The 230,686-nt window shown below is 41.5% G+C and carries 228 protein-coding genes, 4 pseudogenes, 6 riboswitches and 2 other annotated features (1 of these 240 running past the window's edge); of the genes and pseudogenes, 62 read left to right on the top strand and 170 right to left on the bottom strand.

Annotated features, from left to right (window positions below; translation table 11 throughout):
* Positions 1–305 carry the start of a septation ring formation regulator EzrA gene (ezrA, locus tag LQ188_RS10030; RefSeq protein ID WP_101222950.1) on the bottom strand. It extends 1,390 nt beyond the left edge of the window, so the window shows 305 of its 1,695 coding nt (coding positions 1–305); its start codon is at positions 303–305; the stop codon falls past the left edge of the window.
* A 168-nt stretch (positions 306–473) separates the two neighbouring features.
* Between ezrA and hisJ the strand changes: the two genes are divergently transcribed.
* Complete coding sequence (gene hisJ / locus LQ188_RS10025; protein ID WP_230176734.1) at positions 474–1,277, top strand: histidinol-phosphatase HisJ; 804 nt, start codon at positions 474–476, stop codon at positions 1,275–1,277.
* A gap of 14 nt (positions 1,278–1,291) precedes the next feature.
* On the opposite strand, the gene refZ is transcribed toward hisJ, so the two are convergent.
* Positions 1,292–1,930 (bottom strand): forespore capture DNA-binding protein RefZ, encoded by a 639-nt coding sequence (gene refZ / locus LQ188_RS10020; protein ID WP_101222952.1) that lies wholly within the window; start codon positions 1,928–1,930, stop codon positions 1,292–1,294.
* A 154-nt stretch (positions 1,931–2,084) separates the two neighbouring features.
* Here refZ and LQ188_RS10015 point away from each other — a divergent pair, with 154 nt between their 5' ends.
* Together LQ188_RS10015 and rpsD are read left to right on the top strand one after the other, a co-directional pair.
* On the top strand, positions 2,085–2,564 hold the full coding sequence (locus LQ188_RS10015; protein WP_230176733.1) for a GAF domain-containing protein: 480 nt from the start codon (positions 2,085–2,087) through the stop codon (positions 2,562–2,564).
* A gap of 456 nt (positions 2,565–3,020) precedes the next feature.
* Entirely contained in the window at positions 3,021–3,623 is a 603-nt protein-coding gene (rpsD, locus tag LQ188_RS10010; RefSeq protein WP_034309220.1) for a 30S ribosomal protein S4, read from the top strand.
* Positions 3,624–3,719: 96 nt separating this feature from the next.
* On the opposite strand, the gene tyrS is transcribed toward rpsD, so the two are convergent.
* On the bottom strand, positions 3,720–4,976 hold the full coding sequence (tyrS, locus tag LQ188_RS10005; protein WP_101222954.1) for a tyrosine--tRNA ligase: 1,257 nt from the start codon (positions 4,974–4,976) through the stop codon (positions 3,720–3,722).
* A 65-nt stretch (positions 4,977–5,041) separates the two neighbouring features.
* Positions 5,042–5,258: a binding site (T-box leader), on the bottom strand.
* Between the two features lie 148 nt (positions 5,259–5,406).
* On the opposite strand from tyrS, the gene LQ188_RS10000 reads away from it, so the two are divergent.
* Positions 5,407–8,433 carry a transglycosylase domain-containing protein gene (locus tag LQ188_RS10000; RefSeq protein ID WP_101222955.1) on the top strand — a complete coding sequence of 1,009 codons (3,027 nt, stop codon included), beginning with the start codon at positions 5,407–5,409 and terminating at the stop codon, positions 8,431–8,433.
* A gap of 132 nt (positions 8,434–8,565) precedes the next feature.
* Here the strand turns inward: LQ188_RS10000 and acsA are convergent, their stop codons facing one another.
* Positions 8,566–10,284 carry an acetate--CoA ligase gene (gene acsA, locus LQ188_RS09995; protein WP_101223490.1) on the bottom strand — a complete coding sequence of 573 codons (1,719 nt, stop codon included), beginning with the start codon at positions 10,282–10,284 and terminating at the stop codon, positions 8,566–8,568.
* Between the two features lie 338 nt (positions 10,285–10,622).
* Between acsA and LQ188_RS09990 the strand changes: the two genes are divergently transcribed.
* From LQ188_RS09990 to LQ188_RS09980, 3 genes are read left to right on the top strand one after another with little or no spacing between them, the layout of a single operon-like run.
* A complete protein-coding gene (locus LQ188_RS09990; RefSeq protein ID WP_034309235.1) occupies positions 10,623–11,255 on the top strand; it encodes a GNAT family N-acetyltransferase in 633 nt (210 codons plus the stop codon).
* A 26-nt stretch (positions 11,256–11,281) separates the two neighbouring features.
* Positions 11,282–11,932 (top strand): acetoin utilization AcuB family protein, encoded by a 651-nt coding sequence (locus tag LQ188_RS09985; protein WP_101222957.1) that lies wholly within the window; start codon positions 11,282–11,284, stop codon positions 11,930–11,932.
* Entirely contained in the window at positions 11,925–13,106 is a 1,182-nt protein-coding gene (locus LQ188_RS09980) for an acetoin utilization protein AcuC (protein ID WP_101222958.1), read from the top strand. The genes LQ188_RS09985 and LQ188_RS09980 overlap by 8 nt, the downstream gene beginning before the upstream one ends.
* A 91-nt stretch (positions 13,107–13,197) precedes the next feature.
* Here the strand turns inward: LQ188_RS09980 and ccpA are convergent, their stop codons facing one another.
* The 5 genes from ccpA to LQ188_RS09955 form a co-directional block, all read right to left on the bottom strand.
* On the bottom strand, positions 13,198–14,202 hold the full coding sequence (gene ccpA, locus LQ188_RS09975; RefSeq protein ID WP_101222959.1) for a catabolite control protein A: 1,005 nt from the start codon (positions 14,200–14,202) through the stop codon (positions 13,198–13,200).
* A gap of 382 nt (positions 14,203–14,584) precedes the next feature.
* A complete protein-coding gene (locus tag LQ188_RS09970) occupies positions 14,585–15,661 on the bottom strand; it encodes a bifunctional 3-deoxy-7-phosphoheptulonate synthase/chorismate mutase (protein ID WP_101222960.1) in 1,077 nt (358 codons plus the stop codon).
* A 519-nt stretch (positions 15,662–16,180) separates the two neighbouring features.
* On the bottom strand, positions 16,181–16,507 hold the full coding sequence (gene ytxJ, locus LQ188_RS09965) for a bacillithiol system redox-active protein YtxJ (RefSeq protein WP_054400017.1): 327 nt from the start codon (positions 16,505–16,507) through the stop codon (positions 16,181–16,183).
* Positions 16,508–16,634: 127 nt separating this feature from the next.
* On the bottom strand, positions 16,635–17,207 hold the full coding sequence (locus LQ188_RS09960; RefSeq protein WP_230176732.1) for a YtxH domain-containing protein: 573 nt from the start codon (positions 17,205–17,207) through the stop codon (positions 16,635–16,637).
* Positions 17,208–17,255: 48 nt separating this feature from the next.
* Complete coding sequence (locus LQ188_RS09955; RefSeq protein ID WP_230176731.1) at positions 17,256–17,765, bottom strand: DUF948 domain-containing protein; 510 nt, start codon at positions 17,763–17,765, stop codon at positions 17,256–17,258.
* Between the two features lie 228 nt (positions 17,766–17,993).
* On the opposite strand from LQ188_RS09955, the gene LQ188_RS09950 reads away from it, so the two are divergent.
* Positions 17,994–19,112 (top strand): aminopeptidase, encoded by a 1,119-nt coding sequence (locus LQ188_RS09950; protein WP_230176730.1) that lies wholly within the window; start codon positions 17,994–17,996, stop codon positions 19,110–19,112.
* A gap of 44 nt (positions 19,113–19,156) precedes the next feature.
* Here the strand turns inward: LQ188_RS09950 and murC are convergent, their stop codons facing one another.
* From murC to LQ188_RS09920, 6 genes are all read right to left on the bottom strand, one after another.
* Complete coding sequence (gene murC / locus LQ188_RS09945) at positions 19,157–20,461, bottom strand: UDP-N-acetylmuramate--L-alanine ligase (protein ID WP_101222964.1); 1,305 nt, start codon at positions 20,459–20,461, stop codon at positions 19,157–19,159.
* A 285-nt stretch (positions 20,462–20,746) separates the two neighbouring features.
* A complete protein-coding gene (locus tag LQ188_RS09940; RefSeq protein WP_230176853.1) occupies positions 20,747–23,482 on the bottom strand; it encodes a DNA translocase FtsK in 2,736 nt (911 codons plus the stop codon).
* Between the two features lie 523 nt (positions 23,483–24,005).
* Positions 24,006–25,193 carry an amidohydrolase gene (locus LQ188_RS09935; protein ID WP_230176852.1) on the bottom strand — a complete coding sequence of 396 codons (1,188 nt, stop codon included), beginning with the start codon at positions 25,191–25,193 and terminating at the stop codon, positions 24,006–24,008.
* 225 nt (positions 25,194–25,418) lie between these two features.
* A riboswitch (glycine riboswitch) is annotated at positions 25,419–25,521 on the bottom strand.
* Positions 25,522–25,661: 140 nt separating this feature from the next.
* Positions 25,662–26,468 (bottom strand): DUF1444 domain-containing protein, encoded by an 807-nt coding sequence (locus tag LQ188_RS09930; protein WP_101222965.1) that lies wholly within the window; start codon positions 26,466–26,468, stop codon positions 25,662–25,664.
* Between the two features lie 50 nt (positions 26,469–26,518).
* Positions 26,519–26,830, bottom strand: a complete 312-nt coding sequence (locus LQ188_RS09925; protein WP_101222966.1) for a thioredoxin family protein — start codon at positions 26,828–26,830, stop codon at positions 26,519–26,521.
* A gap of 109 nt (positions 26,831–26,939) precedes the next feature.
* Complete coding sequence (locus LQ188_RS09920; RefSeq protein ID WP_101222967.1) at positions 26,940–27,446, bottom strand: hypothetical protein; 507 nt, start codon at positions 27,444–27,446, stop codon at positions 26,940–26,942.
* A gap of 123 nt (positions 27,447–27,569) precedes the next feature.
* Between LQ188_RS09920 and LQ188_RS09915 the strand changes: the two genes are divergently transcribed.
* Positions 27,570–28,019, top strand: a complete 450-nt coding sequence (locus LQ188_RS09915) for a YtoQ family protein (protein WP_101222968.1) — start codon at positions 27,570–27,572, stop codon at positions 28,017–28,019.
* A 133-nt stretch (positions 28,020–28,152) separates the two neighbouring features.
* Here the strand turns inward: LQ188_RS09915 and LQ188_RS09910 are convergent, their stop codons facing one another.
* From LQ188_RS09910 to LQ188_RS09900, 3 genes are all read right to left on the bottom strand, one after another.
* Positions 28,153–29,022 (bottom strand): AraC family transcriptional regulator, encoded by an 870-nt coding sequence (locus LQ188_RS09910; RefSeq protein ID WP_230176729.1) that lies wholly within the window; start codon positions 29,020–29,022, stop codon positions 28,153–28,155.
* A 118-nt stretch (positions 29,023–29,140) separates the two neighbouring features.
* The gene (locus LQ188_RS09905) at positions 29,141–29,662 is read right to left on the bottom strand and encodes a DUF84 family protein (RefSeq protein ID WP_101222970.1); all 522 of its coding nucleotides are present in this window, start codon (positions 29,660–29,662) and stop codon (positions 29,141–29,143) included.
* Positions 29,663–29,743: 81 nt separating this feature from the next.
* On the bottom strand, positions 29,744–30,817 hold the full coding sequence (locus LQ188_RS09900; protein WP_230176728.1) for a M42 family metallopeptidase: 1,074 nt from the start codon (positions 30,815–30,817) through the stop codon (positions 29,744–29,746).
* A 177-nt stretch (positions 30,818–30,994) separates the two neighbouring features.
* On the opposite strand from LQ188_RS09900, the gene LQ188_RS09895 reads away from it, so the two are divergent.
* A complete protein-coding gene (locus tag LQ188_RS09895; protein ID WP_101222972.1) occupies positions 30,995–31,312 on the top strand; it encodes a PepSY domain-containing protein in 318 nt (105 codons plus the stop codon).
* A gap of 42 nt (positions 31,313–31,354) precedes the next feature.
* On the opposite strand, the gene LQ188_RS09890 is transcribed toward LQ188_RS09895, so the two are convergent.
* A complete protein-coding gene (locus LQ188_RS09890; RefSeq protein ID WP_230176727.1) occupies positions 31,355–32,200 on the bottom strand; it encodes an MBL fold metallo-hydrolase in 846 nt (281 codons plus the stop codon).
* A 143-nt stretch (positions 32,201–32,343) separates the two neighbouring features.
* Positions 32,344–32,982: a tRNA (guanosine(46)-N7)-methyltransferase TrmB gene (trmB, locus tag LQ188_RS09885; protein WP_137018115.1), complete on the bottom strand. Its 639-nt coding sequence runs from the start codon at positions 32,980–32,982 to the stop codon at positions 32,344–32,346.
* A gap of 253 nt (positions 32,983–33,235) precedes the next feature.
* On the opposite strand from trmB, the gene LQ188_RS09880 reads away from it, so the two are divergent.
* Entirely contained in the window at positions 33,236–33,511 is a 276-nt protein-coding gene (locus tag LQ188_RS09880; protein ID WP_101222975.1) for a YtzH-like family protein, read from the top strand.
* Here LQ188_RS09880 and LQ188_RS09875 read toward each other — a convergent pair whose 3' ends face one another.
* The 8 genes from LQ188_RS09875 to LQ188_RS09840 all read right to left on the bottom strand — a co-directional run bounded on the left by LQ188_RS09875 (position 33,512) and on the right by LQ188_RS09840 (position 42,833).
* Positions 33,512–34,294, bottom strand: coding sequence for a phosphotransferase family protein (locus tag LQ188_RS09875; protein WP_063232868.1), 783 nt, complete (start codon positions 34,292–34,294; stop codon positions 33,512–33,514).
* Between the two features lie 292 nt (positions 34,295–34,586).
* Positions 34,587–35,543 carry a diacylglycerol kinase family protein gene (locus LQ188_RS09870; protein WP_230176726.1) on the bottom strand — a complete coding sequence of 319 codons (957 nt, stop codon included), beginning with the start codon at positions 35,541–35,543 and terminating at the stop codon, positions 34,587–34,589.
* The gene (locus LQ188_RS09865) at positions 35,530–36,531 is read right to left on the bottom strand and encodes an NERD domain-containing protein (RefSeq protein WP_230176725.1); all 1,002 of its coding nucleotides are present in this window, start codon (positions 36,529–36,531) and stop codon (positions 35,530–35,532) included. The genes LQ188_RS09870 and LQ188_RS09865 overlap by 14 nt, the downstream gene beginning before the upstream one ends.
* Positions 36,532–36,550: 19 nt before the next feature.
* Positions 36,551–37,108: an RNA 2',3'-cyclic phosphodiesterase gene (gene thpR, locus LQ188_RS09860; RefSeq protein ID WP_230176851.1), complete on the bottom strand. Its 558-nt coding sequence runs from the start codon at positions 37,106–37,108 to the stop codon at positions 36,551–36,553.
* Positions 37,109–37,609: 501 nt separating this feature from the next.
* Positions 37,610–38,848 carry an Nramp family divalent metal transporter gene (locus LQ188_RS09855; protein ID WP_363320589.1) on the bottom strand — a complete coding sequence of 413 codons (1,239 nt, stop codon included), beginning with the start codon at positions 38,846–38,848 and terminating at the stop codon, positions 37,610–37,612.
* Between the two features lie 203 nt (positions 38,849–39,051).
* Positions 39,052–39,906 (bottom strand): D-amino-acid transaminase, encoded by an 855-nt coding sequence (dat, locus tag LQ188_RS09850; RefSeq protein WP_101222980.1) that lies wholly within the window; start codon positions 39,904–39,906, stop codon positions 39,052–39,054.
* A 20-nt stretch (positions 39,907–39,926) separates the two neighbouring features.
* Positions 39,927–41,339 carry a dipeptidase PepV gene (gene pepV / locus LQ188_RS09845; RefSeq protein WP_101222981.1) on the bottom strand — a complete coding sequence of 471 codons (1,413 nt, stop codon included), beginning with the start codon at positions 41,337–41,339 and terminating at the stop codon, positions 39,927–39,929.
* A 156-nt stretch (positions 41,340–41,495) separates the two neighbouring features.
* The gene (locus LQ188_RS09840) at positions 41,496–42,833 is read right to left on the bottom strand and encodes an MATE family efflux transporter (RefSeq protein WP_230176724.1); all 1,338 of its coding nucleotides are present in this window, start codon (positions 42,831–42,833) and stop codon (positions 41,496–41,498) included.
* Between the two features lie 454 nt (positions 42,834–43,287).
* On the opposite strand from LQ188_RS09840, the gene LQ188_RS09835 reads away from it, so the two are divergent.
* The gene (locus tag LQ188_RS09835) at positions 43,288–44,022 is read left to right on the top strand and encodes an SDR family oxidoreductase (RefSeq protein WP_101222983.1); all 735 of its coding nucleotides are present in this window, start codon (positions 43,288–43,290) and stop codon (positions 44,020–44,022) included.
* Between the two features lie 86 nt (positions 44,023–44,108).
* Here the strand turns inward: LQ188_RS09835 and LQ188_RS09830 are convergent, their stop codons facing one another.
* The 11 genes from LQ188_RS09830 to LQ188_RS09780 all read right to left on the bottom strand — a co-directional run bounded on the left by LQ188_RS09830 (position 44,109) and on the right by LQ188_RS09780 (position 53,618).
* Positions 44,109–44,594 (bottom strand): DedA family protein, encoded by a 486-nt coding sequence (locus LQ188_RS09830; protein ID WP_101222984.1) that lies wholly within the window; start codon positions 44,592–44,594, stop codon positions 44,109–44,111.
* Between the two features lie 233 nt (positions 44,595–44,827).
* Positions 44,828–45,406, bottom strand: coding sequence for a signal peptidase I (gene lepB, locus LQ188_RS09825; protein ID WP_101222985.1), 579 nt, complete (start codon positions 45,404–45,406; stop codon positions 44,828–44,830).
* A gap of 64 nt (positions 45,407–45,470) precedes the next feature.
* Positions 45,471–45,854 (bottom strand): DnaJ family domain-containing protein, encoded by a 384-nt coding sequence (locus LQ188_RS09820; RefSeq protein WP_101222986.1) that lies wholly within the window; start codon positions 45,852–45,854, stop codon positions 45,471–45,473.
* 439 nt (positions 45,855–46,293) lie between these two features.
* Positions 46,294–48,174 carry an immunoglobulin-like domain-containing protein gene (locus LQ188_RS09815; RefSeq protein WP_230176723.1) on the bottom strand — a complete coding sequence of 627 codons (1,881 nt, stop codon included), beginning with the start codon at positions 48,172–48,174 and terminating at the stop codon, positions 46,294–46,296.
* A gap of 179 nt (positions 48,175–48,353) precedes the next feature.
* A complete protein-coding gene (locus tag LQ188_RS09810; RefSeq protein WP_101222988.1) occupies positions 48,354–48,767 on the bottom strand; it encodes a DUF4064 domain-containing protein in 414 nt (137 codons plus the stop codon).
* 170 nt (positions 48,768–48,937) lie between these two features.
* Positions 48,938–49,111, bottom strand: coding sequence for a hypothetical protein (locus LQ188_RS09805; RefSeq protein WP_157831021.1), 174 nt, complete (start codon positions 49,109–49,111; stop codon positions 48,938–48,940).
* A 205-nt stretch (positions 49,112–49,316) separates the two neighbouring features.
* Positions 49,317–50,765, bottom strand: coding sequence for a uroporphyrinogen-III C-methyltransferase (cobA, locus tag LQ188_RS09800; protein ID WP_230176722.1), 1,449 nt, complete (start codon positions 50,763–50,765; stop codon positions 49,317–49,319).
* Between the two features lie 13 nt (positions 50,766–50,778).
* On the bottom strand, positions 50,779–51,594 hold the full coding sequence (locus LQ188_RS09795; RefSeq protein ID WP_230176721.1) for a uroporphyrinogen-III synthase: 816 nt from the start codon (positions 51,592–51,594) through the stop codon (positions 50,779–50,781).
* Positions 51,595–51,964: 370 nt separating this feature from the next.
* Positions 51,965–52,237 carry a hypothetical protein gene (locus LQ188_RS09790; protein ID WP_157831022.1) on the bottom strand — a complete coding sequence of 91 codons (273 nt, stop codon included), beginning with the start codon at positions 52,235–52,237 and terminating at the stop codon, positions 51,965–51,967.
* Positions 52,238–52,377: 140 nt separating this feature from the next.
* Entirely contained in the window at positions 52,378–53,088 is a 711-nt protein-coding gene (locus tag LQ188_RS09785) for a DsbA family oxidoreductase (RefSeq protein WP_101222992.1), read from the bottom strand.
* Positions 53,089–53,162: 74 nt separating this feature from the next.
* Positions 53,163–53,618 carry an Rrf2 family transcriptional regulator gene (locus tag LQ188_RS09780; RefSeq protein ID WP_230176720.1) on the bottom strand — a complete coding sequence of 152 codons (456 nt, stop codon included), beginning with the start codon at positions 53,616–53,618 and terminating at the stop codon, positions 53,163–53,165.
* 178 nt (positions 53,619–53,796) lie between these two features.
* On the opposite strand from LQ188_RS09780, the pseudogene LQ188_RS09775 reads away from it, so the two are divergent.
* Positions 53,797–53,886, top strand: a pseudogene (locus tag LQ188_RS09775) (EamA family transporter); the annotation flags it as partial.
* 198 nt (positions 53,887–54,084) lie between these two features.
* On the opposite strand, the gene LQ188_RS09770 reads toward LQ188_RS09775, so the two are convergent.
* Positions 54,085–54,525: a ferritin-like domain-containing protein gene (locus LQ188_RS09770; RefSeq protein ID WP_230176719.1), complete on the bottom strand. Its 441-nt coding sequence runs from the start codon at positions 54,523–54,525 to the stop codon at positions 54,085–54,087.
* A gap of 121 nt (positions 54,526–54,646) precedes the next feature.
* Here LQ188_RS09770 and LQ188_RS09765 point away from each other — a divergent pair.
* A pseudogene (locus LQ188_RS09765) lies at positions 54,647–54,793 on the top strand (hypothetical protein); the annotation flags it as partial.
* On the opposite strand, the gene LQ188_RS09760 reads toward LQ188_RS09765, so the two are convergent.
* From LQ188_RS09760 to LQ188_RS09740, 5 genes are all read right to left on the bottom strand, one after another.
* The gene (locus tag LQ188_RS09760) at positions 54,764–55,528 is read right to left on the bottom strand and encodes a TIGR03943 family protein (protein ID WP_101222995.1); all 765 of its coding nucleotides are present in this window, start codon (positions 55,526–55,528) and stop codon (positions 54,764–54,766) included. The pseudogene LQ188_RS09765 and the gene LQ188_RS09760 overlap by 30 nt on opposite strands.
* A complete protein-coding gene (locus tag LQ188_RS09755) occupies positions 55,528–56,538 on the bottom strand; it encodes a permease (RefSeq protein WP_230176718.1) in 1,011 nt (336 codons plus the stop codon). Before LQ188_RS09755 ends, LQ188_RS09760 begins: the two co-directional genes overlap by 1 nt.
* A gap of 116 nt (positions 56,539–56,654) precedes the next feature.
* Complete coding sequence (locus LQ188_RS09750) at positions 56,655–57,323, bottom strand: YdeI/OmpD-associated family protein (RefSeq protein WP_230176717.1); 669 nt, start codon at positions 57,321–57,323, stop codon at positions 56,655–56,657.
* 146 nt (positions 57,324–57,469) lie between these two features.
* A complete protein-coding gene (locus LQ188_RS09745) occupies positions 57,470–58,633 on the bottom strand; it encodes an MFS transporter (protein ID WP_230176716.1) in 1,164 nt (387 codons plus the stop codon).
* Between the two features lie 15 nt (positions 58,634–58,648).
* Complete coding sequence (locus LQ188_RS09740; RefSeq protein WP_101222999.1) at positions 58,649–59,404, bottom strand: SDR family oxidoreductase; 756 nt, start codon at positions 59,402–59,404, stop codon at positions 58,649–58,651.
* Between the two features lie 256 nt (positions 59,405–59,660).
* On the opposite strand from LQ188_RS09740, the gene LQ188_RS09735 reads away from it, so the two are divergent.
* Positions 59,661–60,347 carry a TetR/AcrR family transcriptional regulator gene (locus LQ188_RS09735; protein WP_230176715.1) on the top strand — a complete coding sequence of 229 codons (687 nt, stop codon included), beginning with the start codon at positions 59,661–59,663 and terminating at the stop codon, positions 60,345–60,347.
* Between the two features lie 358 nt (positions 60,348–60,705).
* A complete protein-coding gene (locus LQ188_RS09730) occupies positions 60,706–61,209 on the top strand; it encodes a DinB family protein (RefSeq protein WP_101223001.1) in 504 nt (167 codons plus the stop codon).
* Between the two features lie 177 nt (positions 61,210–61,386).
* Here the strand turns inward: LQ188_RS09730 and LQ188_RS09725 are convergent, their stop codons facing one another.
* From LQ188_RS09725 to LQ188_RS09665, 13 genes are all read right to left on the bottom strand, one after another.
* Positions 61,387–62,199: an ABC transporter permease subunit gene (locus tag LQ188_RS09725; protein ID WP_230176850.1), complete on the bottom strand. Its 813-nt coding sequence runs from the start codon at positions 62,197–62,199 to the stop codon at positions 61,387–61,389.
* A gap of 59 nt (positions 62,200–62,258) precedes the next feature.
* Complete coding sequence (locus tag LQ188_RS09720; RefSeq protein WP_230176714.1) at positions 62,259–63,044, bottom strand: ABC transporter permease subunit; 786 nt, start codon at positions 63,042–63,044, stop codon at positions 62,259–62,261.
* Entirely contained in the window at positions 63,034–63,822 is a 789-nt protein-coding gene (gene phnC, locus LQ188_RS09715) for a phosphonate ABC transporter ATP-binding protein (protein ID WP_230176713.1), read from the bottom strand. The genes LQ188_RS09720 and phnC overlap by 11 nt, the downstream gene beginning before the upstream one ends.
* A gap of 27 nt (positions 63,823–63,849) precedes the next feature.
* Positions 63,850–64,884, bottom strand: a complete 1,035-nt coding sequence (gene phnD / locus LQ188_RS09710; RefSeq protein ID WP_230176712.1) for a phosphate/phosphite/phosphonate ABC transporter substrate-binding protein — start codon at positions 64,882–64,884, stop codon at positions 63,850–63,852.
* A gap of 128 nt (positions 64,885–65,012) precedes the next feature.
* Positions 65,013–65,726, bottom strand: a complete 714-nt coding sequence (locus LQ188_RS09705) for an ATP-binding cassette domain-containing protein (protein WP_230176711.1) — start codon at positions 65,724–65,726, stop codon at positions 65,013–65,015.
* 22 nt (positions 65,727–65,748) lie between these two features.
* On the bottom strand, positions 65,749–66,927 hold the full coding sequence (phnM, locus tag LQ188_RS09700; RefSeq protein WP_230176710.1) for a phosphonate metabolism protein PhnM: 1,179 nt from the start codon (positions 66,925–66,927) through the stop codon (positions 65,749–65,751).
* Positions 66,928–66,957: 30 nt separating this feature from the next.
* Positions 66,958–67,803, bottom strand: a complete 846-nt coding sequence (locus LQ188_RS09695; RefSeq protein WP_101223007.1) for an ATP-binding cassette domain-containing protein — start codon at positions 67,801–67,803, stop codon at positions 66,958–66,960.
* On the bottom strand, positions 67,804–68,658 hold the full coding sequence (locus tag LQ188_RS09690) for an alpha-D-ribose 1-methylphosphonate 5-phosphate C-P-lyase PhnJ (RefSeq protein ID WP_101223008.1): 855 nt from the start codon (positions 68,656–68,658) through the stop codon (positions 67,804–67,806). It lies immediately after the preceding gene.
* Entirely contained in the window at positions 68,651–69,787 is a 1,137-nt protein-coding gene (locus LQ188_RS09685) for a carbon-phosphorus lyase complex subunit PhnI (protein ID WP_230176709.1), read from the bottom strand. Before LQ188_RS09685 ends, LQ188_RS09690 begins: the two co-directional genes overlap by 8 nt.
* Positions 69,769–70,386, bottom strand: coding sequence for a phosphonate C-P lyase system protein PhnH (gene phnH / locus LQ188_RS09680; protein WP_230176708.1), 618 nt, complete (start codon positions 70,384–70,386; stop codon positions 69,769–69,771). The genes LQ188_RS09685 and phnH overlap by 19 nt, the downstream gene beginning before the upstream one ends.
* A 13-nt stretch (positions 70,387–70,399) precedes the next feature.
* A complete protein-coding gene (phnG, locus tag LQ188_RS09675; protein ID WP_230176707.1) occupies positions 70,400–70,825 on the bottom strand; it encodes a phosphonate C-P lyase system protein PhnG in 426 nt (141 codons plus the stop codon).
* Positions 70,826–71,102: 277 nt separating this feature from the next.
* Positions 71,103–71,804 carry a GntR family transcriptional regulator gene (locus LQ188_RS09670; RefSeq protein WP_230176706.1) on the bottom strand — a complete coding sequence of 234 codons (702 nt, stop codon included), beginning with the start codon at positions 71,802–71,804 and terminating at the stop codon, positions 71,103–71,105.
* Positions 71,805–72,033: 229 nt separating this feature from the next.
* Positions 72,034–72,891, bottom strand: coding sequence for a PHP domain-containing protein (locus LQ188_RS09665; protein ID WP_101223013.1), 858 nt, complete (start codon positions 72,889–72,891; stop codon positions 72,034–72,036).
* A 1,517-nt stretch (positions 72,892–74,408) separates the two neighbouring features.
* On the opposite strand from LQ188_RS09665, the gene guaC reads away from it, so the two are divergent.
* Positions 74,409–75,392, top strand: a complete 984-nt coding sequence (gene guaC, locus LQ188_RS09660; RefSeq protein ID WP_230176705.1) for a GMP reductase — start codon at positions 74,409–74,411, stop codon at positions 75,390–75,392.
* Between the two features lie 51 nt (positions 75,393–75,443).
* Here guaC and LQ188_RS09655 read toward each other — a convergent pair whose 3' ends face one another.
* The gene (locus tag LQ188_RS09655; protein WP_230176704.1) at positions 75,444–75,785 is read right to left on the bottom strand and encodes a zinc ribbon domain-containing protein YjdM; all 342 of its coding nucleotides are present in this window, start codon (positions 75,783–75,785) and stop codon (positions 75,444–75,446) included.
* A gap of 156 nt (positions 75,786–75,941) precedes the next feature.
* Between LQ188_RS09655 and LQ188_RS09650 the strand changes: the two genes are divergently transcribed.
* The 4 genes from LQ188_RS09650 (at position 75,942) to LQ188_RS09635 (ending at position 80,430) form a co-directional block, all read left to right on the top strand.
* Positions 75,942–76,631, top strand: a complete 690-nt coding sequence (locus tag LQ188_RS09650) for a response regulator transcription factor (RefSeq protein WP_054400643.1) — start codon at positions 75,942–75,944, stop codon at positions 76,629–76,631.
* Entirely contained in the window at positions 76,628–77,632 is a 1,005-nt protein-coding gene (locus LQ188_RS09645; protein WP_230176703.1) for a sensor histidine kinase, read from the top strand. Before LQ188_RS09650 ends, LQ188_RS09645 begins: the two co-directional genes overlap by 4 nt.
* A gap of 100 nt (positions 77,633–77,732) precedes the next feature.
* Positions 77,733–78,494, top strand: coding sequence for an ABC transporter ATP-binding protein (locus LQ188_RS09640; protein WP_101223495.1), 762 nt, complete (start codon positions 77,733–77,735; stop codon positions 78,492–78,494).
* On the top strand, positions 78,484–80,430 hold the full coding sequence (locus tag LQ188_RS09635; protein ID WP_230176702.1) for an ABC transporter permease: 1,947 nt from the start codon (positions 78,484–78,486) through the stop codon (positions 80,428–80,430). Before LQ188_RS09640 ends, LQ188_RS09635 begins: the two co-directional genes overlap by 11 nt.
* A 252-nt stretch (positions 80,431–80,682) precedes the next feature.
* Here the strand turns inward: LQ188_RS09635 and LQ188_RS09630 are convergent, their stop codons facing one another.
* Complete coding sequence (locus LQ188_RS09630; RefSeq protein ID WP_230176701.1) at positions 80,683–81,747, bottom strand: NAD(P)/FAD-dependent oxidoreductase; 1,065 nt, start codon at positions 81,745–81,747, stop codon at positions 80,683–80,685.
* A 309-nt stretch (positions 81,748–82,056) separates the two neighbouring features.
* Positions 82,057–83,697, bottom strand: coding sequence for a PucR family transcriptional regulator (locus LQ188_RS09625; protein WP_230176700.1), 1,641 nt, complete (start codon positions 83,695–83,697; stop codon positions 82,057–82,059).
* Between the two features lie 445 nt (positions 83,698–84,142).
* On the opposite strand from LQ188_RS09625, the gene LQ188_RS09620 reads away from it, so the two are divergent.
* The 3 genes from LQ188_RS09620 to LQ188_RS09610 all read left to right on the top strand — a co-directional run bounded on the left by LQ188_RS09620 (position 84,143) and on the right by LQ188_RS09610 (position 86,967).
* Positions 84,143–85,264, top strand: a complete 1,122-nt coding sequence (locus LQ188_RS09620; RefSeq protein ID WP_101223022.1) for an alanine dehydrogenase — start codon at positions 84,143–84,145, stop codon at positions 85,262–85,264.
* 343 nt (positions 85,265–85,607) lie between these two features.
* Positions 85,608–86,024, top strand: a complete 417-nt coding sequence (locus LQ188_RS09615) for a hypothetical protein (RefSeq protein WP_230176699.1) — start codon at positions 85,608–85,610, stop codon at positions 86,022–86,024.
* Positions 85,915–86,967, top strand: coding sequence for an APC family permease (locus tag LQ188_RS09610; protein WP_363320588.1), 1,053 nt, complete (start codon positions 85,915–85,917; stop codon positions 86,965–86,967). The genes LQ188_RS09615 and LQ188_RS09610 overlap by 110 nt, the downstream gene beginning before the upstream one ends.
* Positions 86,968–87,217: 250 nt before the next feature.
* On the opposite strand, the gene phnX is transcribed toward LQ188_RS09610, so the two are convergent.
* Genes phnX through LQ188_RS09585 form a run of 5 tightly spaced genes read right to left on the bottom strand, consistent with a single transcriptional unit; the run spans position 87,218 to position 92,517 of the window.
* Positions 87,218–88,033: a phosphonoacetaldehyde hydrolase gene (phnX, locus tag LQ188_RS09605; protein WP_230176698.1), complete on the bottom strand. Its 816-nt coding sequence runs from the start codon at positions 88,031–88,033 to the stop codon at positions 87,218–87,220.
* A complete protein-coding gene (gene phnW / locus LQ188_RS09600; protein ID WP_230176697.1) occupies positions 88,030–89,124 on the bottom strand; it encodes a 2-aminoethylphosphonate--pyruvate transaminase in 1,095 nt (364 codons plus the stop codon). The genes phnX and phnW overlap by 4 nt, the downstream gene beginning before the upstream one ends.
* Before the next feature lie 25 nt (positions 89,125–89,149).
* Positions 89,150–90,142 carry an extracellular solute-binding protein gene (locus LQ188_RS09595; RefSeq protein WP_230176696.1) on the bottom strand — a complete coding sequence of 331 codons (993 nt, stop codon included), beginning with the start codon at positions 90,140–90,142 and terminating at the stop codon, positions 89,150–89,152.
* Between the two features lie 13 nt (positions 90,143–90,155).
* The gene (locus tag LQ188_RS09590) at positions 90,156–91,772 is read right to left on the bottom strand and encodes an ABC transporter permease subunit (protein ID WP_101223027.1); all 1,617 of its coding nucleotides are present in this window, start codon (positions 91,770–91,772) and stop codon (positions 90,156–90,158) included.
* Complete coding sequence (locus LQ188_RS09585) at positions 91,765–92,517, bottom strand: ABC transporter ATP-binding protein (RefSeq protein ID WP_101223028.1); 753 nt, start codon at positions 92,515–92,517, stop codon at positions 91,765–91,767. The genes LQ188_RS09590 and LQ188_RS09585 overlap by 8 nt, the downstream gene beginning before the upstream one ends.
* 228 nt (positions 92,518–92,745) lie before the next feature.
* On the opposite strand from LQ188_RS09585, the gene LQ188_RS09580 reads away from it, so the two are divergent.
* Positions 92,746–93,504 carry a DeoR/GlpR family DNA-binding transcription regulator gene (locus LQ188_RS09580; protein ID WP_230176695.1) on the top strand — a complete coding sequence of 253 codons (759 nt, stop codon included), beginning with the start codon at positions 92,746–92,748 and terminating at the stop codon, positions 93,502–93,504.
* A 408-nt stretch (positions 93,505–93,912) separates the two neighbouring features.
* On the opposite strand, the gene LQ188_RS09575 is transcribed toward LQ188_RS09580, so the two are convergent.
* The 4 genes from LQ188_RS09575 to LQ188_RS09560 form a co-directional block, all read right to left on the bottom strand.
* Positions 93,913–94,389, bottom strand: a complete 477-nt coding sequence (locus tag LQ188_RS09575) for a methylated-DNA--[protein]-cysteine S-methyltransferase (RefSeq protein ID WP_101223031.1) — start codon at positions 94,387–94,389, stop codon at positions 93,913–93,915.
* 29 nt (positions 94,390–94,418) lie between these two features.
* Positions 94,419–94,991 carry an Ada metal-binding domain-containing protein gene (locus tag LQ188_RS09570; RefSeq protein ID WP_230176694.1) on the bottom strand — a complete coding sequence of 191 codons (573 nt, stop codon included), beginning with the start codon at positions 94,989–94,991 and terminating at the stop codon, positions 94,419–94,421.
* Complete coding sequence (locus tag LQ188_RS09565) at positions 94,991–95,773, bottom strand: isocitrate lyase/phosphoenolpyruvate mutase family protein (RefSeq protein WP_230176693.1); 783 nt, start codon at positions 95,771–95,773, stop codon at positions 94,991–94,993. Before LQ188_RS09565 ends, LQ188_RS09570 begins: the two co-directional genes overlap by 1 nt.
* A gap of 687 nt (positions 95,774–96,460) precedes the next feature.
* A complete protein-coding gene (locus tag LQ188_RS09560; protein WP_101223034.1) occupies positions 96,461–96,811 on the bottom strand; it encodes a hypothetical protein in 351 nt (116 codons plus the stop codon).
* 538 nt (positions 96,812–97,349) lie between these two features.
* Between LQ188_RS09560 and LQ188_RS09555 the strand changes: the two genes are divergently transcribed.
* On the top strand, positions 97,350–97,571 hold the full coding sequence (locus LQ188_RS09555; RefSeq protein ID WP_034309346.1) for a DeoR family transcriptional regulator: 222 nt from the start codon (positions 97,350–97,352) through the stop codon (positions 97,569–97,571).
* 84 nt (positions 97,572–97,655) lie between these two features.
* Here LQ188_RS09555 and LQ188_RS09550 read toward each other — a convergent pair whose 3' ends face one another.
* Together LQ188_RS09550 and LQ188_RS09545 are read right to left on the bottom strand one after the other, a co-directional pair.
* Positions 97,656–98,378 carry a pseudouridine synthase gene (locus LQ188_RS09550; RefSeq protein WP_101223035.1) on the bottom strand — a complete coding sequence of 241 codons (723 nt, stop codon included), beginning with the start codon at positions 98,376–98,378 and terminating at the stop codon, positions 97,656–97,658.
* A gap of 124 nt (positions 98,379–98,502) precedes the next feature.
* Positions 98,503–100,104 carry a polysaccharide biosynthesis protein gene (locus tag LQ188_RS09545; RefSeq protein WP_230176692.1) on the bottom strand — a complete coding sequence of 534 codons (1,602 nt, stop codon included), beginning with the start codon at positions 100,102–100,104 and terminating at the stop codon, positions 98,503–98,505.
* Between the two features lie 205 nt (positions 100,105–100,309).
* Between LQ188_RS09545 and LQ188_RS09540 the strand changes: the two genes are divergently transcribed.
* Positions 100,310–101,575 (top strand): NAD(P)/FAD-dependent oxidoreductase, encoded by a 1,266-nt coding sequence (locus LQ188_RS09540; protein ID WP_230176691.1) that lies wholly within the window; start codon positions 100,310–100,312, stop codon positions 101,573–101,575.
* Between the two features lie 173 nt (positions 101,576–101,748).
* Here the strand turns inward: LQ188_RS09540 and LQ188_RS09535 are convergent, their stop codons facing one another.
* The 3 genes from LQ188_RS09535 to LQ188_RS09525 all read right to left on the bottom strand — a co-directional run bounded on the left by LQ188_RS09535 (position 101,749) and on the right by LQ188_RS09525 (position 103,052).
* Positions 101,749–102,063 carry an MGMT family protein gene (locus LQ188_RS09535; protein ID WP_260358387.1) on the bottom strand — a complete coding sequence of 105 codons (315 nt, stop codon included), beginning with the start codon at positions 102,061–102,063 and terminating at the stop codon, positions 101,749–101,751.
* A 19-nt stretch (positions 102,064–102,082) separates the two neighbouring features.
* The gene (locus tag LQ188_RS09530) at positions 102,083–102,643 is read right to left on the bottom strand and encodes an MEDS domain-containing protein (RefSeq protein ID WP_230176690.1); all 561 of its coding nucleotides are present in this window, start codon (positions 102,641–102,643) and stop codon (positions 102,083–102,085) included.
* Positions 102,644–102,881: 238 nt separating this feature from the next.
* Positions 102,882–103,052 carry a hypothetical protein gene (locus LQ188_RS09525; RefSeq protein ID WP_170971649.1) on the bottom strand — a complete coding sequence of 57 codons (171 nt, stop codon included), beginning with the start codon at positions 103,050–103,052 and terminating at the stop codon, positions 102,882–102,884.
* Between the two features lie 148 nt (positions 103,053–103,200).
* Between LQ188_RS09525 and LQ188_RS09520 the strand changes: the two genes are divergently transcribed.
* Positions 103,201–104,130, top strand: a complete 930-nt coding sequence (locus LQ188_RS09520; protein WP_230176689.1) for an SDR family oxidoreductase — start codon at positions 103,201–103,203, stop codon at positions 104,128–104,130.
* Positions 104,131–104,251: 121 nt separating this feature from the next.
* Here the strand turns inward: LQ188_RS09520 and LQ188_RS09515 are convergent, their stop codons facing one another.
* The 6 genes from LQ188_RS09515 to LQ188_RS09490 all read right to left on the bottom strand — a co-directional run bounded on the left by LQ188_RS09515 (position 104,252) and on the right by LQ188_RS09490 (position 109,748).
* Entirely contained in the window at positions 104,252–104,437 is a 186-nt protein-coding gene (locus LQ188_RS09515; protein WP_048682016.1) for a sporulation protein Cse60, read from the bottom strand.
* 64 nt (positions 104,438–104,501) lie between these two features.
* Positions 104,502–105,584 carry a tartrate dehydrogenase gene (locus LQ188_RS09510; protein WP_230176688.1) on the bottom strand — a complete coding sequence of 361 codons (1,083 nt, stop codon included), beginning with the start codon at positions 105,582–105,584 and terminating at the stop codon, positions 104,502–104,504.
* A gap of 267 nt (positions 105,585–105,851) precedes the next feature.
* Complete coding sequence (locus LQ188_RS09505) at positions 105,852–106,163, bottom strand: rhodanese-like domain-containing protein (protein ID WP_034309364.1); 312 nt, start codon at positions 106,161–106,163, stop codon at positions 105,852–105,854.
* Positions 106,164–106,324: 161 nt separating this feature from the next.
* Entirely contained in the window at positions 106,325–107,353 is a 1,029-nt protein-coding gene (locus LQ188_RS09500; RefSeq protein WP_101223042.1) for an NADH:flavin oxidoreductase/NADH oxidase, read from the bottom strand.
* A 165-nt stretch (positions 107,354–107,518) separates the two neighbouring features.
* Entirely contained in the window at positions 107,519–108,361 is an 843-nt protein-coding gene (locus LQ188_RS09495) for an aldo/keto reductase (protein WP_101223043.1), read from the bottom strand.
* 181 nt (positions 108,362–108,542) lie between these two features.
* Entirely contained in the window at positions 108,543–109,748 is a 1,206-nt protein-coding gene (locus tag LQ188_RS09490; RefSeq protein WP_230176687.1) for an MFS transporter, read from the bottom strand.
* 188 nt (positions 109,749–109,936) lie between these two features.
* Between LQ188_RS09490 and LQ188_RS09485 the strand changes: the two genes are divergently transcribed.
* The 3 genes from LQ188_RS09485 (at position 109,937) to LQ188_RS09475 (ending at position 112,024) form a co-directional block, all read left to right on the top strand.
* A complete protein-coding gene (locus LQ188_RS09485) occupies positions 109,937–110,308 on the top strand; it encodes a winged helix-turn-helix transcriptional regulator (protein ID WP_063232600.1) in 372 nt (123 codons plus the stop codon).
* 229 nt (positions 110,309–110,537) lie between these two features.
* The gene (locus LQ188_RS09480; protein WP_101223496.1) at positions 110,538–110,843 is read left to right on the top strand and encodes a hypothetical protein; all 306 of its coding nucleotides are present in this window, start codon (positions 110,538–110,540) and stop codon (positions 110,841–110,843) included.
* A gap of 38 nt (positions 110,844–110,881) precedes the next feature.
* Positions 110,882–112,024, top strand: coding sequence for a CAP domain-containing protein (locus tag LQ188_RS09475; protein WP_230176686.1), 1,143 nt, complete (start codon positions 110,882–110,884; stop codon positions 112,022–112,024).
* 89 nt (positions 112,025–112,113) lie between these two features.
* Here the strand turns inward: LQ188_RS09475 and LQ188_RS09470 are convergent, their stop codons facing one another.
* A complete protein-coding gene (locus tag LQ188_RS09470; protein WP_101223498.1) occupies positions 112,114–113,307 on the bottom strand; it encodes a nucleoside transporter C-terminal domain-containing protein in 1,194 nt (397 codons plus the stop codon).
* A gap of 166 nt (positions 113,308–113,473) precedes the next feature.
* Positions 113,474–113,574: riboswitch (purine riboswitch) on the bottom strand.
* Between the two features lie 254 nt (positions 113,575–113,828).
* On the opposite strand from LQ188_RS09470, the gene LQ188_RS09465 reads away from it, so the two are divergent.
* Positions 113,829–114,533 (top strand): YetF domain-containing protein, encoded by a 705-nt coding sequence (locus tag LQ188_RS09465; RefSeq protein ID WP_230176685.1) that lies wholly within the window; start codon positions 113,829–113,831, stop codon positions 114,531–114,533.
* 101 nt (positions 114,534–114,634) lie between these two features.
* Here LQ188_RS09465 and LQ188_RS09460 read toward each other — a convergent pair whose 3' ends face one another.
* Entirely contained in the window at positions 114,635–115,381 is a 747-nt protein-coding gene (locus LQ188_RS09460) for an alpha/beta fold hydrolase (RefSeq protein ID WP_101223046.1), read from the bottom strand.
* 310 nt (positions 115,382–115,691) lie between these two features.
* On the opposite strand from LQ188_RS09460, the gene LQ188_RS09455 reads away from it, so the two are divergent.
* A complete protein-coding gene (locus LQ188_RS09455; protein WP_230176684.1) occupies positions 115,692–116,012 on the top strand; it encodes a PadR family transcriptional regulator in 321 nt (106 codons plus the stop codon).
* A 395-nt stretch (positions 116,013–116,407) separates the two neighbouring features.
* Here LQ188_RS09455 and LQ188_RS09450 read toward each other — a convergent pair whose 3' ends face one another.
* Both LQ188_RS09450 and LQ188_RS09445 read right to left on the bottom strand, forming a co-directional pair.
* Positions 116,408–116,557 (bottom strand): hypothetical protein, encoded by a 150-nt coding sequence (locus LQ188_RS09450; RefSeq protein WP_157831025.1) that lies wholly within the window; start codon positions 116,555–116,557, stop codon positions 116,408–116,410.
* Positions 116,558–116,578: 21 nt separating this feature from the next.
* Complete coding sequence (locus LQ188_RS09445; protein ID WP_230176683.1) at positions 116,579–117,121, bottom strand: VUT family protein; 543 nt, start codon at positions 117,119–117,121, stop codon at positions 116,579–116,581.
* A 49-nt stretch (positions 117,122–117,170) separates the two neighbouring features.
* Positions 117,171–117,213: riboswitch (PreQ1 riboswitch) on the bottom strand.
* A 250-nt stretch (positions 117,214–117,463) separates the two neighbouring features.
* Between LQ188_RS09445 and LQ188_RS09440 the strand changes: the two genes are divergently transcribed.
* Together LQ188_RS09440 and LQ188_RS09435 are read left to right on the top strand one after the other, a co-directional pair.
* On the top strand, positions 117,464–117,946 hold the full coding sequence (locus tag LQ188_RS09440; RefSeq protein ID WP_101223048.1) for an SRPBCC family protein: 483 nt from the start codon (positions 117,464–117,466) through the stop codon (positions 117,944–117,946).
* A gap of 28 nt (positions 117,947–117,974) precedes the next feature.
* A complete protein-coding gene (locus LQ188_RS09435; RefSeq protein WP_230176682.1) occupies positions 117,975–118,415 on the top strand; it encodes an SRPBCC family protein in 441 nt (146 codons plus the stop codon).
* A 136-nt stretch (positions 118,416–118,551) separates the two neighbouring features.
* Here the strand turns inward: LQ188_RS09435 and LQ188_RS09430 are convergent, their stop codons facing one another.
* Positions 118,552–119,523 (bottom strand): HD domain-containing protein, encoded by a 972-nt coding sequence (locus LQ188_RS09430; protein ID WP_230176681.1) that lies wholly within the window; start codon positions 119,521–119,523, stop codon positions 118,552–118,554.
* Positions 119,524–119,569: 46 nt separating this feature from the next.
* A complete protein-coding gene (locus LQ188_RS09425; protein ID WP_230176680.1) occupies positions 119,570–119,869 on the bottom strand; it encodes a hypothetical protein in 300 nt (99 codons plus the stop codon).
* 230 nt (positions 119,870–120,099) lie between these two features.
* Here LQ188_RS09425 and LQ188_RS09420 point away from each other — a divergent pair, with 230 nt between their 5' ends.
* On the top strand, positions 120,100–120,669 hold the full coding sequence (locus LQ188_RS09420) for a TetR/AcrR family transcriptional regulator (protein ID WP_101223052.1): 570 nt from the start codon (positions 120,100–120,102) through the stop codon (positions 120,667–120,669).
* Positions 120,670–120,719: 50 nt separating this feature from the next.
* Complete coding sequence (locus LQ188_RS09415) at positions 120,720–121,067, top strand: DUF4260 domain-containing protein (protein WP_101223053.1); 348 nt, start codon at positions 120,720–120,722, stop codon at positions 121,065–121,067.
* A gap of 52 nt (positions 121,068–121,119) precedes the next feature.
* Here LQ188_RS09415 and queE read toward each other — a convergent pair whose 3' ends face one another.
* Genes queE through queC form a run of 3 tightly spaced genes read right to left on the bottom strand, consistent with a single transcriptional unit; the run spans position 121,120 to position 122,976 of the window.
* Entirely contained in the window at positions 121,120–121,848 is a 729-nt protein-coding gene (gene queE / locus LQ188_RS09410) for a 7-carboxy-7-deazaguanine synthase QueE (RefSeq protein WP_230176679.1), read from the bottom strand.
* Positions 121,841–122,311, bottom strand: a complete 471-nt coding sequence (gene queD / locus LQ188_RS09405; protein ID WP_101223055.1) for a 6-carboxytetrahydropterin synthase QueD — start codon at positions 122,309–122,311, stop codon at positions 121,841–121,843. Before queD ends, queE begins: the two co-directional genes overlap by 8 nt.
* Positions 122,311–122,976, bottom strand: coding sequence for a 7-cyano-7-deazaguanine synthase QueC (gene queC, locus LQ188_RS09400; RefSeq protein WP_101223056.1), 666 nt, complete (start codon positions 122,974–122,976; stop codon positions 122,311–122,313). The genes queD and queC overlap by 1 nt, the downstream gene beginning before the upstream one ends.
* 55 nt (positions 122,977–123,031) lie before the next feature.
* Positions 123,032–123,074, bottom strand: a riboswitch (PreQ1 riboswitch).
* Positions 123,075–123,259: 185 nt separating this feature from the next.
* Between queC and LQ188_RS09395 the strand changes: the two genes are divergently transcribed.
* The 8 genes from LQ188_RS09395 to LQ188_RS09360 all read left to right on the top strand — a co-directional run bounded on the left by LQ188_RS09395 (position 123,260) and on the right by LQ188_RS09360 (position 131,881).
* On the top strand, positions 123,260–125,035 hold the full coding sequence (locus LQ188_RS09395; protein WP_230176678.1) for a methyl-accepting chemotaxis protein: 1,776 nt from the start codon (positions 123,260–123,262) through the stop codon (positions 125,033–125,035).
* A 338-nt stretch (positions 125,036–125,373) separates the two neighbouring features.
* Complete coding sequence (locus LQ188_RS09390) at positions 125,374–125,589, top strand: hypothetical protein (protein WP_101223058.1); 216 nt, start codon at positions 125,374–125,376, stop codon at positions 125,587–125,589.
* Between the two features lie 786 nt (positions 125,590–126,375).
* Positions 126,376–127,557, top strand: a complete 1,182-nt coding sequence (gene pgsB / locus LQ188_RS09385) for a poly-gamma-glutamate synthase PgsB (RefSeq protein ID WP_101223059.1) — start codon at positions 126,376–126,378, stop codon at positions 127,555–127,557.
* A gap of 15 nt (positions 127,558–127,572) precedes the next feature.
* Positions 127,573–128,022, top strand: coding sequence for a poly-gamma-glutamate biosynthesis protein PgsC (gene pgsC / locus LQ188_RS09380; RefSeq protein WP_048687555.1), 450 nt, complete (start codon positions 127,573–127,575; stop codon positions 128,020–128,022).
* A gap of 10 nt (positions 128,023–128,032) precedes the next feature.
* The gene (locus LQ188_RS09375; RefSeq protein WP_101223060.1) at positions 128,033–129,310 is read left to right on the top strand and encodes a CapA family protein; all 1,278 of its coding nucleotides are present in this window, start codon (positions 128,033–128,035) and stop codon (positions 129,308–129,310) included.
* A 69-nt stretch (positions 129,311–129,379) separates the two neighbouring features.
* Positions 129,380–130,963: a gamma-glutamyltransferase gene (locus LQ188_RS09370; protein ID WP_202190581.1), complete on the top strand. Its 1,584-nt coding sequence runs from the start codon at positions 129,380–129,382 to the stop codon at positions 130,961–130,963.
* Between the two features lie 69 nt (positions 130,964–131,032).
* Positions 131,033–131,182: a CapE family protein gene (locus LQ188_RS09365; protein ID WP_157831026.1), complete on the top strand. Its 150-nt coding sequence runs from the start codon at positions 131,033–131,035 to the stop codon at positions 131,180–131,182.
* A gap of 69 nt (positions 131,183–131,251) precedes the next feature.
* Positions 131,252–131,881 (top strand): poly-gamma-glutamate hydrolase family protein, encoded by a 630-nt coding sequence (locus LQ188_RS09360; RefSeq protein WP_101223061.1) that lies wholly within the window; start codon positions 131,252–131,254, stop codon positions 131,879–131,881.
* A gap of 5 nt (positions 131,882–131,886) precedes the next feature.
* On the opposite strand, the gene LQ188_RS09355 is transcribed toward LQ188_RS09360, so the two are convergent.
* Entirely contained in the window at positions 131,887–133,089 is a 1,203-nt protein-coding gene (locus tag LQ188_RS09355) for a C40 family peptidase (protein ID WP_101223062.1), read from the bottom strand.
* Positions 133,090–133,483: 394 nt separating this feature from the next.
* Between LQ188_RS09355 and LQ188_RS09350 the strand changes: the two genes are divergently transcribed.
* The gene (locus LQ188_RS09350) at positions 133,484–133,651 is read left to right on the top strand and encodes a hypothetical protein (RefSeq protein WP_157831027.1); all 168 of its coding nucleotides are present in this window, start codon (positions 133,484–133,486) and stop codon (positions 133,649–133,651) included.
* 25 nt (positions 133,652–133,676) lie between these two features.
* Here LQ188_RS09350 and LQ188_RS09345 read toward each other — a convergent pair whose 3' ends face one another.
* The 9 genes and pseudogenes from LQ188_RS09345 to LQ188_RS09305 form a co-directional block, all read right to left on the bottom strand.
* Entirely contained in the window at positions 133,677–134,342 is a 666-nt protein-coding gene (locus LQ188_RS09345) for a DUF2642 domain-containing protein (protein ID WP_101223063.1), read from the bottom strand.
* 24 nt (positions 134,343–134,366) lie between these two features.
* Positions 134,367–135,722, bottom strand: a complete 1,356-nt coding sequence (locus LQ188_RS09340) for an arsenic transporter (protein ID WP_101223064.1) — start codon at positions 135,720–135,722, stop codon at positions 134,367–134,369.
* A gap of 247 nt (positions 135,723–135,969) precedes the next feature.
* Positions 135,970–138,051 carry a methyl-accepting chemotaxis protein gene (locus LQ188_RS09335; protein WP_101223065.1) on the bottom strand — a complete coding sequence of 694 codons (2,082 nt, stop codon included), beginning with the start codon at positions 138,049–138,051 and terminating at the stop codon, positions 135,970–135,972.
* A 284-nt stretch (positions 138,052–138,335) separates the two neighbouring features.
* Positions 138,336–138,464, bottom strand: a pseudogene (locus LQ188_RS09330) (DJ-1 family protein); the annotation flags it as partial.
* 165 nt (positions 138,465–138,629) lie between these two features.
* Positions 138,630–138,827 (bottom strand): hypothetical protein, encoded by a 198-nt coding sequence (locus LQ188_RS09325; RefSeq protein WP_101223067.1) that lies wholly within the window; start codon positions 138,825–138,827, stop codon positions 138,630–138,632.
* Positions 138,828–138,955: 128 nt separating this feature from the next.
* Complete coding sequence (locus LQ188_RS09320; protein ID WP_230176677.1) at positions 138,956–140,206, bottom strand: MFS transporter; 1,251 nt, start codon at positions 140,204–140,206, stop codon at positions 138,956–138,958.
* 644 nt (positions 140,207–140,850) lie between these two features.
* The gene (locus tag LQ188_RS09315; protein ID WP_230176676.1) at positions 140,851–141,336 is read right to left on the bottom strand and encodes an SRPBCC family protein; all 486 of its coding nucleotides are present in this window, start codon (positions 141,334–141,336) and stop codon (positions 140,851–140,853) included.
* Between the two features lie 23 nt (positions 141,337–141,359).
* Positions 141,360–141,872, bottom strand: coding sequence for a GNAT family N-acetyltransferase (locus tag LQ188_RS09310; RefSeq protein WP_101223070.1), 513 nt, complete (start codon positions 141,870–141,872; stop codon positions 141,360–141,362).
* Between the two features lie 34 nt (positions 141,873–141,906).
* Positions 141,907–142,431: a YfiT family bacillithiol transferase gene (locus LQ188_RS09305; RefSeq protein WP_230176675.1), complete on the bottom strand. Its 525-nt coding sequence runs from the start codon at positions 142,429–142,431 to the stop codon at positions 141,907–141,909.
* A gap of 240 nt (positions 142,432–142,671) precedes the next feature.
* Between LQ188_RS09305 and LQ188_RS09300 the strand changes: the two genes are divergently transcribed.
* The 4 genes from LQ188_RS09300 (at position 142,672) to LQ188_RS09285 (ending at position 147,159) form a co-directional block, all read left to right on the top strand.
* Positions 142,672–143,772: an endospore germination permease gene (locus LQ188_RS09300; RefSeq protein ID WP_230176674.1), complete on the top strand. Its 1,101-nt coding sequence runs from the start codon at positions 142,672–142,674 to the stop codon at positions 143,770–143,772.
* Positions 143,747–145,231: a spore germination protein gene (locus tag LQ188_RS09295; protein WP_230176673.1), complete on the top strand. Its 1,485-nt coding sequence runs from the start codon at positions 143,747–143,749 to the stop codon at positions 145,229–145,231. The genes LQ188_RS09300 and LQ188_RS09295 overlap by 26 nt, the downstream gene beginning before the upstream one ends.
* A 4-nt stretch (positions 145,232–145,235) precedes the next feature.
* On the top strand, positions 145,236–146,381 hold the full coding sequence (locus LQ188_RS09290) for a Ger(x)C family spore germination protein (RefSeq protein WP_157831030.1): 1,146 nt from the start codon (positions 145,236–145,238) through the stop codon (positions 146,379–146,381).
* 340 nt (positions 146,382–146,721) lie between these two features.
* A complete protein-coding gene (locus LQ188_RS09285) occupies positions 146,722–147,159 on the top strand; it encodes a GNAT family N-acetyltransferase (RefSeq protein WP_230176672.1) in 438 nt (145 codons plus the stop codon).
* A gap of 60 nt (positions 147,160–147,219) precedes the next feature.
* Here the strand turns inward: LQ188_RS09285 and LQ188_RS09280 are convergent, their stop codons facing one another.
* On the bottom strand, positions 147,220–147,504 hold the full coding sequence (locus tag LQ188_RS09280; protein WP_053536026.1) for an AbrB/MazE/SpoVT family DNA-binding domain-containing protein: 285 nt from the start codon (positions 147,502–147,504) through the stop codon (positions 147,220–147,222).
* A gap of 486 nt (positions 147,505–147,990) precedes the next feature.
* On the opposite strand from LQ188_RS09280, the gene LQ188_RS09275 reads away from it, so the two are divergent.
* From LQ188_RS09275 to LQ188_RS09265, 3 genes are all read left to right on the top strand, one after another.
* Positions 147,991–148,962, top strand: coding sequence for a multidrug resistance efflux transporter family protein (locus tag LQ188_RS09275; protein ID WP_101223076.1), 972 nt, complete (start codon positions 147,991–147,993; stop codon positions 148,960–148,962).
* 286 nt (positions 148,963–149,248) lie between these two features.
* Positions 149,249–149,349, top strand: a riboswitch (guanidine-I (ykkC/yxkD leader).
* A gap of 72 nt (positions 149,350–149,421) precedes the next feature.
* A complete protein-coding gene (locus LQ188_RS09270) occupies positions 149,422–149,763 on the top strand; it encodes a multidrug efflux SMR transporter (protein ID WP_063232562.1) in 342 nt (113 codons plus the stop codon).
* Complete coding sequence (locus LQ188_RS09265; RefSeq protein ID WP_034309447.1) at positions 149,763–150,077, top strand: multidrug efflux SMR transporter; 315 nt, start codon at positions 149,763–149,765, stop codon at positions 150,075–150,077. Before LQ188_RS09270 ends, LQ188_RS09265 begins: the two co-directional genes overlap by 1 nt.
* 169 nt (positions 150,078–150,246) lie before the next feature.
* On the opposite strand, the gene LQ188_RS09260 is transcribed toward LQ188_RS09265, so the two are convergent.
* The 21 genes from LQ188_RS09260 to pruA all read right to left on the bottom strand — a co-directional run bounded on the left by LQ188_RS09260 (position 150,247) and on the right by pruA (position 175,468).
* Positions 150,247–151,038, bottom strand: coding sequence for a DUF817 domain-containing protein (locus LQ188_RS09260; RefSeq protein ID WP_230176846.1), 792 nt, complete (start codon positions 151,036–151,038; stop codon positions 150,247–150,249).
* 58 nt (positions 151,039–151,096) lie between these two features.
* The gene (locus LQ188_RS09255) at positions 151,097–151,318 is read right to left on the bottom strand and encodes a helix-turn-helix transcriptional regulator (RefSeq protein ID WP_101223077.1); all 222 of its coding nucleotides are present in this window, start codon (positions 151,316–151,318) and stop codon (positions 151,097–151,099) included.
* A 10-nt stretch (positions 151,319–151,328) separates the two neighbouring features.
* Positions 151,329–151,811, bottom strand: coding sequence for a DUF2975 domain-containing protein (locus LQ188_RS09250; RefSeq protein WP_230176671.1), 483 nt, complete (start codon positions 151,809–151,811; stop codon positions 151,329–151,331).
* 208 nt (positions 151,812–152,019) lie between these two features.
* Positions 152,020–155,229 (bottom strand): SNF2 helicase associated domain-containing protein, encoded by a 3,210-nt coding sequence (locus LQ188_RS09245; RefSeq protein ID WP_230176670.1) that lies wholly within the window; start codon positions 155,227–155,229, stop codon positions 152,020–152,022.
* 168 nt (positions 155,230–155,397) lie between these two features.
* Positions 155,398–155,628, bottom strand: a complete 231-nt coding sequence (locus tag LQ188_RS09240; protein WP_101223080.1) for a hypothetical protein — start codon at positions 155,626–155,628, stop codon at positions 155,398–155,400.
* A gap of 19 nt (positions 155,629–155,647) precedes the next feature.
* Positions 155,648–156,766 carry a GerAB/ArcD/ProY family transporter gene (locus LQ188_RS09235; RefSeq protein ID WP_230176669.1) on the bottom strand — a complete coding sequence of 373 codons (1,119 nt, stop codon included), beginning with the start codon at positions 156,764–156,766 and terminating at the stop codon, positions 155,648–155,650.
* Between the two features lie 21 nt (positions 156,767–156,787).
* Positions 156,788–158,014 carry a Ger(x)C family spore germination protein gene (locus LQ188_RS09230; RefSeq protein ID WP_230176668.1) on the bottom strand — a complete coding sequence of 409 codons (1,227 nt, stop codon included), beginning with the start codon at positions 158,012–158,014 and terminating at the stop codon, positions 156,788–156,790.
* A complete protein-coding gene (locus LQ188_RS09225) occupies positions 158,004–159,641 on the bottom strand; it encodes a spore germination protein (protein WP_230176667.1) in 1,638 nt (545 codons plus the stop codon). The genes LQ188_RS09230 and LQ188_RS09225 overlap by 11 nt, the downstream gene beginning before the upstream one ends.
* Before the next feature lie 178 nt (positions 159,642–159,819).
* Positions 159,820–160,431 (bottom strand): DedA family protein, encoded by a 612-nt coding sequence (locus tag LQ188_RS09220; protein ID WP_101223084.1) that lies wholly within the window; start codon positions 160,429–160,431, stop codon positions 159,820–159,822.
* Positions 160,432–160,514: 83 nt separating this feature from the next.
* Complete coding sequence (locus LQ188_RS09215; RefSeq protein WP_230176666.1) at positions 160,515–161,165, bottom strand: phosphatase PAP2 family protein; 651 nt, start codon at positions 161,163–161,165, stop codon at positions 160,515–160,517.
* Between the two features lie 289 nt (positions 161,166–161,454).
* The gene (locus tag LQ188_RS09210) at positions 161,455–162,690 is read right to left on the bottom strand and encodes a cytochrome P450 (protein WP_101223501.1); all 1,236 of its coding nucleotides are present in this window, start codon (positions 162,688–162,690) and stop codon (positions 161,455–161,457) included.
* Positions 162,691–163,343: 653 nt separating this feature from the next.
* Positions 163,344–163,523, bottom strand: coding sequence for a DUF4083 domain-containing protein (locus tag LQ188_RS09205; RefSeq protein WP_230176665.1), 180 nt, complete (start codon positions 163,521–163,523; stop codon positions 163,344–163,346).
* A gap of 124 nt (positions 163,524–163,647) precedes the next feature.
* The gene (locus LQ188_RS09200; RefSeq protein ID WP_101223087.1) at positions 163,648–164,319 is read right to left on the bottom strand and encodes a DUF975 family protein; all 672 of its coding nucleotides are present in this window, start codon (positions 164,317–164,319) and stop codon (positions 163,648–163,650) included.
* A gap of 462 nt (positions 164,320–164,781) precedes the next feature.
* Positions 164,782–165,957, bottom strand: coding sequence for a M20 family metallopeptidase (locus LQ188_RS09195; RefSeq protein WP_230176664.1), 1,176 nt, complete (start codon positions 165,955–165,957; stop codon positions 164,782–164,784).
* A 251-nt stretch (positions 165,958–166,208) separates the two neighbouring features.
* Complete coding sequence (locus LQ188_RS09190) at positions 166,209–167,834, bottom strand: amidohydrolase (RefSeq protein ID WP_230176663.1); 1,626 nt, start codon at positions 167,832–167,834, stop codon at positions 166,209–166,211.
* 96 nt (positions 167,835–167,930) lie between these two features.
* The gene (gene brnQ, locus LQ188_RS09185) at positions 167,931–169,262 is read right to left on the bottom strand and encodes a branched-chain amino acid transport system II carrier protein (protein ID WP_230176662.1); all 1,332 of its coding nucleotides are present in this window, start codon (positions 169,260–169,262) and stop codon (positions 167,931–167,933) included.
* Between the two features lie 241 nt (positions 169,263–169,503).
* Entirely contained in the window at positions 169,504–170,868 is a 1,365-nt protein-coding gene (locus LQ188_RS09180; protein ID WP_230176845.1) for a sigma 54-interacting transcriptional regulator, read from the bottom strand.
* A 262-nt stretch (positions 170,869–171,130) separates the two neighbouring features.
* Complete coding sequence (locus tag LQ188_RS09175; RefSeq protein WP_076364404.1) at positions 171,131–171,385, bottom strand: hypothetical protein; 255 nt, start codon at positions 171,383–171,385, stop codon at positions 171,131–171,133.
* Positions 171,386–171,420: 35 nt separating this feature from the next.
* On the bottom strand, positions 171,421–172,686 hold the full coding sequence (locus tag LQ188_RS09170; protein WP_101223091.1) for a Glu/Leu/Phe/Val dehydrogenase: 1,266 nt from the start codon (positions 172,684–172,686) through the stop codon (positions 171,421–171,423).
* Positions 172,687–172,708: 22 nt separating this feature from the next.
* Positions 172,709–173,902: an ornithine--oxo-acid transaminase gene (locus LQ188_RS09165; RefSeq protein WP_034309472.1), complete on the bottom strand. Its 1,194-nt coding sequence runs from the start codon at positions 173,900–173,902 to the stop codon at positions 172,709–172,711.
* 18 nt (positions 173,903–173,920) lie between these two features.
* Positions 173,921–175,468 (bottom strand): L-glutamate gamma-semialdehyde dehydrogenase, encoded by a 1,548-nt coding sequence (gene pruA, locus LQ188_RS09160; RefSeq protein ID WP_230176661.1) that lies wholly within the window; start codon positions 175,466–175,468, stop codon positions 173,921–173,923.
* A gap of 384 nt (positions 175,469–175,852) precedes the next feature.
* On the opposite strand from pruA, the gene LQ188_RS09155 reads away from it, so the two are divergent.
* On the top strand, positions 175,853–177,265 hold the full coding sequence (locus LQ188_RS09155; protein WP_230176660.1) for a sigma 54-interacting transcriptional regulator: 1,413 nt from the start codon (positions 175,853–175,855) through the stop codon (positions 177,263–177,265).
* A gap of 592 nt (positions 177,266–177,857) precedes the next feature.
* On the opposite strand, the gene LQ188_RS09150 is transcribed toward LQ188_RS09155, so the two are convergent.
* The 20 genes and pseudogenes from LQ188_RS09150 to LQ188_RS09060 all read right to left on the bottom strand — a co-directional run bounded on the left by LQ188_RS09150 (position 177,858) and on the right by LQ188_RS09060 (position 198,543).
* Positions 177,858–178,544: an FMN-dependent NADH-azoreductase gene (locus LQ188_RS09150; protein WP_230176659.1), complete on the bottom strand. Its 687-nt coding sequence runs from the start codon at positions 178,542–178,544 to the stop codon at positions 177,858–177,860.
* Between the two features lie 33 nt (positions 178,545–178,577).
* A complete protein-coding gene (locus tag LQ188_RS09145; protein ID WP_101223095.1) occupies positions 178,578–179,426 on the bottom strand; it encodes a VOC family protein in 849 nt (282 codons plus the stop codon).
* A gap of 4 nt (positions 179,427–179,430) precedes the next feature.
* Positions 179,431–179,835, bottom strand: coding sequence for a DoxX family protein (locus LQ188_RS09140; RefSeq protein ID WP_101223096.1), 405 nt, complete (start codon positions 179,833–179,835; stop codon positions 179,431–179,433).
* A 286-nt stretch (positions 179,836–180,121) separates the two neighbouring features.
* Positions 180,122–180,886 (bottom strand): dipeptide/oligopeptide/nickel ABC transporter ATP-binding protein, encoded by a 765-nt coding sequence (locus LQ188_RS09135; protein ID WP_101223097.1) that lies wholly within the window; start codon positions 180,884–180,886, stop codon positions 180,122–180,124.
* Positions 180,883–181,680, bottom strand: a complete 798-nt coding sequence (locus LQ188_RS09130; RefSeq protein WP_101223098.1) for an ABC transporter ATP-binding protein — start codon at positions 181,678–181,680, stop codon at positions 180,883–180,885. Before LQ188_RS09130 ends, LQ188_RS09135 begins: the two co-directional genes overlap by 4 nt.
* Positions 181,677–182,453 carry a nickel transporter permease gene (gene nikC, locus LQ188_RS09125; RefSeq protein WP_230176844.1) on the bottom strand — a complete coding sequence of 259 codons (777 nt, stop codon included), beginning with the start codon at positions 182,451–182,453 and terminating at the stop codon, positions 181,677–181,679. The genes LQ188_RS09130 and nikC overlap by 4 nt, the downstream gene beginning before the upstream one ends.
* 53 nt (positions 182,454–182,506) lie before the next feature.
* Positions 182,507–183,460 carry a nickel ABC transporter permease gene (nikB, locus tag LQ188_RS09120; protein WP_230176658.1) on the bottom strand — a complete coding sequence of 318 codons (954 nt, stop codon included), beginning with the start codon at positions 183,458–183,460 and terminating at the stop codon, positions 182,507–182,509.
* Positions 183,461–184,987, bottom strand: coding sequence for a nickel ABC transporter substrate-binding protein (nikA, locus tag LQ188_RS09115; RefSeq protein WP_230176657.1), 1,527 nt, complete (start codon positions 184,985–184,987; stop codon positions 183,461–183,463).
* Positions 184,988–185,544: 557 nt separating this feature from the next.
* Positions 185,545–185,991, bottom strand: a complete 447-nt coding sequence (locus LQ188_RS09110; RefSeq protein WP_230176656.1) for an OsmC family protein — start codon at positions 185,989–185,991, stop codon at positions 185,545–185,547.
* Between the two features lie 29 nt (positions 185,992–186,020).
* Positions 186,021–186,758, bottom strand: coding sequence for an amino acid ABC transporter ATP-binding protein (locus LQ188_RS09105; protein WP_230176655.1), 738 nt, complete (start codon positions 186,756–186,758; stop codon positions 186,021–186,023).
* Positions 186,759–186,773: 15 nt separating this feature from the next.
* On the bottom strand, positions 186,774–187,418 hold the full coding sequence (locus LQ188_RS09100) for an amino acid ABC transporter permease (RefSeq protein ID WP_230176654.1): 645 nt from the start codon (positions 187,416–187,418) through the stop codon (positions 186,774–186,776).
* A gap of 33 nt (positions 187,419–187,451) precedes the next feature.
* The gene (locus LQ188_RS09095) at positions 187,452–188,282 is read right to left on the bottom strand and encodes a transporter substrate-binding domain-containing protein (protein ID WP_230176653.1); all 831 of its coding nucleotides are present in this window, start codon (positions 188,280–188,282) and stop codon (positions 187,452–187,454) included.
* 16 nt (positions 188,283–188,298) lie between these two features.
* Complete coding sequence (locus LQ188_RS27000; RefSeq protein WP_363320587.1) at positions 188,299–188,661, bottom strand: hypothetical protein; 363 nt, start codon at positions 188,659–188,661, stop codon at positions 188,299–188,301.
* Between the two features lie 90 nt (positions 188,662–188,751).
* Positions 188,752–188,871, bottom strand: a pseudogene (locus LQ188_RS26995) (helix-turn-helix domain-containing protein); the annotation flags it as partial.
* 266 nt (positions 188,872–189,137) lie between these two features.
* Positions 189,138–190,283 (bottom strand): mannitol-1-phosphate 5-dehydrogenase, encoded by a 1,146-nt coding sequence (locus LQ188_RS09085; protein ID WP_230176652.1) that lies wholly within the window; start codon positions 190,281–190,283, stop codon positions 189,138–189,140.
* A 5-nt stretch (positions 190,284–190,288) separates the two neighbouring features.
* A complete protein-coding gene (locus LQ188_RS09080; RefSeq protein WP_230176651.1) occupies positions 190,289–192,379 on the bottom strand; it encodes a BglG family transcription antiterminator in 2,091 nt (696 codons plus the stop codon).
* Between the two features lie 87 nt (positions 192,380–192,466).
* Entirely contained in the window at positions 192,467–194,410 is a 1,944-nt protein-coding gene (locus LQ188_RS09075) for a PTS mannitol transporter subunit IICBA (protein WP_230176650.1), read from the bottom strand.
* A gap of 201 nt (positions 194,411–194,611) precedes the next feature.
* Positions 194,612–195,904, bottom strand: coding sequence for a citrate:proton symporter (locus LQ188_RS09070; RefSeq protein WP_137018653.1), 1,293 nt, complete (start codon positions 195,902–195,904; stop codon positions 194,612–194,614).
* 351 nt (positions 195,905–196,255) lie between these two features.
* Positions 196,256–196,945, bottom strand: a complete 690-nt coding sequence (locus tag LQ188_RS09065; RefSeq protein ID WP_230176649.1) for a response regulator — start codon at positions 196,943–196,945, stop codon at positions 196,256–196,258.
* The gene (locus LQ188_RS09060) at positions 196,939–198,543 is read right to left on the bottom strand and encodes a sensor histidine kinase (protein ID WP_230176648.1); all 1,605 of its coding nucleotides are present in this window, start codon (positions 198,541–198,543) and stop codon (positions 196,939–196,941) included. Before LQ188_RS09060 ends, LQ188_RS09065 begins: the two co-directional genes overlap by 7 nt.
* Before the next feature lie 173 nt (positions 198,544–198,716).
* Here LQ188_RS09060 and LQ188_RS09055 point away from each other — a divergent pair, with 173 nt between their 5' ends.
* Positions 198,717–199,082, top strand: coding sequence for a hypothetical protein (locus tag LQ188_RS09055; RefSeq protein ID WP_230176647.1), 366 nt, complete (start codon positions 198,717–198,719; stop codon positions 199,080–199,082).
* Positions 199,083–199,117: 35 nt separating this feature from the next.
* On the opposite strand, the gene LQ188_RS09050 is transcribed toward LQ188_RS09055, so the two are convergent.
* Both LQ188_RS09050 and LQ188_RS09045 read right to left on the bottom strand, forming a co-directional pair.
* On the bottom strand, positions 199,118–199,501 hold the full coding sequence (locus LQ188_RS09050; protein ID WP_230176646.1) for a collagen-like protein: 384 nt from the start codon (positions 199,499–199,501) through the stop codon (positions 199,118–199,120).
* Between the two features lie 286 nt (positions 199,502–199,787).
* On the bottom strand, positions 199,788–200,714 hold the full coding sequence (locus LQ188_RS09045; RefSeq protein ID WP_230176645.1) for a DNA-3-methyladenine glycosylase: 927 nt from the start codon (positions 200,712–200,714) through the stop codon (positions 199,788–199,790).
* 184 nt (positions 200,715–200,898) lie between these two features.
* Here LQ188_RS09045 and LQ188_RS09040 point away from each other — a divergent pair, with 184 nt between their 5' ends.
* Positions 200,899–201,486 carry a bifunctional transcriptional activator/DNA repair enzyme AdaA gene (locus tag LQ188_RS09040; RefSeq protein WP_230176644.1) on the top strand — a complete coding sequence of 196 codons (588 nt, stop codon included), beginning with the start codon at positions 200,899–200,901 and terminating at the stop codon, positions 201,484–201,486.
* On the top strand, positions 201,476–202,000 hold the full coding sequence (locus LQ188_RS09035) for a methylated-DNA--[protein]-cysteine S-methyltransferase (RefSeq protein ID WP_101223110.1): 525 nt from the start codon (positions 201,476–201,478) through the stop codon (positions 201,998–202,000). Before LQ188_RS09040 ends, LQ188_RS09035 begins: the two co-directional genes overlap by 11 nt.
* A 60-nt stretch (positions 202,001–202,060) precedes the next feature.
* On the opposite strand, the gene LQ188_RS09030 is transcribed toward LQ188_RS09035, so the two are convergent.
* The 3 genes from LQ188_RS09030 to LQ188_RS09020 form a co-directional block, all read right to left on the bottom strand.
* The gene (locus LQ188_RS09030; RefSeq protein ID WP_230176842.1) at positions 202,061–202,498 is read right to left on the bottom strand and encodes a DUF2690 domain-containing protein; all 438 of its coding nucleotides are present in this window, start codon (positions 202,496–202,498) and stop codon (positions 202,061–202,063) included.
* A 90-nt stretch (positions 202,499–202,588) separates the two neighbouring features.
* A complete protein-coding gene (locus LQ188_RS09025; protein ID WP_101223112.1) occupies positions 202,589–203,062 on the bottom strand; it encodes a YjfA family protein in 474 nt (157 codons plus the stop codon).
* A 561-nt stretch (positions 203,063–203,623) separates the two neighbouring features.
* Positions 203,624–203,890, bottom strand: a complete 267-nt coding sequence (locus tag LQ188_RS09020; protein WP_230176643.1) for a transporter suffix domain-containing protein — start codon at positions 203,888–203,890, stop codon at positions 203,624–203,626.
* A 242-nt stretch (positions 203,891–204,132) separates the two neighbouring features.
* Between LQ188_RS09020 and LQ188_RS09015 the strand changes: the two genes are divergently transcribed.
* On the top strand, positions 204,133–204,813 hold the full coding sequence (locus LQ188_RS09015) for a copper homeostasis protein CutC (RefSeq protein ID WP_101223113.1): 681 nt from the start codon (positions 204,133–204,135) through the stop codon (positions 204,811–204,813).
* Between the two features lie 409 nt (positions 204,814–205,222).
* On the opposite strand, the gene LQ188_RS26990 is transcribed toward LQ188_RS09015, so the two are convergent.
* The 4 genes from LQ188_RS26990 to LQ188_RS09000 form a co-directional block, all read right to left on the bottom strand.
* Positions 205,223–205,450, bottom strand: a complete 228-nt coding sequence (locus tag LQ188_RS26990) for a UPF0715 family protein (protein WP_101223115.1) — start codon at positions 205,448–205,450, stop codon at positions 205,223–205,225.
* A gap of 127 nt (positions 205,451–205,577) precedes the next feature.
* On the bottom strand, positions 205,578–206,444 hold the full coding sequence (locus LQ188_RS09010; RefSeq protein WP_101223116.1) for a putative protein N(5)-glutamine methyltransferase: 867 nt from the start codon (positions 206,442–206,444) through the stop codon (positions 205,578–205,580).
* A gap of 139 nt (positions 206,445–206,583) precedes the next feature.
* Positions 206,584–207,321, bottom strand: a complete 738-nt coding sequence (locus LQ188_RS09005) for a MerR family transcriptional regulator (protein ID WP_230176642.1) — start codon at positions 207,319–207,321, stop codon at positions 206,584–206,586.
* Positions 207,322–207,911: 590 nt separating this feature from the next.
* Positions 207,912–208,760 (bottom strand): pentapeptide repeat-containing protein, encoded by an 849-nt coding sequence (locus tag LQ188_RS09000; protein ID WP_230176641.1) that lies wholly within the window; start codon positions 208,758–208,760, stop codon positions 207,912–207,914.
* 264 nt (positions 208,761–209,024) lie between these two features.
* On the opposite strand from LQ188_RS09000, the gene yyaC reads away from it, so the two are divergent.
* Entirely contained in the window at positions 209,025–209,597 is a 573-nt protein-coding gene (gene yyaC, locus LQ188_RS08995) for a spore protease YyaC (RefSeq protein WP_230176640.1), read from the top strand.
* 174 nt (positions 209,598–209,771) lie between these two features.
* Here the strand turns inward: yyaC and LQ188_RS08990 are convergent, their stop codons facing one another.
* The 9 genes from LQ188_RS08990 to LQ188_RS08950 all read right to left on the bottom strand — a co-directional run bounded on the left by LQ188_RS08990 (position 209,772) and on the right by LQ188_RS08950 (position 218,440).
* The gene (locus LQ188_RS08990) at positions 209,772–209,918 is read right to left on the bottom strand and encodes a hypothetical protein (protein ID WP_230176639.1); all 147 of its coding nucleotides are present in this window, start codon (positions 209,916–209,918) and stop codon (positions 209,772–209,774) included.
* Positions 209,919–209,975: 57 nt separating this feature from the next.
* Positions 209,976–211,286 carry a citrate:proton symporter gene (locus LQ188_RS08985; RefSeq protein WP_230176638.1) on the bottom strand — a complete coding sequence of 437 codons (1,311 nt, stop codon included), beginning with the start codon at positions 211,284–211,286 and terminating at the stop codon, positions 209,976–209,978.
* 173 nt (positions 211,287–211,459) lie between these two features.
* Positions 211,460–212,164 (bottom strand): response regulator, encoded by a 705-nt coding sequence (locus tag LQ188_RS08980; RefSeq protein WP_230176637.1) that lies wholly within the window; start codon positions 212,162–212,164, stop codon positions 211,460–211,462.
* A 2-nt stretch (positions 212,165–212,166) separates the two neighbouring features.
* The gene (locus LQ188_RS08975) at positions 212,167–213,771 is read right to left on the bottom strand and encodes a sensor histidine kinase (protein ID WP_230176636.1); all 1,605 of its coding nucleotides are present in this window, start codon (positions 213,769–213,771) and stop codon (positions 212,167–212,169) included.
* Between the two features lie 175 nt (positions 213,772–213,946).
* Positions 213,947–214,405 carry a VOC family protein gene (locus tag LQ188_RS08970; protein WP_230176635.1) on the bottom strand — a complete coding sequence of 153 codons (459 nt, stop codon included), beginning with the start codon at positions 214,403–214,405 and terminating at the stop codon, positions 213,947–213,949.
* A gap of 175 nt (positions 214,406–214,580) precedes the next feature.
* Positions 214,581–215,570, bottom strand: coding sequence for an ABC transporter substrate-binding protein (locus LQ188_RS08965; RefSeq protein WP_230176634.1), 990 nt, complete (start codon positions 215,568–215,570; stop codon positions 214,581–214,583).
* Between the two features lie 27 nt (positions 215,571–215,597).
* Positions 215,598–216,365 carry a heme ABC transporter ATP-binding protein gene (locus tag LQ188_RS08960; protein WP_230176633.1) on the bottom strand — a complete coding sequence of 256 codons (768 nt, stop codon included), beginning with the start codon at positions 216,363–216,365 and terminating at the stop codon, positions 215,598–215,600.
* Complete coding sequence (locus tag LQ188_RS08955) at positions 216,362–217,390, bottom strand: iron ABC transporter permease (protein WP_230176841.1); 1,029 nt, start codon at positions 217,388–217,390, stop codon at positions 216,362–216,364. Before LQ188_RS08955 ends, LQ188_RS08960 begins: the two co-directional genes overlap by 4 nt.
* A 243-nt stretch (positions 217,391–217,633) precedes the next feature.
* A riboswitch (cobalamin riboswitch) is annotated at positions 217,634–217,823 on the bottom strand.
* A 107-nt stretch (positions 217,824–217,930) separates the two neighbouring features.
* Positions 217,931–218,440: a GNAT family N-acetyltransferase gene (locus LQ188_RS08950; RefSeq protein WP_230176840.1), complete on the bottom strand. Its 510-nt coding sequence runs from the start codon at positions 218,438–218,440 to the stop codon at positions 217,931–217,933.
* Positions 218,441–218,737: 297 nt separating this feature from the next.
* Between LQ188_RS08950 and LQ188_RS08945 the strand changes: the two genes are divergently transcribed.
* Positions 218,738–220,126: an L-cystine transporter gene (locus tag LQ188_RS08945; RefSeq protein WP_072273439.1), complete on the top strand. Its 1,389-nt coding sequence runs from the start codon at positions 218,738–218,740 to the stop codon at positions 220,124–220,126.
* 52 nt (positions 220,127–220,178) lie between these two features.
* Here the strand turns inward: LQ188_RS08945 and LQ188_RS08940 are convergent, their stop codons facing one another.
* Both LQ188_RS08940 and LQ188_RS08935 read right to left on the bottom strand, forming a co-directional pair.
* Complete coding sequence (locus LQ188_RS08940) at positions 220,179–220,835, bottom strand: phosphatase PAP2 family protein (RefSeq protein WP_101223123.1); 657 nt, start codon at positions 220,833–220,835, stop codon at positions 220,179–220,181.
* A 228-nt stretch (positions 220,836–221,063) separates the two neighbouring features.
* The gene (locus tag LQ188_RS08935) at positions 221,064–222,413 is read right to left on the bottom strand and encodes an amino acid permease (protein WP_101223124.1); all 1,350 of its coding nucleotides are present in this window, start codon (positions 222,411–222,413) and stop codon (positions 221,064–221,066) included.
* A 59-nt stretch (positions 222,414–222,472) separates the two neighbouring features.
* Positions 222,473–222,710: a binding site (T-box leader), on the bottom strand.
* Positions 222,711–223,052: 342 nt separating this feature from the next.
* Here LQ188_RS08935 and LQ188_RS08930 point away from each other — a divergent pair.
* On the top strand, positions 223,053–223,346 hold the full coding sequence (locus LQ188_RS08930; RefSeq protein WP_230176632.1) for a hypothetical protein: 294 nt from the start codon (positions 223,053–223,055) through the stop codon (positions 223,344–223,346).
* Between the two features lie 467 nt (positions 223,347–223,813).
* Here LQ188_RS08930 and LQ188_RS08925 read toward each other — a convergent pair whose 3' ends face one another.
* Positions 223,814–224,050 (bottom strand): hypothetical protein, encoded by a 237-nt coding sequence (locus tag LQ188_RS08925; protein ID WP_230176631.1) that lies wholly within the window; start codon positions 224,048–224,050, stop codon positions 223,814–223,816.
* 209 nt (positions 224,051–224,259) lie between these two features.
* Between LQ188_RS08925 and LQ188_RS08920 the strand changes: the two genes are divergently transcribed.
* Positions 224,260–225,423: an MFS transporter gene (locus LQ188_RS08920; RefSeq protein ID WP_230176630.1), complete on the top strand. Its 1,164-nt coding sequence runs from the start codon at positions 224,260–224,262 to the stop codon at positions 225,421–225,423.
* A gap of 61 nt (positions 225,424–225,484) precedes the next feature.
* Here the strand turns inward: LQ188_RS08920 and LQ188_RS08915 are convergent, their stop codons facing one another.
* The 7 genes from LQ188_RS08915 to LQ188_RS08885 all read right to left on the bottom strand — a co-directional run bounded on the left by LQ188_RS08915 (position 225,485) and on the right by LQ188_RS08885 (position 230,628).
* Positions 225,485–225,784, bottom strand: a complete 300-nt coding sequence (locus LQ188_RS08915; protein WP_230176629.1) for a hypothetical protein — start codon at positions 225,782–225,784, stop codon at positions 225,485–225,487.
* A gap of 125 nt (positions 225,785–225,909) precedes the next feature.
* Positions 225,910–226,551 (bottom strand): response regulator transcription factor, encoded by a 642-nt coding sequence (locus tag LQ188_RS08910; RefSeq protein ID WP_053536075.1) that lies wholly within the window; start codon positions 226,549–226,551, stop codon positions 225,910–225,912.
* Complete coding sequence (locus LQ188_RS08905) at positions 226,544–227,590, bottom strand: sensor histidine kinase (protein ID WP_230176628.1); 1,047 nt, start codon at positions 227,588–227,590, stop codon at positions 226,544–226,546. Before LQ188_RS08905 ends, LQ188_RS08910 begins: the two co-directional genes overlap by 8 nt.
* A complete protein-coding gene (liaF, locus tag LQ188_RS08900) occupies positions 227,587–228,333 on the bottom strand; it encodes a cell wall-active antibiotics response protein LiaF (RefSeq protein ID WP_230176627.1) in 747 nt (248 codons plus the stop codon). The genes LQ188_RS08905 and liaF overlap by 4 nt, the downstream gene beginning before the upstream one ends.
* A 155-nt stretch (positions 228,334–228,488) precedes the next feature.
* Positions 228,489–229,124 (bottom strand): PspA/IM30 family protein, encoded by a 636-nt coding sequence (locus tag LQ188_RS08895; protein WP_230176626.1) that lies wholly within the window; start codon positions 229,122–229,124, stop codon positions 228,489–228,491.
* A gap of 19 nt (positions 229,125–229,143) precedes the next feature.
* Positions 229,144–229,491, bottom strand: coding sequence for a flagellar basal body rod protein (locus tag LQ188_RS08890; RefSeq protein ID WP_101223131.1), 348 nt, complete (start codon positions 229,489–229,491; stop codon positions 229,144–229,146).
* Between the two features lie 522 nt (positions 229,492–230,013).
* Positions 230,014–230,628, bottom strand: coding sequence for a TetR/AcrR family transcriptional regulator (locus tag LQ188_RS08885; RefSeq protein WP_101223132.1), 615 nt, complete (start codon positions 230,626–230,628; stop codon positions 230,014–230,016).
* Positions 230,629–230,686: the final 58 nt, after the last annotated feature.

Raw genomic sequence — 230,686 nt, 5'->3', positions numbered from 1 at the left:
TTTGATCGGCTGAAACGGTATTTATCGACGAATTCCTCGGCATCGAATAAAAGCTCTTCGACTTCGGGCATATGATCAGTAATGATGGCGTCCCATTCAATGCGCCAGTTTTCGAACATTTCCTCTGTTTCACCTGTCATGTTCAATTGTTTGACTTTAGAAAGCTCTTCCAGCACGGGGCGGTGCATGATGCTTATTTTCCAGGATTCCAGTCGATCGATTTCTTTAAAATATCTCTTTTTGAAAAAATAACCCCAAATGATGAAAATCAAAATTAATACAATTACCCCAATTATGTAATCCATGGTAAGCCCCCTGTTCTAATCCTTACAGTCTTGCCCGTTTATATATCAATTTTAAAAATGTTAAATTTAATGCTTTTATGATACCATGTTAGCAATAATTTTTGACGAGAAAAATGTTTTTTTTGTAGAAAATTGCTACAAATACCTGTTTTTTGGGAGGGAAGGACCATGAAAGCTGACGGTCATGTGCACACTCCGTTTTGCCCTCACGGCTCTACGGATAAATTCGATGAATATATTACGCGGGGAATCGAACTAGGATTAAAGGAAATCACATTTACGGAACATGCTCCATTGCCACGAAATTTTCAAGATCCTACGCCTGAAAAAGACAGCGGCATGGACGCTGCCCTGCTCCTGGATTACTTTCAAGAGCTCCGCGTACTGAAAGAACGCCATAAAGACAAAATCCTGATCAAAACAGGTCTGGAGGTTGACTTTATAGAGGGTTATGAAAAAGAAACAAAAGAATTCCTCGACGAAATCGGAGAATTCCTTGATGACAGTATACTTTCCGTCCACTTCATCAAGCATCAAAGCAGTTGGCACTGCATCGATTTCAGCGAAAATGAGTTTGGTGAGATTTCCAATGAACTAGGTTCAGTGGAATCGGTGTATGCCAAATATTACGATACTCTGGAAAAATCAATAACAACTGATTTAGGCATTTATAAACCAAAACGGATCGGGCATATTACGCTTGTCCATAAATTTCAGCATCGATATCCGCCGGCTTCTAGTTTTGACGAGCGGGTTTACAAGGTGCTCGACATGATCAAAGAACAAAGGTACGAACTAGATTATAATGGAGCCGGGCAGGTAAAGCCGCTATGCCGTGAACCATACCCTCCTGAACGGTTTGCAAAGCGTGCTTTCGATCTCGGCATTCCGCTTATTTACGGTTCCGATGCACATCAGGCTAAGGATTTGGGTCAGGGCCATCAGGCACTGATTGAAGGGTTCAATAGGTAACTCATGTATACACTTCAGCTCCGCCCGGCTAACAGTGGCTGTAGGTCGATGAAAAGGGTATCCTGCAAAAAACGTCCGACTTCATTGGCATATATATTCGTGTAGTAGGCTTCCTGCGGGAACACATGAAGCACATCCATCGCATAATGGGTATGCAGGACAGGGGCCGTCAATAAACCCTTCAACTGCAGCATATACATGGGAACCGAGACCTGCTGGAAACTCCTGCTCTTGATCCCCTGTTCCAAAATATATTGAAAATAAGACTTTTCCTTTGTAAAATAAGTCGAATGAATTTCACGATTTAAATTGGAATCGAGTGAAGATTCCCCATATATGAACCGTGCAGCAAGGAAGTTTTCCCTCTGGAAAGCGAGAATATCCTTTACAAGATTCATCAAGCAATGCTGCGGACCTTTTAGTTCCAGCAGTGTCATGTTCGTCTCAAGGACCAGGATATACTCTTCTAAATAGGAAGTGAAACAGAATTCCAGCAACCCCTGCTTATTCTTGAAATAGTAGGCAATATTCGCAGCGTTCACTTTGGCTTTATTCGCTATATCCCGTATGGATGTAGCATGATAGCCTTTTAAATGAAATAAATGCAATGCAGCTTCCACAATGGCTTGTTTCGTTGGCGTCTGGCGATTCATTCAGGCAATCCCTCGCTTTCTTTGAGACAAGTCTTGTGGACTATTTCTTCACGGAAGAGCCTGAATCCTTTAGTAAGTTCTCGACAATTTCCCAACAATAAAGCAACATGATTAGAAAGTGCTGTAAAAATATGCGGAAGACAGGTGAACGCTTTTGTTTAATGTCGAAATGTATCAAGGAAAAAAAGAAAATAACTATGATCTGGTCCAAAAGCAGCTTCTTGCCTTAATTGAAGATGAAACGAACCGGATAGCCAATTTAAGCAATGCGGCAGCTTTACTTAATCAGTTTCTTGATGAGATTAACTGGGTCGGCTTCTATTTATACGAAGAAGGCCAATTAATTTTGGGACCCTTCCAGGGCCTTCCAGCCTGTGTCCGCATTCCAATGGGCAGGGGCGTTTGCGGGACTTCAGCGGCGACTGAAAAAACCCTTCGCATAGAGGATGTCTACCAATTCCCTGGACATATCGCCTGTGATGCGGCATCAAGATCTGAAATTGTCATACCGCTCATGAAGGATGGCAAATTGATCGGTGTCCTCGATATCGACAGTCCGGTCACGGACCGTTTTGACGAAATGGATCAGCAAGGACTGGAGAAGTTCGCTGAAATCCTTTCCAGGCATCTATAAAGTTAAAGGGAGCGGCAATCCTTGCCTGCTCCCTTTTCCATTACAGGCCCCATGTACATGTACCCGGTCCTTCCTGAATTCTTCACAATATATAACGCCTCATCGGCCCATTTGATATTTTTCTCCATGTATTCATTATCACGCTTACATTGAAAAAACCTCACTAAAAAATTGCAGTTTTTAAATTTACCTGCTGCGATTCTCTTTATCTAGGCCTTTTAATTAATCACAACTGTCCTTGACTCATTGAGCCAAATATTATACAATACTCTTTGTGTAAAATATTGCAGCCTATGTGACAGCCTTTATGTTCTCATTTTGTTCCTCAATACAGAGGTGTATCTCGTAACCCTCTGCTGCTAGGGCGAAGGTACATGAAAACAAAATGGTCATAATCGTACATTCACACGGTTTTTATTTTACCAAAATAAAAACATTTAAAGGAGGAGTCATCCTATGGCTCGTTATACTGGCCCAAGCTGGAAACTATCCCGTCGTTTAGGAATTTCCCTAACAGGTACTGGTAAAGAATTAGAAAAACGCCCTTATGCTCCAGGACAACATGGTCCTAACCAACGTAGAAAAATTTCTGAATACGGAATGCAACTACAAGAGAAACAAAAACTTCGTCACATGTACGGAATCACTGAACGTCAATTCCGCACAATGTTCGACCGCGCTGGCAAACTTAAAGGTGTACATGGTGAGAACTTCATGATTCTTCTTGAATCACGTCTTGATAACCTAGTTTACCGTCTTGGTTTAGCTCGTACACGTCGTCAAGCACGTCAACTTGTTAACCACGGTCACATCACTGTAGACGGAAGCCGCGTAGACATTCCATCTTACAAAGTGTCTCTTGGACAAACAATTTCAGTTCGTGAAAAATCACGTAACTTCTCAATCATTAAAGAATCAGTTGAAGCAACTAACTTCGTTCCTGATTTCCTTACTTTTGATGCTGAGAAATTAGAAGGTACTTTCACTCGTTTACCAGAACGTTCTGAATTGCCTGCTGAAATTAACGAAGCTCTTATCGTTGAGTTCTACTCTCGTTAATAACTTCAAAACCCCATCCTTGGATGGGGTTTTTTTTTGCATCTAAACACCCTTGCATGAGAAAGCCCGGCTGTAATTCAGCCGGGCCTTGAACAATCATTTCACTAATGTATATTTCTTTTTGCCGCGACGAACCAGGATGAACTCCCCTTCAATCTTAGAAGCTTCCGTCACTACATATTGCAGATCAGTCACTTTCTCCCCATTTATGGAGATTGCCCCATTCTGAATATCTTCCCGGGCTTGACGCTTTGATGGCGAAATTTTCGCTTCAACGATTAAATCGACCAAACCGATATCTTCCTTGCTTTCACGTTTGAAGCTAGGAACATCTTTGAAGCCCAATTTGATTTCCGCCGCACTTAAATTCTTCACCTCTCCGCTGAATAGGGCTGCAGAGATTTTGATTGCCTGGTCAAGAGCTTCCTGACCATGAATCAAACGGGTCATTTCTTCCCCTAAAGCTTTTTGCGCTTTACGCAAATGCGGTTCGGACTGTACGGATTGCTCTAACTCTTCAATCACCTCACGAGATAGGAATGTGAAGAATTTCAGGTATTTCACGACATCAGCATCGGCTGTATTGATCCAGAATTGGTAAAATTCATACGGAGTCGTCTTTTCAGGATCAAGCCAAATCGCTCCGCCTTCCGTTTTACCGAATTTCGTTCCATCCGCTTTCGTTACGAGCGGGATCGTCATACCGAATGCTTTTGCATCCTCATCATTGGATTTCCGGATCATTTCCAGCCCAGTCGTAATATTGCCCCATTGATCACTGCCGCCAATTTGCAATTTACAGTTGTAATTGCTGTATAAATGGCCGAAATCAATTCCTTGTAAGATCGTGTACGCGAATTCAGTAAAGGAAATTCCCGTATCCAAGCGGGAAGCAACCGTATCTTTTGCCAGCATGTAGTTAATGCCGATGTATTTCCCGTAATCACGCAAGAACGTGACCATATCGATTTTACCTATCCAGTCATAGTTATTGACCATGATCGCACCATTTTCACCTTCGAATTCAAAGATGTGGGATAGCTGCCCTTTTATGCAGTCGGCATTATAGAGCACTTTTTCCAGCGTTTGCAGCTGGCGTTCCTCTTTTTTACCGCTTGGATCACCGATAAGTCCAGTCGCACCACCCACTAATACAATGGGACGATGGCCATGCTGCTGGAAACGGCGCAATGTCAAGAATGGCAATAGATGTCCGATATGCATACTATCCGCAGTTGGATCGACACCACAGTATAAAGAAATTTTCTCTTTTTCTAAAAGGTTCTTAAACCCCTCTTCATCCGTTTGTTGATAAATAATCCCTCTCCATTCGAGGTCTTTAAGCAATTCCATTTAATATTCCTCCTCATCTTAGAAAAAAACCGCAAAAAGCACACAAAAACGCCCCTTCATAAATATGAAGGGACGAATGAATTCGCGGTACCACCCAACTTGAGGACATACTATGCCCTCCGCTCAAGACGAATAACGGTCGTCAACCGTTTCCTGCTACTAATCATTTCACAGCAAATGCTCCAGGAAGTAATTCATCATACTATTTGTACCGATTTCCACTAACCACCGGCTCTCTGAAACAGGGATAGTCTGACTACTGGGTCCTATCATCGCGATCATTTAATCATTTTATTGTTGTTAATAAACTTTTATCATACATAAGATTCCTTGTCAACATACCCTTACAGATTATAGAAAAATAAGAAAGATGCCCTTTCCCCTACCTGTTGTATGCTATAATATATGTGATTTCAGGGGGTATGATACGATGAATAATAATCAAAAAGATAGATTTCTAACAGTCTGGAAGCAGCTGACCCGTTTTTTTCAAAATGAAAAAACACATAAGAACGCGCGGGTTACATACCAAGTCATTTGGAATTTAACGCTGATCTTCATTATTGTCGGGATTCTAGGATTCTCATTCGCCGGCGGCGTCGGAGCCGGCTATTTCGCTGCCCTCGTCAATGATGAGCCGGTACGCTCAAAAGAAGATTTGAAAAAAGACATTTACAATTATGAAGAGACCTCTGAGGTATACTTTGCTGATGAAGTATACTTGGGCAAGCTTAAGAGTGACCTTGAGCGTGAAGAAGTGTCCATCGATAAAGTTTCCGAGCATCTAAAAAATGCAGTCATCGCTACTGAAGATGAGTATTTTTATGAGCATGACGGTGTTGTCCCGAAAGCCATCCTGCGTGCGATTTACCAGGAATTTTCGAATGCAACCGTCCAATCGGGAGGAAGTACATTAACACAGCAGCTCATTAAAAACCAGGTCCTGACCAACGAAGTATCGTTTGAACGGAAAGCAAAAGAAATCCTGCTTGCGCTCCGGGTCGAAAAATTCTTTGAAAAAGAAGAGATTTTGGAAACGTACTTAAACGTCTCCACTTTGGGACGAAACTCTTCAGGCCGTAACATCGCCGGGGTCGAGTCCGCCGCTGAAGGTATTTTTGGCGTGGAGGCCAAAGATCTGACACTGCCCCAATCAGCCTTTATCGCTGGATTGCCGCAAAGCCCTTTCGGATATACACCATATACCCAGAAAGGAAAATTGAAGGAAAATCAAGAGCCCGGCATCAACCGGATGAAAACCGTTTTAAAGCGGATGTATAGTAACGGATACATAACAAAAGCAGAATATGATAAAGCAAACGCATACGACATTACAAAAGACTTTATCGGTAAAACGGAGATGCCGTCGGAGAAATATCCATGGCTCACCTATGAAATCGAAAAACGCTCCATCGAAATCCTATCTGTCAGTCTGGCAAAAGAAGATGGATATGAAGAGAAAGATTTAAAGAATGATGATTTAAAAGCTCAATATCTAGCACTTGCCGATCGTAAGCTGCGGCAAAACGGCTATCAGATTTATACGACAATCGATAAAAAGATTTATGACAAGATGCAGGAAGTTACGAAAAACTATCCGAATTATGGATACGATAAAACGGCACAAGTCGTCGATCCAGATACGAAGGAAATGAAAACGGTGAGTGAGCCCGTTGAAGCCGGGGCCATTCTCATCGAAAATAAAACAGGAAAAATCATCAGTTTCGTAGGCGGCCGTGATTTCAAGCGGGAACAGACGAACCACGCCACCGCATCATTGCGATCGAACGGATCAACGATGAAGCCCCTGGTGATATATGGCCCAGGCATCGAGCTAGGCAAGATCTCGCCTGGCAGCGTATCGGCTAATGTGCCGATCTCCATTCCAACAGGCGGCAAACCGTGGAGTCCAGGAAACTATGGCGGCGGCAGCTATACGGGAGTATCGACTGCCCGCGAGGCCCTGAAGAATTCCTACAATATCCCGGCAGCGCTCTTTTACAAGAAAATAATCAACCTGAGCCCCGCTTCGTATTTGGAAAAAATGGGCTTCTCCACCGTGACGAAAGGGGATTACTCCAATCTTGCCTTGTCATTAGGTGCGATGGAAAAAGGTGTAACCGTTGAAGAAAACGTCAATGCATTTGGTACATTTGCCAATTCAGGAGAATTCATCGATGCTTATATGATCGATAAGATCGTTTCGAAAGATGGCAAAGTCATCTATCAGCATAAAGTGAAACCAGTGGATGTTTTCTCTCCGCAATCCGCTTACTTGACGCTTGATATGATGCGTGATGTCGTAAACAGCGGGACGGCGTCCTCGGTCAGGAACCGACTTGCCTTCTCAAGCGATTGGGCAGGTAAGACCGGTACTTCACAAAACTATTGGGACGCTTGGTTCGTCGCTACGAATCCCAATGTATCATTCGGTACATGGCTGGGATATGATACACCGAAATCCTTGCAAGGGACCTATAATGGTCTTGAATATAATAAACGTAATATGTATTATTGGGCAGATCTGATCAATGCCGCATATAAAGTCGACCCTAAACTCATTGACCCCGATAAGCGTTTTGAAATGCCGGGCGGAATTGTCAGCCGTTCCTTCTGTGGCGTTTCAGGACTGCTTCCTTCAAGCTCATGCCAAAAGGCCGGGCTTGTCAAATCGGATTTATTCATCGCGAAATATGCTCCATCCAGGGCGGATGATAGTTTCATAGATGGACAATATGTATCAGTCGGCAGCAAACGCTACGCAGCCCTTCCGCAAACGCCTGGCGAATTCACAAGCGGCGGGTTCATGTTGAATCCAGATTCATTTGCAGATATCGGATTGAGATATGTCGTTGACCCGGGCTCCGTGATTCCTGGAGCCGAAAAATCAGGAAATGTCGTCGGGGCGACAGCGAAATTGAATGATAATGGCAAGGCACCAGATCCCCTATCCATAACGATCGGTAACGATAAAATTACATGGGGCTTGCATGATGAAGGAGATGTCGTCGGTTATCGTGTCTATAAAGACGGCAAGAAAGTGGCGAGCATCAATGCTGGGGAGAGCCTTGTTTATAAAGTCGGCTCAGGCGGTTCCTATTATGTAACGGCCGTAGACATAGTCGGCAAAGAATCAGCCCCTTCTCAACGTGTTGAAAGCGGCGCTAAAAAGACCGGTTCAAAAGAAGATTCCACAAAAACTAAAGATGATCGTGGAAAAGATAAAATAGCTAACGAAGATAAAAAAACAGACTCAAAAGAAGAGAACGGTTCAGATAAAGTTAAAGAAAAAGAACCAGAAAAAGAAACGCAAACGGATAATAATAAAGAGCCAGCTCAAGATAAAGATCAAAACAAAGAGAATACAGATCAGGAAAATCAAGAGACCGACAAAGAGCAAGACACAGTCAATGATAAAGAGCAAGACACGGATAAAGCTGAAGAAGAGGAAGAATGACACTCTTTCTTGAACTAAAAACAGGCTGTCGGTTACCCCGACAGCCTGTTTCCTTATACTCTCCCCAAAAAGGCATCCATGGAAGTGACCATGGATGCCTTTTCCTTCTCAATAATCAGTAAGACTAAGTTTTCAGTCCTCCATCGATGATAAATCACCAGTTGGCAGATCAAGTTCCCAAGCTTTCAAGACACGGCGCATGATTTTACCGCTTCTTGTTTTAGGAAGTTTATCCCTGAATTCAATTTCACGAGGTGCCGCATGTGCTGCTAGACCATGCTTTACAAATGTACGAATTTCCTCAATCAATTCATCGTTTGCCTCGTATCCGTCACGAAGTGCGATGAACGCTTTGATAATTTCCCCCCGAACCGGATCCGGCTTACCGATGACCCCCGCTTCGGCTACGGCTGGATGCTCGACCAATTTGCTTTCCACTTCGAAAGGACCTACCCTCTCCCCTGCCGTCATGATGACATCATCAACACGGCCTTGGAACCAGAAATAACCATCTTCATCCATATATGCGGAATCTCCTGAAACATACCAATCACCTGGCATAAAGTAAGATTCATATTTAGCTTCATTCTTCCAGACGGTCTTCATCATCGAAGGCCAGCCTTTCTTGATGGCAAGGTTCCCCATTCTATGCGGCGGAAGCTCGTTGCCTTGATCATCCACTATTGCCGCCTTCACACCTGGAATCGGTTTGCCCATCGAGCCAGGTTTGATTTCCAGGCAAGGATAATTGCAGATGACCTGTGCCCCGGTCTCCGTCATCCACCATGTATCATGGATACGGTGATTGAATACCTTCATTCCCCAGCGCACCACTTCCGGGTTCAACGGTTCACCCACACTTAATATATGGCGGAGAGAACTCAAATCGAACCGCTTAACGATTTCGTCACCTGCGCCCATCAGCATCCTGAAGGCAGTCGGGGCACTATACCATACCGTGACACCAAAGTCCTCCAAGGTCTTGTACCAGGATTCAGGCTTGAACCGCCCGCCTACAATGACATTCGAGGTCCCTGTCAGCCAAGGTCCAAATATCCCGTAAGACGTCCCTGTCACCCATCCAGGGTCCGCTGTGCACCAATACACGTCCTCATCCTGCAAATCAAGGACCCACCTTGCCGTTTGATAATGCTGGATCATCGCATTATGAACGTGCAGCACTCCTTTTGGTTTGCCTGTGGAACCTGAGGTGTAGTGAAGAATCAGACCGTCATTCCGATCCACCCATTCAATTTCGAATTTTTTGTCGGCTTCTTTTAATTTTTTATTGAAGTTATGGTAATTTCCTTCTTCTTTTATATTTTCCCCCACCAAGAAAATATGCTTTAAATGGGGTAATTCATCCACCGGGACACGCGGCAAAAGTTCAGGTGTCGTCACTATCACACTTGCCTCACTATCTTCAAGACGGTCCCTTATGGCTCCTTCCATGAAGGCTTCGAACAACGGCCCTACGACCGCTCCCGTTTTAATCGCACCCAACAATGCAAAATAAAGCTCCGGGGAGCGAGGCATGAAGATGAAAACACGATCTCCTTTTTCCACATTGGCAATGTTCTTGAACACATTGGCCGCTTGATTCGTATAATCTTTCATTTCCTTGAATGTATACTTTTCATTTCTTTTATCGTCTTTGTAATAAAGGGCCACTTTATTCTTTTTGTATGTTTCGACATGGCGGTCAATGGCTTCATACGCAAGATTCACTTTACCGGTTTCAGACCAGGAGAATTCCTTTTCCGTCTCAGACCAGTCAAACTTATTGTATTTTTCATCATAATTCTTTAAATTAAAATTACCTTCCACTACTGGTAACGCTTTCACATTCATACGACAAACTCCCCCTTCATTCGGCTCTATATTTTTATTATAGTATAAGAATCGAATTATCTCAATTTTTAAAATATTGAATACTTCCATATAAGGGAAATCCCTTCTTGGTGAATTTTGAAAGCAACTGGTATATTGTTATGGTTAAGGCGAATCCATATGATGGCCGTGAAAGACGAAGCACTGTAACAAAAGCGCCTTGAACTTTCTGAATTATGCCCCTCGTTTTCATGTATAATTTATGTAAGCTTTCCATTCGGTCAGTTTTTAAAAGCAATGCTTCGTATACTCCGGAATGCGAGAGTGTAAGATTACTATATAACAAGGGTGGTGAAAGAATGGAATATAGTAAGACCTTTTACACTAAGGAACTGCAGACATTAAGCGGAACGCTCATCATCGAGGGGCCGTTAAGCGGCGAAAAAATGTCAGCTTATGAGTTTCACGAAGACTTGGTCGCCTTTCGCCCGCCTGCTTTGCAGCATAAAGCGTTAATAGAGATTGCAGACTTGCCTGAGGGCAGGATCTTTATCGCCCGTGAAAATGAAACAATCGTGGGTTATGTAACTTACTTATATCCCGATCCCTTGGAGCGCTGGTCTGAAATCAAGATGGAGGACCTGATTGAGCTTGGTGCAATCGAGGTCATCCCTAAATACCGGGGTGCCTCCGTCGGGAAAAACCTAATCCGCCTTTCCATGGAAGACGATTCGGTTGAAGACTTCATCATCATCACCACTGAATACTATTGGCATTGGGATTTGAAAGGGACAGGTCTGAATATATGGGACTATCGCAAGGTCATGGAAAAAATGATGAGTGCCGGTGGTTTGGTCTACTTTGCAACAGATGACCCTGAAATCAGTTCCCACCCGGCCAACTGTCTGATGGCCCGTATTGGCAAAAGGGTCCCGCCGGAATCCATCCAGAAATTCGACCAATTGCGTTTTATGAATCGGTTTATGTATTAAAGAGGCGAGTAAGAGGAGGAAGGAAAATGATTGTTGAAACAATAATGAATGAGGATATTATCACCCTCACTCCAACCGATACAATCCATAGCGCTGTCTTGATCATCAAGGAGAAGCGAATTCGCCATATCCCCATTGTCGATGACAGCTTTCAACTTGTGGGATTAGTCAGCGACCGTGATATTCGGGATGCTGCCCCTTCTATATTCCGTACCGAAGAATACAAAAATGATTTACAAAAACCACTATCAAGCATCATGAAAACGGAAATAATCACAGGGCACCCGCTGGATTTCGTGGAAGAAATCGGGGCTGTTTTCTGTGATAACAATATCAGCTGCCTTCCAATCGTAAAGGGAAGGAAGTTAGTGGGAATCATAACCGGTTCTGATTTACTTCATTCATACGTTGAGTTGACTGGAGTCAATCAGCCCGGTTCCCAAATCGAAATCAGAATCCCGGATAAGGCAGGTTCCCTTCATGATATTGCCCATATTTTCAAAAGGCGCAATACGAATATCCTGAGCACCCTCGTTTATCCTGAAAAAAATGGAACCGACTATAAAATTCTTGTAATTCGTGTACAGACGATGAATCCATTTATGGTGGTGGAGGATTTGAAGAAAGAAGGCTATACCGTTTTATGGCCTAGTCTACCGGGGTTTTCACATGAATGATACATCCCTTTTCGTATATTCGGATGAACTCCTTACCTACAAATTCAACGATGAGCATCCATTCAATCAAAAACGGCTTAAACTCACGCTTGATTTATTAAAAAAACACCATGCAATCAATGATGATCAAATTATCAAGCCCAGAATGGCAACCGATGCAGAATTGGAACTGATTCATGATCACCATTATGTAAACGCTGTCAGGTTGGCAGGCCAGGGAAAGCTCCCCCCTGAAAAGGCTGTGAATTATGGGCTAGGAACGGAGGATACCCCCATCTTCCCCAAAATGCACGAAGCAAGTGCATTGCTTGTAGGCGGTACCTTAACGGCTGTGGATGCCGTCATGACCGGCCAGTCCCTGCACGCACTTAATCTTGGCGGTGGCCTGCATCACGGTTTCCGCGGAAAAGCCTCGGGCTTTTGCATTTACAACGATAGTTCGGTCGCGATTAAATACCTGCAAAAAAAATATGGGGCGCGTGTCTTGTATGTCGATACCGATGCACATCATGGTGATGGAGTCCAATGGTCATTTTATGATGACCCGGATGTTTGTACACTATCCATCCATGAAACGGGCCGCTACTTATTTCCCGGCACCGGCAATATTAACGAGCGAGGCCAGGGAAAAGGCTACGGCTATTCATTCAACATCCCGGTCGATGCGTTCACTGAAGATGAATCATGGCTCGATTGCTACATGGCTTCCTTTAAAGAAGTCATTGAATTCTTCAAACCGGATGTCATATTAACGCAAAACGGAGCCGACTCCCATTATTACGATCCGCTCACCCATTTATCAGCCACCATGAAAATTTATAGGGAAATACCAAAGCTGGCCCACGAAATGGCCCATAAGTATTGTGAAGGACGGTGGATTGCAGTGGGCGGCGGTGGATATGATATATGGCGCGTCGTCCCGAGGGCTTGGGCGAGAGTCTGGCTTGAAATGACGAATAATGATATATCAGGTCCCCTATCAAAGGAATGGCTCGATTGCTGGCAGCCTGAGTCCCCTGTTCCCCTGCCGAATGAATGGGATGACATGGAGGATATATATGAACCCATTCCGAGGAAGCCTGAAATTACCGAGAAGAATGCCCTGACGCTTGAAAAGGTCCTTTATCCCATCAGGTCTTCCAGGCAAACAACGAAAAGCAATGAACAAAGTTAACCAAAAGATCGTTGAAAAACGATCTTTTTTGTTCGGGGCAAACATTTGAGAAACAAAAAGAGAGTGCCCTCGGGACACTCTCCAAACCAGTTTATTTCGTTGATTGACGGTTTTCAATCCGATGTGGCAGGATCACTTTTTCAAGACCTTCCTCCACTTGTTCTTTATTCATCAACTTTGTAAGAAGCCTCATCGCAACCGCACCAATATCATATAAAGGTTGAACGATCGTCGTGATTTGCGGACGCACCATCAAGGTCAATCTCGTGTTATCGAAGCTGATCACTTCAAAGTCTTCCGGTACATTAAACCCTTTGTCCTGAGCGGCATGGACAATTCCAAGCGCCATTTCATCAGCACCGGCTATGAATGCTGTCGGTCTGTCTTCAGCTTCCAGGTACTTTTCAAAAGATTCAATTCCTGAATCATATGTATAATCACCTTCAACGACATAACTTTCATCAAATGGAAGCCCAGCTTCTTTCAATCCTCGTTTATAACCAGTCAATTTCATTTCATTAATCAACGCCGAAGGGTTTCCGCTTACAAAAGCGATATGCTTGTGGCCTTTTTTAGCGAAGAAGGTCACTGCGTCGAATGCCGCCGCCTCATAATCAATATTGACCGATGGAACTTGTCCGCTTTCATCCACCGAGCCTGCCAGAACGATTGGAACAGGTGAATTCTTAAACTCTTTGACATGCTCATCAGAAATGTTGCCGCCCATGAATACGATACCATCCACTTGTTTTCCAAGCATCGTATTCAGCAAATGGAATTCCTTATCTATATTCTCATCAGAACTGCTTAGAATGATATTGTATTTATACATGGTGGCTATATCTTCTATGCCCCGTGCCAATTCTGCAAAAAAGATGCTTGAGATATCCGGGATGATGACCCCGACTGTAGTCGTTTTCTTTGAGGCAAGTCCCCTTGCCACTGCATTGGGACGGTACCCTAACTTCTCAATTACATCTGAAACTTTCTTCCTTGTTGCAGGCTTTACATTTGGATTCCCGTTAACTACGCGGGAAACGGTGGCCATGGAAACATTCGCCTCACGCGCCACATCATAAATGGTTATATTATTCATTTATCCATTCCTCCATTTCTTTCATTTTCCCCATAAAAGACCCGAATTATTTCGGAAAATAATCTTTTATGCGTTTTTCTCTATAAGGAAGATTATTTTAGGAACGATCTGCCTAACAAAAAATGCAGTCCTACTCTCTTCTCAGTCAAATATTCAATACCCTATTCAAGTATAAAATTCACATAGATATCACTTTATGTATGACTCAATCTTCCGAACAGTTCTCATTCTTGTTATTTATCATACGATAGTCGAATCTTTCCTGCAATCCAATAGTGCTCATTTCGAAGCTTTTTCTGCAAAAACTAGTATTTTACCATTAAAAAAAGCCCTTGCCAAGTTGGTAAGGGCCGTAAATAGATCATTTAAAGAATTTCTTAGCTTATACAGTTACCCAGTTCAAACGTTTAATCTCTTCGTAGAATTCATCAAATTGTTTGAAGTCCATTTGCTGTGCAGAATCCGATAAAGCAACGGAAGGATCTGGATGCACTTCAGCCATAACACCGTCAGCACCGATTGCAAGAGCCGCCTTAGCCGTAGGAAGCAGAAGATCGCGACGTCCAGTTGAATGCGTTACATCAACCATGACCGGTAAATGAGTTTCTTGTTTTAAAATCGGTACAGCAGAGATATCAAGTGTATTTCTTGTTGCTTTTTCGTAAGTACGGATACCGCGCTCACAAAGGATGATGTTGCCATTGCCCTGCGACATGATGTATTCCGCTGCATGAATGAACTCTTCAATCGTTGCCGCCAGTCCACGTTTTAAAAGAACTGGTTTATTTACAGCACCTGCCGCTTTTAGCAAGTCGAAGTTTTGCATGTTGCGCGCCCCGATTTGGATGACATCGATATGATCGATTGCCGCTTCGATATCGTTGGCACTCACGATTTCACTGATTACAGCCAAGCCGTATTCATCAGCAACACGTTTAAGTATTTGTAATCCTTCCAAACCAAGCCCTTGGAAGTCATATGGAGATGTACGTGGCTTAAATGCACCGCCGCGCATCAATTTCAAACCTTTAGCTTTAATGACTTCCGCCACCGCAGCTGTCTGTTCATAAGATTCAACGGCACATGGTCCGAAAACGAAGCTAGGGATCCCGTTACCGACCAATTCACCCTTAATGTCGATGATCGTGTCTTCAGCCTTTTGTTTTCTCGATACAAGAAGCGTTTTCTTCTGATCATCTTTTTGTAACTCCAAGCCCAATTTAAAGATTTCTTTGAAAATATGTTTAATCGAACCAAGATCAAGCGGTCCTTGATTATTGGCTTCGATAAGATCCAGCATTGTTCTTTCACGGACCGGATCGTAACGGTTTACACCTTGTTTTTCTTTAACGCGACCAATTTCCTGTACAAGTTCAGCACGTTGATTAATAAGATGTAATAACTGAAGGTTCACATCATCCAGTTGATTACGAAGTCCATCAAGCTCTTTGTTGCTCATTACAAATCCATCCCTTCGTTTTTTAAAATAGAAATCGGTTCAGCGGACTCAAACTAAAAAAAATCCCATCCGGATCCTCGAACATCCACCCCGATTGTTTTATCAATGAAAAATTTAGAATATTTCATGTATGATTAAATCAATTATAAATGAAGTGTCCATAAATGTCACTATATTTTTCTTTAATAATTAAACGCTTTTAAGCATTAAAGTTATAAATGCATAAAACTAGGTGCCGCTCATGCCAGAAAAACGATTACACAGAATATTGAAACACGATCCGTTGTAGGAATTATATTGGAAATAGAACAGGAAAGCTATCATTTAATTGATCATTTTTCACAAGAGCATAGAAAAGTTTAAATCTTCTGCCACTTGTCCGAAGCCGAGAAATGTTTAAAGAGGCTTTACGGAAAGGCCTTCCTAGAAAAGGTTTCCCCAGGATTAACATCCTTAGGCCCGCCAATCAATGGAATAATAAAAGGCCGGACCCCTTACCAAAGGGATCCAGCCTTCCATTCATTCTGTAATGGCCTTGCTCAATGAATCATATGTAATCCGCCAATGAGATTCATTCCAGACAGGTTTTCCACTTTTAAAAAGGATGGCCTGAGGTGATTGATGTTTGACCTCAAAGGTTTCTGCTACATAATTGGATAGTGGACGAGCTTCCTGGACGGCCAAATAGGCCGTTTTAAGTTGTTCGTTCCCTAAGATGTACCTCTCATATTGTTCAAATGCTTCAGCGCTGACAGGGCATGTTACGCTATGCTTGAAAAGCAGGAATGTATCCTCTTTTAGAAGCTCATTGAATTGTTCTTCTGTTTCGATTTTGCTCATGACCATATAGCAGTCTCCTTTCCTTGTCATATAAATTTTACCATCAAAAAGGCGATGAAGCCATCGAAGCACTTCACCGCCTTATTCTTCGTCCCTTAATGACTCTTCATTCCCATTAAAGAAGCCAGGGAGTTTAATTCTTTAGTTTACTCTCCGTTTCATCAAATGCCTTTTTCGCTTCATCAAGTTTTAATTTTGCCGCATTCTTGTTTCCGCTTGTAGGATCTGCTGAATTATTTTCCGAATCATTGCCGTTAGCAAAGTTCGTTTCGACGGATACGATAGGAGCATCGGTAGTTCCGGTTACATCAATATCCTTATTGCTTGAATTCGTTGTATCATCAGCAGCGTCGCCGTTTTCTTTTCCTGTTTTCAGGCTCTTCACTTTGTTGACGATATTCGAAGATTTATTGGAAACGATTTCCGTGACGGAGCTTGTTTTTTCTTTTGCAGTATCAGCAAGGACTGTACCTTTTTCCATTGCCGTTTGTCTTAATCTTTCTGTTTTCTCGGAAATGTTTCTAGCTTGTTCATTGAAGTCATTCCTTAATTCCTTGCCTGTTTTCGGAGCCATGAACAATGCTGTAGCCGCTCCGATCATCCCGCCGATCAAGGCGCCAATCATAAAGTCCTTCGAATTGATCGAGTCGCGTTCGTCCTCATAAGATTTCTGATAGTCCTTTGCCGCAAATTCTTTTTGAGTCATAATACATTCCCCTTCCAATTTTCAGTTCATTTTTTATTTAACTAGATTTTAGGATCTAGAACGTAAAAACCTTTTTTTAGGCAGGTTATCTGTTTCAAGCGCTTCCCTTTCTAACTCCGCCCTTTCGATTGGAGTCGGGGCAGCCTGTTTGCTTCTGGCCTTCCACTTGTCTCTGATCTCCATGGCAACATTGCTCCATTGTACAATTTGTGAGATTCGGTCTTGATTATTATCAATCTCAGCCTGCACTTTATGGGAAACCTTTTGGATGGAAGAATTGAAGCTGGAGATGGATGTGCCTACATCCTTCACCGCATCCACCACCGTGTTCAGGTTTTCTGACTTGTGCTGCAAATCTTCAGCCAACGTATTCGTTTTATGTAATAACTGAGTAGTTTCGAGCGTTATGCCCTGCATTTGGCTCTCTAGTCCTGTCAGCGTCCGGGCCACACTGTCCAGGGTAGTTTGAAGTGATGTCAGTACCTTTGTTAGGAAAATAACGAGTACCAAAAAAGCTATCGCTGCAACAGCAGCACTTACGTATAAAATAATCTCCATTGGAACACCTCCGAAAAAAATCGACTTATTTAATAGCTGTTAGATATTAATTACCCCTTCCCTAATATTATAAACGTATTTATTTTTTCAATATACCCTATCAAACCCTAATCTGGAAATATTCTTGTCTGCATCCAGTTCCTCCGTAAGTTCATGGGTCACACTTATGGCAGGAAATCGGGTATGATAGAAAAGATAAGTCGAATTTAAACAATGGAGGTATTTTTTATGAAAGATCCCAGAATTGAAACATTGGCCAAAAACTTAATCAATTATTCCGTGAAGCTTCAAAAAGGTGAAAAAATCTTGATCGAAAACTTTGGTTTGCAGCGTGAGCTTGTTAACGCACTTGTGAATGAAGCCTATGCAGCAGGTGGTTACCCATTCGTCCTTTTAAAGGATCACCAAGTGGATCGTGCCTTGCTGATGGGTGCCAAAGAAGAACAGTACAAGATGATGGGTGAGTTTGAAGCAAACGTAATGAACCAGATGGATGCCTATATCGGGCTTCGTGCCGGGGATAATATCAATGAACATTCCGATGTCCCTTCAGAGAAGATGGCGATTCATGGACAGACAGTCGGTAAAGTACATAGAAATATCCGCGTGCCAAAAACAAAATGGGTCGTGCTTCGCTACCCGACAAATTCCATGGCCCAATTAGCCAAAATGAGCACAGAAGCATTCGAAGACTTTTATTTCGAAGTCTGCAACCTCGACTATGGCAAAATGAGCGCAGCGATGGACAACCTTGTTGAATTGATGGATAAAACGGATAAGGTCCGCTTAACTGGGCCCGGTACGGACCTAACTTTCTCCATCAAAGACATTAAAGCCATCAAATGTGCGGGTGAGCTGAACATTCCTGACGGTGAAGTATATACGGCTCCGGTTAAAGATTCCATCAATGGAGTTATTTCGTATAATACTCCGTCCCCTTATCAGGGTTTTACTTTTGAAAACGTGAAGTTAACATTCAAGGATGGAAAAATCGTTGAAGCGGTTGCGAATGATACGGAACGCATCAACAAAATTTTTGATACTGATGAAGGCGCACGATATGTCGGTGAATTTGCAATTGGTGTAAATCCTTATATTCTACACCCGATGCAAGATATCCTCTTTGATGAAAAAATTGATGGAAGTTTTCATTTCACTCCCGGACAATGCTATGATGATGCCTTTAACGGAAACCATTCAGACATTCACTGGGACCTGGTCAATATCCAGCGGCCTGAATATGGCGGAGGGGAAATCCATTTTGATGACGTCTTGATACGTAAGGACGGACGCTTCGTTTTACCGGAACTGGAAAATTTAAATCCAGGAAAATTTAAAATAACGTAAAATAAAAAAAACGACCGACCCGCTCTAACGGGACGATCGTTTTTTTATTTTACCTGCAGTGAATGCTCATAGGCTGCTTGGAACTTTTGAATGTCCCCTGCACCCATGAATAACACGACACTGTTTTCATGATTTTGCAATATTGATGTTGTGTTCTCCGTAATCAGCTCGGCTCCGGGAATCTTATCTTGAAGGTCTTCAATCGATAACTTCCCTTGATGTTCACGAGCAGATCCAAAAATTTCACATAAGTATACTTTGTCGGCCAAATTCAAGCTGTCGGCGAATTCATCAAGGAAAGCCTGAGTTCTCGAGAAAGTATGCGGCTGGAATACCGCAACAACTTCACGCTCTGGATATTTCTGACGCGCCGAGTCGACAGTTGCAGAGATCTCGGTCGGATGATGTGCATAATCATCAATGATGATCTGACTTCCGATTTCTTTTTCTGAGAACCGGCGTTTAACTCCGCCAAAAGTCCGCAATTGGGCTTTCACAGCTTCCGTATCCAAGTTTTCATATTTACAAAGTGCAATGACACCAAGTGCATTCAACACATTATGCTTTCCAAAAGTAGGAATAGTGAATGTATCATAGTAATTGTTCCTTACATGCACATCAAAAGTCGTGCCATCCGGAGTGACGGAAACATTTTTCGCTTGAAAATCATTTCCTTCTGCAAATCCGTAAAAAATAACCGGTACTTTCGCCTGAATATGTGGTAAATGTTCATCATCCCCGCACGCAATGATGCCTTTGTTGACTTGAAGGGCCATCGTTTGGAAAGCCTCGAACACGTCTTCGACATTGGCATAATAATCAGGATGATCAAAATCGATATTCGTCATGATTGCATAATCCGGATAATAGGAAAGGAAATGACGGCGATATTCACATGCTTCGAATACGAAGTAATCAGAATTCACGATTCCTTTACCCGTTCCATCCCCAATCAAGAAGGATGTCGGTTTAGCGCCCCCCATCACATGGGCAAGTAAACCGGTCGTCGATGTTTTACCATGCGCTCCCGTAACCGCCACGCTGATGAAGTTTTTCATGAAATCACCTAGGAAACGGTGATAACGGATGATCGGCAAATCAAGTTCTTTTGCCTTCACGATTTCCGGATGACTATCCGGAAACGCATTTCCTGCAATGATGGTCATTCCAGGTTGAATATTTTCCTCGTTGAAAGGAAGGATTTTAATCCCGGCTTTTTCTAATGCCAATTGTGTAAAAAATTCTTTTTCGTAATCGGAACCCTGCACTTCAATATTCATATCATGCAGTATTTGTGCAAGAGCACTCATACCCGACCCTTTAATTCCCACAAAATGGTAAGCAGTCATAAAGCGAACCTCCACCAATCGTCTACCTGTATGACAGTATATGACGTCATCTTTTATTTGTTTTTTCATTACGAGACTTGTTAGTAACGCAATTTCTTCATAGGTTTTTCAAGCTTATATTTTCAATCATTCATCAACAAAAAACTATTATATCACTTTTTTATTCATTCATCCATGTCAGGCAGATGCCAATTTATCAAATCATTGGCTTTTCCCTTAATTAAAGTGATAAAAAAGGGTTTTCACCCCTTCACATTATATACAATTTCCTTTTATTAGGTTCTCTTAATTAACATGTAAAAATTCCAGTTCTTCTTCCGTAATCAATACATCCCTGGGCCTTGAACCCCTGGATTCGGAAACTACTCCATGTTGCTCCATCATTTCAATTAGGCGCGATGCACGGTTATAACCGACACGGAAGCGCCTTTGGACACTAGAAGCAGATGCAGCCTGCTGGCTCACGACAAATTCACAGGCCTCGAAAAACAGTTCATCCGCTTCTTCCGTGACTTGGGCCCTGTTCAGCAAGTCTTCCTGCTCGAACAGGTATTTTGGCTGCTGCTCCAGTTTAACATGGTTAACGACCTGGTCGATTTCTTCATCACTAACAAAAGTCCCTTGCAGGCGCACCGTTTTTGAAGAGCCGTTTTCAGCGAATAACATATCTCCTCTTCCCAATAATTTTTCTGCACCGCCGCTATCGATGATCGTACGGGAGTCGACTTGTGAAGAAACCGAAAAAGCGATCCTTGTCGGGATATTTGCCTTGATCAATCCAGTTATGACATCGACTGAAGGTCTTTGAGTGGCTACAATCAAATGGATGCCGCAGGCACGGGCCTTTTGGGCAATCCGGCAAATTGCTTCCTCTACATCAGCCGGGGACATCATCATTAGATCCGCAAGCTCATCGATGATCACCAGGATATAAGGCAGCTTGCTTGAATATTGACCGGCTTTTTCCGCTTGGTCATTAAAGCGGGTGATATCACGGACACCGGCATGTACAAACAATTCATAACGCCGTTCCATCTCCTCTACAGCCCACTTCAACGCAGCCGTAGCGGCTTTTACATCGGTTATGACTGGACTGACCAAATGCGGGATCCGGTTATATGGGGCGAGCTCAACCATTTTCGGATCGATCAACAGCAATTTCAACTCCTGCGGTGTCGCTTTATAAAGCAAGCTTACCAGCATGGTGTTGATACAGACACTTTTCCCCGACCCCGTTTGCCCGGCTATCAATCCATGCGGCATCTTTCTCAAATCGGTGATGATTGGCTGACCGGATATATCGAGCCCTAAGGCCACAGCAAGCGGTGATTCATGCTCTTGAAACTCAGTACTTTCCAAAACCTCCCGCAAAAATACCGGTTTGCTTTTCCTGTTCGGAATCTCGATGCCAATTGTATGTTTACCCGGAATAGGCGCTTCCATCCGCATATCTTGAGCAGCAAGGCTTAGTTTGATGTCATCCATCAGGTTCGTCACTTTATTCACCTTCACTCCCGGTTCCGGATGCACCTCGAAACGGGTTACTGCCGGTCCTTGAGTGACATTGACGACCTTTGCACGGACATTGAAATTTTTCAATGTCTCATCAAGTAATAATGTCTGTTCCTCGAGCCACACATCATCATGCACAGCATAAGTGGGAGGTGTCAGCAATTCGATATTAGGAAACACATAGTATGGATTTTCATTTTCATCCGCTTCGACGGAGCCAAAAACTGCCGGGATTTCGCCCTTACTGCCTTCTGCCGCTGCCTCTGTATATACTGCTTCTTGATACCCGTGTCCAGAAATCGGGGATTCCTGTTCCAAGAGCGGCTTAGGGTTGGAACCGATGTTGGATTCGACTGTATTTTCAGGCACAGCAGCGACGGTTTCGGAACCAACCTTAGCGTCCGAAAAGGTAAGTGATATGGCCGGAGTCTGCTCTTTCGGAATAACTCTGCCTTCCTCCTGTTTCCGTTCAGGAATGGCGGTTGGTTTCGCTTGTCCTGCCTCTGTTTGGGCAGAATCATCCATTGGCCGCTTATCAGGTGATACTACTGCCCTTTCCGAATTAAGGCTTTTTTTTTCCGGCATCATTTTATTCATGAAGTCATTATTTTTCCGATCTTGCTTAAGCATCATCACATTAAATGGGATATGTTTTTTCGGACGTTTGTGCTGCACTTCAGGTATTGCCTCAGATGGGTCTTCAGGCATTGTCCCTTGACTAACGGATGGTTGATTTGATTGTACAGCAATCTCCCCAGGAACCGATATCGCTTCAGGCGGTGTGTCGTCCGTCTGTTCCATGATGGATACAGCGACTTCGCGTCCAAATTCTACTTCGTCCTGTTCAATAGCCTCTTTTTCCACCGCAGGCTCAATTATGTTGGGCTCGATTACTGCTTGTTCTGGCAGTGTCTCAATGGAATTCCTGCGAAAGAAAGCGGGTATCTCTGAATCTTCCAGTTTTTCTTCCGCTTGTTCCGGTATAAGAACGGATGGTTCTGTCGTCAATTCCTCATGTGACACTTCTTTTGGAATTTCAGGAATCGATGCTGGAATCCCGATATCGGGTTCTTCCTTTTTTAGGACGGGCATTTTGCTTTCTAATTCATATTCGACAATTTCTTCAGAAACGACTGTTTTTTTTTCCGGACGACGGAACCCATAAATGGGTGAAGGGATTTCCGTCGGACGGAATGGAGTATTTGAAGGGACTATTTTTGAGACTTCCTCCCGTTCGAAGTTTCTCCGTTTTGGTTCAGGATCCCTCACAGGCCTTCTTGTTTCTTTGGCCGCGCTCCCCTTTTTGGGTTCATGATCTTCCCTGTTTCTTTCCCTAGGCTTTCTTTTGCTCTGTTCACGATCTGGAATGAGCGGAAACTTGAACTGCCCTTTTGGATATTGAAACAGGATTTTCGTATCAGGGTCTGGCGTCTGCGACATTTTTTCCACTTTTTGATTGTAAACCTTTATTTCTTCTTCCTTTGACTTCGCAAGCTTTGAAAAATCCATTTTCCTTAATGTCTCTTCATCAAGCGGTTCATCTATAATAATCTCTTCAATTTCAATAATTTCCTCTGCTTGGAACCATTTTTTCATCTTATTTAGCCATTTCAAAACTATCACTCTTTCTACATCTGTAGTTATGTAACTAATTCTACCAGTTATTTTAAAAATATCGAGAAAATTTAAGCTAAATTGGGATTAGTATCTATTTTTTTATCGCACTCTTACTAACTTAACGTATTTCGCAGAACTCCTACCCTATTAAACCCCTTCTGGTATGAGTTTAAACCTGCACTTCGTGAAATAACATTAGCCCTTAGTCTACTATTTAAATAAAACACCGCTGTTAAATCGCGTTTACAAAGAGATTAAGTTTTCATGCGGCGCAAGAAGCAGACTGGTCAATTCATTGAAGCATCCTTCACGAAACCTCCGGTGGCATCCTGAAACCCATAAAACACCGTTCGTTAATACCGAACGGTGTTTTGTGGGTTTCTGCACTTTTTTGCAAACAAATATACCAATGGAACTATTCCCATTCATAAAAATCGCATACAACTTGGGCCACTGATTTGGATGCGATCAAAAGGGCATCTTCATCAATGTCGAATTTGGGATGGTGATTGAAATATGCCTTCTCCACCCCTTTTGGTTTACAGCCAATGTAAAAGAAGCAGCCAGGAATCTTTTCTGCATAATACGAAAAATCCTCTGAACCAGAGAAAACCGGAAATTCCATAACCTTTTTAATATCTTGGTCTTTCATGCTTTCCAGGCTATTTTTCACGAATCCAGTCAATTCAGGGTCATTATATAACGGAGGATAATCAGGCACATATGTTAGTTCGCACTGAACATCAAATTCCGTTTCTATCCCTTTAACGATGCGGTGGATTTCCCTATCGATCAGCTGTTGGGTCTCTGCTGTCATATAACGGACATCCCCTTCAATTTCTATACGATCTTTAATGACATTAAAGCTTCCTTTTCCATCGAAGGAGCCGACTGTGACCACGCCCATATCAAAAGGGTTCAAGCGGCGGCTGATCACGGTTTGTACGGCTGTCACGAAATGGGCGCCTGCCACAATGGCATCATTGGCCATATGCGGGGACGAACCATGGCCGCCTACACCCTTAATCGCCAGCTTGAAATAGGTCCGTCCAGCCATCGAATAGCCGCCGTGATACCCGACAACCCCTGCAGGATGGGACGGAAATAAGTGGATTCCAAAAACGGCATCAAGTTCATCCAAAAACCCTGATTCCATAATGCTCTTTGCTCCACCTGGGGGTGTTTCTTCTGCATGTTGATGGATTATTTTAATCGTACCGGATAGGGAATCTTTAAGCTCATTGATGCAGTCTGCCAGAACCAATAAATAAGCGGTATGCCCATCATGTCCGCAGGCATGCATGACACCTTCATTTTTTGAACGGAACGGGACATCCGCTTCTTCTGTAATCGGCAACGCATCGAAATCCGCACGGAGACCTATCGTTTTCCCAGGTTTTCCGCCTTCGATCGTTACGATGATCCCTAATCCATTTCCTACATTCGTTTGAATCGACACATCCTTACCCTTATAAAAATCAATGATATATTGTGCCGTTTTTTCTTCTTTGAAGGATAGTTCCGGGTTCTCGTGTAAATGACGGCGGATTTGAACCATTTCCCCTTTACGGGCTTCCAGCATGTTCATTAATTTGCTTTTCACGTTCACGTTTATTCTCCCCCTTATTTCAAGTTGAGCATATTAGTAAGTTCCATGTTCGGTGCATGCCTTCCGATACAAAGTGCCAATTAAAAAAGGGCAGAGAAGGATTGCGTAAACTTACCGCTCCCCTTCTCTGTCCTTTTCACCTGAGAGTTTAGCTCCATTTTTGGTCATGGAGATTTCCCCTTTGGTGGCACACTGCTTCCTGCGCACTCTCCAGAGCTGCGTCCAGCTGCGGTTCCATTTACCTGAGAGATTTGCTCCAAGGGATCTTTTTGGAACTTGCTCCTTCGGTGGCTCAATGCTTGCACTCTCCCACAACATTCATCCGCTTGTTCTTTTTATATTCTCAAAATATTCCAATTATATTATCGCCGATTAAAAAATAAATATCAACTCTGAGTTATAAACTCTATTAAACTTTAAAAGGACCGCTGCCAGATGCTGACACGGTCCTTTTGTGATTCATTATTGTTCAGGCTTTTTGTTTTTACCCATAATGAAGATGGGCTCCAACTCATTTTCTTCGTAAAGGAATGATAGAGCCGTTATCGGAACATGACCGCTGGCAAAGAAGCTCATCGCCATTTGCGCAAGAATATCATAGCCCGTATCATTCTTCACATCGGCAATGATGATGACATCCTGATGGGGAATGGCCACAGCCATGGTTCCCTCGATCTTGTCCTTCATTTCCCGAAGCCATGATTCATTTAAAATCCTGCTGGCATCATATCCATCATTCGTGTTCAAAAAATAAAATGCATTACCTGCAACGATATCCGACTTCATTTCAGTGGTGAGGGAACGGGCATTGAATAGGGCAATTTCACGGATCCTGTCACCCTGCCAATTTTCCCGTTGAATCATCTTTTCATCTATAAGACGGTAGGTTTTCCCTAAATCAAGGGCATAAAAAACCCGGGTTTCAGCCGTATGCTCATCGAATAAAAACGGATTTCCTTCTTCGGATTCCATTGGAAAGGAGGTCGAGCGGATGACTGGGAAAATGAATTTCTCCTTGCCTTCCATACTGTGTTCTTCCCCCATCACATTCAGGGCCTCTTCCACGTAATAGGTAATTTCATCGATGGCCTTTTCCTGCACGTTTTCATAGTTAGCAAGCACAGGAGGCAACTCGATGGTGATCCCCTTCCCGGTCTTCACATTTTCCACCCGTAACGTATCTTGCTTGCTATCGAATTTGAATGAGCGATTCTCATCTTTTAAACGCTCCTTCAAGATATTTTTCAGCTTCGTGCTGTCCATTTTCATGACTGACCCTCCTCTTCATTGAAAAATCCCCAGCGAGAAGGGGAAATTGATTATAGTGATTGAATGAATTCCTCAATTTGTTCTTGCGTTTTGCGATCCTTGCTCACAAATCTGCCTAGCTCCTTGCCATTATCATACGCAATGAAACTTGGTATACCGAATACATCATTAGCCGCACACACATCGATGAATTCATCACGGTCCACATAAATGAATGTAAAGTCAGGAAATTTCGTTTCAATCTCCGGCATTATCGGTTCGATTACACGGCAATCTCCACACCATGTTGCTGAAAAAAGAAAGATATGTTTGCCTTCATTTTTAAATGCATCATATTGCTCTACTGTTTGTAATTTTTCCATTTGTATATTCCTCCTGCTCTAAATGACACCTTATTTTTTATAATCCCATCATACCAGAGTCTCCAGGAATCAACCATTAATACGGATCGGTTGAAAGTCACTGGTCCTCTTATTTCTGGGGCACGGATGAAACGATTTCCATCATTTGTTTTGCATCGGTTTTTAATTGGTCTTTATCCGTTTCGGTTGTCAGCTTCACTCCGCCGATCCCCACTGCAAGCTCATACTTTTCTTTCGGTATCTCTTTAATCGAAATAAAGCCGAATTTATCATCGGTTTGAAAAGAATGCAGTACTTCAAATTGATCCTCTTGTTCCTTTATGGCCAAATATAACACGGAGCTGTCTTCTTTTTCATTCGGATTGACAAATAATATATAAATCTTATCACCTTTTTGTAAAATCAAATTATTATCATGTTCTTCCACAACTTTAAAATCGTTTGGCAGATAGACCTGAATTAGGCCTGCCTCTTGATTGGGCTGTTTTTCATCGTCACGAAAAGCCACTTCAGCAGCCTTCATTGCCTTTTCGGTTTGTCTTTCGATACCTGAGCAGCCCACGATCAAACTGCTTATCAACAGGAAAACAAGAAAATTCTTATTCGATAAAGCCATCGTCATTCCTCCAGCCGTCTCTATTACTACCATATGGATAATATTATCCTTATTTACGGAATTCATCCATTTTCTAAAAAACATGGTACAATGAAAGCAATTTTATTATCGAGGAGGAAAACAATGAAGTTAATCGTGTATCTTGCTGGGGAGATCCATTCAAATTGGAGAAGCGAGTTGAGAGATAAGGCCGCTGCACTGAAGCTTCCTTTAGAATTCGTCGGCCCGATGGAAAATCATGAACGCTCCGATAATATCGGTGAAGATATCCTCGGGGAACAGCCGAATCCTATCCTGAAGGATGCGGCCGCTTCCCAAATCAATAATTTACGGACAGGTCTTTTGATGAAAAAAGCCGATCTTGTCGTCGCCCTGTTTGGTGAGAAATATAAACAGTGGAATACTGCCATGGACGCAAGCACCGCCGTTTCCCTGGGTAAACCGCTTATTTTGATTCGCCCGGAATCCCATCACCATGCCTTAAAGGAATTATCGGAAAAGGCGAGTGTCACGGTCGAATCCGTGAACCAAGCCATGAAGGTGCTTTCTTATATTTTTGAAGAAGGGCTGTAAATCTCCCTGTCCCTTAACCTTCCAGCTCAAGTATGAAGGATTTTTGTTTACCCAAATAAAAAGCTTGCAGGAGAAAGTTAGATTCCTAACCTCACCTGCAAGCGAAAAACGAATAAATTTTGATGGTTGAACACTATTTCTTTTTAATGGGAATCCAAATTTCGGAGTAATAGTCTGGGTTTGAAGCGTCGTCATTCGTGTATACTTCCAATTCGGGAGTGCCGGCATGTTCATGACCGCTGGTAGGAAACCATTCGGAAAAAATTCGCTTCCAAGCTTGTTGGATGCTATCAGGCATAGGTCCGTGAACTTCAAATACAACCCACTTGGAAGCCGGTATCGTAAGGGTCGAAAACTCTTCAGGCGCTTCCCCGGCATACTCTGCACCTATCCAATAATCCATCGTTTCATTTTTTTCCACAGCCCGCTTATCGATACATACACCAAGCAAGCCATTTATTTGGCCATTGTTCAGCTTCGCTAACCTATCTCCTGTTCCATCCGAATTGACTTTCTCCCACAACTTTGGAATCCCGATCAAATTCTCTTCATTGACCAAGGAAAACTCTTGCTTGATTCCAATCAATTGAAAGGAATCTCTTTCAAGGATATTGTATTTCATCGGTTTTGCCCCTTTCAGAATAACCTGTATCATCAGGCGTTCATAGAATTTCAGCTTCCCCATAAACTTTCGGGCTTCGCTTGGAGATACCCCATGCTGCCTTCGAAAAGCCTTTGAGAATGCCTCGGGGTTGTCATAGCCGTACTTGTAGGCTAAATCAATGACCTTGCCATTTGTGGATGAAATCTCCTGGGCCGCCAAGGTCAGTCTTCGACGCCGGATATATTCACCAATGGAAATATCCGTTAAAATGGTGAATGTCCGTTGAAAATGAAAAGCTGAAGCATTCGCCTGCCTGGAAATGCTCTCGATTGTCAGGTCCTCCAATAAGTGCTCTTCGATATAGTCGATGGCCTTTTGGATTGATTCAACCCACCCCATATCCGCTCACCCCTTGTCACTATATTAGCAAAGCCGCTCAATAAAACCCTGTCTTATTCTGCTCTGTTTTGGCAGTGTTCGTTTCATCATTCGAAGCCCGCCTTTCCATGGCAGTGATTCAAAAATCCTGCTTTTTCATTTTCAGCTTATATTCGTATTGACCGGCTAACATCCTCATGATATGAAGGAACATTTCGCCCCTAGTGATTCGCTCATTTGTAAATACGCCGATTGCTCCTTCCTTTTTGCTTATATTCTCTTGCCTTGTGAAGGCATCCATCACCGGGCCCAACTCTTCACCGTCCAGCAGCTTCCCGGCAACAATTCCCGGTACCGGGATTCTCGCTCCGGCAGCTACAAAGACCTCGCCGTCCCTCGTGGCCATTGCACCCCAATTGCACAGAAACAGGGCTTGTCCCATTTTCACGACACCGCCTTCAAGTCCGATACCCATATCGGCATCACTTTGAATCAAGCAATTCCGGGCACGTGTCATTGCCCCCTCCATCGTTTCCTCGTCTGAAAAAGGCTGTTCCGGGACCCCGCTCTCCACTTGAAGCGAAATGATTTTAGCATCTTCATATACACCAAGCACGGCACTTATTTTCGCCGGATTCTTACTGCCTACTGCTATTTTCAATATAATTACCTTCCTTCTATGTAAAAAAAGCTGATGGAAAAGGATTCATGACAGCATCCCTTTCCATTTCAGCTTCCTCCATCAACCGTTTTTTATCAAGGTCTCGAATGTCGTTTTATCACAGGAACGAACCAATTTACCAATCAGTTCTCGTGCAGCGGCATAATCATCAATATGAATCATGGATGCATGTGTATGAATATAGCGGGAACAAATGCCAATCACCCCGCTTGGAATGCCTTCGTTTGCAATATGGACTTGCCCTGCATCCGTGCCGCCTTGGGAAACGAAATATTGATACGGAATCTCATTCGACTCTGCCGTATCAAGGATGAATTCCCTCATGCCGCGATGCGTTACCATCGAACGATCGAAAATGCGTAGCAGTGCCCCTTTTCCAAGCTGACCAAATTCACTTTTACTGCCGGACATATCGTTCGCCGGACTTGCATCCAAAGCGAAGAAAAGATCCGGTTTGATCATATGAGCTGCAGTTTGAGCGCCCCGTAATCCCACTTCCTCCTGGACAGTTGCCCCGGAATATAAGACATTCGGTAACGTTTCACCTTTTAAATCTTTTAACAATTCAATCGCAAGTCCGCAGCCGTAACGATTATCCCACGCTTTTGCGAGGATTTTCTTCTCATTGGCCATCGGCGTGAATGGACAAATCGGTACAATCTGCTGACCTGGCTTAATACCGATCCTCTTAACATCTTCCTTATCATCCGCCCCGATATCAATCAGCATATTTTTGATATCCATTGGTTTTGAGCGTTGCGACTCATCAAGCAAATGAGGCGGAATCGAACCGATGACACCAATGACCGGACCGTTATCAGTTATGATTTCGACTCTTTGGGCCAAAAGCACTTGACTCCACCAGCCTCCTAAGGTCTGAAAGCGGATCATTCCATTTTCCGTTACGGAGGTAACAATGAATCCCACTTCATCCATGTGCCCGGCAACTAGTACAGTCGGACCATCCTCATTGCCTCTTTTTACGCCAAATATTCCGCCAAGGCGATCTTGGACGATTTCATCGGAATACTTTTCCAGCTCACTTTTCATGAAACTCCGAACTGCATGTTCATTTCCCGAGGCTCCCGGTAATTCCGTCAATGTTTTAAAAAGCTCCAAAGTCTCATGATTCATTTTTCTACCCCTAACCTATGTATTGTTTCTTACTATTTTACAGAACTTAGCATCGTGTTACACTAGAAAGTTCTAATTTATCAGTTAATGGGTAAAATTTCAAATTATTAGTCAAATAAAGCGTTCTTCTGTATACTGGAAGAAGTGATTTTAAAAAATGCAATGGAGGAGAAATCAATGAATTGGAAAACGTTTTTACTGGGTACTGCAGCTGGGTTTGCTGCGGGCTATGCGACAAAACAACTATTGGATCAATCTAGTAAACCTTCTCCCGATAAAGTCTTGGCCCAAGTGAAGGAAACAGTCAAAAAAGATGGAAATATATATGGCTCATGGATCTTGATGAAGCCGGAAAACTATTCAAAAAATGATTTGGACTATGAAGTGTACAAAGGCGGGATCACCAGAAACACAGAGGGTAAACGCGAGCAATTCGAATTTGTTGCAGATGCCTCAACAGGAACGATATTGGAGCTTAATGCGCAAAATGATTGAAACATAAAAGGAGGGTCGTCAAAATGACGTCCTCCTTTTGCTTTACCGCTTCCGTTTCAATTCGTCTATTATCTCCTTACCCGTTCCATCCCATTTGATGGCACAGTATTGTGCATCATGGTAAAAGCTGTACCAAGACCCATTTTCCAGTCCGGATTTCATCCACTTTTCCTTCGCTTCGATGGAGGTCATCGGATAATCATCATATGCGAGGACCCAGAGGACATTCGCATGGGCATGCGTCGGCATAATATCTGCCATGTGAATCAATCTATCCCCGGCATCCTCAATGATGATGATCGCATGTCCATCACTATGTCCCCCAGTATGGATCATTTTAATACCGTCCGTAATTTCCTGCTCACCTTCAAATGGACGTACAAGAGAAGCGACAGCCTCCCAGTTTTCTGCCCAATATGTACTTTTTGATCGAATATTCGGGTTTTTCATTTCATCCCATTCAGTTTGGGTCGTAATGATTTCTGCACGCTCGAAAACAGGTACCCAAGTTTCACCATCACGTTTCGTCAAACCGCAGGCATGGTCGAAATGTAGATGGGTCATTAAAATGTAATCGATATCATTTGGCTGAAGCCCAAGTCTGCCAAGATCTTCGACAAGATTGGATTCCTCCGTCACCCCAAAATTCCGTTTCTGCTTGTCATTCAGCTTTCCATTGCCAATACCGGAATCTATAAGCATGTTCAATCCATTAGCCTGCACCAAAATCGGATCCGTTCTTAGTTCGATTTGGTTATTTTCGTTAACAGGATACTTCCTGGACCAAAGCGGCTTCGGTACAACACCGAACATCGCACCGCCATCCAAGTGAGTCACACCGCCATTCAACCATGTTAATTTAATTTCCCCTATTTGCATCTTTTCCATTATACCCCTCCTCTTCCTATAGTTTAACACCCACTTCCATATATTGAAATTGATAACGATCAAGTCATCCTTGTGATAGAAATGCACCCGATAAACAGATAAAAAACCAGATGCTGTGCACCTGGTTTTTTATCTGTTTATGATTATTGGAACATTGCTTCCAATCTGTATATCCGGTTGCCTTTACTCGAGAACTTTTCTTCATATTCAGTCATGATATTGCCTTCAAAATTGCTGTTATGCAGATCAAGGCTTACATATTTCAAGAGCATGCCGTATTCGGAAATACTCTTCAAGGAAGATTCGAATAACCCTTGGTTATCCGTCTTGAAGTGGATCTCGCCATTGTCTGGCAGGATGCCTTCATATACTTCGAGGAAGGTCTTATACGTTAACCGACGTTTTGCATGACGTGATTTCGGCCACGGATCAGAGAAGTTCAAGTAGACGCGATCCACGTCACCTTTTGCAAAATAATCCCCCAAGTTCGCTGCGTCAACATTCAACAGCTTTAGATTTGGAACATCCGCTTCAATCAGCAAGTCCAATGCAGCTACAATGACGCTTCCATATACTTCAATTCCAATGAAATTCACATCAGGATGGGCTTTTGCCATTTCTGTGATGAATCGGCCTTTGCCCGTACCCACTTCAATATATAACGGATTATCGTTACCGAAAACTTCATGCCATTTACCTTTATGGCTCACTGGCTGATGAATTACATATTGTGGAAAATCATTCAAACGATCTTCAGCCCAAGGTTTATTTCTTAAACGCATGATGACACCCCTATTTATAATATAATCGTTCAAACCATACCACGAGTGGATGGATTCCTGCAAGTTGATTTTTTCAGGAAAAATCCTGCATTCACCGACTTAACAAATAAAAAAACTGCCGGCCATCCAGGCGACAGTCTCTGTAGTTTTCATGTATAAAACTTTCCGCAAAACACACCATAAATAAGTGAAGGGCAGGCAAGAACCACCTGAGAATCCCTTGAATCCATATTTAAGAAAGGAGAGGTATTATATGCCGCTTTCCCATGAACATCAAATGTCACTATTGAAAGATATATTGACCAATCATCAATCAGACTGCTGCGGATCCGTTTCTGAATGTGAACAGGTTGAAAGGCTCGTCAAATCCTTAATGATCAATATGGATATTGACAGCAATGTAAAAACGGTACTGACGGAGATTTACGAATACAGCCAGACTGGCATCGGTACCGCCGATTTAGATGCACATATTTCAACCCACCAGAACGACTTGTCCCAGTGGGTGGATGATATAGATCAATTCTGATCAGCCAACCATCAATAATGCTTCCAGTTTTTGCAGTAATTCATTTCTTTCCTCGTACCGCTTTCTGCGATGATGCCATTGGATGGAAAGCACAAGTTGTGAAACCGTGTGCCATTTCATCCTCATCTCCAGGCCTGCGTCTAGCTTCTTGCCGTAGCGGGCAAGCCATTGATTCCATTCTTCCCTTGGGACATATGAATACAGGAGTATGCCGAGGTCAATGGCCGGATCGCCAATGACCGCTCCGTCCCAATCAATCAGGAACAATCCGTCGGTTTCGGTCATGAGCCAATTATTATGGTTCACATCACAATGACAGACGACTTTTTCGTCGCATTCAATCAACAGGAGATTATTCTGTAAAAAATGGATGGCCTGCTTGATAATCGGAATATCCGTAACATCCGAAGATAACCCGGTTTCTATGTCTGTAAGTATACTTTCAGGTCGTAAAGGGGATTTCCCAAGCCTTTTGAGCATGCTTAACAAAGGATCGGATTGATGAATTTTTTGAAGCAGCTTTGCGACTCTTATATTGTTCATTTCCTGCTGAGATAGCTCCCTGCCTTCCATCCAATGCTGGGCCGTAATTACATCCCCGTTTTCCAGGCGTTTTGTCCACATTAACTTTGGAACAATGCCCTCAGCTGAAAGAACAGCTAAAAATGGCGATGAATTTCGTTTAAGGAAGAGCTTCTGCCCCTCTTTCTCGGCAATAAAGGCTTCTCCCGTAGCTCCTCCAGCAGGGGATATATCCCACTCCTGACCTAATAAATGTTCCAACTGGTTCACCTTCGATTTCCTCGCTTAATCATACAAATGTGGGTACGTTCACCTAGTGTATGTATTACCACTACTTTGAGTCCATGTTTTATAAAAAATCCGCCTGCTGGCGAAGCTGCATATATACTTGCATCGGGATGATACCCGCAATTAAAAACATCCTCATTTTAGAGAAATAAAAAAATAGCTATTGAGCAATTAAACAATAGCCATAAATTAAATTTTAGTTGAAAAACGGTTTCTTCGTCAAGTACTATAAAACGATTATACGCATAAAACAAAAACAAATAAATCATTTCATATTTTTGTATCGGTTATCACCCTTGAACATGACGCGCAATTTCTCTTTCAGAACCACTGCAGCTACTTCGTTCCTACCAACAATTTCCCCGTCAGACTGGATTTTTACTGAACCTTGATTCTTCATTTTTATCATTTTACCAGAAAAAGAATCAACATTTTTAATGTTGAGGTGACCGCCCCATAAAACGGTGATGAAAACGGTCAATAATTTCAACATAGTAATATCATGGACTGCAATCACGTTCAACCTGCCATCATCCACCTTCGACAATGGTGAAATTTTCATTCCACCTCCAAAGTAGGGCTGGTTCGCAATAACGATGAACCATACCTTTTTCAAAAGATGCCGTTTTCCATCAATGATCAATTCCATGCAGCTGGGCTTGTAAGAAAATAACATTTTTATAAAAATCAACAGATAAATTAATTTACCCGCTCTGACAAAATTAAACCATTTTTTCAGGGGGGCACGGTTTGCTTCATCGGAAATTTCAGCATCAATGCCCATTCCCAGGCTGTTCACAAAATAACCCACCTTGCCATTCGTCTCGAACTGTCCAATATCAATGGTATTAAAGGCATTATCCTGAAATAAGGAAAGGGCTTCTTCCATACTCTCAGTTTTTTGAATGCCCCTTACATAATCATTGCCGGACCCAGCCGCAAGGGAGCCGATGATTGCGTGAGGGAAACCAATGGCGCCATTTATCATTTCATTAATCGTGCCATCTCCCCCAACAGCAATCACCCGGGTATCCTGATTAGTCCCTGATAGTATTTCCTTCGTCAATCTTAGCGCATGCCCCTTTTCCCGTGTGAAAAACACCTCATGGGGAACAGCTTTTGATTTCAGTATTTCCTCGGCTTTTTTCCAAATCTTTAAACTCGCTTCATTTCCAGCCACTGGATTGACAATGAAATACACCGTTTCATTAAGGTGCGGCATACTCATTTCCTTCTGGTTGGTTATATTCGGCTTCCCATTCCGGTCGCAGGCTTGATGTAGTTTGGCAATATTCAAGCAATGCCTGCGCCCCTTTTAACTGCTGTGCCTTAAGAGGAGACGATATTGCCCGCATCCTTTCAAACCATTCCGGGAAGGTCCGTTTATCCAATACCGTAATATCATAAGGGGCTTCTGGATAATCGACATATCCATTCCGGGATAAAATCACCTTTTTTATCGGCATGTTCACTTCATATAGCTCAAATAACTGGGAGACGATGTTCGTCATCCGATTTGCGCCCAACAAAGGATTAAGCACTTTTTTATCTGGATGCTTATGATGCCTGCGGACCCAGAACCGATCACTCGAACCGATGAATGCAGCGTCTTCTTCCGCTTCCAGAAAAGTGATGCACCAAGCATCAACAGGGGTCAATAAAATGACTTCGACTTCAACAGGCGCATTTTTCAATAGAAAGATAGGTTTATATAATACGAGAAACGTATCCGGAAAACGCTGCAGAAAAAAGCGGAGCCTCTCATCCAAAATGAATGATTGGTCCACAAATGACTTTTCATGAAGCGTCGAACTACCCCACTTCATTTGAAAGCGGAGTAATTGATTTAAATAATTTTGCTTTAATTCATCCAGACTGGCCGGACGGAACGGAAATCTTAATGAAAAAACATTAGCATCTTCATTCTGTGCCGGTATTGGCAGTTCTTCTGCTTCTGCCTCCTGTTTACCTGTCCGGTGGAAGATGCCTTTAACCTTTTTTAACAGGCCCTTCGTCTCTTCCTGAGGCGGATCGAATTTGACTTGTGTTTCAGTATGCTCGCTATACAACCGATCTAGCTCGCCCGCATTATAAGCAGCCTTCAATTTATCCCATTGCTGTTTTTTCAAACGTGCAAATTGCGTTGGATAACGATAAATATCCTGCTCATACCGGGAAATATAATCCTGCATCTTTATGAGCTGTGCCATTTGACCACCACCCATCTCTCTATTTTTGAAGGTTTATCGTGAAAACCTTCTCGTATGAAGGGGAAGCTCCAAGATGTGTTTGATATAACGCAACCTGATCTGCTTCAAAATGCTTATCCTTCATATTCGCTATCTGGCGGACGCTCTCCAACGAAAAGGGACTTTCACCCTCGAATTTTCTTGCCAGCGTTATATGAGGCTTAAAAGGCTTTTTATCAAGTTCAAAACCCGCTTCGATACAAGAATTATAGACTTTCCTTTGGATGGCAAATAGCCTATCTTGCTGCTTGACGCCTGCCCAAAGTATCCTTGGACTATCACTCCTGCCAAAACCGCCGATATCGCCGAGTTCCAAGCCGAATGAAGCCTCATTGGAAAGCTCGCTTTCCACACGCCCCATGGCATCCTCTTTCAATGTATCGGGAGCATTTCCCAAAAATGCCATCGTAATATGATAATCGGCTGGATGCAGCCATTTCTTAAATGGAAATTCTGGCTTCAGTCGTTCCGTAACAGCATTTAAATAAGCCTTAATATCATCAGGCAATACTAAAGCAAAGAAAAAATGAGTATTCATGGTCACGTTCATTCCTTCCTATTTTCCCTTTAATTTTACCATAATTCCCATTGCATATACCTTTTCTTGGGCTTCCTAATAAATATTCCCTCCATCAGGAATATTCCAAATCTTACTTACTATGAAAGCGGTCCAGGAGGGATTTTTTCGGGCTGGGTCGGATTATCCGCGAGCTAGGTCGGATTATCCGCGAGCTGGGTCGGATTATCCGCGAGCTGGGTCGGATTATCCGCGAGCTGGGTCGGATTATCCGCGAGCTGGGTCGGATTATCCGCGCACAAGGTCGAATGATCAACCCGCTGGGTCGGATTATCCGCGCACAAGGTCGAATGATCAACCCGCTAGGTTGGATTATCCGCGCACAAGGTCGAATGTTCACCCCGCTAGGTCGGGATTATCCGCGCACAAGGTCGAATGATCAACCCGCTGGGCCGGATTAACGAAACACACAGCAAAAATCCAAACAAAAAAGGACCAAAGATTGGTCCTTCCCTGCTTCTTTTAACTGAAAACTGTTTCGTAAAGCAGGAACAAGTTCAGTCCAATGATAAGGACAGCTATAAGCCAAGCTACGCTCGAAGTGATTTTATGGTTGACCAGGCTGCCCATGATTTTTTTATTGCTTGTAAACAAGATCAAGGGCACTAAGGCAAACGCGATGCCAAACGAGAGGACAACTTGGCTCATCACAAGTGCTTTGGATGGATTCACTCCCCATAATATTATGAGCAGGGGCGGAACGGTTGTAATGATCCTTCTCAAATAAATGGGTATATGTCTTTTAATGAATCCCTGCATGACTACATCACCGGTCATTACACCAACGGATGAGCTGGATAAGCCGGCAAATAAAAGTCCTATTCCAAAAAACATCGCGACTGATGGTCCAAGCATGGCCCCGAACTGTTGGTAGGCAACATCCAAGTCCTCAACCAGTGCTCCATTCTTATGAAATAGGGCAGCTGAAACGATGACCATGGCGGCATTGATCGCACCTGCAATCAACATGGCGATGACAATGTCAATGAGCTCAAAACGATAAATCCTTTTTCTTTCCAAATCGTTTACTCCGACTATTCTTCTTTGCGTCAAAGATGAATGAAGGTATATCGCATGGGGCATAACGGTGGCTCCAAGCATACCGGCTGAAAGTAAAATACTGTCCACTCCCTCAAACTTTGGAGTGAAGAGTCCTAAAACAACGGCTGATGTATCAGGTTTTGCATAAAAAACTTGAGCACCAAATGCTATCACAACTACAAATATCATGACAGTGATCAGAGCTTCGAATGTACGATAACCCCTGCGCTGGATTTCCAAAATGGCAAAGGAACCAATCGCTGCAATTATTGCCGATGTGATAAGCGGTAAGTCAAATAGCAAATAAATCCCTAGTGCAGCTCCTATGAATTCAGCCAGGTCGGTTGCCATTATAACGGCTTCGGCCTGAATCCATAAGAAGAAAGATGTTTTTTTCGAAAATTTTTCCCTGCATAACTCTGGAAGGTTCTTTCCAGTGGCTATTCCCAATTTAGCTGATAGTGATTGTATTAGCACAGCCATTAAATTGGATGCGAAGATAACCCATAATAGCGTATAGCCATATTTTGATCCGGCTGTAATATTGGTCGCATAATTCCCTGGATCAATATAGGCCACAGCTGCTATAAAGGCAGGCCCTAGATAGGGAAGAAGTTTTTTTATTCCTCTCGAAGAAGATTGATGCAACGCATCGGACATATCTATGTCAACTCCTTTTTATACGCAACTTAAATTGTTGCGACAGGTAAACTTTTTAGGTTATTAGCAAGTATATTCCTGGTTCTTGAAAATGTCAAAAAGGGAGGATTGCATATGGAGTAATTAACTCGGAGATGTCTATCTCGCTTCCGACTACACATAAAAAAACCCCTTTGCCAATAGTGGCAAAGGGGCTTTTTTTTCTAGTTAACGGAACCGCATTGCTTTTCGATTTCCTCGGAAAACAGGTTCTGCAGTCTTCGGGTAATCGGACCGGGTTCCCCGGCTGCAATCGATTGGCCATCGATGTTTATAATTGGTGTCACTTCGACGCTAGTGCTTGTATAAAGGACTTCGTCGGCTGCCATCATGTCCTCGACCGTGAAGGCTTCTTCGACATAGGGAATCCCATGATCCGCGCAAAGTTTCAGCATCACCTGACGAGTAATTCCATTCAGGATCAAGTTTGTGGCCGGATGCGTTTTAAGTTGCCCATCCACCACGATTGATACATTTGACGAACTACCCTCCGTCACCGTACCATCACGATGCTGGATCGCTTCATCACAGCCTGCTTCGATCGCTTGCTGTTTAGCCATTATATTACCAAGTAGATTTAAACTCTTGATATTACAGCGCAGCCAGCGTATATCGTCGGTGGTAACAGCATTGACCCCTGGCTTCATTTTGCCTGTATAAGGCATTTCCTTTGTATAGGCGACAAAGACCGGTTCCACCTCTGCAGTTGGAAAAGAGTGTGTACGCGCAGATACTCCTCTTGTCAGCTGCATATAGACGATACCGTCCTTCAGTTGATTTTCAGCGATCAGCTTTTTCATGCGGGTTTTGATTTCCGCTATGGTTAAGGGAACTTTCATCTGTATCAACTTCGCACTGTCGATCAGACGGTTCAAATGCATGTCCCCTGTAAATAATTCACCATTATAAACCCGGATGACTTCATAGACGCCATCACCGAATTGATAACCCCGGTCTTCAATATCTACCTTTACTTCGGACCTGCTTTTAAGGTCGCCGTTAAAAATGATTTTTCCCATGTCTTCTCCCTCTTTACCTCTTATTTAGCCAATTCATGAATGGCACGTGCATAAATGGACGTAGCCTTAAGCATATCCTCAATATCAATATATTCATCTTTCTGATGCGCAATGTCTTCGCTGCCTGGGAAAAGTGGGCCAAATGCAACGCCTTCTTTCAATGAACGGGCATATGTGCCGCCGCCAATCGAAAGAAGCTCGGCTTTATCACCTGTCTCCGCTTCATACACTTCCTGCAAGGTCTTGATCAAGAAGCTTTCACTGTCCACATAATGTGGAGTTGAATGCGAATTAGTCTTCACTTTCAAATTATATGCCGCAAGCCTTTCTTCCAGCGCCGCCTTTTGCTGTTCCCACTCAAACGTGACCGGATAACGCATGCTGAAACCGATCGAGCTGTCGCCTTGTTTAGAATAATTGAAAACGCCGGCATTGATCGTCAATTCTCCTGTTTGCTCATCCGAATAAGCCACACCTAAATTATTTCCGCGGGAATCTTCGAACAAACGATCCTTGATGAAAGTGAAGTAGGCTTTCGCATGCGGATCAAGAGTAAGATCAGCTAAAAATACGGCTAAATGTAGACCTGCATTTCTTCCGTTTTTCGGTTCCATCGCGTGTGCCGAGACACCATTCATTTCAAGCAGCACTTGATTTTTTTGCGGAACGGCTTGCCCCTCCAATGAGTACTTTTGCAAATAATCCTGATAGTTTGCCGCCACTTCAGCAGTGTTGTCCGTTTCCACAATAGCCGTCGCAAAATCCGGTACCATATTCGTCCTTCGACCTGAAGAAAACTCGATGACATTCACGTCTGAGTTCGTGCCATTTCCTGCATCGGCAGGATGGATAACCGAGAAATCCCAGATTCCTTTTTCCGCACTGATGATCGGGAAATCAGCATCTGGTGCGAAGCCTATCGAGGGCATTTCCTCCACTTCAAAGTACCGGTCAACGCAGCGCCAATTCGATTCTTCATCGGTTCCAATGATCATCCTCACACGTTTGTTCAAAGGTTCTCCTAGCTCCCGGACCAGCTTCATCGCATGATAGGCAGCCATCGTCGGCCCTTTATCATCGATTGCACCGCGAGCATATATGCGGCCATTGCGGATTTCAGCGCCGAACGGCTCCGAACTCCAGCCATCTCCCTCAGGTACCACGTCGACATGGCATAATATCCCGATTAACTCCTCGCCTTCACCCATTTCAATATGACCAGCAACATTATCGACATTTTTCACAGTGAAACCGTCTTTTTCGCCTAATTGAAGCATGAATTCAAGAGCTTCCTTCACCCCTTTACCGAATGGGGCCTCCTCTGTAGGATTTTCCTCATCCAGTACACTTTTTATTTTCAATAAGTTTTGAGTATCCAGTAATAAGTCCATTTTCCGTTTTTCAACTTCTTCTCGCCAATTCAATTCACTCAAAATACGACAACTCCTCTTTTATATATATTTTTCATTTTATCACTTTTACTACCACATTCGCCAAGCGTTGCTACCTATTCTTCGTATTCCCGCATTATTGCTAACATCAAACTACCGATAAAATTCCTTACAAAAATAAAAAAACACCCTCTTTTATTAAAAAGAGGATGATTTCATTAAACTATCGGCATCCATAAGCTTTGTAACTTTTCGGTTCAGCCTTGGGATGTATAATGCTAAAAACAAAGAACGTCCTAAACTGAAAGCCAGGAATGCAAGCCATAATCCATGATTGCCATGATTGCTTACTGCTGCGAATTGGACTATTAGAAAAGCTATTAGTGCAAGGAGCATCGAGTTCCTTACTGGAACGGCTTCAGTCGCTCCGGTGAACACTCCATAAAAAATGAGTCCGATAAAGGCAGTGAACGGGAATAGAACTATCCAAAGTCCATATTCATGGGCCAATTCGATGACGCCGGGAATATCCGTGAAAAGGAGAATGACCTCATCGCTGAATAGATAGTAAGATGCGGCAAGTATGAACGAAGCATACAAGCCCCACCGTGCCGATAGTGAGAGTGTTTTTTTATAAAGGTTTATATCTCTCGAACCAATCGCCTTCCCGACCAGAAGACTCGATGCATTCGCGAAGCCATCAAAGCAATAGGCCATCAGGTAATGGATTTGAATGAGTACGGCGTTTGCCGCCAGTGTCTCTGTCCCGAAAGTGGCTCCCTTGGCCGTAAAAAGATTGAAAACCGTGATCAGGCAAATGGTCCTGATGAATAAATCCCTGTTGACCACCATCATTTTTTTCAGGGAAGCCCGATCGAACCCCTCCCGGAATGAAAATGAATCCGGTACGTTGACCGCTTTCCGGATCACCCACAAGCCCAGGAAAAACGCGGCAATCTCTGATATCAATGAAGCGGCAGCAACCCCTGATACAGACCATGAAAAGCCATTTACAAAAACGAGGCATAAGACTATATTCATCACGTTCATGAAAACTTGAATGAACAAAGATGTTTTTATCCTGGATTTCCCGATTAACCAGCCTAAGATGACATAATTCAATAGCGCAAAAGGTGCCCCCCATATCCGGATGCCGAAATAGTCTGCGGCAAAGGCGGAAACGTCCGATTCCGGACCGATTGCGCCTAACGAAACATTCAAAATGGGCTTCTGGATCACGATAAAAAGCAGACCGATGATCGCTGCTATGAAAAATGGCCGAACCAAGGCCATCAGGCTTTGCTTTTCATCCCTTGCCCCCTCCGCTTGTGCAGCGAAGGCAGATGTACTGACCCGAAGAAAACCAAAAAGCCAATACATCGTATTAAAAATAATGGTTCCGACAGCCACCCCGCCAATATAGGCGGGATCGCTCAACTTTCCAACCACAGCCGTATCGACCGCACCGAGCAAGGGCGTACTCATCGTCGAAATCGTAAGCGGGATGGCCAAGGAAAGATATACTCTGTTATTCATAAAATGATGACCTCCTATGTACATAAAAGTTCTGAAAAGTTAGAAATGGAATGTCGTTATAAAACTTTGTATTCAAAGTACAAAAAGATTGCAGTATTCAATTTTAATCACTAGAATTGTACATATGCTGCTCCCCAACATGCATACGATGCCTCTACAAGATTACTTGTTAATCGGTTCAAATAGAACGGATGAAGCTATTTTAGAAAGTGATGATCTACGGTATCAAATTTGTAGATTAAAAGATTGATAACGCTCTCAACATGGGAATTCCTTTTTCCACAAACGTACATGAATTTTTTTACCCAGCAAGAAAAAGCAAAATCGCAAGCGAAAAAATAAAAAGCTTGACGGATTTTAAAAGAAGTTATAGTATTGCTCGTTGATAATATAACTTTTGAACTATGCTTGAACATATATTCATCGTTATAACAACCAATTAGGAGTGATCATGATGGGAAGATTGACTAATAAAGTAGCCATTATCACTGGCGGAGCATCTGGTATGGGTAGGGAAATGGTTGACCTATTCACAAAAGAAGGAGCACAAGTCATTGCTGCTGATATCAATGAAAAAGCTGTAGCTGTTGTGAATGAATTGGATAACGTCCATGGAGCTGTACTTGATGTATCTTCAGACGAAAGCTGGAAAAAAGTGACGGATGAAGTTATCGCTAAATTTGGCAAGATCGACATTTTGGTTAACAATGCCGGTATCTCAACGGAAAAAGGCATTAACGATACGTCATTGGCCGATTGGCAGCTAATGTTAAGCATCAATGGATTTGGACCATTCCTTGGAATGAAACACGTTGTTCCTTACATGGCTAAAGAAGGTAAAGGCGCAGTCGTGAACATTTCTTCCTTTACTGCTCAAATCGGAATGGGCTTAAACTCTTATTCTGCTTCAAAAGGTGCCGTTCGTGCTATTTCCAAGGCTGCCGCAACGCAATATGGCCGCATGGGTGTCCGTGTCAACGCTGTATTCCCTGGTATCATCGAAACACCGATGACTCAAAAATTAGAAGAGTCAAAAGAGTTAGTGAACCAAATGATCAAGGCAACACCATTACAACGCTTGGGTCAGCCGGCGGATATTGCAAATGCCGTGCTTTATCTTGCTTCCGATGACGCTTCATACGTAACTGGTGCCGAGCTTGTCATCGACGGTGGATACTCAGCTCAATAATTATAGGCAGAAATGGAAAAACCCGTTTCTGGAATCCAGAAACGGGTTTTTCTGATTCAATAAAGAAATTTTGAAGTTGAAATGATTTAAGTTAACACACCAATGAAATAGCCAAAAGTCGTAAATACCAAACACCAGCTGAAAGCACCTGCTCCGGCAAAGATAAAGTACTTTCGTTTCCCCATTCCATTCATACCGGAAATGTAACTGGCGAAGTGACGGACTCCTGGGATGAAATAGGCTATGATAATGGTCCAAGGACCGTATTTATTGAACCATTTCTCCAATTTTTCCAACCTCGCGGGGGTCATTTTGATCCACTTACCATACTTCCTCAAAAAAGGCTTCCCTACCTTTTTCCCGATGAAATAACTGAAAAGCATCCCGGATATCGATCCAAGGAAACTGACAAGGAATGCTCCCTGGACATTCAAAACGGAAATGGATGACAAATAGCCGACAAAAGTCATCATGAACTCATCAGGAACCGGCAAGCCGATAATCCCAATGGCCAACAGCGCATATATCGCGAAATAACCATAGTTTGATATTAAATCCTTTACTATATCCATCTATAGTACTCCATCTCAGCACCCTTTTTTAAAGTAATCCAATTTCTTATGCGGGCCTGGGTAACGTGATTACTTCTTTTTAATAGGATAACCTAATTTAACCCAAATGAGTTGATTTTCATAAAAAAAGATAAAAAAAGTAGAATTGACACGTTTTTTGTTGAAAAACCTGTATGACAATGGAATGTAAAACGCAACAATAAAGCGGACTCTAAACCTGAGTCCGCTTCTTCTTATTTCACAATCTTTATTTCATTGATCGGCCAATACACTAGATTCGCCTTGCCTACAATTTCATCGACGGAAATCGTGCCGATTTCACGGCTATCCAAACTATTTTGGCGATTGTCCCCCATAAGGAACAGCTGACCTTCCGGCACAGTCATGCTGCCTGTAATATCTTCGAGCTTGAAGGATTCAGTCAGCGGCACCCCTGCCATCTGATTCTTATATTTGTCCAAGTATGGTTCTTCATAAGCTTTCCCATTAATATAAAGCGTATCATCTTTATATTCAATATGGTCTCCTGGCAGACCGATAACCCTTTTTATATAATCTTTATCTACCGTTGCATGAAAAACGACAATATCAAACCGGTCGATATTATCGATACTCGTTCCAAACTTGGTAAGAACAATTCTCTCGTGGTCTTGCAGAGTCGGCATCATTGACTCACCGTCCACGACAATCGGTGCAAAAATATACGTTCGAATTAAAAAAGCTAGAATGACTGCAATCAATATCGCTTTTATCCATGAAAAAACTTCTTTTCTATTTTCCAATCGAAGTCCCTCTCTCTGTTTTTTATTCATGCCATTATATCATAATCCTTTAATGATCACGTCATACAAATACCCACATTTTACACATTGTAAATTACTTCCATTTTTCATATTGGATATCGATGCTTTCCAACTCTATTTCCCTGCGCTGCATTTTGGCTGGACAAATCGCATTATATGTACGTACTTTCTCATTTATTTCATCAATTCGTTTCATTATTTCAGATTCAGGTCCATTCATTTTTTTCAATCTAACCAATCCGGATAACTCTTCCCGAATTTCTTTTTGCCATTTTATCCAAAGCGGAAGGTAGCCGGCATCCTTGGCCTTTGCCAAGAAATTGTCATATATATTTCCCGATAACGCCGACTCCGGAAGCGGTTTTCCAAAGCCAGGATTATTCTTCAACCCGCCGTCACGTTCATATTCCTTAAAAATCTGATCCATCCAGTTTACATGCCCGTGTTCTTTGCCCATAAACAATCCCCCTTCAGATCACTTCATGTTACATCTATTTACAATTATAACATTTTTATCAATATCCACTCCACCCTGAAAGACACTTTCTACTATTATATATGCATACCTTTCAGCCAAATACATTTAGACATCAAAAAAGGATTCCCTATGACGGGAATCCTACAGACTGTAAACAAACTCGTTGAAAATCAAGTTTATCTACAGTTTTTATGAGGGTTTGTAAAATCTCGGATGTCGATTGAAACGTAGGGCACTCGCAATCCGCGGGCGGTCCGTTAGCCTCCTCGGCGCTTTTGCGCCTGTGGGGTCTACCCTCGACTCGCTTTTCCAGCAGGAGTCTCGCACACCCGCTCCAATCAACTTTTTTTGAAATTTAGATAAACCCTTGCCTACAAATTCAAGGATTCCCCCTATTGCGGGAATCCTTTTTTGCCATCTATTTAACTGTGATTTTCCTTTTTACTTCTGCCTTGTTCTTCGATTTATCCGTAACTGTGTAAGTCAATGTATAGTTACCTTTTTTCTTCGTATTCACAGTCCCTGTTATTTTAATCTTACTTGTTAAACTTCCATCAAGATTATCTTTCGCAGATACACCTGATTTAGGATTGAATGTCGAGTTATAGGCAATGGTTTTGCTTTTGGCACCGGAAATGACCGGCTTGGTGCTGTCTACCGTAATCTTTCTTGTGACTGTCGCAGTATTTTTCGATGAATCAGTGATTGTATACTTTAATGTATACGTTCCCTTTTTCTTCGTATTCACCGTACCTGTCACTTTGATTTTACTTGTCAAGTTGCCATCAAGGTTATCTTTCGCAGAAACACCTGATTTAGGGTTGAATGTCGAATAATAGGCAACTGTCTTACTATTGGCTCCCGAGATGACTGGCTTGGTGCCATCAATCGTGATCTTCCTTGTAACTGTCGCTGCATTTTTCGATGAATCGGTGACCGTATACTTCAATGTATAGGTCCCCTTTTTCTTCGTATTGACTGTACCCGTGACTTTGATTTTACTAGTCAAGTTGCCATCGGCATTATCCTTGGCACTCACGTTCGTTTTTGGACTGAATGAAGAATTAAGTTTGATGGTTTTATTCCCGGCACCTGAAATCACTGGCTTGACTTGATCATAAACAGTTATTTTCCTTGTGACCTTGGCAACATTCCCAGCCTTGTCGGCTACCGTATAAATCAAATTATAGGTGCCCACTTTCTTGGTATCCACCTTACCTTCAACACGTATGACACTCGTTAAGTCACCATCTTTATCATCCTTCGCCTTTATGCCGGTTTTAGGATTGAAGGTTGAGTTGAATGGTATCGATTTACCGGCAGCTCCTGAAATCACAGGCATATCCGTATCCTTGACAATCGATGGCCCATTGGAGATGTAAGCCGATGAAACATACCCCTTAATACTGTTGTCTTCCGTTTGTACGGGGTAAAAGACAAATTTATTTCCCGTAGATTCGTGATAATCAAAATTCCCTGTGATGATCATGCTTGTATTTGGTGGCACACGTACTGCACCTGCCGTAGTGCTTATTTCTTTCCTGATATTCGCACTGGATGTCGTCACAACTTTGTCTCCTGCCTTGAACCAATAAACGGAGTCATGCGTTTGATCTGTCAGTGTGTATTCAAGATTTTTAAAGATGATATTTTCGGTGCTTTCCCGGTCATATTGAAAGTCCGTTGTTTTGAATGGATATTTTGCCAGTTTTGTGCCATCCAAATAACTTTGTTTTTCTATCTCAGCAAAAACTTCCTCTTGGTAGGCACTCGCATTTCTTTGTCCGTTTTCCTGGTAAAGAGGACTGTTCACCGGTTTTGTCCCATTGTATGCCATGACAGGGAAATACCAATTTTCGATGACCCTGCGTCCTGCACCTTTGATCTTCGGCAAATCACTTCTTGAATACATGCCACTCAGGACCTTGACGCCTGCCTCGATATTGTAGACTATATCATTTTCCAGCTTTTTCTGATCATATCCAGTTTTATTGGTAAGCTGCATTAGACCGATACCGCCATCGTCGGATTTAATCGGCTTACCGTCCTCATTAAATTGCCTCCAATCCCCGTTTTCCTGTGTAGCCACCGCTTTTACCACTTCAGGGGGGATTTCAGCCTCTATTGCTGCATTCGTCAGTAAGCAGTTAATCTGCTTATGGGAAGGATTTTCATTGGGTTGAATCTCACCGAATGATGAACACGCATTGGTTATACCAGACTCCGCAAAAGCCTGTCCATTGAACAATCCGAGAGTTAAACAGGTCAGTGCCCCAACCTTCAATAATGGTATTTTCATTGATCGAACTCCAGTCTATTTATATTTATATCTATAATAATAGTAACATATAGACTGGTTATTGCAGGTATAAAAAGGGATATCCTCCTATAATATCCTTACAGCAAATAAAGGAGCTTACCCGCATTTTCGGGCTAGCTCCTTTATTTTCAAATCACAGAACTATGTATGGTGTCGTATTATACGATCACTTCCACCGTTTCCCTCGGCTTCCTTACAAGGCACATGATTCCCGGTACGATGAAGAAGATAAGCGGCCAAACATGAAAAATCGTCAGAATGCCCGTAATGATCAATAAGATTCCGGCTCCCTTCGCTTTACCGCCTTTTAATAGAAAGATAGCGATCAAACCGCCTGCCAAGGCAATGAACAGCGATATGATTCCAGCCCATAATAAGCCCATGAAAAATTTGACTGACATATCTATCTCAGATGAAGAAAACTCCTGAGAATCTGTCATTAATGAGTAGTCCACCATTTCTTTCAAATCGATACTGTTGAGATAAACGGCCGTTATGATCGTCACGATTAAAAAAATTGCAGCGATGCTCACGCCTATGATACTTAATACGTATTCCCATGTCCGTTTCATTTGCTTCGCCTCCCTGGAAAAGTCACTTATATATAATACCCAATCCGGGAAGGAATAAAAGACTTTTATTCTTTACTTCTTAAAATCTTACGAGCGTCCATTTGGCAAGGCTAATCCAATCTACCCCTGCCATAACTCGCAAACAGGAAACCGACCCGGAGATACGGCCGTCACTCATCCTTCTTTTTCAATCGTTCATTTAATTCATCTCTTTTATTTTCAAGGTTATTCATTTTTGTCATATGTTTTATAAAGAAACGGATCGACTTCACAACCATTACGAATAGCAGAACTAGCAGGGCAAGGTAGAATAATTGCCATAAAATATCAACAATATTAAACATTAAGTCACCCCCTGTCTATGAATGGTAAACATCAATTTTGGCCAATAAAAGCAGTAAGTGATGCCTTTTTAAACTTTCCTCATTTTGTTATGGCCCGTAATTAAATGATAACACGATAGACCATAACACTGAATGCAAACAACAGTTCTGCAGGAATGATTAACGAAGCCCCATCAAAGGAAATAGACTCTGTTATTATCAGAGCCTAAAAAACATACCTATTCACGATTAACTCCACCAATTGTTCGACAGACGGTTCATTGGGCATCATATCCAATGTAAATCCATAGTCTTTAAGTCTATTGCCGGTACTTTCCCCGATTACCCCAATGGAGGCTTGATTTAGCAGCCCTTCAACATCCACGTCTGCCTTGTTCCCATATTGCATCAGCATATCAACAGAATGCCGATTCGAAAAAAGCACCGTTCCGACAGCTTTCCCGTCCAGCATTCTCGGAAGGATTTCAAGGAATCTTTCATCGACGAATTTATCGATTGATTGAAAATAGTCTCCGTCCCCATGGGCCAGATCTCTTTGATCTCTGTTTCGATCTCCGACAACCAACAGTGTTCCGGCTTCCGCCATCTCGGATTTGAGTTCTGCCATCAGTCCCCGTTGCTGTAAAGCCTTTTTTGATTTCCTTGATAACACATAAAGTTTCGAAGAAATCCGTCGGAAATCAATAGCATGTTCAGTGAGTGAATCCAAGAATCCATGGACACTTTCGGGGGAAGTGAAGAGTATTCGATCATACGAAAGAAAAGAGAGCAGCTGACTTTCTTCCATTTTCACTTTTGCCGCATTCCATTTAGGAAACTCGATGACTTCGCCGCCAAGTTCATGCAGGGCTTCTGCCAAGGAACTCTTTGCCGTTCCGGTCCGGGCCACTAAAAACCGCTGTCCATATAGTGGCTTCTTTTCGAACCATTGCAGTTTGCCCCTTAGTGAAATGATATCCCCGACCAAGGTGATCGCAGGATTGCCAAGCGACCTTTCACTTACCCTTTCGACGATATCAGCCAAGGTCCCCTCGACACTTTCCTGACTTCCATATGTGCCCCATTGGATAACGAGTGCCGGCGTGTTCCCCGGCTTTCCATGATTGATCAAATTTTCACGGATATAAGGAAGATTGGCCACACCCATATAAAAGGCGACCGTATCTATACTTTTCACAAGCCCGTTCCAATCTATATCCTTCTTCGTTCGGTCATGGCCCGTCACCATCGCAAAGGAGCGTCCGAAATCCCGATGTGTGACGGGTACTCCTGCGTATATCGATGCAGCAATGCTGGACGTAACCCCCGGAATGACTTCGAATGGGATTCCCTCATCCTTCAACGATTCCGCTTCCTCCCCGACTCTTCCAAAAACGGCAGGGTCACCGCCTTTCAAACGGACGACCCGCTGCCCTGCCTGTGCTTTGGAAACAAGCAGCTCATTGATTTCCCCTTGACTGATGCCAGTAGCATAAGGTGTCTTGCCACAATATATCAATTCACACTTGAGGGTGGCAGCCTCCAACAGTTTGGGATTTAGCAATCTGTCATACAAAATGACGTCCGCTTTTTCAATCGCTTTTTGACCCTTTACGGTAATCAGGCCCATATCACCCGGACCTGCACCCACAAAATAGACCTTGCCATTGGCCATGCTGAACTCACCCCTATCTGCTTGCTATTCCCTGATAATATTTCACCAGCTCCACCATTGCACTGCCCATCCGTTGATCTTCAGGATAAATGACCCGCTCGATCCCTTCATCGATTACCACCTGCGCCGTTACCTTTCCGACCGCAAGAGCAATTACACCTGATGCAAACAGGTCGGCTATCTTATCCTCCACACCTTGTTCACGGACAAATCTCATTAAATTTCGCGGCTGCGGTGCACTCGTGAACACAACCGAATCGATTTTGCCTTCAAGGAGTTCTTGGATCAGCTGCTGCATCGTTTCCTTTTCGGGCGGTATATGTTCATATGGCAGGATTTCTTTATGCTCCACTTTTTGTTCATCCAACCAGTTCATCAAAAGTGGAGCCGGATCGCCGTGAAGCTGCAAAGCGACCTTTACACCTCCTGGCAGATGGCCTTCCAGATTGCGAACAAGCCCTGCCGTACTGCCATCATCATCACGGATTAATGGCTGCAGGCCAAGCTTTTTCAGCATATTCACCGTTTTATAGCCCCTAGCTGCAATTTTCATAGACTGCAAGGCTTCTACGAAACGATCTCCCGCTTCCATCTTCACGGCCGTTTTATATAATAATTCCGTCCCCACTCCCGTCGTGAGGATAATCCAATCGAACTCCCCTTCCATCAACCGGGTGACATCCTCTTCCAAATGGGAATCATCAAGGAATACCGTCCCCTGTGCCGGGCGAACGAGCGGGACTCCCCCAAGATTTTGAACGATTTTACTAAGTTCTTCCGTCTTCCTTGCTCCCAATAAAGCAACGGTCCTGCCATTAAGCTTACTCATCCATGCCCCTCCTATATGTACATTCAATTAAATCCATCTCACCCATTATACAAATTTTCAGTCTTTGAAACTATAAAAAACCAATTCCATATCAAAATCAACGCTTTTTCTTTCTTTTATCCTATATGAAATCAATCGAAAGATGAATTAGCAGCACCTTGCTTTTTTTAGTCCCACCCTCGTAAGTTTCGGGCTTTTACTCGTGAGTTTGGAGCAAATACTCGTGAGTTTCCAAGAAAGTAAAACTGATCTGGAGTTCACTCCAGGTTGTATACTGTGTTCATCATTTAAAAATAATTATGTAAGGGGATATAGTTTGCCTGAACACCGGCAATAAAAAAGCTGCCATCAGGACAGCGATTTACTTTTGTTAATTCTTGTTTAGTGCCCTTTGGGCAATATGTTTCTGTTCTTTTTTCACAAAAACATCATATTGAGTGGTTTCATCGCGATTTTGAAAGCTTTCAGAGCCTAAATTCATAGGCGTTTTCGTTTTGAATTGTATCCCTTCCCTTTCCAATTTCGCAACCGCCTTAAAATAATTTTCATTCCCGAATGCTGAATAAATACATGTCCAATATTTATAGGAAATTAGTTTGGCAGTTACTGCACATGCAATCACGAAGACTAGTATTCCAATCATTATATACACCATTTAGCTCCCTTTCATTTCGGACTTTTTTGAAAAGCCATCCTGTACACTATATTCTTTGCCATATATAACATTTCCTTTTTAAGTAAAAAAGGAGACCCCAGTTTCGGGTCTCCTTCTTCATATCTTCATTATTTTTCCGGCACGTTACATGAATCGTCCGTACAAGCGTCGCCTGTTGCTGGATCATTCACGATCGTAAGCGGATTTTCCTCAGCCCATACTTTTTTTAGCGTATCTAGGAACGCTTCTGTTGGCTGGGCACCAGAAATTCCATACTTGCGGTTAATGACGAAGAATGGCACTCCTGTAATACCAAGCAGGCTTCCTTCTTGCTCATTTCCCCTAACCTCAGCAGTGAATGCCGTTCCTGCCAGCATGGCCTCCGTCTCGGACTTTTCAAGGCCAACCTCTTCAGCCAAACTAGCCAATGTAGCGTGATCTCCAATATGTTTGCCTTCCGTAAAGTAAGCTTTAAATAGGCGTTCATTCATTTCTTTCTCTTTACCTTTTGATTCAGCAAAATGCATCAAGCGGTGGGCATCGAACGAATTCGTTAAGACCACTTTGTCCAAATGATAATCGAGTCCCAATTCTTTGGCCTGTTGAGTCAGGTTTTGGCTGTTTGCTTCCACCTGTGCTTGAGACATGCCGTATTTCTTGGCCAGCATTTCATTTTGAGTCATATTGATATCCCGTTCAGCTTCTGGGTTCAACTCAAAACTCCGAAATGAAACCTCTACCTGTTCTTTATTTTCAAACTGCTTTAACGCCTCTTCGAATCGACGCTTTCCTATATAACAGAACGGACATTGATAATCCGACCAAATTTCCACCTTCATGTAAATACCTCCTTATTTCAAATGCAATCGCATTAAGCACATTATATATTCCTAGGTATCCTCTTGCAAGGATATTACCCTAGACACTCATTTTCAAAATTGGTAAAGTCGACTTTTTTCATGAATTCTTCCAATGTATAGCCCTTTAGCAGGCGCAATGTTTCCTTTTCGGCTTCGTTCATGATCTCCTCCAAAGCCGTATCCAGCTGTTTCACGACTTCACCGCATTCGCTCGTTTCCATACAAACAAGACATTCCGGCCGTACCGCTTGATACACATCGGCCAAAGTCAGCTGAGAGGCAGGCACCTTCAAGCTGTATCCGCCTTCCCGCCCTTCCTTTGTTTCGACGATCCCCTCAGCTGCAAGCTGAGCCATCACCCTTCTTAAAAAAGTGGCATGTGACTTCACCTTTAAAGCGATTGCCGAACTTGTCAGGAGCTTTTCGCTTTGTGCGAGCCAAACCAGAGAGTGAATGGCAATAGCGAACCGCGGCGGCCCAATTTGATTGTTTCGATTACCTGAAGACAAGATTATCCCCCCTTATACTCTTATCCATTGTAAGGCCATTATACTATGTTACGTTCTCTCGAACAAATAGGCCCCTTTGACTTAATAGGCACAATCATATAGTCTGAATAGTAAATCTTTATTACAGGATAACTTCCATGAAGGAAAATACCCCTATTTACTCGTCATCCTTGGGGCAATGCTTTGGGGAACGACCGGAACAGCCCAGTCATTCGCCCCCGATGGAGCCCATCCCATTGCAATAGGTGGTGCGCTGCTTGCGCTGGGGGCCGGAGCTTCATATACGGTATACAAACTGGTTAGTTAGGATTTTTTCGTAGCCCAGGTGAAATCGTCAAAGAAATGATTCCGCATAAGAGCCGACTCCGATCCATTACATGGGGATATTGATGAACCAGGAGCTGTCCTAAAGTGAAAAAAAGTCAGGATAATCTCCTGGCTTTTTTTCACTTTACTTACTATTGAATCAGCCTTTGAGTTTTACTAAGTAAAACAAAAACCAGACGGCATGGTTTTGTTCATCCGCGGCAGCACGCCGGAACGCCTTTCTAATGGTTCTATCAGCCGCACCATCTGCGACATCCTGATAAAAATCTACTGTTTCCTGTTCATCTTGAACGGCAAATTCCAATCCAGCTGCATAGGAGTCCGGGCATGGTTCCGTCACTTTAGGCTGTGGCTGCATCCCGGTCAAGCTGTTGTATATCCGGGTGAATGCTTGAAAATGTTTTATTTCATCTTCCCTTATTTCAATGATTTGTTTCCTCTGCTTTTCATCCGGCGCTAATGCTGCCAATTTCTCATAACACTGGATGGCACTGTACTCGCCATTTATCGCCTTTTCAAGCTGAATCAACATATCCTGCTGTCTGTTCCAATCACCTTCATACATATCATGCCCATACATGGCATAACCCCTCTCTGTTCTTTATCCCATATAGTATGAATAACAGAGAACCAGGTGCCCATCAAATAAATATTTGCCTTCAAAATATGAATTTGAAGAGAATTCTCACCGCCCACGTTTTCTGCCATTTGGCTGTATAAATAAAAGAGGAATGGGATCTTATGATGGAATATATGGCTTTAAGGCCTTTTTACATGAAAAGGGTGTCTTCGTACAGGCAAAACACCCCTTTCAACTTCTACTGAATGATTTGTACATTTTCATATAAATAAGCTTCTTCGGGTGCCTTTATTTTATTCGACTCTTTTAAATCGATCACCGGTACGGGTTCCCCTTTATAGCTTCCTTTTTTTAATGTTCCTGTAATCGTATACCAATCATTCGTCTTCATTCCTTCCACATTCCCGTTTACCATATATCCGTATAACGTCGCATCGACCACACAGCAGGACATGGAGAGGCGGGAGATGGCCATTTGTTTTTTTGTAAATGTATCCTCACGGTATATGAACCCCGAAATCTCTATTTCCTTACCCTCTATCGTATCGAGGTTGTTCAGTAAATCATCCAGCACTTCAAAATAATTATCATCGGTTACGGAGATTTTCTCCCCATTCGCATGTTTCCCTGAATCATAAGAACTTACCATCTGTGCCTGCTGCTTCGCCATCCCTCTTTTCGCCAGCACTTCCCCGCTTAATGTAAAATCGGTCAAGGTGAAGCCAAGAAGAATCGGAATGAAGAACAAACTATATTTCAGGACCAGTGCGGACGAGGAAGACTCTCCCTTCGATCCGCAATCACAATGTTGTTCACCCTGTTTTTGTTTTTTCATTCGGAGAAGGCTGATCACTAAAAAAGCAAAAAGCGCTGCCAATGCATATGGAACCATTTTGGGTGCAATCAATTTCGTTAAATATCCTGAAACATACAATTTAAAGATCATGAGGCCAATTCCAAGCAGCAGCAATCCTTCAAGTCTTTGGATAAAAAAACGTTTCATCAGAAGCCCCCCTTACTGATCAATCCGCCTGCAATCAGGCACAGGCTGAAGACGACTGCGAAAACAAGCAAGACATACGTGACGACGAAGCTCCGTTTAAAACAGGACATCATGATCAAAACATTTTTCAAATCCAGCATGGGGCCAAATACAAGGAAACCCAGTATCGAGCCTGGCAGAAAACTATGGGAAAAGGAGGCCGCAACGAATGCATCTGCTGATGAACAGAGTGAAAGCACAAATGCAATTCCCATCATCAACGCCGTGCCTTTTATTGGCGCTTGACCAATATCGGCCATTACAGATCGATCCATGAACACTTGAAATACACTGGCAAACAAGGTCCCGATGATAAAGTATCTTCCGACCATAAAAAATTCCTGTGAAGTATGATCAATAAAGCTTGTCCATTTACTGGACTGACTATCATGTTCATGCCCATGTACCAGTTCCAGCTTGTCCTCTTTCACCACATCTTTAGTGCTGAATAAATGAATAAATAAACCTGCGATTATGGCCGTCAGGACACAAAGAATGATTCTTCCATATAGAATGGAAGGTTTATTTTGGAACGCATAATAAGTTGAGCCGAACACAATGACATTCAATATTGGGGCTGTTACGAGCAAGACCACACCTGCATGGACCGGGACACCTTTTTGAATCAATCTCCGGACGACCGGGATGATTGCACATTCGCAAACCGGAATGATAAGCGCTGCCGCTATCGATGCAAAAATGGCGGTCAGGGGTCTTTTTGGTATCATCCGTTGAATGATTTCTTCACTGATGAACAGCTGGATGAACGATGAAGCAATGGCCCCGAGGAACAGGAAAGGAATCGATTCTAAAAACAATCCCAAAAACACGACGAATACAGAGTGAAGCATCGGGTAGCCCGAGAAATCAATCGCTTTGGGAATGAATACATCTCCTAGAAAAAAGAATGCCAGCAGCAAAAACAGCAGTATCACTAACAGCAAATTTCCCGTGTAGCGTTTCAAAAGCATATTTAACCACCTCGCAAATCATAATTATTACGATTTAAGTTTGGATTCGGTCTAGTATATGCTTTTGATAGGATGATCAGAACAAGAAAAAAGAGAATGGTAGACATTCCCCACCCTCATTTATTTCTTCGATATAGATCCCTGCTCTTGTAGCCCTCTCCTAAAATCATTTTCATTTCCTGGCGCCGTTTCACTTGGGTCGCCTCTTGTTTTGCACTATACACGTAACGGGCCCAATCCTTGCGATACCCTGGGGTAAGTGATTGATAGAACGCAAGCAAATCTGGAGAATCATGTAAATCTTTCTCAATTTCAGAAATCATTTCGATATAATCATCTACTGATTGGCTTGCTTTGGTAGATGGACGGTTTCTATTTTTCGAATCTTCTTTCAGTCCGACAACCGTAAAGACATCATCCAACCCAACCATACGTGCAAACTTCAGGTCACTCGAGCCAACATAACCTTCATCATCCGCACCAAGGCCTTGCATCAGATCATCACGATGAATATATGTAGCATAACCCTTATTCCCCTTCTTGGGGTACGCCAAATAAATATAGCCGTTTTTACTCAAATGATTCTTCTCGATTACCTTATCCACGATTCCTTTTAAAGAACCCATATCTAATACAAAGGCAAATATAAGATCATAGGCACTTTCATTAAGCTCTGTATCGTAATCCGGCAGCTCTGTTAAATAATCCGCCCCGGCTGGCAGATTCAAGACTGCTACCCGTTCATATTTATGTAAATTCAGTTTTTCGACTATTGTTTTGCCCATTGGCATTCACCATCCCAGTTCATTTTGTCTCTCTTCAGTTTATAAGCACCCCATTGCGTTAGCAACTTTCCTTATTCAAGAGAAAAAGGACGGGAAATAATGCTCCCGCCCTTTTTAAATATATTGGCTCATGCCCTTAGAAAAAATCAATTCCAGTGCCCAGCTACCTCGAGTTTCCTTTTTCCTTTGAAAGCAAGGATAATCAAAGCTAAATTGATGATTAACATGATAGCGATCGCATAGAGTACGGATGTATAGCTACCTGTGAATTCAAAGATATAACCGTATCCCGGTAAAGCGACAATACCAGCGACAGCTAAACCTACCACAGCAGAAGCATAGATTTCACTGTATTCTTTATTGCCGAACAAAGCAGTTGTAAGCAGCGGTCCCAATGTGCCGATAGATGCAACTACAAATCCATAGATAGCAATGGCCAATGTAAACATTGCTGAATTTTCCGGAATGGCTAAAAGGATTACAATTGGAACCAAACCTATTATCATCGCAAAGAGTGCTGTGTTTTTCGCTCCAATTTTATCCGAAAGAACACCGAAGGCTAAAGCACCTAATAACACACCAACCGACCAGCCTCCCATTGCATTACCCGCAAATGTAACATCATAGCCCAAGCCCATCGCAAATGGTGCAACATGCTGACCAAAGCTTCCTATTGCCGTTATAAAGAAGAAAAATAGGAGCAATGCATAAAATGCAGAGGATTTTCTTGCTACTGCTGCTGTAACCCCTTTATTAGTAACTGCTTTAGGAATTGTCTTTTCATCACTTTCAGATTCGTCTTCCCCAAGCCGCTGCATACCTTTTTGCTGAGGGGCCATCCTGATCGTTAAAAGTACGATTGGTATTACGATTGCCATCACCAATACACCTAAAATGATATACGTATTTCTCCAGCCTTGGCTATCTATTAAATTACCTGCCATTGGTTGAAGGATTGCCCCGAATAACCCGCCTGAAGCCACCATGATTCCCATCGCCAGGCCATTATGCTTTTTAAACCAATTATTGATCAATACTGGCCCAGCCATTTGGCAGACAAAAATTGATCCAATTGACATAGGGATACAGAACAAGTACCAGCCCCATACGGAATTCATTAAACCAAACATAGCAAATGATCCTGCTTGTAAAATAACTCCTATTACCAATATTGTTCTAATATCATATTTCGCCATCATTTTCCCTGCAATCGGCAGGAAAATCATGGTGACGATTGATGAAATGCTGAAGTACAAGGATAAGCTTCCCATCCCGATGCCCAAATCCTCTGACACAGGTGTCAAAAACACCCAGCTAGCATCCGCTTAACGTAGTTTAATGGAACCGCCATCCACCATGATTGTTTGACCAGTAATATAATCAGAATCCTCACTTGCCAAGAATACAGCTGTACGTCCGATGTCACTTTCAAGCTCACCAAGTCTTCTTAGCGGAATTTTCGCAAGCATGTTTTGATAATATTCTGGCTGCTCCTCTGCCCATTGAAGCATGCCTGGTGATTTGGCAATCGGGGCAATGATATTTACATTGATGCCGAATGGACCGAATTCATTTGCTGCAACACGGGTAATTCCACGGATTGCTTCTTTTGCTGCTGCATACGTACCTTGATTGACATCACCATTAATCCCGGCACCTGATGCAAAGTTAATGATTTTACCCTGTGTTTCTTTTAAGTATGGCAATGCAGCTTGCATGAAGTAGAAGGTTGGATAGAATCCGGTATTAAAGGATAAATCCAATTCTTTTTGTGTTGTGTCAGCAATGGAAGCCATTCTTGAAGCGTGTGCATTATTTACCAGGATATCAATTTTCCCGAATTTATCAGCCACTTCTTTAACGATCGAAGCCAATTTGTCATGCTCTGCAAGATTAGCTTGAATGAAAATGGATTCCGGTTGATATTCTTGTAATTCTTTTATGGTTTGGTTCCCAAGCTCTTCATTTAAATCGATGATCGCCACTTTTGCTCCTTCTTTAACGAAAGCCATGGCCATACCTTTACCAATACCGCCAGCTGCCCCAGTGATGATAGCGGTTTTCCCTTGAAGTCTACTCATTTTTCTATCCCCTTTTATACATGTATTTTTTGAAATGCAATGAACTGCTTCTCTATGCATATATCTTGCTTTTATATCAGTATCGTGAATATGCACATTAGCATGAACCAATAATATAAAACGTTGACTTGTAAGTCAATCAAAAAAAGTATTCGCTGAAAAACGAGGATAACCTCCCTTTTCTATCGAATATGTTAGTGAATGTTAAAAAGCCCCATCACTATTTTTTTTGATAAACTTATATGGTAGAGTGTTTATGGACAGAAAAATTTCCTACCGGTCGTTTTTTAAAAATTACCCATATGCATCAGCGATGAAATATTATTCAGCAAGTGAGGAATCAACGATGGCTCCAAAAAATGATGAACAATTTAAGATAATCCGAGATCAACGCTATGAAGAAATCAGCAGTGCTGCACTGAAGATTTTCGCACGCAAGGGCTTTGCTGCAACAAAAATCAGTGATATTACTTCATCCGTGAATTTAAGTCATGGACTGTTTTACCATTACTTCAAATCTAAAGAGAATATTTATGTTTCCATTATCATGAACGTAATGGATATGTTTATTGAAACAGTGAATGAAGCGGAAAATAGAAAAGGCACACCTTGGGATCAACTGGTTTGGTTCACTGAACTTACTTTTTCCGGTTCACCAGAGGAAGCCTTGGACCGCCGTGTTCTTGTTATTGAAGCCCAACATTCCGACACGCTCCCTGATGAGATTAAACAAGAATTGAATCAAAAATACGCCACAGCCATGAGAGGGATTGCCCGTATTATCAGTAAAGGACAGCAGGATGGAATTTTTGTGGATGGTGACCCGTTGGAACTGGCCATTTACTTCATTTCACTTAATCAAGGACTTTTATTATGGAATTCAAAAGATATCCATCCCATTAAGGTTTCCGTTAACCAAGTAATGCGTCAATTACAGGCATAAACTTAAGTAATGTGCATAGGCATTAGGGTATCAACACTCCTGAAAAAATGATTTTCCTAGAAATGCAGACCTGACTTCAGATCTGTATTTCTACCTCAAATCAAAACATTATAAATACCGATAAACAATGTCTTTTCGTTGTACTATAAGAAATATCTTTTAACGCTCTTTTTTAAATAGAAACCTGCTTAAAAGCATAGTCTCACACTCCTTCAATCATCATGAATCCACTTTAAATCAGGTGTTTTTTCCGTAGTTTTTATGCATTCTTTATGCAATCAGATATCCCTTTGTTTTTTCTTATATCAAAAAATTCAGTGATGCTTTCATATGGGGGTGTCACAAAAGGGGAGTTCTCATGAATTTTATCGAGTATGATTTGCTATTTGAATCAAGAAAACAGTTAATAGAGGAAATTACGGAGTTGGATGAAAAAATGCTCCACCATAGGCCTGTGCCTGAAGTATGGAACATCGCCCAAATTTGCCATCATTTATATCTTACGGAACAGGTTTTTACAGAAGTTATAGCAAAAGGCATTCGGGAAAGGGATTTTAATAATATCATTCAAAAAAACATTTACTTCGTTACTGATAGAACAAGGAAATTCTCATCCCCTGAGGTCATTTCACCCTCTTCAACCCCATTTCAATTATCGAGCCTTATGGATTTGCTGGCAGAATCAAGAGATCGATTATTACAGGTTCTTTATGATATGGATTCAGATATCTTGTTGAACAGAAAGAAAGCCAAGCATCCCCTGTTCGGGGACCTCTCATTGGATCAATGGATAGAATTATTATCCTTACATGAACAAAGGCATATCAAACAGATACAAGAAATAAAGTCCTCCCTTATATAAGCCATTCAATGACTCCATTAGTAATCAGCCGGGTATAGCCTTTAAGTCGATTTCCAATAAATAAAGAGACCACTTCATTTTGTGGTCTTCTTTCATGCTTACTATGAAACGAACATGACTGTCAGGGGCTGCACCAAATTGTTTGATGGGCATAACCCATATTTAACCATTCCGGTATCAAGATGATACTTTTAGTTTCCTTTTGATTTGTGTTGCGAAGATTTCAAGACAGATTGCAATTATCAGGATAAAATAAGTGATTGCTCCAATTTCACTCAAGTCAAAGTAAAATCCACTTGCCATGAACATATCGAAGCCGATTCCTCCTGCGCCTGCCGCTGCGCCCATTGCGACCGCCACTGCAAAATTGATTTCAAAGCGCATGAAGGTCCAGGAAATGATATAAGTGATCGAAGATGGAATGATGACTTGAAACACGATCTGCCACCAATTCGCACCGCTTGCTTGCAGGGCTTCTATAGCACCTTTATCAATTTCCTCGAAGGATTCCGAGTAGGCCTTTACAAGGTAACTTATGGAGTGAAACGTCATCCCTATAACTGCCGCTACACTGCCCAACCCTGCTGCGACTGCAAAGATGAGGACCCATAACACGGTAGGAACGGCTCTAATCAGGGCAACCGATCCCTTTATGATCACCGATAATGGCTTGGACGAGATATTTCCAGCCGCTAAAAGTCCCAACATCATGGCAATGATTGCACCAAATATTGTCGTCAAGAAGGCTAAACCTAATGTAATCGACACCTGATAAAGCGCTTGAGTAAAGGTAAAGTGCTTAAGATGCGGCTCCAAAAACATGGTCTTCAAATTGTCGACGGTCAATGATAACGCGTCCCACAGTTTGACATCCTTATAATCAAAACTGGCAAAAGCGTATATGGTCAAACCTGCTAGTAGGAGCACACACAACCTAATGGCGATTGAAGATTTCGAGAAGGGCTTTTTGGATAGTCGTTCAAGTAGCATTTTATCTAAATCCTGGCCAGTAGGAGAAGGAAATGGTTTGATTGGACCCTCTGCCTGCATTATAAAATCACCCTCCTCACATAATTTGAGATCAATTCAATAGATAATATCGAAATGATGATCGTAATGACGACAAGACTGGCAATGTCATAACTCAAGTTTTTATAATAAAGATTAAACGTAAAACCAATACCCGATCCTGTAAGCAGTCCGACCAATGTTGCATTCCTGATATTCGTTTCAATCATAAAAAGTACCCAGCTGATCATTTGCGGAATGGTTGAAGGTATAACAGACTGCGAAATGACGGTTAGATAACTTGCGCCGGTTGTCTGCAAAGCCTCTACGGAACTGCAGCTCACTTCATCGATCGTTTCAATAAAAGCCCTTGTTAAAAAACCGAAAGATCCGAAAAACAAGGCAAAATAACCGGTCAAGGAACTTTGTCCAAATGAAAATAACAGAACCAACGCCCATATTGAGACATCAATATTCCTAAATAAAACTGCTATCCCACGGCTAAAACCTCCGAAAAAGGCATTCACCCTTGTCGTATTGGAACCCAATATCGCAAATACAAAGGCCAATATTCCCGCTAATGTGGTTGCAGCAACGGATATTAAAATTGTTTCTTTCAGCTTTATCAAAATGTCCGGGAGTTTGGTAAGGGAATCCTTTGTTGGATAAAAATTCGATAACGACCATTGTATGGCCTTAGGAACGGAAGTAACCCCTTTTGCGATGCTGAATTCGGTAATGATGATGGAAACAGCCGTCGCAGCCCCAATGAGCAAAAACAATACAAGTGAATTTCTTCTCTTTTTTGCAAAAACATCAGCCGACATGGGAACCTCCCAAATCAAAAATCAACTTTCCTTCATCCGATCCATAAATCTGATGGATATCATTTGAGGTTATATTTTGAGTTGTGCCATTGAAAACAACTTTGCCGCCATTCACACCGATAATTCGATCCGAATATTTCAGGGCCACATCGACTTGATGCAGGTTGACAACAACTGTGATTCCCATGAAAGAGCAGATATTCCTTAAATGATCCATGATCACCTTGGAAGAATTCGGGTCAAGAGAGGCAATCGGTTCATCGCACAATAGCAATTTAGGATTTTGGATAAGCGCCCGCGCTATACCAACCCGTTGTTTTTGGCCTCCGCTCAACTGATCGGACCTTTTATAGATTAGATCTTCCAGACCGAGAATTTGGAGAACTTTAGCAGCCTTAAGTTTCTCCTCTTCACTATAAAGGCCAAGGATTCCAGCCAGTGTAGATTTATAGCCTAAACGTCCATGGAGGGTATTTTCAATCACACTTAATCTATTTACAAGATTGTAATGTTGAAAAACCATCCCTATTTTCCTGCGTACTTTCTTTAACTCCCTTTTATTCACCTTGTATACATGATCATTATCAAAAATGATTTCTCCGCTAGAAGCATCGATCATTCTATTGATGCATCGAAGAAGAGTTGATTTCCCTGCACCGGATGGCCCTATGATCGAAACGAACTCTCCTTCTTTCACAGTGAAGTCAATATTGGATAACGCCTTTGTACCATTTCCAAAATGTTTTGAGACATTTTTCACTTCCAATAATGTTTTCATGTATGATCCTCCCACATTGTATTGCCTTTATTTAGATAATTCCCGAATTGGATTGAACCAGTCATCCTCAACTTCTACCAATCTTTCTTTTCCGCTCACCCTTTTGAATAGCCCTGATAACTTAGAGTCTTCTGGTACAAAAACTTTCTCGTTATTTGCCATTTCATCAGAAATCAACGTTTCAAGGATTTTTTCACGTGTTTCCTCACTGACTAATTCCGTGTTAACAACGAAAGGTGCATTCAAAACTGGTGTCACTGAAATGAGTGAGAATGTCTTATCTACAACTGTGTTAAAGGGTTCAGCTGCACCCTTCTTTACCTTATACACGGCACCTGCTTTATTCTCTTCCCCATCAGCCAGCTCCACATAATTTTTGACACATGTGTCACAAAAAGCTGCCACGTCCGCTTTCCCGGTCAAAAGATTTACAGCGGATCCTTGGTGTGAACCGCCATAAAGCACTTCACTGAAGAATTTATCTTTCCCGCCTTCCAATAAATCCTCGGCCTTTAATTCCTTAAACTTATCTTGCTTCGAGAAATAATCAACGATTCCTGTGGAAGGAACTTTGAAGCCAGATGTAGAGCTATTTGATACGAAAGAGAACTTTTTCCCTTGGATACCGTCTATCTTATATTCGTCGTTAGTTTTATAGTCATCTGCATTTTGAACAGCCAGCCAGCTATTATAGACTGCATCATCCAACGTACCTGATTCACCGCTTGGAACAACTAGAGGTTGAACACTATCATTTTTGTTGTTTGCTTCAATATATCCTTGTGCTCCCAGGAATGCCATATCTGCGTTTCCATTAGCAATTGCCTCGATTGCAATGTTATAATCCGTAGTGGTCTTATGTTCGACTTTCTTTCCTGTGGCATCTTCTAAGATCTTCCCGATTTCATCGCGGGCTTCCCCTAAATCTTCCCCTGATTCATTTGGCAGCCATGCTATGGTTAATGTATCATCCTCATTTGCACCTGTTGAACTACTAGAAGAGCAGCCTGTAAATACCAGCAAACTAACTAACATCAATATGGACATCATCGATTTTTTCACGTTAAATCTCCCCTCCATTTTATACAGTCTTTTCTTATTTCAGTCACTTCCCATATAACAATACCCGTACAATACTAACCTGCCGTTAACAAGGCTGAATATTCAGTAAAATTTGTGTGAATTCATCATTAAATTTTTTGAATAGCATGATTAAAACATCCATCCTGCATGCTATATTCCTTAGTTACTAACCGATTCATGAACTCCAAGTCATGAAAAATGCCCAGCATTGTCGTTCCTTCGTTCATTAGCTGTTCAAGGAGGGTTTTCACCTTCACTTTAGAATCGTGATCCAAACTTGCAGTAGGTTCATCCAACAGAAGGAGCCGCGGCCTTTTCACCATCGCTCTTGCTATATTTAACCTTAGCTTCTCTCCTCCTGAAAAAGTGGCAGGGTAACTGTCCCAAAGCTCTTTTCCTATTTCAAAGTGATTGAGGATTTTTTCTGTTTCGATATTGGCCATTTCCCTGGTTTGTCCCATTTCAAGGATGGCCCCGGTAACGAGCTGCCTTGCTGTAGTTCTTGGCATGACATTTAAAAATTGGGATACATAACCTATCTCATGCTTACGCATGTAAATCATTTCCCTTTCCGTTGCTTTTGCCAGATTGATCGCACCATAGTGGGAAGAATCATACCAGATGTCTCCTACTTGAACCCGATAAGTACCGTAAACCGATTTTAGGATCGTTGATTTGCCGCTGCCGCTCTTGCCTGTAATGCCAATGAATTCGCCTTTTTTCACTTTGATCGTAATGTTGCTGACCGCATGGATACTCTTGCGTTGATTATGTAAAATAAAAGACTTGGATAAATTATTGATCTCCAATATGTTCTCCACTTTGCCACCCGCTTTCTAGAATTTATATCCTGTAATTCGTTTTTTGAATCAATTTTCCATCTACAATCACGGTTGTTATCACAGGGAAATCACCAGAAATTTTTTCAATAATAAGTATGTCAGCCTTTTTCCCTTCGTGAATCGATCCAATTTCGTCCTCCATCTTGACTGCCTTTGCAGGATTTAACGTAACTAGCTTAAACATATCGACAAGATCCATTCCATGGTTTTCGACTAATTCAAACATTGAATGCAGAAGGGCTGCAGGGTAATAATCACTGCATAATATGTCTATGCTTCCATCCTGAATGGCTTCAGTGGCACTTAGGTTCCCGCTGTGAGAACCTCCCAAAATCACATTTGGTGCACCGGCTATAGTATACATCCCCATATCATGGGCCTTACGGGCAATCTCAAGTGTGATTGGAAATTCACTTATACTCGTTCCAAAGCTGTGAACCAATTCAAGCTTCTCTATTGAATCATCATCATGTGAGGCAACGGCAATATTGTTTTCCCTTGCCAGCAGTGCGATTTCCTTCATTCTTTCAATCGTCAGCTTTTCCTTCACTTGATGAGTCCGGATCATGACATCAATGGCTTCATCACTATAATCGTTATACCCTCTTAAAGTGTTTCGATAAATCTCTAGATGCCGATACTGCCCTTGTCCTGGAGTGTGGTCCATGAATGAAACCAGATGCACTTTCTTTTCCGTAACATATTCTCTTAGACTATCAATATCTTCCAAATTATCGATTTCATAACGGGCATGAAACCGATGACGTACTAGGTGCTTCATCTTATGTGTTTGATCAATTAAGTCAATAAGCTTCCTAACATTCTCAGGCTCCCGAATTGGCTTATATGCGTATTCAGTGGATTTATAGAGCGACAGTGAGTGGAACATGGTCGTGATCCCGTGCGTAATCAGTTCCTTTTCCGTTTCTCTTAAGCTCAAATTAAAATTCATTAAAGAAGTCGGGCGCGGCGCAGTCATATGTTCAATATAATCCGAATGGAGATCAATAAAACCGGGTGAAACATATCCGCCCATTGCGTCCAGCACTTCGATCTCAGGACTTCTTTCTATTTCTCCCACAGGTGCAATCCGGCAAATTCTATCATCCTTAATTAAGAGATCATGGTCCATCAGGATCGAGTCTTCCGTTATTATCTTTCCATTTTTAATCAGCAACAATGTCTCTTCCCCCATTTTCTTTAGTTTCTTTTACAGCAGCGAGTGTACTAATTGCTGGGTATAAGGATGCTGTGGATCTTCGAGTATTTGATCTGTTAAACCTTGTTCGATTACTTTACCCTCCAGCATAACGAGCGTACGGTCTGCAAGCATTCGGATTACGCCCAAATCATGGGAAACCAATACAATGCTAATATTCAAATCTCTTTGGAGGCCTTTAATTAAATCCAATACACTTGCTTGAACTGATAAATCCAAACCTGTGGTGACCTCATCCAATAACAGTATGGGTGGATTGTTGGACAATGCTTTGGCTATCTGGACCCGTTGCTGCATTCCGCCTGAGAAATTCCTTGGTTCTTCTTTCATTCGATGAATGGGAATATTGACTGCTTCCAGGAGCTCGGCGCCTCTTGATTCCATGCTGCCAACATGTCTGTTCCCAGCTGAAATTAACTTCTCGGCAATATTGCCTATCGAGGAGAAATCCATTTTCAACCCTAGAATCGGGTTTTGATAAACCTTTCCCATCAGGTGGTTCCGAACGTATCTTTTTTTCTGGGCAGACTCCATGAATAAGTTCTTTTTTCCATCCTCAAAGCCAGCCACATACAGTTCTCCCTCTGTCACTTCTTCGTCAAAATACAAACTTTTCATTAAAGTGGATTTGCCGCTGCCGCTTTCCCCTACTATTCCGAGAACTTCACCTTGATACAAATCAAATGTCAGATCTCTGCAGGCATAAACCGTCCCGCATTCGTGACAATAGTTTTTCGTCACTTTTCCTGATTTCATATGTTTGCATATCGAGCATCCGTCACCATACTGTTTGTTCATTTTTTTAACTGATAATACGGGCACCTCAAGCACAGACATTTAATTCACTCCCAATGATTGTTTTTGATTGACCATTTCAAGGCAATTGCTTGTATCATTGCATTGGAAATACGTTTCACCTGACTGCTCATCAACAAGTTCATCCAAAAACACATCGTTGGACCCGCAGAGAATGCAAGCATGATTTGCAAAAGACTCGATTTGAAATTCATAATCATCAAATGCCAAAGATGATACATTTGTATATGGAGGTACTGCATATACCTTTTTCTCCCTGCCTGCACCTAGCAAAATGAGCGCTTCATTATCGTCCAGCTTGGCATTATCGAATCTTGGTATAGGACTTGGTGCCATGACATACCTGTCACGAACCATCACCGGATGGTCTGCATCCGTCGCCATTATTCCGTACTTCATAATTTGTTCAAATAACATAAGCCATGCTCCACTATACTCTCTCTCAGCATGCAGCTTTTTCGTTTCATGTTCGCTCGGTTCAAAATTCCTTAAAGGTTCCGGTAACGGAACTTGAAGAATTAAAATCTGGTCCCGTTGCAGCGGCACTTCCGGCACCCTGTGTCTAGACTGGATTAAAGAGGCTTCTTTTGTGCTATCCGTTGTCCTTACCCCAGTAGTATCAGATACGAGTTTTTTTATGTTAACGGCATTAACGGATTCATCCGAGCCTTGGTCGATTACCTTAAGGACGTCATCCTTTCCAATCAATGACAATGTCAACTGCAGGCCGCCTGTGCCCCAACCACGCCCAATCGGCATTTCCCTTGAAGCGAATGGGACTTGATAACCCGGAATGGCAATCGCCTTCAGTGTCGCCCTTCTAATCTCCCGTTTCGACCCTTCATCAAAGAATGCAAAATTATAGGTCTTATTCATGCAATCCAACCTCCTGCTCTGTGGTCTTATCTTTCGACTTCCGAATGCTATCAAGCTTGGACTGGAACGTAACATAATGAGGCATCTTCAAATGGGAGATGAAGCCCGTTGATTCCACTGAATCTATATGATAAAGAACGAATTCCTCGTTGTGACTTGGAAACTCCTTGTTGGGTTTTTCCAGGCAATTATCCAAGATGCCCATTGCGATTGCTTTCGTTTCATTTTGTCCCATGCACATGCCATAGCCAACTTCAAACTCTATTTCTTTTTTGCCTTGCTCTTTCTCTACCGTAAGCGGAATGAGCATCTCTGTCTCAGTTGCTGTGAAATCCCCAATATAATAGCTATCTTCCTCTTGCCCGTCGTCCAGCAACGGGTGATCGAGATGAACTGGCAGCTGGCCTACGCGCAGCTCCCCGACTGTCGGGTGCAGTGCACCATATCCTCGAATGACTGCATAAGCAAGCGATGTCACTGCACCGGTTTGGCCTCTAGTTAAAATTTGCAGGCGTTCACTCCGCATTGAAGGAAACTCCAGACTTTTCCTTGTCACATCCTCAGGCTGCAAATCATTGTTTTCACAGCTTGCTAATAAGCCTTCACTTCTTAAGTAGTCCAAAACTTTAGGCAGAGAATTTAAATCATCTATTTGGCTCTGATATTCCGTTGAACGATTTTCTTCTTGAAAAGCCCGTAACCAGCCTTGAATGCTAATATCCGATTCATTTTCCAGCTCCGAATCTAGCAACCTATGTGTATAATCGGTTGTTGCACCTAAAATCTGCCCGCCAGGTACATCCTTAAAACTAGCTGAAATTCGCCTTTCCACCTTCATATTTTCAGAACTGATCACTCTTGAAACATGCTTTCGCGGCAAAGTGGATCGATAAGCTCTCAAGAGGAAAACAGCTTCTTCCGGATTGCCTTCAGCCTGTTTAATAGCAAGTGCAGCCAGTGATTGATCATACAAACTGCTTTCTGACATAACCTGATCAATCAACCCTCTCATCCCAGCTTCTATCTTATGCAGCTCTATAGCCGTCCCTTTTTTGACCCGTTCATACTTTAAGCGTTTGATGGATTCCTCAATCGCCTTTGTTCCTCCCTTTACTGCAACATATCCCATATAATCTCACCCCCATTTTCTCTGATTTGAGTCGTTCTCGGTAAAGCTATTAAACGATCTTGTTGATCCACAAAATACATATCGATTCCTAACGGGAATTCTATGTTTTTTTCGTTCCTTGCACCAAGCCAGACGGAGACATTCGGAAGGCTTAAGAATGATTCCTCTTGAATTCCCGGTCCTGAAAGGATCATTGAGTCCCCTTTCGTTATATCCGGCACTTCTAGAATGATCATTGCCGATTCATGGGGGTTCAACAGATTTCCTATCTTTGCTTTATTTATCGCTTCCTTCATTTGCTCCTCGGAGGCATCATGTAAAATAAAAATAAAATCCGCTTCCGGCAAATCGACAGGCTTTGAATAAGTAAGCTGATTGATCATTCTTGACACCGCCTCCCCCTCCTTTGCAATGACATTAAAAGTCACTTCAGGGTCAAGTACAGTAAGTGCAAGCAGAATAGTAGAAGATAAGCATTCCATTTGAACATCCAATGTCTTGGCTTCCCTCTCCAAAACCACTAAAGTTCCAGGTCTTGAAGTCGCCGTTACAAGCTTTCTATAAACAGTTTGTATATCATGAACTACATCCAAATTCATTGCTTTCCCCCCCTTATTGAACATCCATTGTTTCAAAGTTCACCTTGGTTCTTAAGATTGATCGATTCAGCTCTTGAAGATTTTTCTGTATATTCTTCTTCTCATTTTCTAAAGCATGTGACCATAATCTTGTTTCTCCAAGATCAGCCTGATAAGCAGCATCAATGATCGCTAAACTTTGTGCCAGCTCTTCCCGATGTCCCTTAACGATACCAATCCCGATTGAATCCTGGATTTGGACCGTGCATTCTGTCACCAGCATTTCCCCTAGATAAAACAAGCTCTTTTTTGCCGTTTCCCTTGTCTTTAGCAACACGAGGGCACTTTCTGGCTTTTGAATGACGGTAACTTTATATTTCATTGCTATTTCCTTGGCAAATTCCTTTGCAATGTCCTCAGAGCCTTGAATCAAAATCTCGGTTCTTTCCCTTCTTCTCATTCCATTGGCCTCCAATGTTTTAGTTTCAAGCTAACATCTTCAATGTATCTTGTTGCCAAGTGAACGTACGTTAAGAAAGAGTAAATCTTGTATGGGATTTGTTAAAGGGACCTACATTATTCAAATTTCGTGCTTCACTCGTGAATTCGGAGCATTTAATCGTGAGCTCCGTACTTTTACTCGTGAATTCGGGACATTTACTCGTGAGTTTCTTACTTTTACTCGTGAATTCAGGGCATTTACTAGTGAATTCGACCGATATCTGGAATGGAAGTTTTTATATAACATATGTGAAACAATCGCTCCGATAGATTATGACCGTGTGCTCAAGGACTTGATTACTTCGCTTATCCTGGCATACTGATTCCACTTGCAAAAGTGGAATTAAACTTGAACACTGCAAAATATCCCGTTCGAATAAAGTAGGAAAAATCACATTCAACGTGCTGCTGCTGGATCCGAATTCTACAAAGCCACGCTGCCGATAATATTGAAACATGGAGGTTATATCCGGACCGTCCTTTTCTATTTCAGGAAATGTTGATTTTGCTACAAAAGATGTATGAAGAGCAATCGGGAAATCGTCCATTAACCTAAGCCTGCCAATTTTAAAGACCTTGTCATCACTTTCCACTCCGAGGCTTTGAAAGATCTTCTGATCATAAGAAATTTCTTCGCAAAAAATAGTACTCGTTTGAAAGGAAAACTGAAATTCTTTCATTTTCTCGGTGAAACTAACATCTCCGGATAGAATTAACGGAATTTGTTTTTTTGTTTCCTGGACATAACTTCCTTTACCTTGCTTTGAATAGATAAAGCCTAAATCTTGAAGCTGCTCATATGCCTTCCTGACAACCATTCTTGGTACATTAAATTGATCGGCGAGTATATGCTCTGAAGGTAACTTTTTATCCGATTGAAAGGTTCCACTCTTAATTTCAGATATCAAATGATCAACTAAAAAGTTTTTTTCCGCCAACAGAAATCCCCCTTTACATATATTTTTCCTTGTTACTGTCAGTGTAATGAGAAAATATGAAGCTACCATGATTTTCTTGTAAAAAAAAAAGTCCTGGTCAATTACCAGAACGAAAGGAATGCTTATTTTATGGATTTTTCTCCATACAACATCATGTTCAGTCTTTCAAATTCCTAATCCAGCAAATGAGCAGGCCGCTTTCACAGCAAAATTCCTGGTTTAATGAACATCATTTAATGGCCATGCTTTTTTTCCTTGATTTCAAAGCAGCCACACATTCCTTTCCTGGGCTCATACTGCCAAGACGAATCGGCTTCTCCCCATAATCCCCATGAAAATCCGAACCTCCTGTCTTAATGAGATTATATTGATCTGCATATGAAATCGCTCTTTCCTCTTCTGCATGCCCATGATGCGGGTGAAGAACTTCAATCCCTTCAAGCCCTGCTTCTACAAGCTCAGGAATAATTTCAAAGCTCCCGTATTGTCCAGGGTGAGCAAGGACCGGGACGCCTCCGGCAGTTCGAATCGCCTTTACAGCCAGAATGGCATCCACATACTCCATAGGAATAAAGGCAATGCCTGGCACTTCTCCATTTTGGCCGCGACTGAAGATTTTCTTATACAAATCACCATAGATGGAATCCGTATACCCCGATTCCCGTAGCGCTAGCATAATATGCTGTTTATAAACTCCGGTTCCTCCCCTGAATTTAGAAACCTGATCCCAAGTTATTCGATAGCCTGCATGAATTAGTCGTTCCACCATTTTTTCAGAAGCTGCATTCCTTTTTTCAATCAATGGATTACAAAGCTCCTCAAGTGCCTTATGACCAGGCTCAACAAAATAGCCCAGAATATGTACACGCCTGCCTCTTGCAAAGTCATAACCAGACACTTCTATACCAGGGATGATTTCAATTCCTATTTCCTTTCCCCGTTCCACCATCTCTTGCAATCTTATCGTTGTATCGTGATTCGTAATGGCTAAATGACCAATGCTCTCCCTTTTTGCAACCTCCAATAGTTCTTCAAAAGAACTGGAACCATCTGAAATGTTCGTATGACAATGTAATTCAACCTTCATGCCAATCCCCCCATTCTTTTTCGTTACCCATTATCATTTTAACTTAGTGCCATGTCGGTCAACGTTAAGATGATGTAAAAAAACGTAAAGGTGTAAAAGTCATACAAATTGGTGAAAATACTTAAGTATTTCAGGCTGTAGATAAATAAAAATGTTCTAGTTGATTTCAGAAATCCGCTCCCTTTCCGCCGACTGTCTGCCAAGCCTCCTCGACGCAAACATCTCCGGGGTCTCGGCCAGCCAGTTATTCGGCAGGAGTGTCGCAAATTTCTTCCATCCATTAAGGATTACAGGAAAAAACATGAAGGATAAACTAGTCTTAAATAGGGTTTGGAATAAGACGAGCCAGCAGTTTTTTCTTTTAACTCCAGTTGATTTCAGAAACCCGCTCCCTTTCCGCCGACTGTCTGCCAAGCCTCCTCGACCGTAAACGTCTCCGGGGTCTCGGCCAGCCAGTTATTCGGCAGGAGTGTCGCAAATTTCTTCCATCCATTAAGGATTACAGGAAAAAAAAACATGAAGGATAAACTAGTCTTAAACATGATTCAGAATGAGACCAACCTGCAGTTTTTTCTTTTAAAAACTCCAGTTGATTTCAGAAACCCGCTCCCTTTCCGCCGACTGTCTGCCAAGCCTCCTCGACTTAAACGTCTCCGGGGTCTCGGCTAGCCAGTTATTCGGCAGGAGTGTCGCAAATTTCTTCCATCCATTAAGGATTACAGGAAAAAAACATGAAGGATAAACTAGTCTTAAATAGGGTCTGGAATAAGACGAGCCAGCAGTTTTTTCTTTTAAAACACAAAGTTGATTGGAACGGAAGGTACGAGACTCCTGCGGGAAAAGCGAGTCAGGGGAGACTCCACAGGCGCAAGGCGCCGGGGAGGCTCCCGGACCGCCCGCGGAAAGCGAGTGCCTGGAGAGGAAATCAACGTTCCCATTTTACAAACCTACAAAAAAGCTGTCGGCAAATAATTATTATCTAGTTTGTGAACAAAAAGGTTCTATCTAAATAAAACAAAGTTGATTGGAACGTAAGGCGCGAGACTCCTGCGGGGAAAGCGCGGCAAGGGAGACCCCGCAGGCGCGCGCCGAGGAGGCTCCCGCCCGCCCGCGGAAAGCGAGTGCCTGGAGTGGAAATCTAAATTTTACACCGCCTCAAAAAAACTGTGGACAAAAGGATTTCTATCTTTTAAAACAAAGTTGATTGGAACGTAAGGCGCGAGACTCCTGCGGGAATAGCGAGTCCAAGGGAGACCCCACAGGCGCAAGGCGCCGAGGAGGCTCCGGACCGCCCGCGGAAAGCGAGTGCCTGAAGTGGAAATCAACGTTCCAAAGTAACATGTTCATTCGTCCTTTTCAGCTCCCTACCCTGTTACGGATTTTCCATCAAGCTGAAATAAAATCAAAATAAAACCATTAAAAATTTTGACTTACTGTCAAAAATGATGTACATTACCTATTGGGCGAACAATTTTAATAAATAAATATAAAAATATTCGTATATAGAGGTGCATAACATGGAAAACGTGTTTGATTATGAAGATATTCAATTAATTCCTGCAAAATGTATAGTAAATAGCCGTTCTGAGTGTGATACATCCGTTACTTTGGGTAAGCATACATTCAAGTTACCTGTAGTACCTGCCAATATGCAAACGATCATTGATGAAAAGATTGCCATGTACTTGGCTGAAAACGGTTACTTTTATGTAATGCATCGTTTTGAGCCAGAAAAACGAGTGACTTTCATTAAAGACATGCATTCACGAGAATTGATCGCTTCCATCAGCGTCGGCGTTAAAGAAGAAGAATACGGTTTCATCGAACAGTTATCGAATGACAACATTGTGCCTGAATACATTACGATAGATATTGCACACGGACATTCCAATGCCGTGATAAAGATGATACAGCATATTAAAAAACATTTACCTGAAAGTTTTGTCATTGCAGGAAATGTGGGAACTCCTGAAGCGGTACGGGAATTGGAACATGCCGGTGCAGATGCTACAAAGGTGGGCATTGGACCAGGTAAAGTATGCATCACTAAAATCAAGACTGGATTTGGAACGGGCGGCTGGCAATTAGCTGCACTTCGCTGGTGTGCAAAAGCGGCAAGCAAGCCAATCATTGCTGACGGCGGCATTCGCACGAACGGTGATATTGCTAAATCAGTTAGATTTGGCGCTTCGATGGTTATGATCGGTTCACTATTTGCCGGACATGAGGAATCTCCAGGTCAAACGATCGAGAAAGATGGAAAGGCCTTTAAAGAATACTTTGGTTCAGCTTCAGAATTCCAAAAAGGTGAAAAGAAAAACGTTGAAGGCAAAAAGATGTTTGTCGAGCACAAAGGATCTTTGGAAGATACGTTGAAGGAAATGGAACAAGATCTTCAGTCTTCCATTTCATATGCAGGTGGTACCAAGTTGGAAGCCATCAGGAATGTGGATTATGTGGTCGTTAAGAATTCAATCTTTAACGGTGACAAAGTTTATTAAGAAGTAACGTAAAAAAAACGGCCTAATCAATGGATTAGGCCGTTTTTTTAATTATACCTTTTTAACAAATTGGGATTTTAATTTCATTGCACCAAAACCATCAATCTTACAATCAATATCATGATCTCCATCAACTAGACGGATGCTTTTGACTTTAGTGCCCATTTTTAAGACGGATGAGCTCCCTTTCACTTTAAGGTCCTTGATTACCGTAACGGTATCACCATCGTTCAAGGCATTTCCATTAGCATCTTTGATAACCTTCTTTTGATCACCATTTTCCGTTTCCGCTTCCACCGTCCACTCATGAGCGCATTCCGGGCAAACAAAAAGACTTCCGTCTTCGTATGTATATTCTGAATCACATGCAGGGCAATTAGGAAAATCAGGCATAATTTCACTTCCTCCATTCGTTATTCCCAATTTTAATATAATACTGGTTTACATACAACCAGTAGGCTATACTGCTCCTGTTCCCCCCTTCCTCTAGAACCTATAAAGGTTTTACTATATACTTTTAAGAAAAAGCTGGAAAGTGCGGTGAATCCATTGTTTAAACTTCTATTGATAGAGGATGATACGACGTTATTCAATGAAATTAAAGATAGATTGGCGCAATGGTCTTATGATATTTACGGAATTGGCGATTTCAGTAAAGTGGTTCAGGAATTCACGGACATAAAACCTGATTTGGTCATCATTGATATACAGTTGCCGAAGTTTGATGGATTTCATTGGTGCAGAATGATCCGGGCCCATTCCAATGTTCCCATCATCTTTTTATCATCACGCGATCATCCGACCGACATGGTGATGTCCATGCAGCTTGGAGCTGATGATTTTATCCAGAAGCCTTTTCATTTCGATGTACTCATCGCAAAAATACAGGCCACCCTCCGCCGGGTATATAATTACAATACCGAAAAAATCGAATTGAAAACCTGGTGCGGCGCAACTGTGGATTATGAGAAGAACACGGTATCGGCCGAGACTGGTACAATCGAATTGACGAAAAATGAAATTTTCATCTTGAAAAAGCTCATTGAACAGAAAAACAAGATCGTAAGCCGCGAAGAGTTGATCAACAGCTTATGGGATGACAAACGTTTCATAAGCGATAACACCCTTACAGTGAATGTGAACCGTTTACGAAAGAGGTTGGATGAACTGGGTTTAGGACATTTTATCGAAACGAAGGTCGGACAGGGCTATATCGCCGTAGAAGAGGCAAATGCATGATCAGAAAATATCTCATGGAAAGGTTCAGCTGGATCACATTCTACATAATTCTTCATCTATTCATTATCTTTGTCGCTTATCTTGATTCGGCTATTCCGTTAAAGCCAATACTGTATATTGCCTTTTTATCATTGCTCATGTTCAGTATCTTTTTGATTTTCCGTTATAAAAAAGAAACTTCCTTTTATAAAAGTCTAGAAGCGCGGGAAGACAATCTGGATATAACGAATATAGCCGAACCAGAGAGCCCTTTCGAAAAAATCATAGAAAACAGCATCATTAACCAAACCGAAGTATTGAAGCAATCCGCAGCAATTGGCCGAATGACTTTAGAGCAGGAGAAGGATGAATTATTATCTTGGATTCATGAAGTGAAGACCCCATTGACAGCAATGCATTTAATGATTGACCGCTTGGATGATGAATTGCTGAAATCGCATTTGACTTATGAGTGGCTGCGCATTCACCTTCTTCTTGATCAGCAGCTCCATCAAAGGCGCATGCCTTTCATCGAAAATGATTTGTATATAGAGAAAAACGATTTGGAAACAATAATCTTTGATGAGATTAAAACGCTGCAATCATGGTGCATTCAAAAAGGGATCGGCTTCGACATACAATTGGATGTAACCGAAGTGCTTACTGATGCCAAATGGCTGGCCTTCATCATGAGACAGCTCTTGACCAACTCCATTAAATACAGTGAAAACTCAGATATCACGATATATTGCCATGAACAAGCCGGACAAACGGTTCTTGAAGTCCAGGATTCCGGACGGGGCATTGACCCAAAGGATTTATCCCGCATATTTGATAAAGGATTTACCTCCACGACAAACCATCATGACAATGCGGCAACCGGCATGGGGTTGTATTTAACCAAGAATGCGGCCGAGTCCCTATTCATCTCCATTGATGTTAAATCAGAGCTTGGAACCGGGACGACCGTTACCTTGACCTTCCCAAAAAGAAATGATTTCGTGAATATCACAAGCATGTGACAAAAGTGTCACATGCTTTTATTCTTTGTTCGTCCAAACGAAGGAAAAGAAATACATGGCCTTTTATAATGAGGATATAGAAAAAAAGGAGTGTATCCAAATGAATATATTAGAAGCGAAAAAAATCCATAAAAGCTATGGTAATAAATTCAATAAACAAGAAGTATTAAAGGGTCTCGATATAAGCATACAAGAAGGTGAGTTCGTAAGTATCATGGGTGCTTCCGGTTCAGGAAAAACGACTTTGCTGAATGTCCTTTCTTCGATCGATAAAATCAGCAACGGCACCATTACGATCGATGGAAAAGAGATTTCAGGGATGAAAGAAAAGAATTTGGCCGAATTCCGGAAAAACCATCTAGGCTTCATCTTCCAGGAATATAACCTATTGGACACACTGACTGTCAAAGAAAATATCCTTTTGCCCTTATCCATTACAAAAACGCCCGCTAATGAAGCGGCACAAAAGTTTGATAGCGTGGCGAAGGAACTGGGCATATATGAAGTGAAGGATAAATACCCAAATGAAATTTCCGGTGGTCAAAAACAGCGTACGTCTGCAGCACGGGCTTTCATCCATGATCCAAGCATCATATTTGCCGATGAACCGACTGGGGCGCTTGACTCCAAATCAGCTTCCGATTTACTGAACAAACTGAGTGAAATGAATAAAAAGCGCAAAGCGACGATCATCATGGTAACCCATGATCCAGTGGCGGCCAGTTATTGCAGCCGAGTCATTTTCATTAAAGATGGTCAAATATATACACAATTGAATAAAGGTGAGGAATCCAGACAAACCTTCTTCAAGGACATCATGAAAACACAAGGTGTATTGGGAGGGGTTCAAAATGAGCATTAATCAACTCATCTTGCGAAATCTGAAGAAAAATCTGAAGAACTATTATCTGTATGTGTTTGCCCTGGTCTTCAGCGCTTCCCTTTACTTTGCTTTTGTCACCTTGCAATATGACCCATCGCTGGATGAAGCGGAGGGTACGGTGAAAGGGGCCGCCTCCATCAAGGCTGCATCGATCCTGCTTGTTGCGATTGTTTCCATATTCCTTTTATATGCCAATAGCATTTTCATAAAAAGACGCAGTAAAGAAATTGGCTTATTCCAATTGATAGGCATGACGAAGAACAGGATATTCCGTATCCTGAGTGTGGAAAACCTGATCCTGTATTTCTGTTCCGTATTCCTCGGAATCTTTGTAGGGTTTGCCGCTTCAAAATTGATCATCATGATACTATTTAAAATAATGGGTGTCCAGGCGATCGCGACTCTTAAATTTTCTTTTCAGCCGCTAGTGCAAACCTTGCTCGTTTTTAGCGCCATCTATCTTTTAATCATGTTGATGAATTATACCTTCATTAAAAGGCAAACCATTCTATCATTATTTAGAGTGACTTCAATGACGGAAGGAAAAGTGAAAAAGGTTTCGATGTTCGAAATGATCCTCGGGATATTCGGGATCATCCTGATCATTGCTGGCTATGTCGTTTCATCCAAATTATTCGATGGAGCTTTTACAGAGATGACCGAGCTTTTTATGGCCATGATATTCATTTTGGCAACCGTCATCATCGGTACCTATCTGTTCTATAAAGGATCCGTAAGCTTCATCTTTAATATCATCCGTAAAAAGAAAAATGGCTATTTGAACATTAATGAAGTATTGTCCCTTTCATCCATCATGTTCCGGATGAAATCGAATGCGATATTATTGACGATCATCACGACCGTTTCCGCTTTGGCGATCGGGTTATTATCATTAAGCTATATCTCCTACTACTCAGCGGAGAAAATGGCACAAAGCAGTATCCCCACCGATTTTTCGATGACGGATAAGGGAGATGCGAATACATTCAAAAAAGCTTTATCCGACAGTAAAATTGATTATGACGAAAAGGTGATCGATGTCATTCAAGTGGATGTCAATGTAAAGGAAATTATGGAGACTAGCCTCGAAGGAGTGAACTTTGATCCCGACATCATGACCGTTCCCGTCATCAGTGATGAATCCGTTAAAGGAATCAACCTCGCTGAAGATGAGACCCTTTTCAGCGGATACAGTAATATGATGGAGAAGGTCATGTCCTTGAAGGATTCCGGAAAGATTGAACTGAAGGGCAAAAATGAAGTGATTCCGCAAACATATATGGGCTTGAATGATGATACCTTCTTGTCCTATTACTTTACGAACGGCGGATTGCCCGTAGCCATTGTAGACCAAACGATATTCGACCGTTTGAAAAAGGATTTCGACCCGAAAATCCAAAAAGTATCATCCGTTAATATCGGCATTGATGTGAAGGATGAAGCTGAACTTGAAAAAGCGAATGATCTATTCAATAAAATGAGTTTTAAAGAAGAACATGTGAATGATTCCCAATTTGAAATGTTCAACACCCAGAAGAAGAACATGGGGCTTATCATGTTCATCGTCGGCTTCTTAGGGTTAACCTTCCTCATCACATCCGGCTGTATCCTATATTTCAAACAAATGGATGAAAGTGAAGGTGAAAAATCCAATTATACTATCTTAAGAAAACTGGGATTCACGCGTGGTGACTTACTAAGGGGAATCCAAGCAAAACAAGTTTTCAATTTCGGCATTCCTTTAGTCGTCGGTCTGCTTCACAGTTATTTCGCAGTCCAATCAGGATGGTTCTTATTCGGGACCGAAGTTTGGACACCGATGATCATCGTTATGGCATTATACACGGCATTGTATTCGATCTTCGGAATCCTATCCGTATTTCATTACAAGAAGGTCATTAAAGAATCTCTATAAACTGCTAAAAGCTCCAGGGCCAATGAGGCCCTGGAGCTTTTTAGACTGTAGAAAAATCCGAAGAAGTTCCAGCTGTTTTCGGAAATCCGCACCCTTTCCGCCGACTGTCTGCCAAGCCTCCTGCCGCAAGCAGCTAGCGGGGTCTTGGCTAGCCAGTCATTCGGCAGGAGTGTCGCAAATTTCTTCAATCCAAGGGGATTCATCATGGTTGGGGGTGAGGCATTTCGAACCTGCTTTCACTTTCCGTTTCCTTTAAAGTACCCCAGCCGGTTTCATCATTTCTTTGATCAATTCCCTGTTGCGCTTTTTAAAGATTTCATTATGGGAAGAAACCATTCCCACTCCGTGAGCGTCAGGCTGGATATATTGCTTTGCCTTGTTTACGGCATTTGCAGCATCTTGAAAAGTGCCTGCTATCAGGTTCAATTTACCTTCATGACTTAAGATATCACCGGCAGCGTATATTCCATCCATCGAGGATTCACTTGAAGGAGTACCTTCAATATAATAATTGTCGGCTATGGCAATATCCACTTTACTATTTCGAAGCAGAGATGTATCACGCTCATAACCATGATTGATGATGACTTCATCGATCGGCAAGTAAGAAACCTCTCCCGTTGCGTGATTCGTCAGTTCAACATGTTCAATTGATTCATGATCAGCGCAGGCGATCAGTTTTGTAATCGTCGTATTCAAGAAACAAACAGCAGAGCTTTCCATCAATTGCCTTGCTTGTGATTCATGACCTGCTAAACTATCTTTCCTGTATGTCAGATACACCTTTTTGGCGATGGGCTCCAATTCATTTGCCCAGTCTATTGCAGAATTCCCGCCGCCTGAAATGATCACCGTCTTATCCTTGAATCGATTGAAAGACTTAACAGTATAGTTTAAATTGGAGACTTCAAACCTTTCAGCCCCGTCTATTTCCAACTTTTGCGGATTCAGAATTCCGCCGCCAACCGCGACAATGATCGTTTTGGAAAAGTGCATTTGCCCTGAAGCGGTATGTAAAACGAAGATACCTTCTTCATTACGTGTGATTGATTCCACTTTTTCATTCAAGACGACTGTTGGATTGAATGTTAAACCTTGCTCCACTAACTGCTCAATTAATTTTTCCCCAGTAGTGGGTGTCAGCCCTCCTACATCCCAAATCATTTTCTCTGGATAGACATGAATTTTCCCGCCTAGCCGTGGCTGGTATTCAATCAGTTTAACTTTCATTTCTCTAAGTCCGCTATAAAAAGTGGAGTAAAGACCTGCTGGCCCTCCCCCAATAACCGTTACATCAAATAAATCTTGCTGTTCCATTTACGTCCACTCCCCGGTAATCAAATGTGATTGATTATCATTCTCATTTAATCGTACACTCTTTTCTCACTTTTTACAATATGGATTTATTAAAAAACTCTGTTCATTTTAAAAATCAACAGAGTTTTTTAATTCCAATCACTAAAAACTTACCATTCATTAAGTACGTATGAATGATAAGTGGAGTATTACAATTAGAATGTAAAATTAGGTTAAAAATGGAATAAGGGTATGGGACGTCAATGAATATTATTGCTAAATTATTTTTATCCTCGGTCTTAACATCGCCCCGTGGTTGGCGGTTGATAACTACTTCGTAGGTACTTCCACTTGCTGTATAAGTTGATATGCTTTCAAAGCCATTTCAACGTTTAATCTGTTCTCCGGCATATCAAAATCAAGATCAAGAATCTTTTTTATCTTTTCCAGCCGATGATAGAGTGTTTGTCTTACAACATGTAATTTTTGAGCAGTAAGCTTCTTTGAGCGATCAAGCTCAAAGTATTTTGCTAAAGTTAGAAGCAATTCCGTTCCATATTCCTTATCATAGGATATTAAAGGAGAGAGATAGTCTTCAATAAAATGTGCTGTATCTTGATCATGCTGAATTAATTGTATCAATCGAAAGATGCCAAGGTCTTCGTAAAAGGCACTTGTCGAAAACATACGATAATTTAAAGCTAACTGCGCTTCTCGATACCCAGTATGAGCATCCAAAAGTAACTGGTATTGTCGCCCAACGCCTATACGGATTTGGCTAGATTCACCTTCTTTAACATATAGCAACGCATTGATCACTTTCAAGAAGCGTGCCTTAGAGGAATCGGCAGTTCCAAGATCAATAGCTAATACAATAATCTGATTTCTTACAGATGTGATATAGGGTGTAAAAGAATATTTTGCGAACCCAGACCGAATTTTTAAAGAATAATGATAAATAGCGGATTCATTTTCTTCATCCGATAAACCTAATGAAGACGGATGAAAAACATCTTCGATATCAATGATTGCAATTCGATAATGTATAGAAGCGCGCTTCGATTTTAAAGAAATAAATCCCCTTGCCTGTTCCTCATTATTGATGCGTCTATTAAGTAAATCATTTAGCCATGTAGATTCTAAACGTAATCGTTTTTCATCCAAATAATGTTTGCGCAATAAGTCTTGTGAGATTGCTAGAGAAGCACGATCAAGGATTAGGAAATCAAATTCATCCGATTCACGATCTAAAACCATAACAAGGTACGCCCAGATTTGATCCATTGCTCCGATCGGTTGGAGAAGAATAGTATGGTTTAATGCCTTCCATTCAACGGGCGAATCATTTGTAATTCGGTCATGCCAGTGTTCTTTATCTTCATAAATCGTGTGAAGTAGCTTTTCCATAAATTCATTTTTCAATCCTGGAATCGAAAAAGGTGTTCCTTCTATAGGAAGATAGATTATTGGTGCTTCTGTCTTCTGTTGCAACAACTTTAAAATATTTGATAACCCATGAGTAGTGAGTGACAAAGAGTGGAACTTTCTGGAAATAGAATCTAGTGTAACCAACTTCTCATGATGAGCATTAATGATAAACGAATGTAGATCCTGTGCTATTTCGACGAAATTTATGAATTCTTTGAAAATAATAATCGGAAAGTTATACTCATTTGCCATCTCGATCATTTCTTTAGGGACCTTGTCGAAGTGGTGTCCAAGTTCTATACATAAACATGAGGCGTTGCGTTCGATAAGATTTAACAAAAATGAAGTATTAGAGGAGTCTCTCCATTCAAACCCAAATCCGGTGGAGAGTATCAGTTCCCCTCCCTGAAAGATGGTATCATCAAAAAACGGAATTTCAAGGACATGTGTCCATTTGACTTGACGGTGCAACCCGTTTGCCCCCGCAACTACCTCCGTCTTTGAAAAGAGTGAGCGCTTAAGAACATCTTGTACTGTAAGCATATGTACCTCCTCATTTAATAATGGTTAGCTGTATCATCTTATTATAACTATACTAGAAAGTCTAAGCCCATAAAATATGGTACCCTATCTCTGTTTAACCCCAAGTAATACGACCAATGTCTATAAGTAAGTTCTTTTACGTGCTTTGTTGAAAACCTTAATCAACCTGATAATCTATCATAATTCTCACCATTATTCATCAGTTATATGTGTGCATGAACGGTGGAGTACTGAAACTTTAAACGACCAAAACATTCGATAAACAATGGAAAAATCATCACTTTTCACCAATGCTATATTCATAAAAGTACAAAATGGCCAAAAGTGCTTGGTTAAAAAAAAACTAATATAAATTTAACCCCGTGTCTAATGAAAGGGTTATCATTTCCCTGTAAGATTTTAGAATGTTCAATAAATTAAATGCAATTAAAAAGGAGAATGAACAATGATAGTAGGAGTTCCTAAAGAATTAAAAACTGCAGAGACTAGAGTGGGATTAAATCCAACATGGGTAAAAAAATTAACAGCTTACGGTCATGAAGTACTAATACAAAGCATGGCAGGAGAAGCTAGTGGTTTTTGTGACGAGAAATATGTTTTGGCTGGAGCAAAAATAGTAAACACGATTGACGAAATTTATGAGAAGGCAGAATTTGTTGTTAAAGTGAAGGAACTTCAACCCTATGAATACGGCCTTCTTAAAGAAGATCAAATGATAATGGCATGGTTTCATTTGGCGGAAGATGTAAATCATGAAATGACACAGGCATTACTAGATAAAAAAGCCATTTCATTATCAATGGAATTAATCGTTTTACCTGACGGGACAAGACCTACCATTAAACCAATGAGTGAAATTGCCGGAACATTAGCAATGCTTGAAGCAGTCAAATATGCTCAATATGGTTATGGCGGAAAAGGTATACTTCTCCGGAAACTGGCCGGTTTACCGTCGAGCAATGTACTCATACTTGGTGGTGGCAATGCTGGACTCAATACTGCGCAAGTTGCTGTGGGTCTTGGATTGAATGTAACAATCATGGAAGCATCAATGAAACGCATTGATTATTTGAACAACCAGTTGCCACAGGTGGACATTTTGGGTTGGGATAAAGATATGATGTTTGAAGAACTTATTCAAAGTGATGTTTTAATTAATACAATTTATCCGATGCCAGGGGTAACCGAGCCTCTCATTACACGAGAGATGGTCAGTAAGATGAAACCTAATTCTATTATTATTGATATTGCAGGAACGGGTATAATTGAAACCTCACGTTATACGACTTTAGAGGATCCAGTTTACTACGAACAAGAAGTCCTACATTACTGTGTCCCGAATATGCCGGCTCTATGTCCACAAACCTCGACAAACATGATGCTGATGACAACCGGCCCATATATTATGAACATTGCGAATAATGGTTTGAAAGAGGTTGTAGAAAATGATGTAATAGTAAGAAATTGTATCAGCACTTTGAACGGTGAAATTGTTCATCACGAAGTTGGGATCAATCATGACATGCCTTATACAGATATAAAAACGGAGTTACTATTGTCAAAATAATAAAGCGTTCTTAGAGTCATCTCATATCCTACGTTTCATTTCGATTGACTAGAAATCAGTGTACACGTTATTGAACAAGTCGCTACTAAAGAAATTCCAGGAGTCAGTAAAGATGCCGGCGAGAAGATTTTTGCAGGAATTATCTTTGTTATTCTGCAGACGGAATTCCTTACGAGGAATGGGGAAACAAGACAACAAATTCATGGATAATTCAAAGTAGGCTCCCTAGCATCTTTCTGACTTTTTTATGATTTCTAGAAAACCACGCATTAAAAAAGATGTAATAATATTGATCCTATTTCTTGTAAAAAGTTAAATCAGGTAAAAGAGGAGAGTATTTTACATGTCAAATTTAAGTAAAACGGATAGAATACTGACACTCATTCCAGTTGTATTGTTTGGTTTTTCATTTATGGGGTTAACCACAGCTTTTACTACGTATGGTATTGCGGCCAATATTTCCCACGGTACGGTTCCGGGAGCAATGATAGTTGCTCTAGTGGTAATGATGTTTACTGCTTACAGTTATGGGAAAATGGCAATTGCGTTTCCATCTTCAGGTTCTGCATATGTTTATACGCAAAAATCGCTCAATCCCTCTGTTGGATTTCTTGTCGGATGGGTGATCTTAATGGATTATTTATTTATTTATGCCCATGGTGAATTATTTAGTATTTGGTATTTTTTTCTCAGCAGCCTTTCCTACAATTCCAAGTTACATCTGGATTTTAGGTATGCTGATTCTCGTCACTTTTATTAATATTAAAGGATTGAAGATTGCCACAAATGTAAACGCATTCATAACGATTTTTGCTTTTCTTTTTATCGTTATCTTTATAGGTTTTTCCATTAAGGAAATTTTTATGGGAGAAAGCACGGCAACTCTTTTATCTCTTGAGCCATTCTATAATTCGAAAGAACCCTTTTCTTATACAATAGCTGGAGCAGCTTTATTATGCTTTTGTTTCCTTGGATTTGAATCAGTTACAGCGTTTGCGGAAGAGACAGTGAACCCTAAGAAAACAATTCCCCGAGCTGTTATTTTAATTACTCTTGGTGGTGGTTTAATCTTTACAAGTGTTTCATATTTCTCGTATCTTGTATGGCCAGAGTATAACACATTTAATAATCCTGATTCGGCTGCCTACGAAATTATTAAACTTGTTGGTGGAAAGGCGATGTACTCAGTATATCTTGCGCTTTATGCATTAGCTGTATTGGGTAGTGCCATGTCGTCCCAGGCAAGTGCATCACGAGTCCTCTATACGATGGGGCGAGATGGACAGTTTCCTAAAAAGTTCTTTGGCAGCCTGCATCCGAGATATAGAACACCCGTAAATAATATACTGATCATTAGTTTTGTCTCTTTGCTTGCTTTATTTTTAAGTTTAGATCTTGTAGCATCATTTATTAATTTCGGGGCGTTTCTTGCGTACACTTGTGTTAATATTTCCGTAATTGCTCATTATTATATTAGAAATAGAGAACGTTCGGTTAAAGGAACTGTCTTATATTTATTTGTTCCTATTATTGGAGCTGCCCTTGATATTTTACTTCTTGTGAATCTTGATGCGCACTCAAAAGTACTTGGAGTAAGTTGGTTAATAATAGGCTTCATTTATTTACTTGTATTGACAAAAGGACTTAAAAAACAGCCACCAGTATTAAAAATCGAAGAAAATTATAGTGTAGATTTAAAATAAAGTCACGCTGTTTATAAAAAAGATGAAAAACGGTTTAGACATAAACTATTGTCGGTATGAGACCTACAGTTCATTACTGGATTATCTATCGAATGGTTATCTAACGAAAAGATTGATGTCGTAAGTCTTCCACCTTGTAAAAAAAATAAAGAATATAGAGATAACAATCAGTCCAAAAGTGAAAAAGTGCAGACATATCTCATTCCCAATCGAGAATGAAGGATATGCTGCACTTTCTTCGCACTGAATGTTAGTTTGAACGAGGTCTTTTCCCATCCGCTATTAGAAGGTTGATGGTATCTATGAGTTCAGGCAGTTCCTCCATCGTTTTGATGGTGAAGTCTGCGCCGTTTTGCATAAATGTGTCTGCCGTTTTAGAGATGAGGTTTTGTTTATCTCGTTCTGGTAAACTCGTATACTCATCCAAACTCAATCCCATCTCGGAGCTTCCGACAATGATTCCGACCGACCATACTCCAGCATTCACTGCCTCTTGCATATCGGAAATGGTATCGCCCACCTTCACTACTTTCCATGAAGCCGCTAACTTCAATTTTTCCATATTCCTATATATCATGTAAGGATAAGGCCTTCCAATCGAATCGGTTTGATCCGGGGTTACATGGAAATCCGGCCGATACCCTTTTTGCAAAGCATTTGCTACGACGACCTCCATCATTGTATCCGTATATCCCGTTGTCGACCCAATCTTCAAGCCCCGATTCCTTAATGCTTCCACCGTCTCGATAACCCCCGGAATGGGATCTGTATAATCCGCCAATGACATCATCAATGCCGGTTCGAATTCAGCATATAGTTTTTCAACGTCTTCCTCATTGAATGGCCTTCCGTATTGTTCCTCCCATAACGAAGATATCCTTGGCATGGTCAGCATCGCACGAATATGGTCGATTTTCAGCATGCCCATCGGAGCTCTGGCTTCCTCCATCGTCACGTCCAGTCCAGCATTCTTAAAGATATCCACAAAAACATTCACTGGTGCAAAACATCCAAAATCCACAGCTGTTCCAGCCCAATCCAAAATGATTCCCTCTACTTTATTCATACTGTCACCACTTTCATATATTTTTCTACGATCCTTCCAAGTTCCTCGATATCTTCTTCATGGATTTCGCCAATATTGCCAATTCGGAATGTATCTATGTCAGTAAGCTTTCCAGGGTATATTACGTATCCCCTCTCTTTGATAAAATTATAGAAGTCCTCAAAATCAAAGGCTTCAGTTGGAAAAAGGAAAGTTGTAATGATAGGCGATTGTTTATCAGGTGAGATATATGCATGAATGCCCAATTTTCCCATCAGCTCCCTCAGCCTGTCATTATTATTTTTATAGCGGGAGAATCTAGCTGGGATGCCGCCTTCTTCCGTTAATTCTTCCAACGCTTTAGCAAACGCGGCCACTACATGTGTTGGAGAAGTGAAACGCCATTTCCCATCCTTGTCCATCTCTTTCCACTGATCATATAAATCCAAGGACAAACTGCGGGCATTGCCTTCACAAGCCAATAATTTCTCAAGCTTTACGATGACAAAACCAAAACCGGGGATTCCTTGAATGCATTTATTTGCACTACTGATCAAATAATCAATTCCGAGTTCAGGCACATTCATGTCAACTCCGCCAAAGCTGCTCATCGCATCAATGATCAAGATTTTTCCTTGTTCCTGTGATATCTTCGAAACCATTTCTATCGGATTTAAAATCCCTGTCGTCGTTTCTAAATGAACCATTGCTATATGTGTGATGTCACGATCATCCAGTAAAATGTTCCGGATTTCAGCTTCATTTGGAAACTCATTGTACTCAACGCCATACTCCACATGATTCAGCCCGATGCACTCCGCCATTTTCACAATCCGTTTCCCATATGCACCATTCGTTATGATCAGCACTTTATCGGATTTTGAAAGTGCAGTCGTCAGCACAGATTCTACAACAAACGAGCCGCTTCCCTGCATAAGTACAGCCGTATATTCTCCGTTTGCAGCATACGCCAATTCAAGAAGCTGAGATCTGATTTTTTGTGTAATTTCTTTATAATCATTTTCCCACGTACAGCGGTCAACAAGCATTTCCTGTTTCACCGTACTTGTAGTGGTCAGCGGTCCAGGCGTCAATAGTTTATAGGTATTCATTTTACTTCACTCCTCACTGTATTTATCATTGTGCCGATTTAAAGAACTCTTGATGCTGTTTTAATAATTCAACCGTTAGGGGCTGCTTGTATTTCTTAGGATGGGCCGGTTTGTTCTTTTCCGTTACCTTTTCACCTTCATAAAGTGCGACCGGGTAATGTTTCAGCAATTCTTCTCTAGCATCTTTACTGATTGTTTCTGCCATTTTCATTGCTAAACTTGTTCTACCTTCATTATCTTTATTCACGACAGCCACAGATTCCGTGTAGGAGAAATTCCCCTCAACCGGATCGACGAACTTGATCGGTAAGCCCGACTCTTTAGCCATCACGGCTTGGTAGCGTAAACCAAAACCGGCAGCCACTTCCCCTGCTTGAACTTTATTGATTGGACCTGAACCTGAGCTTTCAAGATGCGGACCGCTATTAGCTATTAAGTCATGGAGAACCTTTTTCCCCTCTGCGTCACCGTATTGACTGATTATTGCTTGAACTAAAAGCCACCCTGTTGAAGAGTCCAGGATATTAGGAATTGAAACGAACCCTTTATATTCCGGCTTTGTCAAATCCTTAATCGAGGTAGGCATCGGCAGGCCTTTTTGTTTAAGCACTTCCGTATTTACAAAAATGGAACCGGTATTTGCCAAAATCGGCGTGTAATAGGCTGGATTTTTTTCCAAAGCTTTTGCACTGAATGACAGGTCCTTGAACATGGAGTGCTGATCTTGGGCACTTTCAATGAAATAGGAACTCATCGTCACGACATCGGCCTCGATTTCAGCGCCTTCTGCGAGCAGTTTCCCTCCTAATTCAGATGTGCCTAATGATTGAAGGACGTATTTCCCTTCATATCCGGCATCTTTCAGGGAAGTCTCCATTGCTGCAGTGGCTTCTTCATCTCCATTCGTATAAATGACCACCTTTTCCTCATCCGCTTTGCCGCTGTTACGGCCGACCAATACAAATACCAAACTTAAAGCAACTAAAGAAAGTAAGGCTATCTTCAATGTTTTAGACATAATATCCCCCTCATTAATGTTTGAATTGTCTTTTTTGATAATGATCACAAAGCAGCTTCACGACTAGATTTGTAAAAAAGATAAGTAAAGACAGGATGAATATTTCATTGAATTTCGCAAAATGCTGAAGCTCTTTAATTTTACTGGCCACTAATGTGGTTTGGGCCGTGACCAAAAAGATGATTCCGCTGATCGTCACCATACTATTGATGAAATAGTAGCTGAACATCTCGATCACCGTAGATGCCGAATTTGGCAGAATGACACGATAGATTGTCCTGATCCAGCTATCCCCCAATAGATTCCCGGTGGTTTCCCAACCAGGGTTCATTTTGGATAAAGAGTTCTTCGCCATTAAATAGGGTGTTGTAAAGAAGTGGACAATGTTACATAGAATGATGATGGCAAAGGTTCCCTTCCAGCTGCTGCCGTTGAACAGCAGCAAATACGATAAGCCCAACACCATTCCCGGTACTGTATTCGTCAGCATCGAAATGACATCCATTGACGATTTCCCCTTAAGGGGCGTCCGGACATTCAAAACCGCAGAGCTAAAGGCGATGAACGTTCCCATTACAGCCGTCATCAAGGCAACGAATAAGGAGTTTTTATAAACTGCCGTTAAATCGCTTGATTGGAATGTGTCGATAAAGTGCTTTATGGTGAACGAGAGATCGTAAGGGAAACTAGTTAAAAATGGTGCAATGAACATGACCGCAAATACAGAAAACATCCCTATCAAGACCAGCAGCGAGATACCCCCAAAACATATATCCCTTCCTATGTGCTTCGTCAATTCGATATCGCTGAACTTGTCATAATGAAAATTAAGTTTTTCGAGATAGTTTAATAGAAAAACACTGAATACTACCGGAATGAGCATGAGAATGGCAATCACTGCACCGTTATTGAAATCAGGGATTGAACCTAGCATGACTTGATACAGCTGCGTCGCAACAACGGAGTAGGTCCCGCCGACTGAAGCCGGTATCCCAAAATCGGTGAAGCTCAAGATGAATGAAAGTACAAAGGCTCCTCCCAAAGTTCCCGATAATGGCCGTATGATCGTATTCATGAAACTTCTTATCGTTCCGTCACCCATTAATTTTGAAACGATGATGAACTTTTTATCCATGTACTTGAAGGAATTATTAATGAGCAGAAAAGCTGATGGCAATGTATAAATCACATAACCTATCAATAATCCATTAAATCCGTATATATCGAATAGATTCCTTCCAAAAATCTTCGTTATGATTCCTTGATTTCCAAAAGAGTAGATGATCGCAAACCCGAAAGTTATCGTCGGAAGCAGCATCGGAATAAGGATCCCTGTTTTAATTACACTTTTTAACGGCCTATATAATCGGGTGCAATGGATGGAATAGGCCAGGAAAAAGGCTAAAACGGTCGTAATGACGGCTGTGAGCCCTGAGATTTTCACGCTGTTTCCAAATGACATCATCAGCTCTGCATTTGAAAGGACCGTTAGATAATTCGAGAGACTGATTCCATCAGCCGTTTCAAAAGAACGGACGAACAATATCCCAAGCGGCAAGAAAAGAAAAGCGGCAAATAGCAGTAAGATAGGTATATAAATGACTCTCATTGCCGGTTTTACATCAGGCATACTTTTCACCGAATAAGTTGTAAATATTTTCTCTCTTGATCTCCAGTTGTTTAAGAATGAATTCCTTCACAAAATCATTGGCTGGCTGATTGATGATTTCTTGAGGCGATCCAAATTGAGAAATATTCCCTTGATTAATGATCAAAATCTTATCGGACATCGTCAAAGCCTCTTCCGGGTCATGTGTCACTATGATCGTCGTGAGCTTAAATTCTCGGGCAATGGATTTGATGCGTTCCTTTATCGATTCCTTGATCACACCATCCAAAGCACTCAGCGGCTCATCAAGTAATAGGATTTTCGGTTTCATTACAAGAGTCCTTGCGATCGAAACCCTTTGTTTCTGACCCCCGGATAATTCGCTGATCCTTTTTTTTAAATGCGGTGTTAATTCCAGAAAATCTATGTATTCTTGAAGCTCTTCCTTGGAAACGGATCCCTTCCTGTTCCTCAATCCATAAACGATATTTTCATAGGCATTCAAATGCGGGAAAAGAGCGTAATCCTGGAAAACTATATTAAATCCCCGGTCTTTCATGGGCACGTTACTCAAATCGGTATCATTGAAAATGATTTTTCCATGATTGATACCCGTCAAGCCCAAAATTATATGTAATAAAGTAGTTTTGCCGCTTCCACTTGGTCCTAATAGTGAAACGATCTCCCCCGTTTTTATTTCAAGATTTATATTATCCAAAACTGATTTTCCATCGAATTGCTTGCTAATATTTTGTAATTTTAGCAAACCGTTCACCTCCTTTAATACACCCTTAGTATAAAAGCCATTTGTAAAACGAATTTGAGATTTTTGTAAATACTCTGTAAATATTGAACACTTTATTACTAACTTAATACTAACTTTTGACCAACTAGTGATATTTTTATCATCTATATGTTGAATATGTTCGCGGTAAACAGTACACTTAAACTGAATATCAGGAAGATAGATATGAAGAATAGGCGGGTGTAACTTATGCTTCCTCTTGAAAGGCAAAAGAAGATCATCGAGTTATTAACGATTAGAAAAGTTATGAAGATTGCCGAGCTTACTGAAGAAATGCAAGTTTCCATCGAAACCATCAGAAGGGATATAAACCTTCTTACAAGGCAAGGAAAAATAGAAAAGATCTATGGCGGCGTTAAGCTGGTTCAATCGAAGTTTGGAGAGTCGACGATAGATGAACGGATGTTCAGTCAATTAGAAGAAAAGGAATCCATCGCTCAAAAATGCAGTGAGTATATCGACGATGGTGATTGCATTTATATCGATAGTGGTTCAACAACCTATCAAATCGCTAAATATATAAAACAGAAAAAGAAACTGACCGTGATAACCAGTTCGATCCCCGTTGTAAATGAGCTCATTCATAGCGACATCGAGATATTGATCATTGGCGGGAAAGTCAGGCGAAATGAACAATCCATCGTTGCATTTGACTACTTATTCAACTTTAGTGAATTGAATATTACAAAAGCATTCATTTGTGCGAGCGGTATAACCGTTGAAAAAGGCATATCCGACTATAATTTAGAAGAAGCGAACACACGAAAAAAAATCATAGATCTATCCCAAGAAGTCTATGTTGCCGCTGACAGCACAAAGTTTGGGAAAGACGTGACCATCGGGATATCTTCACTGGATAAAATCGATTACATCATAACCGACGATCATTTACATAAAGATTTCATCTCTTCGTTTAAAGAGAACGACACACATTTGATTCTTTCTTAAAAGCAAGAAAAAAACGGGAACTATACAATAGTATAATTCCCGTTTTTTTGTTCAAGTTGCAGTTGATTTCAGAAATCCGCTCCCTTTCCGCCGACTGTCTGCCAAGCCTCCTCGACGCAAGCGTCTGTGGGGTCTCGGCTAGCCAGTTTTTCGGCAGGAGTGTCGCAAATTTCTTCAATCCAGAGAGTTTTCATCCTATAAAACAGTAAAAATACGTGAAAGATAACCAAGTTTTGTTTGAAAAATGTGGTAAAAAAACCCCTCACTAAAATCATGAGAGGGATCGGGATGAGACCATTCCTAAATAAAAAACTGTGTCCTCCATCAATGGAGAGTGAAACTCAGGCTAATTTCTGGTTTTGACTCTGACCGGGCCCGGGCGATTCCCATAAAGTTGAGCCTAGTACCTCAATTAAAATTCCTTTCATGCTGAAGGAGCCATTCCTTTCTCCATAAGCCACCCGCATAACCAGTTAATTTCCCATTTGAACCTATTATTCGATGACAAGGAATCACGATGCTTAACTTATTTCTGCCGTTAGCGCTCCCTACTGCCCTAATGGCTTTTTCATTACCGATTGAAACGGCGATGTCTTTATAGGAACCCGTGTTAGCGTACAGGATTCCTGTTAATGCGTTCCACACGTTTTTTTGGAAGATGGTCCCTTCAAGTATATAAGGAAATGTAAATTCCCTGCGTTCACCTTTGAAATACTCATCAAGCTGACTAAAGCACTCCGCCAAAACCTTGGGCGTTTGCTCTTGCATAATATTTATCTTTATATCCCTTTCAGCGAACAGTATGGAACAAATGGCATCATTCGTTCCTGATATCTCGATAACTCCAATCGGCGATTCATAATCTAGTTTATATAATTCAGGCATATAAGGAACTCCATTTCTGTATATGTGGCTTACATTCGATTCTTAAGATTCATGTTCCGATATTCACTTGGAGTACAATTTTTCAAACGGCGAAATACTTTATAAAAGTTTGAAGGGCTTTGGAAGCCCACTTCAAGGCAAATCTCAAGGTTCGTTAGACTTGTTCTTGTTAGAAGGTATGAAGCTTTATCCACTCTTATTTTTTCCAAGTACGAACGGGGAGTTTCTAATGTTTCCTTTTTGAACAGCCGCTCCAGATAATAGGAACTTACACCGACATGATTGGCAATATCCTTTAATTCCACTTTTTGATTATACTGATTTACCAAGAAAGCAATGATATCTCTTACAAGTCCCAACTGAGGGGAATCATCAACTTCCGGTTGGCATCGTTTGCAAGCACGGAAACCAGCCTTTTCAACTACATCGATGTCATGATAGAATTTCACATTTATTTTTTTCGGCTTCCTTGACCTGCAGGAAGGGCGGCAATATATTTTAGTTGTCTTTACTGCGGTAAAGAATAGTCCGTCATATTTAGGGTCGCAAGCAATGATCTTCTCCCACATTTCTTCAAAAGTAAGATTTATAGCAACAGCCATTATACTCCGCATCCTTTCCCATATAAATGTGAGGTGTCATTTAGCTCTACTATTCGTGCTGTCTCTCGTTCTATCAATGCAAAGACTTTATCGGATAGGGCATTTCCGAAACTGAGACGTTTTACGCCTAATTCCTCAAGCTCCTTACCATTCGTCAATCCAGGCAAAGATAATACATTAAGGGGAGCGCCTACATTCAAAGTGATTTCCTTTATATCATCATGGTTCGTTAATCCAGGGATGAATATTCCGCTGGTACCACTCTCCACATACGCTTTTGCCCGCTCTGCCGTTTCCTGGAAATGATTTTCTTTTTGAAAATAAGTATCTGTTCTAGCATTGATGTAAAAACCTTCATACCCATTATAATCCAACGCTTCCCTTATTTTTAATAGTAGGCTGCAGTGTTGAGATATATCTCTTAGACCTTTTTGTTTTTTGAATGAATCCTCAATATTGATCCCGGCTACACCGACGTCTGCCGTCCTTAACACATTATCGACAATCTTTTCTTCGGTCTCACCATAGCCTGCTTCAATGTCCGCAGTGACGGGAATTTTCACATTATCCGCAATTAGTTTAATAATACCTAAATGTCTTTCAAAATCAATCAATTCGCCATCAGAATAACCCAGGGAGTTGGCAATTCCCCAGCTTGTCGTTCCAATCGCCTTGAATCCTGATTTCTCGAGAATCAAGGCCGATAATAGATCCCAGGCATTCCCCAATATCAACAGGTCCTTCGAAAAGTGTAATTCATTGAATTCCTTAATGTTAGTCATTATAGATGCTCCTAAAATTTATTTGACCTCATTTTAACAATCAACCCAGCTCCAAATCGTCCTCATTCTTGCTCTTATGGTCCATTTCAAATAATGATTGTGCTGGATTCCCGTGACAAATAAAAAAAATGCCCTTTCATACCAGGGCATTTCAGTTTGTATACAAAAGGGTTCTATCTAAAGTTATTACAAAGTTGTTTGGAACGGAAGGTACGATACTCCTGCGGGATGAGCGAGTCTAAGGGAGACCCCACAGGCGCAAGTGCGCCGAGGGCGGACCACCCGCGGAAAGAGAGTGCCTGAAGTGGGAATCAACATCTACTTTGTACAAGCCATAAAAAAACTGTAGGCAATTCCATTATTATCGGGTTTATCTACAGTATGTAAGGTGTATCATGGCACATTCCTGTTGTCGACAAAAGAGGTTTCATCTAAATGTTAAAACAAAGTTGTTTGGAACGGAAGGTGCGAGACTCCTGCGGGAATAGCGAGTCCAAGGGAGACCCCACAGGCGCAAGTGCGCCGAGGAGGCTCCCGGACCGCCCGCGGAAAGCGAGTGCCTGAAGTGGAAATCAACGTCTAAATTTGTACAAGCAAAAAAAAACTGTAGCCAAATTCGATTTTCATCGAGTTTCGCTACAGTCTGAAATGCCCTTTCATACCAGGGCATCTTGATGATCCAATTTATTAATTTACAAATAGATATAACTTCCTATGATATTCCTCAAATGCCTGCTGGTCCTTTTCCGTGTAGTCCATCCACTTCACTTTCTTGCATCTTTCCTCTAATCTCTCATTCAGTTCATCTTCTATTTCATTCATGAAACGGATGATTTCCCCATATGGCATATTGAAATGACGGGCTGCGAGCCTTGGCGGAGAATGCTTTACCAGCAATCTCATGAATTGATCGACCGTGTCCGCCTTCGATGCAAGATAATCTTCTTCGTTCACGATGAATTCATACACTTGTTTTTTGACGCCAGAAAGTCTGGTTACTTCGTCGCGCAATAAAAACTCCATTAATCTTTCGTTCATATGGCTCTACCTCGAATTGGTTTATATTTAAATCCTCTTGGATATGTATGAAAAGTCTATACTGCCCGATACCTCATTATGACATCGTAACCGCAAGCCATCAAGCAATTCCTATACCAATACACAAAGCGTAATTGTTACGATTTATAATCCATTTAAGTAAAATAACATGTATATGCCTTAAAAGTCAACGTTCGTTTTGTGCGGCATCTCAGGATGCATAGTAAGCATCCTGTATTGGAAAAATATGATCATGAACAAATGGAACAGCTCTTTATTAATTTTTCTATAGGTATAGAGAATAATTTTGTTAAAATTTGATATAATAAATGTAATATTTAGTCAATTAGTATCTTTTCCTAGAATTTGCTTTTGCAAAGGGGTAGAATGAAGCTAATGACATCTTATTTTTTCTAAATGTTTCCGAGGAGTTATAGGGTGGGTATAGCAAGTACATAGTGACAGCTGAAATGCTGTCCGACATATCGGTTGTTTTCATTTGTTCAAAATAACAATGAAAAGAATAAGGAGTGATTTTTTGAAACCTTCAACAAATCGCATGTTAACCCGTATTAAATCCGTTTATATGTTCATTAGTAATAACGGTACGGTTTCTACTCAAGAGCTTGTAGAAGAATTTGGCATCACTCCTCGAACTGTGCAGCGCGATTTAAATGTCTTAGCATACAATGACCTTGTTCAAAGCCCAAGCCGTGGCCTTTGGACGACAACAAGTAAAAAGGTGAAGATGTCATCGTAAAAAGAACGACCACCCGAACAAGATCGATATGTAAAATACTTTGAGGCAGACAATATTGTCCGCCTCATTTTTTGTATCCACCTATCATTCAGTCGGTTGGCCTGCCTTTAACTGTTCAAGCTCCTCCGCCGTCAACTCACGGTATTCACCAAGCTCAAGTTCCTCATCAAGCTGTAAACTCCCCATGGAAAGACGCTTTAGGTAGACGACACGTTTGCCAACGGACTCAAACATCCGCTTCACCTGATGGAACTTTCCTTCCATGATCGTTAGCTCGATATCCGATGTCAGACCTGATTTTAAAATGTTCAATTCACCTGGTTTTGTTTCGTATCCATCATCCAAGGTCACGCCGTTGCGGAATGCCTCGATATCCCGTTCCGTCACTTCGCCATCAATGACCGCAAAATATGTTTTAGGGACATGTTTCTTTGGAGAAAGCAGTTGGTGGGCAAGCTTTCCATCATTCGTTATTAGCAATAAACCTTCTGTGTCCTTATCAAGACGGCCTACAGGGAATGGCTCGAATACCGAATCCTCCGGCTCCAAGATGTCGATGACCGTTTCTTGGTAGTTGTCTTCCGTTGCCGACAATACGCCTGGCGGTTTATTCATCATTAAATATATGAATTCCCTGTATTCAACCCGTTCACCATGAACCGTAACTATTTCCGTTTCAGGGTCCACTTGTTCCTTCGGGTCCTTAAGAAGCCTGTCATTGACCTTCACGGCGCCGGATTTCAGGAGCTTTTTCACTTCTTTCCTGCTGCCATAACCAATATTGGATAAAATCTTATCTATTCTCATCGTTTCCTCCTAAAGCCTTTTTCAGTAAAAAGCCTTGCCCACTTAAATGTCAGGCAAGGCCAATATATTTTAATCTGGGGATTCACCATTCAATACCCTTTATTTTACACATCAAACTTCCAGCTTATAATCCTAATTTAGCTTTTAACCGATCAATCCGGGTACCGAACAAACGATGGGCAAGTTTGCTTTTCAAGGAAAGCGCCGCATAAATGAGCGCTCCAAAAATTGCACAAACGGCCACGATCAAAATCGCCTGGAAGCGCCCTTCCGTTGTAAGCCAAAGCGATAATAAACTGTTCATGCCCCATGCAGCCAGTCCCATTATTATTGAAAAAACTGTGATCAAAACAGATCTTCTGATGGTAAGGCCGTAACGATATCCAGTAAAGTAGGTAATGACATACAAATTCAGCAGCACGGCAGCCAAGTAGCCGAATGCCGTAGCATAAACGGATCCTTCCGTTTCAAACAGCTTGATCAACGGGATATTCAAGCTCAATTTGATTAAAAAGCCCACAAGCAGGCTGAGCACTGTATATTTTTGCTGATTGATGCCTTGTAAAATGGCCGCCGAAACGGAAAAAAGCGCAAATAAGATGGAAACGGGCGCATATGCCTTCAGGACACTGATTCCAAGTGGATCATGGCTGTAAAAGGCACTATAGATTGGATCGGCTAGCACCGACATGCCAACGACAGCTGGAATGGTAATGAACAACAAAATTTGGAAGGCTTGGTTCAGCTGGCGGTTTAACTCTTCCGAATCCTCGCTTACATATGCCTTCGTCACCGAGGGAAGAAGCGCCATTGAAAATCCGGTTGCAAGTGTCATCGGAATCAAGACAAGCTTCTGGGCATATACATTCAACACCCCAAGGGCATCTTCTGCGACGTGCTGCAAACCGATTGAAGACATCGCCTTATTGAAAGACAGCAAGTCCGCAAACTGAAACAATGGCATCGCGATTCCGACAAATATGAAAGGAATCGACGAAAGAAATATTTCTTTATAAATCTCCTTCAGGGAAATTTCCATCGTCCCCCGGTCTTTCTTCATCAAGCTGTCCAAATGGGGTTTTTGTTTTTTCCAATACCAAAATAACACCACTAAACCGCCGACAGCCCCGACCGTTGCCGCGAAGGTAGCTACTTGGATGGCTCTCACTAACTCTCCATCCAGGACATTCAAAACAACATACACACCGGCCAAAAGGAACACGATGCGGACAATTTGTTCGATAACCTGAGAGATGGCCGTTGGTTCCATCGCTTCATGACCTTGAAAGAAGCCGCGGATGATGCTCATGAACGGTACAAAAATCAAGGCGAAGCTGACTGCCCGTATGATCTCGGTGACATCACTGACATCTTCCTGCCTGACCCCAAAGACTCCAGTAAACAGCGGGGCCATCGTATAGAGAATCAAAAAAGCGAGAAAACCTGTGACAACCATTAATTTCAGGCTCGATTTAAATAACTTCTCACCGACTGCGTATTCCTCAAGCGCATTATACTTCGAAATGAATTTAGAAACAGCAAGCGGCATGCCTGCCGTTGCAAAACTAATGAAAATGGTATATGGAACGTACCCATATTGATAGAGGGTAGCCCCTTTATTCCCAACCATATGTTCAAATGGGATAACGTAAAATAAACCAAGTATCTTGGAAATGATCGCTCCCAGCGTTAATATAAAAGCCCCTTTTAAAAACTTAGATGACATCTAATCCCTTCCTGCCTCTGTCAGTTACGTTTCACACGCTCTTTATCTTATCATATTAAAGAATTTTTTCTATAGAAAACTACACTCAAGTTTATCGTTTTCGATGATAATACACAAACAAATAATTCCTTTTCTTCTACATTCGCAATCTGACGGGCTCTTGCTATATAATGAAGGGACTGAAAATGATAAAGTGGTGATCAATTTGAAATATGATGTAGTGGTAATTGGCGGCGGTCCTTCCGGATTGATGGCAGCAATTGCAGCCGGGGAAAAAGGTGCCCATGTCTTGTTAGTGGATAAAGGCGAGAAGCTTGGCAGGAAACTTGCAATCTCGGGCGGCGGACGCTGCAACGTGACGAACAGGCTCTCAATCGATGAAATCATTCAGCATATCCCTGGAAACGGGCGATTTCTATACAGTGCATTCTCAGAGTTCAATAATGAAGACATTATTCAATTCTTTGAAAAATTGGGCGTGGCTCTTAAAGAAGAGGACCATGGCCGGATGTTCCCTGTCAACGATAAAGCGCAAAGTGTCGTGGATGCCCTTCTGACGCGCCTGTCGAATTTAAAAGTAACGATCTATAAGAACTCCCCAGTTGCGGAAGTTCTCTATGAACATGGAAAAACCAGCGGTGTCCAGTTAAAAGATGGCCAGACCATTGACACGGATGCAGTCGTGATTGCAGTCGGCGGAAAATCAGTTCCCCACACCGGTTCAACGGGAGACGGCTACGCATGGGCTAAAAAGGCGGGACATACGATTACCGAGCTTTTCCCAACTGAAGTTCCCGTACTTAGCAATGAAACATTCATTAAAAATCGAACACTTCAAGGTCTCGCACTTCGCGATGTTTCATTGAGTGTCCTTAACCCAAAGGGCAAGGCCCTGATTACACACCGAATGGATATGCTCTTCACCCATTTTGGCGTCTCCGGTCCAGCTGTTCTAAGATGCAGCCAATTCGTCGTGAAAGCGATGAAAAAATGGAACCTGTTTGAAGTGACTATGAAACTCGATGCCCTGCCGGACCGAAACAAGGAAGAGGTTTTTCAAGATATCATGAAGGAAATCAAGGCCGAACCGAAAAAAGCCATTAAAAACACCTTAAAAGGCTTAGTTCCTGAACGATACCTTCACTTCCTGCTTGAGCGAAGCGGCATCGACCTTCAAGAACAAGGAGCGACGATATCAAATGAAAAAATCCGCCGCTTTGCAGAATTATGCAAGGACTTCCAATTCGGAGTTCACGGCACCCAGCCGCTGGAAAAAGCCTTCGTCACGGGCGGCGGCGTATCCGTCAAAGAAATACATCCAAAGGAAATGGCATCCAAACTAATGGACGGACTGTATTTCTGCGGTGAAATTCTGGATATACACGGATACACAGGCGGCTATAATATCACATCGGCATTAGTAACCGGAAGACTCGCCGGAATGAATGCTGCCATGTATGCCCGTTCATAATTCGTAAAAGAGGCTGATCCGCTTGGATCAGCCTCTTTTAATGCGATTTCGTAAGCCTATACCATCCATTCGGTGTTTGTTGGGCTTTGATTCAGGCGAAGATGCGGTTATTTGGGTCTTCACCGTACTTTTTTGGGCCGTACCCGCGACGCCTCTATTATCCGGCTTTTTGTTTAAAATATTTCTGGATGATGGCGAAAGGCTTCAAGATCAATGGTATTCCGTTTCGTGAAAGTGACGCCTTCACTCTCGAGCATCGCCTTCTGGTGTTCTGCGGCTCCCTCCGCTTTTATGCCGATTTCTCCTTTGGCATTGATTACTCGGTGCCAAGGAAGGTCATGCTTTTTGCTGCTTGAATGAAGGATCCTTACGACCTGCCTTGCACCGCGCGGACTTCCGGCGAGCTGTCCAATTTGACCATATGTCATCACTTTACCGGAAGGGATTTGTTGTATGATATTAATTACCCGTTCAGTAAAACTTTCCAAATAACTCGCCCCTTCCATTCTATCCGTTTGCTAAAATCGTGATTTTTTCATCGGTTATCAGGACCCCATGATGCTTGATCAAGTTTATTTTAAGCTCGGCAGGCACTCTGCAGTCATCGTACGCACAAACAGAAATCAATCCTCGTTCCTTGATCAATTTGTCGATTCCTTTTTCATATTCTCCTATCGCTAAGGTGGCTTGATCGTCATGGCCCCATTCAACATGGCCCCAAGTCCGCACGTGCTGATTGCGTTCAGTATATGTAACGATATTTTCCAAGAAATAATTAACCATCGTCGAAGGATGGAAGTTTCCATGAAAACAATAAAAATCAAAATTGTTCATAAGATGCACTTGCTCCAATTGCTCCTCATTTAAATGAAGCTGCAATTTCTTGTACACAAAAGGAAAGATACGGTCATTTTCGACGACCAGAATATGGTCTCCCTGTTCAACACCCTCAATGATGAATGTTGCCTCATTTTCAATGTAGGCTTCCAATTCATTAAAACAGTATAAGATATGTCCACCATCCGATTGCTGTAGATTTTCTATTAGTTGTTTCATATTGTTATCCAAAATGGATCTCTCCTTTAAATACACCAGTCCGCTCTATGTATTATGTATAACTTTACCTATTATCTCCGTGTTTGTAAAATTCATAGATAAATATAATCAGTTTTTCTTAATGACATCTGTTATGATCGGGAACTTAGTTGAATCGAATTGAGGCTGCTTCTAGTCCACTCATCTAAAGACCAAGGCAGCCCATTTCAGCAAACTCCTTTCTTCATGCATTCCCCCTGGTACGTTGACCTTAAATCACGGGATAATACGGCACATAGCGCGGGTTATAATAATATGGCGGTCTTGGTCCTATCAGCGGCAATTCAAAGGTATTTGGGTTGGAATCATATAACAACTCCACTTTTTCATCAGATTGATCGACCAATAACAATTTCACTTCTTCGCTATAATAATATGGCATATTGAGGCCTCCAAAAACTTTTTTTCTACACTTCAGCATATTCGAGCTGTACGGCAACGAGCCCGTACCCATACATGTTCTTCATGCACGGCATATACCTGATCGTCATAGAGTAATCCGACTAAATTCTTTTTTAGGAGGACTCCTCATGGCAGAAGATAAGAAAAAGAAATCATCATGTGAAGGCTATCCCATGCATCCGAATTATGGAAAAATCACTCGTTATCAAGACGTCCCCATCACGGTTCCGGAGCAACGCCAATTTCGCCAGCCTGGTGTAGAAAAATTAATGGTGCCACGGCCCATCATCGAAAATCCCAATTATAAGGGCAGTGGAAAATTAACAGGCAGTGTCGCATTGATAACTGGCGGAGACAGTGGAATTGGCGCTGCGGCTGCCATCGCTTTTGCTAAAGAAGGCGCAGATGTTTCCATCGCTTATCTGGATGAACATGAGGATGCCAATCGGACTAAAACGAGAATTGAAGAGCTTGGACAACGTTGCTTACTGCTGCCTGGTGACTTAAGGGATAAACAGCAATGCATCAAGATCGTGGAAGACACCATCGAAACATTTGGAAAGCTCAATATTCTTTGTAACCACGTGGGTATTCAATTTCAACAATTAAGCTTGCTTGATATTACGGATGAGCAATTCGATGATACCTTTAAGGTGAATATCTATTCCCACTTCTACACGACCCGTGCTGCCCTTCCCCATTTAAAAGCTGGGTCCTCCATCATTAATACATCTTCTGTCGTGACGTTTAATGGGAATAAGCAATTAATTGATTACACGGCGACTAAAGGGGCCAACATTGGTTTTACCCGTGCCTTGGCAAACAGTCTTGTCGATCAAGGCATCCGGGTGAACGCCGTTGCACCCGGAAGGTTTTGGACACCCCTCATCCCGGCAAGTTTCTCGGCAGACGAAGTGACACAAGTCGATAACCCGATGGAGCGTCAAGGCCAGCCATTTGAACTGGCTCCCACCTTTGTCTATCTCGCTTCTGATGATTCCCGTTTTGTGACAGGACAAACACTTCATGTCAACGGCGGGGAAGCGACATCGTCCTAATTTCCACATCGTATATGCTCCCTTCCGAGGAAGTCAAAATTCTGATTTCCATAAAAAAGACTACCTATTGCCTGCCAGCAAGCAATAGGTAGTCTAATGTTGATTATAGGCCAGCCGGCCTTTATTTTTTTTTATAGATGATCATCGCACTAAAACAGTAGATCTGTTCCTCTTCCTCTTCACCTGTAGTGGCGACATTGTATTTGATATCGACTATTTGATTATCACGAATGTCTTCAAGGAAAAAGTTCATTTCATCCTCAAGATCCTTTTCATGCTCATAATCAAATAATTTGACTTGTATCATCGGCTCTCCCCGCCCTTTTACTATAATGATAGTTATTGTGCAGGATGCCCATTTTCCAAAAATATTATACTTGATTTGTTTGTAAAGCGGATATTAATGCAACCACTTCATCCCCGACTTCTCCTGTAGAAGCTGTCCCGCCCATATCAGGGGTGAGCGCCTTTTTATCGACCATCACCTGTTCGATCACGTCCAACACTTTAGCACCCCAAACCTCATGCCCAAAGAAATCGAGAATCTGACTGGCGGACCATATGGCCGCAAGTGGATTGGCAATGCCTTGATGTGTTATATCCGGGGCTGAACCATGGATCGGTTCGAACATCGAAGGATAAATCCGTTCCGGGTTTAAATTGGCACCGGCCGCCAGTCCCATCCCGCCTGCAATGGCAGCACCTAAATCCGTGATGATGTCACCAAACAAATTGGAGGTGACAACGATTTGAAACCGTTCGGGCTGCTTGACAAAATACATGCTTGCAGCATCGACCAAATAGGAATTCGTTTCTACATCCGGAAACTCCTGTCCAATTTCTTCAAAAACCTGATCCCAAAAAACCATTGAATAATTCAAAGCGTTCGCCTTGCTTATACTCGTTAGCGTCCTGCCCGTCTTACGCGCAAGTTCATACGCATAACGGATGATCCTCTCCGTCCCTTTTCTTGAAAAGACCCCCGTCTGCAGGACGACTTCTTCCGGCTTGCCTTTAAAAAGCCAATCACCGGCACCGGAATATTCCCCTTCACTGTTTTCACGGATGACAACCATATCGATTTGGTCACGAGTCACGTCCTTTAATGGACAGGGTGCACCTTGAAGCAATTTAACGGGTCGAACATTCACATATTGATCAAATCCCTTTCTGATTTTCAGCAGAAGTTCACGTAAAGAAATATGGTCCGGGACACCAGGATAACCGACCGCCCCAAGATACACAGCGTCAAACTTCATCAGTTGTTCAAGTCCTTCGTCGGGAAGCATTTTACCGTGCTCCAGATAATATTCACAGCCCCATGGAAAATAGGTGAACTGGAAAGAAAAATCCCCGGCAATTGCAGCTACTTCTTTAAGGACCTTGACACCCTCATCAATCACCTCAGGGCCTATCCCGTCACCCGCAATGACCGCTATTTTATGAACATTCATGCTTCAACTCTCCTTTTTCTATATTTTCTGATTTTAACCCCCTAATTTTAACATATAATTTATACATTCCAGTTAGAAGAGGTCCATACAGAAAAAAGAGACCTTTCATGATGAAAGGTCTCTTTTTTTACGCCTTCAAATATGCGCGTCTTTCTGCATATTCACGGCACTGTGAACAAACCATGATCTTTTTTCTTTCTTCATTCAAATAAACCGTCACATTCCTGGATTTACGCTTACAAAAGTAACAGGTCTTTTTGAGGAACCTCACTTAACGATGACTTCGCCGTCCCATTCAAGCATTCCGCCAACCATGTTTGCCACTTTATATCCTTGTTCCTGAAGATAATGGCATACATTTTCACTGCGGCGTCCTGAACGGCAGATAAAAATATATTCTTTTTCTTTATCAAAATAGTCAAGGTTTGCCGGGATATCATTCATGCGAATATGTTTAGCGCCTTCGATCATTCCCTCTTGCACTTCTTCGTCTTCACGAACATCGACAAGTTCCATCGCTTCTCCTGCCTCAAGCTTAGCTTCCACTTCTTCAGTTGTAATGATTTTGATTTCTTCCATAATTAGCACCTCGAATTATCGTTTGATTTATCTTTTTCATTATAGCAAAATTTCCAGTTAAACATCACGTAATCGATTTCCTGATGAAAATTCCCTCAAGCCTGACTGTAAAAACGCCGGCGAATATATTATTCGCCGGCGTTTTAAAGCATGAATTCGTATTAATGCTTGAATCCCAGTTGATATTGTTCAGGGATCTCCGTTTTTTTATTCAAAGCTTTAGATGCTTCCAATGCCCAATAAGGGTTTCGCAGCATTCCTCTGCCGACGGCAACCAAATCCGCTTCTTCATTACCTATGATTGAATTTGCAAGAATCGGATCATCTAATCTACCTACGGCAATCACCGGAATATCCAAAGCTTTTTTGATTTCCCTGGCCAACGGAGTTTGATAGCTGGCATGGGTACCAGGCCTTCCGTCTGCTCCAATCGGGCCTTCTCCTCCAGAGCTCACATGGAACATATCGACGCCTGCTTCTTTAAAGACTTGTGAAAATGCAATGCTTTCTTCAATACCATATCCGCCTTCAACGTATTCTTTTGCAGAAATGCGCATGATTAAAGGCATGTCGGCAGGCATTTCGCTTTTCACTGCTTTAATGACTTCCACTCCGAATTTTGTCAGGTCTCTTCCATATTCATCATCACGTTTATTCGTAAGCGGTGATGTGAATTGGTGGATTAAATACCCGTGTGCACCATGTAATTCGATTACGTCAAATCCTGCTGTAACTGCCCTTCTGGCCGATGCCCGGAATTTATCGACCATTTCCTTAACTTCTTCCGTTTCTAAAGCTCTTGGTGTTTTGTACGTTTCATCAAACGCAATGGCTGATGGTGCCACCGGCGTTTCCGCATCCTCCGCTTTACGGCCTGCATGGGCAATTTGTATTCCGATTTTTGCACCGTATTGATGAACTTCCTTAACGATGTTGGAGAAAGCCCCAATTTGATCGTCGGACCATAATCCAAGATCGCGATTCGAAATGCGCCCATCAGGCTCCACATCGGTCATTTCAACTATAATTAACCCCGTACCGCCAACTGCCCTGCTTACATAATGCTGATGGTGCCAATTCGTTGGTATACCATCTTCCGCTTCGACGGAGTATTGGCACATCGGCGGCATGACGATCCTATTTTTCAGTTCAAGTTCTTTTATGCGATAAGGTGAAAATAAATCATTCATAATTTTTTATCTCCTTTTTTATATAATGCATGCACATGCATTTATATCATCCCAGTAATACTGTGTCAACTAATCAGATTCCCGAAGCTGTCATTGTAAATTCCGATGCAGAAATCCATAAAAAAAGAGAAAGACGGATATCCCGTCCCTCTCCTTCATACTTAATTAAAAGTCGAAATTATCAGGATCTGGACCAACACGGTGATTCTGATTCAATCCATCAATTTGTTTCATTTCCTCTTCTGTCAATTCGAAATCGAATACAGTTGAGTTTTCAACAATACGATGTTCTTTAGTTGATTTTGGAATCGTTACAATCCCATTTTGTAAATCCCAGCGTAAAATGACTTGTGCAACAGACTTGCCATGGTTGGTCGCAATTGCTTGTAATACTTCATTATCCAGCAGTTCACCTTGCATCAAAGGAGACCATGCTTCAAGTTGTATTCCTTGTTCCTTACAAAATGCCTGAACTTCTTTTTGAGTTAAACGCGGATGGCATTCCACTTGATTGACCATCGGCTTCACTTCTGCATCTTCCATCAAATCTTTTAGATGGTGAATTTGGAAATTGCTCACACCGATCGCCTTTACTTTTCCTTCTTTATATAAAGTTTCTAACGCTCTCCAAGCTTCTTTATATTTCCCTTCCACTGGCCAATGGATAAGATATAAATCCAAGTACTCCAAGCCAAGTTTCTTTAAGCTTTTTTCGTAAGCCGCGATTGTTGATTCATATCCCAAATCAGCATTCCAGACTTTTGATGTTACGAATAATTCTTCCCTCGAGATTCCAGCTTCTTTCAATCCCTCACGGATCCCTTGTCCAACCCCTTCTTCATTTTCATAAATGGCAGCCGTATCGATGCTGCGATAACCATGTTTAATGGCCACTTTAACTGCATTTACTAGCTCCGGTCCTTCTTCCACCTTAAATACGCCCAATCCGAACCAAGGCATTTTAACTCCATTATGCAACGTAGTTGTATCTTGTAAATTTTTCACCATTATACTCTACCTCCAAATTTTCTCTTCATTGTTTTTTAAGATTGTAATGCGTTTAAGTATCAGTATCATTACATCCCTTCAAGGAACCTTCCATCATTCGCTGAAGGGATGCAATGATACTTGGTTATTGATACTCTAAACGCATAGCATGCTTTTTCTAACATGCATCACTTTTTCATTCCTATGCTATTTTGTCCGTTCCCTTGGTACGGTCTTTACTTTCCAAGGCCCGGCTCAAGCCTGTTAAAATCACTGCTGCAAACACCATGACTCCACCTATCCACGCTGTATGGATCAGTCCGATCGAATCGGTAATCACCCCTCCTAAGTAGGCACCAATGGCGATTCCCGCATTGAAGGCGGCAATATTGATGGCTGAAGCCACGTCCACTGCACTCGGCACGAAACGCTCCGCTAACATGACGACATAGACTTGAAGCCCTGGAACATTCATGAATGCAAACAATCCCATTAAAATGATCGTAATTAAACCAGCTATCTTAAACGGTGCCGTGAAGGTCAAGACCACCAGCACAATGGCTTGTATAAGAAACATATAGAATAGGGCATTAATAGGATTGCGATTGGCCAATTTCCCGCCGAGAGTATTCCCTATCGCTATGGCTACTCCATATACTAGCAAAATCAAGGCCACAGTTCCTTCTTTAAACCCTGTTACTTCCTGAAGTAATGGCGACAGGTACGTGAAGACAACGAATGTACCTCCGTATCCTAACGCTGTAATGATGAATACTAACAGCAAACGTCCATTCGTCACCAATTTGATTTGGTCACGGAACGTCGTCCGTGCAGCTTTTCTTAAATCGGATGGGACAAGGATGCCATTTCCGATGAAAGCTATCAGGCCGATTGCCACAATGATGATGAAAGCGAATCTCCAGCCGAATTGCTGCCCGATGAACGTTCCAAACGGAACTCCGGTCACCGTTGCCACCGTTAGACCTGTGAACATGATGGCGATGGCACTCGCCCTGCGGTTTTCAGGGACCAAATCAGCCGCAATCGTAGCGCCGATCGACATGAAAATACCATGTGCAAGCGCTGAAATGACACGTGCGATCAATAATACACTGATCGTGGTCGCAGAAGCCGCCAATGCATTTCCGGCAATGAACACGACCATGATCCAAAGCAATAAGGTCTTTCTCGACATATTCGATGTAAGGGATGTAAGGATAGGTGCCCCGAACATGACCCCCAAGGCGTATAGAGATACCGTCAACCCCGCCGTCGTGACTGTAATGTGTAAATCTTTAGAAATGAGCGGTAATAATCCCACGCTGATGAACTCGGTTGTTCCAATTGCAAAGGCGCTGATCGCTAAAGCGAGCAATGCCCATGTACTTCTATTTTTATTTGAAATCATATCCTCTTCTCCTTCTTGTTGTTTTGTACTATCATTGAAATTGCCTAAGCAACTTTTTTTATAAATGGTACAGTGGAATTCGGTGTGCAAATGTTATTATGAGATATAATACAAATAAAAAACAGTACGTACTTTAAAGTAATATAGGTACCTTAAAGTTCCTATAAAATAAGGAGAGTATACAAAACATGCAAAAAAAGAAGTACAATATATCCGTTGAAGCAACACTGGAAGTACTGGGCGGGAAGTGGAAATGCGTAATCCTCTGCCATCTGACTCACGGAAAAAAGCGGACTAGTGAATTGAAGCGCCTAATGCCAAACATCACCCAAAAAATGCTGACTCAACAATTGCGGGAGTTGGAACAGGACGGTGTCATCAATCGGATCGTTTATAACCAGGTCCCCCCAAAAGTGGAATATGAATTAAGTGAGTATGGACAAAGCCTGGAAAGCATCCTATCCGCACTATGTACCTGGGGGGAAAACCACATAACCAGGGTGTATGGTGATAAGTTTTCCGTTCTAGAGGAAAGTGTATTGAATGATCAATTAAAGTAATCTTAAACAAAAAGGATTAGCTTGAGGTTGCTAATCCTTTTTTGTTTATAAAGAATTCTCCTGGTTTAACCAATAATTAAAGCTAGCCCCATATTCCCATAAATTCCCCATCGTAAGAGGCACCTGTTTTATTCCCCTCCTTCTTTTTGGTATAATATGTAATATCACATCATTTAAAGTTTTTATTTTTTAATCGAAGAAGTATAATGGTGAAACCAAGGAGTGACATATGAGGGTCTTATTAGAATTGATACGCATCATATTAATATTCGGGATAGCCGGCACAATCATTTCGAGCATTGTAAACGGCATATATATAAACATAGGAGTGAATCAGTATGGCTGGCTAGGATCGATTGCGATACTGATTTTATTATTCGTCTGGTATAGAAATAAACTTCAGTTCAGTGGCTGGTACTCGGGAAAAGGGAAGGAAAAGCTTCCAAAAACAGCCTCACAAATACTCATTCTGTGTTCACTATTTTTGTTATGTGCCCCACCTGTCTTAAGTTTTGTGCCGATGATCTTTCATTAAACGGGATTTATATCCTGGATAGAGCAGGAGTGATCGATTTGCGGAAATTGTTTAATATTGTGGTCCTCATACTCCTACTCTCTGGATTATGGTATGGATATGGTAAAGATATTCAGGAGTCTGGATTCAAAGCAGGGGTTAGTGCCTTTGCTTCAGATGTTCGTTCCTTTATAAACGGGCCCGAGGTTTCAACCGCTTTGGAAAAACTGAGTACTGGAGTCAGCAGCCTGATTGGCTCGCTGTCGGAAACATTGGATACCGCTTCTGAAAAAGAATTGCAGGAAACGGAAAAAGTGAAAAAACCAGCACTGGAAGCACCTGCTGATGCATCCTTCTCAGTCCGTAATATCGAAATTGGCGATACGAAGGATGATGTAGAAAAATTGGCTGGTAAAGCAAAACGGAATACGCGAAATGAATATGGCGTGGACTGGTTCGCCTATCACGAAAATTATCAAAACTTCTTCATGGTTGCCTATGATAACAACAATAAAGTTGTTGGTTTATATACGAACCAAGATTTGATTTCCTCAAAGGAGGGCATTAAACGCGGCACCCCCAAAGAAACCGTGACTGGGAAAATGGGGGAGCCTGTAACAAAACTGCTTAAAGGAAACGTCTATTACCAAATTCGAAGTGACAGCGGCGAATACGATATGTTTGAAATGGATAATAGCTATGTGACCATTTTTTATGACAAACATGAGAAAAATACAGTCACGGCAATCCAAATCATCGACGCAAAACTCGAAAAGCAAAAGAGCGGCTATTTTGCAGAAGCCGGTCCTGGATTAAAGAAGGGCTTTGAATATCAATTATTCGATTTGACCAATGCCTCACGGGTCAATCATGAGCTATCAGTGCTTTCATGGGATAAACAAGTGAAGGTCACTGCACAGGATCATAGTTCAGATATGGCCGTTAATCAATACTTCAACCATACAAACCTTGAAGGAGAATCCCCTTTTGACCGGATGGAAGATGACAAAATCAATTTTCGAATGGCTGGGGAAAACCTGGCTGCCGGTCAGAATAGCAGTATCTTTGCCCATGAAGGCCTAATGAATTCCATTGGACACAGGGAGAACAAATTACAGAAGGATTTTGAATCGCTCGGTGTCGGAGTTGCCTTCGATGAGGAAGATAAACCATATTATACGGAAAACTATTTGACGAAATAAACGAAAAAGCTGTGCAAGGGAAAACCTGCACAGCTTTTTTCATATAAAAGAGGGCACCCATTCATAAAAATGGATGCCCATTTGTTAAATCACCAAACGAATAATCCAACGACCATGGCACTTAGCAAGGAAACAGCCATCCCGCTAACCAGCAGCTTCCAAACATTCCTTCCGATAATGTTCGATTTCTCATCATTGAGAATGGAATTGAATGTTCCATAAATCATGCCCACTGTACTGAAGTTGGCAAATGACGTCAGATAAGTGACAGCCACAGCAACTGTATGCGGAGGCAGTGTACTGACTTTATCTTTTAAATCGAGCAAGGCAACGAACTCATTTGTGGCAAGCTTGATTCCCATCAATTGAGCAACATACATGGCATCATGTCCAGATAATCCAAGCAAGAATGCAAATGGACTAAAAATGACAGAGAAAATCTTTTGAATGGTCAATCCATCCACGAAGAAACCGAAAATGCCGTTTACGCTGGCCGTTAACGCCACATAGCCGATAACCATTGCCATGATGACGAAGACCATTTTGGCCCCAACCAGCATACTGTTGGAAATGGTGGAAAAGAAATCTTTACGTTCCTCCTTGGAAGGTACATAAACGACGTCTTCTTCTTTACTGACATCGACAGGATTCAGCATGTTAGCTATCAGCAGGGCATTTAAGCAATTCAAAGGTATCGCTACAAAAACATAGGTTGCCGGTACCATGGACAGGTAGGCTCCAATGATTGAACCGCTGATGCTGCTCATGCTCATGATTCCAAATGTCAAAAGACGCTGATCCTTAATCGCACTGAGCTGAAGGCGGAGTACGGCAAGTGCCTCAGTATTTCCTAGGAACATCATCTGAATCGAAAAGAAACTCTCAAGTTTTGGCAATCCGGATACTTTTGAGATGAGCCATCCCACTTTATCAATGATCCAGGTAAGTATACCGAAATACGATAAAACATCAAAAAACGTGATAATGAAGATAATTGGCATCAATGCGCTGAAAAAGAAATCCACTTGTTCATTTGCCATAAGTGAAGGAAAGACAAAAGAAATCCCTTCATTCGCACATTCAATCAACCAGGTGAAGAATGAAGCGATCAGATTAATGACCCACGCCCCAATTTTTGTCGATAACATGAACCATGTGATAAGCAATTCTAGAACCAGCAAGGTAAGAATGGCTTTCCACTTAACGTTCCTTTTATTAGGTGAACAAAGGTAAACGATGCCCATTACAACTAAAACACCTAATATATTCAATAAGAAATACATGCTTTCATCCCCTTTGGCTATATCATTTCCCATTCGTTTTTTTTATATAAAAAGCCCTCACCTTTTTACACCTTCAGCCGCAGGAAGAAAGTGTGAAAAAGTAAGAGCATCCATTCAAACATGTTATATGGATCACAAGCGAACCAACATGAACCTGTCCATCTCTTCTATATTCATACTTCCTTGTAGTCCGGCATTACGGCTGCCAGGTAGAAACTATCAGACCATCGTCACTGATATTATACAAGGATATTTTTTAAATAAATTTCTTAGGAAAGATATCATTTTAAATCAGTTTATTTTTAATTACAATACGTTTTAAAGTTGTTATATTAATATAAATTTTTTGAAAACATTTAAGAAAGTCTCAGAAGGACCGAGGTTGGGTAATACTTAAGAAGGAGGTGGCTTAAACTATAAACGGCCTTATCTAAAGATGTCTTAAATACGCTCCCAGTTGTTTCAATTCATCCTACTGACCATTACATCTCCTTTAAAGGAAATAAGGACGTGAATTTTTTGTGGAATTTTTTAATAGCCAGGAAACTCTTACTGCAATCCAGTGGACTTTAAGAGCCATTATATCCTTCATCTTCTTACTTTTTTCGGTTAAATTGATGGGACAACGGTCCATTTCGCAGTTACGGTTACTTGATTTCATAATGGCATTAATTATTGGAAACATTCTTGCTCACCCTTTATCTGATGAACAGTTAGGTTTGGAGGGCTCAATGATAACAACAGGTGTATTGGTCATTTTATATATAATTAGTGTGTTTACAAGCCTTAAGTGGGGTAAACTCCGAAGGTTTTTTGACTCTGATCCCTTTCCCCTTATCGAAAATGGACAAATCATATACAAAAGCTTGGCAAGGGCCCGAATCTCGATCGATGTTTTATTATCGGAATTAAGAAAAGAAAAAGTCAAAGATATTCAAAAAGTATCACTCGCACTATGGGAACCAGGTGGTACCATTTCATTGTTCTTATATCCTCAATATGAAGCGGTAACCCCAGCAGATATGCACCTAGCAACAAATGCCTTCACATTTCCTAAAACGATTATTAAAGAGGGAAAGATTGATTCTAAAGAATTAAATCGGGGCGGCAAGGACGAAGCATGGCTGAAAAACAGAATCAAAATAACATATAATGCCGACGTGAACGATATTTTATTGGCAACTATTGACAATAACGACACCTTAAATGTCTTTTTCTACAAATAAATCTTCAGCCAAAGTAAAATCCCCTCAAGTATAGTGTAAAGCCTACTTATGAATGCAGGCTTTACACAGTTTAACTTAAAGGGGATTTATCAACTCGCTTATTACTCCGACCAGTTCAGTGTATTTAAGAACTTATACACATCTTCATACACCTGTTCACGTTCCTTGCCCAATGTGATAATATGGCCTGAATTTTCATACCATATCAAGTGTTTATGCTGCGTATCGACTTCATTGAAAATCGCTGTAGCACTCTCCGTATAGTCAGGATCATCCAAGCGCCCTTGTAAAACAAGCGTTGGTGATGTGATTAAATCTAAATTTTCACCGGTCTCATTTATAATATTCAGCACATCTTTAAGTTGAGGCATAGGCTCTTCTTCCAGCAGCTTCACTTCTGCAGCAATTTGGTCTGCATTTTTTCCCTCAAACTTCTTATAAGCCTGTGCATAATTGAGCAAGCGGTTCTTTTGTCGATCGATACTTTTCCCTTGCGTCGGAGCGCACATTGAAACTACGCCTTTTACAGGCAATTCAATTCCCACTTTTAATGAGAAAACTCCTCCTAAGGAAATTCCTACAACAGCAATTTCTTCATAGCCTTCTTCTTTAAGGAATTTATAGCCATTAACTACATCTTCCCACCATTCCTTTGGACCAGTCTTAACGAGTTCCTCACCAGACACTCCATGCCCTCTATAAAGAGGTCCGTGGCAAGTATAGTCAAGATCATTCAAGTATTTCCCTAATTTCTTCATATCTCCTGTACTTCCGGTAAACCCGTGAAGTAAAAGAACTGCTCTCTTTCCACCAATATATGTGAATGGCTCTGGTGCTTTCACTTTCATCTATCTAGGACCTTCTTTCTTTGCTCTTGTTGATAAATAGAATCTAAATGATTTTTGAAAAAAAATCAATTAATACCCCTTGAGTAGTGATTCTTCTATCCTATTCCGTATTTTCATTAAAACAATAAAATCATGTATATAGTATCCTTACCACACTCTTCACAACTCATCCGTTCCGAAGCACATTTTACTATGATTAAATTTATTTAGCAATCGTCATTTAACCATTTTTTTTTAGAAAAGTAAAATGCACCTTGTGATACGATGTACAACGTATTACACTTTAGAAATGAAAAGGAGGAGAATTTATTTGGATAAAGAATTAATGAAGGGAAGCATTGACCTCCTTTTGCTTTCACTTCTTTCACAAAAAAAGCTATACGGCTATGAAATCACGAGGATCTTGAAGGAAATGAGCATGGGCAAATATCAAATAAGTGAAGGCACCCTCTACTCCGCCCTGAAACGGTTAGAAAAAAAAGAATTCATAAAAGGCCATTGGAAAGAGTCCGAGTCAGGCCGCAGGAAATATTATCATGTCACCGAAAATGGACAAACCGAACTTGAACGGAAGCGAGAATGCTTTTTCTTCCTCGAAAAATTAGTTCGGAAAACCACAGAGCAATTCTAAACAAAATACAAAGCTTCCTAGCCCCATTAATGGAACGGTGCAGGAAGCTTTTTTTGATGTTTACTCGTGAATTCGTCCTGCACTCATAATTTCGCACTGTTTATTCGTGAATTACTCTTGAGTTCGCACTGTTTACTCGTGAATTTGCGCTGTTTACTCGTGAGTTTCGCTCTTTTACTCGTGAGTTTGGACTGTTTACTCGTGAATTTTGCACTTTTACTCGTGAATTCGTACTGCACACTTAGTTCGCACTATTTAATCGTGAGTTTTTCACGTTTACTCGCGAGTTTGCGCTGTTTACTCGTGAGTTTCGCACTTTTACTCATGAATTCATACTGCACTCTGATTTCGCACTTTTACTCGTGAGTTACTCCGTTAACGCGCAAAAAAAGGACCTATTTTGGTCCTTTTTTGTCAATTCCTTTATGCTTGCGATAATTGGCGCAGGAGAGCTTCATGCATTCCCCTTGAACATGGGGGCCATATTTTTCACGAAAGGCCTCGAGGCAATAGCATTTATCTTCTTCCTTTTTGGTTCCTTCCATCGAGTGCACCCCTCCTGGCATTTAACTGGAGACTACACGTTTCTCCAGTTCTACGTTGATTCGTCCCAACAGTACGGCACCAATTGACTGTATGATGGTTTTAACGATGATTTGCCCGATGACCGCAGCGGGTACTGCTTCCCATGGCAATATATTGGCACCCAGTGGACTTAGACCAATCACGACAAATATCACCGAATCGAAAAATCCTCCAACGATCCCGCTGTAAAACACCCTCCAACTCATCGGAAGCTTTAAACGGGTATAAATTTCCGTGTCCGCCGTTTCTGCGACCACAAACGATAATGCGGAAGCAAATACAATCAGTAACGTATCCCCTAATAAAAATGATACACATGCAGATAAAATAAGTGCAGTGACGATACATAAATAGGTCTTCGCGCGGCCGAATTTATTCTGGACCAGATCTCGGAAGATGAAGGTTCCCCCGATGAGCAATGTCCCCATCGGGATGATGAACATGCCAAAATGTAATGGCGCAAAAGCTGCTGTAACCACATTCGCCGTGATTATGGATACTAAATACAATAAAATTCTTAACATTCCTAATTCTCCTTATACAGAAAAAACAGCACCCTAAGAAAGAGCACTGTTCTCCTTAGTTTTTTTGAGAGGGTAGCTAGAACCTCTTCCGCCCGGGCGGATTATCATTTTCCTCATTTATCGTAGCTTGAAAACGATTGGAAATCAAGAAGTTTCCATATGGCCCTTTTATGTTACGGAGAATCCGATATTAGCAATTCACTTCAAATCTTCTTCAATGCAATGACTTTGCCGATTTCTGTCGCAAAAAACTGCTTGACCGCCTGTATATGAAAGCCGAAAATCAATGATAGAGTCATGTTATGATCTTGATACCTTATTTGGCGAGGAGGAAAAAGAATTATGAAAAAAACTACGTTTGTCTATCCTATTTATATCGCAACCACACCAGAGAAGCTTTGGGAAGCCTTGACGAGTGGTGAAGTCACGAAGAAATATCACTTTGGATTGCAAGTACAGTCTGACTGGCAAGAAGGGGCAGCCGTTAAATATTTGCTGGAAGATGGGCGGATTACTGATCATGGTAATGTACTTAAATGCGAGCCGTTGCACCTGCTCTCGTTTACATGGATCATGGCAGGAGACGAAACACCTCGCGAGCAGCCTACACGGGTCACTTTTGAATTACAGAAAATGGGCGATTCGACTGTGAAGTTAATTCTTAGGCATGAGGAGCTTCTGAAGACAGATTTCGTATATGATGACAATACCTATGAAGGCTTGAATAATGGATGGCCAGCCATTCTAAGTAACCTGAAGAGCTTGCTTGAAACTGGACGGACACTGCCGTCAATATCAGTAGATTGGGATAGTGGAAAACAATAAAAACAAATCGAAAGAGAGTTGTTTTAGTATGGATACCCAAATAATCACGAAATTTAAGATAATCAAGCCAGCTAATGAAGTGTTTGAAGCCATAGTGAATCCTGAAAAAATCAGGAATTTCTGGTTCTCATCGAGTTCGGAAAGATGGGAACAAGGCAGGACAATTACATTGAGATACAACGAATACGATGCTGAAGTGGTCATTAATGTAATGGAAGTTGAGGGAAATAGGAAAATCGTGTTTGCGTGGGGCGGAAATGATCAAGAAACGATTGTTACCATTACACTAAAAGAGTTGGATAAAACGAGTACAATCATTGAAGTAAACGAATCAGGATTGAGTGAGGACGACCCTGAAATAATAAACAAAATGATCGGACAAAAAGAAGGTTGGGTTTATACATTAACCTGTTTAAAGGGTTATTTAGAAAATGGCGTTAATACTTTGAGAGCATCATTGGTTTTTTAATTATTAAAGGGTGCTGGTTCAGATGATAAGGCATCCGTTAAGCAAGCTCCTTCCTAATGTCGATTGTCTAAATCAACTAAGGGAGGAGACCTAGATGTTTCCGAGAAAAAACTTCCCGTATGGTTTGACACGAAATTCAATCGGAAATCACTTTTAGATACATGCCCTTTGAAGCTTTTTTGTAGGCTTCAATTCCCATTTTCTTGACTTTTTCCGATACACTGGATGATATTACCAATTTGGTTCCTTGAATAACTGAAGGATCTATCAGGCGCATTTTATTTTTCCGATGTATATCGTATTCCACTTGATCTTCTTTCAACTTTACATTACCATGGATCCGTTTTAACAGGTTTTGAACTTCATGGTCTTCAGTGAAGCTTAACAAGCACATGACTTCTTCATCTGTACCGAGTAAGTCATCAAGGCTGATCAGTTTTTTTGCTAAAGCCACTTTTAAGGTCTTTGCCAAGATATCATAGCCATATATATTAAGTGGGTTCATGAAAAAATCAATAACTTCGCTGTAATACGTTTTCACAAACCATTCCGCCGATTCAATATTATCCAGATACATCCTTCCATTTATTATGATTACATGTTCTAGGAATTCTTTAATGGCTTCGATGGTGATATGTCCATATTGATACATATCCCGGAGAGTATAATCTACCCGATCGGCACATAACTCAGGTGCTGGCTGTTCAAGCAATTCCCATTTTGATTGAAAAATGACTTTACGATCATATCCATATTCCTTCAGTATAAATGGGATTTCGGATTCCATAATGACTTGTTCATATATTTTTTCATGATAATCTTCATCCTTACAATCCAGAACGAAATCAATTACATGTGAGAATGCAGTGTGGGATACGTCATGCAGCAAGCCCGCGATTTGTTCCTCCAATGAACCTCCAAGCGCTTTTATTAAAAGCATCACACCAATTGAATGGTCAAATCGTGTGACATCCCACTTCTCATTAACTAAATAACTTGCCCCGCCTTGATGTATCCCCTTCAATCTTTGGACCGGTTTACTTACTATCAGCCCTTCCAGAACTCCCTCTACAATGTGTTCCCCATAGATACTATCCGAAACTATCAATAACTGCCGCCTCCACCATTAGTTTACTCATTACAGACAGGTGATTTCACTGATTTTTTTCTGTAAAAATTATTTCTCCCTTTTGATTTTGCACATATTGCTTTTTTACCAAATTTCCCAATTCCTCTTCATCATTCAAATCGACATCACTCGGATTGTCCTCATCAACTCCATCTATGATCACCATTTCATTTATTATTACCTGTTCTCGTGGATACACTTCAAAAATGTCTTCTACAGGAATTGTTTTATCTTTATACGGTTTATTGAATAAAAAAAAGCCGTCAAGACTATGAAAATTGATGCCAAAATACCGAATTTCTTTTTCATTTATCCATCCCCTCAAAGCTCCAATAATATCCTTATAATACCATATAAGGGTATTAAAGTTAAAAAGAAAAACGCTGCAATGTCCTGAATGCCCCCCTTTGCAACACTGGTGGAATTCCGCTTCAGTAAATGGTAAAGTTTATCTTTAAAAACAGGAATTTATTATTCAATCTAATATTTGACATTTGGAAATCAGTGAGCTATCATCCTAATTAACCAGTGGTCAATTAATAAGGAGGTGACAAGATGTCGCCAAGGAAATCGGCAGGTAAAGAATTATCCAGGGACATGGTGTTGAATGAAGCTAGAAACCTTTTTGCAACGTTAGGGTATTCTAATGTCTCCATGAGGCAATTGGCTAAATCATTGGATTGCAGCCATGGAGCCATTTATTATCATTTTAAAAATAAGGCGGAAATATTTTATAGTTTGGTAAAAACGGATTTCTCCGTTTTAAATAATTTAATCGATGATATCATCATGTCGGAAAAGGATTCTTCTGTAAAAATGGAAAAGATTTTATTGTGCTTCTTGGAGTTCGGTCTAACCCAACAAAATCATTATTCCATCATGTTTTTATCGAAGGAAAAAGAAATTCAGCAGTTACTTCAATTTGATTCTAATAAAACATATGAAAAGCTCATCCAGTCCCTGACGGACCTAACGGACAACAAATTGAATCCTGCATCCATATGGTCGATTTTTCTTTCTCTTCACGGATTTATAACTTTTTATATTAATTCTGAGCTAACTTATCAAGATGTAAAAGGCTTAGCTTATTTTCATGTAAAAAATATCATCAGGAACATCATATAATTTTTTGAATATTATTGACCATAGGTCAATTAAACATTGGAGGTTTTAATATGGTAAAGAAATACCTTCATATTGAAGGACTCATGGTCCTTTTAGCGGTGATTTACATCTATTCGTTATATGAATTCAGCTGGTGGATTTTCCTTCTATTGATTTTATCGCCTGATGTTTCCATGCTGGCCTACCTGATCAATGATCGGATTGGAGCAAGGGTTTATAACTTATTTCATACTTATACTCTTTCCATCTTCATGATTTTGCTAGCCATTTTTCTAAAGTCTGATGCATTGATGCTGATTGGTTTAATTTGGACTGCGCATATTGGAATGGATCGCTTATTTGGATATGGCCTTAAATACACATCATCCTTCAAAGCTACACACATTCAAAGGTTGTAATAGCTTAAAAGGCAGTGTGATTACGCATCACACTGCCTCCGCTTTCTTTTCTTTATACGCCCCGCTTGTTACCCCATATATAGGTATGCAGCTGGGGCAGGACTTTCACATCATTCAATTCATCATCTGTTATCACTTTATCAATTAACTCTTCGTACTTCTTCAATAGGCCGCTGATCAATTGACGATCATCCGCCGTCCTGCTGTCGTCATTGCCGACCTGCAGATAAAAAGGAATTTCCGGGTAACGCCCATGTACATGTTTGGCATAATGATAATCTTCCTCGTTAAATACGACGATTTTCAATGAGACATGGTTTTCAGGATTTCGATTGGCAAGGTTCGAGATGATTTTGTCGAGCACCGTAAAGTCGGTGTTCATTCCAGAGCTCGGCGGCTTAGGTGAAATAGTCAGTTCATCAATATCGAGAAACCAATCCTGCCATCGGCTCCCTTGGGTTTCGACACCTATTTTCATTTTATTTTCATGTAAGATCGCTATCAAGCCGTTTAGGTTTTTCAGCAGAGCCGGGTTTCCTCCTGATATCGTAACGAAGGAAAAAGCGGAACCCCCAATACGCTTCAGCTCATCCCATATTTCTTCGGCAGTCATCTGGACGGTATCTTCCTTACCGGTGCCATCCCATGTAAATGCGGAATCACACCAGGCACACGAATAATCGCAGCCGGCCGTCCGAACGAACATGGTTTTTTGGCCAATGACCATTCCCTCTCCTTGGATGGTCGGCCCAAAGATTTCCATAACCGGGAGTTTACTCACTTTCCATCCACTCCCGTCTGGCTTCGGCATAGCTTGTCGGCGTTTCGTACAGTCGAACAAATTCGACTCTAGCACCTTCATATTCTTTTAATGAAAGGGATTCGGCCATTTTTTCATAAATCCAGACAACCATATTTTCAGCTGTTGTATTCATGAGCGGCAGGGTTTCATTCAAATAACGGTGATCCAGGTGGATTTCAATTTCATTTTTCCATATATCCTTGATGTCCCCAAAATCTATCATCAACCCGCGTGAATCTGTATACCCGCTTAATCCGAAAATGACCTTATACGTGTGGCCATGCAGGTTCTTGCATTTTCCTTCATAATCATGCAGATGGTGTGCCGCATCAAAGGTGAATTCCTTACTCACGAGAACCCTCTTGTTTGTATACTTCAATTGGCTGCGCTGAATATCTTCATCTATTTTTTGGAGTTTATCCACTATCGTAAAACCGTACATCATGAAAGCACCTTCCGTCTGCTTACATAGTCATCCAGTCCTTTTTTCCGCAGATTACATGCCGGACAATCTCCACAGCCGTCGGAGATGATTCCGTTATAGCAAGTCAGGGTCTTTTCGCGTACAAAATCGAACGCGCCTAGCTGATCCGCTAGCTCCCATGTTTCCTCTTTATTAAGCCACATTAGCGGCGTATCAATGACGAATGACTGGTCCATCGACAAGTTCAAGGTCACATTCAATGATTTAATGAATACATCGCGGCAGTCCGGATATCCGCTGAAATCCGTTTCACAAACACCGGTGACAATATGTTTAGCGCCAATCTGACTCGCCAGCACTCCGGCAAACGAAAGGAACAGCAAATTCCTCCCTGGTACGAACGTCGACGGCAATTCCCCTTCTTCTCCGTCCGCCACCGCAATATCACTTCTCGTCAGCGCATTTGGTGCCAGTTGGTTCAGCAGCGACATGTCAAGGATATGATGGTTTATGCCCAATTCCTTGGCAATGTTTTGAGCGCATTCAATTTCCAAGCTATGCCGCTGGTTATAATCGAACGTCACCGCTTCCACTTCCTCAAATCTCTCCATCGCCCAGAACAGGCACGTCGTACTGTCCTGACCTCCGCTAAACACAACCACTGCCTTTTCTTTCTTCTTCATTTCTATAAAACTCCTTTTTACGGAAAAAAACAGCACCCTAAGAATAGAGCACTGTTTCTCCTTAGTTTTTTTGAGAGGGTAGCTAGAACCTCTTCCGCCTTAACGCGGAATATTATATTTTTCCAAGTCAATAGTAACTTGAAAACGATAAGAAATCAAGATGTTTATATTAAGAGAACATTGGATCTGATGGAAAATTTGGTTAACTTTTCATTACTCAAATATCCTTTTATTTATCCGATAAAACAGTGTGAATAAAATATCGATAAAGGGGTCCAATAATTTGAAAAGCATTAAAGCAAAGGTATTGGTGGCATTTTCACTCATCATATCTTTATGTGTCATCTTAGGAGCATTCAACATCTACAGCAGCAACAAGTCACTGGTATATTCCCAGGATATCATCAAAAAGGAGCTTCCGCTTCTTATCCAAGACGAAAAGCTGCTATACAATCTAGCACAAAGAACCGCATACGCCCGGGCATATATTCTTTATGGTGACAAGAGTTATAAAGAAGGGTTCTTACAATATACCGAAGAAAGCCAGGTCATCCAGGAGGATCTCCTTGCCTTAAGCGATTCTGTTAAAGCGAAGGAATTAATCGAGAAAAGCGTGGATTGGAGGACGATGATTGTAGACCGGGTGTTTCCACAATATGAAAATGGAAATGAAGAACGCGCTAAAGAGATACTCGAAAATGAAGTGGCGCCAATAAGCAATGAAGTTATGGAGGGTTTCAAGGAGCTTGCTTCGGAACGCGAGGAATTGATTGTCGCTTCAGGTGAAACCGTCATCACCAACGGGAAATCGGTTAAGACGACAAGTATCATCATATCCATTGCGGCAGTCCTTATCGGCCTTGTCCTTGCGGTTGTCACTGCCAACCTCATTACCACCCCCCTCCTTAAAATCAGGGATAGGATGAAAATGGTGGCTGCAGTAGAGCTGAATCATGAGCCCCTGGAGCAAAAGTCAAATGATGAAATGGGCGAACTAACGGTATCCGCCAATCAAATGCAGAAAGACCTTCGTGATACGATTGAAAAAATGCTCATTGTTTCGCAATCCGTTTCCAACCAAAGCGAAGATCTGACTCAATCAGCAAATGAAGTGCAGCAGGGCACCAAACAGATAGCGACTACTATGTATGAACTTTCGGAAGGTTCGGAGTCACAAGCCAACCGGGCATCTGAAATGGTTCGCATCATGGATGATTTCACCGGCAGGATTAAGCTTGCCCACCTAGAAGGGGTGGATGTAGCTAACAGTTCAACCGAAATCCTTTCCTTGACCAAGGAAGGCACCACTTTAATGCGCAGTTCGGTCCAACAGATGCAAAGTATTGATGGGATTGTCAAAAATGCCGTAGAGCAAGTGAAAGGACTCGATTCTCAATCACAGCAAATTTCGCAGCTTGTGCAGGTCATCAAGGATATATACAATCAAACTAATCTATTGGCGCTGAATGCAGCCATAGAAGCTGCTTGTGCTGGTGAACATGGCAAGGGCTTTGCCGTCGCCGATGAAGTGCGGAAACTCGCTGAAGAGGTCACAGACTCCGTTGGGGATATCACCAATATTGTCTCCGCCATTCAAACAGGTTCAAAAACTGTCGTCCACTCCCTGGAAGATGGTTATACTCAAGTGGATGAAGGCACGAAACAAATCACGCTCACAGGGCAAACCTTTGAAACAATCAATCATTCTGTCGGGAATATGGAAATGAAAATACTGCATATAACAGACGAATTGAACTATTTTTCCATAAATAGCCAAAAAATCATCAGGCTATCGAAGATATCGCAGCCGTTTCTGAAGAGTCCGCGGCAGGAATCGAACAAGTCTCCGCCTCCGCTCAGCAATCCAGCTCTTCGATGGATGAAATCACGAATCATGCCAGTGAACTTGCATCTTCGGCAGAACTGCTCACTGAACAGGTTAAGAAGTTCCAATTATGACACTAGCAATTTCCCGAATGCGGGAAATTGCTTTTTCCCTTCCATTATAAGGGTTGTTTCATTTTCGTATATTCGGGGAATAAATAACTATACACAATAATGAACCATTAAAAAACAAATCTATCAGAAGTGGCTGGAAGTGAATATTTTCCTTTGTTTTCAGAATATTTAGTGTATAATTGATTAAAGGAATATTTTAACTTAAATATTCATTACTTCCAATACCTGCTACTGCAAATCCCGACATTTCCTTTCAACATGCACGAGAACATATACCCAGTAAGGTTCCATTGCATGCTTTCTCTCGAATCAAGCCATTCACAACTTTATTCACACAAAAACACGATTCCCACTTCAAATTTTTTAAAAAGGTTAAATTTCACTAATGATATGATACTATTAAACCAAGACCTTTTAACCCCATAAGGAGGAATTCATATGAAACGTTTTTTCAAATTCATAACAGATTTTAACGAAAGAAAAGCACTGGAACGGGAAACCGATGAATTCTTTCGCAAAGAATACGAAAATTATATGAAGATGAATCCTGACAATCAAGGAAAAAGAAGGAGATTAACTCCTAGATTTTATGTGATTGATGGCGGTAAAAAGGGCTCCAACCTTGAAATTTCTGACAGAAAGAAATCCAGTTGACCTGATTCCTTCCATAATCAGCTACCCAGGCTGCAGTTCAAGACTCCCCAACGTTAAATCTCCAGATAAACGGAGATTCGTGACCATTCCATTCATTTGCAATATATAAGCCGAAAGCTCAGAAATGCTTCTGAGCTTTTTTATTTTGCATTCATCTATAAACACTATATCTATAGAAGAAACTAGGTATTTTTTTAAAAAATGGGTTAACTTTATTTTATTTCATGTTTTAGGTAAAAGATCAATGATAGACCCATGGGTATTACCTAAGGAAAAAACCGGTAAATATCAAAAAAAAGAGATGTGTTCTTTTACTCATCTTTGTCCATATTCAAAAGAGTTCAACTAATTGAGTCGTTAGATGCAATATTTCACATTGAATGACAAATGCTTAAAAATTGTTACGTTTATGTCAAACAATGGGTAGAAACAATTAACAAACTGTAATAAACCTCACTTTTCAAAAACAATTATTATTCAAATATAGCCATTATGAATTAGGTTTAAATGCTCATGAATCTATTTTGATTCTAATCAAAATGGGTTTTTATTAAACTTTCCATAATTTAGTGTAAATAAACCGAGGATTCCCTTGATTTCCAGCCATATCTTTGTACTCATAAAACAATTTATCCCATTAGATACTATTACACTCCAATATACATTTATTTGAAAAAGCTGATAATAACTATATTGCAATAGAATAATTGACTCTTGCCTATTAAGTTTAAAATCATGTAGTGTGTATTCAGTAAATCAAATATTTAAAAAAAGAGAGGTTAAAAAATGGCACCAATATTTATTTGTGCGATCTTTTTGCTTGGCTATGGCATTTTCGAACAAAAGCGCCATCAGAAGCGTCTCGACTCCATCCCGGTACGTGTGAATGTGAATGGGATCCGAGGGAAATCGACTGTAACGCGTCTGATTACAGGTGTGATCCAGGAAGCTAAGTACAAAACAGTAGGTAAAACAACCGGTACATCAGCAAGAATGATCTATTGGTTTACCGACAAGGAAAAACCGATTGTACGCCGACCGGAAGGACCCAACATAGGAGAACAACGGCGTGTAATTAAAGAAGTTGCCGATTTAGGAACCGAGGCGTTGGTTTGTGAATGTATGGCCGTACAGCCTGACTATCAACTAATCTTCCAAAACAAAATGATCCAAGCAAACATCGGGGTCATCGTGAATGTATTGGAAGACCATATGGATGTCATGGGACCGACTTTGGATGAGGTTGCTGAAGCCTTCACCGCTACCATTCCCTATAATGGTCACTTAATAACCATCGAAAGTGAATACTTGGACTTTTTCAAGCAAATTGCCAAAGAACGCAACACAAAAGTGATTGTTGCAGATAACTCCAGAATTTCGGAAGAATTTCTACGCGAATTCGACTATATGGTATTTCCGGATAATGCATCCCTCGCATTGGCCGTTGCGGAAGCTTTGGGCATTGATGAAAAAACAGCATTTCGCGGCATGTTGAATGCGCATCCCGATCCAGGTGCCATGCGGATCACCAAATTCGGAGATCCCATCCAGCCAACTTTCTTTGTCAATGGCTTTGCTGCCAATGACGCGTCATCGACGTTGAACATCTGGGAACGAGTCAATACATTCGGATACAGCACAGAACCTCCTATCGTCATCATGAATTGCCGTCCCGACCGTGTGGACCGTACCGAGCAATTTGCTAGAGATGTATTGCCTTACATAAAATCTGAAATCGTCATATCAATTGGTGAAACCACATCACCGATCACTCGGGCATTCGAGCAAGGTAAATTGGATACAAAAGAGTATTGGGATTTGGAAAACTGGTCAACTGAAGAAATCGTGGCCCGCCTCCGCCCAATGATGAAAAATCGCATCGTCTACGGTGTCGGGAATATTCACGGTGCAGCGGAACCATTAATTGAAGCATTCATGAAATCTAAAACGAAGCAAAAAGCGAGTTAAGTAGGAGGAACCTTAATGTTTGGATCGGATTTATATGTAGCCCTAGTGCTAGGAGTTACGCTTAGCCTTATATTTTCAGAAAAAACGGGTGTCGTACCCGCAGGACTTATCGTGCCAGGTTATTTGGCATTGGTATTTGACCAATGGGAAATCATGCTGACCATCCTGATCATCAGTGTCGTAACTTATTTAATCGTCACTCATGGTCTTTCAAGATGGGTGATTTTATATGGAAGAAGAAAATTCGCAGCCATGATGGTGACCGGGATTTGCTTGAAGCTCCTATTGGACTTAGTCTACCCCGTCATGCCATTTGAAATATTCGAGTTTCGGGGAATCGGTATAATCGTACCTGGATTGATAGCGAATACGATTCAAAGACAAGGAATGCCATTGACACTTGGCAGCACGCTTTTATTATCCGGCTTGACTTTCGGTTTAATGAACGTGTACTACCTATTCTGAGGTGCAAAAAATGAAACGGACTTTAAATGCAAAAGAAAAAACACTTATCTTTATTAAACGCACTAAGAAAAAGAATCTTAAATACTCTGCAATCATACTACCTATATTACTAATCGCTTTGGTCATCACCACTTGGATGGGACGGGCTGAAGAAGTGAAAACAACCGCTCCAAAATCCGATCAACCATTGACTATGACAATGGTCGGTGATGTGATGATGGGACGTTATGTTGAAGAAGTGACGGAAAGGCACGGGTATGAATACCTCTTCCGGTATATGAAGCCATATTTCGCCAATTCAGATTATGTCAGTGGGAATTATGAACATACCTCTTTAAAAGAAGAGGTATCTAACTACAAGGAAGCAGATACGCCCATCCGGTTAAACTCCAATACTAGTGGTGTGGAAGCCGTTAAAGATGCTGGCTTCTCTGTGATGTCTTTGGCAAATAACCATATGATGGACTATGAAGAACAAGGACTCCTTGACACGATTGATGAATTCAAAAGTGCAGATATGCACTATGTCGGTGTTGGATCGAACACTGCGGAAGCTAAAAATAGCATCGACTATGCGGATGTTGATGGCGTACGTGTCGCAACACTTGGCTTCACAGATGTTTACGGTAAGGATGCCGTGTCAAAAAATGATAAAGCCGGACTATTGAACTCCAACCCTGATTTATTATTTGAAATGATCGGCAAAGCAAGGAATGCCAAGCAAGGCAACGCAGACTTGGTTGTGGTGAATATGCACTGGGGACAAGAGTATTCAACATCAACAACCGCTCGTCAAAAAGACTTGGCTAAAGCTATCATCGATGCGGGGGCTGACATCATCATCGGCCATCACCCCCACGTGCTTCAATCGTTTGATGTTTATAAAGATGGAATCATTTTCTATAGTTTAGGAAATTTCATATTCGATCAAGGCTGGACACGCACAAAGGATTCGGCCATGGTTCAATACCATTTAGCGGAAGACGGAAAAGCTACAATCGATGTCGTTCCACTTCAAATTGAAGAAGCAACACCAAGGCCAGCTACCTCTTCAATCGACAAATCACGTGTTTACCGGCAGTTGACGAAGGAAACGAGTGAAAAGGTCCAGTGGTCGAAAAAAGAGGATAGCATCGAGATTACCTTGGATCACAAAAAGGTAATCGACCATAAGGCACAACGTGAACAAGAAGCAAAAGCAGCGAAGGAAGCAAAGGAAAAGAAAAAAGCTGCACAAGAGAAAAAGGCAGCACAAGCTATACAACAGGACATCCAGCCCATTCAGTAAGGATCGATTGGATACTACTATGTGAAAAGAGAAACAACTTGGAAGCTCAACGAGAAGGGGGAATAATCGATGATTAACCGTATGACGAGAAAAGTGCTCATTCCAATTAGCATACTCATATATATTGCTGGATGTTCGAAGACACCCCCTATTTCTGACACGAATGATCCGATAGAGAGTAAAACGGAACAATCATATGGGGTCAGTTCTTCAAACCCAATCGCAATAGATGTAGGGATGGATATATTAAAAAATGGTGGAACGGCGGCGGATGCCGCCATTGCGGTATCCTATGTATTAGGTGTAGTTGAACCTTATGGATCTGGCGTGGGTGGCGGCGGCGGTATGCTCATTGCCCCGGAATCCGGCGATCCCAATTTTATCGATTATCGTGAATCTTCTCCGGAAGACCAAAGTTCAAGACACGATACAGGGATTCCAGGCTTAGTGGCCGGCATGCAGGTTATAAGTGATAAGTATGGGAGCGTACCGATGGAGGATCTACTTCAGCCGGCGATAGATCTGGCTGAAGACGGATTTGAAGTCGACAAATCGTTATCATCACGCTTAGAAGCAGCTCAGCCAAGGATATCTTCCGATGCGACTTCTCTTTTTTATCCTGATGGTGATGCCATTGAACCAGGCAAAACTCTCGTCCAAGAAAGACTTGCTGAAACATTGAAGCAGATTCAAAAGGAAGGTCCTGATGGTTTTTATAAAGGGGAAATTGCACGGGATATTAAAAGAGAATCAGATATCGACTTGATGGATTTAAAACGCTATGAGGTGAAGGAACGTAAGCCGGTCCAAGGAGCATTTGCCGGTTATGATGTTTTTACCGCCCCTCCGCCCTTTTCAGGAATTACAGTTCTTGAAATGTTAAAGCTCGCCGAGGAAATGAACCTAGGTGATACTTCAAGCAAATCAGCTTATATGAAAGTCTTGGGGGGCATCACGGATACTGCTTATCAAGATCGGTCCGCCCATGTTGGAGATGGAATAAGTCATTCTAAAGCGGAAAAATTGCTCTCCCCCATTCATTTGGATAATCTTAAAAATAAGATCAAAAGTGAAAAATGGGACGATAAAGAATCGAATGGTTCAGAAGAACATGAAAGTACGACACACTTTGTGATAATGGACAAGTATGGCACTGTCGTTTCAACAACAAATACGCTCAGTAACTTTTTCGGATCTGGGGATTATACGAATGGATTTTTCCTTAACGATCAATTGAAAAATTTCCGGTCCGGCTTGAATTCTCAAGAGGCATATAAACGGTCAAGAACTTTCACCGCTCCGACCATTCTCAAGAAACCAGGGCAGGAATCGATTGGGATCGGCTCACCAGGCGGTGATAGGATTCCGCAAGTATTGATGCAGGTTCTTTATTCTTACACAGAGAATGAAGGCCCATTTCAGGATATCGTCGACCGTAATCGGTTCGTCTTTGATGGAAAGAAGATTTATACAGAATCCAGGCTTTCGGATGAAACAATATCAGAATTGGAAGATTCAGGATATGAAGTCATTCAGAAGATTTCCCCCATGTATTATGGCGGTGTTCAAGTACTTGTTAAAAACGAGAAAAATGGACAATTATCCGGAGCAGGGGATAAAAGAAGAAATGGAAGCTGGAAAGCTCAGCAATAAACGAGCAATCCAGCTCCTCCTTTTCTAAATATCATATGAATTTTAGCGATGTATAAGGGGACGTAGAATATGAATATCGTAAAAAAAATAACAAGCTGGGTCATACCCGTTTTTATAATAGCGGCCCTGCTTGTGACCATGAATACGTTTAAACGGACAGAAACTTTAACACCCGACGAGCAAAAAAAGATAGAACAATATACGACTGTCGAAAAATGAAAAAAGCCGGGGCATCCCCGCTTTTTTTATTTTTGCCGTCAACGAGTGAAAGATATACGGAGGATAACCATGAAGGAAAATAACTATACTGATTTTATTGAACTAGAGCAAAATGAACAAGAAGACCTCGATTACCGTATCATCGTTCATCACAGGAATCCTGATATTGCAGTTCTAGCCATACATGGCGGGAACATCGAACCAGGAACTAGCGAGATTGCAGCCGCACTTGGAGAGAGACTTTGTGCAAGCACCTATCTATTCGAAGGTCTTAAACCAAGGGGCAACCAGGTCCTCCATATAACATCCCGCTTGTTCAATGAACCGATCGGCGTTTCAATGGCAGCGAACGCACAAACCACCCTTTCCATCCATGGCCACTACGACGTACATAATGCGCTGATTTACTTTGGCGGAAGGAACGAACCCTTTAAGAACCTGATACAGCAATGCCTCAACAAAGCTGGATTCCAAACTGCTCATGCACCGCAGCACCTTTCAGGGATGAAAGGAAACAACATCACCAACATATCCAAAACGGGTGCAGGCGTGCAATTGGAACTTTCCACTAAGCTTAGAAAAAGCTTTTTCAAAGGTGATGACTTTACCAGTAAAAACAGGGTCAATCACTGTGATCTTTTTAAACGGTTCGTTACTGCCATTGAAAAAGCGACTCTTGAATATAAACAGATTGAATGATCTTCTTAGTCCATAAGGCTTTCAACTTGGCCGAAGCTTTCGAATTTCTCGGCAAAATAAACTGACGAAAGATTGGAGATATGAACGCCCGTGTTTTCCGTTGTATGGAGAAAACGGCCATCACCTAGATAAATACCTACGTGGGTCACACCCAGCCTTGTTCCTGTGTCCCTAAAAAACACTAAATCCCCTGCCTTTGGATTTTCGATTTTGGACAGTAATGAGAAGTAATCCGCTGCAGAACCCCGTTTTACTGAAAGGCCCTTTTCCTTCATGACCCAATAAATGAATCCGCTGCAATCCATTCCGATCATCGGATCTTCCCCACCGAAAACATAGTTGAATCCGCGTAGAGTGTATGCATACTTGATGACATCATATGCTTTATCATATGCAGCCTCCTGGTTTACATAAAACGGATACAACGGGTTGCTGTATAGTTGAAGATACTGCCCTTGCATCAATTCATCCATACTTAAAGCGTTACGACTTTTGATCGTACTCATGGAAATGCTGTAATTCTCCGATATACTTTTAAGCGTTTCTCCCGTTTGGACGATATGCTCTCCTTTAGGCGTATATGTTTTGTACGCCACTTGGTATTTTGCAAAGTAATCTTCTGTAGTGGATCTCACCTGCACCGTTTCCGCACCATATCCAGAATTGATAAATTGGTTTTTGCCGACATAAATACCCGCAGTCACGACTTTTAAGCTGTCTTTTTCCAGAAAGAATATAATATCCCCCGTTTTCGGAGTGGCTGTATCCATCCCTTGCTTATAAAAGCCATCTACTGTCAAACGGTCGACCGGCACATTTTGCCGGGAAAGCACCCAATGAATCAATCCGCTCGAATCAAATCCTTTTTCAGGCGTCTCCTCTCCAGCTGTCTTTTTAAACCCTATAAAGGATTTCGCATAGTTTGCAATTTTTTTTCCTCTCTCCGACCATTGAAAGATGGAAGGAGTATACGCCGTGTGAATGATTGTCAACCTTTGGCCCGCAAATAACTTATCATCCGGTAAACCATTCGTTTTCATTAATTGTTCAGCCGATATCTCATATGTCTTGGCAATCGATTCAACCGTTTCGCCAGAGGTTACAGTATGCACAGGCTCTGCTGCCTCGGCCATTAAGCCAGGTAAAAAAGTGAAATTGATCATGAATACCAATGTAAGTATCATACCGCTTAATTTTCCGTTAAACATTTTAACCTTCCTTTATAGCTGAAATATTTTTAAATATACGATGTTCAAGTAAACTCCATCACACGAATCTTTTATCCTATCATCCACCCAAAAAAATGAGCCTTAACTCTCAACACTTCCATATTATCGGCGAACAGAATAAAACATTTAGCCTATTTTCACAAATTATCATCAATCCGATTCAATAAAACCACTTTAAAAACAAACCATTATTCCTATATTATGCTCTTTTACCGTCACAGTGTGACTTTCCCTATAGCTACCCAGGTCATGGAGAAATGTTCATGGTTGGAATCGGAAAATTACTAGAAGATTTTATTTTTTTGGACAGAATGGGTAAAGTTAGCTGAGGCCAGTGATGATAAAGTCGTACTAACGATATAGGAGTGAAGATATGCAACATAGTTTAGGAGGGGCAACGCATTTGAGGTTTGGCATAAACAGACCTTGCTGTAACGTGATGAACTACACATATAGCTTGGCAACTCTAAAAAAGGATCAGGAACCCGAATCCATTGGTATCACCCATCATCTAGCAGAAGAAAATAAGGGGAAAGCTTAATGGCCTTCCCCTCGTTTCTAAGAATCTATGGCATGTACACCGTTTTAATATGTGAAAGCTTCAAAAACACATGTTCTCCACTGGCTGTCGTTAATTCAACCAAGTTGTTTTCCGCCTTTTTAAGCATACCGATTTTCATCGGGTCCTCTCCCCCATCAAATACTACTAGCTTTCCTGCATTTTTCTTTAATTGGTCTTCCAAAGAACGCAGCATTGGCACATCTGAAGGGTTGACGGGAAAACTCTCTTTACTGAGTGTATAGGGTGTGGCACTTTGATTGTACGGGGTAAGCCATTTAAGGTGATGCAGCGAGACATACATCATTTTATATACAGGCGAGTAGAATGCAAAGTAATCATTGAAAACATTGGTTATATAGCCGTGTAAAGGAATGTGTCCAGCAACATGGATTTCTGAAAAAACCCCTTTTGCGTTCATTAGTGTTTTACGATAGGAAATCGACGCCATGTCTTCCATTATGGGGGACTCCATAGGATTTTTGATCTCATTATCAATCTCTGTACTCAGATTGAATTTATGGACGTGCAGCATAGGAAAATACAAAAACTGCTGTCCATTGAACAACACTAGAATATCAGTGCTCAGATCAGTTAGAATTCCTTTGAAAGTTTTTTTTCCTGAGATTTGGACATCAATCTGTTTACCCAGTAATGCAAACGCATCACTCATTACTATCTCCTCCTAGGGGGTTATTCAGCTAAAAATCATTTGCACCCAATAAAATAATAAGAGCAGTGTCACCACTGTCGTTATTGGTATGACTATCAGGGTTACACTTAAATAATCTTTCCACTTAATTTTCACTTTGTTTTGTTTCAGGATGTGCATCCAGATAAGTGAGGCAAGAGTACCGATGGGCAATAACAATGATCCCATGTCACTACCGATTATATTAGCTAGATAGATAGTTTTTAATGTGACCGGATCCAGTCCCATTTCGGTTAAGGTAATGGTACCTATCATTAATGCTGGATGATTATTGAAGATGTTTGATAGAATCGAAACCAATCCTCCCATGACAAAGCTCGCACTCAGTAACCCTTGATTTACAATCGGTTCGCATATCTGTACGAGCATGTCTGTAAGGCCTACATTATGTAGACCATAAATGATCACATACATGGAGAATGCGAATATCAGGATGTGCCATGGGGTCTTTTTTAAGATATCGACAGGGTTTGTCCGTAAATGGTACCACCTCCAGATCAGTAAAGATAAAGAGCCAAGTACAGCAACCCACTCGATTGGAATGGAAAAATAAGAAGCTACAAAGAGTAAACAGCGCACCACGAACACATAGAGCAATACTTTCAACATGAATTTTGTGCGTTGCCTTTTTGTTTCAACCGTCACTTTCCCCTTTAGGGGGTGGAAATTCTTAGTGAAGAAACTTTCCTCAATGTCATAAGAAATTTTTGGCAGTTTCTTGGGCAATTTTTTCTTGACCACTACGAACATCAACCATGACATGAAGACCAACCCCAAAGTTGCAGGTACAAACATCATGGCAGTATGCATATAAAGCGTCATGTGCACAATTTTCAAAGCGATTAAATTAACAATATTACTCACACCAATAGGCGCACTTGAAGCTGTTGCAATCAATGCTCCACTCAAAAGATACGGGATGGCTTCATGCGGCTTTAATCTGAGATTTTTCAAAAGCAAGATCAAGATGGGGGTCGTAATCATGATGCTGCCGTCGTTATTGAATAACAAGGTCATTAAAAAGCACAATAATTGAATGTACCAATACAGACGATACCCCGATCCTTTGGCAAGGATCGCAAGTCTCGCAGCCGCCCAGTGAAAAAATCCGAAACTTTCCAAGATGACTGCCATGACAATCGTTGCCATGATGGTGATCGATGCGCCCCCGATTTTATTGATGATATCCAAAATATCGCCTTGGGATACTGTGCCATTCAGTAAAATTATCACTGCACCGATTGAAGCTGGCCATGCTTCATTGATACCTCCTGGCCTCCACAATATAACTATCATTGTCATGACGAACACAAAAATAGTCATTCCTATTTCGAAATGCATGTTGTTCTCCCCTTTTTGGGCCTTGAGCCATTGGACCCTACTTGTCCGATTCCTATATATTATTCCCCTTTGTAAAAAAAGCATGGATACTTGACCAGTCCTTCTAAATTGTACTTTTGTACTTCTAGTGATTTTGTCCACTAAAGAGAGATGCCCAGTTCACAGAAATCAGGGTCAATGGCAATACAACAAAGGGGAGACCACTTAGTGGCCTCCCCTTTTCGAAACACTTATGTTGTCCGTTCCTCTAATCCTTTATCTGAAATTCCCCGAGCGTATGCTCCAAATCATTTATTAACTGTGATAGCTGCTGTGTATATTGAGCTAGTTCATTGGATGAAGCTGCTTGTTCCTCCATCGATGATGCAATTTCCTCTGATGAAGCTGTCGTTTGCTGAGATACGGCGGTGATTTCTTCTATTACTTTAATAACCGTTTCTTTCTGTTGATTGATGCTTTCAATGGATCGTGTTTCTTCCTGGATCGAATTAGAAATCTCCTCAACGGAATCCTCCAGCTCTTTCATGGCTTCACTTACCGTGATCACGGCATTTTTCTGATCCTTGCTGATTTGATTCGTTTCATTGGTCGTCCTCAGCAATTCCTCTGTATCTGACAGAATGCTTTGGATGATGGCTTGAATGTTTTTTGTAGCTTCTTTTGAATCATCAGCCAAGCTCCTTACTTCATTCGCCACGACAGCAAACCCTTTGCCGGACTCACCTGCCCTTGCCGCTTCTATGGATGCATTCAAAGATAACAAATTGGTTTGTTCCGATATTTTCGAGATGGCATTCGTGACATCGGAAATGGTTTTTGATTTTTCCACAAGTCTTAAGCTCATGCTGTTGACTGCAGCAAAAGCCATTTCTAATTTATGGTACGACGTTTCCAAGCCACTTACCTGTTGTTTCCCTGACTCTATTTTTTCAGATGCAAGCTCCAATACGGTTTGGGTCTCCCTCGATTTTTTTGATAACCCATCGATTTCGCCACTAAGAACCTGGATCGTGCCCGCACCATGCTCCACTTGTTCAGATTGATTCGATGCTCCCGCTGCAATCTCTTCTATCGCGCGTGAAACATCTGTAATGGCCGCACTATTCTCAGCAGCTATTTGGCTTAAGCCGGCATTGGCCTTTGTCACCGATTCCGCATTGCCGTTTACCTTGGCAACCAATCCTCTTAATTTCCCCAACATCGAGTTATAGCTTTTGCTTAAGTCCCCAATCTCATCATTGGATTTAATGGCAAATTCGGACACTAAATCCCCATTAGCTGTCTTTTCTATGATTTTTTGGAAGTCGGCCATGATCTTCGTTAACTTTCCTGCTAGATAAAGAGCACATGCCGTCCCGAATAGAAGACCTAAAATACCTGATATCACTACGATTCTATTAATGTCATCCAGCTTTGATTGCAGTATTTTATCTGGATTGAGCGCCAAAACCTTCCAGTTCACTTCAGGGACCGTACTCAATTCACCTGTATAATCTTCACCTTCCAACGTCAAGGCCTGATTCGCCTTGACGTTGCCATTATACATGTCGGCCACCCACTTGAACTCTGAATTGAATCGGTCAGTATCCGCCATGAAATCCTCCACACCTACTTCCATCCCGCTTTTTTCAGGATTCATATTCTTCCCGTCCATCCCCTGCATGAATGAACTCACAATAAAACCTTGTGAATCCAATATAACCAGATTGCTAGTGGACTCTTTTTCGATGGTTGTCCTCATTTTCCCGATTGTCGAAAGGTCGATGTCATAGCCCAGGGCTCCTGCCATTTTCCCGTCCGATAAAACGGGCGTTACAACGGAAGTCATGATCATCCCTGAAACTCCATCCTTATACACATCCATCCATTTCGTTTCTGGCCTTTCGGTCAGCTGCGTATATGTCTTGGTCTCCCTTGCATCCTGATTGAAATCCATTTGGGGCGAAGCATACAAGGAACCATCCGATCCATCCATATAATAAACAGAAATTAAATCTTCATTGTTCTTTTGAAATGCCTCTATCGTTTTTTGGATATCCTTGATTGAATCACCATTCTTGATCTGATTGGAAACTAGCTGTGATAACTGCTCTAGCGAATTCTCATACGTGGCCATGCTCAAATTGATTTGTGCCGCCGCATTTTGGGCCGAGCTTTTGTTGATGGATATACTATCTTCTTTAAAAATGGAGGTCACTTTTACCCCCATTATCGAAACGGATACGACAATAGCTAGAAAAACGGATGTGCATATAAATAATAACCATTTTATCCGGACCGATATCCTCCTCTTCACTTTTTCTTTCTTTTCAATCGATGAACTTCTCATTAATAATTTCCCCTTTTTATTTGACCTGCAAAAATGCTTCGCTTACCTGTGTGAAAACAAAGATTCAATCTATGCTCAAAATGGATCCTTCCTTATTTACGATCACTTACTTTATTTTTCCACATAAACATACTATATACCTAATCAAACCTTGTCAATTGCCAATTAAGGATAAATATGTAGGCACAAAGAACTTATTGCGTTTTCAAATTCAAAAAACCCTTGGATTACATAGAATCCAAGGGTTTCAAATGGGTAATAACAAGGTTAGCAGAAAACGAGATTTAGCGTAATGCTGCAGCTAGGCTCTCTCCGAATTCTTTTGCACCATCCGGACCATCACCTGTAATGATATCATCATGCGCAACGACATGCTGTTTTGCATATTCAACGGAATTGGCTTTCAATTCGTCAGGAACTTAGTGAACTCACTTTCCACTCCAGGCACTCGCTTTGCGCGGAGTCTCATACCTTCCGTTTTTCCAGAAAAACTTTAGACCGACAATAGAATATGTCGATCTGTTAGATTCGAAGCTGATCATTTCCCATGAAAAGGAAAGATGATAACTCAAACCAATTTATCTTTTACCCGGTTTGGTGAATTGCTGACCAATTGCACCTATTATTAAAATGATGATCGAAATGAGACTGTAGTCCTTAAAAAAGGTCGTAAATGGAATTTCCAGAAATAAAAACGCCATCGTAAGCAGTCGTCCTATAAGTAGGATCATTCCGATAACTACCATCCAATTAAATAACTTTCCCAAAAAATCCATCTTTTCCTCCTTAGCCAATCTAATGATGACTTTCATGGTGTAATAAGAATAAAAAACTGGAGTGCTGCCCTAATATCCAATACCCTTCTGGCTCCAGTCCTTCAGCTCACATGGTGTCCCGTGTACCATTACTCGGGGGCATCTTTCGAGATTGGTTTTCCGGCTTCGATCAACACTTTGCTGCCCAGCAGGAAAAAACCTTGAATGAACAGCAATAAACCAGTTCCTATAAGCAGCCACTCAATTTTAATGATGTCGGATATCGGTCCGAATACTAGCATTCCCAGGGGCATCATCGATGTCGAGATCATCCCTAAAACACCAAATACCCTTCCAAGAAGATCACCCTCTACCTTCTCCTGTAACAAGACCATGGACGGCGTATTAAAGATGGGCATCGCCAATCCGACTACCCCCATGATGATCAAGTAAATCCAGAAAACGGGGATGATTCCAAGAGCGAAAGTACAGGCGCCAATTATCAGGCTCGCAAGTGTCATCGTATGGATCTTGTTTTTAAAGCCTCCCCACGAAGCCACGAAAATCCCGCCTAGCATCATTCCGATGGCAAAAGTGATCTCTATCGCAGTCAACCGCCAAACATCATTCCCGAAAGAGCGTGTGACCTGAAGCGGTGTAAGAAATGCTACAGGTGCGGCAAGCACGAAGAAAAATGCGAAAAATATAAAGAACTTCTTAAGAAAGTCGTGATTCCTGATATAACTGAATCCTTCTTTCAAATCGGTGAAATAGCTGGTAGTTTGCTTTTGTAATGCCTTCGCATGTGCTGGAATTTTCAAAAATGCCAGCAAAGTGAAGATGGCAATTGCAGCTGTAATCACATCAATGAAGAAAATGGTTTCTATTGAAGCCATCGTAAGCAGCGCGCCGCTCACCATGGGGGAAACTAGCATCACCAGCGCTTGAATGCTTCCATTTGTCCCATTAACCTTCGTAAGCTTATCCTCTGGCACAAGCTGCGGAAGAATGGCCCCGACTGCAGGAGTCTGGATTCCAGTTCCTATCGCCCGGACAGCGGACATGACGAAAAGCAGCCAAAGCTCATCGTAGCCGATTAAAAACAATATGGCCAAAATCAGCGTTGAAATGGCAATCAATGAATCCGAAAGAATGATCAGCATCTTCCGATTATAGCGGTCTGCCCATACCCCCGCGATTGGGGAGAGTATAAAGGTAGGCACGAAACCACAAACGATGGATATCGTCATCATGACACCCGACTGTGTATTCAACGTGATATACCACATGATGGCATACTGAACTAAGGACGAACCAAAGAGGGATATGGTCTGACTGCCTAGAAAAAGAGTGATATTCTTTTTCCAATTGTCCTTTACTTGTTCATTTAATGATTTCATCTCTTAAACACCTCATTCTATTTTCAATATTTTTTTCTTAATGCCCTAAAAAAAACACAGGCTATCTGCCTGTGTTTAGAGTAAATGGATCAGAACCTATCTAAAGAAACTGAGAGGATGATTATTTTCACGATAAAAAGTAATCTCCTACTGGCCTTCGGTTTGGTCAATACAATGGAGAATTCACCACTTTACACGTATCCAAAATGACCTCCTTGGATAGGTAAAGTATTTCTCCCCTTAATAATTCTTCTATTTTAAAGTCAACTGGAATAGCGAAACCCTTTGATCACAAAGGTTGTCGCGGCATCAGCTGGACACAAAAAAAAGAGGTTGAAATCGTCTCTTTTTTTCACTAAAGCGTAAAATGAAGGTTTCCCTAAAAATAGACAGACCATTCCCATTTACCCTGCGGACATGCAGAGCCTTTGAACGTATTCAATTAACGGTTCAAAGATTGGAAACGCAGTCTGATAAATGTCACAAGGAAAACCTCCATTTCTTAAAAGTTAAAGTCATCTTAACATGGAGCCAACTGGAATATCAATAAAAAACTGCCTTAATTGCAGAAGCCTCACTTCGGTTTTGGCCGAAATTCACTTTTCCGCTTCCTTATGCATCCACCTGCATGTCACACATTCCATTCATCCTTCAATTCGTTTGACGGCGGCCGTATATTCCTTATGCCTTTTTTCCCATTCATCCATCGGGAAGTCCTGATGATGACCATCAAGTAAATCACTAAACATATCAAGGCATATATGCCAGCCTGCCAAATCTTTTGATGTATGATCATTAACTGGCGTGATGGATTCTTTCAATACTAATGAGCATCCATCCTTTTCAGGGGATACCTCGAAACGAACCCAGCCGTCCCCCCATTCAAAATCTAAAACGGAAAATTCTTGGAAGTCCCTGACCTTCATATCAAAAGATTTCCCTGACCCATCATTGAAATTGAATTTTATGGTCCCGTCTTTTCGAAGGTCTTTCATTTCCAGGTTGGACATCCACTTTTCCACCTTATCATTCTCCGTTAAAGCACCCCATACCTTTTCAACCGAATGATTGAGCAGGCTATCGAATCTTGCGATAATCCCATTACCTTCTTTTTCGATTACAGCTTGCAATTGGATTCCCCCCTTACAATTCGTTACCCGATTTTATTTTTATAATAAAACATGGTCGGATGTAATTCACCATTTGCAGATTTCGCATAATCGGGAATCCTGCCTGCCTGAATATATCCCAATGAAGTATACAGGGAGTTAGAAGGATCTCCTTCCCTTGTATCCAGGACCAATAATGTCCGTCCCTCCTGCTTGGCCCTCTTCTCAGCCTCTAGCATGAGTGAACGCCCTATTCCATTTCGCCTATAACCAGTATGCGTCATTAATTTTGCGATTTCCGCACGATGGCCGCCGTTTTGCTTTGAACATAAATGTAACTGTACGCTCCCTACTATCTCACCCTGTAATTTAGCAACTAATAGAACCACATCAGGATTTATGGCACTACTCCAATAATCAATCGCCTCAGACCGTTCCATCGGAGGTAAAAAACCAATGGACGCGCCATCATCCACCACCTGCACCAAAAGTTCGGAAAGTTCATTAAGGTGGTATTCGATTGATGTTAATTGTTCGATTTTCAACTCAGCATTCACAGTAATCACAACCTTTCAGGTGATACAATCATATTCACCAACCCTGGCGCTTTGATAAAGAAGTAATATGAGCCAGGTGATGGCGTCCGTGCCATGCATAAATGCCTATATTTTCACCGACCGTCACCTCTCCTGAATCAGGATGGATGAATGTTCGGCCCATGTCGTCTGCATGAAGACACGATAAAAGTTTGCACATCCGGATATGTACACTTTCGATTAGTGATAGAGAAACTTCAATCGGCAAATCATAATCAGGCAGCTCAGCCCATTGCGCCTCTTCGTACGGTTTAATGACCGGACTTTCTTCCGTAAGGGCCAATTTGAAACGAATATATGCATTCATATGACTATCGGCAACATGATGCACCACCTGGCGGACCGTCCATCCTCCAGGCCGATAAGCCGTATCAAGCCTTTTATCATCCATGTTACATACCGCTTCCCGCAGCATCCGAGGCAAAGCTTCAATCTCCTTGATCCACCCCTCGGCCACATCACTAGTAATTTCCCCGTCAAACTGAAACTTTCCAACCGGGTATCTTAAATCCATCTTCATCCCCCCTTGATGTTCAATAAAAATAGCATCCAGATATATTCTATATTCTTTATTGATTGAGACAAATCCTTTTTACCTGCTATTCTTTGTTTTGCAAGCCTGCACATGCTTTCATTAATCATCAGGAATATTAATCCAATCATTATCACGTATACTATTTCCACATTTAGCAACCATAACAAAAGAATGGCATTTGCATTAATACAATCTTTAAACAATGGAAATGGGGAAAGGATCATCTTGAAGAAAATCAGATCGATACAAACTCTTAGCATCTTCTTTTTATCAATCGGCCTTCTAAATCACGTTATGTTGATCCCTTTCCTTCTATCCACCGGCGGAAGGGATTCTTGGTTTTTTTCTATCCTGACTATTGGATTGATACCGGTTTGGGTCTACATATTATCGAGGATAATCAAGAATATGAATAATCAATCCCTGACAAATTGGCTTGAAAATAGATTTGGTAATCCTATTAAAAATATCGTTTTATTCTTTATCGTGATTTATCTGATCAGTCTTGTATTGGCCACCACAAAGGAAACGATTGATTGGATCACGACAAGCTTTCTTTTTGAAACCCCAAGTTTAGCGATTATCATTCCGTTTACACTGCTTTGCATCTTCCTTGCCCATTCAGGTATGCGCTCCATCGCCATTTGCTCTTCTGTATTATTGCCAATAGTCGTCATTCTTGGCATGTTTGTTGCGACCGGAAATATACCGACAAAAGACTATAGCCACCTCCTTCCCCTTTTCGAGAATGGCTATTTTCATGGCGTTAAAGCCATGAAATATTCTGGTTATGGTCTTGCCGAACTGATTTTAATCGCTTTTTTCCAGGAAAAGCTTACTGATAAAATCAGTCGGAAAGTATTGGTTTTCATATGCCTCGGTTTAGTGTTTTTACTTCTAGGACCATTAACAGCTGCAATTGCCGAATTCGGACCGACCTTAGCCGAAGCCATGAGGTACCCTGCATATGAACAGTGGCGTCTGCTGACTATTGGAAAATATATCGAACATACAGATTTCTTTTCCATTTATCAATGGCTTGCTGGTGCCTATATCCGTGTTTCACTGGCATTATTCTTAATAACGGAAATCTTTAATAGGAAAACTGAAAAAATGAAGGTAGGAATTCTTTTCGCTGTCGGCTTTCTCATGGTCGTCATCTCCATCGTACCATTCAGTAATTTCAAGTTTTTGCATGTGACCCAAACTTTTTATTATCCTGGCGCTTTTTATTTCCTGTTACTTTTGTCCGCCTTTTTGTTTATCGGCACGTTCATTAGATCTAAGGAGGGTAAACGACATGAGAATGAAACGATCCAAAAATGAACCAACCCTGCCTGAATTAAAGGAGGAGACATTTCGGGAGTTATTCAGTTCAAGCTCGGATATCATATTTGACACGATTTATATTGGAGAAACCGAAAGGCCCATTCCTGTCCTTATCTTTTATTGCTCGGGTATGACCGATATCAGTTTACTGAACAAGGGGATTTTGGAAAAGTTAAACAAAATGATGGAATTGGATGAGAGAATCGATGAAGAAGAGGCAATCAACAAGCTAAAACCATTGATAGATTTGACTAAAGTGACAATTGATAGTGAATTCAATAGCGTCCAGCAGCTGATTTTCTCCGGGAATGCCTTATTATTCATTCCATCAACCCAAAAGTTATTTTCAATAAATTTGTCCAATGTTCCGAACAGGCAGCCTGAGGAGTCTTCCTTCGAGGTCTCTGTAAGAGGACCAAGAGATGGATTTGTCGAGGATTTATCCATAAATACCGCTTTAATCAGAAAGCGGCTAAAAACAAAATCGCTCGCCTATGAAGACTTTATTGTCGGCAGGCGCAGTCAAACGAAAGTCGCACTAATGTACATGGATGACATCATTGATAAAGAACTCGTTAAAAATGTGAGGTCCAAGATTAACTCCATTGATATTGATATTTTGGTGAGCAGCCAACAATTGGAGGAATTGATCACTAACAGTAAATTTAGTATATTTCCACTCACTCATTATACAAGTCGCCCCGACTTTGTAGTGGAAGCACTCAATCAAGGAAGATTCATTCTAATCGTGGACGGAATGCCAACAATAATCGTGGCTCCTTCTACATTATTATTGCAAATAAAAACAGCAGAAGATTCGAATCTTCCTTATCTATTTGTAAGTCTTGAGCGACTGCTTCGCTTTATGGGGCTTGGCATTACCATTTTATTGCCGGGGTTTTGGATATCCATTTCCGCTTTCAACATTGAACAGGTGCCGTTCCCGTTATTGGCCACCATCACCCTTTCAAGGCTTGGACTTCCCTTATCCGCCACCATGGAATTCATTCTCATGCTCATTTTATTTGAATTATTCCGCGAATCCGGAGTCAGGTTACCTAAAGCGGTTGGGCAGACAGTTGCTGTTGTAGGCGGACTCATTGTCGGTGATGCCGCGATAAGGGCCGGACTGACCTCACAAACCATGCTTGTGGTTACTGCCGTAACCTCTGTCGCATCTTATACTCTTGTAAACCAGTCTTTAACAGGGGCCGTAACGATTCTGCGCATGTTTGTGCTGTTACTAAGCTGTATTTATGGAATCTATGGCACGATAATCGGTTTCCTTTCCATTGTCACTTTACTATCCAGGCTTGATTCATTCGGGATTTCATATATTGGCGGAATGAACCCGCCAATATTCACTAAACTACTGGATTCATTCATAAAGAGGCCATGGAATTCCATGAGCAAACGATCCTTGGCAGCTAATGATAAGACCAGAAAGGGGCAGTAAGGCCATGTTCCGCATCTGCAAAATATTATTAACCATCCCTCTATTCCTTTTACTTTCAGGCTGCTGGGATGAAAAAACGATCCAGGACTTTCATTATATAACGGCCATCGGGATAGATTTCAAAGATGGGGAATACATTGTTTATACGCAACTTGTGGACTTCTCTGCGGTAGCTAAAACGGAGGCAAAACCCACTCAAGCCCCGCCCGTATATGTAGGGAAACAAAAAGCGCGTTCCATCTCGATCGCCATTAATAAACTAATGCGCAATACTCAACAGTCTCTCTATATAGGTCATGTTTCCACATTTGTCATCAGTGAAAATGTTTTGAAGCAGCAAAGTACAGAAATAGTGGATTATATATACAGAAACCAGTTACTTAGGTACTCTGCCAATATCTTTGCCACAAAAAGTTCCATGGATGAGCTTTTCTCCATTAATGGTTATTTTAATTTATCGCCTTTATACACGACATTATATTTACCTGAGGATGTCTACCGGAATCGATCATTCATCCAACCCATTACGGTCCAAAAGTATTATTCTAACCAGCGGGAAAAAGCATCCACAACCATCCTGCCCTCCATTTCCTGGAACGATAAAGTATGGAAGGAAAAGGATAAAAAAAGAAAAAGTCTCTTTATGGATGGTGCATTTGTCATTTATTATAAAGTGTCCCAGCCCTGGTTCTCTGAAAAGGATTTGAGCGGTTTACGCTGGCTCAATAAAAGGACCAACAAAACACCCTTAAATATTAACATGAATAAGCAAGACATCTATGCCTCTTTCTCCCATCCGCATTATCAAGTAAAGCCTGTTCTCATGGATGGAAAGTACAAATTCAATATTGACGTTGATGTATCAGGTAAGATACTGGGGCTTGATACACAAATGGATATCGATAAAATAAAACGGAAATTCGAAAGCCAAATAAAAAAAGAAATCCAAACAACCTTCATGACAGGGATTCAAAAGAACGCGGATCCTTTAAGCTTAGGTAAAATCCTTTATATCAAAGAGACAAAATACTGGCAAAAGAATCATATAAATGATCCGAAGGACTACTTAGATAACGATTCACTACATGATATAAACGTTAATGTTCACATCCTTAATACAGGCGGTTTAGAAGCTAAACCACTCGAGTAATGAAGGATTTGATTTATTATTTTAGGTCCCAATTTGATGATGCTCCTTTCACGAGTAAATCGGCCAAACTCACGAGTATTTGTTCTAATTTCACGAGTAAATTGCCAAAACTCACAAGTAAAAGCTTATAATTCGTGAGTTTGCTGCTGCATTTGACGTATTATCGCTGATAATCCATGAGTTTACAGCCCAACTTGGGTTTAATAGCCCTTTTCATGTAGGATGGTGCCTTTTTAGGCTCCATCCTGATTTTTGGCGCCGGAAAATGTGGTCCTGAATTTGGCGGGAAGTATGATTAAATGGTAAATTTAGAGTATTCTAACAATTGGAGGGTCCATTTATGAGCATACAAAAGGCTACATTACATGAGCTGGAATCACTGACGGAACTTTTTGATTTATACAGAGTGTTTTATGAGCAAGCATCCGATCCTGGTCGTGCAAGCGAGTTTTTAAGGGAAAGGCTGACAAATGGGGAGTCTGTGGTTTTTATGGCGTTTGATGAAGGAAATCCAATTGGTTTTGTACAATTGTATCCTTCTTTTTCGTCTGTCAGTATGATGCGGTCATGGGTATTGAATGATTTATTCGTGAGGGAGTCCGCCCGCAAAAAGGGATTTGGCGAGGAGTTATTGAACGCGGCCATCAGTTTTGCACGGGAAACAGGTGCCAAAGGGGTTTCACTGGAGACAGGTAAGGATAATGTTAATGCACAGAAGCTTTATGAAAAAATTGGTTTCGTCCGTGAATCGAATCATTTTTATTATTTCACCATTTAATATAAAAAAAGTGTAGGGAAAACCTCCCTACACTTGGATGCTATTAATCTAGCATATTAATTATTTAGCAGTTTCCATGCTGGCTTGAATTTCTTTAATTAGAAGTTCGGCACCTTCAGGGCTAAGTATTAATTTACCGTCAGCAAGTTTCATATTGTCATCGGAAACTTCACCTGTAACCTGACAAGTCATGTTTGGTTTATATTTTTGAAGGATGATGCGCTCTTGTTCTACATAAATCTCCAGAGCGTCTTTCTCATTAATTCCTAATGTTCGGCGCAGTTCAATTGGAATGACTACCCGTCCTAATTCGTCAACTTTACGTACAATACCTGTAGATTTCATTTAATTTACCCCACTAACTTTCTTGCGAATGTTGCATTTATATATTTCGTCACCATTCGACATTATTTGCACTTCTATTAAGATACCACTACCTACCATATTCGTCAATTCTCGTATCTTCATATATTATCTGCCTCTATATGATTTTTATATAAAATATTAGTAATACCTTCATAACACGCGTCATGACAACGTTTCCCGCTTCTTTAGTTGGTATATATTGTTAAAATGAATATTAAAATGGAAACGCCTTCATTTAATTCCAACAAGCATTCTTTTTATGTCATGTCGAATCATGAAGAATGAATTTCACTAGCTTAAAAGAATCCTGTTGATTTTCTTTTGCTTTTGAAGGAAAATTTAAATTGATCGCTTATAATATTCCGAAAATTCATTCCGCTTTTAAAACAGTGGATTCAGAAAGCCGAAACGATTGCCATCCTTCCAGAGTCTTACTGACTCATAAAACAGATTGAGGTGAGTCAATTGCGTCCGATTATATTAGGTATTTGTTCTGCTTTCTTTTTTGCATTTACGTTTGTTTTGAATCAGGCCATGGAGTTGTCTGGCGGAAGTTGGATTTGGAGTGCTTCGCTGCGTTATTTCTTCATGGTGCCATTTCTGTTGTGTATCGTATTGAGCAGAAAAAACCTGCGTCCCCTTTTACAAGTGATGAGAGAAAAGCCAGGTCCTTGGCTGCTTTGGAGTTTTGTCGGATTTGGGTTATTTTATGCTCCTTTATGCTTTGCGTCCGCCTACTCACCTGGTTGGCTGATCGCCGGCACTTGGCAAATCACGATCATTTCGGGTGCGCTGCTTGCGCCGCTGTTTTTTGAAAGTGTCCAAACGAAAGATGGGATCGAAAGGCAAAGAGGAAGGGTTTCTGTGAAAGGCCTCCTCATGTCCATGATCATTCTGCTTGGGATCATCCTGATGCAACTGGAACATACTAAACACATTTCAATGGCCAATCTTTGGCTGGGAGTGATTCCAATCGTCATCGCTTCGTTTGCATACCCTTTGGGAAATCGCAAAATGATGGAAGTATCCGAAGGTCGTTTAGATGCTTACCAGCGTGTATTGGGAATGACTTTGGCGAGTTTGCCATTCTGGTTCCTGCTTTCATTGTACGGTTTCTTTACAGTAGGGGCGCCGACGAAGATGCAGAGTTTCCAATCCCTTTTGGTCGCACTATTTTCAGGTGTCATAGCCACAGTCCTTTTTTTCAAAGCGACCGATTTGGTAAGTGGAAATATGCAGAAATTAGCTTCAGTCGAAGCTACACAATCGATGGAGGTCCTTTTTGCCCTCGCCGGCGAATTACTATTCCTATCTTTACCCATCCCTTCTCCGTTATCGTGGTTCGGTATCTTTATCGTCATCATAGGAATGATCCTGCATAGCTATGTTTCACATAAAAAAGAAGGTTCATCCCGGAAACGGACAGTGAGTGCCTAAATTACAAGTCAAAAAAGCCCCGGATAAGATTTCGGGGCTTTTTTGACTTAAAAACAGAAACTGACTACGTTCTTTTTTTCCATTGACAGGTCATGATAAATTGATGATTTTTTAAAGTGGCAAACAGCTCACCTTCCATTTTTATCATTAAACTTTTCAGTCATCTCTGCTGCAAACGTTACGGGGCATTTGCTGATATTAGTCCAAATTGGGCATGACCTTGGCAAAAAAACTTTTACCTTGAGTAAGTTCAAAAAGTATGTATAATGAAAGGTAATTGCATATGTCAAAGGTTTTCTAGGGTTCCGCAGTGCGTCTTATTGCTGGTCTGGTCCGAGAGAAAACTCACAGCATGCTGTGTCACGGAAGGATAAAAGCCTGGGAGAAACTGTTTAACGGTTATCTCTTGGGCTTTTTTTGTTTTTTTTGGTAAAGAATAAAATTGGAGGTGCGGTATTCATGAGCACAAACTGGATTAAAGTATTTATTGCAGCTTTTTTTGAAGTATTTTGGGTAATTGGCTTAAAACATGCAGATGACTTTTGGACTTGGTCTGGAACGGTCATTTCGATCATCATCAGTTTTTACTTGATGATAATGGCTGGCAGGAAGCTTCCTGTCGGTACGGTATATGCCGTTTTTGTTGGTATGGGGACAGCCGGTACCGTTTTTTCAGAAATCATTTTCTTTGGAGAATCCTTCAAGCTGAGCAAAACGCTATTGATCCTCCTTTTATTATCAGGGGTGATTGGCTTGAAGCTAGTGACTGATGATAAGGCAGAGAAAGGGGATGAATCATAATGGCTTGGGTCTCTTTAATCTTAGCGGGGCTATTTGAAATGTTTGGGGTTGCGATGATAAATAAATTGCACAAAGACCGTAATTGGCAATCCTTGCTGCTGTTATTCATCGGATTTGGAGCAAGTTTCCTTTTTCTTGCTTATGCCATGAAAACCTTGCCGATGGGGACGGCTTATGCTATCTGGACAGGAATCGGCGCATCAGGCGGAGCGATAATCGGGATGCTATTATATGGGGAATCCAAAGATTGGCGAAGAGTCGTTTTTATAGCCATGGTCCTTGGCGCAGCAGTGGGATTAAAACTTGTTTCATAAGAATGAGTGAAGGTGATTTTACTTTTGACTATAGAAATTCGGAATATGACACCGCATTACCATTATGTTATCTAGTATATAAAAGCATAGAAAAACAAAGACGACACAATTTTGATATATCGAATTAATGTGTCGTCTTTACTTATTTATTTTCTTGTGTGAAGTCATTTTATAAAAAATGATTAGCATCCATCTTAGTGGAATCTTTCCCTTTAACCTGCTTTAGCGTGGCTACTATAAGAAAGCTAACAATTACTAATAAGAGCCATGAGCTTACCTTTCCTAGATGAACAAGACTCCATGCATCGGTTTGGTTTGGATATTCCCATGCCCCAAAGAACGTTGCGATATTTTCGGCTATCCATATAAAAAATCCGATGAGCACAAAAGAAAGCGCGATTGGCATACGATATCGAGCTCCACCAACCTCGTATGTGACCCATGACCGCCAAAAGACGATGATGACAAGTCCAGATAACCACCAACGAACATCAATCCAATAATGGTGGGTGAAAAAATTCAAATAAATCGCAGCTGCAAGAGATACAACGACAAAAAACGGCGGCCACTTGAACAGTTCAACCTTTAACCTCCTCCACGCCTGGCAAAGATAACTCGCTACACTTGCGTACATGAATCCGCTATACAGAGGCACTCCAAAGATCTTAAAAATACCTTCCTCTGGATAAGTCCAGGAGCCCATATGTACCTTGAAAAGTTCAAGAGCAAGTCCAATAAGGTGGAACAATGTGATAACCTTTAGTTCATCCCGTGTTTCAAGCCCGGAACGCACCATCCACCACTGCATCAGAAGGCAGATGATGAGCAGCCAGTCATACCGCGGCAGGAAGGGAAGCGGAATGAATTTTGTAATAGCCAAAGAAGCAAAAATAACGGCAGGAAACAAACATGACAGGGCCTGCTCCCAACCAAACCGAAAGAGTTGTTTTAGTGCTCGCATGATTGGTGTCTCCATTTTTTTAATGGTTAAAAAATTCATGTTTTACTCCCCTTTACCATTATCCTTGGGTGTCTTCATCATTACGGTATTCTAAAATATCTCCGGGTTGACATTCTAACGCCTTGCAAATCGCCTCTAAAGTTGATAATCGAATCGCTTTTGCCTTGCCATTTTTCAATATGGAAAGGTTAGCCATCGTTATTCCAACCCTCTCAGAAAGTTCTGTAACACTCATTTTCCTTTTAGCAAGCATTACATCAATATTGATTATAATTGCCATTTTATTCACCTCAGACTATTAAGTCATTTTCTGATTTTATATCGATGGCCTCTTGCAAAAGCCTTTGAAGAACAGCAGCAAAGACTGCAATCACCATTGAAGCAAAAATGATGACCAATCCGATTACTATGATGCCTGGGGCGTCGTCCATCTCCGCAATGAGATAAAAGAGCGGCATTCCTACCACATACAAGCTGCTGATTGTGATTGCACAATTTTTTATTGTCTTTAAAGCTCTTACAGATAATTCCGAGAAAGCTTTGTTCTTGTCAATATAGCTTAAAAGTTTAAAGGCTTGATATAGAGCGAAGTAAAAAGGTATCGCCGATGCATACAAATCGATTAAAACGAGATATTTCAAATAAGTCATATCCGGATATAATTCTGCTGCAAAATTCGCAATCTCAGGCACCACAAAGATGCACAAAGCAAGAATCGGCATTCCAATAAGAATAACGGCTATCTTCAAAAAGATCGTTGACACTTGTTTCATAAAAAGCACCTCATTTATTTTTTATCAATTTGAATTTAACACAAATTTTATCGTTTTACAATAAAACATTGTTGTTTTTTATTATATTATTATTGTTACCGTAATATCCTTTTCTTTTAAAAATAAAAGAAGCACTCCTCCATTTACAAAGGAATGCTCCATAATTGAACTATTCGATTCATTAATAAGATTACCTTCAGCTGTTCCCTTATATCGTCAAGATTTCCCTGATATCCTCTTCTGTAAGTGCAGACGACGATTTGTCTCCAGGGTCGATGATTTCTTCAATAAGGTGTCTCTTTTTCTCTTGAAGTTCATTCATTTTTTCTTCGATTGTGCCACGGGCAATAAGTTTGATGACTTGAACAGCATTCTTCTGTCCCATTCGATGGGCACGGTCCGCGGCTTGTTCTTCAACTGCCGGATTCCACCAAAGGTCATATAGAATGACTGTATCGGCACCTGTCAGGTTGAGACCCGTCCCCCCCGCTTTCAATGAAATGAGGAATATATCCCGCTCTCCTGCATTAAATCGATTGCAGATTTCCACACGTTCCTTTGATGGGGTTTTTCCATCCAGGTAGAAAAAAGGTTGTCCCTTCATGGCCAAATCCCTGCCGATAATTTGAAGCATTTTTGTAAATTGCGAGAAAATCAGCACCCGTCTTCCAGAATGCTTCGATTCTTCGACAATTTGCATCAGTTGCTCATATTTAGCTGAACTGCCTTTATATCCGTCCACAAACAAGGCGGGGTGACAGCATATTTGCCTAAGCCGGGTCAAGCCAGCGAGGATCCTGATCCGATTTTTCCGGAGGGTGTCCTTATCCAGGTGTTTCAGCGTATCATGCCGCAGCTTCGCCAGATAGGCGCCGTACAGTTTCTTCTGATCAGGAAGCAGTTCCATCGATTCCAGCGACTCGATTTTTTCCGGAAGTTCACCTAGCACGTCCTCTTTCATTCTCCGCAGCAAAAATGGGCGTATCCTGCGGGAAATCTGCTTCCTTGAGAGATTGCTATACTCCTTTAACCCCATGAATAGTTCAGGGAATACGACGTGGAAAAGGGACCAGAGCTCTTCTAGTGAATTCTCGATAGGCGTACCAGTCAACGCGAAGCGATGTGCAGCATTTATCTTCTTGGCCGCTCGTGCCGTTTGTGTCACTGGGTTCTTAAAGGCCTGTGCCTCATCGAAAAACACCGTATGGAAGTCCTGCTTTTCAAATGATGCGATGTCTTTCCGGAGCAATGGATAAGAGGTGATCACTACATCCACATCCTTCGCTTCCTTAAGCAGCTTCGTCCTTTCAGTCTTGTCGCCATCAATGACGACGGCTTGTATCTCAGGAGCGAATTTAGTGAATTCGCTCAGCCAATTGTAGGTCAATGATGATGGGCAGACAATAAGCGCCGGAACCCTTTTCTCACGGATGTCAGGCAGCTCGGATAAAATGAACGCGATGCTTTGCAGTGTTTTTCCCAGTCCCATATCATCAGCAAGAATTCCGCCAAAACCGTATTGGGCAAGGATTTTCATCCATTTATAGCCGTTTTTTTGATACTCGCGCAAGATAGGGACCAGACTATTTGGCACCGTGAACTCCAAGGAGCCCGGATTCCCGATGTTATCCAAAAACTGACGGAATGACTCCTCCATTGTGAATGTTTGGCTGTCATTCACGGAATCAAGGAGCTGAAGCCCTTTTACGATTGGCATGTTCAGCGTGCTCTCCAGGTCTTCATCCTGTACAGGAAGTGCATTCAGAAAACGATTGATTTCCTCGTATTCCCTTGTTTCAAGGGAAAGCAGCGATCCATTCCTTAAACGATAGTACTTCCTCTTTTCTTCAAGCGCTGCTAAGACCTCACGAATTTGTTTATCCGGGATATCATCCATTTCAAATTTGAATTCGAGCCAATTAGTACGTTCTTTTTTAATATTAACCCTTATGCGCGGTGCAGCATTTCCACGGGAAATCCGGTTTCTTACTGCCGTCGTGGCATAGATTTGTACCAGCTTTTGGAGTTTCGGAACGATGTGGTACAAAAACTCATACTCCAACTCTTCATTATGCAAGAAATAGCCGCCGTCCGTCTTGGCAAACTGGCTATCCTCCATCAGCTTCAGTATCTCCGACTCCTTCTCAACATCCCTTATAACCTTTGACTCCTGCTTTTCCAAAGGGTTGATCACGATATTTTCATAGTGAAATTCCAGCCCCGCAAGCAGCCTGTTTTTTACTCGATCCAAGTATAGCTTTGCAATCAGCGGTGTCTTCAAAAACAATTCGGTGATGGTTCTTGCTATATGAACTTCACCGAGTTTTTTCAAACCTGGTACCACTTTGTCCAGGAATAGTTCCAGCTGGTCATGATGGATTGGAATTTGATCCATCCCCGAATCCTCCATCATTTGCTTCAACTCTGAAAGGCGTTGGAAATCCCCATCTTCAAGCTGAACCAATTTCCCTTCAAATAGAACCAATGTGTATTCATTCATGACGATCATTTCGTGCAGCCTTTTAATATTCAGTTGATATCCTTTGACCTCGCTTTCGGTAAATTCAAACTGTAAAGGAAGCGGTCCATTCGATAAACGAAAGCCATTGAATGTAAGGCTACCATAGGCAAGCTTCACCATTGGCGCTACTTCAAGGATGGGTACAAGCCTTCGAAAAGAAGATGGAGACAAAAGTAATAAATGATTATCCAATGTATATTCAGATTTATCCATCAGGGCGTCAACATAGACTTTTTCATCCGATATCACCGTAATGAGTTCCTGAAGCACGGAATCATTTTCATTCTGAAAACAATGCAATATCGGGTCATATATAAATGAATGGGACACTTCGGCAGATTTTCCGTCTTTAACTCGCTTCAGGAAATCCCGAATATTCGACACATTGTAAGCACCGATTTTCATTTCCAGTCCTAACATATATTGGTCCGTGCCCATCCATACTGGTTTGCACGTAAACTCTGCTTCAAGCACCTTTCTATTTTCAAAGTGGCGCTGATGGCCGCTTTTGCGGACAGGCTGATTATCGAAAAGGGTCAGCAAGCCCTCTGACAACTGCTTATTGGCTGAAGCATTAGAAACGGTTGAATGCAGGCCCTCAGGGATCGTTCCACCTTGCTGATGGTCGTAAACCGACAGCAGGACGGCTGCAATATGCTGACAATCCCGATGGAAGGAAGTTAGCGTAGGACAGCTGCATTTCGTCTGAAATCCGCCGACAGCATCCGCTTCAATCGTGACATGGAAGTCTTCCTTGCCTTTAACCGTTGCTTCACAACCATCTTGACGGTAGCTTTCAAATTTCACTTTATTGGCACGCTGAAAAGCTTCCCCTCTTTTGAAGGAGACGGCCCCGCACATATCTTTTATGATTTTTTGATTCAATTTGATATCCAAGTTGCCGTCCTCCTCCCGGGGTTTTGTTGTTGAATGATTTTACATTCCGCTGAAAATATCTCATTTAATCATCATACTATGAAATGCGTTTGCAGGGTTGAAAAAAGCAAAAAGACAAACTCCCAAATTCGGAGTTCATCTCTATTTCAGCAAGGCGAATTTGCACCATCATTGTTGTCCTTTGGCGTTGCCTTTCTTTTTTTTTCGATAAAAAAAGCTGAACACAAGGAATGCAAAAAGAATGAAAAAAAGGATAAGTTCAGCGGGGTCCTTCACCAAAAATGGGTTAAAGGCATGCTTGATTGAATTATCCAAATCAAATCCCAATAGAATATCCATACCTAAAGATATGACCACTAAAGGGATTAGAAGCAAAAGCGTAATACCGAAGAATTTCATTTTTGATCAACTCCGCCTTTCAGGAACTTTTTTTGGTGCTTGTCTTCCTTTTTTTTCGATTCTTAAAAAAGGCTATGATCAAGAGAAGCAACGGAATGATCACCTGAAATGGCAGATGGATGTAATTTGGTACGGCATCTAGCCCTTCATGCATATGTTCCGTATAGCTGCTTGCTATTATTATGGAAATCAGTAAAATGACAAAGCCAACAGGGTATGCAAGTCTGGAGGGCTGTTTAACATTGAAAATATTCGCCGTACCCGTTACCGCCACATAAGTAAATACACTTATCTTGATGAACCCGCCAATCATCAACAAAAACAAAAAGTACACATCGAGACGTTCAAGAAAGCCCGCGACCTCTATGGACTGAATAAGGGTAAGAAGAGGGTATTGCGAACGTGTTGTAAGGTCCACCCCAAGTACAGCAATATTCACAGCCATTATTATCGCGAGAAAAATACCGCTTGTCGCCAAGCTCCATATCCCAATTTTTTTCAGTCGCTGAGGTTCATTTAAATAAGGGAAAATCATTAAAAACACTATGATCTCGCCAAATGGAAAGAATACGGTTTTAGTGAAACCCATTTTCACCATCTCTGTCCCGCTGATTTCAAAAATGGGTTTTAAGTTGTTTAAATGGATCATGCCTGAAGCAATAATCAGAAGCATGAAGGTCATTAAAAGTAAATTCTCCAAGACAAAGAATAGTTCCCCCGTCCTCGTCAATACTTCTATCCCTTTACGGACCGTATACACTACGACTAAAATGAATACAGCGTTCGCAACAAATAACGGAATACGAGGATAGGCAAAAGTAAGCAGCGTATCTCCGAAATCCCTCAGCACCCTTGCAGCAAGATAGATGAAATAAAGGATGTATAGAAAAGCTACGATCCTGCCTAGAAAATTCCCCAATATATTTCGTACAAATTCCGTTAACAACTGATCAGGGTAGTATTGAAAAAGGCCATAATAAATGAAAAATAATAAAAATCCGCCTATCATCGCGATAAGGATGACCAGCCAGGCAGCCTGCTTGGCTTCACCTGCAAGCCCAACCAAAAGTGCACTGCCCATTTCAAACAGGAAAATAAGGACGAACAGCTGGTAACCGCTGATATTTGCCTTTTCCATAAGGATGCCACTTCCTTTCCTTTATTGATCATCCTTTTTTAAATTCGAAAGATACGGTTTATTACGTAATCCGGTACGGCGAATGAAAGTTTCTACCTGCACATCAACTTCCAGTTTAGGAAAAGAATCATCGTCCCAATTTTTCTCCAACTTCTTCCATTCTTTCGGATGGGATTCGTGCATGAGCTCCCCAAAGCCAAAAATATCGGATTTATTTTTTTGTGCCCGAACGATCGCATCTTCCATCTCCTTCTTCAATTCTTTCGCTAACTTCTTTTCAATATCTATCAGAACATGCATATCGGTTAGATTTAAAGGAACATTCACCTCCCGGATATCTCCCTCTGCATGGACCTTTATCGATATTTTCGGTTTGCCGTTTACCAATTTTGCCCCGACGTTGGTTTTTTGGCGAATAACTGAATAGGTGATTGCGTCTTTTTTCCCCTCCCAATCAAGGTTTAAATGGGTATTTTCAATCCTATCCAATACCCACATTGATCCTATTGCCTTAGCGCCATCCAACCAGTCAATCAATTTGCCATCTTTAAAAACACCTATCCCTGCTGCATTAGGGTTTGCCTCAATATCCGAGGACATGGTATTCTCCATTTTATCCTCTTTACCTGTGTTTCCTTTCACGGTAAAACCGCTTATTATCGGTTCTTTTCCGGTACTAAGCAGATTCTTGATCACTTCTTGGAGATTGATGCTAATATTTTTCCCCTGGGTTTTTTCAGTGGTTTCAATCGTCCTAATGACTTTCTCAGCAGATACCTTATCGATTGCGGTTAACGTTTCGACAATATCCCTTGCTTTCACACCCCGGGCAATCACGATCCTCGTAGTTGCCCTGAATTCCGGGGAGCGCTCAAATGCGTCGAAAATATCGTTGAGGCCCTCTTCTTTTGCTAGTTCCTCACTGATGACAACCAAGTTGGCATGGGCAAAATACATATCTCGGGAGATTTTAGTTGAAGCGATATTATCTAGTTCAAGTATATTATTTCCAGCAGCCCTATAAATGGATATCGGTGGATTCGTTCCGCCTCCGCCCTGAAGAGCTCCCGCTACATTGCTTGGATTAATGATTTGGAACGTTCCCACTAACTTTCCTTCTTTATTTCTATCGAGTCCAACCGCCGAGACGATGGCCATTTCGTTTAACTCTGTTTTATCCCAGCAGCCTGTGGTGAATATGGTTGCAATCAACATCATCAAGAGCAGAACTAATCTTTTACGATTCATTGCCTTCACCTTTTTTCCCGTCAGAAGTTTTCATTCCACGCGATTCAGGAGGCAGTGGTCTTTGATTGTCGCCTTCCCTTATCAGATTATTTTCGTTGGTTAAAAATTTAGGCCTTTCCTTGAATGCCCACATAGGTCTTCTGAAGAATGTGTCGCCCAGCCCTTCAGGATTCAGAGGGGCGAGCGGTGTCATATAAGGAACTCCAAGTGAACGCAGGCTGCATAAATGGACGATGAGAATGATAAAGGCTAAAATCATCCCATAAAAACCTAATGTGCCGGCACAAATGATGAATCCGAACCGGACAATGCGGGCAGATATTGCTATGGCATAAGAAGGGGTTGCAAAACTGGCGATTGCCGTGATCGAGACGATGATGACCATTGCCGGAGATACGATACCAGCCTGGACGGCCGCCTGCCCGATGACCAATGCTCCGACAATGGACATCGTCGAACCAACGGCCTTTGGCATCCGAAGACTTGCTTCCCGTAATATTTCAAAGGTCATTTCCATAAGAAGCGCTTCAACGACGGCAGGCAAAGGAACCGTTTCCCTTTGGGCCGCTACAATGACCAGCAACTTCGTTGGAATCATTTCCTGATGAAAAGTCGTGGCTGCAACATAGACAGCCGGCCCGACTATCGAGATGATGAAAACGATGATCCGTAAAAAACGGGTGGCAGAAGCAATGTCAAAGCGATTATAGTAGTCTTCGACAGATTGAAAAAACTGTACGAATATTGCCGGGGCCACCAAGACGAAAGGCGTTCCATTAACGAATATCGCCACTCTTCCTTCCAGAAGATTTCCCGCAACCATATCCGGTCTTTCTGTATGGTTAAGGGTTGGGAATGGGGTCATGACCTGGTCTTCTATCAATTGTTCAATATATCCTGATTCAAGAATGCTATCGATGTTAATACGATTTAAGCGCTTCTTGACCTCCTCGACAATCCCTTCCTTGACAATTCCATTTATATACATGATGGAAACGTCCGTTTTTGTCACAGTGCCTATTTTCATCGACTCTATCCATAAATCCGGGGTATTGATGATGCGGCGTAACATGGCGATGTTCGTTCCATTCGATTCCGTAAACCCTTCCCTAGATCCCCGGACAGTCAAATGCGTGCTCGGTTCCTGAATCGAGCGCTTCTCTCCTCCTCTTGTACTGGCAACCAGGGCGATGTTTACTCCATCAACAAAAATGATGCTGTCCCCTGATAATAAAGTCAAAAATAGTTTTTCCCAGTCCGTGACCCTTTCCACGCCACCGAGGGAAACCACGTCCTCAGAGATAATTTCCAATGCTTCCAGTGGAAGTATGTTTTTTGATAGGTGAGGATTTTTCATGATTGATTCAATTAAAAAGTCCGTTACGCTAGGATTATCAATCAGACCCTGCACATACAAAATAGTTGTTTTTATCTCTGGATTTTGACCGATTTTCAACGTTCGGATAATGATGTCAGGACTTTTCCCCGTCTTTTTCTTCACGATTTCCAGATTGGCAGAAAGGGAACTTTCAATATAAATTGGCGTTTTGCTTTTGGATTGATTTTCATCTTCCTTCTTCTTTTCACGTTGCTTTACTTGTCTCTTTTGTTTGAAAAAAGAAGCCATATTCCGAACCTCATTCCTTTTTCGTTTCACTCATTTTGCCCAAAGCATTCCCCCTTTATTCTGAGTTCAGCCTACTTCCTTCCATAAGAAAAAGGCTGTCGCAATGACAGCCTTTGGCGGTTATTTTCCGTTATGTAATGAAGTGCCGATTGTAACGGCCCAATCAACTAAACTGAAATTATACTTTGCCTTTATTCCTTCTCAAAATCAAAACAACGAAAGTAATCAATAACAAAGCCAATATCGCATAAACGATGTTTGAATAAATGTCCATATATCCTACTATATCTTCCCACGAAGACCCAACAGCTGCCCCGATATTGACTAAGATGATGTTCCAAATTAATGTTCCGGATGTTGTGTAAAGCAGAAAAAGCCAAAAGCTCATATGGGACATGCCTGCAGGAATTGAGATCAAGCTTCTGATCAACGGAACCAGCCTGCAGAAAAACACGGTCCATGCCCCGTACTTGTCAAACCATGAATTCGCCTTATGGACGTCCGATACAGTTAACCGAAGAATATGGCCCCATCTTTCCACGAACCTTTCAATGACCTTAACATCAAGAAGTAAACCAATTCCATAAAGGACGACTGCCCCTGCCACTGACCCTATAGTCGCAGCAATCACGACGCCGATAATCGTCATATCCGCTTTTGTTGTCATGTAGCCGCCAAATGTAAGAATGACCTCTGACGGGATCGGCGGGAAAATATTTTCCAATGCTATTAATAGAAAGATTCCTATATACCCAAAATCGTTCATGAATTCCGTAATCCAGTTTTCCATTTAATACGCTCCTAACTTTCTTGAATCAACAGCTGACTTGTTACCCGCCGGCTGCTTATCTTGCAATAATCTTGCTCCCTTTATTAACGACCTTTGTTCTTCCGGCGGTCTTGATACCTTTGAAAAAACCAAATGGCAATTGCGATCCAACAACCACCCGCCAAATATCCGGCAATGATATCACTAGGATAATGGACCCCCAGGTATATACGGCTAATACCTATCGAGAGAATCATGATCATGCTGATCAGAATCAATAGAATCCTTGCCCACCTAGCCGTAATGTGACGCCATAGCAAAAATGTAAGAATACCGTATAAAGAAAATGCATTCATGGCATGTCCACTTGGGAAACTGTACCCCCCAATTTCGATGAGTCGATGTAAATCGGGCCGGACGCGTTGAAACAATAGCTTAACCATCAAATTGAGAAGAGGTGAACCAACCATGACTGCAGTGAATAAGACCAGTTCCAAACGATGCTTCAATACCCTATATAAGAAAAACAAAATGATCAAGGAAAGGATAATCAGGGAAAAGGTTGAACCTATGTAGGTAAAGAACTTCATGATGTCCGTGAGAAGTGGAGACTCCCATCCCTGCACCAAGGAAATCACATCTTCATCAAATTTCAGGTATTCATTTGCACTTATGGTAAATGCCATGAAACTGAACCCGATTAAAGAAAGTACACTTATTAAAAAGGCAATGGTTAATTGCTGCTTTAATTTCATAATAACATCCTTTCACTTATTTAAAACCGATTCATATGGAAATTTCCATTTTATCATATCTTCTTCATTGCATGGTGAGTGTAATCGCCCGCCAACCGAATTCAGGAATTTGCCTGGGCACAAAATTTACTACTTTATCATACTACTCCATTCGTCATTGTCACCTCAACTTCAGGTTACTATAAGATTTCCTGACGACTACAGGAACATCAATTCGATTTAACGGGTGCCATTCAACATGCAAAAGAAAAAAACCTTATGCAGGTTAGGGCACAAGGTTTTTCGTTTTTTAAATGCGGCTTGCCTTAAGCGGTAGTGATGTCAAAGTTTGCCCGGTCGCTGAATCGGTAAGATTCTCTTCTAACTGGAACGATGGCACCGCTTCAATATGCTTGAATTTCTTCAGGAATGCAGTAAGCGCAATCTTCGCTTCCAGCCTGGCTAGCGGCGCTCCCAGGCAGAAATGAGGGCCATTTCCGAAGGTGAGATGCTTCTTATTATTAGGACGGTGGATATTAAGGGTGAAGGGGTCTTCAAACATCTCTTCGTCCAAATTAGCTGCACTCATCCAAACAACCACGTTATCCCCTTCTTTCAATTCCACTCCCAATAGATCGTTATCTTCCTTTACGGTGCGATCCAATTTAATAAGATTGAATCGGAAACGAAGCATTTCTTCGACCGCCTGCGGAACTAAATCCAGGTTTTCATGTAACTCTTGATAAACTTCCTTGTCATCATATAGCAGGGAATAAAAGCTATTGGCCAGTAAATGACTAGTTGTCTCGACCCCTGCCCCTAAAATCAGCATGGTCGTCCGGACAACCTCATCATCCGTAAACATTTCCCCATCCACTTCTGACTTCAATAGATCTGAGATGATATCATCCGCCGGGTTCAATCGTTTTTGCACAACTATCGGATACAAATACTGATAGTATTCTTTTGCGGCCACTTGCTTCAATTTATCTACTTCTTCTTGTTTTTCTCTATCAAAAGGAAGAAATAAGGTATCCACCCATTTCTTAAACAATAAACGATCTTTCGACGGAACGCCCATCAAATCCGACATGACAATGATCGGAAGCGGACTCGCCAATGATTGCACAATATCGATTTCCGTTTCCTCATCCATTTGTCCAATCAACTCATCCGTAATTTCTTGAATGCGAGGTTCCCAGTTTTGAAGACTTCTAGGTGTAAATGCTGCGGCCAGCAGTGAACGGCGTTTTCTATGCTCAGGTGGATCCGCCTCAGTGATTTTGATTTTATCAGGCACGGAACCTTCCTCACTATCCGTTCCAACCGATATGGTAGTTCGTTTACGCACACTTGAAAAATGTTTATAATCACTGAGAACCCGCTTCACATCTTCATATTTAAAAACATTCCACGTATCCGTTCCTTCGTGATAACTCACCGGGTCATTTTCTAACATCCGTTTACACCAAGCGTACGGACTAAATTCCTCCGTCCGTGTTTTAAACCTAGTAATTTCTTTTACTGCAATAACTTCTTTCATGATACCGACTCCTCCCACTTCTTAAAAGTTACCTAACAAAAGGATCGAATGTTCAGCTTACCATCTCAGTCGATTTGTTAAAGGGTCGAGCATTCCTGATAGACTTTTTCACCGAATCCTTAAATACACATCTATTCCATTATAGGGTAAAATCCCGCAACAAACCATGCATCTTCCATACCAGCAGCCTTACATGAAATTTGCCCCACAATCCCAACACCCCTATGTGAAACTGCTTATTTTTTACATTTCCCTTTCTTTTTCTATTTTTTTATGTCTCTCAATTGAAGCTTAAAATCCAATCCTCATTTTCAAATTCGGTGAAAGTCCTTTCACTAAGTTATTTCAGTATAAATTATTTTTGTAATACCCGAGTTTGATTCGGAATGAATCCACTGCATGGAAAAACGGCTGCACAATGCAGCCGTCAGGTTAGTTAATCCCTCACTGGATTTAAGTGAATTTGTGACACTCCTGCCGAATAACTGGGATGGCCGAGACCCCACAGCCGGTTGCGGTGAGGAGGCTTTGGCAGGCAATCGGCGGAAAGGTAGCGGATTTCTGAAATCAAGCTGGAAATTTTTAAAAGAAAAAACTGCAGGCAGACTCGCTTTTCTTCGAGTTTGTCTACAGTCTGAACGGCTGCACTGTAGCCGTCAATTTTTGCCCCTTTTAATCAGTTCATGCAAATCATCCATCTTCTTTTCCATGATATCCAGTCTTGTTTTACGGTGCTTGATTGAACGGAAAAGAGATACGGTTCCCACGATGATCAGGATTAGAAATACAAGACAAAACAATTGGTATACCATATCCGCAATATTATACCCACTCACTATGTAATCCCCCTAAATGGCATTCTCAATATTCTATTATACACCAGGCAAAATGAACAATTTAACCTTTTTAAGGGGAATCGAGAATAAAAAAACCGATAGCCAGTTGCTATCGGTTGATCTTTTATACCTCTAATTGTTGATCGTCATCTTGTGGCACAATTAATTCATTATAAAATGCAGCCATTGTTGTTCCTGCATAAGGAATCAACCATAGTAAACCAATTCCCAGCGTGAACATGCTAAGGATGCCCCATCCGATGAAGCTTAGGTGCATAAGGAAATACTTCCATTTCAAGCCCTTCATCCTTTTTCTGCTTTCTGTAATGCTTTCAAGCACCGTGTATTCAGGATGATCCTTCAATAAGAAAAACACCTGCGAATAGGCGATGCCTTTGATGATACCCGGAATGATTAATAATAATGACCATAAAAAAATGAAAATACCTTGTAAGATGGATGCCCCAATAAGCTTGAAAGAGGTTTTTCCTTCTTTATAGATAGCAAATACTTCTGGAATATCAGGGTTTCCTTCCCTAACCAAATTCAGGTAGAACCAAGTGGTTGAAATGGTAAGCGGGATTAAGGCAATGGAAAAGACGAGACTGAAGATATCAGACCATATCGGTGTTTCTTCCTGCATGAGCCATTGTGAAAACCCACCGCTTCCTATCACTTCGACAATTAAAGGTAAAATGATGTTGATCAAGAACAGAAGCAACATCAGCGATACAGTTACTCCCCATTTACCTCCCAACGACTGAAGGGCGTTCCTTTTTAATTCTGAGATTCTCATACTCCTATTTAACTCCCCTTTTTTAAACAGCGGAATTCTGAATATTCACCATTTAATTGTAAAATCTGGTCGAATTAAGAAAAACCACTATTTTTTTGATGTTTAAATCCCATGTTGTATTTTAACATAATATTTCTAGCTGTGGGCTTAATTTCCTAGAAAGCACACACAGATAAAGAAAAGCTGTTGAATCGGTTTCGAGCAACCATGATCAACTCCTTTCTCGCCTTGGCTATTGGCTTGTAACAGTTTATGAAAGCGAATATGACAATATGCCATCAATCATTCAGTGCCATAAACCATTTAATTCCTTCCATTTGAAAAAACCTTCGCGTAACCATACCCAATTAAGTGTACGGTCAGCGAAGGTGCTTTCATAGATTTTGGATAATGTACTTTCTAGTTCCTTTTTCCTTCCCGGCAAGGATTTCTAATGTTCTCCAGTGATTTGCTCCTTGGATTCTATCCTAAAATCTTACGAACAGCATGGATAAAAATATTAACACCGTATTCCATGGCATCTTCGTCAAAAGTAAAACGCGGATGATGGTGGGGATAGGTTATTCCCTTTTCCTTATTCCCAGCTCCTATCAAGAAATAATTGCTAGGTGCCTTTTGTTGGAAAGCCGAAAAGTCCTCAGCTCCCATCGTCGGTTTTTGATGGTCGACAGCCTTTTCTCCATAAACTTCACGGACTGTTTCTTCCATGAGTTTGGTGACTTCATTGTCATTTATGACTGGTCGATATCCAGTTAAATAGTTAAATTCATACGAGGCACCATGTGCTTCCGTAATGCCTTTGATGACCCTTTCCATAAGAATTGGCATGGATTCACGGAATTTCAAATCAAAACTACGAACCGTCCCGCTAATCTCTACGGAGTTTGCAATGACATTGGCCGCTTCCCCTCCAACGAACTTTCCAATTGAGAGAACCAAGTTATCGAGCGGATCTGTATTGCGGGAAACGATATATTGAAGATTCGTAACGACCTGAGCTCCGATCGCGATGCTGTCAATTGTTTCATGAGGTGCAGAACCATGGCCTCCCTTACCATTAACGGTCAGAAAGAAACCATCCGGCGCAGCCATCATCGGTCCATATACGATGCCAACTTTCCCGACTTCAAAGGTGGACATGAGGTGGGCACCAATCACGATATCCACACCTTCCATAACGCCTGCATCGACCATTTCCTGCGCTCCTCCAGGAAAATACTCTTCGGCATGCTGAAAAAAGAAGCGGACTTCACCTTTCAGGCTATCTTTCATTCTGGAAAGGATTTTCGCCGTACCAAGAAGCATCGCCGTATGTCCATCATGACCGCAAGCATGCATGACACCTGGTGTTCGGGATTTAAAATCGAAAGAATTCTCTTCCTCAATCGGCAACGCATCCATATCTGCACGGATGCCCAAAGTTTTCCCGGGTTGGGAGCCAATCAAGCGGGCCATCACACTATATTTTGTCGGACGTGTAACTTCCAGGTTTCCAAATGACAACAGGGTTTCGTATACGAATTGCGATGTCTTCTCTTCTTGATAAGATAATTCCGGATGCTGGTGAAGATGACGCCGCCAAGCAATTACATCTTCCCTTACACTTTTTATTTCCGGATATAATTTCAAACTATGCATGACCATTTCCTCCTCAAATATGAACTATAAGAATCTCTCTATCTAGTAATCAGCAAGTTATGTGCCAATTTCCGGATTACCCTTCCCGCTTTGAAAAATAGGATTACAGCAACCCCTTTTCCCCTTATACACCATGGAAGTGTAAATTTTTTCACCCTCTAGCGTAAAAAAAATTTTACTACCATTGAACACCGTTCTAAGAAACGAAAGGGACGAAAAGGAAATCCACTCCCTTTTCGTCCCTATTTCTTCTATTTATTTATCGTCTTTTCTTTTTGATAAACCAAAGAACCGCCCATATAGGTTTCTTCCACTGTAATCCTATCGATTTCCTCCGGTCTTATCGCCAAAATATCCTGGTCAAGCACAATGAAGTCTGCATGATAGCCGGGAGTGAGCTGCCCGACATCCGGGATTCTCGTTATCTCCTGAGCTGCCCGCGTGTAGAGTGTAATCGCGGTAGGTACATCCACACGCTGATCCTGACCGGTGTCCGTACCATCATAGGCAATTCGCGTGACGGCTGCCTTGATTCCGACGAACGGATTGACCGGATCAACCCATGCTGTTGCTGGTGCATCGGAAGAGAATGCCAGCTTTATGCCTGCCTTTAACATGGATTGGATGGGGTACGTTTGCCTTGTGCGTTCTGCACCTAGATTATTAAGGTAGCTTTCGATTTCGGCATATAAGAAGATTGGTTGAGGAACAAAAGCGATACCCGTTTCTGCTGCTCGCTGAAGTGCTTGCTTTGTAGGCATGGCTGCATGTTCGATTCTTATTGATGGACCATCCACTATCCATCCCGTTTTTCCGTAAAAGGTATTCACGATCATATCGATCGCTTGCTCCCCCATTGCATGTATGACCAATTGTATATTGTTTTCCCTGGCTGCCTCAGCTGCACTTAACAACTCCGCCTCTGAGGTCATCTGAATGCCCTGGTTCTTTTCTTCTCCTAAAAATGGAGGGTCGACCCACGCGGTTTGCCCCGACACGCTGCCATCCGAGAATAACTTAACCCCACCGATATGATTCTGGTTTTCTCTGTTTGTTTTACCCTTATCCAGGATCATATCATTCTTCATATCTTCCCAAATATAGTATAAAACAGTACGTTGCTTTAAACCCTTTTCGCTCGCAGACCTATACAAATCCAAGTAATCGATCGGCTTGGTCCTTGCCAGGAGTTCAGTGATTGCAGTAATCCCATGTGCTAATAATTTAGGACTCAATTCGGCGAGAGTATCTGTTTCTTCTTCGAATGTTTGAACCGGCATCACTTTATTGACCAGTTCTTTTGCATTTTCCCGTAATATTCCGGTCGGCTCCCCTTCTGAATCCCTGTCAATCTCTCCCCCTGCTGGATTTGGCGTGTCCTTTGTAATTCCCGCCAATTCCAATGCCTTGCTGTTGACGACAATTATATGGCCGCAGGTCCGGGTTATGACTACAGGGATCTCCGTCGTCGCCCTATCCAGATCGTAGCGTGAAGGGGACCGTCCTTCCGTCAATTTCCCTTCATCATATCCCCAGCTTTCAATCCAATCCCCTGATTTTTGGGATTCACACTGTTCACGAACGGCCTTGATCAAATCCTCAATCGATTCAACGACAGGTGGCATACATGGAATTTGCTTGGCTGCCTTCGCTAAAAATAGCGGATGAAGATGTGAATCTATTAATCCGGGAAGCACCCGCCGCCCTTGAAGATCAATCCGTTCCCCATTCATTCCGTCTGTCTCTGACTGTTCTCCTACCCACTCGATGCGCCCATTACGAACAACCATGGCAGTCGCATAAGGTTGTTTTGGATTCGATGTAAATATTTTCCCATTTATATAAATAAAATTCATATTTCGTTTATTTTCATTCATACTTTCCCTCTCCTTAATAAGTAAAAATCCAACATGATGAAGGTGCAAACTTCACTTCACCTTTCCATATTTAAACCTTATGCCGTTTCTCAACATTTAAGTTGAATGGTTTTCGCCATTCATGGGGCTTGAAGGAGTTTCCTGAGCCTGTTTTCCGTGAATGAACGTTCCCACGACGAATCCCAGTACGGCTGGAATCAGCCATGCAAAACCATATGAACTGAATGGGATGATGGAAATGAAATCATTCATGAATCCCATATGGATACCGATGCTTTCCAATGTTTCGCATAAACTAATGATGAAAGTGGCCAGGACCGCCCCCTTATAAGCTCCCGCGTTTGGTATGTACCTGCGGAAAACGCCAAGTAAGACAATTACAATCGAAACAGGGTAAATTCCCATGAATAATGGTACGGAGTAGTCGATGATCTTTTCGACACCCAGTAGCCCCATCAACACTCCAATGGTACAAACGACGATTACCCAATTGCGGTAACTCACTTTTTGTTTCGTCAACCCGCTAAGAAAATCTGCTATCGAAGCTGTTATTCCAATTGAGGTGGTAAGGCACGCTAAGGAAACCGCTATAGCTAATGCAATGGTGCCGTAATCCCCAAGCAGTTTATAAACCAGGCCCGTCACCAGCTGCGCACTGTCCATGTCATAAGGGAATAACCCGCTTCCTGTAGCACCGATATATAGAAGCCCTCCGTATATGATAAGCAATCCCAAACCAGCCACTATGGTTCCATTCATGACCACTTGCTTCATTTTGGAAGGTTCCGCATATCCTTTTGCTGCAATCGAGCCAATGAAAACCGATGCACAAAGAAGGCCGGTGAACACATCACCCGTCTGATAAGCACTAAAAAACGAGTGGCCAAACGGATTTTGAATTTCCGTATTTACAGGCGCCCCCAGTGGATCGATAGTGCCTTTGATGACGATAAAAAGAAGAATGGCGAACAGAGCAGGCGTTAGCACTTGTCCGACTTTATCAATGAGATTGGATCGATCGCTGGCAAAATAAAAATTCAATCCAAAGAAAACGACCATCGTCACGAAAGAAGGGACATTCGGGAATAATGTATGGACCCCCATTTCATGGGTCGTAGCGGCCGTCCTGGGTACAGTGACGAGCATCGCAATCCCGATCATGACGACCAGATTGAATACCTTATAAAACCAAGTGCTGATCGGCCTTGTCAGTTCTTCAAATTTCCCTTTTGAATTCAGGACCGCCACAACTCCCAGTATAGGGAGTACAATTCCCGTAAGAATGAAGCCCGCTAGAGCCGGAAGCCAATCCGACCCTGACGCAAGTCCGATCGATGGAGGAAAAATCAGGTTGCCAGCCCCAAAGAATACGGCAAATAAAGCAAAACCAAAAATAAGGCTGTCACGTACTATCTTGTTTGTATTCATCCATTCACCTCTATTTTTTATCACTCAATGAAACCAGCTTTTAATACGCCTATCACTTATATAAGCAAATGCCGTGCCAATCTTAACAATATTTTAATTATTTTTAACATCACTGGCATATTCCCCTGCACACAAGGCAAAAAAGGGTCACGATTCTATTTAGCGTCTAGAATCGTGACCCTTTGATTAGCCAAATCCAATAAAAAGTGGTGAAATTTTTACCTCTAGCGTAAAAGAATTTTTACCGCAATTTATGTTTTTCCATTTTATATTTCAATAATTGTTTGGAGATACCAAGCTGTCTGGCAGATTCCGCCATTTTCCCATTCGTATTTTTCAACTGACGCACAATGATCTCTTTTTCATATTGCTGAACCGCATCTTTTAAGGAATCCACATTAAGACTGTTGTTATTAGCCATTGGAGCTTCAGTATAATCTCTTATTCTTCCAGGAATATCATCAAGGGTGATTCTACTGGACTGGACATGATTATATGCCGTCTCAACCGCATTTTTCAATTCCCTGATATTCCCTGGCCATGGATATCTTTTGAAACACTCCAGCACTTCATCCTGAAGACCGTCGATATATATATTCATCGTATTGTTGTAAAAATTCAGATAATGATCAACAAGGACTTCTATATCCTCTTTTCTATCCATCAAGTTTGGCAAGTCAATCTGTACGACACCGATTCTATAGAATAAATCTTCCCGCAACCGTTTCTCCGCCAGTAAAATATCCGGTACCTCATTCGTTGCTGAAATCACCCTGATGTCCAAGCGGATATTTTTCTTCCCGCCCAGTCTCCTGATCGTTTTCTCTTCAATCGCCTTCAGAAGCTTCACCTGAAGATTCATATCCAAGGAATTGATTTCATCCAGAAATAAAGTTCCGCCTTCCGCCTGTTCGAATAGACCCGGCATGTCTTCCGATCCGGTGAAGCTCCCCTTATTCGTACCAAACAAAGTGCTTTCCCATAAACTAGCAGGGACCGCACTGCAGTTAAGTGAAATGAAGGGCTTTCCAAATCGATCGCTTAAATTATGGATCGCCTGAGCGATAAGTTCTTTCCCTGTGCCCGTTTCCCCAACGATCAAAACATTTGAGGTCGTTAGCGCAATTCTTCCAAGTTTATCTTTAATGCTTTCCATTTTAGGGTTAACCGTAATAATATCATCGACCGTATAAACGGTATTATTTCTCCTGAAGATTTTATGGCTCGAATATTTGTCCAAATATTGGATGGCATCCTTGGAAAAGAAACGCTTAGAGAATTCTACGGCTCCAATTATTTTACCGTTTTCGGCTATCGGAAATGTGGAATTGATCGTTTCGATGACCTCTCCCGTTTTGGTGATCATCTCTTGTTTTATATTACATAACGGTTTTCCCGTCCTTAACACATTCATCAGCGTACTATTTTCGTTCGTGATATTTTTATAAAAGGAAGTGACACTCTTCCCCATGAATTCTTCCGGCCTTATCCCAAGCTCTATAAGGACATTTAAATCTGCCATATCATAAAAAATGATAATCCCTTTATCATCTACGACCAAAACATTATCAAAATCGGATAATCTCCTGAATATATCCACATTCATATTCACCCTTCCAGCCTCCTCTCAACTTTACATATTCAAACCGTGACAATCCCCGCAGATCGGTCATTCACCTTGTAGCTTCCTGGTTTGTAACTGCTTGGTGCATTGTCCAATCATTCTGATATTTTACCATGAAACAGGGCGTTTTTTCTTTTCAAACTTTTTCCTGGCTTTGTCATCACCATATAAATGATCACAACAAAAAAAAGAGCATCCCAAAGCAGAAATCACTTCCGCCTTTGGAACACCCTCTTTCCTATAATCAATCAGAGCCAGTTATAACAAAATCGTCTTGGAGCAAAGCTAAAGGAAGCTTTCTATTTATAGGATCCCCTGCCGAAACATTAATTTCAGTAATGTGACCACTGGCACCTATTGAAACATCAATCAATTTCCCATCCTCCGTTTTCACTAAAAAGAGCCTCTCCCATTCATAAACATAGGAATTCTTTTGAACGTAAACTTGTTCGACGGTCCCATCCTGAGCACACTCGATGGTATGAATCGGTTTTAACACGGAATCACTCCTCCACTCTCCATTATTTGGCTAGCTTATACCCAGCCACGGAATATCGAGGCTTCTGCCATTTTTCTGACACCCACCATATACGCTGCCAGCCTCATATCCACTTTTCTTGTCTCGGACATTTCATATACTTGATTAAATGAATTGACCAATAACTCTTTTAATTTGGTTTGGACTTCTGCATCTTCCCAATAATAACCTTGATTATTTTGAACCCATTCAAAGTAAGAAACTGTCACACCGCCTGAGCTTGCCAATACATCAGGTACGAGAAGCACATTGCGTTCCGTCAAGATCTTGGTTGCCTCCAAAGTGGTAGGTCCATTAGCTGCTTCCACAACAATTTGGGCTTTGATAAGATGTGCATTTTCTTTGGTGATTTGATTGGAAATGGCAGCAGGCACTAAAATATCACAATCTTGTTCCAGAAGCTCCTGGTTGGTGATTGTATTATCGAATAGTGTCGTTACCGTTCCAAAGCTATCCCTTTTATCAAGTAAGTAATCGATATCCAGACCCTCAGGTTTATAGATGGCACCATATGCGTCCGATATGCCAATTACTTTCGCACCAGCATCATGCATGAATTTGGCCAAAAAGCTTCCTGCGTTCCCAAACCCTTGGACGATGATGCGTGCACCTTTCAATTCTATGCCCTTACGCTTTGCCGCTTCCTCGATACAGATGGTGACACCTTGTGCCGTCGCCTTTTCCCTACCGTGTGAACCGCCCAGTACCAGTGGCTTGCCTGTAATGAAACCAGGCGAATCGTGTTCTCTTATTCTACTGTATTCGTCCATCATCCATGCCATGATTTGTGAATTCGTATAAACATCCGGGGCCGGAATATCTTTAGTCGGCCCCACTATTTGGCTGATTGCCCGAACGTATCCACGGCTAAGCCTTTCCAATTCACCGATGGACATTTGGCGCGGATCACAGATGATGCCGCCTTTTCCTCCGCCATATGGCAGATTCACGATTCCGCATTTCAAACTCATCCACATTGAAAGTGCCTTGACTTCTTCTTCATCGACTTCAGGATGAAAACGGATTCCGCCTTTCGTCGGACCTACAGCATCGTTGTGCTGTGCACGGTATCCAGTGAAAATCTTCGTCGAATTGTCATCCATCTTGATTGGAATCCGGACGGTCAGCATCCGAAGAGGTTCCTTCAAAAGCTCGAACACTTCTTCAGAATAGCCAAGCTTATCCAGCGCCTCCTTGATTACGACCTGTGTTGAATCAAGCAAACTGGCAGTTTCTTTTTCTTCTTTGACTGTTGTACTCAATTGAATTCACCTCATAGGTATATTAGGATAAAACTTTTTTAATGCGTTCGATTGCCCAATCCAAGTCTTCTTTTGTAATCACTAATGGCGGAGCAAAACGGATAACTGTATCATGTGTTTCTTTACATAGCAATTTTTCTTCTTTAAGCTGCTCACAATAAGGTCTTGCTGCTTCCGTTAATTCGACTCCGATGAATAAGCCTCTGCCGCGGATATCTTTAATCATTGGATTCTTGATTTCTTTTAAACTATCCATAAAGTATTGTCCAAGCTCCAATGAACGTTCAGCAAGCTTCTCTTCTTCAAGGACTTCCAATGAAGCGATGGAAACCGCACATGCCAATGGATTGCCGCCGAATGTAGAACCATGGGAACCAGGATTGAATACGCCAAGGATTTCACGGTTTGCAGCTACGCAAGAGATTGGGAAAACCCCGCCGCCCAGCGCTTTACCTAAAATGTACATATCCGGAACTACTCCATCCCAGTCAGAGGCGAACATTTTTCCTGAACGTCCAAGTCCTGACTGAATTTCATCAGAAACGAATAGGACATTATTTTCTTTACATAAGTCGTAAGCTTCTTTCAAGAATCCTTGTGGCGGTATGATGATTCCCGCTTCACCTTGAATCGGTTCGATTAAAAATCCAGCCGTTTGCGGTGTAATCGCTTCTTTCAATGCATCAAGGTCGCCGTAAGGGATAAGCTTGATTCCTGGCAGCATCGGTCCAAAGCCCCTTCTATATTCATCATCGGATGACAAGGACACTGCTGCCATCGTCCGGCCATGGAAATTCCCGATACATGCAATGATTTCAGCTTGGTTTTCTGCGATTCCCTTAACATCATAACCCCAGCGTCTAACAGCTTTGATTGCAGTTTCAACAGCTTCAGCACCTGTATTCATAGGCAGTGCCATGTCTTTTTGCGTAATGCGCGAAACCATTTCATACCATGGTCCTAATTTATCACTATGGAATGCACGGGACGTTAATGTTACGCGATCAGCTTGTTTTTTTAATTCGTCGATGATTTTCGGATGCCTGTGGCCTTGGTTCACTGCTGAATAGGCACTAAGCATATCCATATATTTGTTGCCTTCAGGATCTTCCACCCAAACTCCTTCTGCCTTCGAAATGACGATTGGAAGTGGATTATAATTGTTTGCACCATATTGTTCTGTTTGCTCGATTAATTTTTCCGTTAAAGTTGTCATGTTGATTCCCCCTAAGATTTATAGCGTTTCAGATGTTGTTTTTCCTTGAAGATGAAGAACTAAATAATCAGGACCGCCCGCTTTTGAATCTGTACCTGACATATTGAATCCGCCAAATGGCTGGTATCCTACAATTGCACCAGTACAGCCGCGATTGAAGTACAAGTTACCTACGTGGAAATCCTCACGCGCTTGTTCGATATGTTCAATGTTGTTCGAGATGACCGCACCCGTTAATCCATAATCCGTGTTATTGGCAATCTCGATTGCATGATTGAAATCTTTTGCCTTACAGAATGCAGCCACTGGTCCGAAAATCTCTTCTTTCATGACACGTGCGTTCTCATCCACATCGGCAATGATAGTTGGCTGAATGAAGAAACCTTTTGAATTGTCTCCTTCTCCCCCTGTAACAATTTTCCCTTCTTCTTTACCGATTTCAACGTAGCTCATAACTTTGTCGTAAGCTGCTTGATCGATAACCGGACCCATGAAGTTGTTTAGATCTGTTGGTTCCCCGACTGTTTTTTCTTTCGTTAATTCAATGGCACGATTCAAGACTTGGTCATATACATCTTCCACTATTACGGCACGTGAACAAGCAGAACATTTTTGACCGGAGAATCCGAATGCAGAAGCGACGATTGATTGTGCCGCCAATTCCAGATCAGCCTCTTTATCAACAACGATCGTATCTTTACCGCCCATTTCAGCGATGACACGTTTTAACCAAATTTGGCCTTCATGAACTTTTGCCGCACGCTCATAAATACGGATTCCAACATCACGAGATCCAGTAAAGCTGATGAAACGTGTACGAGGATGATCTACCAAATAATCTCCAACTTCAGCACCGCTTCCTGGAATGAAGTTCACAACTCCTGCAGGCATGCCCGCTTCTTCCAGCACTTCGATGAATTTAGCTGCAATGACCGGTGTTGTACTGGCCGGTTTCAATAAGACCGTATTTCCTGAAACAAGAGCTGCCGTCGTCATGCCTGCCATGATCGCAAACGGGAAGTTCCAAGGTGAGATGATGACACCGACACCAAGCGGGATATAATTGAAAGCATTGTGTTCAATCGGACGGCTTTCCACTGGCATGCCGTCTTTAAGCTTCAGCATTTGACGTGCATAGTATTCCATGAAGTCGATCGCTTCCGCTGTATCCGCATCCGCTTCATTCCAAGGCTTTCCTGCTTCTTTCACCAATAGAGCCGAGAAATAGTGTTTTCTTCTCCGTACGATGGCTGCAGCCCTGAATAAAATATTTGCACGCACTTCCGCTTTCGTTTTTCTCCAAGTTTGGAATGTCTTATCTGCCGCTTGCATCGCTTGCTCAGCAAGATCCTTATTCGCTTTGGATACGGTTCCAATAACTTCTTCTTTATTTGCTGGGTTTACAGAGGTAATGACTTCATCAGTAAACACTTTTTCACCATTAATGATCAGCGGATATTTCTTCCCTAAATCATTAGCTACATCATTCAATGCCGCTTGAAAAGCTTTATTGTTTTCTTCGATTTTAAAATTAGTAAATGGTTCGTGTTTATATGTTTGGACCATTATAGCTCATCTCCCTAAAATTTTATGTTTTTTTCTTCACCCTTACTTAACAAGCAAGTTCCGTGCCAACTTTTCATTTTTTTGAAAAAATAATGATATTTCATTAGATATGCAATGAAATTCAGCACTTTTGGGGCAAAATTGACATAGTATGCCATCTTTTTTTGCTCTAATCCCTATTTATGTCTCTTAAACCTTACACTTTTTATTAATGCAAGATTCATGCCAACTAGAAAAACCATAAATAACAGCGTTTTTGCACTTTTTCCGCAAAATTTTTTTGCACTTCAATGCAAAATATTCTTGCTGTGCAAATTTTATTTGCGCCTTTGCTTCAATTCCTCTACAATAGCTCTAAGAAAAGAAGAAAAACGGGAGGCATTCATGCATTTAGATCAAATCATTAAAATAGAAGGTTTCCAAACCATCCTCCATTCACTAGTGGACGTAATCGATATCGGGTTACATATAATCGATATTAAAGGGCGGACCATTATATATAACAAGAAAATGGCTGAAATAGAAGGCATGGATTCAGAAGAGGTATTAGGGAAAAAGATTCACGAGATCTTTATATTCAAGGAAGAAACAGAGAGCACATTAATACGGGCGCTTCATTCTGGAAGGAAAACCGAAAACTCGAAGCAGACCTACTTCAATAATCTCGGACAGGAAATTACAACAATCAATAATACGTTTCCTATTTTGGACCAGAATCAAAATATCATCGGAGCCATTGAAGTGGCAAAGGATATAACGAATCTGGAAAGAATCATTAAAGATAATATCTTGAATAAAGGCGATACGAAATATACGTTTGACAGCATCATCGGAACGAGTGAGAATTTCTTGGAAGTCATTGAAAAAAGCAAGCGTTCGACCAGGACGGCATCCTCCATCCTCATCGTCGGGGAGACGGGAACGGGAAAAGAGCTCTTTGCCCAAAGCATCCATAATGGCAGCAGCCGTTCGACACATCCTTTCATCAGCCAAAACTGTGCTGCCCTGCCAGATAGTCTTATTGAAGGAATTCTTTTTGGTACGAAGAAAGGGGCCTTCACCGGATCGATTGAAAGGCCAGGTTTATTCGAACAGGCACAGGGCGGGACCATCCTTCTTGATGAAATCAATTCCTTAAATCCGAATATGCAAGCGAAATTATTACGAGCCCTTCAAGAAAGGACGATTCGCCGTGTTGGGGATACAAAAGATAAAAATATTGACGTACGGGTCATAGCAACGATAAATGAAGATCCGATAGATGCCATTGCAAATGATCATTTACGAAAGGATTTATACTACCGATTAAGTGTCGTTTCATTATTCATCCCGCCTCTTCGTGAACGGAAAGAGGATATTCCTCTGCTGGCGCAATCCTTCATCGAGAAATTCAATGCGCTGTTCGAATTGAATATAGAAGGAATCAGCGAAGATGTCTACTCGCTTTTTTATGATTACGACTGGCCCGGGAACGTAAGGGAACTTGAACATATCATTGAGGGGGCCATGAATTTAATGGAACCTGGAGATACAAAGATTGCCATCACCCACCTTCCGGCTCTATTTAGGAAGAAAGCCCATTTGGAAGACATTCGTCCCGATAAAAAAGAAAATCATGAAAATGGAGATTTACAGGAGTCGACCTTATCTCTTGATGATTATATCGCCCATACTGAAAAGCAATACTTGGAGAAGATTTTAAAAGAACATGGGATGAATATCTCCAAAGCAGCCAAGGCCCTGAATATTAGCCGCCAAAGTCTTCAATACCGCTTGAAAAAGTATCAGGTCAAATAACACAAAGAAGGCCCCCATTATATATATGGTGGGCCTTTAGTTTATCGGCGGAAAGCGAGCGGGTTTCATGCGTATATCCTAAAATAAATGCCCAAATTCCGAATAGTGAGGTGAAGGTTAAAAAAATTCGTGAACGGTTGAATTAAGTTACATGTAGGTCGAATTAATGCATCAACGGGCGAATTAAATCCCATGTAGGTCGAATTAATGCATCAACGGGCGAATTAAATCCCATGTAGGTCGAATTAATGCATCAACGGTCGAATTAAATCCCGTGTAGGTCGAATTAAATGCCATGTAGGTCGAATTAATGCTTCAACGGTCGAATTAAATCCCATGTAGGTCGAATTAATGCATCAACGGTCGAATTAAATCCCGTGTAGGTCGAATTAATGCATCAACGGTCGAATTAAATCCCGTGTAGGTCGAATTAATGCACCAACGGTCGAATTAAAGGTCGAATTAATGCGTGAACTGCCGAATAATGCCGTGTAGATCAAGGCAGACTCACTTTCTGCGAATTTGTCTACAGTCTGAAGGCCCTCATTGATAATGAGGGCCTTTTTTTGCTTCTATTCATTTTACTTCGCAATCAGAATGCTTCAGCCGCTTTTACAACGTTTTCCAAACCATCCGCGATGATTTTTTGTGTCCGATCCGGATACTGATTATGTCCTTCAATGACCACGACATCCGGATTGTTAATTCCCCATAGGCCAATGATATTTTTCACTAAATTCACGGCCATTTCAGCAGAAGCCATTCCTTCTAATGCATAATCAGAACCGCGGGCATTCAATAGCATGACTTTTTTATCACCAGCATACCCGACAGGACCTTCTGCCGTATAATTGAACATTTTACCTGCTTGTGCCAAATAGGAAAGATATGTGATAAGCGGCGCAGGAACCGTTGCGTTCCAGAGAGGGAAAGCGAATACCACTTTATCCATGGCCAGGAATTGATTTAAATATTGGTCAACCAGATCGGCCGCCTTTTCCTCTTCGGCTGTCAGTTCAAGACCTTGGTTACGTTTATACAAACCGGTAATTGCCGTATTTCCATAGTAAGGAAGTTCTTCTTTAAATAAATCCAGTTCTGTCACTTCATCTGTACGGTGTGTCTCTTTATATGCTTTTAAGAAGGTGTCATACATTTTCGAGCTGATTGCCTGTTCTGAAGGACGATCGTTCACTTTTACGAATAATACTTTTGTCATTTTTCCATTCTCCCCTGCCGCGTTTTCTTTATTTCTAAATAATCTACTTAAGAATCCCATATCCTCTCACCATTGCTTTCTGATTTATAATATTTAGACGATTAAATGAATCTCATTGCCTGATGGATCTGTTACAGCGAAAAACCCTTCTTTTTCCGTGACGACAGCCCCGATTCCTTTCAGTTGTTCGGTTACTTTTTTTCTCGCTTCTTCGTCTGCAAAAACGAGAGTATACCAGTTTAGCCCTACACTATTTTCCTTAGGAGCAGGGGCGCCAACGCCATTCCAAGTGTTCAACCCTATGTGATGATGATATCCACCGGTTGAAGTAAAGAGCGCTCCTCCATATCGATTCACGACGCTAAACCCAAGACCTTGCATGTAAAACTCCTCCGTTTTACGTAAATCCGCTACATGCAGATGTATATGCCCCATTAAGGTACCTGCAGGCAGTTTGCTCCACTCACCATCGCTTTCTTTCAGAAGGTCATTCCCATCCAGCGGATCCGTGCCCATTGCGACTTCCCCTCCGGCCCATCTCCAATCAGTTGATGGCCGATCAGAGTATACTTCAATCCCATTGCCATCCGGATCGGTAATGTACAGCGCTTCACTCACTTCATGATCAGCCGCTCCAAAAGGATATTTCGTTTGAAGTAAATGGCGTAAAAATATCGATAAGTCAGCACGGCTTGGCAGTAAAAGGGCAAAGTGATACAAGCCCGTCGTCCGCCCTTCTTTCGGAATCACATCTGCAGGCTGCTCAAGTGTCAGCAACGGGGTTTTACCGTCTGTCGTCAAAACAGCTTGCCGGTCGGTTTTATTCAATACTTGAAGACCGATGATTTCTTGATAAAACAGAATGGCATTATTTAAATCCAATACATTTATACTGACCTCGCCAACAAAGGTAATTGGTTTTTGATGAAAATTTTTATCCATATTGTCACTTCCCTTTTTTATTGAAAATCACATGATCCAAAGAAAGAACCGTGCGGTTTGCACACGCTAGATAGACAGACATGGCAAGCAGTGCCAAGTCCAGTTCGTAACCCGCCGCTTGCCCGTTTCCAAGAAAACCAGCAGGTAATTTAGCCGTGAAAATCGCCCCCGCCATAATGACCGCAAATAGGACGGATACGATTCGTGTTCCCAAACCCAGTATAACCGCAAGTCCTCCAATCAATTCGATTCCTGCAACGATGTATGCCATGAAGCCAGGAATGCCAAGGCTATCGAAAAATCCCGCCGTATTTCCTATGCCCCCTTGAAACTTTGAAATGCCGTGAATGAAAAAAGTAAGACCTAAAATCACCCTTAAAAAAACTTGACCTGCATCATTTTTATTCATGTATGAATTCTCCTTTTGTCAGTTACTTTATGTAAGTAATTATATTTTCATAAGCTTATAATGTCAAGTAAGTTTATTGGAATTCATTTTTTTACCTAAAAAAACGAATTGCCGAAAGCAACTCGTTATAAGGTGTCACTATTTAAATGTGTAATAAATGGTTGAATTGATGATGAAAGAATCCGCAATCGTTCTCCCGACTTCCTCACATGCCACCTTACTTCCTCCTTAAGTATCAAACTTAATCGAAATCATTACGATTTAAACTCGAATAAACACAACTTCATTATTCAAACATCGAAATCAGTTCTTTTGTGTATGAATGGCGATCGCTGCAAAAAAGCTGTTCTTTTTCAAAAGAATCCACAATAACACCCCCTTTCATCACCATGATCCGTTGGCTCATCTCCTGTACAGCCGATAGATCATGGGAAATAAAAAGGTAAGAAATGTCCAAAGTCTCCCGCAGCCCGCCTAACAATTTCAGCACCGCCGCTTGAGACAGAACGTCCAGGCTTGAAGCCGGTTCATCCAATATAATGAGGGCCGGTTCAATGCTGATTGCGCGTGCAATGGTCACCCGCTGCTTTTGTCCGCCGCTTAGCTCATGCGGGTAACGTTCAGCAAAACTCCTTGGAAGCTCCACAGTTTCCAGGAGCTGTTCGATAAAGTTCGCTTCACTTGTATAAGTAAAATGTTTCAGATTTACCTGACTGCCAAATTGAAGATATGGATCCATTAGTGAATCTTTAATCCTTAGTTTTGGATTCAAAGCCGATGCAGGATTCTGCAAAACAGCCTGGATGTTCTTACGATACGGTTTTAAACTGCGTTCGCTTTTGTTTTGCAGCGCCGTTCCTTCAAATAGGATGCTGCCCTGGTCAAAAGATTCAACCTGAAGGATGAGTCTTGCCAATGTGCTTTTTCCGCTCCCGCTCTCTCCTACTAATCCAAGGCATTCCTTCCTTTCGATGCTGAAATTCACGTTCCTTAGTATTTCCACTCCGTTATCATAGCTTTTATGGACATTGCGTACGTCTAATAAACTCATCCTGACACTCCTTCAAGCTTAAATGGAATTCTGCTCAATGATGGTGATGATTGAATCAGTTCATTCGTATAAGTGTGCCGTGGATGATTCAATACCTGATTTTTATCACCGGTCTCAATGATGGCCCCGTCTTTCATGACCGCAATGCGATCCGCATACTTCCTGACATGACGTAAATCATGGGTAATGAACAAGATCGCACATCCGGTTTCTTTTTGGAGCCTTGATAACAGCTGTAAGACCTTAAATGAAGATACACTGTCCAAGGCTGTGGTCGGTTCATCCGCTATCAATATATCCGGCTCAAGCAGCAGGGCTATTGAAATGGATACACGTTGAAGCTGCCCCCCGCTTAATTGAAAAGGGTATCTGCTGTAGATATCTTCATTCAGGCCCACCGAAATGAGCGCCTTGACCGCTTGCTTGCGCCTCTCCTTTTTGGAAAGGTTCAAATGTGTTCGCTGATATTCGTCGAAATGTTTACCGATGGTAAGGAACGGTGTAAATGAACCCTGGTAATCTTGAAAAATATAAGCCAGGCGCTTTCCGCGAATCTTCCTGATTTCTGAGGAAGATAGCGTTAATAAATTCTTTTCCCCGTACCATATTTCTCCCTTCGCTTGGAGATTGGGTGCAAGCAGCTGACATATTGCCATGGCAGTCATGCTTTTGCCGCTCCCGCTTTGTCCTACAAGTGCGAACCATTCACCTTTCTGCACATCCAATGAAATATCCTTGACGATATGATTTTGCTTCCCCATGATATTTAGATGCCTCACGGATAAAATGCTCATGATTCCACCTCCTTTTTCACATCGAATGCATCGCGCAAATAATCACCGAGCATGTTGGATAGAAGGACGACAAATACGATGGCTAGCCCTGGGTAAATCATCAGCAACATATTGGATTGAAAGTATGGACGGGCATCATTCAGCATGGCTCCCCACTCTGGTGCCGGCGGCTGCGCCCCGAGCCCCATATATGATAAGGAAGATATGAGCAAAATGATTTTTCCTAAATCAAGGCTAGAAAGGACCAACACGTTCCCGATAAGGTGCGGAAATAGATGCTTCCGCATGATTCCAAATGAACTTAATCCATTGATTTTAGCAACTGTGACATAGTCCTTCTGACGTTCGGTGATCACCGCACTTCGTACAAGCCGGGCATAATTCACCCATTTCACTAGAACGATCGCCAACAGGAGATTTTCGATTCCTGGTCCTAATAAACCACTAAGCACAATGGCAACGATCGTATCAGGGAATGCGAGAAACGCGTCTGCAATTCGCATGAAAATCCGATCGATCAGACCTCCTTTAAAACCGGCAATCACACCGAACGGGACGCCGATGATAACCGCGGCAAACAAAGATAAGAGACCGTAGCCAACCGTCAGCTGTGCGCCAAGCAGAAGACGTGTTAATACATCACGCCCTAGATGATCTGTCCCTAACGGATGTTCCATGCTTGCCGGCCGTAACCTTTCTCCCAGATTTACCTGTGCCGGATCATGTTCCAGAATAAGAAAGGTGTAAGCCGTAACGGCAAGGACTGTAGCCATCACCGTAAAAAGGACTGTCATTCTCCAACGCCTTTTGGATTTTTTTTTGATAACTAACTCCATTTTCCATGCTTCCTTTCCTTCAGTCTTAGCTCCGGGTTTAAATACCGATAAGATAAATCCACGGCACTATTAACCATGAATACAGTGATGGCCATGACCAACAGGTACCCTTGGATGACTGGATAATCCCGTGACCGAATCGAGTCCACGACCATCTTACCTATGCCTGGATAGGCAAAAATCACTTCGATCACCACTACACCGCCGATCAGGCTGCCAAGGCTGACACCGAATACGGTGATGACCGGGGGCAAGCTATAACGAAATGCATGGGCAAAGAATATCCGTATTTCTGATATCCCCCTAGATCTGGCAGCCCTGATGAAATCATGACTGAGGGAATCTATTAAACTCGAACGCAGCAAACGTACGTACACACTTGTGATGGCCAGTCCCAGCGTGACTGACGGCAGAATCAAAGAACGAAATCCGTCCCTGCCCATTGTTGGAAGGGCCCCCCATCGTACCGCAAATAAATCTATCAAGAGCAGCCCCAGCCAAAAGCTAGGAATGGCTGCGCCCAACAAAGAAACGGCACGGCTTATCTGATCAATCCAGCTTCCCCTGTACAAGGCAGCAAGCGAACCTAATGGAATGGCTATACCAAGCATGACAAGCAATGCGCCAATCGCCAGCTCAAGTGTTGCAGGCAGTCCGCTCATGATCATCTCCATCACAGGCTGATTCGTCAGATAGGAATGCCCGAAATCCAATTGGATAAAGTCCATAAACCAATCGCCATACTGCACTAACAGCGGATCATTGAACCCCAATTCTTCACGAAGCTCATTGACTTGCTCGTTTGTGATCGACACATCATCCACTTGAAGTATCGAGAGAACCGGGTCCCCTGGAGCAAGCCGAACAAAAAGGAAAGAGATGAATGTAATTACAAGGACAAAAATCACGACCTCAATGAATCGCCGGACTAAGATACGCAACATTCACTTCACATCCAGTTCATTCGTCAGCATGTAGTATTCGCTTCTCGAAGTGATCCAGTTTTCCACTTTATCGGCATCATAAGCAACAAGTGTATTCGGATGTAAAATGAATGAATTATACACTTGTTCATCCACATACATCGCAATCTCCTCAGCTAAATCCGAGCGCTTCTCCTGTCCGACCGTTGCGTTCAGCTCATCAATCAGGGACGTCAGGCGATCATCATCGGCCCCACTGAAGTTCAAGGCTCCCTTTGGATGGTAAGTAGCATTTAAATAATAACCGGCATCCCCGCGCGGAGCCGTTAAATTGCTGTAGGTCGTTAAATCCCAATCGCGATTGGCAGCCATATACTCTTCAGGGATTTCTATTTGCTTGATTTTCACATCAATCCCCAACTGGCCGGCATCCGATTGAAAAACTTGGGCAATTAACGGCAGGTCGGCACGTGAACTGTATGTAAGAAGTGTAAACGTTAACGGTTTGCCGTCTTTTTGCATGACACCATCCACTTTCTTATATCCCGCCTGATCAAGAAACTCCTTAGCCGCTTCCATTCCATTCTCTTTTTTCGGATAGTCCGGAGCAAAAGAGAATGTTGATGGAAATGGCCCAGTTGCCACTTCTGCATGACCATGTAAAATCGTATCCGCAATGGATGAACGGTCGATCAAGGCATCTATCGCCTTTCGGACGTGTATGTCCTGCAATGCTTTACGTTCCAAATTCATCGTCATTTGATGGACGCGGAAAGTGGATGTCGATTCAACCTTCACACCATCTATCGCCTTTAAATTTTCCAGGCTTTCCACTTCCGGACGGAAAACAATATCGGCGCCTCCCGATTCAAGGGCAAGAGACCGTGCATTGGCATCTTCATTAAACGAAAACCTGGCGCTTTCAAGCTTTGCGGCCCCATCCCAGTAAGACTCATAACGTATTAATTCAACAGCCGTACCTGGTATGAATTTCGAAACGGCAAATGGCCCTGTTCCTATCGGCTTGTTTATATAGTCACTTTCCTTCACGTCAATAATCGATGTATTTGGATGAACCAATTCAGAAGGAAACTCAGGAAAAGGAACCTCCGTCTTAATCGTCAGCGCATTTCCGTCCGCTTCAATCGACTCAATCCGCAAGGCATTCTTGATCGCCGGACTATCTTTCACCACCCTCTCCAACGAAGCCTTCACCGCTTTGCCATCCATCGGCTTTCCATTCTGAAAAGTCACACCCTCCCTTAACTCGAAATTCCATAATTGACCGTCCTTGCTATCCCAGCTTTTCGCCAGCCAAGGTTCGATGGTCAAATCCTCATCATTGAGATGCACCAATGTCTCAGTGATCCCAGCCCTTAGTGACACATAACTAGTATCGACATTCGGATCAAGCGAGCTAGTCGCAAAATTAAAAAGCAAGTTCACTTCCTTCTCCCCTCCCACTTCATTCGCAGACTCGGTGGAACAAGCAGCCAAAAGTAAGAATGCTAAACAAACAATAAAAATTGATTTACATTTCCTGAACACGATATATTTCCTCCATTACCTCAACTATTTTGACCGACACAAAATCGTATTGATTACGATTTAGATTGCAGCTTTACCATCATGACAAACGACGTAACACATCGCCGAATGCTTATCAGAAATCAAACTATGTAATCCTCCTCGAGAGTAAACATCCATTCACGAGTAAATGTGGTAAACTCACGAGTATTTGCTCCAAATTCACGAGTATTTGCTCCAATTCACGAGTTTTTGCTCTAAACCCTTGAGTAACAGCTCTAAATCTCTTGCAATAGCAACAAATTATTTAAAAATGCACCAAATTCTCTATTTATTGCACGAATCCTCCTTTTTCAATTCATTCTTTCAGTGCTTTTCGTCTAATAAATCAAAATGATTATGATTTACACTATAAAAAGATCCCTCTTATCTTGACTGTCTTTCATTATAAAACGTAATGATTACTGTTTACAAGGTTTTTTTAAATTTGCTAAAATTTATTCGTTCCCTTTTTTTCCTTAAAAACCACAAAAGCACAGTAGAGATTTCTCTACAGCGCTTTTGAAAGGTTAAAAATATTATTCTACTTCGTTCTGATCAGTTACCACTTTCGTTTGCTCTTCTCCATTTAAAATAAGCCGGAATGAGATATTGGCTTTCAAGGAATCTGATACTGCACAGTATTTCTCTTTTCCTAGATCGATTGCTCTCCAAATTCGTTTACTGTCCACTTGTCCATCAATTATGAAAGTCACAACAATGGATGTGAATCCTTTTGGCAATTCTTCTTTTCTCGTACCATCTGTTTCAATTTCAAGCTTGTCCACAGATGACAAATAAGGTTTCAGTATCATCGTGACATCTATTCCAATGCATCCAGCTAGGGAAGCTAAAAGCATTTCTGTTGGTGTACACCCTTTACCTTCGCCTCCATATGCAGGTGTTGCGTCCATATTGACTTCATAACCTGAATCTCCAACAGCTGTGAAAGCACGCTGGCCATTCCATTTTGTTACCACTTTCATGATAATTCCTCCCGCTTTCCTTATATTAACTACATTTTCTTCAAAAATTTCTTGGCTCGATCAGTTTGTGGTTGTGAAAAGAATTCCTCTGGTGAACTTTCTTCAACGATGACACCATCTGACATGAAGACGATTCGATCAGCGACTTCCTGAGCAAATGTCATCTCATGAGTAACAATAGCCATGGTCATTCCATCATGAGCGAGTTCTTTAATTACAGCCAACACCTCATCTACCAACTCTGGATCTAATGCAGACGTTGGTTCATCGAACAATAAGATATCCGGTTCCATTGCAAGTGCTCTGGCAATCGCGACCCTTTGTTGCTGACCTCCAGATAATCGCGAAGGATACACATCTTTTTTATCAATCAAACCTACTCTTTTTAACAGCGTTTCCCCTTTTATCACTGCATCATTTTTCGACCACTTTTTCACAATTAACAGTGCTTCGATAACATTTTCCAATACCGTTTTATGCGGGTATAAATTGAATTGTTGAAAAACCATTCCCGTATGTAGACGGACCTTTTTAATTTGTTTATTGCGCACTTTATGACTTTTTTTCGCATCAACGACAATGTTGCTCACTTCAATAGTTCCACTCGTCAATTCTTCCAGTCCATTTATACATCGAAGCAATGTACTTTTACCTGAACCACTCGGCCCAAGAATCACAACAACTTCGCCGCTGTTCACTTGTAAATTAATATCTTTCAACACTTCTAAGGTTGAAAAACTCTTCGATAGGTTACTGATGTTTATCATTCTACATCTCCATACTTAGTCATATATTGATAACCTTTTTTCAATTCTTTCCAACACAAAGGAAAATCCTGTACCCATGATCCAATACATTAGTGCAATCGCTAAATAAAATGGCATGTACACATAGTATTGGGCAATTAATAATTGAGCAGATCGCAATAATTCGGTAACCGTTATAACGGAGACAAGCGATGTTTCTTTTAACATCCCAATGAATGTATTGCCAGCTGGCGGGATGGCTACCCTAATCGCTTGCGGAAAAACAATTCTGCGCATCGTTTGATATGGTGTCATTCCAGATGCATATGCCGCTTCATATTGCCCTTTAGGGATGGATTGAATCGCCCCGCGCAATGTTTCAGAAAGGTAAGCCCCGATGCTGATACTTAACGCAATATAAGCCGCTGTTAGTGGTTGAAGATTAAAGCCGTAATCAGCCAGTCCATAATACACAATAATAATTTGCACCAAAGTGGGCGTACCTCTTATGATGGAAACATATGCACGAGCCATCCATCTAATAAATTTATTACCTTTTAATCTTGCTACCGCCACAATCACAGCAATAATCGATCCAAAAAACATTGAAATAATGGTGATAAGGAGCGTATAGTATGCTCCCTTCAATAAAAATGGCAGGTTAATCCAAATAACATCCATAAATTTGCTTGTATCCTTTCTACTACTATCGGTTTATTCTTGTGGCTCTTCCCCAAACCATTTCACAAAAATCTCTTTATATGTGCCGTCTTCTTTCATATCAGCTAGATGTTTGTTCAATTCTTTCAATAATGATTCATTGCCTTTACGAATCGCGATTCCTGCTTTATCAGATTTAACCGGATCACCAATAGCCTTGATCTTAAATCCATTACTCTCTACAACTGGTTTCAACGCATACATATTATTGATGGTTGCATCAATTCTTCCAGAGTCCAAATCCTTTAATGATGTAATCACGTCATCATATGTTTTAATCGTAAAGTCTCCCACTTCCGGAAGCAGCTCTGTACGAAGATATGTTTCATCATTAGTTCCTAGCCCCACTCCAATGTTCTTGCCTTTGAAATCTTTTACAGACTTAACCGTATTATTATCTTCTTGAACTATTACCTTCACATTGTTTGTGATATATGGTTCTGTAAAATCCATTTGTTTTTTGCGTTCATCAGTAATGGTCATTTGACTGATAACTGCATCAAATTTTTTAGTTTGTAATCCTGCTACCATACCTGAAAATTCTTGGGAAACAAATTCAACATCCACTCCAAGTCGTTTGGCCAATTCCTTCGCGATATCAGCATCAAATCCATCCATCTCTTTTTTTTCATTTAAGAAATTGTATGGCTGATATGTACCCATAAGCCCTACTTTAAGGGTTCCGCGATCTTTGATTTGTTGTAATAAATCTGCACTGCTTTCTTTATTTTCGCTTGCCTTATCGTCTTTCGTACCACATGCACTTAATATCAAAGTAAATGCTACTAATAAAACTAATGTAAGGTATGAATATTTTTTCTTCATAATAATCTGTCTCCTTTTATGTTCCTAATAATCCAAAAAATTCGAATCTAACCATTTCATTAGCCAGCTCAGCCGTTGTTCTGCTTCGGATATGCGAACCATCTGAGACCGGCCCGAATAACCACCTAGATAGGATTCCTTCAAATAAACTCATTAATAATGCAGCTTGTAAACCAGAATCCCTTTCCGGTAGAATGTTTAGCTCCATTGCTCTTTTAATATTATTCTCAAAAGCTTCTTCCACCTTCAATCGAGTATCAATGATCGCCTGTTTAAGTGACTCTTCACCATCAATTCCCTTGAATATCATTTCCATCATATATCGATTAGATTCCGAAAAATCAAACAACTCCACAAATAACTTTTCAGAGGAATTCAAAACATCCTGAACTGTTCCAGGAGATTTCCGATGTCCGTGTGCTACTACTTCCAGAAGTCCGATCCGCCCTTGTTGAATAATTTCTAAAGCAATAGCTTCTTTACTTTTAAAATGCCAATAAAAAGTACCCTGTGCAATGCCCGCCTCTCGAACGATGTCAGAAATCTTCGTTTTATGATAACCAAGTGACGCAAAAAGTTGTTGTGATATCTCTAATATTTGCTCTCTTCTATCCTGCTTTTCTTGAGTAGAAATTCTTTCTCACCTCCCGATTGATTAGTCAGTCAGTATTATCATATAAAATTCCTGCACTGTAGTCAATTATCTTTAGTGGTTTAGTTGGTATTGTATTATTTCCTTCTGAGCATTGTAAACCGCATTCAATCACGATAGTAAGCACAATAAGCCCTTTTAACAATTTTCCTATTTTTAAAAGCTCCTGAAAATTCATTTCAGGAGCTTTTAACTTAAATTATTTATTTTTTCAACGCATTGTAATGATTGACAACCTCTTTTGTTATTTCATTGCTTTCACCCAATCCGCTAACTTCCTTTAGTGCTGACGCTACACCGTGTTCTTTGATCATCGTTTGCAGTTTAAGGGCTTCTTCATCTTCGTTAAAATCAAAGAGTAAAGCGGACGCTATCGCTTTCGCCAGATTAGTATAGGAAAGGCCGGCTTTCTTTGCTTCTACGGCAGGGCGCACAAGACGGTCGTTTGGCCCGAGCTTACGCAGCGGTGAACGTCCGACTCTATTCACCGAGTCATTCAGGTAGGAGTTTTTAAAACGATTAATGATTTTTTCGATATACTGCTGATGCTCATCTGCGTTCAAACTGTATTGCTTTATTAAATAAGCGCCCGTTTCCCCTAGGGTTTTCTTGACTTGCTCTACAATGCCTGCGTCCTCCAATGACTGGTCAATCGTAGATTTTTTATTTTTGAGATAACCGAGGTAAGCAATTACGGCGTGTCCTGTATTAACGGTAAAAAGTTTTCTTTCAATGAATGGAGCGAGTTCTTTTACAATGGTCATCCCTTCAACGGCAGGAATGCTTTCCTTCGTTTCAACGACCCATTCATAATAAGGTTCCACCAAAACATCGAGTGATCCTTCGTTATTTTGGATAGGAACAATGCGATCGACTGCTGAGTTAAAGAAGTAGACTTTATCGGTAAGTTTTTCTTTTGTATCTTGATCCAAGTTTTCTAGAATGTAGCCTTCTAAAAGGTCTGTTGCCGATATTTGGTTTTCACAAGCGATCACATATAGTTTTTCATCGGTTTCCTTCACTCTTGACGCTAACCCTTTTGCAATTAAAGGAGCGATATGAGGCAAAATATTGGGACCGATAGCAGTGGTGAGGTAGGTTGCTCCGGAAATTGCTTTTATGATTTCCTCTTCCTGCTTTAAACTGTTTAAACCCGAAACATTTTCTACTGTGACGGATTCTTGTTGATCAGTGGCCAGTTTGACTTGATATTGCTTTTTATCATTTAACTGGTCGATTATTTGATCAGCTATATCTACAAATGTCACATGATATCCAGATTGTGAAAAGAGGGCTCCGATAAAGCCTCTTCCAATGTTTCCTGCACCGAAATGTACTGCTTGTTTCATTACAATCATCCCTTTATCAAGTTAGTATATAAATAATCCAAAAATATGGCTTCCAGCCTTCTGTTAATCATTTCTTCGTCTGAAGATGAAAAAATCATGATGGATTCATTGCTTTCAATTAAGCTTGAACTTATTAAACTGACTATTTCCTGCTGCTTCACACTTAATTCTTCAGGTGCCAGCATCAGCAGTAAATTTTTCATATGGACGTCATTTCCGTCCATACCTTTGACCAGACGATATTCATCCAGGTGGGCCACCTGGAATATCAGTTCTTTTACATTCTTATGTCTCGTATGGAAAAGGCCCATTCCAGTGCCAGGAATGCCTAAACCGCCTTTTTTTTCCCGTTCCTTCAAGGATTCGACCACATCATCCGCACCCATTAACAGTTCTTCCGCTTCTGCCATCCTGACCATTTCTTCAATGATCTCTGGATGTCCTTTCAGATGCGGCAGCCGATAAAACCGGAAATTATCCATGATCGACTCGATGCTCTGCTGGGCATCCTTCAATTCCTGCAGCACTTCTTTCAATTCGCCATCCTCTTTTTTTGTCACGGTATCCTTATGGGCTGAATGACTGCCATAACGCTTATTCTTCGTGAAGTTTTCGATATTCTTCCTTAAATAATTCCTGATGTTCAATATATTCTCTTCACTCAAAAGAGGGGATACAAGGATATAATCACTATCGATATACGGAAGCCGGACGGTAGAAATGATCACATCGTAGTTTTTCAGGCTGCCTTGCTGCTGGATGTCTTTGATCGTCTTGATTTCTACAGTCTCGATTTCGATTATTTCTTTTTTGATCCGGCTTGCAAGCATCTTCGATGTACCGATACCTGTCGGGCAAACGATGAGAGCCCTTATGGATATTTCTTCCTCCCGGAGCACTAATGCAGATCCGAAATGAAGGACGATGAAGGCTATTTCATCTTCAGGAAATTCTTTTATTTCTGTGAATCCCTTTTCCAGACTGGTCTTCACTGCCAAAAAGAGAACCGGATACTTTCGCTTAATATCTTCGGTTAAGGGGTTGTACAATCCCATTTCCTGTTTGATCCGGAAAAGCGATGGTTCCATATGGGCAAGGAGCCCTTGATACAATGGGAAATCCATGGTCAAATCGATTTGCAGTTGTGCCGAAACATCTTTTATCAGGTTTCTTATCAGCTGGCCAAGCAACACACTGTCATATGGAACGGCATCTGCCGCATGAAGCTTGGACCCTTTAAGGATGGCTGCCAGGTAGCTTATATCATCGATGGTAAAAGAGACTTCCAGCTTTGTGCTGAGTTCCTTGCCTATTTTATTCATGAGATTATTCTCATCGGAAAGTTCGCTTATTTTCTTGAAGTCCTTCTCCAAAAAAAATTGGCTTTCATTCCTTTGCAGGGTTACATAAATATGTACTATTAACCCTATATACCCGCTATCCGCCAAACGGGAATGGACACGGTTAAAAGTTGAGTTCAGCACCCCATCGATAGCCAGAAGATATTCGGGATCGAAATAGTCGAGGATTTTCGCTTCTGGAAATTTTCCTTCTTGCAGCAAAAATAAACTTTCAATCAGCTCTTCATTAAAAAAGTGCAAGAAATAGGCTGCCTGTGCTTTCCGTTTATTTTCTTCGGTGCCGGCAAGCTCTATCCCGACTCCCCTTTTTCTGGTAATCACGATATTAAAATTCTTTAACCATTCAGTCAGTTCGTCCAAATAGGTTGTAAGAGTCGTTATGCTTATACCGAGATCCCCCGCAAGAACTTGAGTTTTATATGATTCTTCCTGCAGTAAAGCTAAAAGGAGATGCAGCTTTCTTTCTTGTGGCGTTTGATCGATCGGATGATTGCCCATCAGGTGCTGTACAAGCCGAAAGACTTGTTCATTCTTCCCGTCGATGGACAGGCCCTCATGTGTATTGCGTGTTAAATTCAACTCAAATGATTGCAGGATTTTTTCTATGGACTTCAGATCGCGTTGAACTGTCCGGACACTAACATTCAATTGTGTCGCAATGGATAAGGCTGTATGTTTTCCTGAAGTTTTTATGATCAATTCTATGATTGATTTTTCCCTTGAAGTAATATACATGCTACCAACTCATTTCAGGTGGAGTAACACGAGAAAATACTGAATAGAAAAGCGTAAAACGCTTTTCTATTCTTGGTTTAAGAGTATTTAATTATTTTCGACATTTATAATATCCATCAATTCCCTGGCTGATGTTGCTTTAACCATCTTTTCAATATTCTCCATCTCAGAGCAGGTAACTGCAATGCCAGATAGAATTTCAAGATGTGTCCCGTCCTTGCCGGCAATGCCGAATATCAATCGTGCCTTTTGGCCGTCAAAGTCGACACCATCAGGAATTTGTAAAACGGTAAATCCAGATTTAAGGACATCTTTCTTAGCTTCCTCGGTTCCGTGCGGAATGGCTACATCATTCCCCATATAGGTTGAAGTCAATTCATCACGGGCAATCATTGCTTCAATGTAGCTTTCCTTAACGTAACCTGCATTAACCAAAGCTCTTCCCGCAAAGCGGATCGCTTCTTCCTTATTGGCGAATTGTTGATTAAGGAAGACGTTTTCTTCACGAAGCAATTCATTATCATCCTGCTCCTCCTCGTTGATGCCAGGCTCGATTGAATGTTCACGAACACCGGGAACCTTCTCTTCAGCATCTTCGACGATTTCATGCAGCTCATCGGTACCGTCATCCTGAAGCCGTGCAAGCAATGAATCGTATTCAGGGCTCGATAGGAAATTATCGACGGATACATGATAAGCATTCGGGACTTTATTCTGTGCCCTTGGAGTTAGCTCTTCCTGTGTAATGACGATTTGTGCATCTGCAGGAATGTTTGAGATCGCCGTATTTGTAACAGTGATATTCAATCCGGCTTCCTTCACCTTCTTGCGAAGCAGCGAAGCCCCCATCGCACTTGATCCCATCCCAGCATCGCAGGCAAATATTATTTTGTTGACGTTTGCTGGCATCGTACCCGGATCTGAAGCGAATACATCGGCAACAGAGCTTTTCTTGCCTTTCATTTCTTGCATTTTTTTCGCGGCATCTTCAATATTCTCTTCAGATTGCTTTCCTGTTTTCAGGATGAATGCACCGACGATGAATGAAACGATGGCCGCTACGATCACGCCTGCAAAGTTAGCAATATATGCTCCCGCATTATGCGGAGTTACCGCTGTAATGGCAAGAATGCTTCCTGGAGATGCTGGAGCGAACAATCCTCCGCCTAAAAGGACCAAAGTGAAGACTCCACTCATGCCTCCAAGAATGACTGCTAAGAATAACATCGGCTTCATTAGGATATAAGGGAAATAAATTTCATGTATCCCGCCAAAGAAATGAATGATGGCAGCTCCTGGTGCCGATTTCTTCGCCGTTCCCTTTCCAAAAAAGCAATAAGCAAGCAGTACGCCGATACCTGGTCCAGGATTCGATTCCAGAAGGAACAGGATTGAAGCCCCTGTTTGTTTAACTTGCTCTACACCGATTGGTGATAGTACACCATGATTGATGGCATTGTTCAAGAACAATACCTTGGCAGGCTCGATCAGGATACTAGTTAACGGCAGTAAACCTGTACCGACAAGCCAATCTACTCCTGCAACAAGCCAGCCTGTAAATACGTCTACAGCAGGACCGATGGCCAAGAAGGATAGAATGGACAATAGGCCGCCAATAATTCCTGCTGAGAAATTATTAACAAGCATTTCAAATCCGGCTTTTATTTTCCCTTCAATCAATTGATCGAATTTCTTGATGACATAACCGCCGAACGGTCCCATTATCATGGCTCCAAGGAACATCGGGATGTCAGATCCGACGATGACGCCCATTGTCGCAATGGCACCGACTACGCCGCCTCGGTGGTCATGGATTAGCTTACCACCCGTATACCCAATTAAAAGCGGCAGTAAAAACGTAACCATCGGTGTAACCATTTTGGCAAGGCTTTCATTTGGCAGGAAACCAGATGGAATGAATAGGGCAGTGATTAGCCCCCATGCTATGAAAGCTGATATATTCGGCATGACCATTGAACTTAGAAAGTTACCGAACTTTTGAACTGCAACTTTTATATTAAAGTGAGCCATTTTGCTCCCTTCCCTTCATATTAATATAGTTTCCTCTAATCTTAAGGTACGTACCTTCCGCATTCAATAAAAGAAAAAGCTAACTTTGTCGCGAAGGAGAAGACAAACATAATGTATCTCACTTTTCCAGATTTATTCAGCGCTTGATGCAGACAGAAAAGAGCCCCGTTCGCAACTTGACGAACGGGACTCTTTAGAATCTTATAGTGGGATGATTCCCAATAGGACACATACCACTATCATGACAAGCGTCGAACCGCATGCCCATTTAAGGAAAGTTCGCTGCAATGCACCGAAATCCTCCCCTACCATTCCAACCAATAGATAGGTGGATGGAACAAGCGGGCTTAATAGATGGACGGGCAAACCTAATAGTGAAGCTCTGCCGATCAGGGCAGGGTCGATTCCATAAGCAGCTCCCGCTTTAGCAAGTAATGGGAGCACACCATAATAAAATGCGTCATTAGACATGAAGAACGTAAAAGGTGCTGAGATGATGGCTGTGATGACAGCAAAATGTGCGCCCATTTGATCTGGAATATGCTGAATCAAAGAGTTTGCCATGGCATCGACCATTTCCGTACCGGCAAGGATTCCAGTGAAGACACCTGCTGCAAAAATCATCGAAATTACAGATAAAGCATTGTCCGCATAGTTTGCCACACGCTCTTTCTGATCACTGAGTTTCGGATAATTAACCGTAATGGCAATTGCGAAACCTACCATGAACAGAACTGCTGAAGGCATAAGTTCCATAATCAACGCAACCAGCAGTGTAAGAGTCAATGCGTAATTGAATATTATCAATTTAGGACGCTTAAGATAAGCATCTTCCGTTGCAGCCGCGTGCTGTGCCACAGCCCGATAATCGACTTCAATGATCCCGATTCTCTTTCTTTCTTTTTTACCCAGGCAATATGCCATGAAAAGGACGAATAGGACTCCGCCAATCATTGCAGGAATGACAGGGGTGAAAACATCGGACATTTCAAGTTTTAAAGCGGTCATTACCCGTGCTGTAGGGCCTCCCCAAGGAAGAAGGTTCATGACTCCAGATGACGAAACAGCAATACCGGCCAATACTAGCGGTCTCATTCCAATCCGTTTATATAGCGGAAGCATGGCTGAAATCGTTATCATATATGTAGTCGTACCATCTCCATCCAAGGAAATCAGCAAGGCCAGGACTGCCGTGCCGATGGCAATTTTCACCGGATCGCCTTTTACAACCTTAAGAATCGTATTGATGATCGGGTCAAAAACCCCAGCATCAATCAAAATGCCAAAGAAAAGGATCGCAAATAAAATCATGATTCCCGTTGGCGCGACGTCTTTGATTCCTTCCAACGCCATCTCACCCATTTTACCGCCAAACCCGCCAATAAGTGCAAAGGCACTTGGTACTGCAATCAAAGCTATCATGGCTGAAAGTCGCCCTGTCATAATTAAAATCATAAACACTAATATCATCAAGTATCCTAATAAAGCGAGCATATGATCACTCCTTAATTTCTAATTTTCTAATTTTCTAAATTGTATATGAAATCACTTTATCTGTAAGCGTTTTCAATTTATTGTGTTTTAAAACTATTAAATTAATTGTGTTCATTGTGTTCATGGAGGCGATTTTCCAGAGTGAACCAGACTCCATTCCCCGGGTTGAATGGCGGGTTCTTTAAGGAAAAGATACGATTATTAAGCAAACAGTGACTAAATCTTTATGCATTGCAGAGAATTTCTAAACTAACTCACATTGCTTTTTTTGAAATCTTTCAAACCATTTTAACCGTTGTACAGCATGCATAAAAAAACACCTCCAATCGTGAAGGTGTTCCACATTTAATTCTATTGAATTTTATAATATCTTCGTTCAGGTCTTCCCACTACCCCGTATACGACTTCCGCTTTACATTTCTTAACGGATATCAAGTATTCCAGATAGCGTCTCGCGGTTGTCCTGGAAGCACCGATCTGACCGCTCACTTGCTCAGCCGACAAACCGATATCGCTTGCTTCGAGTACCTCGATCACTTTCGCCAAAGTAATTTCGTCGACCCCTTTAGGCAATGATTGTCCATCGTTCGTTTCCGAAGCGGAAGAACCCTTTTTCAAAATAAGGTCAACAAAATCCTGATCTATTTCTTGTTTGGATTTCATCAGATGGACTTTCTTCAGATACTCTTCGATACCTTGGTTGAAGCGCTTCATTTCCACTGGTTTAATTAAATAATTCTCTACACCATAGTGAAGCGCCTTTTCAAGTTGTTCTTTATCCGTTGCCGCGGTAATCATGATGATATCCACATTCGGGAATTTTTTCCGTATGTCCGGAAGGAGGTCTGTACCAAGCTGATCTGGCATATAAACATCAAGCAAAAGCAGATCCGGGCTTTTTTGTTCCAATATCCGAAGCGTTTTTTTGGCATTGACAGCTTTTCCGACCACTTCTATTTCATCAAAGTTTTTCAGGAATTTTTCATGGATATCCGCTACACGAAAATCATCTTCTGCGATGACTGCTCTTATCTTCAGCATCCTTTCCCTCCTCTCTGTTCTTTAGGAAGATACACGGTGAATATGGTGTTGCCATCCTCGCTGTGGACTTCGATAATGCCGCCAAGCTCTTTTACGACATGATCAGCATTCGAAAGTCCATAACCACTCGGACTTCCGCTGTTTTTCGAAGTGAAACCCCGATTGAAAATATGGGCGATCGCATCCTCTGGTATTCCTTTTCCGTTATCACTCACCTCAAATACCATATCATTTCCGATATCTGTGGCGAAAAATTTCACAAGCGGCTCTTCCGTGCTTGAAACCGCTTCTAATGCATTGTCGATAATATTGCCTAGAATCAATGTTAGTTGAGACAATTTTATATGATCAGGCAGTTTCTCTAGGTAACTTTGTGCGTCTATTTCAAAAAAGATCTTCTTCTCCGATGCCTTCCCTATCTTACCAAGTAAAAGGGCTTGTACCTTTGTATCCTTTATCTGTTCGAACACGACACGGTTCAGGGAATGCAATTCGGATGTTTCGCTTTGAATCATTTCTATCGCTTCATCGTATTCTCCTAATTGTATCAATCCTGAAAGGACGTATAGTTTATTGGTAAATTCATGGGTTTGTGCCCTCAAATCCTCTGAATGCATCTTCACTTCAGATAATGTGTTGACCATTTCCTCAATTTCCGTTCGATCACGGAACGAAGCGACAACACCGCTTACCCCTTCACTATCGAAGATTGGCGTGCAATTAACGATAACGGATTTGTCTTTCCATGAAATCTCCTTATCCACTTGCGGTTCACCGGACTTCAGCACTTCGAATAAATATTTCGAAGGAAATAGGCCATCCACGTTATCCACGTTCAAATGGCGAACTGACTCTTTAATATCCAGCAATTTTTTCGCCGGCTGATTCATCGAGGTAATCGACCCATTTTGGTCAATGGCCAGAATACCTTCTTTCACCGAATGCAGCACTGCATTTTTTTCTTTATATAAATTGGCGATTTCAAATGGTTCCAGCCCCAATGTATCTTTACGTATGCTCCTTGCCAGCATATAACTGCCAATGATCGATATCATGATGGCCACTAAAGATACAATCATCTCTTTGGACAAATCCTTGAAAATTTGGGCGCGGACATCGTCCACTAAAAAACCGACGGAGACGATTCCAATTATTTTTCCAGCCTCATTGAATACCGGTGACTTCCCCCGAATGGAAAGTCCGAGTGATCCTGCCGCCTCGGAGACATAATATTCGCCTTCCCGAATGGCCCTGCTATTATCCCCGCCTTCCATCCGCTTCCCAATTTCAGAAGCCAGCGGATGGGAATAGCGAATTCCCTCTGCATTCCCTACAACGATGAACTCAGCCCCTGTTTCCCTGCGGATCTTTTCGACAATCGGCTGGATTATGCCAGCGGGATCGTTAGTTTCAAAGGCATCTGTAACTGTAGGCATGAAGCTAACCGTCTTTGAAAGCTCCAACGCCAATTGACCTTTATCCTTAGCTATTTGCCTTCCTTCCATATAGGAAAAAGAAGTAGTCAATAAGATAATCAAAAAAAGGCTCAACGATAAGACTAACCCGAGAATCTTGGTTTCCAGCGATACTTTCCTCATTTTCAACAGCATCCTCTATTTTCATTTTCATTCACTAAATTTTATAGGAGCATAATGATTTTACCATTTCTATTAAATATTGAACATTGTTGGCCGTTTATTTCGCCACATTCAAAAATGAAAGGATTTAAGTAACAAAACAAGGTATAATTTAACAAAAAGGGGAGGGTGAAATGAATTTCTTGAATCCTTTTCAAATGATTTATATGATCATCATAACCCTTTTGCTGATTTACGATTTTTTTCCAGTCTTTTTTCTTTCTGATATCGTGTCACCCGAGGTACTTCTTGGGGTTATGATAGGATTATTTCTGAGTGTCCTTTTTAAGAAAGATGGTCACGCCAATAATGGTGCGAGAATCAAGGAGCAGGTGTTTTACACCTTGTATCTCCTTTCCGTAGTGGGAGTGTTGACCGCTTTAGGTGGAAAATCAGCTATAGGCATTTCTCTTACTGATGTATATCTTTGGATAGCACTGCTTCTGTCTTGCTACCCTACCTTTTCGTATTGGAAGAAGGCAAAACAACCTGAAACATAAAATGCTCAAAGGAAGCATCTCCTTTGAGCATTTTATCAAAAACAGCTAAAAGAATTGATTTGTCTTGTATCGATACCAAAAAACGTCCAGAACCTGCCATTCCACCTGAAACAGGCAACAGAACGCGGACCGACAAAAATGGGATAATACCAGAAACTCGCACCATTGTTTAGCCATATAAAAGTATTCCTGAACAGACAAAACGAAATGGCACCTGGATCTACGGCAAATGTTGAAGCCGATTGCTGGTGGGGGATAAACGCTGGCGGGGGAGCTGTTGGTGCTTGCGAACCCGGCGGCGGTCCTGGTTGACCTGGAAATTGAGGCATACCAGGGATGCCCGGAAAGCCGGATAGACCGGGAAACTGCCGTTCAAGATAAGCTTGATCTTCATAATGATACGTTGGGTACATATACATGGTCATTCACCTCTATAAGATTGAATGTAATAAGTTATGATATATGAACTCAACGGAAATGCTTTAACTTAGAAAATGGAGATATATCGACGAATTCTATAGTTTTATCTCCGAAATTGGAGTTATATCGACGATACTTACAGTTTTATCTCCGAATATAAGAATATATCGACGAATTCTATAGTTTTATCTCCGAAAATGGAGATATATCAACGAATTCTATAGTTTTATCTCCGAAATTGGAGTTATATCGACGATACTTACAGTTTTATCTCCGAAGCGGTATTCAATATAGCAATCTCCATAAATAGAAGGTCGCGTAGGATTCCCAATCGGCCCACGCTTCCGAAAGTTTCAGGATTTCCGTTTTCGTTGGTTTTGCTTCCGTTTGCATGACCAGTTTCATGGAATTATGCAGCCCGACATCATCGATGGGAAAGGCTGCTGGAAAACGTAAACAGCTCATTAAGACATAGTTCGCTGTCCACGGGCCGATTCCCCGTATATTGGTCAGCATTTTTTCAGCCTCTTTTACATTCTTTGCAATCAACAGCTTTTCTTTAGTAAGTTCCCCTTCTGCAATCAGTTGAGCAACACCTATTAAATATTCACACTTCTTCACCGTCATCCTCATATCGGCAAAATCTTCGACCGTCAATTTCGCAATCACATCTGGCGTCGGAAACAGCCAATATTGCTTTCCTTCGAATTCAACAAAATCACCAAATCCCTCCACAAGCCTCCGCTTCAAGGTATAGGCATAGGTCAAGTTAATTTGCTGACCAAGTATTCCCCAGGCAATCGCTTCAAATAAATCGGGGATGCCCATATTTCTCAAACCGAAGAATTGGCTTGCCGGCTTTTGCAATATAGGGTCATTTCGGGCCAATTCATAAAAAGGAAGCAGATTTGTCTCAAGATCGAACCAGTGACGAACGTATTGGGAAACAGCATCCTTTACCTGATTATCCATCGGTGCAGTTCGCCCTGGAAACCGGACGGTCAGCTCCGTTTCATTCATCGCACTGATTTCTATTAAAAGAGTCTCGTTTTCGGCAACAAGTGCTCGATAAATTTTTTGATCAACAATATCGAACAGACATTCATTGGAGGATCGTGATAAGTATTTAAGATTTTCCGAAAAACTGAACTCCTTTGGTGCACGAATTCTCAATTCAGTCTTGACTTCATCATTTGATAATTTCTCTTTCATTCCGCTCCTCCTTTAGCTTTATTCTAATGAAAGGTGAGTACGTTATCTCGCTCCTTCCTTCATGCAACTCCCTTATTTTAACAGACCAATAGTGTTCTTTTCTAACTCGAACAATTACGTTATCTTGCTTTTATATTATCAAAATGGTTGTATATCAACCCTTTCTTGTATACTAAATGAAGAGGTGAATGCAGTGAATCTTTTCCCGAATGAATATTGGAAAGCTATTATAGATTGTGATGCCGCATATGATGATCATTTTTTATACGGAGTAATTACGACAGGCATCTTTTGCAGGCCCTCCTGTAAATCCAGGGTGCCGAATAAGGAAAACGTGAAGATTTTCAAAAATGCCATGATGGCTTTGGAAGAAGATTTCCGGCCTTGTAAACGATGTAAACCGGAAGGAATGAATTTGCCGACGGAAGAATGGGTTGAACAAATAACCGAATGGATCGACACCCATTACAGCGAACCCCTCACTTTGAACAAATTGGCGGATATTTCTCACGGCAGCCCCTATCATTTACAACGTTCATTCAAGCGCGTGAAGGGGATATCGCCCACTGAATACATTCAACGGCTTCGCCTTGAAAAAGCAACGAGGCTGCTGGAAAACTCCGAACAGCCGATAACCGAAATAGGCTTGGCTGTGGGGTTCTCTAGTACACCCTATTTCTTGACGCTGTTCAAAAGAAAAATGGGGAATACCCCTTCAGAATATCGGAATGCTTATCTCAAAGCTTTGGAGCGTGAAGAAAATGAAGAATGATAAAGAACAAACCATTGACTGGGCCATATTGCATTATGATAAGTGGCAATTATATGTGGCCAAGACGGAAAAAGGGCTTTGCTATGTAGGCTCTCCGGATCAAACGTATGAAGAACTGAAGTCTTGGCTACAAAAACGCTTTCCAATGGCGAGCCTTGTTGAAAATGAGAAAGCATTAAATCCCTATCTAAAAGAACTACAAGAATATTTCGAAGGAACCAGGAAGACTTTCTCTCTTCCCGCAGATGTAAAAGGCACGCCCTTTCAACAAGAAATTTGGGCAGCGCTGAATCAAATACCCTATGGAAAAACCTGTTCCTATTCCGATATAGCCCAAATCATCCAAAGACCTGCAGCTGTTCGGGCGGTTGGTACGGCCATTGGTGCCAATCCTATTCTAATCACAGTGCCCTGTCACCGGGTTATCGGAAAAAACGGGGCCATTACCGGTTACCGGGGAGGCACGGAGATGAAAAAATATCTACTTCAATTGGAAGCAGAAATGAAAGCGTGAGTACAATCTGACCGCAAAAAAAGCATCCGACCATAAGGATGCTTTTTTTGCCTTTGTTTTTCAGTACCAAATGGTCACCGCTTTTTTATATGCATCACTATTAGGTATCGCATGTATCCCTTGGGCCTGTGCCTTTCGCGGATCATAATCATATACCATTGGTGTATAGCACGAGGTCTGCCCGATATTCACAACACCATTGCCCCCAGAACTGGCGCATGTATAGGCCTTACCATCAGTACTTCGGACGATCCTGGCATCCGCCTCATGGTTGTATACCGCGGGCCGTGTTACGGTCACTTTTGCCCATGCGGTTTTACAGACAGTGCTGAATTTCAATTCTACGTACGAATTGGAATCGATCCATTTTTTATCCTTCGTTACCGCCGAACTTGCACAACTATTATAGTAAGGACTTTTTCCATCATAGGTGTGTGTTTCGGCCAGTGCTTGATTTTTTCCAAAACCAAAGTCGACAAGAAACATCGACAGTGTCATCACAATGGATAAACCTATCATTTTAAGCTTTTTATTCAATACATTCATCCTTTCTTTGCAAAAATATAGATGAAGGTTTTTCCCTTTTCATTAATACCAATCGGTTTCACCTGCTGTATATGGCCAAAAAGCGACCGCTTTTGCTTTTCGCGGATCTAAATCATATACCATTGGTGTATAGCATGACGTTTGACCTTTATTTATTTCACCATTTCCTCCAGGAGATGCACAGCTAAATTGTTTATTATCAGTATTTCGGACAACCAATGCAGTTGCCTCCCCGTCTGTTTTAGCTGGTCTGCTTAGAGTGATCTTCGCCCATGCGGTTTTACAGACAGTGCTGAATTTTAACTCCAAATTGGCAGAACCGCCATTGGCATAAATTTTCACCGACTTCTTCGTGACAGCGCTATTCGCACAACTATTATAGTAAGGACTTTTTCCATCATAGGTGTGTGTTTCTGCTGAAGCTTTGCTTACAAAAGAATCAAGGGAGCCAAAAAGTACTAAAGAAGCTACAAAAAATGAAATGCATAAAACCATTTTTTTCATTATTTCACTCATCCCCTTAACAAAATTTATACACTGTTCATCTTACAATTTTGTAATATTCTTACAAGTGATAAATTCCCTAGTTCATGAAAAACTACATCACCGCCTTAAAGTTGCAGCCTGCCATCACTATTACAGTCTTGTATGTCTCGCTTTATCAACTGAATCAGCACAGAGACAAAGTCATTATCCCTATGAGCAATTCAGGACAAATAAGGTAACAACTAAGGACATATGCGTATCGAGCTGAGACAAAACGAGCCAATAGGCTGCCGTTGATTGGTAAGGATACAGGTCGATGTACTTAATGTTTTTTTTCAAGAAAAAAGAAAAACCCCAACAAAACTCGAATCGTTTTGTCCGGGGCTTTATTTTCAATTAACGAGGTTTTCTCTGATCAATCTAATGGTGCTTTCATAATAGTAATCCAATCCCGTTTCACTACTTGCGAACCAGCAGGCCAATATCCCAATCTATGTACTACCTCACGCCGTTGAATGCGATTGGAATCGAAAACTTTCAACAACTCAGTTTCCATTGGGCTTCACTCCCGGCCCTTTTTATAAAACAGCTTCATCCTTTTTCTTTTCTCCAATTTTTCGGGTTTAAATAACCTTTATATTTAGCAGCCACTTCTTTCCCGACCAAAAGTGCTCCTGCCCAAAACATGACCTCCGCAAAGACGATTGCACCTGTTATGACCCCCGCTTTAACCGCAGTCGAAAATGGCGTAAAAGGAGCTACGACAGGAATGATCCAAGTGAGAAGGGAAATGATCAGGAACCCCATCCCTACTTTGTAAAACCTCGATTTCTTTATTTCCTTACTTTCTTTATCCAATTAAATAACCTCCGTCATGATGATTTTCATTTAATTACACTGCCGAACATTCCACTTTCAAATATACCATTGAATATATTCTTTTTTTATACGTTTGAAAGTTCATTTCGTTTCATAAATAGCGAAATAAAGAAATTCCATTTGAGGAAAGCTAGGGAAAACTATCTATTAATGAATTGACTTTACTATTCTTAATGGATTTAATAATCTTATAACACTTGCATGAAGGAAAGGAAAATCCAATGTACATTGAATTCATTGCCACAACGATAGAGGATGCCATTATTATCGAAGAATCGGGCGCAGACCGAATCGAGCTTGTCAGTTCTTTAGCCGAGGGGGGATTAACTCCCAGCCACGCCCTGATAGAAGCTATCGTCAATTCAGTAAAGATACCAGTCAACGTGATGGTAAGGCCTCATAGCCAGTCGTTTAGTTATACGAAAAATGATTTGGAAATAATGAAAAAAGATATCGAAATCATTCGATCACTGGGAGCCAACGGGGTTGTATTGGGTGCATTAAATGAAAATAATGAAATCAATCGACCATATCTCGAAGAATTATTGACGGTATGTGAAGGTTTGGAGATTACATTCCACCGAGCCATCGATGAAACAAACGACCCGGTCATTTCAGCTGAAATGCTAGCACAATATCCAGAAATCACAACGATATTGACCTCAGGAGGTAATGGGGATCTCCCCAGCCGCATGAAAACGATTCAACAAATGAAAAGAGTCAGCGGCGATATAGCCATACTGGTTGGAAGCGGCTTAAATAAGGATAATATCCTTTCTATCCATTCCGAACTGCATACCGGTCACTATCATTTCGGTACGGCTGTTCGAAAAAATAACAGTATGATTGAAGGAGTTACATTAGAAAAAGCAAAAGAAATCGTAAACTTGCTAAAGAAATAATGTCGAAAAGGGATCATTTAACTGGTCCCTTCTGTTTGTCAAAAGGGGTTCTATCAAAATTTTAAATCAATGTTGATGAAACGGAAGGTGCGAGACTCCTGTGGGAAAGCGCCTCCAGGGGGAGACCGCAGGCGCAAAGGCGCCGAGGAAGCTCCCGGACCGCCCGCGGAAAGCGAGTGCCTGGAGGCAACGTTTGAATTTGTCTACAATCTGAAGGTCCCATTTCAAGATACAGGGCTCTTTTTTTGTAAAAAGACCGAGTCCCAAAACCAAAAAAACAGTGCCGCAGAAAGGCTTATTGCATAGTAATTCTTTGTAGTTAAAACATCCATACTGAAGTCAAAATTAAGCACCGCACTATAAATGAATACAGCCAGCAAACAGAAAAAAATATAAAAACTAAAATAAATTAAACGAATTTTTTAGGATGTTTATTGAAAAGGACCTGTACCGGAACAGCAAATAATAAATAAGGGATAACAACATAAAAAGAAAACACGATAATGCCAAGCACCCCCCAGGTACCGAAGCTAAATATAACCAACATCGTGGAAATCGACAGACAGGAAAAGACTAGACTAAAAAAATAATAAGGATCACATCGCTTAGCTCCGATACCTTTTGACTCATTTTCCAAAGTTCCATTTAAACTGGCACCTCAAGATGACTTGGATTTTTTTATTGCTCGATTGCCTCATTTTGTTGCAAAAATTTGATTATTGAAGGTCACGGTTTTTCCCCTAGCCTTAACTTAACAAGTGCCCTCAAACATTTCTTTTGAGTGCGGGCCTGGTTCCAATTACGACAGTGGCGTCCAGTTCTTCACACTTTACCATCTGCGGCATCATCCCGTATCCAGCAAAGATTTCAACGGTCTGCATCGCTTGCCGCTCACTCGTCTCGACTAACAAATGGGAGCCCGGCGCCAACCAAAGTGTTGCCGAGGCCGCAACCCTTCGCTGGACATCAAGCCCGTCCGCCCCTCCGTCTAATGCCACCCTCGCCTCATGCATGCGCGCTTCATGGGGTAATAGACCGATTCCCTCAGTGGGGACGTATGGTGCGTTTGCGACCAGGACGTCAACACGTCCCCGTAAATTTGCTGGAAGCGGTTCATAGAGGTCCCCTTCGTATACCTGACCATTGATTGAAGTGACGTTACGACGCGCGCACCGCACCGCGGCTGGGTCAATGTCGACTGCGTACAACTCGATACCTTCGAGAACATCGCCAACTGCGGAGCCAACCGCGCCCGTGCCGCAGCACAAGTCCACTACGACTGCTCCTGGCATAGCGAGTGCTGTCACTTGGCGGACCAAAAACTCGGTCCGTCGGCGGGGTACGAAAACTCCGAGATGAACCTCTATCCGGATACCGCAGAATTCCGCCCAACCGATGACGTGTTCAAGGGGCAAACCCGCTATCCGTCTATCCACCATCCCAGCCAGTTCGGCCGTTGTCCCCGCCGCGTTGATAAGCAAACGGGCCTCTTCCTCGGCGAAAACACAACCTGCGGCCCTAAGTTTAGTGACGATACTTGTATAAATGGTATCTCCATTAAAAACAGCAACTTTACTTCCATCAACATCATTGATTTTCCCGAGGTTAAAGGAATCATTCCTAAATTCCATAAGTTTCCCCCTGTTCTCTTAAATTCTAAATATTCCCATAATCACAGTATACAACTTCTTAAACTGACCGTCCCCTTAGCACCAAAATAAAAAGGTTGCCGCAGCAACCTTCCATCATGAAATCTCTCAAACTTGAGTTTTAATTTTTGTTAGCGTCAGCAAAGTGCCCCATCGCATCACACATGAATTTTGCCAACCCTTCACCATATTGGTCGATATTTTTGGTGAAGCGTTGATCGTCCACGTACATTTGACCTAATCCTTTGAAAGCATCCAGCGAGTATGTGCCGAAGTTATTGTTCAAACAATCATACCATTCTTTAATTGCCTCTTGTGCCTCCTCCGACTTTGGCGAGCCATTTCGGATTGACGCAAGTTTTAAATAGATTGCTGATACAACTTTCTGTGCATCTTTGGACATGCCCGCCACTTTAGCCTTCGACTCATCGACAGCTTTATCCCCCCAAAGCTTGCGAGCTTCTTCTTCATATGGATTCTGACTGAAGTCAAACCCTTCAAATTTTTCTTTATTCGTCATTTGAATTTCCCCTTTCATATGTTTAATCGATTTTTCGACCGTCTTAATTAATTTATCGAGCTGACTGCGTTTCTCCAGCAACATTTTTTGATGTTGCTTTAACGCATCTTGTTTATCAAACGAAGAGCTGCTAATCATTTGTTTTATTTCCTTTAATGGCATGCCAAGTTCCCTGAAAAACAGGATTTGCTGCAACATTTCAAGATTATCATTCGAATAAAGGCGATAACCTGCATCGGTTATTTCCTCTGGCGATAATAACCCGATTTCATCATAATAATGCAGCGTCCGCACACTAATGCCAACCAAATCGGCTAACTCCTTCACTTTCATTGCCACTGCTCTTTACCTCCTTCCGATATCATTAACAGTAAGGTATTACGCAACGTCAGAGTCAAATGGAAAAATGAAAATTTTCCGCCCAAATTTAAAAGACGATCCTTCCTAATGAAGAATCGCATGTTAGCAGGGTTCACTCTTTGTAAAAGCTTCGAATTAAAGCAAATCTAATTTTCTTGACCGCTATTGATGTTCATACACTATGTAGTAAATTTCCCATTACTCGTGAATCTGGCGCTTTTACTCGTGAGTTTCGTGCTTTTACTCATGAATATGGTGAGTTACTCGTGAATTTCGCGCTTTTACTCGTGGATTTGACGCTTTTACTCGTGAGTTTCGTGCTTTACTCGTGAATTTGACGCTTTTACTCGTGAGTTTGGCACTTTTACTCGTGAGTTTGGCACTTTTACTCGTGAGTTTGGCACTTTTACTCGTGAGTTTGGCACTTTTACTCGTAAGTTTCCGCCTTTTACTCGTGAATTTAGTGCTTTTACTCGTAAGTTTCCGCTTTTTACTCGTGAATTAAACAATCTCATTATTCGTTAAGCGTTTGCTCTGCAAGAAATCTCGCTCCAATCTTAGCTAAACTTCTACCTCCAATGATTGGGAATGCTTATTGAAGGTGGTAATTTTGTCTTTGTGTCTCCTTTAGCCGAGTTAATCTGTGCTTGTGTGATAAAGAAGCTTCCGGTGAGATCGGCACCTCTTAAATCAGCGTCCCTAAAGTCTGCACCAATAAGATCCGTCACTCGCATGTCGGCTTCTCTGAGGTCAGATGCAATAAGCAAAGCTCCTCTTAAGTTCGCTCCCCTAAGGTCAGCTCCTCTCAACTTTGCACCCATCAGGTCACTTCCCCTACCTATTTTGTTCGACTTTTTTTTATTTTTCTTAAATGAAACCTTTGCACGTACCAGTTCACTTGTGCGCAGAAGTAAATCATTAACGATCGCTCTATGAGCTGGCACATTCAGGTCCATGATAGACTTTGGACTTTGTTGAGTGAGATATTCCGTGTCTTCAAAAGCGGTCTGCAATTCTCGGTGAAGAGGTTGCGCATCTTCTAAATTCAGTGCTTCATTTAAGTAGCAAAGCATTTCATGAAGTTGTTGCATAATAGGAAATACATCGAACATTTCCTTTGCTGACTCTGGGTTGTTCCTCCAATCGTTTCCATCATAGGTGAGTTGAGATACCTTTTGACCGGCACCGAAACATTCATATACCGTGCAGCCTTTATACCCTTTAGCTCTGAGATTTTCATGGATGCCGCAACGATAATCTGATTGCAGGTTTGAACATGGTGTACCTCCCTCTTTATCAAATGCAAAATCAGCAGATTTTGCATAAGGCAAAGCCACACAGCACAAACCAAAACAATTCTCACAGTCTGCACGTAATTGATTAAGGATACTATCGTTATTCGTTAATTGATTAAACATTCTTACACTTCCTTCTATAAAACACTGGCTCTGCCTTTCTATAATCAAAAGTTTCATACAGTATATTTTTTTGTTTTCATTTTATCAAAAAAACCAATTTATCTATATATTAACAAAATACAAATAAACAAGAAATGATATTCCACTTGATACGGCGGCTGAAATTGATCATTAGAGGGAAGCAAGTGATTTCCATAATATTTTGAAGAATAATTAATCATGTTATAATTTATTCAAGATCACGGTACTCTAGGGGGTGTAGGCATGTATCCTTTTGATGGCAGGAAAAAAGGTGAGACAAAAATAGAAATGCAGCGTTGCAGCTATACGTTGGATACAAATGCAGAAGGAGAAATAGACGAAATGTCTTTTCAAATCGCAAGAATTCTTCGGCCAATGTCCAAAGAGATCATCTTTTTATGTATTGGATCAGATCGTTCCACAGGAGATTCATTCGGGCCTTTAGTAGGGACGATGCTTAGAGAAAACCAAGTCCCTTATCATGTCTTCGGAACACTCGCAGATCCTGTTCACGCCCATAATTTGAAAAGTGTTTTGAAAGAAATAAAAAAGCAATTTAAAAATCCCTTTATTTTTGGTATCGATGCTTGTTTGGGTGGCTATCATCAAATCGGTTCTATATTTCTGACAAAAGGTCCTTTTACCCCTGGTGAAGCGATGAATAAATCCTTACCTGAATTGGGTGATTATCACCTAAAAGCCGTCGTAAATTATTTAGATCCCCTTTTGCCCCGACAATCTTTAAATGATACGAGACTGCATACTGTAATGAATCTGGCGAAGATTACCACAAGAATCATTGTTAAAAGCGTCTAGGGCAACAGAAAAACCCCAATAAAGCCTTAGCTTTTCGGGGTAAACAATGAAATGCATAACCTTGAAGGACACTCCCATGATTTGCGTTTTAAACATACATCATATTTTGTAAAGTTCCACTTTTCTTTTGCAATAACCTTTTTTTATTAAACACTCTACTATTCATTGCTATCATTATGCTAAACATGGGTCATTAAAGTAAATAACTTCTGATAGAACCTTATTGCCCCGAATATTACAGAAAACTTCCCTTGCTGCTTGTTCTGTTTCAAATTCATACATTACAATACCTCTGCTTTTATAGAGTGTGATGATCCACATTGAAAATCCTCCAATTTTAAAATATCCTTCTGCAAGATAGAGTAACCATTCCTTTTACTAAATGACTCCCAAGATTATCGCGGCTATTGTCATAACAGTGACAGTCCCTAATGCCCATTTCACGGCAAACCGCTGCAGATCCCCGAAGTCAGTGCCAACTAAACCTATTAGCAAATGTGCTGCGGCCACCAAAGGACTCAATACGTGTATCGGCTGCCCTATTAATGAAGCACGCCCTATTTCTGCCGCGCTAATTCCATAAGCATCAGCGGCTTGTGCGATAATAGGAAGTACGCCAAAATAGAATGCATTATTTGACATAAAGAAAGTAAAAGGGGCACTGGCATACGCAACAATAACCGGTAAAAATGGTCCGAAAGATTCCGGGATTAATGAGACCAACGTAATGGCCATTGCATCAATCATTTTCGTTCCAGACATGATGCCGGTAAAAATCCCGGCTGCAATGACAATTGAAACGACGGCCAATGCATTTTTCGAATGAACGGCGATTCGATCCTGCTGATCTTTCAAATCAGGATAATTGACCAATAACGCAATGGCGAAAGCAATCATGAATAAAATGGTCAAAGACATAAAATCAATGATTAATGATGCCATGAGCACAATCGTTAAAATGAAGTTGAACCAGACCAATTTCGGTCTGCGATAATCACGGGAGACCGTAGTTGCCGCTAACTCGGAATTGGCCTCCGAATTCATTTCATTAGTGTGATTATGCTGGATCTCCACTACGCCCAATCTCTTTCGTTCCCCTTTTCCCAATATAAAAGCCACGACAAGAACCCAAATTAGGCCAAACCCCATGACAGGAATCATCGGCAAGAACAATTCCGATGCGTCAAGGTTCAACGAGGCCATCGCCATAGCGGAAGCTCCGCCCCACGGTGTCATATTCATTACACCCATAGATAACATGGCTACAGTGGCTAATATTATTTTGTTCATGCCCAGACGCTTATAAAGGGGTAAAAGTGCTGAGACAGTAATGATGTAAGTAGTTGTCCCGTCCCCATCTAATGCGACGGTCATTGAGAGAATAGCGGTTCCTAAAACTATTTTTAATGGATCTCCTTTTACTATTTTCAATATTTTAGAAATAAGAGGATCAAATAAACCGGAATCTATCATTATTCCAAAATATAAAATCGCAAACAATATCATTATGGCTGTTGAAGCTATACCTTCAACACCATCCTGCATCATGGGACCCAGCTCTGTAAAAAATCCTCCAATCACTCCAAATATGATTGGAACGAGCATAATGGCCACTAGTGCCGATAGTCGCTTCGACATAATTAAATACATGAATACTGCAATCATGGAAAATCCTAAAATGGATAACATCTTCAAGCCCCCTTCTGTTTATCACCATCTCGTTTTGACAGCGCTTTCTTTAGAGACTATCATCCATTATGCCTTATTCACATATAAAGAAAGTAAAAAGAGTTTTTTTCATTTTTTTCACGCCTAAAAAAGAAAAAATCCCATTGATGAAAACGAATTTCATCAACTGGGATTTACATGTGTTTTATTTTATATTTTCTTTCAGGCCTTCCTATACCACCATATAAAACCTCAACTTCCATTTCATTACAAGAAACTAAATACTCCAGGTATCTTCGCATGGTTGAATAACTAATTCCAACGAGTTGACCTAGTTCATCAGCGTTTAAACTGCCATTGACGTTTTGAATCTTGCTTCTGACCATTTTCAAGGTATGTTTGTCAATTCCCTTGGGAAGAGAACTTATTTGGACATCATTTGCTGTATTTGAATTACTTATGGTCCGAAAAAGAGTATCCACTTTATCTTGATTTACTAAATTGCCATTATGCAGCTGCCGTCTCGTCAGGTCGTATTGGTTGAGCGTCGCAAGAAGCTTATCGATAATGATCGGTTTTATAAGGTAACCAAAAGCCCCTCCCCTAATCGCTTCACTGACTGTTTCGGTATCATTCGCGGCGGTGATCAGGATTACATCAATCCCCCGGTATTCCCTCCTAATTTCCCGAAGAAGGTCAATTCCATTCATATCAGGTAAAAAGATATCCAATAAAATTAAGTCCGGTTGTGCGGCATGCAGTATATTCAGCGCTTGCTTGCCTGTGCTAGCTGTAGCTATGACAGTGAATTGATCTAATTGATTCGTAAATTGTTTATATATATTCACTGCATTCTCATCATCTTCAAGAATGACAACTGTAATCGGTCCTTTGGACATTCTCACGCCTCCTTTTCTGCTTTTATATCCTTCGGGAAGACGATTGTAAATCTTGCTCCCCCCAAATAACTGCGATCAATATAAATTTCACCGCTTAAAAGACCAATGGAGTTTTTTACAATGGCCAAGCCGATCCCATGATTTTCCCCATTTTTAGTCGTATAACCATCTGAAAAAATAATATCTTCCATTGCATGAGGGATACCTGGACCGTTATCCTCGATATCAAATATGATTTCGTTTCCTAAATCCGTAAACGAAACTTTGACCTTTCCCCCACTTTTGTTCTTTTGCCGCGCTGCCTCCATCGCATTATCGATGACATTACCAATAACGGAAACCAAGTGATGGGAATCCTCAGGTTTTAATGTACTGTTTAAATTGCTTTCCTGTTCTATTTCTAAAATAACCTGCAATTCTTTTGAACGGTTTATCTTTCCAAGTAAACAGGCGGCGATTAAAGGGTCTTTAACCGATGACATAAGAAACGAAATGATATCTTGCCTCTCCCTCACTTCAGAAGAGATGATGTTCATTGCCCTATCATACTGTTTTAAACTAAGTAATCCATAAATGGTATTTAATTTATTTAAAAACTCATGATTTTGTGCCCGCATATTTTCTGAAAAGGCCTTGATTTCTGAAAATTCATTAGTTAATTGTTCAATTTCTGATACTGTTCTTATTGTTAAAACGATACCCCTGACGTCATTATGATTTAGGATCGGGGATAAATCCAAAATGTATAGCTGTTGGCCTAAAAGTAACTTACGATTGAACTGCCCCTCTTTTGTGCTGATTACCATTTTGATGAGTTTTTCTAAATGCCCATTTACAACTCTCTTTCCCACCATAAGCTGATGATCATGAAACAATTCACGTGCTCTTTTATTCATGGAAGTAACCTGTTTTTCAATATTAATCGTAACGGTAGCATATCGGATGGCATCAAGTGTCGCTTCCCTTTCCTGAAAAAGAAAAGAAATTTCCTCAGGCTCCAGACCTAAAATAAGCTTTTTTAAGCGTCGCGCTATAAATATTGCCCATAAGATTCCTACACTGATCGGGATAAGTGACAAATGAATAATCTTCATTTTATAATTGGATATTTGATCTTGTACATTCTCTACCAAAAATCCTACAGATGAAACACCGATAACTTCCCCTTTATCATTCCAGATAGGAGCCTTAGCTTTAATCGCTGGCCCCGATATCCCATTTCCTTGATAAATAATAGATTTGTGTTCATTTAGTACTGCATCATTACTAGTAGCCGTAGGCTTCCCAATATATTCTGGATTAGGATGAGAGTATCGAAGTCCTTTATGGTCCGCAATGGTTACATAATCTGCACCTGTTGTTTGACGAATCATTTCTGATTCGGGTTGAATCACCTCTGAGGGCTGTTCATCGTCAAATCCCTGGATGATCGTTGGATTTTGAGCCGCTAATTTGGCCACCGTCATTGCTTGCTTACCCATATGGTTTTCGACGATGTCTTCCAGCAGTGTAGAGAATAGGATGCTCACAAGTAAGGTACTGATAAAAACAACGAATATGATAAGTAATGTCATTTGAGTTAATAGGTTCACTCTAATTTTAAACATCCACATGCCAAGCCTTTCCGTATTGATTGCTCATACTCGTATAGTATATTTCATCAAAACAATGATTTGTTTCTTATCAAATGGACTTGAATAAAATTTTGCAAAATCCTAAGTAACAAAACAGTTTAGTTATATTATGGTTGAGACTAGGCAGGAAATTTTTCCTTTACAAAGTTCACCTGGTTAATAGTTCTTCCCATTCTTCAAGTAATAGTTTTTCGGTAATATGCTTATATGCATCAGGGACTTTTATCGAACACATAAGTTCCAGACTATTTCCATCGGGATCATTGAAATAGACGGAAGCGTTTCCTTGGTTCGGACGCACAAAAGGTTCAATGGTTGTCCTTTTTCCAAAAGGGACGACTTCAATTTGCAAGGATTTGAGCCAAGTTAATGCATTTTTCATATTATCATAAGTTACCCGAAAGGCGATATGCCTTAGTGAAGGGTGGTATGGAGTTTGATATTCCTTCCCTTCCCATAAGCCGACCCAGCTTTTGTTTTCCTCGATCCAAAAGAAGGCAGTATCTTCATCCCTCCAAGCTAGTTTCAAGCCTATTTTCTTATAAAAATCCATAGAGATCTCCAGGTTCTTGACTGGTAAATGGGCTTCATATAAACCTTCTATCATATTAGATTCTCCTTCTCCTATAACTTTCATTTTTACGAATTATGATCTGCCAAACAAAATAATTCAAGAAACCGATCCTATTATCCTTCTAATTGGATATAGTAAAACCCGAACAAGGACACGTCTCATTCGTGTCAATTATTCGGGTCATTTGTTCAGCATCCGCTTGGTCGGTTCAAAACTTCTCGGGATAGAGTCCTTCCGCTACTGTCCGTAAGGCTAGTGGTGCACGAATCCCTTCGGCGCCCGCTGAAAGAGGAAGCACGATGATTGCTTTATTTCGAATGGCCGGTACATCCGCCAGTTCACTTTTATTTAATAAGAATGCTTCTTTTTGCTTTATGGGGATATCTCCGTAATCAATGATGGCAAAAACATCCGGATTCCGATCGACGACTTCTTCCCAACTGACCTCAGGCCACCCCCCTTCCGTATCACCAAAAATGTTCTGGCCGCCAGCCATGGAAATGATTCCTGTCATGTAATTATTTTTCGCTGCCGTTCTCGGGACTTCTTCACCGCTGTCATATACGAAAACGTTTTTGGGCTTGCCTGCACTTTCGATTTTTGCTGTAGTTTCTTTTATTTCCCGTTGCATCTCTTTGATGACTTCCGCTGCTTTTTCTTCTACATGAAAGATGCGTCCAATATTCTCAATATCTTTATACACATCTTCTATTGTCGGTGTTGACATATTGGAAGACTCTTGGATATATGTATTGATTCCCGCTTCTTTTAGCTCTTGGACGGTTCCTAACGTTTGTTCCGTAAAGGCGCTTTTCCAGCCTGCATATGCAAAATCCGGCTCAGCTTCAAAGAAAACTTCTTTTGATGGGTATTCCTTGGAAAGCACAGGCACTGTTTCATAGGCATCTTTATACTTTGGCAAAATTTCGTCATCCAAATAAGCCGTACCTGCCATTGAATCCTGCAACCCCAATGCAAGCATGATTTCCGTCGCATGCTGGTTTAGCGTAACCGCACGTTTTGGTGCCTCTGCATAGGTGAATTCATGATCCAGATTAGTGATGACCACTTTTTCTTTTCCACCTTTTTCGCTCTGTTTGCCTCCGTCCTTTGAAGCTTCCTCGGAGTTATTGCAAGCGCCCAATATCATCATTGCCAAAAAAATGATGCTTAACAAAATCTTTCGGTAAACAGTCATATACTTTACCTCATATCCATTGTTTTTTTATATATGTGCTAAAAAGGTGATATGCGTCTTTTGCGTGATGGGGTGTATGCCGATTTCCGTTTCCACCCCGAACACCTTCCTTATCATTTTTGTCGTCAATACAGCTTCTGGTGTTCCGGATGTGATCACTTTGCCATTTTGGATGACATATATATGATCACAATACATGGCTGCCAAGTTTATATCATGCAGAGCTGTCAAGACGGTAACGTCCAGCTTTTTTACAAGGTCCAGCAATTGGAGCTGATGCCTGATGTCTAAATGATTCGTTGGTTCATCCAGGATGATGATATTCGCTTCCTGGGCAAGGGCACGGGCTATGAGGACACGTTGTTTCTCACCACCCGACAAGCTCATGAAACTCCTGTCTTCAAATCCACTCATTTCAACGCGAGCTAATGCTTGATTGACGATTCCTCTATCTATCTCCGTATCTCCCTGAAATAACCGCTTATGAGGATGCCGTCCCATCCAAACCATCTCTTGTACACTAAAGTCGAAGGTCAGGGATGTTTCCTGACTGACAACCGCCATTTCCCTGGCTGTTTGTTTCTGTGAAAGCCGGTAAAGGTCACGGCCGTCCAGGTGAACAGCTCCCGTATGAGGCTTCAAGATCCGAGAAGCATTTTTTAATAAAGTGGATTTCCCACTCCCATTCGGACCGATCAGCCCAACGAACTGCCCAGTTTTTATTTGCAGTGATATATCCTCAATGATAGGAGTGTCCAGAATTGAATAGGATACTTCTTCAATAGCTAATCTCACTTGCCCCCACCTCCAAATGAATATGAACTTCGCCGCAAAAGCCAAATGAAGAATGGTCCTCCGCAAAGTGCGGTGACAACCCCAATCGGAAGTTCTTGAGGTGCCAGGACCAGCCGGGCACAAACATCTGACCAAATGACGAGGATCATGCCAATCAATATGCTGCATGAAAGAACACGTTTATGGTCTGTCCCGACCAATAGCCGGGCTAAATGCGGTACGACCAGACCGATGAACCCAATCGAACCGCTTACAGCCACAACTGTTCCCGTAACAAGGGATGTAATGATGATCAGAACTTTACGGAAGGCTTCCATATTGACTCCGAGCGTCGCGGCTACTTCTTCACCCATCAATAAGATATTGAGGGAGCGGGATTGTACGATAAGGAACAAGGAAACCACAAGCACCACAACCGCTGGAATCGGTATGTATTCCCATTTTGCCCCCGCTAAGCTGCCCATCATCCAAAACATCGCTTCACGGATGCCGGAATCTTTTGGTGCAAGAGTGACAATGAAATTAGTGACGGCAGACATGATCATTGAAATGGCTACACCCGCCAATAACAGCCTTGTCGTTTGAATTCTCCCTCCCACTTGAGCCAATAAATACACGGAAAGCATCGCAGCCATGGCCCCCAGGAAGGCACCGAATGATAACGCATATTGACCGAATATAGGAAGCGCCCCAAAAAGAATGACAAGGGTTGCAGCAACAGAGGAACCAGATGAAATGCCCAGAATATACGGATCTGCAAGTGAATTGCGCACCAAGGCCTGGATGACGACACCCACTACGGATAATCCCGCACCTACCACCGCACCGAGCAATACACGGGGCAGGCGGATATCCCAAATGATCCGCTCTTGTGCGATACTCCAATTCACCTCCAGAAAACCACCGATAAAAGGCAGATGCCCTAAGGCAATCTTCCAAACCGTTATTGCTGACATCTTAACTGGCCCAAGGGTAACAGCGAATGTAACTGATAATAAAAGGATGCACAGCAAGAAAAATAGCAGAAAACGAAACCTGCGCTTGGCATTTCTCTCAAAATGAGGTTCTTCAAGCACATCCCCTCTCTCTTTCAATGAGCTTCTAATCAATGACTCTTCCAATGATGAAATCCTCCTTCAAAAAAAAAACACAAAAAAACCCCAATCCTTTTAACAAAGAATGGAGTTACGAGTATAGGCCAAAAAATACGGAAGGACCTAAGTCCGCCTTTTCTTACTCTCGAACACCTCTCCTCTCAGCGAAGGAAAAATTGGTGATGCTCACTGGGTAGGTCTCCTGGCTTCCAGATCAACATTTCCTTTCGTCTTCCCTGACTGACGGTCAAGTGACATCCTGAAAGAAAACTCCTTGGTTACAGTGGCGCGACCACTCGGGATTTGCACCCGATTCCCTGTTACCCTTTGTTCACACAAAGGCACCCAGCGGCAAATATATGAACTTCGCAAAATTTTCCAAACATTAAATACAACGTTAGTATAGTATACTCCCTATCTTTTCACAATTAAAAAAATGGGAATGCGGTCTATTAGTAGAGGAATATGGATTTATAGATTCTTTCTATAATGGTAGAATGTTAGCTTTTGACCAGTATCTGCACTAATTTCCTCATTAATCGAAATCCGTTCAAAACCGTTTTTCACTAAAACCTTTTGGGAAGCGATATTGTCGCTTGTCGTTTTGGCATGTATTTGAGTCACATTCAATTCCGGCGCCAGATTAACCAAAAGCTTTAAAGCTTTGTTCGCAATCCCTTTTTGCGTAAACGCTTCTCCGATTCTATAACCAACATGTGCCGTACCTTTTATTGGGTCGATATCCACAAGATTAATTCTGCCGACGATTATGCCTGAACCATCCTTAATCAAATAAAAAGAGGAGATAGCATCTTCTTGCTCTTTTAATAATTCCTTATGCCTGATTCCAAACGTTCCAAAGCTATAATAATCATCTCCCCGGCCTGGGACCGTTTGCTCGAAAAACCTTCTATTATTGCATTCAAATGCAAATAACGCTTGTGCATCCTGTTCATTAAGCCTGTCAATGTATATATCCATCATTCCTTCATCCTTTCAAAAAAACGCTAAGCATATGCGGCCTGATATATCATTCAAGAAAACCAAGTGCTTATCCTTCCTGATAAATATATATAATGAAAGGATTTATAACTAGCTTGTTCCAGCCACCCTTTATTGTTCCCTCTAACCCATTTCGTGAATAGAGATAAATACATGAATTACTTGAAAAGTCAAAAATAAATTATTTTCTTCTGGTAAAAAATAAACGGATGATGTATCATAGTCTTCAGATATTCATTATTCTCATTTGGTTAATCGGAATTAGGAGGAATATATATGATTGGTTATGTGTTTTTAAATCTTGCCATAATGCTCGTTCTTTTAGGCGTTTTATTTTACATGAATAAGAAGCATATTTCCTTTACAAAAAGGGTCTTTACTGGACTTGGTTTAGGGATTGTATTCGGACTTCTTTTGCAGTATTTCTATGAACCTCAGTCAGAAGCGATCGTTAAATCGGTCGATTGGTTTAACATTGTAGGTTCAGGCTATGTCAAGTTCCTGCAAATGATCGTCATGCCGCTTGTCTTCATTTCGATCTTATCCGCATTCACAAGATTGAAACTGACTAGCAATATTGGAAAAATCAGTGTCCTGATCATCGGGATCCTGCTTGGAACGACCGCAATTGCAGCAGCTGTTGGGATCACCTCAGCAACTGTATTCAATTTGGAAGCCGTTCAAATTGAGCAAGGGGAAGCGGAGTTAAGCCGCGGGGATCAAATATCGGAAACATACGGTACGATTCAGGATAAAACGATGCCGCAGCAAATCCTTGAGTTGATTCCGTCCAATCCGTTCCTTGATTTAACGGGTGCACGTCCGACATCAACCATTTCCGTTGTAATTTTTGCTGCATTTCTTGGGATTGCCTATTTAGGGGTCAAAAGGAAACAGCCTGAACATGCTGAATTTTTTGCTAAAATAGTAGATACATTGCACAGCATCATCATGCGCGTTGTAACATTGATCCTGCGTTTAACACCTTACGGGATCTTGGCGATCATGACGAAGACTGTAGCTACGAGTGATTTGGATGCAATCCTGAAATTGGGGAAATTCGTCGGTGCCTCTTATGTCGCCCTGATTGTCATGTTCCTCATCCATCTGTTATTGCTGATGCTTGCAGGATTGAATCCAATCGTATATTTGAGAAAAGCTTTCCCGGTATTATCATTTGCCTTCACTTCAAGAACAAGTGCAGGAGCTCTGCCATTGAACATCCAGACACAGAAACAACTAGGGGTGTCCGAAGGTATTGCCAACTTTGCCGGATCCTTCGGCTTGTCGATCGGTCAAAACGGCTGTGCCGGAATCTATCCGGCCATGTTAGCGGTCATGATCGCTCCAACGGTTGGGATCAACCCGCTAGATCCTTCCTTTATAGCCATGTTGATTGCCATCGTGGCCATTAGCTCATTCGGGGTTGCAGGTGTAGGCGGAGGAGCAACATTCGCTGCCATCCTAGTATTATCTGCAATGAACTTGCCAATCGCCTTGGCCGGTCTGCTGATTTCCGTCGAGCCATTGATCGATATGGGAAGAACGGCTGTGAATGTCAGCGGAAGCATGACTTCCGGTATTCTGACTAGTAAAATAACGGGCGACCTGGATAAGGAACAGTTCAGTGAAGAATCATCTTTGAAAATCGAAGCTGAAATGTAAAATAAAAAAGCATCGGACTTCCATTGGAGGTTCGATGCTTTTTTACATATGGTCACTTTTTAATTTGCCTCGCTGTGTAATGATTGGCCTGAATAGCCGATAGTGCTTGGAACATATACTGGACAGCTGCATATACCCCGCATGCAAGGAGTATTCCAGCGAGTACATCCAATACAGCATGCTGTTTCGTAAATAGCGTGGAGAGGATGATCAGTGTTCCGAATGCAGTGACACTGGCATACTCCCATTTGTGCTGTTCTTTCCGCTTATGGGCGACGATCATCATGATGAATGTAGTCAGTACATGTATGCTGGGAAGACAGTTGACAGGTTGATCATGACTATAGACGAATCGCATTAAATGGGCAAAGATATCGTTACCCACCACTTCCGGACGCGGAACTGTCGTTTGCCAAAGGCAATATACAAGAAAACAGAAAAGTTTCCCCGATATCAAACTGCCTAATCCTACGAAATAGTGCTTTCGGTCAACAAAACAGTAGTAAATCAGCAATCCATAAATATACGGATACCAAAGTAAATAAGGAACGACAAATTCTTTAATAAAGGGAATCTCCCCATCTATTATAGTCGTAACATCGACAGCATGACCTGAAGATTGATTGATGATTGAATAGATGGAACTAGTAATCACCAAAAGTATTAAATAATATAACGGGTGAAAGGATAGTAAGGAATTGTTTTTCATAGCTCGCTCCGACTTTCAATATATTGGTTTTTTTCCAAAGATTATTATACAACATTTTTCACTAGATTATCTCTTTAATTGCTAAAGTTAATGATTCCCATGAACTAGTAAAATGGATATCTCTTACTTTTCATCAGACCATGAATACATAACGAAAGCCATGGCATATACCACGGCTTGAAACGGAAACTTATATGCGGGAAGGCAAAAGTGATCACTCCGCCTTCTCTAGATTTTGTTATGGCGTTTTTTCCATACATACGTTAAGGAAATGAAGATGTAGATGCAAAGTGTAATGATTGTAACGACTATGGATGTCGTGAAAATGATTCCGATCAGGATCGTTATTAAAGCGATGATCGCAGCCCAAGTCGTATACGGGAACCATTTTACCGAATAGGCACTTGTTTTTCCTGACTGTTGTTTACGTGATTTCAAATGGGCGAAAGCAATGATCAACCAGATGAATAATACGGTATATCCAAGCGAACCCATTAGGAAATCGAAGGTCTTGCTTCCAGCAAATAAGGAAATCAGTACACCGCCATATAAAGCGGAAGTACACATTAATATTGCGGGAACAGGTACTTTCTTCTTGGATAAACGGGAAAAGATTTTCGGAACGCGACCATCCACGGCTTGTGTATACAGAACGCGGGATGAACCATACAACCCGGAGTTCATCGATGAAATGATCGCTAATAGAACAACGGCGTTCATGATATGGTCGGCACCAGGAATACCGATCATTTGAAAGACCATTACAAACGGACTTTCCTTCACTCCGTTTACTTCGTTCCAAGGAATTAAGCTAACGATGATGAAAAAAGGAATGATATAGAAAGAAATGATCCTGACCAATGTACTGCGAACGGCCTTTGGAACCACTTTTTCAGGATTTTTCGTTTCAGCTAATGTGACCCCGATGATTTCCGTACCGCCATATGAATAGATTACCACCAGCATCGCAGTGATCAAACCTGTCGATCCATTCGGAAAGAAACCTCCATGCTCGGTCAAGTTAGAAAAACCGACGGCTGTATGATCACCAAAAGTAACGAGCAGCAACAATAATCCAGCCATGATGAACACAATGATGACGGTAATCTTAATTAAAGCAAGCCAGTACTCCGTTTCAGCAAAAACCTTTACCGACAGTAAGTTAACCGCAGTAACTAAAACCGAAACAGCTAATGCCAATATCCAGATTGGATATCCAGGCAGCCAATATTGAATGAAAATTGCCGCAACCACTGATTCGGCCGCGATATTCAATACCCACATTTTCCAATAAATCCAATCCAGGAAATAGGCAGGATACTTTCCTAAAATCGATTGGACCAAATCCCTGAATGTTCGTGCACCGCTATTGCGGACCGCCATTTCAGCTAAACCTTGCATGATGAATAATAGGATGATGCCTCCTATCAAGTACGCAATGATTACGGAAGGACCTGCCATATCAATGGCTGAACTGCTTCCTTTAAATAAACCTGCCCCGATGGCACCTCCTAATGCCATCATCGTTATATGCCTTGAAGTCATTGTCCTCTGTAAATTCCGTTTGTCCGTTTCCATATCCTTACCTCCCCAAAATCAAAAAAAGCATATCGTCTCTTCCTTCATAATCAAATGAAGAAAGAGACGATATGCCTTAAGCTTACCGCGGTACCACTCTTATTGGCTCTCTTTTAGAACCCTGCTTTAAAAACCTTGTAACGAAGGTCAATCGTTAAAACAAAAGAATGGAATCATTCCTATCTTTCGCTTTACCACTCCCAGGCAAGTTCAAAGTATCATTGGACTGCGTTGCACCAACCCGCAGCTCTCTTCACCGAATAATGAGCTTTTACTACTCCTGATCATTGCGTTTGAAAAATTATATCTGAATATTTTTAATAATATCCCATACTATACGGACTCAAGGTAAATTTGTCAATAACTTTCTTAGGATAATATTTTCAAAGAAATAAATTAGGGGAAATCAACGTGAGCCAGCTATTACGATCTTGTGAGGATGAGTGGTTCTATTTCCGTTTCTTGGCAAACGCAACCGATAAGACTGGTTGCTACGGCAGCTTATCTGTTAGAAATGTATCATGAGGTTACCTTCTTCCCGCACTCGGTTTCCTCTATATTTTTCCACATATTCAATGTTATAGTATTTATATAGGAAATAAATCTAACGAATAACTCACTATCTGTTTGGAGGACATAATGAAAAAAACCTTAATTATTATAATTTTTTTATTATCTGTTTTGGTTGGGTGTAGTAACGGTGATAAATACATGAATCTTTCTGGGGAGAGCGATCATTGGAAAGGAGAGTATGTTACAACCGCTACTGAAGATTCGGAAAATGGAACCTATACTTTTAAATATAAAGATGTAGCCAACGATGTATTTTTCAAGACTTTGGAGATTTCAATGATGGTGAAACTAAGCAGAAAACGACAAACTACAACGAACCAACAGTTGAAATTCAAACTGCATGTAGCGGCTGTTCAGTAACTAATGAAAGTATGCCTATACATATAACAATTAATTGGGATGGTAATGAAGAAAGCTTTACTTTAAAGCAAAGCAAATAAAGAAGTGGGCGTATTCGCCCCTCTAGACCAAATTAATTCCCTTTGTTTACAAGTGCTGCTAACATCTGAACTAGATCACCGAAATGAGTAGCCAACGTATAAGCAATGACGAAAAGGCTTCAAGAATAACAACTTACTAATGATACCTTTTTAATTAGTTCAAATTTCTCTGGGTCAATTTTAACAAATTCATTTTTATATAATTATAGGATAAATATCCTCTAATATCCTAACTAACAAAATGGAACCGATATATCCGAATGGACGGATTTTAAAGGTCTTTTCCCTAGCCATCGTCAATAATTCCCACTGAAAAAACCGATCACAGCTCCTGTTGTTTACCTAATCAATTAATCAATTAATCTATTCATAAAAGCCTAGACTCTCCTAAAAAAACTCCATCCCTAACCATGATGCAGCCACCATCAGAACCCCAACGACAATCACAATAACCGGTCCTACAACAATTAATCCAAATAGCAGTGAGCCTACTGCGTCCAGGAAGATTCGAAATGGTCCTGCTTTTTCCTTTTTATTCTTTTGCTGCGTTAATAAGTCTTCCAGATGACCGACTTTTTTCTTCAATTCCTGCAACTCTTGAATTACTTTTGTGTCCTGGTCCATGAATTACCACCCTCCCCAATTAACAATAAGTGTTAATTCTATCATTTACATCCATTTTTAAAAAGTGAAATTTAACCTCGAAACCAACTCTATCATTCTATTTTCATCCATAAAATTTAAACTATTTTTTCAAATTCTGTCATCAATGATACAATAACATGGTCTGAAATCAATTCAATCTATAGAACACGTGAGGTATCATATTTTTTATGAAAGCAATACGATTATTAAAGAGTTTTAACTTTTTATATTTTGGACTGCTTGCCATTTTCATTCCGTTTCTCCCAGTCTATCTGGCTGATCAAGGTTTGCGTCCAGCCCAAATCGGATTCATCGTCGGTACAGGAGGTTTTGTCACCCTCATCACCCAGCCTTTATGGGGAATGATCAGCGACAAAACAAGGACTATACGAAAAGTCCTGTTGTTACTCATCTTTTTCTCGAGCGTAATTGGTTATTTCCTCTATGATTCAGGCAGTTATCTTCAGCTCATCCTGTTTGCCATGCTGCTATATTTCTTTTTGATGCCGATCGATCCCCTGACGGAAAGCCTCAATTTTACAATGGCAGAGAAATCCGGGATCAGCTATGGCTCCATCCGGACATATGGTGCATTGGGTTATGCGGTCATATCGCTGATCACCGGCTATGTTATGTCATATTTCGGAGCGAACAGCCTTGCGTTCCTTTTTGCAGGAATAGGTTTGATCAGCTTCATTGTCAGCTGGATGATGCCTGATGCTCCCGTTTCAGGGAAACCTGTCACCTTAAGCAGCCTTAAGCATTTTTTCAGTAATAAAGAGACGCTTCTCTTTCTGTTATTGGTCTTTATCTGTGCTGTTCCAGCAAGGATGAACGATACCTTCCTTGGAGTATATATCCGGGAACTTGGAGGAAGTGCCAAGCTTGTAGGCTTGACCTGGTTCTTGGCGGCGGGAAGTGAAATCGTTGTATTCGCCCTAAGCTTTTGGTGGCTGCGCAAAGGTAAGGAAATCATCATCATTTCGTTTGCAGCAGCGTTTTTCTTTATCCGTTATTTCGTCTCTGCATGGATTACCGATCCACAGCTATTAGCTTATTTGCAAGTCATGCAGCTATTGACTTTCCCGATTTTCTACTCTGCGGCCATCCAATATCTTTACCGGATCGTTCCGGTGGAATGGCGTGCCACAGGCCAGACCGTACTGGCGCTGCTATTCTTCGGGGTTTCGGGAATCATTGCTTCTTATATAGGCGGAGCCATATATGGGGCTTACGGCGGCAAGACACTTTACCTGTTCATTTCCTCCATCTCCTTTATAGGAATGGTATTTGCCCTGGTTCTTTATCGGATATACGGAACGAGGCTCGATACCGCAGAGGAAGCTGTATAATCTAAAAAAACGGTATAAAAAAGAGCATGTTTTGATTAAAACATGCTCTTTTTACATTCCGTTAGCGAAATAAAGGGGCAACCGTCAACATTAACACAGAGAAGCAAAGCAGTATAGTAGTTGTCCTGTTTGAGAGTTTTACTTGTTTGCCATTTTTATAGAAACCTGAAAATTGAAGCCGGTTTTTATAGAGTACATAAAGTAATGGAAAAATTGCCATACCAACGATCCATCCGCCCGTGGTATTCTCTACGGTTATTCCAAAAATCGCATAGATTGAATTAATGATGAGCCCCATTATCATTCCAATAACGAAAATAATGGTGATTATACGAAATAATTCTAAAATCACTCTTAACATCATTTCACCTACTTTTTTCCTGTAATCCGTAAAAAGGCTGGAATCAGCAACCTTGAATGAACTTTACAGGATGGGATATTTCCCTAAATATAACAAACTTTCCTCTATTGGTAAATAGACGCTCTTTACTCTTCTTCTTGAACGAGCGAATGCTTAAATGCGTAAATTACTGCTTGCGTGCGGTCCTGTACCGCAAGCTTGCTTAATATATTGCTGACATGCACTTTGGCTGTTTTCAGGGCTATGTATAGTTCATCGGCAATTTCCTGATTCGTTTTCCCTTGAGTCATCAGCAATAAAATTTCCATTTCACGGTTTGTCAATTGATCATGAAGCTGGGTGATTTTAGGGCGACGCAGCTTTTCCATCATTTTTCCCGTCACTTCAGGTTCAAGTACGCTTTGACCCTGGAAAGTGGAACGGACGGCTCTCGCAATCTCGCTGGCCTTTGATGTTTTCAACATATAGCTCGTCGCTCCGGCTTCCAATGCCGGGTACACTTTTTCATCATCCAGGAAGCTTGTCACAATGATGATCTTTGCTTCAGGCCATTTTTCGATAATTCGTTTCGTCGCTTCTATGCCGTCCATTTCCGGCATCACCAAATCCATCAAAATGATATCCGGACGCAATTCCATTGCCAGTTCGACAGCTTTCAAGCCATTGTCCGCTTCCCCGATCACTTCGATATCCGATTGTGCGGATAAATAAGCCGATACCCCTATCCTTACCATTTCATGGTCATCGACAAATAATACTTTAATCATCATGATCACCTCCAGCATTTAATAATGGGATTTTCACTTCAAGTTTCGTTCCTTTATTCGGAACGCTTACAAGTTGCATCGTTCCGCCTAATTCAACAGCCCGTTCATGCATATTTTGCAGACCATATGATCCCGTTTTCGACTCCTCGACGTTAAAACCGATGCCGTCATCCGTTATTCGTAAAATGACCATTCCATCACGAACGATCAATAGCACTTCAAGCGAATTGGCTTTTGCATGTCTCAGTGTATTGGAAATCGATTCTTGTAAAATCCGAAACAGATGGTCCTCAATCCCCTTATCCAAAGTGACAGGCTCCATCTTCCAATTTATATCCATCGTCACTTTTTGGGCCAATTCCAAAAGAAGCTCCTTCATTCCTTCATGTAAAGATTTTCCCTTTAATGCAACAGGTCTCAAATGAAGCAATAGCGCCCTCATCTCAAGCTGAGATTGATGGATCATTTCTTCCACTACCTTGAATTGTTTCATTTCCGTTTTTTCCATATCGGATTGTGATTCAGTGATGGCCGACATGAACATTGAAGCTGCAAACAATTGCTGACTCACCGAATCATGCAGCTCCCGCGCCAAACGGTTTCGTTCCTGGGAAACGATTTCCTGGATTTGTTTCTCCTGATCAATGGCCTTTTCATTCGCCATTTTTTGCGATAATTTTGTCTGCTCATTGATTTGCTTATGGATCAGTTGCATCCGTTCCGCCATTTTAGCGATTTCTTGGACCGGATACCCCTCCTGTTGCGATGGCAGACGGCCCTGTTCAAGTAAATGCAGCCCTTCATCCACCCTTTCGAGCTGCCTCTTCCAAAACATTCCCGAAACAACTCCATAAATCAGCCCTACCGTCATGACCAGGCTTGGCAGGAATATGACGAAGGGTAACCCCATGACCATTTTCTCCCATAATAAGCTCCAGTCGGATAAAGGAAAAATGAAGAAAACCGCCGCCGGCAAGGCAAGGGAAAGAACAAAAGCAACACCAAGGGCAGTCAATATCTGCCGTGTCAGTATGCTCATATCCGCTTCACCTCTAAATCCCCAACTAAGATTGAAGTGATGATATGAACCTTGTGATCCGTTTCATTGAACCCTTCCGTTTGGTAGGAATAAATTTGATTAAAGACCCTGGATTCAGGCTTATTCTCAAAGATCCGCGCTCTGCCTGCAATGACAGAATGATGGACCCTGATTTCGATTCCATACGGTACAAAAACAGTGATATTGCCAATGATATTCCTGATGGAAATGACAGCGTCGCCCTTCGGTAAAATCGTTTTGCTTAAATCGATAACCGTATCACCGACACCGCCCTGAACATTCACGGAATTCCATTCATATACATGTTCGGCCGTTTGTTGATGACCGAACAATTTATTTTTAAATAGATAATCGGTTTTCAGCAGTGGCTCCTTATTGATCCGTTCTTCGTCCGAATCATCATTGGTTATAATGGGACTGACCCAATCAGGATTCTTTTTGGACTGATAATATAAAAGCAATAGATAAATAAGGATCGCCATTAGGAAAAATCTAAAAACGAACATATTCAAGACGGTGATGATAAGGGAAATCAGCCCTATAAAAAATAGAATTTTCCCGATTGTCCGTTTTGTGAATTTCCTGCCTAAATAGATACATCCTATTGAAAAAGCGATGGAAAAAAGGAGACCTCCACCCGTAAATGAAATCTCTAAAAAAAGCAGGACGACTCCGATGAGAAGTATCCATCCCATATAGTCCGTCTTCAACTTGTTCAACATCGGTTCGCCTCCCCTGTATATGATCATGATATTCTTAAAAGGCACAGGAACCCGTGCCTTTTAAGAATACCATGAAATTATCACGTTCTGACAGCCTGTTTTCCCCGACCTCCATTCCAAAAGGCCAGGGGATTACAGAGATGCCTTACAAACCTTTACGCTTCTTTCTGTTCCAATTCTTTTTCAAGCTGGACAATCCTGGCATCGATCGTATGCCGATTATAATCTGTATGGACCTGGTGCTCGATGCGATCGATATAATGCTCCATTTCTTCAAACATCGCTACCGGTTTGGCTTCGGAATTGCCTCCGTCCAATACCCGATTGATCCGGTTGTTTGCCCGGGCAATATTTTCCCTGCCCATCAGTTCCAACCGCTTTAGATGCATATCCTTCAGCTTATGCTTCATTTCTTCATATTTCCGCTCCAGTTCAGCTAACTGAACCTCTGCACTTTGATGCGCCTCTTTCAAACTTAGCGCCCGATCTTCATAGTGCAGGCTTTCCTTGACAGCAAATTCCATTAGATCGGTTTCTCCTGACTGCTTAGCAATCTCAGCCTGATGCTTACGTTTTTCAGCTAGATTTTGCGCTTGATTATATTCACGCGTAAACTCTTCTTTCAAAAGATATTGACGTTCAAGCAGCTTACCGACCTTTTCTGTCTCCTGCTCACATTGGCGCAAATATTGATTTAACATTCCAATCGGATTTTTTTGCTCCTTCTTATCCAACAAGTCATGAAAATCCGCTGAAATCGTTTGTTTCATTCTTGAAAATAAATTACCCATTTCAATTCCGTCCCTTCTATTAGTTCTTATTCAACTCTTTCCACTCTCTTTCAAAATTTGAGAACGGGTCATTTTCTTTCGATGATTCACTTTCATCATTTTCATTCCATTTTTTATAAACCAGGTAAAGAACATAAGCTGCCACCAGTCCCAATATTGCCGGGATATGGGAAATAGAAACGATCAGCACGATAATGGAGACTGATCCCCACGCAATCTTCGCCCCTGTCGATTCGGACTTCATGAACTGCTTGAACCCAAAGTATAGGATCGCCAAGCAAATCGCCAGGCTGATCAGTGGACCAACGTTCGCCAGTAACAGGAAAAGTGCGATCAGTCCTACAATAAATAAACCAAATTTCTTCATTGTTTTCGTCCTCCTTTCTATGTTTATATCTTATCTACTTTTACAAGTTCGTATAATGAGCCTTAGCTATATTTTCTAGTAAGACTTAAGGCGTAGACGCTGTAAGTCCGATGCTAAAGACGGCGTTTATTAGTGTGTTTGGGCGGCTTACTCGTGAGTTCTGCGGGTTTACTCGTGAATTTGCACTTACTTGTAAGTTTGAGTGATATATAGATGAATTTGAGTGATATATTCGAAAGTTTGATCGATATATACCAGAGTTTGCGTGATATACTCCGAGTTTGAGCTATATCCTCGTGAGTTTGCGCTTTACTCGTGAATTCTGCGACTTTACTCGTGAGTTTGGGCACTTTACTCGTGAATTTGCACTATTTACTCGTGAGTTTGAGCAATTTACTCGTGAATTTGCATTTACTCGTGAGTTTGAACGGTTTACTCGTGAATTCTGCGGGTTTACTCGTGAGTTTTGAAATAAAAAAAATCTTCCGATAAAACCGGAAGATTGGTGTACTGTCATTATCATTACAAATACAAGCCTTCGACGTAAACTGAGGTGATGGTTTGAGCAATTTCTTCGACAGTGCTTTGGTGTTCGTTTCGGACAATTTCCCACAGATACATTTCATTTGTGAAAAACCACCCTCTTGCCACAAGCTCATGGTTTAGTTCAGCCCTTGCCAGACCATTTTGCTGTGCATAGGCGACGTCCTTTGAAATTCGCTGAATGAACTTCATGCGAATCGCTTTCCATTTATCTGAAATAATGGTTGATATCCCAATGGCCTGTTCGAAAACTTGCATCATGTTGCGTTCAGCTTCTGCCATTTTCAAAAATGAATTAGCTTGTCTGTTTATGATATGTTTTGCTTCGTCTTTTGATTTTGGAAAGAAAGAGGTCTCGGCAATTTCATAGAATTGCTCCATTACATTCTCCATTAATACAATTAACAGATCCTCTTTCCCTTTAAAATGAACATAGGCCGTTCCGTATCCGATGTTTGCCCTTTTGATCATTTGGGAAATAAGCGCAGCTTGATAACCTTCTTCAAGAAATATTTCCTTTGCAGCTTCCAATAACTTTTGTCGTGTCATGATCGAGCGTAAATGCCGTTTATCCCCTACTTTGCCATTCTCCATGCTTATTCCTCCCCCTATCTTCTAGCATAAAGGATTTCCATAAAATAAAAAACATTTG

The organism is Peribacillus sp. Bi134, assembly GCF_918698065.1.
GTDB lineage: Bacteria > Bacillota > Bacilli > Bacillales > DSM-1321 > Peribacillus.
Note: the sequence above shows the minus strand (reverse complement) of the source record. Positions and strands in the feature narration are given on the sequence as shown.

What these genes read in the sequence shown, in the direction of transcription:
- hisJ (WP_230176734.1), top strand. Translation starts at nt 474, where the DNA reads ATGAAAGCTGACGGTCATGTGCACACTCCGTTTTGCCCTCACGGCTCT.
- refZ (WP_101222952.1), bottom strand. Translation starts at nt 1,930, where the DNA reads ATGAATCGCCAGACGCCAACGAAACAAGCCATTGTGGAAGCTGCATTG.
- rpsD (WP_034309220.1), top strand. Translation starts at nt 3,021, where the DNA reads ATGGCTCGTTATACTGGCCCAAGCTGGAAACTATCCCGTCGTTTAGGA.
- tyrS (WP_101222954.1), bottom strand. Translation starts at nt 4,976, where the DNA reads ATGGAATTGCTTAAAGACCTCGAATGGAGAGGGATTATTTATCAACAA.
- LQ188_RS10000 (WP_101222955.1), top strand. Translation starts at nt 5,407, where the DNA reads ATGAATAATAATCAAAAAGATAGATTTCTAACAGTCTGGAAGCAGCTG.
- acsA (WP_101223490.1), bottom strand. Translation starts at nt 10,284, where the DNA reads ATGAATGTGAAAGCGTTACCAGTAGTGGAAGGTAATTTTAATTTAAAG.
- LQ188_RS09990 (WP_034309235.1), top strand. Translation starts at nt 10,623, where the DNA reads ATGGAATATAGTAAGACCTTTTACACTAAGGAACTGCAGACATTAAGC.
- LQ188_RS09985 (WP_101222957.1), top strand. Translation starts at nt 11,282, where the DNA reads ATGATTGTTGAAACAATAATGAATGAGGATATTATCACCCTCACTCCA.
- LQ188_RS09980 (WP_101222958.1), top strand. Translation starts at nt 11,925, where the DNA reads ATGAATGATACATCCCTTTTCGTATATTCGGATGAACTCCTTACCTAC.
- ccpA (WP_101222959.1), bottom strand. Translation starts at nt 14,202, where the DNA reads ATGAATAATATAACCATTTATGATGTGGCGCGTGAGGCGAATGTTTCC.
- LQ188_RS09970 (WP_101222960.1), bottom strand. Translation starts at nt 15,661, where the DNA reads ATGAGCAACAAAGAGCTTGATGGACTTCGTAATCAACTGGATGATGTG.
- ytxJ (WP_054400017.1), bottom strand. Translation starts at nt 16,507, where the DNA reads ATGGTCATGAGCAAAATCGAAACAGAAGAACAATTCAATGAGCTTCTA.
- LQ188_RS09960 (WP_230176732.1), bottom strand. Translation starts at nt 17,207, where the DNA reads ATGACTCAAAAAGAATTTGCGGCAAAGGACTATCAGAAATCTTATGAG.
- LQ188_RS09955 (WP_230176731.1), bottom strand. Translation starts at nt 17,765, where the DNA reads ATGGAGATTATTTTATACGTAAGTGCTGCTGTTGCAGCGATAGCTTTT.
- LQ188_RS09950 (WP_230176730.1), top strand. Translation starts at nt 17,994, where the DNA reads ATGAAAGATCCCAGAATTGAAACATTGGCCAAAAACTTAATCAATTAT.
- murC (WP_101222964.1), bottom strand. Translation starts at nt 20,461, where the DNA reads ATGACTGCTTACCATTTTGTGGGAATTAAAGGGTCGGGTATGAGTGCT.
- LQ188_RS09940 (WP_230176853.1), bottom strand. Translation starts at nt 23,482, where the DNA reads ATGGATTTTTCAAAGCTTGCGAAGTCAAAGGAAGAAGAAATAAAGGTT.
- LQ188_RS09930 (WP_101222965.1), bottom strand. Translation starts at nt 26,468, where the DNA reads ATGAAAATGGACAGCACGAAGCTGAAAAATATCTTGAAGGAGCGTTTA.
- LQ188_RS09925 (WP_101222966.1), bottom strand. Translation starts at nt 26,830, where the DNA reads ATGGAAAAATTACAAACAGTAGAGCAATATGATGCATTTAAAAATGAA.
- LQ188_RS09920 (WP_101222967.1), bottom strand. Translation starts at nt 27,446, where the DNA reads ATGGCTTTATCGAATAAGAATTTTCTTGTTTTCCTGTTGATAAGCAGT.
- LQ188_RS09915 (WP_101222968.1), top strand. Translation starts at nt 27,570, where the DNA reads ATGAAGTTAATCGTGTATCTTGCTGGGGAGATCCATTCAAATTGGAGA.
- LQ188_RS09910 (WP_230176729.1), bottom strand. Translation starts at nt 29,022, where the DNA reads ATGGGGTGGGTTGAATCAATCCAAAAGGCCATCGACTATATCGAAGAG.
- LQ188_RS09900 (WP_230176728.1), bottom strand. Translation starts at nt 30,817, where the DNA reads ATGAATCATGAGACTTTGGAGCTTTTTAAAACATTGACGGAATTACCG.
- LQ188_RS09895 (WP_101222972.1), top strand. Translation starts at nt 30,995, where the DNA reads ATGAATTGGAAAACGTTTTTACTGGGTACTGCAGCTGGGTTTGCTGCG.
- LQ188_RS09890 (WP_230176727.1), bottom strand. Translation starts at nt 32,200, where the DNA reads ATGGAAAAGATGCAAATAGGGGAAATTAAATTAACATGGTTGAATGGC.
- trmB (WP_137018115.1), bottom strand. Translation starts at nt 32,982, where the DNA reads ATGCGTTTAAGAAATAAACCTTGGGCTGAAGATCGTTTGAATGATTTT.
- LQ188_RS09880 (WP_101222975.1), top strand. Translation starts at nt 33,236, where the DNA reads ATGCCGCTTTCCCATGAACATCAAATGTCACTATTGAAAGATATATTG.
- LQ188_RS09870 (WP_230176726.1), bottom strand. Translation starts at nt 35,543, where the DNA reads ATGCCGCACCTTAATGAAACGGTGTATTTCATTGTCAATCCAGTGGCT.
- LQ188_RS09865 (WP_230176725.1), bottom strand. Translation starts at nt 36,531, where the DNA reads ATGGCACAGCTCATAAAGATGCAGGATTATATTTCCCGGTATGAGCAG.
- thpR (WP_230176851.1), bottom strand. Translation starts at nt 37,108, where the DNA reads ATGAATACTCATTTTTTCTTTGCTTTAGTATTGCCTGATGATATTAAG.
- LQ188_RS09855 (WP_363320589.1), bottom strand. Translation starts at nt 38,848, where the DNA reads ATGTCCGATGCGTTGCATCAATCTTCTTCGAGAGGAATAAAAAAACTT.
- dat (WP_101222980.1), bottom strand. Translation starts at nt 39,906, where the DNA reads ATGGGAAAAATCATTTTTAACGGCGACCTTAAAAGCAGGTCCGAAGTA.
- LQ188_RS09840 (WP_230176724.1), bottom strand. Translation starts at nt 42,833, where the DNA reads ATGAATAACAGAGTATATCTTTCCTTGGCCATCCCGCTTACGATTTCG.
- LQ188_RS09835 (WP_101222983.1), top strand. Translation starts at nt 43,288, where the DNA reads ATGGGAAGATTGACTAATAAAGTAGCCATTATCACTGGCGGAGCATCT.
- LQ188_RS09830 (WP_101222984.1), bottom strand. Translation starts at nt 44,594, where the DNA reads ATGGATATAGTAAAGGATTTAATATCAAACTATGGTTATTTCGCGATA.
- lepB (WP_101222985.1), bottom strand. Translation starts at nt 45,406, where the DNA reads ATGAATAAAAAACAGAGAGAGGGACTTCGATTGGAAAATAGAAAAGAA.
- LQ188_RS09820 (WP_101222986.1), bottom strand. Translation starts at nt 45,854, where the DNA reads ATGGGCAAAGAACACGGGCATGTAAACTGGATGGATCAGATTTTTAAG.
- LQ188_RS09815 (WP_230176723.1), bottom strand. Translation starts at nt 48,174, where the DNA reads ATGAAAATACCATTATTGAAGGTTGGGGCACTGACCTGTTTAACTCTC.
- LQ188_RS09810 (WP_101222988.1), bottom strand. Translation starts at nt 48,767, where the DNA reads ATGAAACGGACATGGGAATACGTATTAAGTATCATAGGCGTGAGCATC.
- LQ188_RS09805 (WP_157831021.1), bottom strand. Translation starts at nt 49,111, where the DNA reads ATGTTTAATATTGTTGATATTTTATGGCAATTATTCTACCTTGCCCTG.
- cobA (WP_230176722.1), bottom strand. Translation starts at nt 50,765, where the DNA reads ATGGCCAATGGCAAGGTCTATTTTGTGGGTGCAGGTCCGGGTGATATG.
- LQ188_RS09795 (WP_230176721.1), bottom strand. Translation starts at nt 51,594, where the DNA reads ATGAGTAAGCTTAATGGCAGGACCGTTGCTTTATTGGGAGCAAGGAAG.
- LQ188_RS09790 (WP_157831022.1), bottom strand. Translation starts at nt 52,237, where the DNA reads ATGATTGGAATACTAGTCTTCGTGATTGCATGTGCAGTAACTGCCAAA.
- LQ188_RS09785 (WP_101222992.1), bottom strand. Translation starts at nt 53,088, where the DNA reads ATGAAGGTGGAAATTTGGTCGGATTATCAATGTCCGTTCTGTTATATA.
- LQ188_RS09770 (WP_230176719.1), bottom strand. Translation starts at nt 54,525, where the DNA reads ATGTATGGGCATGATATGTATGAAGGTGATTGGAACAGACAGCAGGAT.
- LQ188_RS09760 (WP_101222995.1), bottom strand. Translation starts at nt 55,528, where the DNA reads ATGAAACGTTTTTTTATCCAAAGACTTGAAGGATTGCTGCTGCTTGGA.
- LQ188_RS09755 (WP_230176718.1), bottom strand. Translation starts at nt 56,538, where the DNA reads ATGCTTTTGAAACGCTACACGGGAAATTTGCTGTTAGTGATACTGCTG.
- LQ188_RS09750 (WP_230176717.1), bottom strand. Translation starts at nt 57,323, where the DNA reads ATGGGCAAAACAATAGTCGAAAAACTGAATTTACATAAATATGAACGG.
- LQ188_RS09740 (WP_101222999.1), bottom strand. Translation starts at nt 59,404, where the DNA reads ATGAGTAGACTTCAAGGGAAAACCGCTATCATCACTGGGGCAGCTGGC.
- LQ188_RS09735 (WP_230176715.1), top strand. Translation starts at nt 59,661, where the DNA reads ATGGACAGAAAAATTTCCTACCGGTCGTTTTTTAAAAATTACCCATAT.
- LQ188_RS09730 (WP_101223001.1), top strand. Translation starts at nt 60,706, where the DNA reads ATGAATTTTATCGAGTATGATTTGCTATTTGAATCAAGAAAACAGTTA.
- LQ188_RS09725 (WP_230176850.1), bottom strand. Translation starts at nt 62,199, where the DNA reads ATGCTACTTGAACGACTATCCAAAAAGCCCTTCTCGAAATCTTCAATC.
- LQ188_RS09720 (WP_230176714.1), bottom strand. Translation starts at nt 63,044, where the DNA reads ATGTCGGCTGATGTTTTTGCAAAAAAGAGAAGAAATTCACTTGTATTG.
- phnC (WP_230176713.1), bottom strand. Translation starts at nt 63,822, where the DNA reads ATGAAAACATTATTGGAAGTGAAAAATGTCTCAAAACATTTTGGAAAT.
- LQ188_RS09695 (WP_101223007.1), bottom strand. Translation starts at nt 67,803, where the DNA reads ATGTCTGTGCTTGAGGTGCCCGTATTATCAGTTAAAAAAATGAACAAA.
- LQ188_RS09690 (WP_101223008.1), bottom strand. Translation starts at nt 68,658, where the DNA reads ATGAATAAGACCTATAATTTTGCATTCTTTGATGAAGGGTCGAAACGG.
- LQ188_RS09685 (WP_230176709.1), bottom strand. Translation starts at nt 69,787, where the DNA reads ATGGGATATGTTGCAGTAAAGGGAGGAACAAAGGCGATTGAGGAATCC.
- phnH (WP_230176708.1), bottom strand. Translation starts at nt 70,386, where the DNA reads ATGAATTTGGATGTAGTTCATGATATACAAACTGTTTATAGAAAGCTT.
- phnG (WP_230176707.1), bottom strand. Translation starts at nt 70,825, where the DNA reads ATGAGAAGAAGGGAAAGAACCGAGATTTTGATTCAAGGCTCTGAGGAC.
- LQ188_RS09665 (WP_101223013.1), bottom strand. Translation starts at nt 72,891, where the DNA reads ATGAAGGTTGAATTACATTGTCATACGAACATTTCAGATGGTTCCAGT.
- guaC (WP_230176705.1), top strand. Translation starts at nt 74,409, where the DNA reads ATGGAAAACGTGTTTGATTATGAAGATATTCAATTAATTCCTGCAAAA.
- LQ188_RS09655 (WP_230176704.1), bottom strand. Translation starts at nt 75,785, where the DNA reads ATGCCTGATTTTCCTAATTGCCCTGCATGTGATTCAGAATATACATAC.
- LQ188_RS09645 (WP_230176703.1), top strand. Translation starts at nt 76,628, where the DNA reads ATGATCAGAAAATATCTCATGGAAAGGTTCAGCTGGATCACATTCTAC.
- LQ188_RS09640 (WP_101223495.1), top strand. Translation starts at nt 77,733, where the DNA reads ATGAATATATTAGAAGCGAAAAAAATCCATAAAAGCTATGGTAATAAA.
- LQ188_RS09635 (WP_230176702.1), top strand. Translation starts at nt 78,484, where the DNA reads ATGAGCATTAATCAACTCATCTTGCGAAATCTGAAGAAAAATCTGAAG.
- LQ188_RS09630 (WP_230176701.1), bottom strand. Translation starts at nt 81,747, where the DNA reads ATGGAACAGCAAGATTTATTTGATGTAACGGTTATTGGGGGAGGGCCA.
- LQ188_RS09625 (WP_230176700.1), bottom strand. Translation starts at nt 83,697, where the DNA reads ATGCTTACAGTACAAGATGTTCTTAAGCGCTCACTCTTTTCAAAGACG.
- LQ188_RS09620 (WP_101223022.1), top strand. Translation starts at nt 84,143, where the DNA reads ATGATAGTAGGAGTTCCTAAAGAATTAAAAACTGCAGAGACTAGAGTG.
- LQ188_RS09615 (WP_230176699.1), top strand. Translation starts at nt 85,608, where the DNA reads ATGTCAAATTTAAGTAAAACGGATAGAATACTGACACTCATTCCAGTT.
- LQ188_RS09610 (WP_363320588.1), top strand. Translation starts at nt 85,915, where the DNA reads ATGCCCATGGTGAATTATTTAGTATTTGGTATTTTTTTCTCAGCAGCC.
- phnX (WP_230176698.1), bottom strand. Translation starts at nt 88,033, where the DNA reads ATGAATAAAGTAGAGGGAATCATTTTGGATTGGGCTGGAACAGCTGTG.
- phnW (WP_230176697.1), bottom strand. Translation starts at nt 89,124, where the DNA reads ATGAATACCTATAAACTATTGACGCCTGGACCGCTGACCACTACAAGT.
- LQ188_RS09595 (WP_230176696.1), bottom strand. Translation starts at nt 90,142, where the DNA reads ATGTCTAAAACATTGAAGATAGCCTTACTTTCTTTAGTTGCTTTAAGT.
- LQ188_RS09590 (WP_101223027.1), bottom strand. Translation starts at nt 91,772, where the DNA reads ATGCCTGATGTAAAACCGGCAATGAGAGTCATTTATATACCTATCTTA.
- LQ188_RS09580 (WP_230176695.1), top strand. Translation starts at nt 92,746, where the DNA reads ATGCTTCCTCTTGAAAGGCAAAAGAAGATCATCGAGTTATTAACGATT.
- LQ188_RS09575 (WP_101223031.1), bottom strand. Translation starts at nt 94,389, where the DNA reads ATGCCTGAATTATATAAACTAGATTATGAATCGCCGATTGGAGTTATC.
- LQ188_RS09570 (WP_230176694.1), bottom strand. Translation starts at nt 94,991, where the DNA reads ATGGCTGTTGCTATAAATCTTACTTTTGAAGAAATGTGGGAGAAGATC.
- LQ188_RS09565 (WP_230176693.1), bottom strand. Translation starts at nt 95,773, where the DNA reads ATGACTAACATTAAGGAATTCAATGAATTACACTTTTCGAAGGACCTG.
- LQ188_RS09560 (WP_101223034.1), bottom strand. Translation starts at nt 96,811, where the DNA reads ATGAACGAAAGATTAATGGAGTTTTTATTGCGCGACGAAGTAACCAGA.
- LQ188_RS09550 (WP_101223035.1), bottom strand. Translation starts at nt 98,378, where the DNA reads ATGAGAATAGATAAGATTTTATCCAATATTGGTTATGGCAGCAGGAAA.
- LQ188_RS09545 (WP_230176692.1), bottom strand. Translation starts at nt 100,104, where the DNA reads ATGTCATCTAAGTTTTTAAAAGGGGCTTTTATATTAACGCTGGGAGCG.
- LQ188_RS09525 (WP_170971649.1), bottom strand. Translation starts at nt 103,052, where the DNA reads ATGCCATATTATTATAGCGAAGAAGTGAAATTGTTATTGGTCGATCAA.
- LQ188_RS09520 (WP_230176689.1), top strand. Translation starts at nt 103,201, where the DNA reads ATGGCAGAAGATAAGAAAAAGAAATCATCATGTGAAGGCTATCCCATG.
- LQ188_RS09515 (WP_048682016.1), bottom strand. Translation starts at nt 104,437, where the DNA reads ATGATACAAGTCAAATTATTTGATTATGAGCATGAAAAGGATCTTGAG.
- LQ188_RS09510 (WP_230176688.1), bottom strand. Translation starts at nt 105,584, where the DNA reads ATGAATGTTCATAAAATAGCGGTCATTGCGGGTGACGGGATAGGCCCT.
- LQ188_RS09505 (WP_034309364.1), bottom strand. Translation starts at nt 106,163, where the DNA reads ATGGAAGAAATCAAAATCATTACAACTGAAGAAGTGGAAGCTAAGCTT.
- LQ188_RS09500 (WP_101223042.1), bottom strand. Translation starts at nt 107,353, where the DNA reads ATGAATGATTTATTTTCACCTTATCGCATAAAAGAACTTGAACTGAAA.
- LQ188_RS09495 (WP_101223043.1), bottom strand. Translation starts at nt 108,361, where the DNA reads ATGGTGAAAAATTTACAAGATACAACTACGTTGCATAATGGAGTTAAA.
- LQ188_RS09490 (WP_230176687.1), bottom strand. Translation starts at nt 109,748, where the DNA reads ATGATTTCAAATAAAAATAGAAGTACATGGGCATTGCTCGCTTTAGCG.
- LQ188_RS09485 (WP_063232600.1), top strand. Translation starts at nt 109,937, where the DNA reads ATGCAAAAAAAGAAGTACAATATATCCGTTGAAGCAACACTGGAAGTA.
- LQ188_RS09480 (WP_101223496.1), top strand. Translation starts at nt 110,538, where the DNA reads ATGAGGGTCTTATTAGAATTGATACGCATCATATTAATATTCGGGATA.
- LQ188_RS09470 (WP_101223498.1), bottom strand. Translation starts at nt 113,307, where the DNA reads ATGTATTTCTTATTGAATATATTAGGTGTTTTAGTTGTAATGGGCATC.
- LQ188_RS09460 (WP_101223046.1), bottom strand. Translation starts at nt 115,381, where the DNA reads ATGAAAGTGAAAGCACCAGAGCCATTCACATATATTGGTGGAAAGAGA.
- LQ188_RS09450 (WP_157831025.1), bottom strand. Translation starts at nt 116,557, where the DNA reads ATGGAAGGAACCAAAAAGGAAGAAGATAAATGCTATTGCCTCGAGGCC.
- LQ188_RS09445 (WP_230176683.1), bottom strand. Translation starts at nt 117,121, where the DNA reads ATGTTAAGAATTTTATTGTATTTAGTATCCATAATCACGGCGAATGTG.
- LQ188_RS09440 (WP_101223048.1), top strand. Translation starts at nt 117,464, where the DNA reads ATGAAAAAAACTACGTTTGTCTATCCTATTTATATCGCAACCACACCA.
- LQ188_RS09435 (WP_230176682.1), top strand. Translation starts at nt 117,975, where the DNA reads ATGGATACCCAAATAATCACGAAATTTAAGATAATCAAGCCAGCTAAT.
- LQ188_RS09420 (WP_101223052.1), top strand. Translation starts at nt 120,100, where the DNA reads ATGTCGCCAAGGAAATCGGCAGGTAAAGAATTATCCAGGGACATGGTG.
- LQ188_RS09415 (WP_101223053.1), top strand. Translation starts at nt 120,720, where the DNA reads ATGGTAAAGAAATACCTTCATATTGAAGGACTCATGGTCCTTTTAGCG.
- queD (WP_101223055.1), bottom strand. Translation starts at nt 122,311, where the DNA reads ATGTACGGTTTTACGATAGTGGATAAACTCCAAAAAATAGATGAAGAT.
- queC (WP_101223056.1), bottom strand. Translation starts at nt 122,976, where the DNA reads ATGAAGAAGAAAGAAAAGGCAGTGGTTGTGTTTAGCGGAGGTCAGGAC.
- LQ188_RS09390 (WP_101223058.1), top strand. Translation starts at nt 125,374, where the DNA reads ATGAAACGTTTTTTCAAATTCATAACAGATTTTAACGAAAGAAAAGCA.
- pgsB (WP_101223059.1), top strand. Translation starts at nt 126,376, where the DNA reads ATGGCACCAATATTTATTTGTGCGATCTTTTTGCTTGGCTATGGCATT.
- pgsC (WP_048687555.1), top strand. Translation starts at nt 127,573, where the DNA reads ATGTTTGGATCGGATTTATATGTAGCCCTAGTGCTAGGAGTTACGCTT.
- LQ188_RS09375 (WP_101223060.1), top strand. Translation starts at nt 128,033, where the DNA reads ATGAAACGGACTTTAAATGCAAAAGAAAAAACACTTATCTTTATTAAA.
- LQ188_RS09370 (WP_202190581.1), top strand. Translation starts at nt 129,380, where the DNA reads ATGATTAACCGTATGACGAGAAAAGTGCTCATTCCAATTAGCATACTC.
- LQ188_RS09365 (WP_157831026.1), top strand. Translation starts at nt 131,033, where the DNA reads ATGAATATCGTAAAAAAAATAACAAGCTGGGTCATACCCGTTTTTATA.
- LQ188_RS09360 (WP_101223061.1), top strand. Translation starts at nt 131,252, where the DNA reads ATGAAGGAAAATAACTATACTGATTTTATTGAACTAGAGCAAAATGAA.
- LQ188_RS09355 (WP_101223062.1), bottom strand. Translation starts at nt 133,089, where the DNA reads ATGTTTAACGGAAAATTAAGCGGTATGATACTTACATTGGTATTCATG.
- LQ188_RS09350 (WP_157831027.1), top strand. Translation starts at nt 133,484, where the DNA reads ATGCAACATAGTTTAGGAGGGGCAACGCATTTGAGGTTTGGCATAAAC.
- LQ188_RS09345 (WP_101223063.1), bottom strand. Translation starts at nt 134,342, where the DNA reads ATGAGTGATGCGTTTGCATTACTGGGTAAACAGATTGATGTCCAAATC.
- LQ188_RS09340 (WP_101223064.1), bottom strand. Translation starts at nt 135,722, where the DNA reads ATGCATTTCGAAATAGGAATGACTATTTTTGTGTTCGTCATGACAATG.
- LQ188_RS09335 (WP_101223065.1), bottom strand. Translation starts at nt 138,051, where the DNA reads ATGAGAAGTTCATCGATTGAAAAGAAAGAAAAAGTGAAGAGGAGGATA.
- LQ188_RS09325 (WP_101223067.1), bottom strand. Translation starts at nt 138,827, where the DNA reads ATGGATTTTTTGGGAAAGTTATTTAATTGGATGGTAGTTATCGGAATG.
- LQ188_RS09320 (WP_230176677.1), bottom strand. Translation starts at nt 140,206, where the DNA reads ATGAAATCATTAAATGAACAAGTAAAGGACAATTGGAAAAAGAATATC.
- LQ188_RS09305 (WP_230176675.1), bottom strand. Translation starts at nt 142,431, where the DNA reads ATGAAGATGGATTTAAGATACCCGGTTGGAAAGTTTCAGTTTGACGGG.
- LQ188_RS09295 (WP_230176673.1), top strand. Translation starts at nt 143,747, where the DNA reads ATGAGAATGAAACGATCCAAAAATGAACCAACCCTGCCTGAATTAAAG.
- LQ188_RS09290 (WP_157831030.1), top strand. Translation starts at nt 145,236, where the DNA reads ATGTTCCGCATCTGCAAAATATTATTAACCATCCCTCTATTCCTTTTA.
- LQ188_RS09285 (WP_230176672.1), top strand. Translation starts at nt 146,722, where the DNA reads ATGAGCATACAAAAGGCTACATTACATGAGCTGGAATCACTGACGGAA.
- LQ188_RS09280 (WP_053536026.1), bottom strand. Translation starts at nt 147,504, where the DNA reads ATGAAATCTACAGGTATTGTACGTAAAGTTGACGAATTAGGACGGGTA.
- LQ188_RS09270 (WP_063232562.1), top strand. Translation starts at nt 149,422, where the DNA reads ATGAGCACAAACTGGATTAAAGTATTTATTGCAGCTTTTTTTGAAGTA.
- LQ188_RS09265 (WP_034309447.1), top strand. Translation starts at nt 149,763, where the DNA reads ATGGCTTGGGTCTCTTTAATCTTAGCGGGGCTATTTGAAATGTTTGGG.
- LQ188_RS09260 (WP_230176846.1), bottom strand. Translation starts at nt 151,038, where the DNA reads ATGCGAGCACTAAAACAACTCTTTCGGTTTGGTTGGGAGCAGGCCCTG.
- LQ188_RS09255 (WP_101223077.1), bottom strand. Translation starts at nt 151,318, where the DNA reads ATGGCAATTATAATCAATATTGATGTAATGCTTGCTAAAAGGAAAATG.
- LQ188_RS09250 (WP_230176671.1), bottom strand. Translation starts at nt 151,811, where the DNA reads ATGAAACAAGTGTCAACGATCTTTTTGAAGATAGCCGTTATTCTTATT.
- LQ188_RS09240 (WP_101223080.1), bottom strand. Translation starts at nt 155,628, where the DNA reads ATGAAATTCTTCGGTATTACGCTTTTGCTTCTAATCCCTTTAGTGGTC.
- LQ188_RS09235 (WP_230176669.1), bottom strand. Translation starts at nt 156,766, where the DNA reads ATGGAAAAGGCAAATATCAGCGGTTACCAGCTGTTCGTCCTTATTTTC.
- LQ188_RS09230 (WP_230176668.1), bottom strand. Translation starts at nt 158,014, where the DNA reads ATGAATCGTAAAAGATTAGTTCTGCTCTTGATGATGTTGATTGCAACC.
- LQ188_RS09225 (WP_230176667.1), bottom strand. Translation starts at nt 159,641, where the DNA reads ATGGCTTCTTTTTTCAAACAAAAGAGACAAGTAAAGCAACGTGAAAAG.
- LQ188_RS09220 (WP_101223084.1), bottom strand. Translation starts at nt 160,431, where the DNA reads ATGGAAAACTGGATTACGGAATTCATGAACGATTTTGGGTATATAGGA.
- LQ188_RS09215 (WP_230176666.1), bottom strand. Translation starts at nt 161,165, where the DNA reads ATGAAATTAAAGCAGCAATTAACCATTGCCTTTTTAATAAGTGTACTT.
- LQ188_RS09200 (WP_101223087.1), bottom strand. Translation starts at nt 164,319, where the DNA reads ATGAGAATCTCAGAATTAAAAAGGAACGCCCTTCAGTCGTTGGGAGGT.
- LQ188_RS09195 (WP_230176664.1), bottom strand. Translation starts at nt 165,957, where the DNA reads ATGCATAGTTTGAAATTATATCCGGAAATAAAAAGTGTAAGGGAAGAT.
- LQ188_RS09190 (WP_230176663.1), bottom strand. Translation starts at nt 167,834, where the DNA reads ATGAATGAAAATAAACGAAATATGAATTTTATTTATATAAATGGGAAA.
- brnQ (WP_230176662.1), bottom strand. Translation starts at nt 169,262, where the DNA reads ATGAATACAAACAAGATAGTACGTGACAGCCTTATTTTTGGTTTTGCT.
- LQ188_RS09180 (WP_230176845.1), bottom strand. Translation starts at nt 170,868, where the DNA reads ATGAATGTGGATATATTCAGGAGATTATCCGATTTTGATAATGTTTTG.
- LQ188_RS09165 (WP_034309472.1), bottom strand. Translation starts at nt 173,902, where the DNA reads ATGACAACTTTAACGGAAAAATTAATCGAGCAAACAGAACAATATGGT.
- pruA (WP_230176661.1), bottom strand. Translation starts at nt 175,468, where the DNA reads ATGGTCCAAACATATAAACACGAACCATTTACTAATTTTAAAATCGAA.
- LQ188_RS09155 (WP_230176660.1), top strand. Translation starts at nt 175,853, where the DNA reads ATGCATTTAGATCAAATCATTAAAATAGAAGGTTTCCAAACCATCCTC.
- LQ188_RS09150 (WP_230176659.1), bottom strand. Translation starts at nt 178,544, where the DNA reads ATGGGATTCTTAAGTAGATTATTTAGAAATAAAGAAAACGCGGCAGGG.
- LQ188_RS09145 (WP_101223095.1), bottom strand. Translation starts at nt 179,426, where the DNA reads ATGGATAAAAATTTTCATCAAAAACCAATTACCTTTGTTGGCGAGGTC.
- LQ188_RS09140 (WP_101223096.1), bottom strand. Translation starts at nt 179,835, where the DNA reads ATGAATAAAAATGATGCAGGTCAAGTTTTTTTAAGGGTGATTTTAGGT.
- LQ188_RS09135 (WP_101223097.1), bottom strand. Translation starts at nt 180,886, where the DNA reads ATGAGTTTATTAGACGTACGCAATGTCCATAAAAGCTATGATAACGGA.
- LQ188_RS09130 (WP_101223098.1), bottom strand. Translation starts at nt 181,680, where the DNA reads ATGAGCATTTTATCCGTGAGGCATCTAAATATCATGGGGAAGCAAAAT.
- nikC (WP_230176844.1), bottom strand. Translation starts at nt 182,453, where the DNA reads ATGGCTACAGTCCTTGCCGTTACGGCTTACACCTTTCTTATTCTGGAA.
- nikB (WP_230176658.1), bottom strand. Translation starts at nt 183,460, where the DNA reads ATGTTGCGTATCTTAGTCCGGCGATTCATTGAGGTCGTGATTTTTGTC.
- LQ188_RS09110 (WP_230176656.1), bottom strand. Translation starts at nt 185,991, where the DNA reads ATGAAAGTGGTAACAAAATGGAATGGCCAGCGTGCTTTCACAGCTGTT.
- LQ188_RS09105 (WP_230176655.1), bottom strand. Translation starts at nt 186,758, where the DNA reads ATGATAAACATCAGTAACCTATCGAAGAGTTTTTCAACCTTAGAAGTG.
- LQ188_RS09100 (WP_230176654.1), bottom strand. Translation starts at nt 187,418, where the DNA reads ATGGATGTTATTTGGATTAACCTGCCATTTTTATTGAAGGGAGCATAC.
- LQ188_RS09095 (WP_230176653.1), bottom strand. Translation starts at nt 188,282, where the DNA reads ATGAAGAAAAAATATTCATACCTTACATTAGTTTTATTAGTAGCATTT.
- LQ188_RS09085 (WP_230176652.1), bottom strand. Translation starts at nt 190,283, where the DNA reads ATGAAACAAGCAGTACATTTCGGTGCAGGAAACATTGGAAGAGGCTTT.
- LQ188_RS09080 (WP_230176651.1), bottom strand. Translation starts at nt 192,379, where the DNA reads ATGTATATTACTTCAAGGGAAAAATCAATCATAGAATTGATCATAAAA.
- LQ188_RS09075 (WP_230176650.1), bottom strand. Translation starts at nt 194,410, where the DNA reads ATGGCTCACTTTAATATAAAAGTTGCAGTTCAAAAGTTCGGTAACTTT.
- LQ188_RS09070 (WP_137018653.1), bottom strand. Translation starts at nt 195,904, where the DNA reads ATGCTCGCTTTATTAGGATACTTGATGATATTAGTGTTTATGATTTTA.
- LQ188_RS09065 (WP_230176649.1), bottom strand. Translation starts at nt 196,945, where the DNA reads ATGCTGAAGATAAGAGCAGTCATCGCAGAAGATGATTTTCGTGTAGCG.
- LQ188_RS09060 (WP_230176648.1), bottom strand. Translation starts at nt 198,543, where the DNA reads ATGAGGAAAGTATCGCTGGAAACCAAGATTCTCGGGTTAGTCTTATCG.
- LQ188_RS09055 (WP_230176647.1), top strand. Translation starts at nt 198,717, where the DNA reads ATGAATTTCTTGAATCCTTTTCAAATGATTTATATGATCATCATAACC.
- LQ188_RS09050 (WP_230176646.1), bottom strand. Translation starts at nt 199,501, where the DNA reads ATGTATATGTACCCAACGTATCATTATGAAGATCAAGCTTATCTTGAA.
- LQ188_RS09045 (WP_230176645.1), bottom strand. Translation starts at nt 200,714, where the DNA reads ATGAAAGAGAAATTATCAAATGATGAAGTCAAGACTGAATTGAGAATT.
- LQ188_RS09035 (WP_101223110.1), top strand. Translation starts at nt 201,476, where the DNA reads ATGAAGAATGATAAAGAACAAACCATTGACTGGGCCATATTGCATTAT.
- LQ188_RS09030 (WP_230176842.1), bottom strand. Translation starts at nt 202,498, where the DNA reads ATGACACTGTCGATGTTTCTTGTCGACTTTGGTTTTGGAAAAAATCAA.
- LQ188_RS09025 (WP_101223112.1), bottom strand. Translation starts at nt 203,062, where the DNA reads ATGAGTGAAATAATGAAAAAAATGGTTTTATGCATTTCATTTTTTGTA.
- LQ188_RS09015 (WP_101223113.1), top strand. Translation starts at nt 204,133, where the DNA reads ATGTACATTGAATTCATTGCCACAACGATAGAGGATGCCATTATTATC.
- LQ188_RS09010 (WP_101223116.1), bottom strand. Translation starts at nt 206,444, where the DNA reads ATGGAATTTAGGAATGATTCCTTTAACCTCGGGAAAATCAATGATGTT.
- LQ188_RS09000 (WP_230176641.1), bottom strand. Translation starts at nt 208,760, where the DNA reads ATGTTTAATCAATTAACGAATAACGATAGTATCCTTAATCAATTACGT.
- yyaC (WP_230176640.1), top strand. Translation starts at nt 209,025, where the DNA reads ATGTATCCTTTTGATGGCAGGAAAAAAGGTGAGACAAAAATAGAAATG.
- LQ188_RS08990 (WP_230176639.1), bottom strand. Translation starts at nt 209,918, where the DNA reads ATGTGGATCATCACACTCTATAAAAGCAGAGGTATTGTAATGTATGAA.
- LQ188_RS08985 (WP_230176638.1), bottom strand. Translation starts at nt 211,286, where the DNA reads ATGTTATCCATTTTAGGATTTTCCATGATTGCAGTATTCATGTATTTA.
- LQ188_RS08980 (WP_230176637.1), bottom strand. Translation starts at nt 212,164, where the DNA reads ATGTCCAAAGGACCGATTACAGTTGTCATTCTTGAAGATGATGAGAAT.
- LQ188_RS08975 (WP_230176636.1), bottom strand. Translation starts at nt 213,771, where the DNA reads ATGTTTAAAATTAGAGTGAACCTATTAACTCAAATGACATTACTTATC.
- LQ188_RS08970 (WP_230176635.1), bottom strand. Translation starts at nt 214,405, where the DNA reads ATGATAGAAGGTTTATATGAAGCCCATTTACCAGTCAAGAACCTGGAG.
- LQ188_RS08965 (WP_230176634.1), bottom strand. Translation starts at nt 215,570, where the DNA reads ATGACTGTTTACCGAAAGATTTTGTTAAGCATCATTTTTTTGGCAATG.
- LQ188_RS08950 (WP_230176840.1), bottom strand. Translation starts at nt 218,440, where the DNA reads ATGGATATATACATTGACAGGCTTAATGAACAGGATGCACAAGCGTTA.
- LQ188_RS08945 (WP_072273439.1), top strand. Translation starts at nt 218,738, where the DNA reads ATGATTGGTTATGTGTTTTTAAATCTTGCCATAATGCTCGTTCTTTTA.
- LQ188_RS08940 (WP_101223123.1), bottom strand. Translation starts at nt 220,835, where the DNA reads ATGAAAAACAATTCCTTACTATCCTTTCACCCGTTATATTATTTAATA.
- LQ188_RS08935 (WP_101223124.1), bottom strand. Translation starts at nt 222,413, where the DNA reads ATGGAAACGGACAAACGGAATTTACAGAGGACAATGACTTCAAGGCAT.
- LQ188_RS08930 (WP_230176632.1), top strand. Translation starts at nt 223,053, where the DNA reads ATGAAAAAAACCTTAATTATTATAATTTTTTTATTATCTGTTTTGGTT.
- LQ188_RS08925 (WP_230176631.1), bottom strand. Translation starts at nt 224,050, where the DNA reads ATGGACCAGGACACAAAAGTAATTCAAGAGTTGCAGGAATTGAAGAAA.
- LQ188_RS08920 (WP_230176630.1), top strand. Translation starts at nt 224,260, where the DNA reads ATGAAAGCAATACGATTATTAAAGAGTTTTAACTTTTTATATTTTGGA.
- LQ188_RS08915 (WP_230176629.1), bottom strand. Translation starts at nt 225,784, where the DNA reads ATGTTAAGAGTGATTTTAGAATTATTTCGTATAATCACCATTATTTTC.
- LQ188_RS08910 (WP_053536075.1), bottom strand. Translation starts at nt 226,551, where the DNA reads ATGATTAAAGTATTATTTGTCGATGACCATGAAATGGTAAGGATAGGG.
- LQ188_RS08905 (WP_230176628.1), bottom strand. Translation starts at nt 227,590, where the DNA reads ATGAGCATACTGACACGGCAGATATTGACTGCCCTTGGTGTTGCTTTT.
- liaF (WP_230176627.1), bottom strand. Translation starts at nt 228,333, where the DNA reads ATGTTGAACAAGTTGAAGACGGACTATATGGGATGGATACTTCTCATC.
- LQ188_RS08895 (WP_230176626.1), bottom strand. Translation starts at nt 229,124, where the DNA reads ATGGGTAATTTATTTTCAAGAATGAAACAAACGATTTCAGCGGATTTT.
- LQ188_RS08890 (WP_101223131.1), bottom strand. Translation starts at nt 229,491, where the DNA reads ATGAAGAAATTTGGTTTATTTATTGTAGGACTGATCGCACTTTTCCTG.
- LQ188_RS08885 (WP_101223132.1), bottom strand. Translation starts at nt 230,628, where the DNA reads ATGGAGAATGGCAAAGTAGGGGATAAACGGCATTTACGCTCGATCATG.